The sequence below is a fragment of the Caproicibacterium sp. XB2 genome, assembly GCF_044880635.1.
Taxonomy (GTDB): domain Bacteria; phylum Bacillota; class Clostridia; order Oscillospirales; family Acutalibacteraceae; genus Caproicibacterium; species Caproicibacterium lactatifermentans.
In genome coordinates this window covers 869,879-1,097,221 of record NZ_CP173227.1, presented here as the reverse complement: position 1 = coordinate 1,097,221, position 227,343 = coordinate 869,879, and the positions used below count along the sequence as shown (strand labels likewise).

The window sequence follows — 227,343 nt, the reverse complement described above, 5'->3', positions numbered from 1 at the left end:
TTCGTCGGCAGGGGACAACCGCTGGCACGATGGAGACCATGTTACAATTTTAGGAATTGTGTCTGATATTAAAACAAAGGTGACAAAAAGCGGCGGCACAATGGCTTTTGTAACACTGGAGGACTTTAACGGTTCTATGGAAATGTTGGTTTTTCCGCAGACGCTGTCCCGTTTTTCACCTTTGCTGGAGGATGGAAATGTGCTGTGTGCTTCCGGACACCTAAGTGTACGGGAGGAAGAGGAGCCCAAGCTGTTGTGTGATGAGATGCAGTCAGCGGAATACCTGAAGCAGACGGACAGCAGTGATACTGGACAGACAAAAAGCGGGAAGCAAGTAAAGCCGGGGCTGTACCTGCGGGTACAGAGTGAAGCCGCCCCCGCATGGCTGCGCGCACAAAAGTATATCGCTATTTTTGACGGGCGCACACAGCTGTATGTTGCTTTTCAAAAGGAGAAAAAGTTGTACCGCGCGCCAGCTGTAGAAGGTGTGGCTGTAAATGACATTCTGCTGCAGGAACTGCGCCGTGTACTGGGCGATGGCAATGTTGCCTTCGTGAAATAATTTTCTATGACTATGGGACGATTGTCCATATAACTCTCTTGTAGAGCACCGCGAAAAAGCATATAATATATACTTAGTTGAAAAACGCCGGCGTTCGCTTTTTATGTCAGCGGGCACCGGCAGTATGGTATTGGAGGTTTCATTATAATGAGTGCAAAGTCCATTGCTGTTTTAACCAGCGGCGGGGATGCGCCGGGCATGAATGCTGCAATCCGTGCCGTTGTACGTTCTGGTATTTCCAAAGGGTTCAGTGTCCTTGGCGTGCGCCGCGGATACAACGGCCTACTGAACGGCGACGTATACGAGATGAATCTGCGTAGTGTTTCGGACATCATCGGCCGTGGCGGCACCATCCTTTACACCGCCCGCAGCCCAGAGTTCAATGCACCAGAGGGCGTAAAGAAGGCAGCAGAGGTCTGCAGCAGATTGAATGTTGTGGGTGTAGTCGTCATTGGCGGCGATGGCTCCTTCCGCGGGGCGCGGGACCTGACGAATGCCGGCGTACCCTGCATCGGCATTCCCGGTACCATCGACAATGATATTGCTTCCAGCGAATATACCATCGGCTTTGATACAGCCATGAACACAGCCGTAGATATGATTGACCGTATCCGTGATACGGCAGAGTCCCATGACCGCTGCAGCGTTGTTGAGGTTATGGGCCGTCACTGCGGCGACTTAGCACTGCAGGTCGGTGTGGCAACTGGCGCTATCTCTATTCTTGTGCCGGAAATGCCATGGGATTTTCAGACGGATATCATTGACCGCATCCGTTTGGCGCAGAAGACCGGTAAGCGTCATTTTATTATCATGGTAGCAGAGGGTGTCGGCGGCACAAATGAGATTGCTAACCGCATTCAGAAGGAAACCGGAATTGAAACACGTGCTACCATTTTGGGCCATGTACAGCGCGGCGGTTCTCCGAACCTGCGTGACCGTGTCGTTGCCAGTGAAATGGGCTACCATGCAGTGACACTGTTGGAAGAGGGCCAGGGCAACCGCGTGGTTGTTGTGCGTGGCGGCAAGGTTGTGGACCTCGACATTACAGAGGCACTGAACATGAAGCGTACATTCAATAAGGCTTTGTATGATGTTGCTTTGAGCATTTCCATCTGATTTTTATCGGATAATACACAAAATACAAAAAGGCACCGAACAAACAGCTTTCTGCTGTTGTCGGTGTCTTTTTTATGCCAGTGTGCTGACAACCTGCTGCATTTCTTCAAAAGAAGATGGGTCTGCCGTGCGTATTTTTTGACGAACGGATTCCGGCTGTGCATAGAAAAACTCATAGCTGGTCGTGTCTTGGTCTAAAAGGTCTGTTAGGCACAGGTGCTGCCCGCGCCCCGGTGCCGGTGAACTGTCCAGTCTATCCATTTTCTTCTTCTCCTCCCAGGCGGTGCACCAATGCCCGCATCTCCGCCTTGGAGTCCACCTGGTGCACCTGCTGCAGGACTTTCTGCTTCTGTTCAGGCCGCATTTCTGCGAATCTGTGGGCTGCCTGCTCATTTTCAAACAGCGCCATGCCAAACCCCATTGGCAGTTCTTTGAGTGGTTCCATCATTTCCCTCCGTTTGCAGCATATCGAAAGCCGCATAAAGTAGTGTGTGCACTGCCAAAGAGAATATAAGAAGACGGCGGCCGCCAGAATTTTCAAATAAAAAAATTCCTGCATTTGGCAGCCTTTGCAGGCTGGTAAACGCAGGGAGGAGAAGTGCCGTACTTTTCTGACAAACAAAAAAGCTAAGAAATCCGCGGATTTCTTAGCTTTACTTGATGGAGCTGCTAACGCGATTCGAACGCGTGACCTCATCCTTACCAAGGATGTGCTCTGCCAACTGAGCCATAGCAGCAAATGGCGACTCGGAACGGGATCGAACCGTCGACCTCTAGCGTGACAGGCTAGCGTTCTAACCAGCTGAACTACCGAGCCGTATGGCAGGGGCAGAAGGACTTGAACCCTCGGCACGTGGTTTTGGAGACCACTGCTCTACCAACTGAGCTATGCCCCTATATTGTTCTTACGTTGGTGAGGGTAACTCCCAAGCGCGAAAATAATAATACCATGTTATTGCGCAAATGTCAACACTTTTCTCATTTTTTTGTCTGTAGGACTGGAAATCTTTTTTTTCGGACACTTTTGTCGGTTCAGCAGACAAACCGACAAATTTATGTCTGCCAAAAAAGTATGATAAAACATATTCCTGCTGAAAAAACAGAAACCGGGCAATTCTACAGTGGAAGAGAGGAGAAGAGTTTATTGAAAAAAGAAGTTCAAAAGAAAAGCCGCTTTCACCGAATATTGTCACTAATCCTTTTGGCGGCGGTTACCGTGGGTGTCGGTATTACGTTTGCCAGTGCGGCGTTCTGTGCGCCGTCCGTATCGCATCAGTCAGAACCTGCTGAGAAGTTCCCGCAAAAAGCATTATTTCGCACACCTGCGGCTGCCCCAAGAAGTACACTGCTGATTCAGCAGACAGTCATTGGTCATACCCAGCGGCGCGAATTTACATTTTATATGACCGTTACCGATACAAAAGGCAGGACCTGCGGTGATATCCTGCGGTATTGTGATGGCCCTGCCGGACAGATATGTACACTGTATCCTGACCAAAGCGGCCGCTATATTTTTTCTTTGCAGGATGGGGATAAGGTCCTTTTTAGTCTGCCCAAAAATTGCCGCTGTACGGTTGAGGAGGAGCAAATACGGAATTGTCGGACAACGGTACATACGGACAGCGGCCGCTTCATAGAGGGCAGGGCGTGCACCGGTACGCTGATGAAAGAAACCACACTGAACTTTCAAAACCGGCAGGCTGTTGCCCCATCGGCAGATGCTTCCGGCGGTGCAGCACCAGCTCTGCTGACAGCGTCAGCCGGTCTTGCCATATGGGCACTATACCAGAAACAGCATACCGCAAAAAAGGGAAGAAGGTGTTCGGAACATGGCTGTTAAAAAAACAGTTTGTGCAGTCCTGCTTCTATCGTTTCTGTTTTCAGTATTGTTTGCGGTTCCCGTATCTGCGGAAGAAACAGCAGCAGTCCTGTTCATTCCGGTCGAGAGCACCTTCACGGGTATGCGGCCGGGCAAAGTACCCGCATTTCGGTATACCATTTCAGAAGGGTGTTCATCTACACCGATGCCGCCGACATCACAACTAACCATACAGGGTGGCGGAAGGGCTTCCTTTGGTCCTATTTTTTATCAGCATACCGGCAGCTATGTTTATCAAATTCAGCAGGAACAAGGCACGTTGACACACTGCCAGTATGATGACTCTGTTTATACAGTGACAGTGCAGGTTACGCGCACAGATTCCGGCAGGCTTTCAGCGGCGTTTCATGCAAAAAGGAATGGAAAACAGACAGAAACCGTTTCGTTTGTGGACAGTCTGACCGAGCCGGTGGAATTTGCCGCTTCACGTATTCCATTGACCGTTTCAACCTCAGCCGTTTCCCGTCCGGCTGCGTCCGGCGGCTCAGTTTCCGCAAAACCATGTATTCCGGTAGCTGGTGCTAGTGCGGCTGGATTAGTTGTTTTGCGGGCAGTACGGAAAAAAACGCGCTGAGTCGTTCTTTTCTCATAAGGAGCGGCTGAATTATTTTACAGGTACCGCTTTTGCAGATGCCGACAGTACAATTTCTCCAAAAATTTATATTTTTCCTTTTCCAGTCTGCTTGCGCAATGGGGTGGGATGTGCTATAATCTCTGTTGCAAAAGATTTTCAATTGTCGAATAAAGAGTTCCGCTGGGGAAATATAAAACGGTGCGGAGTATCTCTCCGCATTTTTTCTGCAAAGATGTTCATTTGTGCGGTATTAGGTTAAGCGGGTTTATTCGGCAATTATCTATATATAATATATAAAATACGTCATTCAGTGGATCTGTTAAGCAGGTCCGCTGTTTCGCTTTTTGTTTCATATTCCCTGTCAGCAGCACCAGGGAATATCTACAGAGGAACCGCCTCTTTTATTATGTTTTATGCTGCCCGGAAATTTCATTTCCTGTGTGTCAGGATAATCCTTTCAGTTAACTCTCCTTAAAAATTTCACTTACTTTAGGGATTGTTCATTAATCAGCCAAAGGCTGCCCTAATACCCGGCAGGTCTGTTGTCCTGCGGCTTTTGCAGACTTCCGCACGGCAGGGAATCTGCAGTCTTTTCGCTGTTTTATTAAGGAGGCTCGTTTCTTGAATATTTTCAATCTATCATCCGGTGGACTTGCAGTAGCCTTTCTGCACTGGTTCCCGGCTGCAGCTTCCGCAACAACGCATGTGAAAGCGACGGCTGCTGCGGCTTCTGCATCCATTCCACCGTGGCTCTGCATTCCATTTGTAGGGCTTCTGCTTTCCATTGCGATTGTTCCGCTTATCAAACCAGACTGGTGGGATCGCAATAAGGGAAAGGCTGTGCTGGTTTGGTCACTGCTGTTTATTATTCCTTTTGCCATCACCTGTGGTATAGGAAGGACAACAGACGTTGTTTTGGACTGTATCTTTAACGACTATCTGACCTTTATTATCCTGTTGTTTGGCCTGTTTTGTGTGTCAGGCAATATTACCCTTGAGGGTGACCTTGCCGGTTCACCACGCATCAATGTAATTCTTCTTCTGATTGGTACATTGCTTTCCAGCTGGATTGGTACGACCGGTGCCAGCATGCTGATGGTTCGCCCAATCATTAAAGTGAATTCTTGGCGGAAACGCAAAAGTCACATCATGATATTCTTCATTTTCCTTATTTCCAATCTTGGCGGCTGCCTGACACCTATCGGCGACCCGCCGCTGCTGATGGGCTTTATGCGTGGCGTGCCGTTCTTCTGGAGCCTGCACCTGTTCCCGGTGCTTGCTTTCAACGCAGCGGTGCTGCTGCTTATTTTCTACTGGATTGACCGCTACAATTATCGGAAAGATATTGCAGAAGGCTGGAAACCGGACATCAGCAAACCCGGCGGAAAAGTCAAGATTCACGGTCTGCACAATATCTTCTTCCTGATTATGATTGTTATCGGCGTTATCCTTAGTGGTACATTGCCGACCATACCTGCCTTTAAGGATGCTTCCGGTAATGTACTGGGCATTCATATTACAAGCAATGTTACACTGGGATTCCCGTCTATTATTGAAGTTGCTATTATCCTGTTAGCAGCATGGCTGTCCTTCCGCACAACCGATAAAACGGTTCGTACAAAGAACCATTTTACATGGGGTGCTATTCAGGAAGTGGCCACTTTGTTCATCGGCATTTTCATCACCATGCAGCCTGCGCTGATTCTGCTGAAACTGCATGGTGCAGAACTGGGTCTCAACCAGCCAGCGCAGATGTTCTGGGCAGCCGGTGCACTTTCCAGCTTCCTTGACAATACACCGACCTATCTGGTGTTCCTCACCACGGCGGGTGCTCTGGGCTTTACCAGCGGTCTGTCTACTTCTGTAGGTATGATTCCGCTCAAAATGCTCATGGCTATCTCCTGTGGTTCCGTGTTCATGGGTGCCAACACCTACATTGGCAATGCGCCGAACTTTATGGTTAAATCCATCTCGGATGAAAACGGTATTCGTATGCCTTCTTTCTTCGGCTATATGCTGTGGTCTGTGGCATTCCTCATTCCAGTGTTCCTGCTGGATACGCTCATATTCTTCTTATAAGGGGGGGACTCAACTATGCAAGATAAAACGATGCAGGAAAATCGTGCAAAATGTATGAAGCTCGCTGAACGGATTTATGAATTGGACGGCGAGGTTTATCAGTGCCTGGGGTCCTCTCTGGGACGGGTTTTTACCGGTAGCCGTGACGAATGTGTGGAAAGCCTTGCGGAGCTAATGTGCGGCAGCCGGAAATCCTATTTGCTGCGCAGTGAAATGGCCTTGGTAGCAAATATGGCCCGCACCATTCCCGATGAGGAAACACGTGCCCGTTTAATGGCTGAGTACAACAACATTTTAGTGGAGATTAAAAGCATTCCCACCAGCTTTGGTACGGTCGATATTTTGGATGAAAGCCGTGCAAAACTGAACGCTATTCATCTGCATGAACGCTTTACTGACAAAGATCATCTGATTGTCTGCATCAGCCGTACACTTGGCTGTGCAGGTACAGATATTGGTTTTGCACTGGCAAATGCGCTGAAAATCAATTTTTATGATCAGAAGATATTTAATACCGTCTTGGAACATCTGGATGCGGACAAGAATTCTATTGAAGATATCTCCAGCGCTAATGCAGTGCCCAATAAGGTGAGAAAGCCACAGAAGGGTCAGACGTTGGACAACTTCCACCGTTACCATGGACTGCCCGAAAACGACGCGGTATTCTTTAACTTGAGCGGGCTTCTCTGCGAAATGGCTGCCAAAGAAGATTTTGTCGTTATGGGACGCTGCGCAGATGTTATTTTAACGGGTGGCCGTATCCCGCATGTCAGCGTCTTCATTACGGCGCCATTTGAACAGCGTGTACGGCGTGTGATGAAAACGCATTCGCTGGACCGCAAGCATGCCAGCAATCTGCTGAAGCAGCTGGACCACAAGCGCAGCAAGTATTATCATTTCTTTACCGGCCGCAAATGGGGCGACCCGGAAAACTATGACTTGTGTATCAATAGCGCAAGCTATGGAATTCAGGGATCTGTTGAAATGATTTCCCGTATGATTGACCAAAACGGTCTTTACCGGAGATAAAGCAAAACGTATGATATCCCATTTTTTGCTTTTGGCAGAGGAAAAGGAACCGATTCATTATTTTGAACCGGTTCCTTTTCTGTTTTGCAGAAAGGAGAAGGGCAATCCTTTCTGCGGACTGCACAATTGAAGATTTTTTTGCCGCAGCCTTACAAATTTTTTTATGGTTGTAAATCTATAGTAATGGTACTTAAAGACGCATTTAGTCTGGTTGCAGGCAGCAAGGAAGGGTATTCCATTACGTGTGACCAGTGCTGTGTGCGGGGCAATTACACTGCCAAAGGGTGTTTTTAAGCCAATTCTTCCACAGGAACACTTGTGCAGGGCCCAGCCTTCCGGTAGTTCTGCAACGTATTTTTCGTAAATGTCTTTCGGAGAAGAAGACCAAATCATTCCTTCTGTACTCTTGTAAGCATATATTGTGATTGTATCCATAAATCAGATGTGCTTCCTCTTGTCTTATATTTACTTCACCAGTATAAGATATTATAAAAGGAAATGCAAGTACACACCTTTTGTAAAAGTTACAACTTGTTTTGCCATACCGCAGCGTATATACTAATGGTAGATACAAAAGGGGGGAGAAGTGAAAACCATGACCGATGAAGAAATGCTTGCTGCCATTCAGCAAATGTTGGACCAACAGTTTGGTCAAGTCAATACACGATTGGATAATATGGATACACGTTTAGACAGCATGGATGCGAAGATATCCGATATGCAGACAGATATTGCAGATATTAAACAGGATGCTGCCATTACGAGGTCGGCAGCGAACACGCTGCTGGATTGGGCGGAAAAGGCACAGGTTGAAGTTAAAATTCCCTTGTACAGAAAAGAAGCTGAATGAAATACATAGTGTACAGGCAAACAGGCGCTTCCATCCGGAAGCGCCTGTTTTTGTATGTAGGAAACCACTGGTTTTTGTTTATACGTTGTCGTTTTTCCATAAAACCAAAGACGCTGACCGAACAGACCCGCCATGTGATAAAGAACCTCAAGCATTCTCTATGCGGATTCCCGTTTTTCAACAGTCCCACAGCACGGCTGATACTTCTCTTTTCCTCCTTGCTTCATTTAATTTATATTTGATAGCACAAATCATGAATAAATCAAGGTTACTTTATGCTATCTGTCATAGTCGATAAAGGAATAGACGTAAAATACGTCAAAAAAGAGGTAGGATAATATATATAAAATTGTAGATATATTACGCTAACTGATATTGCAGTTTGCCAAAAATTGTAACGGATCATCAAAACAAACGAATAACTTCTTGACAATTCAGTTAGTCGGTGCTAATGTATATATGGTTAGCGGGAGCTAATCACAAAAACAGATTGTGAAGAAGGATGATTTATGATGCCGCTAACACTTGCAAATGTAGGCGAAGAAAACATGATTAAGCGTATTGGAGGAAGTCCGGAGGTCAAGAAACACCTTAAGAATCTCGGTTTTGTTGCCGGAGGAAATGTAACGGTGGTTGCCGCGATGTCCGGTAATGTGATTGTAAATGTCAAAGAAGCACGGGTAGCAATCAGCAAAGAAATGGCGCAAAAAATCATGATTTGATTTGTATTTATAAAGCGTAAATAAACTAAGGAGGACAAAGGCATGAAAACACTTAGGCAGGTCAAGGTCGGTGATAGCATAAAGGTCGTGAAACTTCACGGCGAAGGTGCGGTCAAGCGCAGAATTATGGATATGGGTATCACAAAAGGCGTTGAGGTACATATCCGTAAGGTTGCTCCGTTGGGCGATCCGATTGAGGTTAATGTCCGTGGCTATGAGCTTTCTATTCGTAAAGCGGATGCGGAAATGATAGAGATTGAGTAATAAGGAGTTTTGGCAACTCCTATTTTTTAGGGCAGTAGGTTAGAAACCGCTAATCGTGAAGGAGAGGAACATAGAGATGGATTTAAAGATTGCTCTTGCGGGAAATCCCAACAGTGGTAAGACGACACTTTTTAATGCTCTTACCGGTTCCAACCAGTTCGTCGGAAACTGGCCGGGCGTTACAGTTGAAAAAAAGGAAGGCAAATTAAAAAAGCATGACGGTGTTATCGTAACCGACCTTCCCGGTATTTACTCACTTTCTCCGTATACCTTGGAGGAGGTTGTTGCAAGAAATTATTTGATTGGTGAGCGCCCCGATGTCATTCTAAACATCGTAGACGGCACAAACCTTGAAAGAAACCTTTATCTCACCACTCAACTTACAGAGCTTGGTATCCCAGTCATTATGGCAATCAATATGATGGATGTGGTGAAAAAGAGCGGTGATAAGATTAACATTGCCGAGTTGTCCCGCGAGCTTGGTGTGAAAATCGTCGAAATCTCCGCCCTGAAGGGCGAAGGAATCATGGAGGCGGCAGAAGCTGCGATTGATGCGGCGAAGAACGCTAAAACCGTTCCGCAGCATACCTTCTCCGGAGCTGTGGAACACGCGCTTGCCCATATTGAAGAAGCTGCCGTACATAATATGCCGGAAGAACAGCAGCGCTGGTACGCAATCAAGATTTTTGAGCGCGATGATAAGGTGCTTGAACAGATTAAACTGAATGGCGGTGTCCTTGCCCATATTGAAGAAGATATCAAAGCGGCGGAAAAAGAGCTGGATGATGACGCGGAAAGTATCATCACCAATGAGCGCTATGTGTATATCGCCTCAATTCTCAAAGCCTGCTATAAAAAGAAGAATGTCGGTAAGCTTTCAACTTCCGACAAGATTGACCGTGTTGTAACAAACCGTTGGCTTGGACTTCCTATTTTTGCAGCCGTGATGTTCCTTGTTTACTATATTTCCATGGTTTCTGTCGGTACGGCTGCAACTGACTGGATGAATGACGGCGTGTTCGGTGACGGCTGGCACCTGTTTGGCATTGGCTCCAGCACATATAGTGAAGCCGCCGACACCTACGGTGACAGCGATCAGATCATTAAAGGATTTGTCGCTAAATACGGTGATAAGAACATCTCAGCTGCCATAGATACGAAATCTGAAAATTATGATGAAGCGGTTGCTAAATCGGCACTTGAACAGCTTGTAAGCGAAACTCCTTCAAATGCAAGCGTAACCTACCAGACAGAGAACGAAGAAACTCTTGAAGCAACCGACCACCCGAATACGACAAAAACGGATTTGAAAAATGCGGTTGCCGCTTATCTGAATACCAATTATAAAGAATCCTATGGCGCACCTGATACATCCACTTATGGTGTATGGGTTCCCGGTATCCCTGTTTTGGTTGGTAACGGACTGGAAGCTGCGGGTGCAGCGGATTGGCTTTCAGGACTCATCAATGACGGTATCGTCGCCGGTGTCGGTGCGGTGCTGGGTTTCGTTCCGCAGATGCTCGTTCTATTCCTCTTGCTTGCATTCCTTGAAGCCTGCGGCTATATGTCCCGTATCGCCTTTGTTCTTGACCGTGTGTTCCGTAAGTTTGGGCTTTCGGGTAAATCCTTTATTCCGATGCTCATCGGCGTGGGCTGCGGCGTTCCCGGCGTCATGGCATCCCGTACAATTGAAAACGAGCGTGACCGCCGTATGACGATTATGACTACCACTTTTATCCCTTGCGGTGCAAAGGTTCCGTTTATCGCTATGATTGCAGGCGCACTGTTCGGCGGTTCCGCAATTGTCTCCACATCGGCATACTTTATCGGCATGGCGGCAATTGTTATCTCCGGCATTATTCTGAAAAAGACGAAAATGTTCTCCGGAGAACCGGCTCCCTTCGTTATGGAGCTTCCTGCTTATCACTGGCCGACTGTCAAGAATGTGCTTCGCTCCATGTGGGAACGCGGCTGGTCTTTCATCAAGAAAGCCGGAACAATCATTCTTCTCTCCACCATCGTTGTTTGGTTTACCACTTACTTCGGATTTGTTGACGGAACCTTCCGTATGCTTGCAGAGGATGAAATCAATTCTTCCATTCTTGCAGCTATCGGCGGAGCCATCGCATGGATATTCAAGCCTCTCGGTTGGGGAACTTGGGAAGCGGCTGTCGCTTCCATTACCGGCCTTGTTGCCAAAGAGAATATTGTCGGCACCATGGGTATCCTCTACGGTGCTTCCGGCAATGTGTATGCAACACTTGGCAGCGTATTCACCGGTATCAGTGCATACTCATTCCTTGTGTTCAACCTTTTGTGCGCTCCTTGCTTTGCGGCTATCGGTGCAATTAAGCATGAGATGAATAGCGCCAAGTGGACATGGTTTGCCATTGCTTATCAGTGCGGATTTGCTTATGTAATTGCACTGATGATCAATCAGTTCGGCGGTATGTTCACAGGCAATGTGAATGTAGTTGGCTTAATCTTCGCCTTTGCATTTCTCGCAGGTATGATTTATATGCTGGTTCGTCCGTATAAAGAAGCCACGAAATTAACTGCAAAAGTGAAAGTAAAATAAAACAAATGATACTCTTGAAAGGAGTCGATTGAAATGCTCACATGGCTTAGTGCAAATATCGCAACAATTCTTATTTCTCTTGCGCTTGTCGTTATCGTAATCGGAATTATTGTTGTCATGAGAAGAGATAAAAAGAAAGGCAAATCCACCTGTGGCGGCAATTGCGGGCATTGTCCGATGGGCGGCTCCTGCCACAAGCAATGATGTTACTAGGGGAGACGCAGAAAACACACTGTGCCTCCCTTATCTTTTAGCAGGAGGTAAGCGATGACTAACCGGAAACAAATATTAACTGCCTCAAATATCAAATACTTGCTGGCACTGTATGCACTCAATTCGGATGGTTCCGGCACACGCTGTGTACGAATTGCGGAAGCACTTGGTATCACAAAACCGAGTGTCCACGCTATGATAGATACGCTAAAGGAGATGAAACTGGTACGCAAAGATTTATACGGTGCCGTTTCTTTTACGGATACTGGGCGGGAACTTGCACGAAAATACAGTAAATACTATGAGGTTCTGTGCAGTTATCTCCGAGTGTTATTACCAGATGAATCCGATGTGGGTTCTGCTGCTTGTGCGCTTATGGCAGAGGTAGAGCCGGAACATCTGGAAGAAATGTGTGACCGAATTAAATAGGAAGAAAGCGGAAAAGGTCATGTATCTTGAATTAATCGAACTTCATAAATCCTTTGGCGATGGCGGAAATTGTACGGAGGTACTGTGCGGAATAACCTGCGGGATGATAAAGGAAGCATCTGCGTCCTGCTTGGTCCCTCCAGTTCCGGAAAGTCAACATTACTGAATACAAATTGTGGGAACATAAGAATAAAGTCCCCGCGCAGCTTCAACCGCAGTTTGGAGCATGGCAGGAACATCTTTGGCGAACAGGAGAAATTTGACGGAAAGCAGGGCTTATCCTCTCACAATAAAACAGACCAAATGAAAGTTGAAGATGAAAACTCCACATTCTTTAATCCGAGATTTTTCTCAGCTTTTATCTCGAAAGCCTATAACAGAATGGATTGTTTCTGTGGGCAGGCACGAAGGGTATATCAGCCCCAAGGATTGGATTGATACGCAAAACGTTCTTAATGCCATCTTAGAAAAATACAATCGTCCTCATAGAAGAACAAACGCTCTGCTTCCGGATTGATGTATTGCCCTGTCTGAGGAAAAAAACTACGTATTACATCCGAATCTAATCGCCGGACAAACGGCAAGCCACGCTTCAAATAAACTTGCCCCGGTGTGTAGTGGTATAGTGAACTTGTAACGCTCCCGTGTAGGGAGCGACAAAGTTTTGTCAACCCACTTTTTTAGCCGGTTGAATTTCAATCCACGCTCCCGTGTAGGGAGCGACCTGATTCTGCTTTTTTTATTTCCTCTTCGTAGTCGTATTTCAATCCACGCTCCCGTGTAGGGAGCGACCGGATTAAAGCCCCGTTAGCTGATTGGGAGGAGATTTCAATCCACGCTCCCGTGTAGGGAGCGACCCTGCGGCGGTTATCCGGTATCGCCTCCCTGTGTATTTCAATCCACGCTCCCGTGTAGGGAGCGACAACTAGACAAGCTCGACGGCATTATGACTGTGCACATTTCAATCCACGCTCCCGTGTAGGGAGCGACGTTGGAACCATATGCATTTGCTCCGAGGTTATAAGATTTCAATCCACGCTCCCGTGTAGGGAGCGACTGCAGCTCGGCGGCTGGAAAAGCGACTTTGTTTTATTTCAATCCACGCTCCCGTGTAGGGAGCGACACGCTTATTTATACCACCAACAAAATGCCACGCGTATTTCAATCCACGCTCCCGTGTAGGGAGCGACACTGATCACTCCTTCTAATCAAACCGGCGTATAAATTTCAATCCACGCTCCCGTGTAGGGAGCGACAAACAGAGCATTCAGGATATTCAAGCCGTGCTGATTTCAATCCACGCTCCCGTGTAGGGAGCGACTATCCTCGGCCTAAACCACTGGACAAGTCCTTTTATTTCAATCCACGCTCCCGTGTAGGGAGCGACAAAGACCTCGAAGCGCAGCAGGCAAAGCAGGATGAACGGCGCAGCCAAATGTTTGGAAACAATGACGTGCCGCCCGGCCAGAATCAGTCTCCCGGTGGTGATGCCTGATGCGTACCGATGAATATTGGGTGTTCCGTTCCCTGCAGCGCGAAGCGGAAGCCCACGATGGCACTGCCGACACCTTGAAGCGCCTTGCTGCTATGTATGGCGATGCTGATAAAGAGCTCGTCAAAATGATTGACCGGATTTTTCAGAACTTCCGGAAGTATACGGGTATAAGTGAGCAGGAAGCCCGTGAACTGATGTCCGTACAGGAAACCGCCGAACTGCTTGCCGAACTTCGCAAACGGTATGAAGAAACCGGAGATGCGGCAGTACTGGCAAAGCTGAACGCCCCGGCTTACGGGTACCGTATCAGCCGCCTGCAGGCCGCGCGCAGGGCGATTGAAGCGGAACTCGACAAGCTGGCCGCGCAGGAAGAAAAGGCCGGCTCCCGGCAGCTTGTGAAAGCCTACGACGATTCCTATTACAAGACAATGTATGATGCACTGCCCGAACTTCCGGGTACACCGGTTGTACCGCTTTCCCAGGAGGTTGTGCAACAAGCTATACAAAATCCGTGGAAGGGTGAAAACTATTCCTCCCGCGTTTGGAAGAACCGCGATGTGCTGGCGTCGGAAGGCGGAAAGATGATCGACGCTGGCGTCACGGCAGGAAAATCCATCCAGCAGATGACGGCGGAATTATCCGACTTAATGGACGTTGGCTCTTACGTTGCCACCCGGCTCATCCGGACAGAAGTCAATCGGATGCACAATGATGCGGCGCTTGAGTCCTACAAGGCAATGGGTGTCAAAGAATACACGTACCTTGCTACCTTGGACGCCCGCACCTGTGCTGTTTGTGGCGCACTTGACCTGAAAGTTTTTAAAGTGGCTGAGGCCAAAACCGGTGTCAATTTTCCCCCAATGCACCCGAATGACCGCTGCACGATTGCGCCGGTCATTCCGGGCACAGAGCCTGACGGAGAACGTACAGCCCGTAACCCGGAGACTGGTAAGAACTACACAGTGCCGGCGGATATGACCTATGAAAAATGGCGCAAAGATATCAGTGAGAAATATGGCGCGGACAGCCTTGAAACAGCGCAAAAGAAATACTGGAACCGGAAGGCCGATACGGCGCAACTGAAAAACCTGAGAAAAGCCCTTGGCAAAGACGCCCCGAAAGACCTTGCGGAATTGCAGCAATGGAAGTATAATGAGCCTGAGAAATGGAACCGGGCAAAGGCATTTTATAAATATCGGCTTGAAAATCCTGACGCGGATAGAAAAGCTTTTGATATGGCCTCGGAACTAAAAGGGCTTGGCATTAAGGGTAATATTCATATTCCAGTAAAAGCTATTGATATTACAAAATCAGGCTTTGACAATGGGCATATTAACAGGGAACGAGAGCACAATGTTACGGATGAAGAAGCCAAAGAATTTATTAAACAGGCTCGTATTTCGATTACCAGATGGCAAGGCCAATATGAAAACTATTACTCTGAAATTGGCGCTGCTTATGTGAACGTACAAGGCAATTATATAAGAACCGCTTATTCGGCGGAACAATTTAAGGGTGAACCTAAAAAAATCTGTGAGGTGATAAAGAAATATGCGGAAGGTAATGTGCCCCATTCTAAACCGGGAAATTGACGGCGATGGAAAATGTTTTGACATTGCGATGGTTGCTGAGGACAATGCTCCCGAAGATACAGCACCAAAGGAAGCAACCCAAAAGGAAAACTTTAAGCAAATTTGTTTGAAGTGTCCAAACCATATTCCTGAATAAATACCGCCTACTGAAATAGCATGGCGGTATTTTTATGCTCAAATTAAGAAAGAAGGATGGATATGCATAAAATTGAAATTACAGCGGCCCACAATCCCTTCTCCAAGTTAGTTGTAGACGGGCAGGACATTTCAAACTTGGTCCTTGATTATTCAGTTTCACAAAAAGCAGGGGAAATTCCAATCGTAACATTGCATTTGGATGGTACTGATATGACTTTAACCGAACATTGCGCATTCCGCTTTCCGAAACCCGTGCGAGAATTTCTTGAAAAGCTTCAAAAAAATTCAGCCGATCCGGCTGGTGCCGAAAGGGCTGACAAAAAGGTTATTTCTGTAGATGAGCTACGGGGCAATCATTGACGTGCGGGCATTGGTGCATTTCAGCATACTTACAGTCAAACTGACCGTCAATGTAGTGCCTTGATGTGTCCTCAATGTTGGTAGTTTCCAATTGCTCTACAGTGACCATTTCAATCCACGCTCCCGTGTAGGGAGCGACCAATGATGGTTGCGGGGGCTATAGCTCTTGGATATATTTCAATCCACGCTCCCGTGTAGGGAGCGACATTTGCTGTATTTATGGTCGCATCACCAGTTGTGATTTCAATCCACGCTCCCGTGTAGGGAGCGACAAATTGGGCACTGTGCCACTGGTGCAACACATAATTTCAATCCACGCTCCCGTGTAGGGAGCGACTAGTGTTTCATGCCATATGACACCATAAGTTGCAATTTCAATCCACGCTCCCGTGTAGGGAGCGACAATTAAAATCTTTATTGGATTCAGGGGCGCTTACATTTCAATCCACGCTCCCGTGTAGGGAGCGACGATAGCTCACCACAAGCAGTACATTACACCACAATTTCAATCCACGCTCCCGTGTAGGGAGCGACGCATATTTGCGAATATCTTGGTTTGCGCGCATGGATTTCAATCCACGCTCCCGTGTAGGGAGCGACCCGGCCTGTGCCCGCACTGAAGCATGGCATCCTTATTTCAATCCACGCTCCCGTGTAGGGAGCGACCTCCATGATCTTTATGTTTGTCAGCGCCGAATTTTATTTCAATCCACGCTCCCGTGTAGGGAGCGACTTTATCCAGCCGGGTATCGGTAATCAGCGATTGCATTTCAATCCACGCTCCCGTGTAGGGAGCGACTCATGCTGTGTTACGGCCCGGCCCACGCCGTCGTATTTCAATCCACGCTCCCGTGTAGGGAGCGACCTATTCTAGAGGCGTTTTGCGCTATGCCCGACAAATTTCAATCCACGCTCCCGTGTAGGGAGCGACCGGTCTCTCTGGTGTTGATAATCGCCTTGAATATCATTTCAATCCACGCTCCCGTGTAGGGAGCGACGTGCGTATAAATTTCAGCGGTCATACGAATGTCTATTTCAATCCACGCTCCCGTGTAGGGAGCGACCCAGCGTGTAACTAAGGCGTAACTAGTGTAACAACATTTCAATCCACGCTCCCGTGTAGGGAGCGACTTGTATACCCTTCTGTCTGTGTTCCCGCACAGGTATTTCAATCCACGCTCCCGTGTAGGGAGCGACCACCGGAAGTACCTTAAACGGTACTTTCAAATAGATTTCAATCCACGCTCCCGTGTAGGGAGCGACGATGCAATCAAAGAATTGGGATATAAATACGGAATTTCAATCCACGCTCCCGTGTAGGGAGCGACCTGCTTTAATTTCTGCTTTAGCCGTATCAGATATAATTTCAATCCACGCTCCCGTGTAGGGAGCGACCGCGTCCACAAGGACAAAATCCCCTACGATATATGATTTCAATCCACGCTCCCGTGTAGGGAGCGACAGCAGACACGCAGGAAACATTGATGCAGGCATTGATTTCAATCCACGCTCCCGTGTAGGGAGCGACTTACCGGCTCATTCGTGCCAAAGCCATGGAGCTATTTCAATCCACGCTCCCGTGTAGGGAGCGACAAGTACAAACTCAGTCAGATAGTTGCATTTTACAATTTCAATCCACGCTCCCGTGTAGGGAGCGACATTGGATTCGTCTACATCGATTCGGTCGAGCTGATTTCAATCCACGCTCCCGTGTAGGGAGCGACTGTCCTGAATGATGCTTTATATCCTTTCACATTGATTTCAATCCACGCTCCCGTGTAGGGAGCGACCAGCCATTGCAACACTTTTCCGCTGACTTTTTCGATTTCAATCCACGCTCCCGTGTAGGGAGCGACCCCCAAAAGTTTTCAACACCACGATAACAAATAATTTCAATCCACGCTCCCGTGTAGGGAGCGACCGTTCCAGTACTTTTGTTTCGGCCGGACTGGCCGATTTCAATCCACGCTCCCGTGTAGGGAGCGACGTTCACTTCCTGTTGGTGATTATACTTATATCATTATTTCAATCCACGCTCCCGTGTAGGGAGCGACAATCTATGCCCAGTAAAGATGGGGCCGTACAAAGTATTTCAATCCACGCTCCCGTGTAGGGAGCGACTGCTTCGGACAGAGCTCTCATCCACCTTACTTTATTTCAATCCACGCTCCCGTGTAGGGAGCGACCCCCAATTCCGATAAGGGCAACGCCCAGCGGGATATTTCAATCCACGCTCCCGTGTAGGGAGCGACCAGCTTTTTGAGGTTTCCCTGTGCCTTATTGGTGATTTCAATCCACGCTCCCGTGTAGGGAGCGACTGGAATCCCTCTGCAATAGACTTAGCCACAAATATTTCAATCCACGCTCCCGTGTAGGGAGCGACGGATGGCGGCAGCGGTATTGCCAATCTCAGAGAGTATTTCAATCCACGCTCCCGTGTAGGGAGCGACCTTGACGCCTTGGACGCAAAGATGGCACCGCTCAAAATTTCAATCCACGCTCCCGTGTAGGGAGCGACCCGCCTGCTGTCTGACCAGCCGTTTTGCCATCATTATTTCAATCCACGCTCCCGTGTAGGGAGCGACCAAGAAGTTTGTTGAGCAAAGCAATGGCACTGCTATTTCAATCCACGCTCCCGTGTAGGGAGCGACGGATTGGTCTTTACTCATGCCCGTAATATTTGATTTCAATCCACGCTCCCGTGTAGGGAGCGACCTATTGCAACGGCAGAAACCGCACGCAGTGATGCAATTTCAATCCACGCTCCCGTGTAGGGAGCGACCAAGAAGTTTGTTGAGCAAAGCAATGGCACTGCTATTTCAATCCACGCTCCCGTGTAGGGAGCGACGGATTGGTCTTTACTCATGCCCGTAATATTTGATTTCAATCCACGCTCCCGTGTAGGGAGCGACCTATTGCAACGGCAGAAACCGCACGCAGTGATGCAATTTCAATCCACGCTCCCGTGTAGGGAGCGACTTACCCCAGTTTAGCGCCACAACAGCCGCAAGAATTTCAATCCACGCTCCCGTGTAGGGAGCGACAGCAAGGAGGCCTCCTCCAACAATTGCGGTAATATTTCAATCCACGCTCCCGTGTAGGGAGCGACAGCAAGGAGGCCTCCTCCAACAATTGCGGTAATATTTCAATCCACGCTCCCGTGTAGGGAGCGACGTACTGGAACGAATTACAAAGACATTGTGGCGCAATTTCAATCCACGCTCCCGTGTAGGGAGCGACTCCGCGCACAATGTGGATTTGCTTCTTGCACAGATATTTCAATCCACGCTCCCGTGTAGGGAGCGACTTGTGGGAGATGGATTGTGCCTGTTGAATACATAATTTCAATCCACGCTCCCGTGTAGGGAGCGACGGTTATTAGCGAAGGGTTCCGATTTGATAGAGCGGGATTTCAATCCACGCTCCCGTGTAGGGAGCGACCTCAGACAGCGTTTTATCGTCATGCGCGACGCCATATTTCAATCCACGCTCCCGTGTAGGGAGCGACCCTTTTGGCGTCTTAAGTTCTATATACAGGCCGTATTTCAATCCACGCTCCCGTGTAGGGAGCGACGTTGGTTCTGTCCCACCTCCGATATATTTTTCGTATTTCAATCCACGCTCCCGTGTAGGGAGCGACGGTTATTAGCGAAGGGTTCCGATTTGATAGAGCGGGATTTCAATCCACGCTCCCGTGTAGGGAGCGACGTTCATAAAATCTGCTTTCCATTCGTTACAAACTATTTCAATCCACGCTCCCGTGTAGGGAGCGACCAAAGGCTGTAATAAAATTTATGAGCCTAAATCAATTTCAATCCACGCTCCCGTGTAGGGAGCGACCGGCGCAGGTTGATGCGATTTATGATGCCGGAATATTTCAATCCACGCTCCCGTGTAGGGAGCGACACAATGACGAGGCAGAACTTGACCGACTGCAGCGATTTCAATCCACGCTCCCGTGTAGGGAGCGACGCTGAAACTGGTGGATCGCGTCATGTTCCAGACAATTTCAATCCACGCTCCCGTGTAGGGAGCGACCTGGCAAAGCCACGGCGTGACAACAATGACGAGGCAATTTCAATCCACGCTCCCGTGTAGGGAGCGACCACAAATAATTACGGAGTTCCACAAAGATTACAAATTTCAATCCACGCTCCCGTGTAGGGAGCGACTCGCATCAGCTTTTTCAAGATCCGTTTTATGATATTTCAATCCACGCTCCCGTGTAGGGAGCGACTGCATTGCCCTGATGATCTGGATTTCCCCATATGATTTCAATCCACGCTCCCGTGTAGGGAGCGACTTTTCGCCTGCGGTAACAGCAAAATCGCCGTCATATTTCAATCCACGCTCCCGTGTAGGGAGCGACCGTCAACATTCTGTCCATCCGGCGCAGTCTCGGCGATTTCAATCCACGCTCCCGTGTAGGGAGCGACTGCTTATAGCTGCCCAGTTCCTGCTGATAGGACTATTTCAATCCACGCTCCCGTGTAGGGAGCGACTGTAGACTATGATTGGATAATGACCGGTCAAGGTATTTCAATCCACGCTCCCGTGTAGGGAGCGACATCTGCAAAACGGCGGTATATGTGGCAAAGCAAGATTTCAATCCACGCTCCCGTGTAGGGAGCGACGATTTTTACCAGCAGCAAAAAGCAATTCGGCATATTTCAATCCACGCTCCCGTGTAGGGAGCGACAGCATGCCGCTCATCCTTTCCAATTTTAGGCATAAATTTCAATCCACGCTCCCGTGTAGGGAGCGACCGTGATATTGCCCGCGGTCTTTTTCTGCGTGTCGATTTCAATCCACGCTCCCGTGTAGGGAGCGACGCCGGGATGGTCTAAGTCCCAAGCGAGCTTCTTGTATTTCAATCCACGCTCCCGTGTAGGGAGCGACTATCCGGCAGCGTTGATATCGCGCTGGAGTTCGTATTTCAATCCACGCTCCCGTGTAGGGAGCGACTGGGGTCCTTCATCAATTTTCCTGTTACACGGGTATTTCAATCCACGCTCCCGTGTAGGGAGCGACCGTGTTAAAAGATGAATTACATGACGATTCTTTTGCAATTTCAATCCACGCTCCCGTGTAGGGAGCGACTCTAGCTCGCCGCCCAGCGCTTCTAATGTATCGGATTTCAATCCACGCTCCCGTGTAGGGAGCGACCATATCCGTTTTAATTCTCGGAGATTCCGGCAGTGATTTCAATCCACGCTCCCGTGTAGGGAGCGACGCCAGAGAAATATTACAGCTGCCCATACGGGATTATTTCAATCCACGCTCCCGTGTAGGGAGCGACTAGAGCTTATGAGGGGACTCCGAAAAACAACAATCATTTCAATCCACGCTCCCGTGTAGGGAGCGACGCAAGTCAGATTTTAAACAGGAGGTTAGCAGGATATTTCAATCCACGCTCCCGTGTAGGGAGCGACTGTACCAACCCGCCCACCCGACTCATTAAGATTAATTTCAATCCACGCTCCCGTGTAGGGAGCGACCGCGCGGAAGCGGGACAAGTAATACTACAGCGCAATTTCAATCCACGCTCCCGTGTAGGGAGCGACCCCATACCGAGCTGTTTTTCAACCTGCATTGCATTATTTCAATCCACGCTCCCGTGTAGGGAGCGACGCTGAACGTATAATATTGCGACAGGCTGAAAATATTTCAATCCACGCTCCCGTGTAGGGAGCGACTCCGAATTGAGCGACTGTCCTGAAAGCTGGATAAATTTCAATCCACGCTCCCGTGTAGGGAGCGACCTGGAGAGCGCCGAGGTCCTTAAAAATATCCCGCTTATTTCAATCCACGCTCCCGTGTAGGGAGCGACTATGATACCTTGAAACACGTCATCCAGCCGGGCCATTTCAATCCACGCTCCCGTGTAGGGAGCGACACAGTCGGGCTTCATACCGTTCCGGCCGGCGTCGATTTCAATCCACGCTCCCGTGTAGGGAGCGACACGGCGAAGTTGCAGATGCCAGAGTCGCTTCACATTTCAATCCACGCTCCCGTGTAGGGAGCGACATCGTAGTCAAGCACAATGGGGAGACCAAAAGTGATTTCAATCCACGCTCCCGTGTAGGGAGCGACCAAATTGATAAGCCCGCGCAGTATAGCCACCGCAATTTCAATCCACGCTCCCGTGTAGGGAGCGACTTCCACAGAGCCCACCAGCGGCGATATGCTGATATTTCAATCCACGCTCCCGTGTAGGGAGCGACCTGTTTCTGCGAATCCACCATGCCAATGAATTTCATATTTCAATCCACGCTCCCGTGTAGGGAGCGACTCTGCCCCTTTTGTGGCCCATCATCATAGCGAAATTTCAATCCACGCTCCCGTGTAGGGAGCGACTCTAGCTCGCCGCCCAGCGCTTCTAATGTATCGGATTTCAATCCACGCTCCCGTGTAGGGAGCGACGAGCGTCAAGCATTGATTGACGGACTTGCAAATGATTTCAATCCACGCTCCCGTGTAGGGAGCGACCGTTCTCCGGAAGACACAGCCGCTTTTGATGCTAAATTTCAATCCACGCTCCCGTGTAGGGAGCGACTTCTTTTCGGCTGTCCAGCTCGTAGATAAAAGGCAATTTCAATCCACGCTCCCGTGTAGGGAGCGACGCAGTGGCCGGCTGGTTTGGTTGGGTATGGTCTGATTTCAATCCACGCTCCCGTGTAGGGAGCGACGTCTGGCTCCCGCATTGGTGGTTTTGGTACATGGTATTTCAATCCACGCTCCCGTGTAGGGAGCGACGCCATGACCGCCAGCCATGCGCCAGGTCCGGCATATTTCAATCCACGCTCCCGTGTAGGGAGCGACCGTCACTGTTGGGCATAGACTTATCCACTGTGCCAATTTCAATCCACGCTCCCGTGTAGGGAGCGACGACAATACACCGATATAGATGTATAATAAATATAATTTCAATCCACGCTCCCGTGTAGGGAGCGACTTGGTGCTCTCGGCCGCGTCACGAAGATTGACCGGATTTCAATCCACGCTCCCGTGTAGGGAGCGACCGTCACTGTTGGGCATAGACTTATCCACTGTGCCAATTTCAATCCACGCTCCCGTGTAGGGAGCGACGACAATACACCGATATAGATGTATAATAAATATAATTTCAATCCACGCTCCCGTGTAGGGAGCGACTTGGTGCTCTCGGCCGCGTCACGAAGATTGACCGGATTTCAATCCACGCTCCCGTGTAGGGAGCGACATTGGCCGCCGTCCGGAATGCGCCTATCGTCTGCATTTCAATCCACGCTCCCGTGTAGGGAGCGACATCTGCGAAACGTTGGGGCGCACAGCCTGCCAGCATTTCAATCCACGCTCCCGTGTAGGGAGCGACGCAGTATCGTTTTGAATCAATCCGTAAACATCATTATTTCAATCCACGCTCCCGTGTAGGGAGCGACTGTCCCGCTGAAGCTCCCACAGACTTGCGGCCATATTTCAATCCACGCTCCCGTGTAGGGAGCGACAGTGTCCAAACGACGCACTATAACATCTCCACCCGATTTCAATCCACGCTCCCGTGTAGGGAGCGACTATAAAATTTAATTCGCCGGTTTAAAAAAGCCGATTTCAATCCACGCTCCCGTGTAGGGAGCGACCCTGACTGAACTTGCTGTGTGGGAAGGATTGATTATTTCAATCCACGCTCCCGTGTAGGGAGCGACCGGTATCGGCGGCGAGCACCGAATTGCAAAGTTTATTTCAATCCACGCTCCCGTGTAGGGAGCGACACCATTATCTGGTGATAGCAAAGAGTCCGTGCGATTTCAATCCACGCTCCCGTGTAGGGAGCGACAAGGAGGAAAAAGTCAATGTCAAAAGTAGTATCATTTCAATCCACGCTCCCGTGTAGGGAGCGACAATATCATCAATAAACAGATTGAACTATTAAAAATTTCAATCCACGCTCCCGTGTAGGGAGCGACCACTTGATATAAATTTCACACACTTTTACACTTTATTTCAATCCACGCTCCCGTGTAGGGAGCGACATCAGCGCAAAGCACAGGCAGTGGCAGCGCAACAGATTTCAATCCACGCTCCCGTGTAGGGAGCGACTAGCTCCATCTGTAGCAGTAGCCGTAAAACTTGCTATTTCAATCCACGCTCCCGTGTAGGGAGCGACTAAGTCTGCCGAACGATATTTACCGTACAGCTGTATTTCAATCCACGCTCCCGTGTAGGGAGCGACATGTTCTGTTTCAGCCGTCTGTCTGATGTACTGTATTTCAATCCACGCTCCCGTGTAGGGAGCGACTTCGGCAAACGAGGTTCCTGAAAATGTAGACCCAATTTCAATCCACGCTCCCGTGTAGGGAGCGACGAAAATCCGGTACTACGTCGAAAGCATCGAGCCGATTTCAATCCACGCTCCCGTGTAGGGAGCGACATAGTTCGTGTTGAAAACATAGTCTTCCGGGCGATTTCAATCCACGCTCCCGTGTAGGGAGCGACGGTGGACTGAAATGAACTCTCGTCCACCTTACTTTATTTCAATCCACGCTCCCGTGTAGGGAGCGACTCGGAACTCATATCCGGCACCTTGCTCATACCATATTTCAATCCACGCTCCCGTGTAGGGAGCGACCTATTAGTAGACAGTATGGTATAATATAATCAATATTTCAATCCACGCTCCCGTGTAGGGAGCGACACGGGGTACAGATTGAGGATGCGTCGGTCCAGCCGATTTCAATCCACGCTCCCGTGTAGGGAGCGACAGTTGCTCCAGCGCCTTTTGCGTCGGCCCCATCTGCATTTCAATCCACGCTCCCGTGTAGGGAGCGACAGCAGCAAAGGTAGCAAGGCAGAAAAGTAAATTATTTCAATCCACGCTCCCGTGTAGGGAGCGACTAGCGGCTTGCCCCGGATATACCAATAGAGGGTTATTTCAATCCACGCTCCCGTGTAGGGAGCGACCATTTGCAAAACCGCCTATCGCGGCATTGGGCCGATTTCAATCCACGCTCCCGTGTAGGGAGCGACCTTTGCCACGGCTTTCAACAAACGAATAGGAGGAAAAATTTCAATCCACGCTCCCGTGTAGGGAGCGACCTGCCAAAAAATATATAGGAGGAAATATAAACATATTTCAATCCACGCTCCCGTGTAGGGAGCGACTGTGGGGCAAAGTGGTTGGAACTGGTGCTGATGGCATTTCAATCCACGCTCCCGTGTAGGGAGCGACGTCATGGCAAAGCTGTTCCAGATGTTCGATATTCTATTTCAATCCACGCTCCCGTGTAGGGAGCGACCAGCCATGGCTTGCTTTTCTGTCGATTCCCCATGAAATTTCAATCCACGCTCCCGTGTAGGGAGCGACCATTTTTGATGTGGTGTAGCATTGCGAGTTCTGATTTCAATCCACGCTCCCGTGTAGGGAGCGACCAGAGAAAGCGTCATTCTGCCGTCCGGTTGTTTATTTCAATCCACGCTCCCGTGTAGGGAGCGACTACAATGTCTTGAAACACGTCATCCAGCCTTACAATTTCAATCCACGCTCCCGTGTAGGGAGCGACGGCGCAATACAGCGGATGTAGTACTTACGCAGGTATTTCAATCCACGCTCCCGTGTAGGGAGCGACCTGCTGTACGTTCCAAGCCAACTTGCGTTGCATTATTTCAATCCACGCTCCCGTGTAGGGAGCGACAAATTTCTTGGACTGTCAACGCTTGCCCATCTTGATTTCAATCCACGCTCCCGTGTAGGGAGCGACAATGGGCTGGCATTTTAAGAGACCTTGCGGATAAATTTCAATCCACGCTCCCGTGTAGGGAGCGACTGTTTCCACTGCATCCCCACCCATGTGGGTACGCTATTTCAATCCACGCTCCCGTGTAGGGAGCGACTGGCGGACTGGGAAAAATCGTGCAGGATAATATGATTTCAATCCACGCTCCCGTGTAGGGAGCGACATCTGACTTTTGACAAGCCATTTACTTTCTTTTATTTCAATCCACGCTCCCGTGTAGGGAGCGACAATATCTCTTATAAATAGCACGTGTGTATTGCGGATTTCAATCCACGCTCCCGTGTAGGGAGCGACCGACCCATTCCTTCCGGCTGTCCAGTTCGTAGATATTTCAATCCACGCTCCCGTGTAGGGAGCGACAGGACGTGGACGGACGCGCGGAAACAAGACGGGTGATTTCAATCCACGCTCCCGTGTAGGGAGCGACTTCCGGAGATGATTATGCACCAGGAGAATTAGAAATTTCAATCCACGCTCCCGTGTAGGGAGCGACCGGCTCAAATGGGTGGCCTTGTAGCGACTCGTTATTTCAATCCACGCTCCCGTGTAGGGAGCGACTTTTCCACGATTATCATAGATATCTCCAACCTTATTTCAATCCACGCTCCCGTGTAGGGAGCGACCTGCAGACGCTGTCCGTCCGCGGTCCCCTCGCGATTTCAATCCACGCTCCCGTGTAGGGAGCGACTTGCTGGACTCGATAGCTTCAATAATTCCTTTAAATTTCAATCCACGCTCCCGTGTAGGGAGCGACTTATGGCAAGTAGCGTATTTGCAAGGGGGTTGGAGATTTCAATCCACGCTCCCGTGTAGGGAGCGACGCTTTTCCACGATTATCATAGATATCTCCAACTTTATTTCAATCCACGCTCCCGTGTAGGGAGCGACGCTTGCCAACATTGACTTCGTCTTTCGTGACAAGGATTTCAATCCACGCTCCCGTGTAGGGAGCGACATGCTCTGTTGAGCGTGCTGTGCGATACCGTGACGATTTCAATCCACGCTCCCGTGTAGGGAGCGACGGTGGAACATCACAGCACATACTTGACGGTGCCGCAATTTCAATCCACGCTCCCGTGTAGGGAGCGACGTACATGACAAACAAACAAAAACGGTTCTGCGAAATTTCAATCCACGCTCCCGTGTAGGGAGCGACGCTCAGCTACTGCGTCCATGTTACCAGCTCCCTCAATTTCAATCCACGCTCCCGTGTAGGGAGCGACAACATTGATTCAGACAAGCACGGCGTACCAGCGATTTCAATCCACGCTCCCGTGTAGGGAGCGACTTGAGGCCAGCGCCGCTTTAATTTCCTCAATTCCAATTTCAATCCACGCTCCCGTGTAGGGAGCGACTTATGTCCTTTGCGGTAAGGTAATTTGCCTGCAGATTTCAATCCACGCTCCCGTGTAGGGAGCGACTGTTCGCAGTTTTGCGCGAATTGCTGTCCACCACTATTTCAATCCACGCTCCCGTGTAGGGAGCGACTAGGGTTGGTCTTTACCCATGCCCGTAATATTCAATTTCAATCCACGCTCCCGTGTAGGGAGCGACTGCGAGTCCGAAGGAGAATGCCTGCTTCCAGCAGATTTCAATCCACGCTCCCGTGTAGGGAGCGACCCGAGAATGTCTTTGATTCCGTCGAACCATATCTATTTCAATCCACGCTCCCGTGTAGGGAGCGACTCATTTTTGATGTGGAGCAGCATAATGTGGTGATTTCAATCCACGCTCCCGTGTAGGGAGCGACGGAATTTGTCGTTTACATGGCACCGGTTATTCTTATTTCAATCCACGCTCCCGTGTAGGGAGCGACACAATGACGAGGCGGAGCTTGACCGGCTGCAGCGATTTCAATCCACGCTCCCGTGTAGGGAGCGACGGCGAATTGTTCCAGCCATTCGTCCGGGTCCGACATTTCAATCCACGCTCCCGTGTAGGGAGCGACCGCACGTCATGGTACTGGGTATCCCGGTGCATAAATTTCAATCCACGCTCCCGTGTAGGGAGCGACAATTGTTTCGCTTGTAGAAGCTGGAAACCCAAATATTTCAATCCACGCTCCCGTGTAGGGAGCGACAAAAATTGGGCGAAACTGGGTCATTGACTCAGAAATTTCAATCCACGCTCCCGTGTAGGGAGCGACGCGCTTCTAATGTATCGGAAATGGCTTCCTCTGATTTCAATCCACGCTCCCGTGTAGGGAGCGACCTTTGGGTGCTTGCAGATGTGTGCAAGGTGCTTATTTCAATCCACGCTCCCGTGTAGGGAGCGACAAGCAAGAGCCACCGCAACCACAGTACAGACGGATTTCAATCCACGCTCCCGTGTAGGGAGCGACGTAGTGCGACGAGTTGCTAACCGAGCTAGCAAAATTTCAATCCACGCTCCCGTGTAGGGAGCGACAGCTGCAATTCATCAATCATGTATGGACAGTGATTATTTCAATCCACGCTCCCGTGTAGGGAGCGACCTCAATAATATGATTTACATAATAATCCGCTTCTATTTCAATCCACGCTCCCGTGTAGGGAGCGACTGCAATCTGCACGATTATATTGAGGGACGCTTTGATTTCAATCCACGCTCCCGTGTAGGGAGCGACTACAGACGGCCACACGCTTGTTAATTTGATACATAATTTCAATCCACGCTCCCGTGTAGGGAGCGACAACCTGATTGACTGCGTGGGTGTAACGGGCTCTAATTTCAATCCACGCTCCCGTGTAGGGAGCGACGTGCTGACGAGGCGGAACTTGACCGGCTGCAACGATTTCAATCCACGCTCCCGTGTAGGGAGCGACCGTGCTGACGAGGCGGAACTTGACCGGCTGCAGTGATTTCAATCCACGCTCCCGTGTAGGGAGCGACGTTTTCGATTACGGAAATCTTGCCGCAGATTTTGATTTCAATCCACGCTCCCGTGTAGGGAGCGACACCTACACGCCAGATAAAACCGTTGCCTATGAAATTTCAATCCACGCTCCCGTGTAGGGAGCGACCCGTGTCGAACGGCATCACGTTCCAAGTGCCTACTATTTCAATCCACGCTCCCGTGTAGGGAGCGACTCGTTCAGCATCTCTTTGCCCAGCTGGCTTTCAAATTTCAATCCACGCTCCCGTGTAGGGAGCGACCTTTCTTCATTCTTATCTCGTTTCCCAAAATATTCGATTTCAATCCACGCTCCCGTGTAGGGAGCGACTCGTTCAGCATCTCTTTGCCCAGCTGGCTTTCAAATTTCAATCCACGCTCCCGTGTAGGGAGCGACCTTTCTTCATTCTTATCTCGTTTCCCAAAATATTCGATTTCAATCCACGCTCCCGTGTAGGGAGCGACGCGGACTCGAACCGCCGACCTGCTGATTACGAATCAATTTCAATCCACGCTCCCGTGTAGGGAGCGACAGGTGCTAAGTTGGAGCAGCTGAAAATCACTGCCGATTTCAATCCACGCTCCCGTGTAGGGAGCGACGTGCTGGTATGCAATATTTTTTTCCGGGAAGTGATTTCAATCCACGCTCCCGTGTAGGGAGCGACACTACCAATTTCAAACGTGATTGTATACACTGAAATTTCAATCCACGCTCCCGTGTAGGGAGCGACTTATATCTCTAAAGCGTGGTTGCATTTACGCAATATTTCAATCCACGCTCCCGTGTAGGGAGCGACCTGCTAACAGCCGCAGCAGAGCTGGATGCAGCGATTTCAATCCACGCTCCCGTGTAGGGAGCGACCGCCAAATTTTGCGGTACCAACTGGGATACAGATGATTTCAATCCACGCTCCCGTGTAGGGAGCGACAAATGGCGCTGGACTGGCCTGCTAAAAAATCAGGATTTCAATCCACGCTCCCGTGTAGGGAGCGACCAATCATGCAAGATTCCACCATTCCTAACGATTTATTTCAATCCACGCTCCCGTGTAGGGAGCGACACGATATAAGTTGCCGAACGTAACGACGTATCCATTTCAATCCACGCTCCCGTGTAGGGAGCGACGAATCCGCGTTTTCCACCGTCAAGGACTACCTGCTATTTCAATCCACGCTCCCGTGTAGGGAGCGACACTTTGAGTTAACTACAGAGCAATGTGTTCATTATATTTCAATCCACGCTCCCGTGTAGGGAGCGACTGCTTGAACAATTTGGCATCACTGTTGCGGTCAATTTCAATCCACGCTCCCGTGTAGGGAGCGACCTGCCGTGTTGCCCAGTCCCAGTCGTTGTTGTAAAATTTCAATCCACGCTCCCGTGTAGGGAGCGACGGTCCCAGTGAGCATCAGGCAGGGAGCGAGCACTCATTTCAATCCACGCTCCCGTGTAGGGAGCGACCGCCTTTGCCTGCAATAGATACATCTGCAATAGCGATTTCAATCCACGCTCCCGTGTAGGGAGCGACCTGCAGCTTCTGGACCTGTGCATCCGCTGCTGTGATTTCAATCCACGCTCCCGTGTAGGGAGCGACTATCGACATGGCCAAGGAACTTTGTATGATTCAGCATTTCAATCCACGCTCCCGTGTAGGGAGCGACAGTGAAACCACAAATAAGCCTGCGGTGCAGGTACAATTTCAATCCACGCTCCCGTGTAGGGAGCGACGGATATCAGTCAACACCTCGGCATGGACATGGAGATTTCAATCCACGCTCCCGTGTAGGGAGCGACGATTTTGTTCTTCCAAATGAAAAAGTAGTACTTATTTCAATCCACGCTCCCGTGTAGGGAGCGACCTGCTTGTGTCATATGATGGTCTTTCAATAATTCAATTTCAATCCACGCTCCCGTGTAGGGAGCGACCATACATGATTAAGCCCCTTCACTTGCAGTTGTTATTTCAATCCACGCTCCCGTGTAGGGAGCGACCCGACAACATCGGCCATAACACGGGATGGCGAGTATTTCAATCCACGCTCCCGTGTAGGGAGCGACACGGGCTTATAAAGCCGCATACCCGAGTGTCAAATTTCAATCCACGCTCCCGTGTAGGGAGCGACAATATAGTATATAATAGATGTATAATAAATATAATTTCAATCCACGCTCCCGTGTAGGGAGCGACTGTTCGCCGCAGTTGGGGCAAATCTTCCCGGTGTCATTTCAATCCACGCTCCCGTGTAGGGAGCGACTAGAGCCTGTACCACATCCACCCACCCGGCTCTATTTCAATCCACGCTCCCGTGTAGGGAGCGACCGAGCTTAATCACAAACGACTATCTGTGGCTCTGATTTCAATCCACGCTCCCGTGTAGGGAGCGACATTCTTTTCCGCGGCGCTGATGACCCTATGAAGATATTTCAATCCACGCTCCCGTGTAGGGAGCGACGTGGTGTACCACTTAAAATTCTCCCCGGAAAAAGTGATTTCAATCCACGCTCCCGTGTAGGGAGCGACCAACGCCATACCGCCGTAAGGCTGCCGCATTTGTATTTCAATCCACGCTCCCGTGTAGGGAGCGACCCGCTACAAGGACAATCTACGGTCAAGCGTGTATATTTCAATCCACGCTCCCGTGTAGGGAGCGACCCAGTACGGCCATCGACACGCTCACTACGGTTATATTTCAATCCACGCTCCCGTGTAGGGAGCGACTTCGCGTCTTTGGCTGCCATAAGTTCGTCGCCCATATTTCAATCCACGCTCCCGTGTAGGGAGCGACCGGGTAAATACTGGCTTGTACACCCGGCGCAGGGAATTTCAATCCACGCTCCCGTGTAGGGAGCGACTCGTGATTTCCTTCTACAGACTTATCCGGATGCGGATTTCAATCCACGCTCCCGTGTAGGGAGCGACTCCGAAATACGCTCCAGACTCACAAGCCCATTTATTTCAATCCACGCTCCCGTGTAGGGAGCGACGACTTTGTTCTCCCAGATGAAAAAGTAGTTCTTATTTCAATCCACGCTCCCGTGTAGGGAGCGACTTTTGGAGCAAAGTCTTTTGCAGTAGATAACGGCGATTTCAATCCACGCTCCCGTGTAGGGAGCGACTGTTCACAAATGTGAAAGTTCGGACGATTTCAAATATTTCAATCCACGCTCCCGTGTAGGGAGCGACTCAACTCGATTGGCAGAATAATCGAGTGGGACAAGATTTCAATCCACGCTCCCGTGTAGGGAGCGACCGCGGGAAACTTTGATGGATTTAGACTTAGTGGCGATTTCAATCCACGCTCCCGTGTAGGGAGCGACTTAGTAGTTTCTAAATGACTTGCTGACTCATTAAATTTCAATCCACGCTCCCGTGTAGGGAGCGACTTCCGACCTGCAGGAAAAGTATAAAACCGATACGATTTCAATCCACGCTCCCGTGTAGGGAGCGACCCGTGGAGTCGCCTGCGACGATAGAACGCGGAATATTTCAATCCACGCTCCCGTGTAGGGAGCGACTAGTCCACTTTGTGACATTCGATGTCATCAATGCATTTCAATCCACGCTCCCGTGTAGGGAGCGACTCCTGTTTCCAGACGTTACCTGCTGCAGAGCATTATTTCAATCCACGCTCCCGTGTAGGGAGCGACGATGACCTGCTAGCCTTACGTAGCAGATTTAAAATTTCAATCCACGCTCCCGTGTAGGGAGCGACATAATGGAAAACATTAAGTTTGTCGACAGTTCGCTATTTCAATCCACGCTCCCGTGTAGGGAGCGACGACTTATCCGGATGCGGGAAAAAAGCACATCTTTATTTCAATCCACGCTCCCGTGTAGGGAGCGACCGCATCCATGTCTGCGTTTCCGGTAACCTTCGTATTTCAATCCACGCTCCCGTGTAGGGAGCGACTATAAGGCAGGCTATGCAGCTTGCTAAGCAGAAGATTTCAATCCACGCTCCCGTGTAGGGAGCGACAGTTTATTCGACTGGATAGACGGGAAGGATGATATTTCAATCCACGCTCCCGTGTAGGGAGCGACATGGGTTTGTACATACATAAATTAATCCATCATTATTTCAATCCACGCTCCCGTGTAGGGAGCGACCGGAGTAGCGGCTAGCCGAGCCGCTACTCGAGTATTTCAATCCACGCTCCCGTGTAGGGAGCGACGGCATATCCGTTTTAATTCTCGGAGACTCCGGCAGTGATTTCAATCCACGCTCCCGTGTAGGGAGCGACCCTTGATGCGCTGAAAAGCCGCAATGACATTTGATTTCAATCCACGCTCCCGTGTAGGGAGCGACGTGGCAGCGCAACAGGAACGAATAGAGCACAATCGGATTTCAATCCACGCTCCCGTGTAGGGAGCGACCAGCTGGACAAGCTGGGCGGTGCTATCTCGACGCATATTTCAATCCACGCTCCCGTGTAGGGAGCGACGTGTGGCAACATGGTGGAAACAGGTGGAAACAGGTATTTCAATCCACGCTCCCGTGTAGGGAGCGACAGTAAAAATATACAAACACTTATTTTAACATTTGTACATTTTCTGTAAAAACACAAAGGGACTCATTTTAGTATCGTCCTTTTTATTCTTTTTTGACCTCCCAGTATTGCTTTTCTGCAGTTTTCAGGTGCGAAAGATAGGGCATTTCTATGATTGATACCGGTTCGCATTAAAAAATCAACGTTCCTTCCGGGTCATAACCTGCTTTTGCACCAAAATGCTCAACTTTATTCTTATAGTTTTTGCCAAGATAGTAAAATCGCAGACTATCCTTTTCTATATCGATTATTTTACATAATGTTGCCTGCAGTACCTTACACTGTGCGTTGTCAAGCAGACATTCAAAAACAGAGCACTGCACGCGCTGACCGTGTTTCACACATTCTTTGGCAACGTGTCGCAAGCGCTTTCTGCCAGCAGCATCTTCTGTATTAACATCGTAGGTAATCAGTACCAGCAATCTAAGCTACCTCATTTCCACAGGAAGGGCGGATAAGCGTCTAGGTCGCCGCGCAAATAGCGGGCGAGCAGCAGTGCCTGAACATAGGGGACAAGACCCCATTGCATTTTATCGTGCAGATATGGGTGCTTGATTTCTTCCCGTTTGTGTGTCTGCCACGCTTTTATAAATGTTCGGTGGCCTGAGTCATTCAGCAGAACGGCATCATTTTCCATTCTTTCAAACTGCTTTGCGTTAATTTCACGGGTATTAATCATTGTAATGACCAGTCTGTCTACCAGCACACTTCGGAGTTCTTCCATCAAATCAAGAGCAAGGGATTCTCTGCCGGGACGGTCGCGGTGCATAAATCCAACGTAGGAATCCAGGCCAACACTTTCCAGTGCGGCGGCGCAGTCGCTGGCGAGCAGCCGATAGCCAAAAGACAGCATCGCATTAACTCTGTCTAGCGGAGGTCGTCTGGATCGTCCGGAAAACGAAAACATTTTTTTCTGATTGATAATCATTTGGTCAAACACACTGAAATATCTCGCTGCCGTTTCTCCTTCCAATCCGCGTAGGGTATCAAGGTCCGTTACGGTAAGAATCTGCTTTGACTTTTCCGCAAGGAACTGTGAAGTGTCCTTCAGCAGTGCTGCATTTACCCGCATGGCATGGTCTCTGGCAATGCGTTCCAGGCACCAGCGGCTGTTGTAAAGTTTTCCAAAAATGAAGCATCTCGCGACAAGGCAGCTTTCAGCAGTATTGTCGGAAATGCGGTACTGTTTTTTTCTAAGCAGCACGTTTCCCTGTGACCTTCCGCTGACCCTGGCGAGGAAGCGGCCGGTTGGCGTTAAGAATGTCAGTCCAATACCGCGCTTTGCGCATTCTCCCGCAAGGGCGGGACTTGCTCCTTTATATGAAAAACAGAAAATATTTTCAAGCCCCAGCAGCGGCAGCATTTTTCGTGTACCATCTCCTGCATGGATAACGGCATTTTCATTTTCCAAAGATAAGTAGCTGTCCTCACTCAATACAAAGAGTGTATTTAACAAATGCTTCATTCGTCCTCCTGAGTATGTGACTTCAGGTATGATGCTGCGGAACCGGCCTTATTTAGTTCCGGAAGGCAAACATCTTTTAGGGAACAGGCATTACAGGATTTGGTGCGTTTTACCTTCGGTGTATAACCTCTGCGGTACAACTCATTCATTTCTTTTAGGGAAGATTCCACTTCGCTGCGCAGCTCCTGTGTAAAAAGCACTTCTGTTCTGCGGTGCGGTTCGCCATAGAAAAGGTCGCCGGACGCAATCCTACAGCAGAGCATTTCCTCCAGGCACATTGCCTGACCGCACAGCTGCAGTTTATCCGCATCATACGATTTTGGCCTGCCGTGCTTATATTCCACTGGGCGTGGCAGCCAACGGCCTTCTCTGCCGTACAGAGTAATACCAGCATCATCTTTATGAAATTCAACTGCGTCGCAGATACCAACTGCACCGAGTCTATCCGATTTTACCCGCATACCGCGTACCACAAGCGTGTCACCGCGCAGCTCGGTTTGACTTTCGTCATGTACTCTGTTGTGCATTAGGCTGCCTTCTGCTGTGCGCAGATTTTCCGACCATTGCTGTTCAATGTGTATCAGCGCCCACTGTCTGCGGCAAAACGAAAAATGCTGCAGTTCAGAAAGCTGCCGATAATCCTCTTCCGCCGCGGGCATCATCAGTCCCTCTGTTCGCAGGTTACGCCGTCCGGCAGATTTGCTTCATCTACCGTTACGGTATAGTCGCTGTAGCTGCGCGGAGCGGTTCTGCCTTCCGTCAGGTATTTTCTGTCCACCTTTACTAGGTCAAAGAGTTTATGGGCCGGCGCGCAGCCTAATTCAGAGTTGTGCTTAAAGATAATCAGCTTGCGTACGGCCATCTGGCCGCGTGCGGCGGAACGGTCATACTCAAACATATTGATGATAGCATCCCACAGCAGGTTTAGGTCCTCCTCAGAAAAACCGGTTGATTTGCGCGCAAGGTTGGCGGAAATATATCCTTCACAGCGATAAAGGCCATATGGAACAATGTACTTTGAGCCCATTTCATTGTTTTTCTTTTCAGCATCGTCTTCTGTGGAGATTGCAACGCGGGTAATGGAAATTTCCTGCGCAATTACAGGGTCCACAGAGCGTGAAAAACTAAGCTGAACCGGGCCGCGGACCTGTCCGCAATTCAGTGCACCCTTGACCATGGTTGTCATAACGGCGCCAAACGTGCGGATATCGTAAAACTGACTGCACATATAGTCACGAACAGCTCTATCAACATCATTATTTTTCTTTGCTTCTTTAATCAGCTTTTTCAAGTCTTTTGTTTCAGCTGCATTTGAAATGCCGACCTGCTCAAACGCTTCGTCGTCGCTGCGGTTAAGCGGCACACCTTTTTTAATATAGATGCGATATCCCGGGGCATCGTCTTTTACCGTTTCCACATAGTTGCGGATTTTGCGTTTCAGGCAGACGTCTGTTACCAGCCCAAGGCCGGTTTCTGGGTCAATACGCGGCATGTTTCCGGCGTCCGGGTCACCGTTTGGATTGCCGTTTTCCACATCAAAAAGTACAACGAATTCATAGCGGTTCTTGATAGGCTCACTCATAATCAGTTATCCTCCTCAGCTTTGCTGTTTTCTTTCTCTTTTTTAGAAGTGAAAAGGTCCTGCTTTTCATGGTAATAGCCAAGGTAAAAGGCACCCTGTTCCTGCAGAGAAAAACGTGTCGGCAGTGTTTTATGGATGCGGTTTTCCAGCTCTGTGATAATTTTATCGTAATAGATTTTAGAACCTTCGGAAAGTTTGCGCTGGTGGTGCTGAGAAAGGCTCAGCAGCAACGGGAAAATAGTTGATGGCGTTGCGCTGGCACTGGTAAAGTATTTATTACGAATGGTTGCTTTTATACCCGGGGTTGCCGTCTTTTGTACCATTTCGAGTACGGCGAACAGCCGCCCGAGAACGTACGGCATATAGTCACTATCTTTGTTCAGTTCCACTTTTAATACCTCCTCTGGTATTGTGATTTCTTTGTTTTTCAGGAAATAGGCTTTTATAATCGCGGCTTTTTTCCAATTGATGTCGTGCTCTGCGCGTATGCGCAGCATAACATTTTCAAAAAGGGAAGAAGGATAGTCTGTCCCCATTAGAATAGACGTCAGCACAGCGGCAGCCATAGGCGCAGGCGGCGCTTTGTTTTTGGAGTTTTGATTTGCTGTTTCATTTAGCAGCGTCCAGAGGGGCAGCTCATGCGTTTCGCCCATGGGCTGAATGATTTTCAAGCGCTCATTGTGTTCCATAAGGTTTTGCAGCATACGGCCAAACTTGTTCTGCAGGAAGAACCGTACAGACAGGCGGGAAGCGTTCGGTGCCAACCCAAGGACATAGAAGGGAGTATCGTACTGAATCACCGTGTCCTGAAAGATCGTGCTGCCGCCGTTTGCCAGTGCATCAATGATTCCTTTTAGGTCCGCTTCTGTAACTTTGCTGTCAGAGCCAAACACAGCGGTGTTCCAAATATCCTGTTCCAATGGTTCAGCGCCTTCGGTCCAATACAGGACCGTTGTATCCGCAATATGCTGGATATGGTCCCTGTCCGCGGTCATATAGTTTAGCGCAGTGCCGTATTTGAATGCTGCTATTTCACTGACCGGTGCGTTTAGGCCCTGCGTGTGGTCATAGGACTCAAAAGCGGGTGCGTTGTAGGAAACCAAAGAAGCGCCGGAAGGCTGCGCACCGTTAATTCCCTTAATGCTTGGATGAAGCCGGGCAATAGGGGCTTCTTCTCCCGTGACTAGGCAGCGCATCCGTACTGCATCGTCCGGTATTTTTGTGTGGTACTGTTCCCACGCTGTTCGAACAGCAGAGTCCTCATGCACTCTTGTGCCGTCCGGCATTTCAAAAACGAGATTCGCTCCGGCTTCGATTTCGTCCAAATAATCGGTCAGCTTTTCATTTTCTGCCGCAGTATTGATATCCCATGTGTCAAAAAAGTGAAGGACTGCTTTGGCGGCTTCACTTTCTGTATGGTCTAGTACGGCATGATGCAGCTCTTTTGCTGCTTCAAAGCACTTTTGGGTACGTTCTGGCTTTCCTTTGTCGTCTATTCCCAGCAGATAGCTGCCATTGTCACATAAAAAATTAGCGGCAACACCAGAAGTCTTTTTAACTTGTTCCGGTACCTGCATGGGCTGCGGAACTTCTTTTTTCCCATTTTTAGATGGTACTTTTAGGGAAATCATGTTTAACAGGGTGCCGTCAGGCGCAATCCGGAGCGCCAGCGAAACTTTTGCTGTACACCAACCGGCAGGGGAGATGAGATTTCCGGCCGCCAGTGCATCATAATGCCTGACCAATGACTGCAGAATCATTTCAGCACCCTCTCTCCGGAGACCTGCACAACACCATTTTTCAGCATGGCGTGGAAGAACATGGGCTGTATGTCCTGAGGATTGCTGTAATCCAGGTCATACAGCATCAGTCCCAAATCCTTTGTGTAGTTCACAGCAGGAATTTCTCCGCCCGACCATGCACGAAAATGTGCCGGAAACTCACGGCAGCCAAAGTACGGCTGAGAGTAGCACTTGCCGCTTTCCAGCCTGCGGCGGAAAATATCTTTGAATTTGCCTTCATTATCGCATAGGGCAGCTTTGTCGGTCATTTCAAAGTGTGCTTCCAGTACATAATGAACATCCCGCAGTACGGTGGAGGCACGCTGCTGAATGTCATCACTGGTGTTAATCATTGGCACAGGGCCGCCCTCCATCATGCGCTTTACCTGTGCCGCCTGTACTTTGCTTTTCACTTCGTTTCGCCGAATATTCGTAAACTGAATCGGATTTTCTTCCGCAGAGATGGACGGGTCAGCCAGTTCTGTGCCAAATTTCCGGAGAACATAAATCCTGTCTATCACCACGTGCAAGCCTGGATGCCAGTAAATACTTTCAATCAACCCCCGTGCGGCCGACGGCGTAATGATTTCATAGCTCATTCGTTCCGTTTTTAGTTCTGGTCTGGTGAAGAGAGCGTAATCTCCCCAGACCTCTACCTGTAAACCGTAACTCAAAAGGCAGTCGCTTCCTTTCTGAAAATTTTACAATTTTGGATAAGTGTATGGAAACAGTCATTCGCAGTATCATCTCTTTTACTTCCTAACCGGCTCTTTTTATGTTTACTCTATGTATCCAAACCCACCGTCATTTTGAAACTGAAGTCCGGTATCTTCGTCATATAGGTTCGGAACAGTCAACACGGCGAGTTGGTCGCCAATGATGTGCAGAGAGGGGGATAGTTCCTTAAAATGGTCTGGATAAATGCTGACACAGTATGGTCCCATCTTACGGAAAGTGCGGCGGCTCGGCTGGAACCCTGGCTGGTCAAACAGCACAGCGATTCGGCGGCTGTTGTCGTCACGCGGGATAAGCACCGTCCATGTATTGTTTTCAATGATACAGAAATCACGGGCGGCTGTTTGAAACGGAAACCGAAAGCCCTGCTGCACGCCGTCTTCAAAGCCCTTTACAATGTCTTTCAGATCGAGTGCATGACCAGTATCCTTATAAAGGCGGCTGAAGTATTCCGTTATTGCGTCTGGCGAGTCAATATCATCTCTGTCACGTGTTACGTCATATGCTTCTTCTGCCGGACGCTTCATGGTGTCATTTGTTTTATATTTGTTTTCTGGTTTGAATAGATAAACGATACTGTCTTGCGGCGGACGTTTGTTTTCCCGGTTACAGCGGCCACCTGCCTGGATTTCGCTATCAAGGCCGGCATAAGCACGATAAACGGTGGGAAAGTCAACATCGACGCCGGCTTCTATCAAACTGGTGGAAACCACACGGCAGGACTGGCCTGCCTGCAGGCGCTTTCGTATTGTTTTTAAGACGGTCCGCCTGTGTTCCGGCGTCATCAAAGTAGACAGATGAAAACTGCCGGGCTTGTCCAGCAGGCCATAAAGATTTCTGGCCTGTTTTCGGGTGGAAACAATGCACAGCACCTGCTCACAGCGGTTCAGCCGCTGCGCCAGTTCTTCATCCGTTAGGGCCCCAAGCTGCTGGTACTGTACGCGGCGGAATAGTTTGTAAAGTTCCTGTGTGTTTGGGCAGATTTCCGTTGCTTTTAGTGTGGGAGCATATGTATGGAAAAGGTTTCCGAGGGCTGGCTGCGTCGCGGTGCACAGCACACAGGAGGTACCGTAATTCACTGTGAGTTCGGCAATTGCGTCTATACATGGTTTTAAGTAATACAGCGGCAGCGTTTGTGCTTCATCAAAGATAATCACGCTGTCTGCAATGTTGTGCAGTTTGCGGCAGGCAGAAGTCCGATTGGAGAACAGTGACTCAAAAAACTGCACAGCGGTCGTTACAATGACAGGCATATCCCAGTTTTCGGCCGCCAGACGTTTTGGGGAGATTTTTTCATTCTGGTCGTCGTCGTACTGCGCACCGGAGTAATGAGCAAGTACGTTTTCGCTGCCGAGAATTTCGCTGAAAACATCAACGGTCTGTTCAATAATTGAGCAATACGGAATAACATAAATGACCCGCTTCATGTGGTGCTTCTCCGCGTGATGAAGCGCAAATGCAAGGGAAGAAACGGTTTTTCCGCCGCCGGTCGGCACGGTCAGTGTAAACAGTCCCTTGTCGGCGTTTTTGCCTGTATCCATGCAGGCTTTTAGGATTTCGCTGCGCTTTCCGTTCAGCCCTTCCTTTGCATTTAGCCAATGCTTTTCTTGGACATAGTTATTCAGTTTCAGCGACAACTCTGGAATGCTGCTGCCGCTGCCACGCCCAGCGTCTTTGCCTTTCATAAATGCTTCGGTATCCAGAAAATCGGCATCCACAAGGCAGGAAAACAGCATTCGCGTAAAGAAGGAGAGGGTAAAGCCCTTTTGACCGAGCAGCTGCAGTTTCGGCGGCTGTGGAACTTTCAGCTGCACAAATTTTTTATATATTTGATAGTCTTCCGGCAGCTTTTTCTGAAGCCGCCCCATCAGTGTTCCGGAAGTTTCACTCTTATCATACCGTCCGCCGCCGTTCATCAGCCCGGCGTGATGTCCGGCGATGCAGTAGGCTGGCAGCAGGGTACATACGTTTCCGGCCAAATGCATCAGTTCCTGCGCACCTGCTGTGGAGTGGTCTCTTTTGGAATCGTTGTCCCAAATACGGTGCTGAAAGCCCGCCGAGAATTTCCCAATGTCGTGTGCCAGCCCGCATTGGTACGCCATATCACCTGCACCAAAAGGTTCCGCAAACGTGCGTGCCATTGCGGCGACATTTTTCAAGTGTTCCTGGACAGTTTGTACAGTTCCGTCTGTTTCTCTGATATGCGCTGCATACGGCCTGCTTTTTTCCATTTTATCATCTCCGTCTCCTATCTGTTTATCTTATTATACTATAAAATAAAAACATTGGAAGATGTTTTGTGAGTTTTTGGTCACATAGGGAAGTGAATCACAATATGGTAAAGCAAAAGGGGAATACTTACATGAAAAACTCGGCAGGAACAATGGAATATCAGAACGCAGTCCTTGGAACGGAGGCTTTAAACGCTACTACATATACATAAAAGATAATGGTGAGGATAGATACTTATGGCTTGTATAGCAATTCTGGTTGAAAGAAGCTTCTTATGACGGTTCAACTATGATTGCACGAAACGATAATTCCAGTTTGGGACATTTTTTAACCCAAAAAATTCGTAACGATTCATCCCGGGGAATAGTACGCAACTTATCAATCCGTACTTTCCCGTGTGACTATTAAACTGCCTCAAAATCTCATGCGGTTTACGGCTGTACCAAATGCTGTGGAGGAAGTGGGCATCTGAGATGCCAGCTACGGAAAACATTACTTCTGATCCGCGGGTGTTGGGAGCGGACCCACTGGTTAAGTATTATCCGGCGCAGGACGGACAGCCTGTGATTTGAAACCATCGGCGGCCGTCACTGGATTGCTAGGAAAGTGCCGGATAACGTCTGCAATCGAAAAAGGTGGAGTTGGCAAAACAACAACGGCACTGAACATTGGTGCCGGACTTCAGTCACTTGGAAAAAGGTGCTGTTAATTGACCTCGGCCAGCAGGGACACCTGTCCCGGTGGCTTGGCTATCAGCCAGACGGATGTTGACAATCTGCTTGTTAGTAACGCGCTGCAATGCAGTGATAAGGTACAGGCACTGTCTGCGGCGCTTGCTGCAGTATCTCGGCCGCATAAGGCCACAATGGTTCATCATGAACTTGAATTAGCGGGAACAAAGTAACGGATTTCCAATGCCGAGGCGAGCGAATTTGCAGCAGAAAATGGTACAAGCGTTTGGGACTACGGACATCAAGGAATTTCAGCAAAAACTGGAGCATGGCGACTTTGAAAAGGCAGCAACTCTTGACGAGAACCTAAAGGACGCACAAATGGAAGCCAACCGCATCAATAACGCAAGGATACAGCCGCAGCAGGGCGTGGAAGAAAGAAACAAGTGATATGGATGAGATTGTTGAATACCTTGAAAAATTGGTTATACCGTCGAGAAGCAAGGGAAAATGAAGTGCTTTCTGCTTGTGCTGAAAAATGGTCTGCCGGTCGGCTTTATTGCAGCAGGAAATTGAAGTAGTCGAGAAGACGGTCAAAAAATCCTTCAGGGAAAACGAGGGGGTCACAAGATACGATGCTCAAGGCGCACCGACCGAGACCGTGAGCTCCTCACTCGATGTATGGAATGACCACCTTAAGCTCGTGAACGGAACGGAGATTACGGTGTAAGGTTTTTATTGGTTAGGTCAATGTATTTTTTATATTTTATTAGTAATGCTAATATAAACCGAAAAGGAGGTAATCTTAATTATGGGAATTGTTAACAAGGCAATTGACAAATATCAAAAATGTATTGATGCTTGTAACAGGTGCGCACAGGCTTGTATGGAATGTATGACAATGTGCCTCAGTGAGCCGGATGTCACCGCAAGAAAAAAATGTATTGCAATGCTAAACGAATGTGCCTGCATCTGTAAAGAAGCGGCATCTTTTATGTCAATGGACGCTAAGTATGCAATGGATTTGTGCAAACTTTGTGCTACAATGTGCAATGATTGTGCAACGGAATGCGATATGTTTAAAGACATACATTGCCAAAAATGTGCTGATGAATGCCGTACTTGTGCAAATGAATGCAATATGATGGCAGCAGCAAAATAAAGGGATCATATCAGTAAAACTGGTTTTACTGTATCAAGTGTATTCCAATATATTTATTTAGGTATAGAAAGGAACAATTCGCCTATGCCAAAAACCAATACTCCACATGAAAAAAATATGGATGAAACCCTTGCCCTGTCACAAGAAGGTTATCTGTATATAAAAAACAGGATGGATAAACATAAATCTGATTTATTTAAAACACACTTATTGGGACAGGAAGTAATATGTATAACCGGAAAAGAAGCAGCGGAAATATTCTACGATACGGAACGGTTTGTGCGCAGTGGTGCGGCGCCTAAACGGGTACAAAAAACCCTTACCGGTGAAAATGCTATACAGGGAATGGATAGCGAGGCGCATTTACACCGCAAATCTCTTTTTATGTCGCTGACAAATAATCAGCATCCAAAGACGCTTGCCGATCTTGCCTATAAGGAATGGGAAGCTGTTATACCCAGATGGGAAACGGCTGAAAAGATTAAACTTTTTGACGAAGCAAAGATTGTTTTATGTAAAACGGCCTGCAAATGGGCTGGCGTTCCGTTATTAGAATCTGAAACTAAGGAATATGCGGACGATTTTGCTAAAATGATTGACGCTTTTGGAGCTGTTGGACCAAGGTATTGGAAAGGGAGAGCAGCGAGGACAAAAACAGAAAAATGGATAGAAAATATTGTAGATAATGTACGGGCAGGCAGGTTAAATGTCCCTGAAGTATCAGCGCTTTATAAGGTGGCGAATTATAAAGAACTTGACGGTAATTTGCTGGAGATTAATATGGCGGCAAAGGAACTGATTAACTTAATTCGCCCTATAGTCGCCATTTCAACTTATATTACGTTTATGGCTTTGGCATTGCATGAACATCCTGAGTATAAAAATATGTTGCTAAGCGATGCCGATGCGCCCCACATGTTTGTGCAGGAAGTGCGGCGTTTTTACCCCTTTACCCCTTTTGTCGGGGCAAAAGTAAAAAAAGAATTTGTCTGGAATAGTTGCGAGTTTAAAACAGGAACACTCGTACTTCTTGATGTATACGGCATAAATCACGATTCACGTATATGGGATAAGCCGTATGAATTTCAGCCGGAACGGTTCAGAAATTGGCAATACAATCCGTTTGAGTTTATCCCACATGGTGGGGGTGATCCTGCCAACGGACACCGCTGCCCTGGAGAAAGTATTACCGTTGAAATTATGAAAGCTACACTTAACTTTCTTATGAATAAGATTGATTACAAAGTGCCGGATCAGAATTTAGGTTATAATATGGCAAGAATACCGACTTTGCCGAAAAGCGGATTCATACTCAATAATGTGATATCTAAATAAATATAATGATTATCCGAGTAGAAAAGCATCTACCCGAAGCAACATTCCACCCATATTCATCAGTAAACTGTTAGAATATGGGTGGAATTATATTTACACTGGATTTGCCAATTCGAAGTTAGCCAGCCATCTGTGATATTCCCCGTTACTAAATGTAACATCACAATTTTTACTCCTGTTTCAGCTTCTATATGTGGAGGGTTGCCATGTCCTTCTGTATTTATAACTTTAACGTAGCTTCCCGGTATAGGGAATGTTTTGAGTAATTATCAGCAGGAATTAAGACTGATGCAACAAAAATGATATAGATATAGCATATATAGGCTATATGTTTCATTACAAAGGGATGGAAAAGTTTATCAAGGCATTAACATATGCGCACTTTGATATTGCAGGATATGACGGCCAGGGACAAGCCTGGTACACTGTAAAGGAACGTTTTGCGGACAAGTTTCAGGATATTCCGCTGCAAACGGTAACGCTTTACACGCACAATCCGAAAGGAGAACGGGTTGTACCATGCATTCCAGCTAGCACGATACATGATTTAGTGCAGTTCAGACGTACGGCAGCCTATCAAAATGTCATTATGGTTGGCTATACGTTGCAGAAAGAGCCGTATTATGCTCCTCTGCGCGTTATGTCCGGTAAGTACAAAGTGGATGTTATAGGTTCACGCAAAGATTATGGTTTTACTATCAACGAGAATGCTGCGGGTCCTGCGGCCAGCACGGTCTGTGTCTTTGAAAGTCCGATTGAAGCTATGAGTTACTGGTCTATGTGTAAGGAGCTGCAGAGTCCACGCATGGATTATCCGATGATTTCTTTGGGCGGCGTATCAACGTCGTATGTCCTTACGCAGTTTTTAAAAGATCATCCAAGTGTCAAGAACATTATTTTGGGTCTTAACGTGGACACCGCCGAAAATGGGCACACTATAACAGTCGGGCAAAATGCAACGGTTCGTATACAGAAAGAATTTGGGAATAAGTATCAACATCCTTGTGCATACTCCAGCCCTAAACAATTGGAATGACGTCTTAGTTGATTATAGAAGAAACGCAGCTGTACTGGAGAAACAGATGCAGCCTGCCAGATTGCAGCAGAAGGTCCGCCAGTATGGCGGACCTTCTTTATAAATAAAGGAGATGAACTTTTATGAATCAGTCTTTAAAAGGAAACATTACCATTTATGCGATTGGTGAAATCAGATGCATAGATAAGTTGGGAAGGTTGGTTATCCCGAAAAGTTTGCGTGATCGCTTTGGGATGTTCCAAGGCCAGGCCATTGAAATGGTTGGAACAGACGCTGGCATTCTTGTACGCCCGGCACAGAAAAAAGAATAATAAATGACTAGAGTAGCAAAGAAAAGGCGGAGGTTCTTTTCCTCCGCCTTTTCTTGTTCACTGAACGAAAATACCGCCCATACTGAACCAACTCGAAAATCAGCATACGACTATTCAATACATCTATAATCTTGTAAAATATTTGTTTGACCATACATGAAACCGATGTACTAGATATACGTAATGGAGGCCAACAGATGGCAAGCAAAGTTTATGGATATATTCGAGTATCAAGCATGGACCAAAACGAAGATAGGCAACGAATTGCAATGCATAAGAAAATCTGTTTTAGATAGATGCATTTATACAGATAAGCAATCTGGAAAGGATTTCAATAGGCCGCAATATAAAAAGATGGTACGCAAATTACAGCCGGGAGATTTGCTGTATGTTCTGAGTATAGTCAACTTTCTGCGTAATAACATCTGCTGCCGATGCAGGAATGACTGCGGCAGCCATTATTATGGTAGTGCCTATGATTGGTATGATCCTTTTTCTCATCTTCCAGTTTGTTTTGTATTTTATATCCATTTTGTTCCTCATTTTACTGTTATTTTACCCCTTTTATGATTGATTTGTCAATTAAGATTACAAAAAGTCCCCACCTTTACCATATAGCAGCAACTGTTAAGGAAGTTCTGATTGCATTCATCACTAGACGGATACGCAAAAGATGAGATTATCGGGGTATCGCGTATCAGGAATTTGTATGCGAATTTAATGGAAACCACAACCGGCCAACATCTTCAACAATTGAGTTGCTGGACAGTGCGGCTGCTATGACCGGCACAACTGTTACTAATAAAAAAGAAATACTAAATTCTTTTATAATCCTTGTGTTCCACATATTGGCATCTGGATAAAAAGCTGTATTCTTTTTATAGATGATATTGGACCATTTCACATTAAAAAAAGGAGGAGCAAAATGAATCATCAGTTTATAAATGGATGGGGAAGATTCTGATATGTGCCGCATTACTTTTCAGCTTTGTTAGCTTTGTTGCGGTGCCTTCCTATGCAGCCGGTATGGTCGACAATGTTGAGTCGGATACAACGAGCAGGACATTGTTTTCGGTCGGTGAAAAGTATTGTTTCCTAATCACACCAAAAATCAAAAGTACAAAAGTCAGTTACGCCGTTGGAAATGGAAAAGTTCTAAAGACATTTGTTGCGGGAAAGCCTACAAAAAATGCTGATGGAACAACGACATATCTGTTTGGCTTTTCTTGTGTAGAGAAAGGAGAAACCGGAATTTATATGACCAGCAATGGGAAAATATCCAAAATTTTTTCCGCATATGTTGGGGACTCCCTTCAACAAATCATTACAAAGGCAAAAGAGACAAACTATAGTGGATTCGGTATCACATCTGAGGAACTGCAACTGTTGCTTACGAAAGGTGGCGAAGAAGGCCGCATCACATTTAATCGGATTATGGAAAATGCAAAACCTGTTCCCGGTGAAGCCACTCAATGGTCACAGAATACGCTCCCATCTTCCAAAAACAATTACTCCTATAAAAAGGATATTGTGACATCGCAAGTGACAAAGATTGACGGTTAGTAGCCTACTTGTATTTAGAATTCCATGACATTTGGGGGAAATGTGAAAATTATGGGGAATAGTAAAAGAATTCTGCCTATCTGTATTTACAACGTTGTAACGTTGACGCTGTAAACAGTTCTCGCATTATTTCGACCAGCTAGCAATCCATAGGGGGAATGAGCGGCAGGCCGTGCCTTGAGAGTCAAAATCGAATTATCGGAATTATCCATAGCTACTGGACTGCCAGTCCCAATACAGGCGATTCAGTAGTTGCTAAATTAGATAATTGGATATGTAATAAGATGAATTCTTATAGAGACTAAATTAGATTATAATTAGTTCGAAAATGTGTTTCCTTTTGGAAGCACATTTTTTATGCCCGCAAATAAAAATATCCGCATGGTCAAACCTTAAAGACGGCTTAACCATGCGGATTCCCTTTGGTGAACCATCGGGGATTCGAACCCCGGACACCCTGATTAAAAGTCAGGTGCTCTACCGACTGAGCTAATGATTCATATTTTTTGTTGCCCCTTTTGAACCGGCTCTAATAGAATACACCCTTTTATTTATGATGTCAAGGATTATTTTGCATTTTTTAGAGATTCTTTTTAGAAAATGCATTTATTCTGTTTTCTTCTAAGAGGGCATTGACTGTTTTTGTAATCACAGGTAAAATAAAAAAGGAAAAACAGGATAATAGGAGAAAACAATGAGCAGGTGTGAAGAAGAAATAAAGAGCGGTTATAAAGAAGCACTGCTGCAGGCAGGACGGAAAATGCTGCACAGTGGCCTGACGGTGGAAACATGGGGGAACCTCAGCGTACGGGACCCGGAAACAGGGCTTATCTATTTGACACCGTCTGCTATGCCGTATGATACTCTTACAGAAGGAGACATCGTTGTCGTGCGTGTGGACGGCACGATTGTGCAGGGCACACGCAAACCAACAGTAGAAGAGGGAATGCACCGCGATATTTACGGGGCACGGCCGGACGTACAGGCTATTATCCATACACACCCTATGCATTCCATGGTGTTCGCTGTGCTCCATCAGCCGATTCCACCCATTTTGGACGAAGCGGCGCAGACTTTAGGCGGTACGGTATCGGTTGCGCCGTATGCGCTTCCGGGAACGCAGCAGCTGGCTGAAAATGTGCAGAAAGCATTGGGAAAGGAAGGCACAGCCTGCCTGTTAGCAAATCATGGTGCTGTGTGCGTTGGAGCCAACCTGGACCAGGCGTTTAAAGTTTGCACGGTGCTGGAAATGACGGCGCAGGTCTATCAGCAGGCGCTAACCATTGGCCGGCCGTGCAGCATTTCTGCAGAGGATGTGTCTTATATGCGTGATTTCATGCTGTACCATTATGGGCAGAATAAATAAGTTTTTAAATAGCTATATTTTTAAATAGAAGGGGAAAATTATGGCAAAGACTTCAATATCAGCAAGCATTACCGTCAAAGACAACACAGACATTGCCAAAGTAGTTCTTATGCCTGGTGACCCGCTGCGTGCAAAACATGTGGCGGACCATTACTTAGAAAATCCAGTCTGCTTCAATACGATACGCAATATGTTGGGGTACACCGGCACTTACCGCGGCAAAAAGATTTCCGTGATGGGCAGCGGCATGGGTATCCCATCTCTGGGAATTTATGCTACAGAACTATACAACCAGTTTGATGTAGATGCCATCATCCGCATTGGTTCCGCAGGCGGTTTGTCTGATAAGGTAAAAGTTCGTGACGTTGTTATTGCTATGGCCGCATCTACCAACTCGTCTTATGGTGATGCATATGGAATCCCCGGCCAGCTGGCTGCGGCTGCCGATTATGGAATGCTGGCAGATTCTGTTGCAGCCGCGAAAGAACTGAAAGTAAACGCCGTTGTCGGCAATGTTTATTCGTCTGACTTTTTCTATTATCCGCAGTCGGATTTGAATCAGAAACTGCGCGATTTTGGTCACCTTGCGGTTGAAATGGAAGCTGCCGGTTTGTATTGGACTGCTGCGGCTTGCCATAAGAAGGCCCTGAGCATTCTGACCATTTCGGACCACATCTTTACCGGCGAAGCTCTGTCTGCTGAGGAGCGTCAGAATTCTTTCCATGATATGATGAAGGTCGCTTTGGAAACAGCATGGCACGCCATTCCGTAAAGTTAGGATATCATATACATTACATTTAAATAAATAGCATAAAGACGCTTTTGGTTCGGCAGGTTTATCCTGCTTTCCAAAAGCGCCTTTTGTATTTTGACACGCCTGCTGAAGTCTGTTATAATCAGCACATGAATCATCTGTACTGCATATACAAATACTTTCTGAAGAAAATAGGAAGCACAGTTTCAGTAAGGGGAAAGCATTTTGACATATGACTATATTCAAATAGACAAAAAGAACGGACAGCCGCTGTATCAGCAACTGTATGAACAGCTGCGCACAGCCGCCCAGCGTGGCAGTCTGCGCCCCGGACAGAAGCTGCCCAGTATCCGCCGCCTAAGTGAGGACCTCGGCCTTTCCCGCACAACGATTGAAAGCGCATATCAGCAGCTTTGTGTAGAAGGCTACATTGAAGCACGCCCGCAGCGCGGTTATTTTGTCCTGACTGGAGGAGGCCGCCGAGGGGCTCGGCCAGCAGCCGTAACGTGCCCGCCACGTCATCTTCCACGCTATAACTTCGGCACAGATTCTGTAGACAGCTCCTGTGCAGATATGAAAATTTGGCGCCGCCATATTCGGGAGGTGCTTAACCGCCCGCAGGCACTGGTCAGCTATGGTGAACCCCAGGGAGAATTGCCGCTGCGGGAAGCGCTGTGTGCCTACAGCTACGGTGCCCGCGGCGTTGTCTGTTCTCCGGAACAGGTTGTTATCGGTGCCGGTTCACAGCCGCTTTTGTATTTGCTTTGTGGGTTGCTGCAGGGAAGTGTCGGGGCGGTTGCGCTGGAGGAACCCGGCTTTCCACAGGCGGAACAGGTTTTTGCCGACTGCGGCATGGATGTTGTTCATTTGCCCGGTGATAAAAGCGGCATGGAACCGGAGGCCCTTCGACAGAGCGGTGCCAAAATTGCATATGTTTCTCCTTCCAGCCGGCAGGGCTGCGGCAATCCTATTCCGCTGCTGCGGCGGCAGGAACTGCTGCAGTGGGCAGCACAGCGGGGCGGTCTGCTCATTGAGGACGACTATAACGGAGAGCTGCGCTACCGTGCGCGTCCTATTCCGTCCATGCAGGGCATGGCGGCGGACGGCCGTGTCATTTATTTCGGCTCCTTTTCAAAATTGCTGCTGCCAAGTGTACGGGTAGGGTATATGGTGCTGCCGCCGCGGCTGCTGCCCTTGTATCTTGCACGTGCGTCCCATTATAATCAGACAGCCTCTAAAGTGGAGCAGTTGGCATTGGCTGATTATGTGAAAAGCGGTCAGTTGGAACGCCAGTTGCGTCGGCTGCGCAAAGTATATGCCCAAAAAAGCAGTCAGCTTCTCCGCTGTCTGCATCAGGCTTTTGGTGCGCGTGCTCAGCTGCACCTGCAGGAAACACCGCTTTGCGTCACGCTGCATCTGCAGGACGCACCTTCCCCGGCACGTCTGGCGGAACTAGCAGCGGCCCATGATGTGCGTGTGTGTCCCGGGCCGGAGAATCAGGTGACGCTTGGATTTGCTGGAATTCCGCTGGAACAGATTGCTCCCGGTGTTCTTGCCTTGCGGAATGCATGGAAAATCGTATAATCTTGCAATTTGTGTTGAATCATTCTGCAATAGATGATATACTTTAATACTATAAAGCACTGCAGATGCTCCTTTCCTGCGGCAGACATCTGCAAAATCTGCTTGTATTTGTTAGACTAGGGGGAATCTAGGAATGATCTGTAAGAACCAGTACCGCACAAAATCCTGCGGAGAAATCAGCGAAGCTGACATCGGCACAGTTGTCCGTGTAGCAGGCTGGGTCGAAAATATCCGTGACCACGGTGGGGTCCAGTTCCTTGATCTGCGGGACCAGTACGGCGTTGTCCAGATTGTTGTACACGATGAGGCAATGCTCAGAGATGTCAATAAAGAATGCACACTGACGGTTTCCGGTGAAGTGATTCTGCGAGATGAAGACACTGTTAACCCGAAAATTGCCACCGGCACTGTGGAAGTAAAGGCAGCTTCCCTGCAGGTGCTGGGCAAATGCCGTGCTGTACTGCCGTTTGATGTTGTTACCAGCCGGGAAACAAAAGAAGATGTCCGGTTGAAGTACCGCTATCTCGACCTGCGAAACCCCCAAGTCCATAATAATATCGTCCTGCGCAGTCATGTCATTTCTTATCTGCGCCAGAAAATGACTGACCTCGGCTTTTTGGAGATTCAGACGCCTATTTTAAGCACTTCCTCACCAGAGGGTGCGCGCGATTATCTGATTCCAAGCCGCAAACACAAGGGCCGTTTCTATGCGCTGCCGCAGGCACCGCAGATTTTCAAGCAGCTGCTTATGGTCTCCGGATTTGATCGCTATTTTCAGGTGGCGCCCTGCTTCCGTGATGAGGATGCCCGCGCTGACCGGTCACCCGGCGAGTTCTATCAGCTGGACTTTGAAATGGCCTTTGCCACCCAAGAGGACGTTTTTACCATTGCCGAGCAGGTGATTGGCGATACGTTTCGGAAATTTGGCGGAGGAAAAGCAGTTTCACCTGCACCGTTCCGCCGCATTCCCTATGCGGAAAGTATGCTGAAGTATGGCACCGATAAACCGGACCTGCGCAACCCGCTGGAAATTATTGATTTGTCGGACCTGTTTACGGAAACAACCTTTAAACCATTCCGCAAAAAATGTGTACGCGCTATTGTTGTGCCGGATTGTGTCAAGCAGCCACGCTCTTTCTTTGCGGCGATGCTTTCTTTTTCAGAATCGATTGGCATGAAGGGATTGGGCTACATTGAGGCGCTGGACGACGGCACCTACAAAGGACCCATTGATAAGTATCTGACCGAAGAGCAGCGCGCTGAAATGCTCCGCCGCAGCGGACTCGATAAAGGCGGCGTTATCTTCTTTATTGCGGACGATAAAGCCAATGCACCGCAGATGGCAGGGCAGATTCGTACGGAGCTTGGCCACCGTTTGGGCCTGATTGATGAAAGTCGTTTTGAACTTTGCTTCATTGTCGACTTCCCAATGTACGAAATCGACGAGGAAACAGGCAAATATATCTTTACGCACAACCCATTCTCCATGCCGCAGGGCGGAATGGACGCACTGCTTCACAAAGCACCGGAAGAAGTACTGGCTTATCAGTATGATATTGTCTGCGACGGCGTGGAACTTTCTTCCGGCGCTGTGCGCAACCACGATATTGAAATTATGAAAAAAGCCTTTGAAATTGCCGGTTATACTGAGCAGGACCTGCAGACAAAGTTCACTTCACTGTACAACGCCTTCCAGTACGGCGCACCGCCGCATGCTGGCATGGCACCCGGCATTGACCGCATGGTTATGCTGCTGACTGGCGAAGAAAACATCCGTGAAGTGATTGCGTTCCCTATGAACTCCAACGCACAGGATATGATGATGGGTTCACCTGGAAAGGTAACAGAGCAGCAGCTGCGAGAAGTCCACATCAAGCTCAGGTAAGGAGGGATCAGCGTGGTTACCCATGAGGATGTTTTAAAAATTGCAAAGCTGGCAAAGCTGGAGGTCGCTCCGGAAGAGCTGGACGGCCTGACAAAAGATATGAATGAAATCATTTCCTTTGCTGACACCATTGCTTCCGTCAGCGTGGAAGAAGAAGCGTACGCTGACCAGAACGGACTGGAAAATGTCCTGCGGGAAGACGAAGTAAAGTCCGGCCTTACCTGCGATGAAGTTTTGGCCAATGCACCGGACACAGACGGCAGCAGCTTTGTTGTTCGGCCGCACGCGTAAGGAGGGCCTATGCAGTCATTCAGTACGATTCATAAAATACAGGATTTATATCGAAAAAGGGAGTGCTCCTGCACAGAGCTTACCCGCCGCTATCTGCAGACGGTCCAGCGTGAAAATGACGACTTGCGGGCCTATACCTGCGTGACGGAAAAGACTGCCTTGGCGGCCGCCGAAAAGGTGGACCGGAAACTGGCAGCCGGTGAGCCGCTCGGTCCAGTAGAGGGCGTTCCTATGACGCTGAAAGCCAACATCAGCACCCGTGGCATTGATACAGACTGTTGTTCCCGCATCCTTTCCGGCTACCGTCCGGTGTATGATGCCGCTGTTTGGCAGATTTTGCAGCAGCAGGGGGCAGTACTTCTCGGTAAGAGCAATATGGATGAGTTCGCCATGGGCTCCAGCTGTGAAACCAGCTGCTACGGCGGTGCACGCAATCCGCACAACACAGGCTGTGTGGCAGGCGGTTCTTCCGGTGGCGCTGCCAGCGCAGTTTCCGCCGGTTTGGCGGCGTACGGCATTGGCAGCGATACCGGCGGTTCTATCCGTCAGCCGGCTTCCTTCTGCGGCATTGTCGGGCTGAAGCCTACCTACGGTGCGGTGTCCCGTTATGGCCTGATTGCGTATGCCAGCTCCTTTGACCAGATTGGCCCGCTGGCAAACTGTGCCGAAGATGCGGCTATCTTATTTGATGTGCTGTCCCAAAAGGACCCGTGCGACAGCACTTGTACCGGCGCGCGCTGTGCGGCGGTTCCGGCTTTGCAGCAGAGCCTAAAGGGCAAACGGGTTGGCTTGGCGGCCGAATATTTTGACGGCCTGCAGCCAGATGTGCAGGTGGCACTGGAGCAGGCACAAAAAGTGTATCAGGGCCTTGGCGCCGAGCTGGTGCCGCTATCAATTCCGGAAATCAAATATGCGCTGCCGGTCTATTATATTCTTGCCTGTGCGGAAGCCTCCTCCAACCTCGGCCGCTATGACGGCATTCGTTATGGCATAAAGGCAGAACACTACACTGGTGTGAATGATATGATTGCCAAGACACGCAGTGCCGGCTTCGGCAAAGAAGTGAAGCGCCGTATTCTGTTGGGCACCTATGTGCTGAGTGCTGGCTATTATGATGCTTATTATAAGAAAGCGCAGATGCTGCGCCGAAAAATCCGTCATGCGTTTGAGTCGGTTTTCCAGCAGTGTGATTTCCTGTTGGCACCGACAGTACCGCGTACGGCATTTCCGTTCGGTTTCACTGCACAGGACGCGGTGGAAACCTATCAGACGGATATCTGCACAGTGCCGGTCAATATTGTCGGCCTGCCGGCAGTCAGTGTGCCGTGTGGCTTTGACGGGCAGGGAATGCCGGTCGGCATGCAGCTTATTGGTGGTGCTGGACATGAAGATATTATTCTCAACGCGGCCCATCAGTATGAACTGGCTGCCCGCGCGGACACTTTTCGTAGTGTGTCCCGCCTGCAGGAAAAGTGATATTTTCACCAGAAAAGCTCGACTTTTTTAGGGCGCCGCAGGAATGCGGTGCCCTTTTGTGCCTTATCTGTCATACAGTTTGTTGATTCCCATCGGAATTTGTTTTATAATAATATATAAAGTAAAGATTTTGTTATATCAGAGAAAGAGGAGGATCTTTTTGGCTGCGGACTTACACTGTCATACGAAAATGTCAGATGGCACATTGTGCATTGACGAACTGGTGGATTTGGCGAAAAAGCGGGGGCTCAGCACCATTGCAGTTACCGACCAGGACACCTTTGCTGGAACCGGACGGGCGGTTATGTACGGGAAACGCAAGGGCGTAGAGGTGATTCCGGGTGCGGAATTTTCCACTACGGACGGCAAAACGGGCAGGCAGGTACATATTCTTTGTTACTGCTGCCCACATCCAGCACGGCTGGCGGGCCTATGCAAACGGATTGCAGAAATGCGGCGGCGCGCCGCACTCTTAATGCTGCAGAAGGTCCTGCACCTGTATCCCATGCCGGTGGAAATGATTACCCGCCGTGCACAGGGCAGCACCAATATCTTTCCGCAGCATGTGATGCATGCGCTGCTGGATGCCGGTTATACGGACGAACTGTTTGGCGATTTGTACCGTCAGCTATTTGCCCCAAAGACCGGTCTGGCCTACATTCCGGTCAGCTATCCGGAAACCCATGAGGTTATTCAGCAAATTCATGGTGCCGGTGGTTTGGCCGTGATGGCACATCCGGGGCAGTTTGACAGCTATGATATCTTCTTGGAGATGTCGGCTTCCCATGAACTGGACGGTGTGGAGGTGTGCCATCCGCTAAACAGCGAAGAGGACCGCAAAGGTTTGCGGGCTATGGCTAAACAGTATGGCCTGCTGATGACCGGCGGCTCAGACTTCCGCGGCATGTATGCGGAACATCATTATCCGCTCGGCACTTATACAACGGATGATACCGAAGTTTGCCGGCTGAGAAGCATGGCAGAAAGTGCCTGAGTGTCAACGCTTTGGAGGGACCAACTGTGGATTATGTATACAAGACAAAGGGAACGTGCTCCAGAGAAATCCGTTTGCAGCTGGATGGTGATATTATCCGCGATGTGCAGGTTATCGGCGGCTGTAACGGTAACTTAAAGGGCATTGCGGCGCTGGTCAAGGGAATGAAGGCGGAGGACGTCATCCGCCGCTGCAGTGGTATCCACTGTGGGTTAAAACCTACTTCCTGCCCAGACCAGCTGGCAAAGGCATTGACTGAAGCGCTGCAAAAGCAGCAGCACTGAATCTTCAAACAAAGAAGAGGGCTGTGGGAGATTTCCCACAGCCCTCTTCTGATTACCGGACTATTTGGAAAAAGGGTTTATTAGCAGCAGTTATTGTTGCAGCCACAGTTGTCGCCACAGCCGCCACTACCACCGGAACCACAGCCGCCACCGGAACCACAGCCGCCACCGGAGCCCCAGCCGCCGCAGCAGAACAGCAGAAGAATGATGATCAGAACAATACAGGAACAGTTGTTAGAATTGTTGCTACAGTTACACATATTGAATTGCCTCCTTATTTGTTGTTACAATCCAGTATATTGCACTGCTGTGGTTTGTGTGAAAGCTTTTACGCGGGTCCTTTTTCCTGACTGTGGCCTCTATCTGTGGTATAATAAAAACAGAGACAAATTCATCAGACCTGTGCGTCTGCAAAGGAGAGAAAGCTATGATCTGCCAGTCCTGCGGGGAAAATCCCGCAACAACAAAAGTGAAGACGATTGTAAACGGCAGGCTTACGGAATATGCCCTATGTGCGGCGTGTGCCCGCCGGTTGGGGTATGTTACCCTCCTCAGCGGCCTTGACCGCGGCTTTGGCAGCATCCTCAGCGACTTTTTGTGGGATGAGGATACTAACGAACCGAGTGAAGAGCGCTGCCCATGGTGCGGTGCTGCCTTCGAGGATATTGCCCGCACGGGTAAAGTGGGCTGTGCGCATTGCTATGAAGCGTTTGAGGACCGGCTGCTGCCGATTATCCAGCGTCTGTATGGCAGTGATATTCACTGCGGGAAAATGCCGGGTGAAAATCTGCCGCAGCCACAGCCGCAAAGCCAGATGGTCGAAATGCAGGAGGTTCTGCGGCAGGCTGTGGAGCAGGAGAAAAAAGAATGCCAGACACGGCAGCTGCAGGAAAGCCTGCGCCGTTTGGGGGGAGGAACAGATAAATGAACCATAAATGGTATGAAAATGCCGGACCAGACAACGATGTGGTGCTGGCAGCCAAGGTCTGTTTGGTACGCAACATGGCAGACCTGCCGTTCCCCTCGCGTATGTCCCGTTCAGATATGGAGCGCAGCCGCCTGCGTATGGAAACTGCCTTGTCACGTCTGCACCCCGCGGCACAGCATACTTTTCTGTGCGCAGATATGGAGGAATGTGATGAAAGCACAGCCGTTTCGTTCGTTGAGCGGCAGCTGTGTACACCGGATTTTATCGCCAATCCGGTTGGCCATGTTTTGTTTTATACGGCAGATGAGAGCATCAGCATTATGGTAAACGGCAGTGACCATGTGCATACCCAGCTTGTCCTTCCGGGAAGCCAGCTGGGCCAGGCGCTGTCCGGTGCGGACGCGCTTGACACCATGCTGGACCGTTATCTGCGTTTTGCTTTTCACCGTGACATTGGCTATCTGACACAGAACCTAACAGATTTGGGCACCGGAATGATTCCCTCGCTGCTGCTGCACTTGCCAGCCCTGCAGCAGGGCGGCGCAGCGGAGCGTCTTTCCAATGATGTTGCCCAACTGGGCTTTTCTCTGCGGGGAATTGTGGACGGTGCTGTTGAGCCTACCTGTGCGATTTATGAACTGACTAACCGTATTACACTGGGAATCAGCGAAAAGAATGCGGTGCAAAACCTTCTGGCAATCGGTGCACAGCTGGTGGACCGGGAACGCCGTGCGCGTACAGAACTGCTGAAGACAATGGAAGCACAGGACGCTGTTTCCCGTTCGTTTGCGGTGCTGTCCAGCGCGCGTATGCTGGAATTTAGTGAATTCCTAAAACTGTACGCCAATGTGCGGATGGGACTGTGCGCGGGCCTGCTGCACGGCCTGCGTCCGGAACAGCTGGACAGCCTGCTTTTCGCCGTTCAGCCCGCTACTATGGCACTGCGTGCGGGAAAGCCGCTGGACCCGCATGGACGTCAGGCACGGCGTGCCCAGCTAGTAAACAGCGCGCTGGCACCTATGCGGCAGCAGTAAAGACCTTTATTCATTTTTTTCAGTGAATACTGTTTCAATAACGCGGCTGCACGTCGGTGGCGAGTACAGAAAGCGGTCCATGTGGCTGTCGGTGAAGTAATAATGCGGCGGCTTTGGCTTTTGTGTATTTTCAAACGTATCAATGATGACCAGCTTTACTTTCATGCGTGCGGGAAGAATGCTTTTAATGTACACGCTTGCCTGTTGGCTGCTGCTTACATTTTCACGGCATTCAGCCAATCCCGCAAGGTTTGGGGCAAGTTCCACAAAAATGCCGTATGGCTCTACACTGCGTATGATTCCACCGACGGTTTCACCGCTATGAAAGTGTGCTGCGTTTTCCTCCCATGTACCCAGCAGTTCCCGCTGTGTCAGCGTGACACGTCTGCCCTCGATACTGCGCACAACCGCACGAATATCCATACCGGTAGAAAAACGTTCCCGCGGGTGGTCAATACGTGAAACGCTGATGGTATCTATTGGCATAAGCGCCACTACGCCGCAGCCGATGTCCGCAAAAGCACCGAAAGATTCCAGATGTGTTACACGTGCGTCCAGTACATCACCCGGGACAAGGTGGGAAAGATAATTCTGCCAGCAGGCTTCCTGTGCGGCGCGGCGAGAGAGCAGCGCTGTGCTGTTGCTGCCCTCACCAGAAAAACCGGTGACGGTAAAACACACCGGCCGATTTACTCGTGAAAGCAGCGCAATATCCCTTACGGTGCCCTCCCGAATGCCGAGGGCGCCCTCCTCACGAGGAATCATTCCCTGCATACAGCCCAAGTCCACCATCAGGTTGTGCCTGCTGTCACACAGTACAGCGCGTCCCTCCAGTATCTGCCCGGTCTGCTTTGCCCGTTCCAGTGCTGCCGGACTGTGCAGCGCTGCACGATTTTCCACTCGGTTTATCCGCCAGCCCTCGGGTTCATATCCAAACATTAGACTACCTCCTTTTTTGCTGCTGTCTTTTACTTATATGCGGCAGAAAGTCCGCGAATTCCAGCGGACAGGGCTTGCTTTTTTTCGGATAATTTTGTAAAATGGATTTCATTGCAGGACAGCGGCCAATATAGTCGCCTTTCTGACAATATAGGAAAGAGAAGATGATAGATTTCATGCAGATAAAAAAGCGTTTTGCCTGCGGCATAATGGCGCTGCTGTTTGCACTTTCTGCGGCGGGCTGCGGCAGTTCAGCATCCTCGGATGCGGCTTCCTCACAGGCATTGTCCAGCCAAAGCACTTCTTCCGGCATCAGTGCTGTGCAGCCAAATGATGGCAAGCAGCTGGGTTACCAACTGGAAAAACCAACGGCAGGGGAGAAAGTAGCCGTTTTGCAGACTTCCATGGGGACGATCCGCCTGCGCTTATTCCCGCAGGCAGCACCTAAGACCGTACAAAATTTTGAGGGTCTCATTCAAAAGGGGTACTACAATGGCTTGACCTTTCACCGTGTGATAAAAGATTTTATGGTTCAGACCGGTGATCCCAAAGGGGACGGCACCGGCGGCAAAAGCGTATGGGGCGGTACGTTTGAAGATGAGTTTAATGCCAACTTAGTCAACCTGCGCGGCTCAGTTGCCATGGCGAACGGCGGATACAACACAAATGGCAGCCAGTTTTTCATTAACCAGGCCGGACCAGTCAACGAAAGCACATGGCAGCAGGCGGCTTCTGTATACCAGCAGCTGCAGTCTTATGACAAGAGCCAGTGGCCGCAAATTGCCCAGACACAGTACACTATTTTGAATACAAATAAGCTGACAAGCGCCTACAAGGCACTGTATCAGAAGCAGGGTGGAAACCCAAATTTGGATGGTGCCTACAACGCCTTTACGCCGCCGCGCGGCCATTCCGTTTTTGCGCAGGTGTATGACGGTATGGATGTGGTAGACAAGATTGCCGCTGCTCCAGTGGACAGCAGCGATAAACCGACAACCGCGATTAAAATCATCAAAGCTTCGCTAGAAGCCTATCAATAAATCAATTCAGCCGGAATGAATTTTTCATAAAATCCGGTTATTCTGATAAACTAACAGTACAAATGGAAAGGACGGTAAGAATAATGGCAGATGTCATTCATGCAGATGAGGCTTCCTTTGACAAAACCCTGAAAGAGAATAAAGTGGTTCTGTGCGATTTCTGGGCTACATGGTGTGGTCCGTGCCGGATGCTGGCCCCTACGATTGAGCAGCTGGCCCAAGAGTACAGCGGCCGCGTCACCGTAATGAAAGTGGATGTTGACCAGAATCAGAAACTGGCCGAAAAGTACAACATCATGAGTATTCCAACCGTATATGTTTTTCGGGATGGTGCACCTGCGGACAGCCGTGTCGGTGCGTTCCCCATTGACGATTACCGCAAAATGCTGGACGCTGTTTTGTAAGAAAACCGCAGCGACGCGGCCGGGAGATTTTCCCGGCTGCGCCTTTTTTGTGCAGCGGGCAGGCTTGTTCCTTTTTTACCTTGACAAGCGGGCCCGCATAGCGATATAATTTATAAGTTATTGTTTTTTATCGAATCCTGGCGAAAGCGCAAATCAATACGGATGGAGGACATTATGGGAGCAAAGTATATTTTTGTCACAGGTGGCGTCGTTTCGGGACTGGGCAAAGGAATCACGGCGGCCTCTCTGGGCCGTCTGCTAAAGGCACGCGGCCTGCGTGTGACCATGCAGAAGTTTGACCCGTACCTAAATGTGGACCCTGGCACAATGAATCCTTTTCAGCACGGCGAGGTCTTTGTAACAGATGACGGAGCGGAAACAGACCTTGACCTCGGCCATTATGAGCGCTTTATTGACGAAAGCCTCACACAGAACAGCAATGTTACCTCTGGACGTGTTTACTACAATGTCATTCAGAAAGAGCGCAATGGCGACTACGGCGGCGGCACCGTACAGGTCATTCCGCATATTACCAATGAGATTAAGGAGCGCATTGCGGCCAGCCGCGACAATGTAGATGTAGCGATTGTAGAAATCGGCGGTACTGTCGGCGATATTGAAAGCCAGCCGTTTCTGGAGGCTATTCGGCAGTTTGCAACGGAAGTCGGCCGTGAAAACTGCTTGTTTATCCATGTAACACTGGTTCCGTATCTGAACTGTTCCCATGAGCATAAATCCAAACCAACACAGCACAGCGTTAAGGAACTTTTGTCTATCGGCATTCAGCCTGACGTTATCGTCCTGCGTTCCGAGCACCCCATTGGCGATGATATTAAACAGAAGATTGCTTTGTTCTGCAATGTCCGTGAGGACTGTGTTATTGAAAATTTGGATTTGCCACTGCTGTACGAAGTACCGCTGGCATTGCATGAAGAGAAACTTGACGATATCGTCTGCCGCCGCCTGTCGCTGGACACCCGCGGCCCAGACCTTTCGGATTGGATTAGCATGGTGCATACAGCACTTTCCCTGACGGACAGCATTAACATTGCGCTGGTCGGCAAGTATGTGGAACTGCGTGATGCTTATTTAAGCGTTGCAGAAGCGCTGACACACGGCGGAATTGGCAACAAGGTCAAGGTGAATATCCTCTGGATTGACTCCGAAAAAATTACTGAGGACAATGTAGCGCAGACGCTGAAAGATGCAGACGGCGTGCTGGTGCCGGGTGGATTTGGCGAGCGCGGTATCGAGGGTATGATTGTTGCTATTCGCTGGGCACGTGAAAACAATGTGCCGTTCCTTGGCATCTGCCTGGGTATGCAGTTGAGTATTGTGGAATATGCCCGTGATGTTATGGGCATTGCCGACGCAAATTCTGCCGAGTTTGACCCGCAGAGCCAGAACCATGTTATTGACCTGATGCCGGAGCAGAAAGATGTGGAACAGCTTGGCGGTACCATGCGTCTTGGCAAATATCCCTGCAAGCTGACACCCAGTACACTGGCTGCGAAGCTGTATGACAATGTGCCGCTGATTTACGAACGTCACCGTCACCGCTTTGAGGTCAACAACGATTACCGTACCCGTATGGAAGAAGCAGGCATTACATTCTGCGGAAAGAGTCCGGACGACCGTATTGTGGAAATGATGGAGATTGATTCGCATCCATTTTTCATCGGCAGCCAGTTCCATCCGGAGTTCAAGTCCCGCCCAAACCGCCCGCATCCGCTCTTTAAGGGCTTGGTAGCTGCGGCGAAGGAATATCATCATACTAACAACCATAAGGACGCATAAACGTTTATACAACTACATTTTATACAGAACGGCCGGTACAGAAGAATTTTCCTCTGTACCGGCCGTTTCCTTATGCTTTATTTTTGTTATTTTTCGTGCTTTAGCAATGCTACGGGCTTTTTCGCTTTGTCATGATGGCTGATTTCATAGCACAGTGTCAGCAGACTGTCGTTCAGGTGAACATTTTCCACCACAGCATCCGGATATTTCATGGAAATATCGTAGTGACTGAAATTCCAGTAATTGCGAATTCCCAGACCGTACAGAAAGCTGACGGTTTCCTCTATGGCAGAACGGGGAATACACAGTGCGGCCATTTCCGGCACATACTTCTTGTAGAAATCCTGGAACCAAACAAGGTCCATTACTTCTATGCCGTGAAGTACAGTGCCTATTTTCTGCGGGTCATTATCAAAGATACCAATCAACTGAAATCCGAGTTCTCCAAAGTCCATCTGGGCAGCAATGGCGTGCCCGATATTGCCGGCACCGAAAATCACTGTACGGTAGCGATGTTCTACCCCCAGAATGTGGCCTATCTCTCCGGCGAGCTGGTGCACCATATAGCCATAGCCCTGCTGTCCAAAGCCACCGAAGCAGTTCAGGTCCTGACGAATCTGTGAGGCGGTCAAACCGAGCCGAGCGGATAGCTCTGTTGAAGAAATACGAGTTACGCCGTCCTGGTCCAACTGGTTCAAAAAGCGATAATACCGCGGGAGACGTCGGATAACAGACATAGAAATTTTAGAACGCTTTGGCATATTGCATACACCTTCTTTCCGCAGACGGCCGCAGTCGTCAAAAATAAAAGTTCTGTTTCATTATGCCTGCAGCAATTCCTGCAGATGGACATTGATTTCCTGAAGGAATTCCTCTGTGCCAACCTTTTTCTTGTTGCGCAGGGTAGAAAGCCGATACATATCGCCGGTCATAATACCGTCTTCAATCGTCTGTATAGCGGCCTTTTCCAGTTTGCCGGCAAAACTCATCAGGTTCGGCAGACAGTCCAGCTCACCGCGCTTGCGCAGGGCACCTGTCCATGCAAACAGGGTAGCAATGCTGTTGGTGCTGGTCGGTTCACCTTTCAAATATTTATAATAGTGACGCTGTACCGTGCCGTGTGCTGCTTCATACTCATATTCACCGGTGGGGGAAACCAGCACGCTGGTCATCATGGCAAGGCTGCCAAAAGCAGTAGCGACCATGTCGCTCATTACGTCGCCGTCATAGTTTTTGCAGGCCCAGATGAAGCCGCCGTTACTGCGGATGACACGTGCCACAGCATCATCGATCAATGTATAGAAATAGGTGATGCCCGCTTTTTCAAATTTCTTCTGATATTCTTTCTCATAAATTTCCTGGAAAATGTCCTTGAAGCGATGGTCATAAATTTTAGAGATGGTATCTTTTGCAGCGAACCACAGGTCCTGATGTGTAGCAAGTGCATAGTTAAAGCACGCCTGCGCAAAGGAAGCAATAGACCCGTCCAAATTATGCAGTCCCTGTACGATACCGGCGCCGTCAAAGTCGTGAATGGTCCGGCGTGTTTCTTTGCCGTCTTTATCGGTTACAACCAGTTCTGCTTTGGCACCGGCCGGAACGGATAGCTCCACATTCTTGTATAGGTCACCATAGGCATGACGTGCAATCGTGATGGGCCTTTTCCAGGTTGGAATAAATGGCGTTACACCTTTTACCAAAACCGGTGCGCGGAACACAGTGCCATCCAGAATTGCCCGAATGGTACCGTTTGGGCTTTTCCACATCTGGTGCAGATTGTATTCTTTCATACGGGCAGAGTTCGGGGTAATGGTGGCACACTTTACGCCGACACCGTATTTTTTAGTAGCTTCTGCGGCGTCCACCGTTACCTTATCTTCTGTTTCGTCGCGATGCTTCAGGCCAAGGTCGTAATAATCAGTTTTTAGGTCAATATATGGTTCCAAAAGAATCTGTTTAATCAGTTTCCACAGGATGCGGGTCATTTCATCGCCGTCCATTTCGACCAGCGGCGTTTTCATCTGGATTTTTTCCATAAGTACCTCCCGGGCAGATGCTGTGTCTGTCTTTTCACTTCTTATCATTTATACAAATACAAAGTACCGAAGGATACCCAGCAGGAAAAGATGTGCCGGGTAAAAAATGTAAAATCCCCATTTGCTGCATTTCGGGTGCCGCTCATCGCCGCGGGTTCCGTTGTAACGGGAAAGCGGGAACAGAGCCAGCAGTACGCAGAGCTGTAGAAAAAACCAGCGCGGTGAAACCGCCTGTGTGGCGTTATCACTGGCATAAAAGAGCGCCATCAATACAGCGGCTGCGGCAAAGCCGGCTGCCTGCCTGTAAAACTGCCCGCGTTCCAGCCAAAATACCAGTGTAAAGGCAACACAGAACAAAGGCCAGTCGCCCACTAGGGTAGCCAGCATACAGCCTGCGACAGCCAGCATTTTAGGGACAGGTCCCTTCAGCCGGTCAACGGCTGTAATGGCCAGCAGGGAAAAGAACAGTGACCAAATCATGCCGGGCTCCAGCGCCCATATGCCGGGGCCACGCTCAAAGAACACAAAGCACGGCCACGAGAGCAGCGCAAAAATGCCCATTCGCAGCAGATAACGGCGAATGTCATGCGTATGAACATATCCTTCCGTCAGAAAAAAGCACATACACGGGGCCGTAATGCGGCCGAAAGCGTGCATGACAATTCCCACAGCAGAAAACGTTGGGACAAAGGCCCACGCAATATGGTCAATGGCCATACAAAAAACAGCAAACCACTTGATGGTGCTGGCAGAAAGGCCGCCGCGCTGGGAATACGATTTCTGTACATTCATACAGAATGATGTTTTGCTTTCGTATAGTTAAGCAGGCCACCGGCCAGAATCATCTTCCTCTGGCGGTCCGTCAGAGGGGAGTCCGCGTGGAAAGCAAATCCTTTGGTTTCATTCTTTACCGTTACGGGCAGGCCGCTTTCCAACTCGGCGCGGATATTCGGCAGAGAAAGCTCGTCCATCTGGTCTATCTGGTCGTAATCGTTCTGGTTCTGAAACACCAGCGGCACAATTCCGGCATTCACGAGGTTAGCACAGTGGATGCGGGCAAAGCTCTTGACCAGTACTGCCTTAATGCCGAGGTACAGGGGAACCAAAGCGGCGTGTTCACGGGAGGAACCCTGGCCATAGTTATGTCCGCCGACGATAATGCCCTTTTTATACTTGCGGGCACGCTCCGGAAAATCTGGGTCACATACCGTAAAGCAGAAATCAGACAGACGCGGAATATTGCTGCGATAAGGAAGAATTTTTGCACCGGCCGGCATAATATGGTCAGTTGTAATATTGTCGCCGACTTTCAGCAGTGCCTTGGCCTCTATAGAAGGTGCCAGCGCTGTGGTAGACGGAAACGGCTTGATGTTTGGTCCACGCAGAACTTCCACATTTTTTGCTTCTTCCGGAGAAGCAGGGGCAATAACCATATTGTCGTTAATGAGGAATGTCTTTGGCAGTGCAATGGCATTTTCCGCACCGAGTGTCCGCGGGTCCGTCATCACGCCGGCCAGAGCACTGGCTGCCGCGGTTTCCGGGCTGACCAGATAAATCTGGCCGTCTTTCGTACCGCTGCGGCCTTCAAAATTGCGGTTGAATGTACGCAGGGAAATTCCAGCACTGTTGGGGGACTGCCCCATGCCAATGCACGGTCCGCAGGCACACTCCAGTACGCGTGCGCCCGCGCCGATGATGTCGCCCAGCGCGCCGTTCTTTGCCAGCATATTGTAGACCTGCTTGCTGCCGGGAGCAATCGCAAGACTTACGTTGTTCGCAACGGTTTTTCCTTTTAATATAGAAGCAACACGCATCATATCCAGATAGGAAGAATTGGTGCAGGAGCCGATGCAGACCTGGTCAATTTTCATGCCGGCCAGTTCGCGCACAGTGCGCACGTTGTCCGGACTGTGTGGGCAGGCTGCCATTGGTTCCAGGGAGGAGAGGTCAATCGTAATCTCCTCATCATACACAGCGTCCGGATCCGAGGCAAGTGGCTTCCAGTCCGCATCACGGCCTTGTGCCGCCAAAAATTCACGTGTCACTTCATCGCTGGGGAAGATGCTGGTGGTAGCACCCAGTTCTGCACCCATATTTGTAATGGTTGCACGTTCCGGAACGGTTAGGGTGGAAACGCCCTCACCGGCATATTCTACAATTTTGCCAACGCCGCCTTTTACGGTCAGAACCTGCAGCACTTTCAGAATAATATCCTTGGCGCTGACCCATGCGGGCAGTTTTCCGGTCAGATTGACGCGCAGCATTTTTGGCATATTGATATGATAGGCACCGCCACCCATGGCGACCGCTACGTCCAATCCGCCGGCACCAATGGCCAGCATGCCAATGCCGCCGCCGGTGGGGGTGTGGCTGTCCGAGCCAATCAGTGTTTTTCCGGGGACACCAAAGCGTTCCAAGTGTACCTGGTGACAAATACCGTTGCCCGGGCGTGAAAACCAGATGCCGTGTTTTTGGGCGGTTGTCTGAATAAAGCGATGGTCATCCGCGTTTTCAAAACCGGTTTGCAGGGTATTGTGGTCAATATAGGCAACACTTTTTTCGGTTTTGACGCGGTCAATCCCCATTGCCTCAAATTCCAGATATGCCATGGTTCCGGTTGCGTCCTGTGTCAGTGTCTGGTCAATATGTAGCCCGATGTCGCTGCTGACAGTCATGTTGCCGGACACCAGATGACTTTTAATGATTTTTTGTGCAATGGTCAGACCCATGTGTAAAAATCCCCCTTTGCTGCTGCACCCTTTTCTGGCTGCCTATTTTTTCTATTCTATAACCCTTAACCCTTTATAATATATATGGATAGATAGAATAGATGAAAATGTACAGGCAGCATGGCCGCAAAAAGTGCAGCAGGACAAATCTTTAGTTTTGTCATGTGCGTTATACCGGATGAAAGCAACAAATACTGCTTTCTATTATCCACAAAAAGCGTCTGCTTGTCAATCCATTCACAAAGAATAGAACCATCAAATGGAATTTTTATGCAGATATTGCGAAAAATACATATATGTACGCGTTGATAGAAAAAGCGGAAGTAGGGCTTGACAAACTGCGCCGTTGTGTTATAATAATACAGTCAAAACAAAGCGGGGTAGTTATGCCCACACCTAAGCGGTGCCGTCCGTCTTGGGTCAATATTATGATCCTAACCTTTTGGGGATTGTTGTGTTGCGCGCGGGCGGAAATTTCTGCTTGCGCGTTGTTTATTCTGACAAACTTTTTGTGGAGGTGCTTAACAATTAGCAACAGGGAACTGCAGATCAATGATGATATCCGTGACCGGGAGGTCCGTGTAGTAGACGCGGAGGGCCATCAGCTGGGTATTATGCCGGCCGCACAGGCGCGGCAGCTGGCCTACTCCAAAGATCTGGATCTGGTCAAAATTGCCCCACAGGCAAAACCACCTGTCTGCAAGGTAATTGACTACGGAAAATACCGCTTTGAACAGGCAAAGCGGGAAAAAGAATCACGTAAAAATCAGCATATTGTCGAAATTAAAGAGGTACGCCTGTCTTTAAATATCGACACCCATGACTTTGAAACCAAGCTGAATCATGCTATCCGTTTCTTAAAAGAGGGTAACAAAGTAAAGGCTTCCATTCGCTTCCGTGGCCGTGAAATGGGCCATCCGGAGCAGGGCTATACCATTATGAAAAAATTCGCCGAAGCGCTGAACGAATACGCTGTTGTTGAAAAGCCCGCAAAGTTAGAAGGCCGTAATATGCTGATGTTCCTTGCTGTTCGGCCGGTTGCCCGTCCTGGTGCTAAGCCTGCTGAAAATGCCGCGAAAAAGTTTGCTGGTAAGGCAAAAAAAGCTGAGTAAAAGGGAATTACCCTGGAAAATTAAGGAGGATCCTTATTATGCCTAAGATCAAAACGCATTCCGGCGCAAAGAAGCGCTTCAAACTCTCTAAAAACGGAAAAGTCATCCGTGCCCACGCAAACATGGGCCACTTTCTGAACGGTCATGACAAGGGTGCAAAGTATAAGCGCAGCATGCGCGGCACCTGCGTAGCTGACAAGACCAACACAGCACACGTGAAGCGCCTGATTCCTTACAAATAAGCTTCCGTTCTGCTTTGGTAAACTGATGATTTCCACGTATTTGGAGGTATAATAAAATGGCAAGAGTTAAAGGCGCACTCGCTACGCGTAAAAGAAGAAAGAAAGTTCTGAAACTGGCTAAAGGCTACTGGGGCAGCAAGAGCCGTCACTTTAAGATGGCTAAAGAAGCCCTCATGAAGTCCGGCAACTATGCTTTTGCTGGTCGTAAAGCCCGTAAGCGTGACTTCCGCCGTCTGTGGATTACTCGTATATCCGCAGCCTGCCGTGCTGACGGCATGACCTATTCCACTTTCATGAATGGCCTGAAAAAAGCCGGTGTTACCCTGAACCGCAAGATGCTTTCTGAAATTGCTATCAGCGACGAAGCAGCATTTAAGGGACTTGTTGCACAGGCAAAGGCAGCACTGTAAAGAAATCTTTTTTGCGTCCGGGGAAAAACCGGACGCATATTTTTTACCCGTTTGTACGGCATAAGGAGGGAAAAATATGGAACATATTACCAGCCGCCGCAACGAAACGGTTCGTGCCGTGGCAGCCCTGCGCAGTGCGTCAGCACGCCGGAAACAACAGGCTTTTTTGTGTGAGGGGGCCCGTCTGTGCGCGGATGCTGCCGAAAGCGGCATTTCTATCCGCTCTTTTTTTTACACACAGAAAGCACTGCAGAAATATCCACAGTACCTAGATACCATCCGACAGCATACGGCAGGAAAGGAATATCTTCTGGAACCGTCCGTTGCACAGCTGTTAGCTGATACTCGAAACAGCCAGGAGATTTTCTGTGTTTGTGCGTTCCCAAATACAGCCGATACCACACCGGAAAGTTTTCTGCATCGCCCAGCTGCAGGGGCTTGTTTAGCATTGGAACAGCTGCAGGACCCTGCCAATCTGGGTACCGTGCTGCGTACAGCAGAGGCCCTCGGTATTAACTGTGTTTTGCTGTGTGGACAATGCTGTGATCCCTTTTCTCCGAAAGCTCTGCGCGGCGGCATGGGTGCAGCGTTTCGCTTGCCGCTGGTGCATTTTTCTTCCTTTGCGGCTGCAGCCCCGCTGTTTCATCAGGCCGGCTGGCAGACAATGGCAGCAGTGCCGGATACCAATGCAGAAAAAGTGACTAAAGTGGATTTTTCCGTACCGGTCATTATGGCTGTCGGCAACGAAGGAAATGGCCTTTTGCCGGAAACAGTGGCTGCCTGCAGCCGCCGAGTGACCATTCCCATGCTTGGCAGAGCGGAGTCACTGAACGCTTCCGCCAGTGCGTCCATTTTAATGTGGGAAATGATGCGTGGCAGGGGGCGGAACAATGGATGAGCGTGCGTGGTGGATTTGGCTGCAGCATGGACTTGGTCCCGGTGCTTCCAAACACCGCCGTATTTTTGAAACGTATGCTTCTATTGAAGATTTTTATCGTGCTGGTACTGAAGGCTGGCGGCTGGATGGTTATTTTACGAAACGGGAAATTCTGCGTCTGCAGAGCTTTTCGCTGGAGCAGGCACAGGCACAGCTGGAGTATGCAGAGAAGCTGGGACAGCGTGTGCTGACACCAGATATGGGTGCTTATCCGCAGTGCCTGCGGGAAATACACAATTATCCCTGCGTGCTGTATGTGAAGGGAACGCTGCCGCCGGTTGACTTCATGCTGTCTATTGCTATGGTGGGTACCCGCAAGGCTACCCACAGTGGGTGCAGCATTGCGCACACCATGTCTTATGAGCTTGCGAAAGCCGGTGTAATTGTCGTCAGCGGCGGTGCATTGGGGATTGATACACAGGCACACCGCGGCGCGGTTGAAGCCGGCGGCCGCAGTATTTGTGTGCTGGGCTGCGGCATTGATACGGACTATCTGTTAACGAATGCTTCCCTGCGGGAAGCGGTTGCGGTGGATGGTGCGCTGGTGTCCGAATATCCGCCCGGTACACAGCCGATGGCTTCCAATTTTCCTATTCGTAACCGGATTATTTCCGGTTTGTGTGCTGCCACGGTTGTCATAGAAGCTCCTATTAAAAGCGGTGCGATGATTACTGCCGATTGTGCAGGTGACCAGGGACGAGACGTCTTTGCGGTTCCGGGCAGCGTACAGAATCCAAAGGCAAGAGGAACCAATGCCCTTTTGCAGCAGGGCTGTGCACCGGCAACCTGTGCGCTGGATGTCCTGCGTTGTTATGAGGGAAAATATCGAATTCGCATCCCGCAGGACCCAGGTGTTAATGTTTTTCCGGAGCCTATTCCAGAACCGAAACAGCTGCCCAAAAGAGAACCGCCGCCGAAACTTTCGCAGGAAGCACGAACATTATACCAGGTCCTTTCGGCACAGCCAAAGCCCATCGATGAACTTTGTGCCTGTACTGGTATGCAGCCGGGAAAACTTCTGTCTGCTGCAACGGAGTTGGAGCTTGCTGGTCTTGCACAGGCCAGCGCGGGCCAGCGGTATGCTGCCATGTAGAAAATCCTATAATGGAATAAATACTATGATAAATCTATATTTTTACAGAAAATTGTCCCCTTCCTGCCGAATAAAACATTGCATTTTTACAGCACTTTGGGTACAATGAATTGTTGTACCGGAGGCAGCAGGGAAAAATACGGACATTTTGCTTTGTGTTATGCCATTCGGTCTGTCAAATACCGTGAAATGAGGTGTTCCTGTGTCAAAGCTTGTTATTGTGGAGTCACCCGCAAAAGCAAAGACCATTCAGAAATATTTAGGTGATGGCTATACAGTCGTCGCTTCTATGGGACATGTCAGGGACCTGCCAAAAAGCCGCCTGAGTGTCAAAGTAAATGATAATTTTAAACCCCAGTATTCCATTATCAAGGGTAAAGAAAAACTGGTGGAGGACCTGAAAAAGAAAGCTGCCAAAAGCGACAGTGTACTGCTGGCAACGGACCCTGACCGCGAAGGAGAAGCCATTTCGTGGCATCTTGCTTATATCCTCGGTTTGGACGTAAATGACACCAACCGTGTTACTTTTAACGAAATTACCCACACCGGTATCAAGAATGGTATGGAAAATCCGCGTACCATTGATATGGACTTGGTCAACGCACAGCAGGCCCGCCGCATTTTGGACCGGCTGGTGGGATACAAACTCAGCCCCTTCCTGTCCCAAAAAATACGCCGCGGCCTTTCTGGTGGCCGTGTGCAGAGCGTGGCCGTACGCATCATTGTAGACCGTGAAGAGGAAATCAAAGCATTCAAGCCAGAAGAATATTGGAGCATTGACGGCAAGTTTGTCCCGGCAAAGGGAACGTCCCGCCGGCAGTTCATTGCCAGCCTGTATGGCCTTGCCGGACAAAAAGGCAAATTAAAAATCGAAAACAAGGAACAAGCAGACGCTATCCTCGACGAACTGAAAGATGCGGACTATGTGGTTACAAGCATCAAGAAGGGTACACGCCGCAAAAGTCCGGCACCGCCGTTCATTACTTCTACACTGCAGCAGGAAGCCAGCCGCCGGCTTGGTTTTACGGCCCGCCGTACCATGGCAGCCGCGCAGGAACTATACGAAGGCATTGAAATTGAGGGCATGGGGGCTGTTGGCCTGATTACTTATATGCGTACGGATTCTCTGCGCCTGAGTGAGGATGCGATTCAGGCGGCCTCTGCGTACATTCAAGAGCGCTGGGGGGACAAGTACCTGCCCGATAAGCCGCGCCACTATAAGGCAAAGGCCAATGCACAGGACGGCCATGAAGCCATTCGCCCGACCGTTCCCAGCCTTGACCCGGAAAAAATCAAGAGCAGCCTTTCCAACGACCAGTATAAGCTGTACAAACTTATTTGGGAGCGCTTCCTTGCCTGCCAGATGAGCAACTGCCTGCAGGCCACCACACGGGCCGAAATCACTGCCGGTGACAAGTACCTGTTTAAAGCGAGCGGCTATACCGTCACCTTTGATGGCTATACCGTTTTGTACGAAGAGAGAAAAGATGACGGCGAAAAGGAAAGCAGCGGTCTGCTGCCTCCGCTGGAAAAGGATATGCCGCTGCGCTGCAAGGAAATCACAGGGAACCAGCACTTTACCCAGCCGCCGGCGCGCTATACCGAAGCAAGCTTAATCAAGGCGCTGGAAGAAAACGGAATTGGCCGTCCTAGTACCTATGCTACTACCATTAGTACCATTTTGAACCGTGAATATGTTGTGCGGGAAGGCAAGGCATTGAAACCCACAGAACTGGGCGAAGTGGTCACCAAACTGATGAAGGAACGCTTCCCCAAGGTGGTAAATGTTAAGTTTACGGCACAGGTGGAAAACGAACTGGATGAAGTGCAGAACGGCAAAGTTGAATGGGTGCAGGCCGTACATGATTTTTATGACGATTTTGCTGAGGCACTGAAAAAAGCAAAAGAGGAAATGAAGGATGTCAAAATTCATCTGAAAGAGGATGAAACAGACATCATCTGTGAAAAGTGCGGCCGCCGCATGGTTATCAAAACGGGCCGCTATGGAAAATTTATTGCCTGCCCCGGCTATCCAGAATGTAAAAACATCAAAAAATATGTAGAGAAAAACGGTGCCAAATGCCCCAAATGCGGCGGTGATGTTGTCATCAAGCATACCAAAAAAGGCCGCATCTTTTATGGCTGTGAAAACTATCCCAAGTGTGACTTCGTTTCATGGGATGAGCCGACAGAGAAACTTTGCCCGCGCTGCGGCAAAACACTGCTGCGTAAAAAAGGCAAGAACCCGCGCTACTACTGCGTCACGCCGGACTGTGGTTATGAACATCTCGGCGACGATTTTTCAGATGAAGAGCAGCAGGCACCGGAAGAGGAAACAAAAGCGTGAGGAATCCTATGGAAATAACGGTGATTGGTGCGGGGCTTGCTGGATGTGAGGCTGCGTGGCAGATTGCGCAAAATGGCGGTGAAGTGCAGCTTGTGGAGATGAAGCCGCAGAAGTATACGCCAGCCCATCAAAGCCCCAATTTTGCAGAACTGATTTGTTCCAATTCTTTAAAGGCGGAGCGCATAGACAGTGCCGCTGGCTTGCTGAAAGAGGAAATGTACCGTATGGGCTCACTATTGGTGTCGTGTGCCCGGCATACGCGTGTACCGGCTGGCGGCGCGCTGGCTGTAGACCGCGCGCAGTTTTCGACAATGGTAACGGAAAAAATCCGCAGCAATCCGCATATCCACTGTGTACAGAAAGAATGTACAGAAATCCCCAAAGATGGCATTGTTGTGGTTGCCACCGGCCCTTTGACCAGTGAGGCGCTGGCTGCCCAGATTGACCGTCTGTGCGGTGGATGCCTGCGCTTTTATGATGCCGCTGCACCGATTGTCACAGCGGAAAGTTTGGACCGCAGCCGTATTTTTGCGGCATCCCGATACAATAAGGGTAGCGGTGAGGACTACCTGAACTGTCCCATGAATAAAGAAGAGTATGAAACATTCTACACGGAACTGCTCCACGCGGAGCGCGCGCCGCTGCATGGGTGCGATGTACAGGACCCCAAAGTGTATGAGGGCTGTATGCCAGTGGAGGTTATGGCCCAGCGCGGACCGGACACCATCCGCTTTGGTCCCTTAAAGCCGGTTGGCCTGCGGGACCCACATACCGGACACCGGCCGTGGGCCGTTGTGCAGCTTCGCCGGGAGGATGCTGCCGGAACGCTGTTTAATTTGGTGGGCTTTCAAACAAACCTAAAGTTTGGCGAGCAGAAACGTGTGTTTGGCCTGATTCCGGGCCTTTCTCATGCGGAGTTTGTCCGCTATGGCGTTATGCACCGCAACACCTTTTTAAATGCACCCAAAGTGCTGGACAGCACGTTTCAGCTGCGAAAGGAACCGCGCCTGTTTTTCGCCGGCCAAATGACCGGCGTGGAGGGATACATGGAGTCAGCTTCTTCCGGCTTGCTGGCGGGAAGAAACGCACTGCGGCTGCAGCAGGGTTTGCCGCTGCTGACGCCGCCAAAAACGACCATGACGGGTGCGCTGGCCCGCTGGGTGCAGTTCGGCGGAGAAGGGGACTATCAGCCGATGGGTGCCAATTTCGGCGTCATGCCGCCGATAGAACCGCACATTCGGGACAAACGGGAACGTTATGCGGCTATTTCGCAGCGTGCCCTGCAGGATTTACAGACCTTTCAGCAGGAGAACGGCTGGAGTGCTCCAACAGAAGAAATTTAAGTGCGGGACCGACCGCTTTTTGAATATCGGACAGGAGGCAGCAAAATTCATATGAAAATAATTGTAGACGCGTTCGGCGGCGACAATGCACCGCTGGAGATTATAAAAGGCTGTGCGCAGGCGGTGCAACAGCTGGGGGTAGACATTATCCTGACCGGCCGCAAGGATACCATTGCGCATGTTGCTCGTGAAAATACCGTTTCACTGGACCACATGGAAATTGTGGACTGCCCGGATGTGATGAACATGAACGCTGCTGGAACGGAAATTCTGCGTTCCGGTAAAAATTCCTCCATGGCAGTTGGCTTGCAGCTGCTGGCAAAAGGGAATGGCGATGCTTTTGTCACCGCTGGAAACAGCGGTGCCGTTACTGCTGGCGCTACTTTTTTGGTAAAGCGTATTAAGGGCGTAAAACGAATTGCATTCGCGCCGGTCATTCCCTGCAAAAAGGGATTTTTCATGCTGGTAGATGCCGGTGCCAATGTGGACTGTAAACCGGAAATGCTCAAGCAGTTCGGCATTATGGGCTCCATATATATGAAGCGTGTGATGCAGGTGGAAAGCCCGCGTGTCGGCTTATTAAACGTCGGTACAGAGGAGCACAAGGGCGGCGAGCTGCAGCACGGAGCTTTTGCTCTGTTAAAGGACAGCCCGCTCAACTTCATTGGCAATGTGGAAGCCCGTGATGTGCCGGACGGTGTAGCCAATGTTCTGGTTGCGGACGGCTTTTCCGGCAATGTGTTTCTCAAATCTTTTGAGGGTGTTTCCATGATGGTCCTTGGCCTGTTTAAGGGTGTATTGACGAAAAACATGAAAAACAAGCTGGCGGCTTCTATGGTGCTGGGTGACTTGAAAGCATTGAAAAAACGAATGGATTATAATGAATACGGCGGCGCGCCGCTGTTGGGCTGTGCGAAACCCGTCTTTAAGGCGCACGGCAGTGCTACGGCAAAGACACTGTATAATGCGCTGCGTTTGACAAAATCCTATGTAGAGGGCAATGTGCCTGACGAAATTGCAAAGAGCGTTGCAGCTTATCAGCAAAAGGAAGCAGAGCAGAAAGCGGGGACGGCAGAATGAAGGACCTGTCCGGTTTGGAAAAAAATCTGGGATATACGTTTCAAGACAAACAGCTTTTGCTGAATGCCCTGACGCACTCGTCTTTTGCCAATGAAACGCACGCGCCCGGCGGCAGCAATGAACGGCTGGAATTTTTGGGCGACAGTATTTTGGGCTTTGTTGTAGCGGATTATTTGTACCGCAATTTTCCGGAATGGCCGGAGGGCCGCCTGACCAAAACCCGCGCGGCTTTGGTGTGTGAACAGGCGTGCTGTGATTTTTCCAAGGAGATGGACGTGGGCGCTTACCTGCGTTTGAGCCACGGCGAGCAGAACAGCGGCGGCCGTACCCGCACATCTATTCAGGCGGATGCCTTTGAGTCCATCACGGCTGCTATTTATTTGGACGGCGGTTTTTCTAAGGCAAAGGACTTTATTCTGCGTTTCACGCTGCCGGTCCTAAAAACTCTGCACAGCAAGGCACCATTCCATGACTATAAAACAAAGCTGCAGGAAATCATTCAACATAACCCCGGCGAAAAGCTAACCTATGTCCTCACCGGTGAAAGCGGCCCTGACCATGATAAGCATTTTACGGTGGAAGTCCACTTGAACAGCAATGTTATCGGTAAGGGCGGCGGCCACACCAAAAAGGATGCGGAGCAGCAGGCGGCACGGGAAGCACTGGAACTGATGGGCTATTGAAACACGCAAATGTAGCTATCTTTGTGCCGCACGTTGGTTGCCCGCACCGCTGCAGTTTTTGTGACCAGCGGCTGATTACCGGCAAAACCTTGCTGCCCTCTCCGCAGGATGTACAAGACGCTGCCGAAACAGCTCTGTCTTCTCTGGGGCCTGCTGCGGCCAAAGCGGAGATTGCATTTTTCGGTGGCAGTTTTACTGCAGTGGAAGGCACATATCGCCGCAGCCTTTTGGAGGCGGCGGCGCCGTATGTACGCAGCGGCCGTTTTGCCGGTATCCGTCTTTCTACCCGGCCGGACGCTGTGGATGAAGCCATTCTGGATGAACTTTGCTCGTATGGTGTCACTACCATAGAGCTGGGTGCACAAAGCATGGATAATGCGGTCCTGCAAAAAAATGGCCGCGGCCATACGGTAGAGCAAGTGGCAGATGCTTCCCACCGTATTAAGGCCCGCGGCATTCGGCTGGGTCTGCAGATGATGACCGGCCTACCCGGCGATACGCCTGCAGGCGCTTGGCATACAGCTCGGTGCTTTGCGGCACTTGGTGCAGAAGATGTGCGTATCTATCCGGCAATTGTACTGCCGCATACACAGATGGCCGAGTGGTACCAAAAGGGGCAGTACACGCCGCAGACACTGGAAGAAGCGGTCGATTTATGTACAGGCCTGCTCCAGTATTTTGAAGAGCGGAAAATTCAGGTTATCCGGCTGGGACTGCACGCCTCACCGGAGCTGGAAAAAGACCGCCTAGCGGGACCGTGGCACCCGGCATTTCGTGAATTGTGCGAAAGCCGCCGCTGGCTTTTGCGTATGCAGGAAGTTCTGCGCGGGCAGCCTGCCGGTGATTATCAATTCACCGTGCCGGCAAGGTATCTTTCGCAGGCAAAGGGACAGAAAAAAGCGAATCTTTCTGCTTTGGAACGTCTGGGGTACCGGGTTAGCGTTACTGCGGGCAAGAACTTTTGCCTGTCCGGTAGCGCCGGCCCGATTTTGATAAAGGAGACTTGTACGTATGCGCATCCGTTCCTTGGAAATTCAGGGCTTTAAGACTTTTCCGGACAAAACAGTCCTGCAGCTGCAAAATGGTATTACGGCGGTTGTTGGACCGAATGGAAGCGGAAAAAGCAACCTCAGCGATGCCGTTCGCTGGGTGCTGGGGGAACAGAACGTCCGAACTCTGCGCTGCACCAAAATGGAGGACGTCATTTTTAACGGCACGCCGCAGCGAAAAGCGCAGGGGTATGCCGAAGTTACACTCAACATTGACAATACGGACCGTGCCCTTGCTTTTGATAAAGATGAAGTTGCGGTTACTCGGCGGTACTACCGCAGCGGTGAAAGTGAGTACCTGTTAAACCATGTGGCCATGCGTCTGAAAGATATCAACGAACTGTTTATGGACACTGGCCTTGGTCGAGACGGCTATTCGATTATTGGACAGGGAAAAATAGATGCGATTGTTTCTGCCAAAAGCGAGGACCGGCGTGAAATTTTTGAGGAAGCAGCGGGCATTTCCCGCTGTCGTTACCGTAAAGAAGACAGCGAACGCCAGCTGAGCGCAGCAGAGGATAATTTGGTGCGGCTCAACGATATTCTGGCAGAGCTGAAGGGCCGTGTGGGCCCATTAAAGGAACAGAGCGAAAAGGCACAGAAATTTGTTACCTACTCAAATGAGAAGAAAGATTTGCAGATAGCGTTTTGGCTGCGCCAGATGGACCAGTCCGATAAGGCGCTACATACTCATGACGATAAAATTATGCTTGCTCGCACGCAGCAGGAGAAAGCAGAAAAAGAGCTGAACGCGCTGGATCGGGCGGCAGAGCAGAACTTTCAGAAAATTACTGGCTGTGCAGCACAGATTGATGAGGTCCGTCAACAGAGCAGTAGCAAAGAAGAAGCGGCTGCACAAAAGGACAGCGAAGCAGCAGTGCTGGATAGTGACGTGCGCCATGGGAGAGAAACCGTTGGCCGGTTGGAGACTGAGCTTGCCGCAGCGTCACAGGGCAGGGAACATCTACAGCAGGAAGCGGCTGAAAAAGCGGCAAAAATCACGGAACAGAATCAGCAGGAGACACAGCTTTTACAGTCAGAAGATGATGTAAATAAAAAGCTGGAATCCCTGCGTGCAAAGATTCGTGCAAGTTCTGCAGATGCTGAAGACATTTCCCAGCAGCTTTCTCAGCTTGCTTCCCATGCAACAGAAAGCAAGGTAGCGGAAATGACTGCCGCTTCTGCCATGTCTGAAATTGCTGTCCGTGTTTCTCACGCGGCCAGTACAATCAGCGGCAAAGAGGAACTTTTCAATAAGCTGCAGGACTCTCGAAAGGACAGCAGCCAAACATTGGCGGATATGCAGGCACGCATACAGGACATGCGTATTTCTGAACAACAGTGGACCCAGCAGCTGCAGCAGCACCGCCGACAAACCGAAAACCAGAAACAAAAAGCAGACCGTCTGCAGATAGATGCCCGTGAAAGTATCCGCCGCGCATCTTTGCTGGAATCGCTGGAACAAAATATGGAGGGCTTCAGCAGGAGTGTAAAAGTTATTATGCAGGCCTCTGCCCGGGGAACGATTTCCGGTATTTGTGGCCCTGTTTCCCGGCTGATTACAGTGCCGCCAGCGTATACAGTTGCACTGGAAACCGCTCTGGGTGCTTCCATGCAGCACATTGTTGTGCAGACGGAGCAGAATGCCAAAGATGCTATCCGCATGCTAAAGCACCGGGATGCCGGCCGTGCTACCTTTTTACCGCTTGGTAATCTTCGCAGCCGTGTGCTGCAGGAACCAAGTCTTAAGGACTGCGAGGGATTTGTCGGTGTTGCCAGTGAATTGTGTACCAGTGAGCCAACCTACCGTGGTGTAAGGGAAAATCTGCTCGGCCGAATTGCGGTCGCACGGGATTTGGACGCTGCCGTGGAGATTGCACGCCGGTTTCATTACCGGTTCCGTGTGGTTACACTGGACGGGCAGGTTGTCAATACCGGCGGCTCTCTGACTGGCGGCAGCCTTGCACGCAATTCCGGCCTTTTAAGCCGCCGCAGTGAAATTGCGCGCACGCGTGAAAAAGCGCAGGCCCAGACAGCCGAGGCAGAAAAGGCGGCGGCTGCATATCAAAACTGCATGAAAAAGGACGCCGCAGCGGAAGCAGAACTTTCTGCGCTGCGCTCTGGCCTAGCTGCTCGGCAAGAAGACTGTATTCGCATGAAAGCAAACTGTACACAGCTTGAAAAAGATATTTCCAATGTACAGAAAGACATATGTTCACTAAAGGCAGAACAGGCAACTGTTTCACAGCGTCTGTCGGACCAAAAGCAAAAACAGGCTGAGGCCAGAAAACAGTCGTCCCTCTTTGCGGAACAGATGGCGGCTTTGCGGCAAAAAGCAAAGGAATTGACCGACAGCTGCAGCAGTTTGGAACAGCAGAGTGAATCCTGTACGGCTCAGTTACAGCAGCTGCGGCTGCAGCTGCTGTCCGTACGCAAAGACCGTGAAAATCTGCAGGAAGCCCTGCAGCAGTTAGAAATCCGTCAACAGGAGAGCACCTCTCAGGCAGACACACTGCAGATGGAAATCAGAGAACAAAAAGCGTTAATTGTTTCGGCTCAGCAAAAAGCAGCCACGGCACGGGAAGCCGCTGTCCACCTGCACAAAGAGGCTGCTGCGGGCAGCAGCATGATAGAACAGATTAACCAGCACCGTATGCAGCTGGAGCAGCAGGATACACGATTGCGTCAGCAGCAGCGGAACAAAAGCGATGAAAAAGAAACCATTGGCCACGAGCTTACCCGACTGGAAGAACGCCGGACAAATTTGCAGAGACAGTATGACGGCCTTGCTGCCAAATTATGGGATGAGTATGAACTGACACGCCGGGAGGCACAGAAAAGTACGCCGTTGCTGCAGGAGGCGGATATGCCGCAGGCACAGCGCCGTTTAAATGAGCTGAAAGGCCTGATACGCGCGTTGGGAACGGTCAATGTGGCAGCTATTGAAGAATATAAAGAAGTCAGCAAACGGTACGAATTTCTTTCCGTACAAATCGAGGACGTTGAAAAAAGCAGGGACGAGCTGCGGCAGCTGATACGGGACCTAACTCACCAAATGCAGGAGCAGTTTACACTGCGTTTTTCACAGATACGGCGCAACTTTACAGAAACATTTCGGGAGCTTTTTGGCGGTGGAACCGCCAGCTTGGAACTTTCTAATCCAGACGATATTCTTACTTCTGGAATTGATATTACGGTACAACCGCCCGGAAAAATTGTTTCCCATTTGGAAAGCCTTTCCGGCGGAGAAAAGGCTTTGGTTGCAATTGCACTGTATTTTGCCATTATGAAAGTTTCTCCGCCGCCGTTTTGTATGCTGGACGAGATTGATGCGGCACTGGACGATGTCAATGTTTCCCGATTTGCGGCTTATCTTCGCCGTATGTCCCAAAATACGCAGTTCATCGTTATTACTCACCGGCGGGGCTGTATGGAAGAAGCGGATACCCTGTATGGTGTCACCATGCAGGATGAAGGTATCAGTCAGGTGCTGGTGCTGCATCCAAACGAAATTGTGGCATTTAATCATGACCATGAGGAGTAACACTGCCCGGTTTTCGGCAAATAGAATATTTGTGGTGTAACGGAATAATCATAAAAAGTAAATTCTATGGGAAGGAGCCATTCCATGGGGCTGTTTTTAAAAATTAAGGCTGGGCTAAAAAAAACCCGCCGGAACATGAGCGATTCTCTACACCGTATGCTGCACTCTTTTACGCGCATTGATGAGGACCTGTTTGAGGAGTTAGAGGAACTGCTCGTTATGGGCGATGTCGGTGTTTCTACAGCGGAGCATATCTGTGATATCCTGCGCGGCAAAGTAAAGGAACGCGGCATCAAGGACCCAAATGCCATTTTTGACCTTCTGCGTGAAACGGTAGCGGAAATGCTGCAGGGAGGAGAAGAACTGCACATTTCCACAAAGCCGTCAGTCATTTTGGTGATTGGCGTCAACGGTGTTGGCAAGACTACAACCATCGGCAAGATGGCTGCTCTGCTGCAGAAACAGGGGAAAAAGGTTATCTTGGCAGCAGCGGATACCTTCCGCGCAGCTGCAATCGAGCAACTGCAGGTTTGGGCGGACCGCGCTGGCTGTGATATGGTTTCACAAAGTGAAGGCAGTGACCCGGCAGCCGTTGTATTTGACACCATTTCTGCCGCCAAATCCCGCGGCAACGATGTCATTATCTGTGACACGGCTGGTCGCCTGCACACCAAAAAGAACCTAATGGACGAGCTGGCAAAAATCAACCGTGTCATAGATAGGGAACTGCCGGATGCAGACAAAGAGGTTCTGCTGGTGCTGGACGCAACAACCGGTCAGAATGGCGTCAATCAAGCACGGGAATTTAAAAATGCCGCCGGCATTACCGGTATTGTTTTAACGAAATTGGATGGCACCGCAAAGGGCGGTGTTGTGCTTGCTATTAAGGATGCGCTGGACATTCCAGTTAAGTTTGTCGGCGTAGGGGAACAGCTGGACGACCTGCAGCCATTTGACGCAGATGACTTTGCCCGTGCCCTGTTTGAACGTGACCCGGCCGAAATGGAAGAACTGGAAAAGGAGGAGCGCTGATATGCAGTTTGTGCTTGCCACACATAATCAAAATAAAGTGCACGAATTTTCCAGAATGCTTGCACCGCTTGGCATTGACATTTCCGTTCCGGATGGCCTGCCGGAAGTAGAAGAAAACGGTACAACTTTTGAGGAAAATGCGTTTCTCAAGGCGGCTTCCGCCTGCCGATTTACCGGAAAACCCGCCGTTGCGGATGATTCCGGCTTGTGTGTCCATGAACTGAACGGCCAGCCGGGCATTCACTCGGCACGTTATGCCGGCGAATACGCGACGGACGCGGACCGTATTGTAAAACTGTTGAACGCGCTGCGGAATGTGCCGCAGCCGGACCGGTTGGCGAAGTTTGTCTGCGTTATCTGCTGCGTTTTTCCCAACGGTGACATCATTACTTCCCGCGGTGAGTGCGAAGGTTCCATTGCTTTTGCACCGCAGGGGAACGATGGCTTTGGCTATGACCCCGTGTTTTTGGTCGGAGAGCGTTCCTTTGCCCAGATGAATGCCGAACAAAAAGACGCGGTCAGTCACCGTGGAAATGCGCTACGCTTATTTCAGAAAGACCTACAGGCATACTGTGCGAAACATTTAAAAGATATTTAATGTGGGACAGCAAAAGCCGCTGGCAGAAATTCTGTCAGCGGCTTTTATCAAGTGTTCCGTCAATATATCTTTATAGTGCTCTGCCTGTGGCAAAAGCCTTTTTCATCAGCGGGCTGTCCACTGTCAGCTTCTGTTCGCCGGCACAAATCAGGGTATCGGTCAGCACCATACCCTTGCTGCGGAAGATGCCCAAAAACCAGTTGTATTGTGCCAGATAGGCTTTTTCATCGGTGTTGCCCTGTGCAAACACACCTACCAGCTTAATGCCGGGGTGAAGGCGGCAGATGCCTTTTTCGTCTGTCAAGCAGTAGTGCCGGTTCATAAAGGTAATCATCGGTCCGGTCACCTGCGAATAGTAGTTCGGGCTGCTTAAAATCAGCGCACCGCACTGGTGTAGGTCCTTCCAGTAGGCGGTCAGGTCGTCCTGAATCCGGCAGTCCTTCTGGTTTTTGCGGCAGAAGCCACAGCCCTGACAGCCGTGTACGTTCATCTTGTCCAGCCGATAGACAATGGTTTCATGTCCGGCGGCTTTTGCTCCACGGAGGACCTCCCTTGCCAGTGAGGAAGAAGAACCATTTTCGTTTGCACTGCCCAATACGGCAACAACTTTCATGTAATAAACTTCCTTTCTGTATTTGTCTGGCTGCCATTTTAGCACTTTCTGCGGAGGAAAACAACTTGGACGGTTTCCAATACAGCCGACTTGTAAAATGATGCACCAGAGGAACAAAAATTGCTATACTGGTAGGAGAACAAAAAGGAGGAACTGCTCATGTTGAATACAACACCGCTGACCGCGCTGGCGCAGGGGCAGACTGGAAAGGTTGCCACATTGACGGCAACCGGTTCCATGCGCCGCCGATTACAGGATATTGGGCTGATTGAAGGTACACAGGTGTCCTGTGTACTGCAGGCACCTTCCGGTGACCCAACAGCTTACGCAATACGGGGGGCGGTCATTGCGCTGCGCAGGGGGGACGCCGCGCATGTGCTGCTGGCCGGGGTATAGGCGATGCGCACGGATACCGTCTCCGCCGAAACCGAAACCATTGCACTGGCCGGCAACCCCAATGTCGGAAAGAGCACAGTTTTTAATGCATTGACCGGTCTGCACCAGCACACGGGTAACTGGCCGGGAAAAACAGTGGAAAGCGCACATGGACAGTTTTCGTACCGTGGCCGGCAATACACGCTTGTGGATCTTCCAGGAACCTATTCGTTGTTTGCACATTCTGCAGAAGAAACTGTTGCGCGTGACTTTTTGTGCTTTGGCGGAGCCAGGGCCGCGGTTGTGGTCTGTGACGCGACTTGTTTGGAACGAAACCTGAATCTTGTCCTGCAGACGCTGGAAATCACCGGAAACGTAGTCGTATGTGTAAATCTAATGGACGAAGCGGAAAAGAAGCATATCCATATCGACCTAGAACAGCTTTCCAGTGAATTGGGTGGCGCGCCGGTTGTAGGCGTCAGTGCCCGCAGCGGTGGTCTTTCTGTGCTGGAAGATGCACTGGATACACTTTCTCCGCGGGAAGCCATGCACATGGAATATTCTCCCCAGATAGAACAGGTGGTTGCTCAACTGCTACCGCTTGTTCAGCAACATTGTCCGGACTGCTGTGCCCGCTGGCTGGCGCTGCGGCTGCTGGATAGCGACAAAAGCTTTGCAGAAAGTCTGCATCGTTTCTGCCCCCAGCTTCTGCAGGACCAGAAACTTCAGCAGACACTGCATACTGTAAAGTCCCATCTGCATCAGAACGGCTTTTCCAGTGACACACTGCGGGACCAGATTACTGCTGTGCTGGTCAGCCGAGCGGAAAAAATTTATCAAAAATGTGTCACACGCACGGTCTGTTCGGCGGCCGAACGTGACCAAAAGCTGGACCGCATTCTTACCAGCCGCAGAACCGGCATTCCTATTATGCTCCTTTTGCTGGCGGCGGTGCTTTGGCTGACCATTACCGGAGCCAACTATCCTTCAGAACTCCTGTCAGCTGGACTTTTCTCCCTGCAGGATGTTTTGTGGAATGCGCTGCTGCATGCGGGGGCACCCATGTGGCTTATGAAGCCGCTGATTCTGGGGGTATACCGCACGCTGGCATGGGTTATCAGTGTCATGCTGCCACCGATGGCAATCTTTTTCCCATGCTTTACGCTATTGGAGGATTTCGGCTATCTGCCACGGGTCGCCTTTAACTTGGACCACTGCTTCCAGCGGGCACATGCCTGCGGCAAGCAGGCACTAACCATGTGACAGCGGAAAAGTATGCGGCTTTTTGCCATATGGAATGATAAATGACGACGAGAAAATAAGGAGAATACAAAATGAATATTCTTATCAGTTCCTGCCTTACCGGACTTTGCTGCCGATACGACGGCGGTGGGAAAACGCTTTCCTGCTTGCCAGAATTGATGCAGCATTTCCATATGGTTCCATTTTGTCCGGAAATTTACGGCGGAATGCCTACACCGCGCAGTCCAGCCGAAAGGCAAGGAACACAAGTCATCTGTAAAAATGGCAAAGATGTAACTGCCGCTTATCAGCGCGGTGCGGAGGAAGCGCTGAAAATCGTGCATTTGTATCACTGCCCGTATGCAGTCCTGAAAGAACGCAGTCCGTCGTGTGGATTTGGCCAAATATATGACGGCTCCTTTTCAGGGTGTTTGGTAGCAGGCAGCGGTGTCACAGCGGAATTGCTGGCAAAGAATGGCGTCCGAATTTTTGGCGAAAGCCAAGCCAAAAAACTACTGAAAAAGGCGGCAGCTGAAAGCAGACAAACTGTGTTATAATAGACAAAAGATTTTAAAAAAATCGGAGGCGATTCATCATGTCTATTCTGGCGGCATTTGCAGTTCCACATCCACCAATCCTTATGCCGGAGATCGGTCACGGGGAAGAGCACAAAATTCAGAGTACCATAGACGCTTACCGCACAGTTATGCGGCGTGCGGCTGCGCTGCACCCGGAAACGGTCGTTGTGACTAGCCCACATACGGTTCTTTATGCAGATTATTTTCATATCTCACCGGGCGAACAGGCACAGGGCAGCTTTCTGCAGTTTGGTGCGCCGCAGGTTGAGGTGCAGGTTTCCTATGACAGTGCGTTCACAAAAACACTGATGCAACGCTGCGGCGAACGCCACATTCCTGCAGGTACATTTGGGGAGCGCAGCAGTGCACTGGACCATGCAACGATGATACCTCTTCGTTATTTGCAGGAATTTACGTCCAGTTTTCGGGTAGTACGGATTGGCTTATCCGGCCTTTCACCGTTGGTGCATTATCGTTTGGGACAGTGCATTGCTGACACAGCGGAAAAGCTTGGCCGCCGCACGGTCGTCATTGCAAGCTGACGCAGGACGGCCCATACGGCTATGCGCCGGAAGGACCGCAGTTTGATAAAGAGACGACGGTCATGCTGCAAAAGGGCGATTTTCTTTCTCTGCTCAGTATGGACCCGGACCTTTGTGAGGCGGCCGCGGAGTGTGGGCTGCGCTCATTTTGGATTATGGCGGGTGCGCTGGACCGTAAAGCTCTGCGAAGCGAACTGCTGTCGTATGAGGGACCATTCGGGGTTGGCTACGGTGTTGCTTCTTTTTTGGTTACAAGTAAAGACAATACCCGGAATTTTGGGGAACAGTATGCTACGGCGGAAAAGAGACGTGCTGCGGTGCGGCAGCAGGCGGAAGACCCATGGGTGCGCCTTGCTCGTTTGAGTTTGGAAACGTATGTAAGGACTGGACAGTATGCTGCCCTGCCGAAAAATCTACCGCCGGAACTCGCCGGTACCCGTGCCGGTGCGTTTGTGTCGCTTAAAAAAGATGGACGCCTGCGCGGCTGTATTGGAACGGTTCAACCGACACAGAAAAGCGTAGCGGAAGAAATTTTAAACAATGCCGTTTCCGCCGCTGTTCATGACCCACGCTTTGGTCCGGTTACACCGGAAGAACTGCCGCAACTTGTCTATAGTGTAGATGTCCTGCAAATGCCGGAGGCGGTTGCATCCTCCAAAGAACTGGACGCAAAACGGTATGGCGTTATCGTACAGAATGGGAACCGCAGCGGATTGCTGCTGCCGAACCTTGCCGGTGTGGATACGGCTGAAGAACAGATTGCGATTGCCCGGCAGAAAGCGGGGATTTCTCCGTATGAGCCAGTTAAGCTGTGGCGCTTTCGGGTGGTGCGTCACACATGAGCACAGTTTGTACACTTTGCCCGCATCACTGTCAACTGGAATCGGGACAGACCGGTCTGTGCCGTGCACGAAAAAATCGGGACGGCACAATACAGTGCAGCAATTATGGACAGCTGACAGCTCTTGCGTTGGACCCCATTGAAAAGAAGCCGCTGCGCCGCTTTTATCCGGGCAGCTATATTTTGTCCGTTGGCAGCTATGGCTGCAACCTGCGCTGTCCCTTTTGCCAGAACAGCAGCATATCCATGGCAGGAGAAGAAAGCGGCACGCTTTTTGTTTCACCGGAACAGCTTGTGCAGAAAGCGCAGGAATTTGCGCATGCGCCGCGTGGAAATATTGGTCTTGCTTTTACCTACAATGAGCCGCTGGTAGGATATGAATATGTGCGGGACTGCTCCCAACTGGCACATATAAAAGGATTAAAAACCGTTGTTGTAACCAATGGAATGATTTGTAAGGAGCCGTTTCAAAAGCTTCTGCCGCTGATTGATGCTATTAACATTGACCTCAAGGGCTTTACACCTCAGTATTATCGGCACTTAGGCGGTGACCTGAAAACAGTCATGCAGAATATTGTGCTGGCATTGCAGTTTTGTCATGTTGAAGTGACAACGCTGATTGTGCCCGGTGAGAATGATTCTGCGAAGGAAATGAGTGCCGAAGCTTCTTGGCTTGCTTCCCTTAGTCCGGATATTCCGCTTCATATCAGTCGGTTCTTTCCTCGGTATCGTGAAGAGGATAAGGAGCCGACACCGGTACACGTGATTTATCATTTGTGTGAAATCGCCCGCCAGTTTCTGCATGATGTGTATCCCGGCAATTGCTGAAAAAGGCAATTTACCGTATATTGTACAACCCAGCAGGAATAGGCTGTGTGGGGTGATGCAGTTATGATTTTAGAGCAGGATTCAGCAGTTTACGAAGTGGAAAACACACAGATAGAGGTGGAACGGATTTATGTTGGGGAGATTCCTTTGCCGGATTTGATTGTTCGTTATTTTCAGGAAGAAAATGCTGCCGGGGACAGTGGTCGGCCGTGAACAACAACGGTGTGGGACAACAAAAACAGTACACGGCCGCTTTGTATATGCGTTTATCGCGGGATGACGGCATAGGGGAAAGCGCAAGCATTGGCACACAGCGGGAAATGCTGCGTAGTTATGCCCAAAAGCATGGCTTTATCATTTTTGATGAATATGTAGATGATGGCTGCAGCGGCACAAACTTTGATCGGCCCGCGTGGAAGCGAATGATTGCGGATATTGAGCGGCATAAAATAAATTTGGTGCTGACAAAGGACCTTTCCCGTTTGGGCAGAGATTATATCACAGCGGGACAGTATACAGAATTATACTTTCCGGCTCACGGCGTTCGCTGTATTGCTGTCAATGATGGGTATGATTCCGCCGGCCCCTATACGGACCTTGTCCCATTTAAAAATGTGATGAACGAATGGTATGCCCGCGACATCTCCCAAAAAATTCGCGGGGCCTTGCATACGAAAATGGAGGCAGGCGCTTTTATTGGAAATTATGCGCCGTATGGTTACCGAAAAGACCCGCAGGACCACAACCGCCTCCTTCCGGATTCGGTATCCGCACCAGTGGTCAAACGAATTTTTCGTATGGCAGCAGATGGCAGACGCCCTTCTGAAATTGCCGAAGCACTGGATCAGCAGGGTACTCCGCCGCCGTCGGTTTACCGAGCACTGCGCCTGTCACAGCAAATGCCTCCGGATTTTTCCAAACGAGGCTGGTCGCCATCTACCATTTGTAAAATGCTGCATAACGTTGTGTATCTTGGCCATATGGTACAAGGAAAAACGACAAAGCTGTCCTTTAAAAGCACTGTCGTTCTGCAAAATGCGCCGGAAAATCGGGTGCTGGTTCGCAGCACGCATGAACCGCTTGTTCCGCAAAGAGTATTTGATTTGGTACAGAAGCATACGGTATCCCGCCGCCCGGCCGCACAGGGAACTTTTGTAAATCTTTTCTCCGGCCTTGCAAAATGTGCGGATTGCGGACGAAACCTTTCTTCCAGCGGGACTGGACAGAAAGGGAAAAAAGGTTTGGTTTGCAGCGGATATAAGTTATATGGCAGAAAAACTTGTTCCAGCCATTTCATTCGCTATACGGTTCTTTGTCAGGCGGTGCTTAGGGACCTGCGTGTGCAGTTAAATTTGTCCTCAACACAGCGGCAGCAGGTCCTACATGACATGCAGCAGAACATACCGAAGGCCATATCGGACAGCGAGCAGCAGGAAATAGCAGACCTGCAGACACGTCAGCGCAAGCTAAAGCAAATTTTGCGTCAACTGTATGAGGACCATGTCAGTGGTTTGCTGTCGGACAGCCGCTTTCAAGACTTGCTTGCTTCCTTTGGAAAGGAACAGCGGGCTCTGACGGCACAGCTGTCCGTACTGCGGCCGAGAACAGCGGCTTCAAAGTCTCAGATTGCCGATATACACTGGCTGGAGACTTTCTGCCGTGTTCCGGAACTGACGCAGGATTTACTGTTTGCTTTTATTAAACGCATTGATGTAGGGCAGGCCGTCTGTATACAGGGCGGCCGTGCATACCGTCGACAGCATATCACGATTGTTTATGCTTTTTCTAAGCCGGAAAAATAAGCCGCATAAATTTCCCAAGGGTGTGCATGGGCTTTGGGTGCAATGCGGCCGGTGTGACCGGCTGCCGCATTATTGATTCTCCGAGGGAACGGCTGATTGCGATTCTAACCAACAACTTTGTTCCCTGCAACGGTCGTTTTCCAACACTGATTGCAATTATTTCTATATTCTTTGTCAGCAGTATGTCTGGCGTGCTGCAAACAACTTCGGCGGCACTTATTTTGCTGGCGGTGGTTGTTCTGGGCGTACTAACAACTTTTTTAACATCCCGAGTGCTTTCCGCTACAGTTCTCAAGGGCATCCCGTCATCCTTTACGCTGGAACTCCCGCCATACCGCCGCCCGCAGGTCGGTCGTGTATTGGTCCGCTCCTTGCTGGACAGAACGATTTTTGTTCTGGGACGCGCGGCTTCCGTGGCGGCGCCAGCTGGACTTTTCCTCTGGCTTCTGGCTAACCTGCATGTGGGGCAAAGTACACTTTTGTCCATTTGTGCCGGGGCGCTGGACCCAATCGGCCATTTTTTCGGCATGGACGGTGTCATCCTGCTGGCGTTTATTTTGGGATTCCCCGCCAACGAAATTGTGGTACCCATTATGCTCATGGGTTACCTTGGCATGGGACAGCTGACGGAGATGGGCAGTTATGCTTCTCTGCAGGCACTGCTCCTGCATAACGGTTGGACTTGGGTAACAGCAGTGTGTGTTGTGTTATTTTCACTTATGCACTGGCCATGTGCTACAACCATTCTGACCATACGCAAAGAAAGCGGTTCCTGGGAATGGACGGCATTGGCTGCGGCTTTGCCAACCACCTGCGGGCTTGTTCTCTGCGCTCTGCTGGCAAATGGTGCCAGACTGTTTGGCTTCGTATAATAAAAAGAGAAGGGACCGCCCGCTGTTTTGTCGCTGGACGGTCCTTTTCCTGTTTTTCACTGTGCTTATGCGTAATCCTTTACAGACGATATATACTAATGATGAAGATGTTTTCTTTGAAAATCATACAAAAAGGCCCAGAATTTACAGATAAAAAGAACTTTTTGACATTCCAGCGGGAGAATTTTTCAGATTCAAATCATTGTTCATAATTTATTAATTCACTCTTATGGGATTGTATAGTAAAATTAAAATGTCGGAAATTGAGATACAAAAAGGGGACGGATGCACTTGTTTGGTTACATCAGGCCCCAAAAGCCTGAATTGCGGGTGCGGGAATATGAGGCATATCGGGCAGTCTACTGTAGCATCTGCCGGGTGTTGGGCAGGCACTATGGCATTTTCTCTCGGCTGATTCTCAGCTATGACAGCACTTTTTACGCGTTGCTTCTGCTTGCACTGCAGAAAAAATATGTTCCGTGTTTCGCGGGTGGACGCTGTGCTGCCAATCCGCTGAAAAAATGTATGTACTGTACCAATGCACAGCCTTCTTTAAAGCAAGCGGCGGCACTGAGTATTCTGCTTTCTGTGCAGAAACTGCAGGATGACCGCCGTGACCGCGGCCGCTGGCCACGCTGTCGAGCGTTTTTTCTGCTTCCTTTTCTGCATGGTGCCCACAAGAAGGCCGCTGCGGATTTTCCATGGATGGAGCAGGCCGTATGCACCTGTATGCGCCAGCAGGCGGAAGCGGAAGCAGAGCCGGATTCCACTTTGGATGATTGCGCCCAGCCGACGGCGGAAATGTTGTCAGCAATTCTGGCGCATGAGGGCGGCACCGATACGGAACCGCTTTATCTGCGGGTTCTGCAGGAAACCGGTTTTTATCTTGGCCGTTGGGTATATCTGATGGATGCAGCAGATGATGTAGAAAAGGATGCGGCGGATGGAGATTTCAACTGGTTTGTTCGTCATTATCAGGTAACAAAGGACAGCTCACCGGAAAAGCTGACGGAAGTACACACATTTGCCAATGCAGCCATGAACCTGACCATGTCCCGGCTGTGCGCCGCTTTTAATTTGCTGGATTTAAACAGCTTTGCTTCCGTTTTGCGCAATATCATAGAGCTGGGGCTTCCAAATATGCAGAAGCAGCTGCTTTTTAAAAAGGAGACTAAATAAATGTCAGATCCATATCAGGTTCTTGGCGTATCACCAAGTGCAACAGATGAGGAAGTAAAAGCGGCTTACCATAAGCTTGCAAAAAAATATCATCCGGACAACTACGCCAACAGTCCACTGGCGGATTTAGCCAGTGAAAAAATGAAGGAAATCAATGAGTCCTATGATACGATTGTCAACCAGCGTAAACAGCAGGCACAGCAGGGGCCTTTTACCGGGAATCCCTATCAGGGGAGCTACTATGGTTATGCTGGAACACAAAGTCAGTCTTCGTCCGGCTTTTCAGATGTGCGTTCTTATATTCGTGGCGGACGTTTGGCGGATGCAGAACAGATACTGGACGGTGTACCGGCCGAGAACCGCAACGCTGAGTGGTATTTTTTAAAGGGAACTGTTTTGTACAACCGTGGACAGCTGGAACAGGCATCCAACTACATCGGCCATGCCTGTCAAATGGACCCAGGCAACGGCGAATACCGTGCAGCTATGAGCCAGATAAACGGCCAGTACCGGGGCTATTACGGTGGCTATAATCCATCTGTTCAGAACAATCGGTCTGACATGGATCAAGCCTGTAACTGTTGTGGGAATCTTGTGTGTGCAGACGCTTGCTGTGAATGTTTCGGCGGCAATCTGATTCCATGCATTGGCTGTAGATAAGGGGGCGCTGCCGATATGAAAAGAGGGCATACGCTGAAAGTTGCTTTCAGCGGGATCTTAATCGCGCTGGCATTACTGTTTATCTGTTTGGGCGGTATTCTACCGGCTATGACATATGCCATGCCGGCGCTGGGCGGGCTTATGCTGATTCCCGCTGTTGTTGAGCTTGGCCCAGGCTGGGCATGGCCGGTTTACTTTGCATCGTCTGTTTTAGGCGTACTGCTAGGACCGGATAAAAGCGCTGCTGTACTGTTCCTTTTCTTTTTTGGTTATTACCCGATTGTGAAGGCACTGCTGGAACACAAGGTTCACAGTCGCCTGCTTTGCCTGCTTTTCAAACTGTTGCTTTTCAATGCGGCGGCAATAGCGGCATTCTATATCAGTGTCAGCCTTTTGAATGTACCAAAAATGGTTTTTTCTATTGCCGGTATTTATTTGCCGGGTGTGTTGCTTCTGTTGGCGAATTTTGTATTTTTGCTTTATGATTATGCGGTTGGTGGTGTGGCAGCTTTCTATTTTTCACGATTGCACCGCTTTATCAGCAAGTGGCTGATTGGAAATTTTTAATTGCCCGTAGTGTACCACTGCAGAGATGTTAATGCAGTGGTACTTTTGTGCCAATTTTTGAAAGAGATCGGATGCCGTACCAGAGGAAATGCAGGTGGAAAACTTTTTCTTGCTTTTTGGGGCAGAAGGTTCTAAACTTACTTATAAGAAACCAGAAGGACAGCAGAGTTTTTTTAGTTGACAGATTTCATGGGCAAGTTTATAATGTGGTTGATAAAGCTTGAAATTTGCGGCCCAATAGGGCAAACATAAAATAGACCCCCGGGAGCGGCCACTTCCGGGGGTCCTCTTTTGGCCAGCAGTTCTTTGGCTTTTTGTTCATCTGTTTACTGCCCGCAAACATGGTTAAAAGAATAAAGCCTAAAGCAAAATGGCATTTTTTATCATACAGGACATATTGACCTTGCGGTCCTGCCATAGAAGATAGGTGCCAAAACCGGGAATAATGAAAACAGCGGCCGCTTTCATAGGAGTGAATGAATTAATGAATGACAGCTTAACGCAGAGAATACAGGAGAATATGCGCTCTTTTTCCAAAGGACAGCGCCTGATAGCTACGTATATAATGGAACACTATGACAAAGTCGCATTTATGACAGCCTCTCGACTGGGCAGCACAGTGGGCGTCAGTGAATCTACTGTTGTTCGCTTTGCAACAGAGATTGGCTACGATGGTTATCCAGAACTGCAGCGTGCAATGCAGGAGATGATTCGCAGCAAGCTGACGATTGTACAGCGTATGGACGTTACCCGGGAGCGCATCGGTGACAACGATATTCTGGACACAGTCCTCGGTCAGGACAGTGACGTTATCCGTCGTACCATGGAGTACACGTCCCATGATGAATTCTATAAAGCTGCCGATACGATTTTGGCTGCACGCAAAGTGTACATTCTTGGTGCGCGCAGCTGCCAGGCGCTGGCATCTTTTCTTGCCTATTATCTGGGCCTTTTATTGGAAGATGTTATTCTGGTGCAGGCTACCAGTGAAGCGGAAATCTTTCAGCAACTCATCCATATCAATGAGAACGACGTGGTCATTGTTCTTAGTTTCCCGCGCTATTCCCGCAAAGCAACAAAAGCAATGCAGTTTGCCCATGAATGCGGTGCCAAAGGTATTGCCATTACAGATACTGCGGCATCGCCGGTGGCAAAGCACGCAGATTACGCGCTGCTGGCACGCAGTGATATTGCCGCCATTGTGGACTCTTTGGTTGCACCGCTCAGCCTAATTGATGCGCTGGTCGTTACTCTCTCTCTGAAAAAGCAAAAGACAATGGACCCAACCTTTAAGCGGCTGGAGGCCATTTGGGACGAATATCATGTCTACGAAAAAGTAGACAATGAAAACACCGAAAAGGATGATACAAAACATGCAGAAGCCTGATGTGCTTGTAGTAGGGGCGGGGGCTGCTGGCTTGATGGCAGCCGGCACAGCCGCATCTCGCGGATTGACTGTTTGGCTTGCTGAAAAGAACGCTGCTCCCGGGAAAAAACTGGGAATCACCGGCAAAGGCCGTTGCAACCTTACCAACGACTGCATAATTCCGCTGTTTCTGGAAAACGTGCCTACCAATCCCCGTTTCCTGTATGGTGCATTGAATCGTTTTTCTCCTGCGGATACCAAAGCCTTTTTTGAGGGACTGGGTGTTCCGTTGAAAACCGAACGCGGCCGCCGCGTTTTCCCACAGTCGGATAAGGCATCTGATATTGTAGATGCACTGACCAACTGGGTTACACAAACGGGCGTCTATACGATACGCGGCAGTGCCGAACGGCTTTTAACACGAGCCGGACATGCTGCTGGTGTGCAGATGTCGGATGGACGCCGCATAGAAGCAGAACAGGTTATTCTTTGCTGTGGCGGGGCATCCTATTCCAGCACGGGTTCTAATGGCTCCGGCTATCGGATTGCGGCAGAAGCGGGTCATACTATTCTGCCATTAAAGCCGTCCCTGGTACCGCTGACCTGTGCGGGTGAGGAATGCCGGGATATGATGGGCCTTTCTCTGCGTAATGTCAGCTGTACGTTTTACGATAATGTTCGTAAAAAAGAAGTGCACCGAGAATTTGGAGAAATGCTTTTTACCCACTTTGGCGTATCCGGACCCATTATTCTAAGTGCCAGTGCACATCTGCGGGAAATGTCCGTAGGTCGGTATCGCATGGATATCGATTTAAAGCCAGCCCTTTCACTGGAAAAACTGGATGCACGCCTGCTGCGTGACATTTCCGCACATCCGGCTCGCGCTTTCTCCAACGCACTTACGGATTTGTTGCCGCATAAGCTAATTCCGGTGGTGGTCCAACGGTCCGGCATTCCGGCATTTACAAAGTGCGGAGAAATCACGCGGGAGCAGCGGCATGACCTAATTCATCTTTTAAAGGCATTTTCTTTTACGATTACTGGTTCCCGCCCGCTGGAGGAAGCAATCGTCACCAGCGGCGGCGTTTCCACCAAAGAAGTGGACCCGCGTACCATGCAGTCCAAAAAGATACCCGGTCTTTACTTTGCAGGTGAAATTTTGGATGTGGACGGCTATACAGGCGGCTACAACCTGCAAATTGCTTTTTCCACAGGTCGTGTGGCCGGAGAGAATGTGCAGGGCACATATGCTCCAGAAAGCTGAATCTACTTTGCCTTTTGACCTTGATTGTAGTATACTAAACAGGTATGCATTTCCATCTGTTCTATATAAATCCCTTTTAATATGGAGGACTTGTACATGATTCAAATTGCGATTGATGGTCCGGCCGGAGCAGGGAAAAGCACCATTGCGCGCAAAGTTGCTGCTCAACTGGGTTTCCTCTATGTAGATACCGGTGCGCTTTACCGGGCGGTTGCACTGCACGTTTTGCGGGCAGGCGCAGCTGCAGCGGATACAGCCGCTGTAACAGCATTGCTGCCTAGTGCTCACATTTCCCTGCGGTACGAAAACGGCCTGCAGGAAGTTTATCTGCAGGGTGAAAATGTTTCCGAGGAAATACGCACGCCACAGGTCAGCCGAGCCGTTTCTGCCGTATCTGCCATTCCAGAGGTGCGGGAGTTCCTGTTTGGGTTGCAGCAGCAGCTGGCGCGGGAAAACAATGTAATCATGGACGGCCGCGACATTGGCACAGTGGTGCTGCCGCAGGCACAGGTTAAAATCTTTCTGACAGCTTCTCCGGAGGATCGTGCACAGCGCCGTTTTCAGGAAATGCAGGGAAAGGGACAGGCTGTTTCCTATGAAACGGTTCTTGCGGATATTCGCAAACGCGACGAGCAGGACACGCACCGCGCAGTGGCACCGCTCAAGCAGGCGGCTGATGCTGTTCGGGTGGACACGACTGGCAATACGCTGGAAGAAAGCGTTACCCGTCTGTCCCGGTTCATTCGCAAAAAGTTGGGACTGTGATTTTTGGCAGAAAGAAAGGACGAAACCTGCAATGAAAATGACACCTCTTTATCGGTTCGCTAAAATCGTTCCTTCGTGGTTTGCACGGCCGATTGTACCGTACCGTGTGCGCGGCAGGGAGAATATTCCCAAGGAAGGCGCGGCGATTCTCTGTATCAACCATATTCGCAACTCTGACCCCGTTCGTATTTTTCTTTCTTGCCGCCGGCAGGTCTTTTTCCTTGGAAAACAGGAATTGTTTAAAAATAAATTTATCAGCTGGGTATTGCGTAATGTTGGTGTTATTCCTATTCAGCGCGGCCGCAGTGACCTTGGCGCCATTAGCAGCGCCGGTCAGCATCTGCAGCGGGGTGATCTGCTCGGCGTCTTTATCGAGGGTACCCGCAGCAAAGACGGGACATTAGGCAAGCCAAAAGCTGGTGCCGCTATGCTGGCGTGGCGCTACCATGTTCCGGTCATTCCCTGCTGTATTACAGCTAGGGGAGAGCATCTGCCGAAAACATTTGAAAAATGCTGTGTGACTTACGGGAAACCCATTATACCGGAAGATCTGGGACTGAAAGATGGAAAAAGCAGTGAGTTTCGGGAAGCCAGCCGTCTTATTATGGATAGAATACGCGCCATTCGGGAAGAAGACCTGAAGACCTTTGAAAAGGGAGCATAACTGTTGCAGGTAGAAGTAGCAAAATCAGCCGGTTTCTGCTTTGGAGTTAACCGTGCTGTTACAATGGTAAAGGACCTGCTGCAAAAGGGCAGGCAGGTTTGTACACTGGGGCCAATCATTCACAACCCGCAGACACTGGCGGAGATGGAGCAGATGGGTGCGTCCGTTGTGGACCGCCCGGAACAGGCACCGGTCGGAAGCACACTGGTTATCCGCAGCCACGGTGTTTCACGGCAGGTGCGGGAGCGGATTGCGCAGCTTCCTGTTCAGTGCGCAGATGCTACGTGCCCTTTTGTCGCAAAGATTCACCGCATCGTTGCACAGCAGGGCAGAGAGGGACGCACGGTGCTGGTAGCTGGTAACCCGAACCATCCGGAAGTGCAGGGGATTTTGGGGTACTGTACTGGCCCGGCATATGTTTTCCGTTCAACGAAGGAATTGCAAAATCTGCTGGAAAGCGGGCAGGTTCCACAGGAAACTGCTGTATCTGCCGCAGCTCAAACGACTTTTAGTGTAGCAGAATGGCGAAATTGTCTAAAAATTCTGAATAGGGTATATACAAACATAAAAATTTTTGATACAATATGTAATGCGACTGTAAGCCGTCAGGCTGAAGCAGAACAGCTGGCGCACACCTGTGACGCTATGATTGTTTTGGGCGGCCGTCAAAGTTCCAATACGGCCAAGCTGTACGATGTATGCAAAAAATATACAAAAACTTTTTTTGCACAGTCAGCGGCCGACTTGCCCCGCGGTGCTTTTGCGGGGATGCATCATGTAGGTATTACTGCCGGTGCCTCCACACCGGCAAGTATAATAAAGGAGGTACTAGTTACCATGGCAGAAATTAATGAGGGCGTGAATAGCAGCCCGGAAACCGCGGACGGCGGTGACAACTTTGCAGAGATGCTCGAGGAGTCTCTGAAAAGTTTAAATACAGATGAGAAGGTACATGGCGTTGTCGTCGGCGTTACCCCGACAGAAGTTCTGGTAGATGTCGGCCGCAAACAGTCTGGTTTTATCCCGCGCGCCGAGCTGACCAGCGACCCCAATGCAAAAATTGAGGATATCGTAAAAGTCGGCGATGAGATGGACTTGCTTATCATGCGTACAAACGACCAGGAGGGCACAATCATGCTTTCCAAGCGCCGCTTGGATGCTGCAAAAGGCTGGGATGAGATCGTCGCAGCGGAAGAGGACCAGACCGTTCTGACCGGCAATGTTGTTGAAATCGTCAAGGGTGGCGTCATTGCTGTTACCCATGGTGTGCGTGTCTTTATTCCGGCTTCCCAGGCAACTGCATCCCGTAGCGACCCGCTGGACGCACTGCTCCACCAGGAAGTAAAGTTCCGTATTATTGAAGTGAACCGTAACCGCCGCCGCGCGGTCGGTTCCATCCGTTCTGTCCTGCGCGATGAGCGCAAGAAGCTGGCCGAGAAGTTCTGGGAAACCGCAGAAGTTGGCAAGGAATATGACGGTGTTGTGAAGTCCCTTACTTCTTACGGCGCATTTGTAGACCTCGGCGGCATTGACGGTATGATTCATATCAGTGAGCTGTCCTGGACTCGGATTAAGCATCCGAGCGAAGTTGTCAATATCGGCGACAAGGTTCATGTGTACATCAAGAACCTGGACCACGAAAAGGGCAAGATTTCTCTGGGCTATAAGCTCCCGGAGGACAACCCGTGGGAGGTTCTCAAGCGGGATTATCCGGCCGGCACCGTTGTTGAGGCTACCATTGTTGGTATGACTACATTCGGCGCATTTGCCCGCATTATCCCCGGCATTGACGGCCTTATTCATATTTCCCAGATTGCGGACCACCGCATTGAGAAGCCACAGGATGTCCTGCAGATGGGACAGACTGTGAAGGCTGTTATCACAGATATCGACTTTGACCGTCACCGTGTCAGCCTGTCTATCCGCAAGTTGATTGAAAGCGGCGAACTTGCCGATACAGCCGAAGACTCTGCTGAATAAAGTTTGAAATGCAGGCGTGCAAAAAAGAACTTCGGTTCCTTTTTGCGCGCCTTTTCTTTTTGCCGGAACCTTTTTTTCTATTTCTGCTTATACTAACGGCAGAGAACTACGGAAAAGGAGGCATTGAAATGCACAGATTTCACTGTGGTCGGCCAGCGGCATGGGGGATACTCCTGTTGGTGGCGGTCATGGTCATCGCTGTTGTCGGCTTTGATATTGCAGTGCGTCCGTACGCCGCCGCCGTGGTGGCTTGTGAGGCAAAAAATTACGCAGTCAAAGCGGTGCAGGCCGCAGTGCAGAAAGAACTGGGCGGAAAGAATGTGGACCATGGCAGCTACGTGCAGATTGTACGCAATACCGACGGCAGCATTCAATCCATCAGCAGTGACGTGCAGAAGCAGAACGCTCTGCAGGCGGAACTGACGCAGGTCGTGCAGAATCTGGTTAGCAGTCAGCCGCAGGAAACTGTCGGTGTGCCGCTGGGTACATTGACCGGCAGCTCTTTTCTGCATGGAACCGGTCCGGTTATCCCTGTACATGTCACACTTTGCAGTACAGTGCAGTCACATATTGTCAGCGCTTTTGATAGTACCGGCATCAACCAAACACGCCATCGGCTGACACTGCGCGTGGAGGTTAATATGTATACCTATTTTGCAGGTAAAGATGCGAATCAGCGCGCCGAAGTAGACATTCCAGTTGCGGAAACTGTCATTGTTGGCACGGTGCCCGGCGTGGTGCTACAGCCTTCCGGTAAAAACAGCTGAGAAACAACGGATATTTCCCTGCAGAATTCATACACTGTTTAAAATACAATCGTTTATTAAGAAAATGTGAGGATTATAGAAATGCAGCAAGAAGAAGCCCAAAAAAAGGTTGTAGAGCTGCGGGAACAAATTCGGTATCATAACCGCAAATATTATGTGGAAGATGCGCCGGATATCGACGACTATACTTATGATATACTGTATCGGCAGCTGCAGAATTTAGAGGCGGCATTTCCGGAGCTGCGTACACCAGATTCGCCTACCCAGCAGGTGGGCGGTGCTGCACTGCCGCAGTTCAGCAAAGTGCATCATCAGGTCGTTATGGAAAGTCTACACGATTCTTTTTCTCATGCGGAGCTGCAGGAGTTTGACCGCCGTGTGCGTGACGAGGTTTCTCCGGTTACCTACGTTGTGGAACCAAAATTTGACGGGTTGTCGGTGTCGCTGGAATACCGTGACGGCATTTTTGTGCGCGGTTCCACGCGCGGTGACGGAACCGTTGGTGAAGATGTGACGGAAAATCTGCGTACTATTCGGACCATCCCCAAAACATTGACACAGCCGATTCCGTATCTGGAAGTACGTGGGGAAGTGTATATGTCACATGACAGCTTTTTCAAGTTGTGCGCACAGCAGGAGCTGACCGGCGAAAAGCCCTTTAAAAACCCGCGTAACGCCGCCGCGGGCTCCCTTCGTCAAAAGAACAGTCAAATTACAGCGGCGCGTGTACTGGACATTTTTGTATTCAATGTACAGCAGATTACAGGAAAAACACTGTCCCACCACGATGAGGCGCTAGATTATTTAAAGCAGCTGGGCTTTACGGTTTCACCGTTCTATAAAATCTGTCATACAATCGAAGAAGCAATTGATGCGGTGGAAAAGGTTGGAAGTGTGCGCGGTAGCCTTGGTTACTCTATAGACGGTGCCGTTATCAAGGTCAACGACTTTGCGCAGCGGCAGGAACTTGGCAGCACTGCAAAATTTCCAAAGTGGGCAGAGGCATTTAAGTATCCGCCGGAGGAAAAACAGACAAAGCTGCTAAATATTGAAGTGAATGTCGGCCGGACCGGTGTCTTAACGCCCACCGGTGTTTTTGAACCGGTTGCGTTGGCCGGTACCACCGTCAGCCGTGCGACACTGCACAATCAAGATTATATTACAGACAAAGATATCCGTATTGGGGATATGGTCACACTGCGGAAAGCAGGGGAAATCATACCGGAAGTTGTCAGCGTTGTTTCCCATGCGCCTGACTCGGAACCATATCGTCTGCCTGCGGTGTGTCCTTCCTGCGGCAGTCCAGTTGTTCGGGAACCGGGTGAGGCAGCGGTCCGCTGTACAAATGCCGCCTGTCCAGCACAGCTCTCCCGCCATCTGATTCACTTTGTCAGCCGGGACGCCATGAATATTGACAGCTGTGGTCCAGCCGTCATTGAACAGTTGATTTCCAAAGAATTGGTGCATTCTCCAGTGGACCTGTACTCTCTTACGCTAGCACAGCTGACCAGTATTGAGCGCATGGGGGAGAAGTCAGCGCAAAACTTGCTGGATGGCATTGAAAAGAGCAAACAAAACGACCTTTCCCACCTGCTTTTTGCGATGGGCATTCCGCACATCGGACAAAAAGCGGCAAAGCTGCTGGCAGCCCGATTTGGCAGTATGTCCGCTCTATTCCAGGCAGATACCGCAGACGTTGCTTCTATTGACGGTTTTGGCGATATCATGGCGAAAAGCGTAACGGAATTCTTTAGTCTTTCCGCTACCGCTGAACTGGTTGGTCATTTGCGGGACGCCGGTGTCAACATGGAAAGTGCACTGCGGGTATCGGAAGACAACCGCTTTGCTGGAAAAACGTTTGTCCTTACCGGTACGCTGCCGGATTTGACCCGTGTGGAAGCTTCTGCACTGATTGAAAAATATGGCGGCAAAGTAACCGGCAGTGTGAGCAAAAAGACAAGCTATGTTCTTGCAGGGGAGGAAGCTGGCAGCAAGCTTACAAAGGCACAAAAACTGGGTGTTCCGGTTCTGTCACAGAACGATTTCCAGAAAATGCTTTCCTAAAATATAAAATAGCAGAAAAGATAAGGAGATATATATATGCTGAACAGCAAACAGCGCGCTTATCTGCGTGGACTTGCCAATCCATTGGAAACCATTTTAATGGTTGGCAAGGGCGGCATTTCATCTGATGTAGAGTATCAGGCGGACACCGCTTTGGAAAAACGAGAACTGATAAAGGGCCGTGTCCTGCCGGAAACCTGTCCCGTTTCTGCAAAGGAAGCAGCCAACATACTGGCGCAGGCTGCCCATGCGGAAGTGGTGCAGGTGATAGGTTCCCGCTTCGTTTTGTACAGGAGAAATGATAAAGAACCGAAAATCACTCTTCCCAAAAGCAGAAAAAAGTAATACAATAGAATTTATATAGCGGTTTGCTGGGGCAACCACTGGGACAGGGGGATGCACAATGGACAAGCTGCTGGTATATGGCGGTACTTTTAATCCGATTCACAACGGGCACCTGCATTTGGCTTCAGCCTTTGAAAAAATAACAGAGGCAGAGCGTGTGCTGTTGATTCCCACTCGTGTGCCGCCGCATAAAGAGGCTCCGAACCTCATTTCCGGAGAACAGCGGTTTGATATGTGCCAACTGGCAGTACAGCGGCGCGGGTGGCAGGTAAGTGATATGGAGCTTCGCCGGCTGGCCCCCAGCTATACCTCCGACACACTGACGGAACTGGCACAGGAGAACCCCAACACCAAACTTTATTTTTTGACAGGGGAAGATATGTTCCTTACGCTCTTTTCTTGGCATGACCCACAGTGCATTCTGCGGCTTGCTACGGTTTGTGCGGCACCGCGCAGCCTTACTGGCATGGACAAAATGCTCGATTTTGCGGATAAAATTCGGGAAGCGGGCGGGCATGCACTGGTGCGTAATGTACGTTACCTGCCAGTTTCCTCCACACAGGTGCGGGCACGGGTGCGGGCCGGAAAAGATGTGCACGCACTTGTCCCGTCAGCTGTTGAGTCCTATATTGCACAGAATTCTTTGTACAGGGAGCCGATGAAAACTTGACTATTCAGGAAGGAAAAAAGCTGATTCGTCCGCTGCTAGGAGATTATCGTTATCATCATTCTGTTTGTGTCAGTCAGTCAGCAAAAATTCTGGCTGTACGGTATGGTGCAGACGAGAACAAGGCGGAAACAGCTGGAATCCTGCATGATATTATGAAAGATATTCCCCATGATGAGCAGGTACAGCGCATGGAAGGGTACGGCATTGTACTTACACCGCTGGAGCAGCACGCACCAAAGCTGTGGCATGCTATTCTTGGCAGCGCTTATCTGCAGCAGGAACTGGGTATTCAGGACAAGGAAATCTTGAATGCTATTCGTTACCACACAACAGGGCGGGCCGGCATGACCCTAATGGATAAAATCATTTTTACTGCAGATTTTATTTCGGCAGACCGTACATACAGTGGTGTGGACGAGTTCCGCCAAATGGCAAAGCAGGACCTCTCAAAAGTGATGGAGAAAGAACTTGCCTATACGATTTCTGATTTAGCCGGCAATGGGGTGCCTATTCATCCCGATACACTGGCGGCATATAACGAAATTACACTGCAGAAGATTTCAAAAAAGGAAGGCTGATTGCATGGAACCGATTACACTGGCTCAAGAAGCTGTTAAAATTCTGGATAAAAAAAAGGCACAGAACATCAAACTCATTGGCATAGAGGATATTTCCTCGCTGGCCAATTATTTTCTTCTGGCAAACGGCACCAGCAGCACCCATGTAAAAGCGCTGGCAGACGAAGTAGAATATCAGCTAAAACAGAAGAATATCGTTCCAGACCATGTGGAAGGCTACCGCAGTCATTCCTGGGTTTTAATGGATTATGGTGCGGTTGTTATCCATATCTTTACGCAGGACGCCCGTGACTTTTATGATTTGGACCGCCTGTGGAAAGATGGCGAACAGGTGGATATTTCCGGACTTCTGACTGCCGACTAAGGCCCTTTTCCTTTTTGAAATGGCAGTTGTTCCAAAAAACAAGATATAGAGGGTTAGAACATGAAATACGATCATAAGGCAGTTGAAAAAAAGTGGCAGGACGCCTGGGAAAAAGCCGGCGTTTTTCATGCGGAAAATAACAGTAAAAAGCCAAAATATTTTGCTTTAATTGAATTTCCGTACCCGTCTGGCCAGGGCCTGCATGTAGGTCATCCGCGTCCGTACACCGCGCTGGATATTATTGCCCGAAAGCGCCGCCTGCAGGGATATAATGTATTGTATCCCATTGGCTGGGATGCCTTTGGCCTGCCTACCGAAAATTATGCTATCAAAAACCATGTGCACCCTGCTGAGGTGACGAAAAAGAACGTTGCCCGCTTTAAAGAGCAGATTAAAAGTTTGGGTATTTCTTTTGATTGGAGCCGGGAAATTAACACAACTGACCCGTCCTATTATAAATGGACACAGTGGATTTTTCTGCAGCTTTTTAAACATGGCCTCGCTTATAAAAAGGAAACGAATGTCAACTGGTGCACAGGCTGCAAATGTGTCCTTGCAAACGAAGAAGTGGTAGAGGGCGTTTGTGAACGCTGCGGCAACCCGGTTATCCATAAAGTAAAAAGCCAATGGATGCTGAAAATTACTGACTATGCGCAAAAATTGATTGATGGTTTGGACGGCGTTGATTATCCGGAGCGGGTCAAGGCCCAGCAGAAAAACTGGATTGGCCGCAGTGAAGGTGCCGAGGTTGGTTTTCAGACTTCTGCTGGTGATGAGCTGACCGTTTACACTACCCGTCCGGACACCCTGTTCGGCGCTACTTATATGGTTATTTCTCCGGAACACCCATATATTGAAAAATGGAAAGACCGTCTGAGTAATATAGACGAAATTCGTGATTATCAGACCAAAGCCGCCCGCAAGAGCGAATTTGAACGTGCCGAGATTGCCAAGGATAAGACGGGTGTCAAGCTGGAAGGCGTTACAGCGACAAACCCAGTTAATGGCAAGACCATTCCTATTTTCATTTCGGATTATGTGCTGATGACCTACGGAACCGGTGCCATCATGGCTGTTCCGGCACATGATACTCGTGACTGGGACTTTGCCAAAAAGTTCGGCCTGCCAATCATTGAGGTTGTAAAGGGCGGCAATGTGGAAAAGGAAGCGTATACCGACTGTGCCTCCGGTACCATGGTCAATTCCGGTTTCTTAAACGGTTTGTCCGTTGAGGAAGCGAAGGAAAAGATTAAGTCCTATATGGAAGAAAAGAACTTTGGTCACCGCAAGATTAACTATAAGCTGCGTGACTGGGTTTTTGCCCGCCAGCGTTACTGGGGTGAGCCGATTCCGATTGTCCATTGTGACAAGTGCGGTTATGTCCCGCTGCCGGAGGACCAGCTTCCGCTGCGTCTGCCGGAAGTAGAGAGCTATGAGCCGACGGATGACGGTGAATCTCCGCTTTCCAAAATGACAGATTGGGTAAACACAACCTGCCCGAAGTGCGGTGGTCCTGCCAAACGTGAAACCGACACCATGCCACAGTGGGCCGGCTCCTCCTGGTATTACCTGCGTTACACCGACCCGCACAATGATAAGGCACTTGCCAGCAAGGAAGCAATGGATTATTGGCTGCCGGTAGATTGGTACAACGGCGGTATGGAACACACGACACTACATCTGCTGTACAGTCGTTTTTGGCATAAATTCCTGTATGATATTGGTGTAGTGCCTACATCAGAACCGTACGCAAAACGAACTAGCCATGGCATGATTCTCGGTGAAAACGGCGAAAAGATGAGTAAGTCCCGCGGTAATGTCGTGAACCCGGATGATGTTGTTGATGAATATGGCGCCGATACACTTCGTTTGTATGAAATGTTTATCGGTGACTTTGAGAAGGCGGCACCGTGGAGCACTGCCAGCATGAAGGGCTGCCGCCGCTTTGTAGAACGCTACTTTGCACTGCAGGATATTGTTGTTCCCGGTGACAGCATTCGTCCGGAAATGGAAATTCCCTTTAACCGGACAATAAAAAAGGTAAGCGAAGATATCGAAAACTTGAAATTCAATACGGCAATTGCGGCTATGATGTCCCTGCTTAACGAAACTGCCCAAAGCGGTAGCATTACGCGTGAAGAAATGCGTATCTTTACACTTCTGATGAATCCGTTTTCCCCTCATGTTACAGAAGAGGTATGGGCAAACTTGCACTACAACGGTAAGATGGCCTGCCAGCAGGAATGGCCTTCCTATGATGAAAGTAAGTGCAAGGCAGCCTCTGTTGAAATTGCCGTACAGGTGAACGGCAAGGTTCGTGCGCATTTAACATTGGACGCCGACGTTTCCAAAGAGGATGCCCTTGCGTCGGCAAAGGCCAATGACCGTGTGAATTCTTTCCTGCAGGGGAAGAAAATCATAAAAGAAATTTATGTGCCAGGAAAACTTGTTAATTTGGTAGCAAAGCAATAATTATACTTCAAAAAATATGTTTTATCTCCGCTGGATGTTGATTCATCCAGCGGATTTTTTATTGATATAAGGCCTTATATCTTGAAACATCTTTACAGTTTCTTTTACCAGCGGATATGATTACCATTATCTTGAAAAGAATGAGAAGACCGATTTTGCGTTTGAACCGTAAAGTAAAATACGAACGAAAAATCAATCGAAATATGAGGAACGTGACAGCAGCCTTTTTGAAGAATTGCTCCGTTTTTCGCGTTTTATACAGTGGAGAAATTTTTTCTTGCTTTTTTATAGTATTTGTGATATTATATTTTTTGTTGTCAGTGAATATCCGGGTGTGGCGCAGTTGGTAGCGCGCTTGACTGGGGGTCAAGAGGCCGTGAGTTCAAGTCTCGCCACTCGGACCATATCAAAAACCGCACTGTTAGGCCAAAAATGGCTTGGCAGTGCGATTTTTTCGTTTTCAAAGTGCTTTTCAAACGAGTTCAAAAAACTCATTAAAGATCTTGCGGGCTTTAAATTCATGGACCGTACTAAAACAAAGCAGCGGCATTAATAGTTTTAATACAGCAACCGGAGGGCAGGGACTCTATGTTACTTACTTATTATACTTATTGAAATGGACAGCGATGGACTGACAAAATGGGCTGGCGAGTTAAAATGCAGGACAGAGACTTCTCCGTTATTTGATTTTGTGCGCATACTGCTGTATAATTGGCAATGGCTTAAAAATGTATTATGAGGGAGAGTATGTCGTAACATGAAGAAACACATCATTCAAGTAGAGGAAAGGCCACCTATTCAGCAGTTTATTCCTCTTAGTCTACAGCATCTGTTCGCAATGTTCAGTGCTTCCGTTTTAGTACCGACACTTTTGGGTATCAATCCCGCAGTCGTTCTATTTATGAATGGCGTTGGTACTCTTATTTACATTCTTGTTACAAAGGGAAAAGCACCAGCTTACCTCGGTTCCAGCTTCGCGTACATTGCTCCGGCAACCATCATCATCGGCAGCACCGGTCTTGGTTATGCTTACGCGTTGGGCGGATTCGTGGTAACTGGTGCTTTATTTTGTGTAATAGCGCTTATTATCAAATTTTGTGGTACAAAATGGATTGATGCGATTCTTCCGCCTGCCGCTATGGGAGCTGTTGTTGCACTCATTGGCCTTGAACTTTCCGGCACGGCAGCCAAAATGGGCGGTTTAGTCCTGCATGATAACTATAAGCAAATTGATCCCAAGCAGGTGATTGTATTTCTGATTACACTATGCGTTGCGGTATTTGGTTCTGTTTTGTTTAAAAAATTTCTGGCAGTTATTCCGATTCTGGTTGCGATTGTTGTCGGTTACGTTGTATCCGCATGCCTCGGAATGGTCCAGTGGGGAGCAGTGAATGCAGCTCCTGTCTTTGCAATTCCGCATTTCCAGATGGCAAAGTTCAACTGGAATGCGATTTCCATTGTTCTGCCGGCTACGCTGGTGGTCGTTTCAGAACATATCGGACACCAGATTGTAACCAGTAAAATTGTTGGACGCAACATTATTAAGGACCCAGGTCTGCACCGCACGCTGATGGGTGACGGTGTTTCCACCATGATTTCTGGCTTGGTCGGCTCCGTACCAACCACGACTTACGGCGAAAACATCGGCGTTATGGCAATGACCGGTGTTTACAGTGTTTGGGTAATCGGCGGTGCGGCGGTCATTTCTATTATCATTTCTTTCTTTGGCAAAGTATCCGCTGTCATACAGGCTATCCCCAGCCCGGTTATGGGCGGTGTCAGTTTTCTGCTTTATGGCATGATTGCGACCTCCGGTATTCGTCTGCTAGTTGAACAGAAAGTCGATTACAGCCGTTCTCGCAACCTTGCCATGACCAGCGTGATTTTGGTGACCGGCCTTTCTGGTGCGTTTATTCAAATCGGTCAGATTCAGCTGACGGGAATGTCACTGGGTGCCTGCGTCGCTATGATTATGGGCTTCATTTTCTGGATTATCGATAAATTCCACGCGGCAAATGATTACGACGATGCGGAAGAGCCAAGCGATGCCGTAAAGACCGAGCCTGCTGAAAGCAGCGTTACACAATAAAGATTGGATTGATCATTTATTAAAAAAAGAAAGAATTAACTTTTTAAGGTCTGAACCTACTTTTAATAAAGTTCAGGCCTTATTATTTTTTAAAAAACAGCATAAAACAGCATTCGCTTTTATGCTGTTTTTGGGATTGTATTTCCATATACACAATTTAGTGATTTCCACCAATTATGGACAAAAGTAGATATAAGCGTTACAATAGAATAGAAGCGGTTCCAAGCTAATATTAAACAAGGTGACAAAAGATGAAAAAAATTATTCAAAAATGGAACAGCACCAATCTCATCATACGAATACTATGCGGGTTGGTTGTCGGTTTCGTTCTGGCATTGGCATTTCCAAAAGCAAGTTGGATTAGCACATTGGGCACGCTGTTTGTTGGTGCATTAAAAGCTATCGCACCTATTTTGGTGTTTGTGTTGGTCACTGGTTCCATTGCTCAGGCAAAAGGAAAATTTGGACATAAATTTGCAACAGTTATTTTCCTATATATTCTCAGTACTCTCATATCGGCTGCTGTTGCTGTTTTTGCAAGCTTTTTATTCCCAGTTACGCTTACATTTACAAAGGCGAAAGTTTCTCAGGCAGCTCCCAGCGGTATTGGAGAAGTTTTTACAACACTGCTTCAAAATATTGTCGCAAACCCCATAAATTCACTGGCAAATGGCAACTATATTGGGATTCTGGTATGGGCTTTGCTGATTGGACTGGCACTGCGGCAAGCCTCTCGGGGAACGAAATCTGCTTTAGGAGATATTTCTGACGCTGTTTCAAAAGTCGTTCAGTGGATTATCAGTTTCGCACCGTTTGGTATTATGGGATTGATTTATCACTCTATTTCTACAAGTGGCCTTAATATTTTCGTTACATATGGGAAATTGATTGCAGTTTTGATTGGCTGCATGGCTATGGTGGCATTAGGAACGAATCCACTGATTGTTGCAATCTGCCTGAAACAGAATCCGTACCCGCTGGTTTTGCAATGCCTGAAAGAAAGCGGCATTCCCGCTTTCTTTACGCGCAGTTCCGCTGCAAATATTCCAATCAATATGGCTTTGTGCGAAAAGCTTGGATTGGATAAAGATATGTATTCCGTTTCCATTCCATTAGGAGCAACAATCAATATGAATGGCGCAGCTGTTACCATAACGGTAATGACATTGGCAGCAGTGCATACACTGGGAATCCCAGTGAATATTCCTATAGCATTGTTCCTATGTGCGCTTTCTACACTCGCTGCTTGTGGAGCTTCCGGCGTTGCCGGAGGTTCCTTGCTGATGATTCCGCTATCTTGTTCTACTTTCGGAATTTCTAATGATATTGCTATGCAGGTAGTTGGCGTCGGATTTATCATTGGTGTCATTCAGGACGCCTGCGAAACAGCCATCAACTCTTCCGGAGATGTTCTCTTCGCAGCGGTTGCAGAGTATCGGGAACGTATGATAAATGAAAAAAAGGACAGTCAAGACCATTACCGTCTGGAAGCCGGTAAATTCTAAAAATAATAGACAAACTTTTTAAATGACTGGAGAGCTTAATGAGCTTTTCAGCCATTTTTCTTACCCTAGCCATCAACGATAAAAAGATAAATCTCTCGTAGTTGTAGTTTCTTTGTGTAAATGTTACAATAGATTTGCTATCACAAAAAGTTAGGAGAAATGCATGCATTTACAGTTACATACACAGGTGGCTCAACAAAGCACAAAAGATATGACTTCAGGGAACCCCCAAAAACTGATTATTCAGTTTGCTGTTCCCATTTTTCTGAGCCAGCTTTTTCAGCAGCTATATAATACGGTTGATTCTGTGATTGTTGGAAATTACTTAGGAAAAAGCGCATTGGCGGCAGTCAGTTCCTCCGGAACCCTCATCTTTCTGTTAGTCAGCTTTTTTACAGGAATGGCTATGGGCGCCGGTGTGGCCATTTCCAAATACTTTGGTGCCGGTGACCAAGAGAAAATGTCAAAAGCTATCCACACCAATGTGGCATTTGGAGTGGTTGCCGGTATCCTGCTGACAATCGTTGGCATTTGGGCAACGCCGGAAATTTTGCGGTGGATGGGAACGGACCCACGGGTACTGCCACAATCCATTGTTTATTTTCGCTATTACTTCTGCGGTGCACTGTCAATCGTCCTGTACAATATTTTTACTAGTATTATGAATGCGGTAGGGGACAGTAAACGTCCGCTGTACTACCTCATCTTTTCGTCCATTCTCAATGTCGTGCTGGACCTTCTGTTTATCTGCGGCTTTCATCTTGGGGTAGGTTCTGCGGCTGTTGCAACAACTATTTCTCAAACTGTAAGTATGCTGCTAAGTCTTTATCATCTGACGCGGAAGGGTACCATTTATCAAGTTTCTCTCCATAAAGTACGGTTCCATACAGATACGCTGCGGGAAATGATTCATTATGGTATTCCTACAGGTATACAAAACTCGGTTATTGGCTTTGCAAATGTCATTGTGCAGACAAACATTAACTCTTTTGGCGAAAATGCTATGGCTGGGTATGGCTCTTACATTAAAATTGAAGGATTCGCATTTTTGCCCATTACCTGCTTTGCTATAGCACTTTCTACTTTCGTCAGTCAAAATCTTGGTGCGGGGAAACATGACCGTGCCAAAACTGGTGCACGGTTTGGCATTCTAACTTCTATTTTGCTAGCAGAAGGCATAGGCGTTATCATTTTTTGCAGTGCACCATTTCTAATCAGCCTATTCAATCAGGACTCCGGCGTAATTGCATATGGCGTTCGGCAGGCACATATTGAAACCTTATTTTACTTTGTGTTGGCCTTTTCTCATTGTATTGCCGGCATTTGCCGTGGGGCTGGCAAAGCGGTAGTTCCCATGCTGGTGATGCTGGGAGTTTGGTGCGTGTTCCGAATCTTTTATATTTCGGTGGCCATGCATTTTTCACACAACATCACATTGGTCTTTTGGGCATATCCGCTTACATGGAGCATCAGTTCTGCCATTTTCTTAATTTATTACAAGAAATCCGACTGGGTTCATGGTTTCGATTATTAAATCATTATATTATGTACATCAAAAGCAGCAGCTTGCATTTTTCGCACTGCTGCTTTTTGAAATTAGGTATTTTCAGGCTTCTGTTTTTCTTGCTGAGTGAAAGTCTGTACGAATTTTTGAATTTCTTCGTCTGTCTTTTCACTCAGCGCTGTTTGGTAAACTGCCTCCTGTAAATAGATAGGAAGCTGCGGTTTTTCACTGGATTTGTTTTGATTTACATCGTTCTGCATTTTTTCACCCCCATATCCTATAGAATGGACAAGAAAGCGAAAAATACACAGAGAAAGTGTAGGCACTTTCACCCTGCACTTGACAGGGAAAATCATTTTTATTATAATATTTAATTAGTCTAACTAAGTAAATAACAGAAGAGGGGCTGAACTAAGTGACACAGCTGGAAACAGAATTAAATGATCTGCTGACGCTGGCCTTTCGTTCCGTTCGGGAAATAGAAGAAGACATGCTAAAAAACAGTCATGTTCTAAATATTTCTATCAGTGAGATCCATTTTCTGCAGGCTGTGTACGATTCGGGTGACAACTGCACCATCAGCGCTCTTTCAGCCAATCAGCGTGTCAGTTTGCCCAGCGCAACAGCCGCTGTAAATAAACTAGCGAAGAAGGGATATGTGGAGAAAAAGAAATGTCCGTCTGACCTGCGTGTTGTGAATGTACATCTGACTAGATTAGGACATAAGGCGGTTATGGCACATCGCTATTTTCATACTCGTATGGTAAAGGCCGTTTCCGGCGCTTTAAATACAGAAGAACAGGAAGCAATGCTGAAAGGTGTGCAAAAACTCAATCAGTTTTTTGCAGATAAGCTGCACCGGGAGGATAAAGAAAAATGAGCTTTACAATATTGGGCACAGGCAGTGCACTGCCTGCTCATACCGTTTCTAATGAGGAACTGTCTAATTTTTTGGACACCAGTGATGAATGGATTTATTCCCGAACAGGAATACATACTCGCCATGTGATGACAACAGAATCAATTTTGCAACTTTCCGTACAGGCAGCACAAAAGGCGCTGGAAATGGCACATACATCACCACAGGAGTTAGACTGTATCATCTGTGCCACGGCAGCAGGAGACTGGATTTCTCCAAGTACAGGCTGCATGATTCAAAAGGAGCTGCAGGCCAGTTGTCCGGCATTTGATATCAATGCTGCCTGCAGTGGTTTCCTTTATGCTATGGACGTGGCGGACGGCCTTTTTGTCCGCAAAAGGGCCATCCGCGTACTGCTGGTTGCCGTTGAAGGCCTCAGCCGGCTGCTGAACTGGAAAGACCGCTCCACCTGTGTTTTGTTTGGTGATGGAGCGGGAGCAGCGGTCCTGGGGGAGGGCGACGCGCTCAAATATATCCACCTGACAGCTGAAGGCTCGCTTGCCATTAACGTTCCATGCAGTGCTGGGACCTCGCCATATGATGCGTTCACTTATCAGCCGCAGGGCCTATGCATGAATGGAAAAGAAGTTTATAAGTTTGCCGTTCGCTCTATTTGTCATGGGCTACAAAAAGCCAGCGAGACAACCGGAATTCCGCTGGAGAAAGTCGACCATTTTCTGCTGCACCAGGCAAATCAACGCATTTTAAACGCGGCAGCCAAAAAGCTCGGCCTACCCAAAGAAAAAATCCCAACAACGATTGCAGATACAGCAAACACTTCTGCATCCAGCATACCAATTTTGCTGGATGCAGAAGTGCGGGCGGGCCACCTTCATCGGAATGACCTACTTATGCTCTGTGCATTTGGTTCTGGCCTGACCAGTGGTACAGCTGTACTCCGCTGGGAAAAAGAATAAACTCATTTATCTATAATAAACAACAACTAACAAAGGAGCTACTGAAAATGGAAAACAAAGAAACGATGGAAAAGCTCGAAAAAATCTTTCGCGAATATCACGATGACCTGAAGCCAGGTTCTTTAAAGCCAGAAACTACCTTTGAGGAGCTGGAACTGGATTCCCTGGACATTGTGGACCTTGCCATGGCCTGTGAGGATGAATTCGGCATTAACATTCCAGATGATGCAAACCTGAAAAATGTACAGGACTTGCTGAATCTAATTCAGAAAGGCGGCAAGGAATAACCATGCTGCATACACCAATTTGTGACCTTCTGGGAATAGAATATCCGGTTTTTCAGGGTGGCATGGCATGGATTGCAGATGCTGATTTGGCAGCGGCAGTCAGCAACGGCGGTGGTCTTGGCATTATCTCTGCCATGAATGCAAACGGAGATTGGCTGCGTGGACAGATTCGCAAAGCAAAGACACTGACAGATAAACCTTTCGGTGTAAATATCATGCTGATGAGTCCTTTTGCTGATGAAGTTGCAAAAGTCGTTGTAGAAGAGGGCGTAAAAGTTCTGACCACCGGAGCCGGAAATCCAGGCAAATATATGGCCGCATGGCGTGAAGCAGGCATTCAGGTGATTCCTGTCGTTGCCAGTGTTGGCCTTGCACGAATGATGGAACGCAGCGGTGCTACAGCAGTCGTAGCAGAGGGAAGTGAAAGCGGCGGACATATCGGCGAAGAAACAACTATGGCGCTGGTGCCACAGGTTTGTGATTCCGTAAAGATTCCTGTTATTGCCGCTGGGGGTATTGCGGACGGCCGCGGGATGGCAGCTGCATTCATGCTGGGTGCCTGCGGTGTACAGATGGGCACACGCTTTCTAGTTGCCAATGAATGCAATGTACATCAAAACTATAAAAAGCGTATTTTAAAAGCCAAAGATATCGATACAATCGTCACTGGGCGCCGACAGGGGGACGCAACACGCAGCCTGAAAAACCGCTTCAGCCGGGACTTCTCAAAAGCGGAAATGTCAATGGATATTCCGGTATCCGAGCTGGAAAAGCGCGGTGTCGGTGCTTTGCGGCGCGCTGCGGTGGAAGGCGACGAAACCACCGGCTGCTTCCTTGCGGGACAGATTGCCGGACTGATAAAAAAAGAACAGCCTGCGGCGGAGATTGTCCACGAAATTTGTGCACAAGCGGAAGAGATGCTGAAAGGGGCACCAAAATGGGTAAGATAGCATTTCTTTTTGCCGGACAGGGTGCGCAGTACCCAGGCATGGGAAAATCCTTATATGACAGCAGCGCAGCTGCAAAGGCTGTCTTTGATACAGTCGAATCGGTTCGGCCGGGTACCATTCAACAGTGCTTTTCTGGTACGAAAGAAGAACTCATGAAAACCTCTAATACCCAGCCGTGTGTATTCTCTGTTGACCTTGCAGCAGCACGCGCACTGGAAGAGGCCGGTATTCACGCGGACGGTGCAGCAGGTTTTTCCCTTGGTGAAGTTGCTGCATTAACTTTTGCCGGTGCTTTTGCAGATGATGCGTTAGGGTGCTCTTTGGTAACCGAGCGCGGCCGTCTGATGCAGAAAACCAATGAAGAAAATCCCGGTTCCATGGTCGCGGTTTTAAAGCTGCCAAATGAAAAAGTAGAGGCCATCTGTGCGGAGTTTTCACAGATGTATCCTGTTAATTATAACTGTCCGGGACAGCTGGTCACGGCCGGTGTAAAGGAAAACATTGATGCGTTCTGCGCCAAAGTAGCTGAAGCCGGCGGACGTGCGAAAAAATTAGCCGTTGGCGGTGGGTTCCATTCACCACTGATGCATCAGGCCTCGATATCTTTTGAATCAGTGCTGCAAAAGACAGGTGTGAAAGCGCCATCCATTCCGGTTTACGCCAATTACACGGCGAAACCGTATGGAAATGAGAAGGTTAATGTACTGGCCCGCCAGATAGAAAATCCGGTTCGCTGGCAGCAAACATTGGAGAACATGGCTGCTGACGGATTCCGGACCTTTATTGAAGTTGGTCCCGGAAAAACATTATCTGGCTTTGTAAAACGGACTCTGTCCAAAGTACAGATTCTGCGGGTAAGCACAGCCGAGGAACTAGAACAGACAGTACAAACCGTTTTGGGATGATATCAGAAAAAAGGGAGGATAGAAACATGGGTCATACAAAAAAAACTGCTCTGGTTACAGGCGGCAGCCGCGGTATTGGGCATGCTACTGCGCTGCAGCTTGCTAAGGACGGTATGAATCTTGCTATTTTATATGCGGGAAATACATCTGCGGCACAGGAAACGGTAAAAGAGTTACAGGCACTCGGTGCTGTTGCAAAAGCATACCAATGTGATGTTTCCAGTTCTAATATGGTTAAGGCGACTGTTAAGCAGGTCCTGCAGGATTTTGGCGGCGTAGATGTCCTGGTAAACAATGCCGGCATCACACGGGATAATCTCTTGCTTGCACAGAAAGAGGAGGACCTTGACCGTGTATTGAGTGTCAGCCTAAAAGGCGCTTTTTATATGATTCAGGCTTTGTACCGCAATTTTATGAAAAAACGTGCAGGGCATATTATCAATATATCTTCTATAGTTGGGCTGCATGGCAATGCTGGTCAAGCCAGCTACGCAGCTGCCAAAGCCGGCGTTGTTGGTCTGACCAAAAGTGTAGCAAAAGAATTGGCTGGCCGCGGCATTACCTGCAATGCTGTCGCTCCCGGTTTTATTCAGTCTGATATGACTGCTGCCTTATCAGAACAGGCACGCAGTCAGGCAATTGCAGCTGTGCCGCTCGGCCGTCCTGGCCTTCCAGAAGATGTTGCTCAGGCAGTAGCGTTTCTGGCAAGTGACCGTGCAGCTTATATTACTGGTGTCGTCCTTCGCGTAGACGGCGGCATGGGTATGTAAAAAAGGAGGCTTTTTATGCGCAGAGTAGCAGTGACAGGCTTGGGTGCCGTAACACCCCTTGGAAATACAACAGACGAAACATGGAAGAACCTTACAGAAGGGAAAAACGGAATTGGGCGGATTACCCATTTTGATTCCTCTGATTTAAAAGTACATCTGGCAGGAGAAGTAAAAGGCTTTGACCCGCTGCAGTATTTTTCCAGAAGTGAATTGCGTAAATATGACCTTTTTATTCAGTATGCAGTCGCTGCAACTGAGCAGGCAATGGAAGACAGCGGTATTAAAGGAAAAATTTCCCCAGAACGTTTAGGAATCTATATTGGCAGCGGGATTGGCGGTATTTCTACAACACTAGAAAATTATAAGCGTTTACTAAATGGAAAGCATGTTTCCGCTCATATGATTACGAGCATGATTGTGAATATGGCTGCCGGCGTTGTTTCTATTCGCACGGGTGCCAAAGGCCCCTGTGTACCGATTGTTACTGCATGTGCTACCAGTACACATACCATTGGCGAAGCATTTCACTGTATCCGGGACGGCTATGCAGATGCAGCGATTGCTGGCGGCAGCGAAGCAGCTATCAATCCGCTTACTGTTGCCGGATTTTCTTCCTGCATGGCACTGACGACTAATCCAGATGCCAACACAGCCTGCCGTCCATTCGATAAAAATCGCAGTGGTTTTGTTCTTGGTGAGGGTGCCGGTATTCTTCTTTTGGAAGAATACGAGCATGCAAAAGCGCGCGGAGCAAAAATTTACGGTGAAGTTCTCGGTTATGCCAACACCAGCGATGCTTATCATATTACTGCTCCGCAGCCGGAAGCTGAGGGCATCACCCGCTGCATTCAGTTGGCAGTTAAGGAAGCCGGCGTCAACGTTGGTAGCAATACTTATATCAATGCGCATGGTACCAGTACAGTTTTGAATGATAAGAGTGAAACACTGGCTTTCAAGCAGGCTTTTGGTGAAGAAACAGCACATCAGGTCAAGATAAGCAGCACGAAAAGTATGACTGGGCATCTATTGGGTGCCACTGGTGCTGTGGAAGCACTGGCATGCCTGAAAGCGCTGCAGACCGGAACTGTTCCGCCCACAATTGGCTTAACAGAACCAGATCCGGACTGTGACTTGAACTATACACCAGGTAAAGCAATGAAAGCAGACTTAAAAACAGCTATTTCCACATCCCTTGGTTTTGGCGGACACAATGGTTGCTTGGTGTTTGGTAAAGCAGAGGAGGAATAACTGATGAACTTGCAGGAAATCAAAGAACTAACGCAGGTTATGGAAGAGGCTGGACTGACCTCTTTGGAAGTAGAACAGGATGGACAACGTGTCTGTCTGAAAAAAGATTTGCCTCCAGTTGCACCGGTAACAACAATCTCTGCCGCGGCACCTGCAGCGGCGGCTCCTGCACCATCTGCTACAGATACTGTTTCAACAAACACAGAGGATGGTGTCGTCAATTTTAATGATGTAACAGAACTGAAGTCACCTATGGTGGGAACAGTTTATGTAGCACCATCGCCTGGAGAGAAGCCCTATGTCCATGTTGGGGATAAGGTAAAGCAGGGGCAAGTTCTCTGTGTCATAGAAGCTATGAAGCTGATGAACGAATATACAGCGCCGCAGGATGGCGAAATTGTTGATATTTGCATTGAAGACGGTCAGTTGGTCGAGTATGGCCAATGCCTGTTTAAAATCTATTGATAAAGTAAATTGCTTTACATTATTACGTGTAAGGCAATTTTACTTTACATAAAAGGAGGACCTTCTATTTGAATCGGGAAGAACTCAAACAAATTTTACCACATCGGGAACCAATGCTTTTAGTGGATGAAGCAACCCTTCTGCCAGACGGAACAGCACAGGGAAAATACACAGTTCGTGGGGATGAATGGTTCTTAAAAGGCCATTTCCCAGGGAATCCGACCGTTCCAGGTGTCATTTTGTGTGAAATGATGGGGCAGTCCTGCTGCGTTCTGCTGGCAGAAAAGTTGAAAGGGAAAACGCCATATTTTACAGGAATGGACAAAGTCAAGTTTCATCGTCCGGTCAAGCCCGGTGATACACTGGAAATTTCCTGCAGGCCAACAAAAGAGTATAAAGGATTTTACTTTACAAAATGCCGTGGAACTGTGAACGGAAAAACGGCGGTTACCGGCGACTTGAGTTTTGCAATTATTGGCTGACTGTAACAAAAATGAGGTGAAAAGGTGTGTTTTCCAAAATGCTCATTGCGAACCGTGGTGAAATTGCGGTACGCATTATTCGAGCCTGCAAGGAAATGGGAATCGCCACTGTGGCGGTTTTCAGCGCTGCAGACCGGGATGCGCTGCATGTAAGTCTTGCCGATGAAAGTGTTTGCATTGGTCCTGCCCGTGTACAGGATAGCTATCTGAATATGCCGGCAATCCTTTCGGCCGCTGTTACAACGGGAGCGCAGGCCATTCACCCAGGCTATGGGCTCTTAAGTGAAAATGCAAAATTTGCTCAGCTGTGTGAAGAATGTCATATTACCTTTATTGGGCCGGATTCTGGGCTGATTGCGAAGTTGGGCGATAAGGATGAAGCGAAACGTACAATGCGCGCTGCAGGGGTTCCAGTTGTCCCAGGCAGCGGACTGATTGACAGTGATGCAACAGCATTAGCGGCGGCAAAGGAAATTGGTTATCCTCTGCTTGTTAAAGCAAGGGCAGGCGGCGGCGGCCGCGGTATACGTCTGGTGAACAGCGCCGAAGAACTGCTGCCAGCACTGCATGCTTCTGCTAAAGAAGCTGAAATTGCTTTCGGAGATGGTGCTTGCTACCTTGAAAAATACTTAAATCCAGTCAAGCATATTGAAATGCAGATTTTATGTGATAATTATGATAACGTCCTTTGTCTTGGAGAACGAGAGTGCTCCATTCAGCGCAAACATCAAAAACTGCTGGAGGAAAGCCCTGCAGTCTGCGTCACATCACAGTTGCGGCATAATATGATGGAAGCTGCTAGCAAAGCAGCAAAGGCTGTTCATTACCGCAGTTTGGGAACGATAGAATTTTTGGTGGACAGTGACCTCAGTTTCTATTTTATGGAAATGAATACGCGTCTGCAGGTGGAACATCCCGTAACAGAAATGGTAACAGGCATGGACCTTGTAAAATGGCAAATCCGTGTTGCTTCCGGTATACAGCTTCCCTTTGCCCAAAAAGATGTTCGTTTGCGCGGACATGCTATTGAGTGCCGCATTAATGCTGAGGACCCAGAAAACGGGTTTGTGCCCAGCTGCGGAAAAATTAATCTGCTGCATATCCCAGGCGGTCCATGGGTGCGGTTTGACACGGCTTTGTATCAGGATTATACGGTGCCGCCTTTTTACGATTCTCTGTTGGGAAAGCTGATTGTCTATGCACAAACCAGAGAAGAAGCCATTCGAAAGATGCAAGCTGCTCTGGCAGAACTAGTCATTGAAGGCGTCAGCAATACTGCTGAACTGCAGATGGATATTTTATCTGACCCCAGTTTTCTGGATGGCAGCTATCATACTGACTTTATGGAAAAGAGGGAAAAGCTGTGCTGAAACGTGCCAACTTTAAACCCAGCCGCAATACATTAGAAAATTTCGGAATTGCAACAGCAGCAAACGGTACCCCGGAGCAACCCCAAATTCCGGACCGGCTGTGTGTGAAATGCCCAGGCTGTGGAAAAATGCTTTTTACCATCGACGTCCAAAAGAATGACAATGTGTGCCCGGAGTGCAGCTATCATTTTAAGATGCCGGCCCGCAAACGATTGCTTTCTTTGTGTGATGAGCAATCATTTACAGAGTGGGATTCTACATTATATAGTAAGGACTTTCTTTCTTTCCCAGGTTATAAAGTTAAGTTAAAAAGCAGCCGACTGAACAGCCGTGAAAATGAAGCTGTTATTTCTGGATATGGAAAAATCAGTGGGTCACCCTGTGCTTTGTTTGCAATGGATGGCCGTTTTATGATGGGAAGCATGGGCTGCGTGGTCGGGGAAAAAATAACGCGCGTTTTTGAGCGTGCGACACAGCAGCACCTGCCGGTCGTTGGATTTACACTTTCCGGTGGGGCTCGTATGCAGGAGGGAACACTGTCCTTAATGCAGATGGCAAAAACCAGCGGCGCTGTTAAACGTCACAGTGATGCAGGCCTGCTGTATATCACAATTCTAACAAACCCAACAACTGGCGGTGTTACAGCCAGCTTCGCAATGGAAGGGGATATCCTTCTCGCAGAGCCTGGAGCTCTGATTGCATTTGCTGGTCCGCGTGTCATTGAACAGACCATTCGTCAGAAACTTCCAAAAGGATTTCAAAGCGCTGAGTTCCTTTTGGAAAAGGGGTTTCTGGATGATATCGTTGCCAGAAAAGATATGCGTCATACATTGTCTCATCTTCTAAAACTACATGAAAAGGAGGCGTGACCTCGGTGGAAGCCTATAAAAAACTGCAGCTTGCCAGAAAGTCAAACCGGCCAACAGGCCTCGATTATATCAATCACATTTTAACAGATTTTTTTGAGATGCATGGTGACCGCCGTTTTGCAGATGACTCAGCTATTGTAGCTGGCATCGGGCGTCTTTGCGGCCAGCCTATCACCGTGATTGCTCAGGAAAAAGGTCATACGATGAAGGAGCGAACCTACCGGAATTTTGGCAGCGCACATCCAGAGGGATATCGAAAAGCACTCCGCCAAATGAAGCTGGCAGAAAAGTTTGGTCGTCCGGTTCTTTGTATTGTAGACACTGCCGGTGCATACTGTGGTACCGGCGCGGAGGAACGTGGGCAGGGGGAAGCTATTGCAGAGAATCTTTCAGAAATGATGACGCTGCAGGTTCCTATTCTTTCTCTTTTTATCGGTGAAGGCGGCAGCGGCGGCGCTTTGGGTTTGGCAGTAGCCAATGAAGTTTGGATGATGGAAAACGCTGTTTACTCAGTTATCAGTCCAGAAGGCTGTGCAAGCATTCTGTGGAAAGACCCACATAAGGTGCGGGAAGCCAGTGACAGCCTGCACATTTGCCCGGAGAATCTAAAGCTTTTGGGAGTAGTGGAGCGTATCCTACCGGAAAATGATTGGGAGCAGTTGTGGCAGGACCTTCCTTTGCTTCTGCATCAAAAACTTGTTGAACTTTCTAATCTTTCTGGCTCTGAACTGTCCGAATCACGATACCGCCGTTTCCGGAAAATGGGGGTGTATGGAGAATGATTGCCATTGTCACAGACAGTACAGCACCTGTCACACGGCAAGAAGCCGAAAAATACGGCATCTGCATCGTTCCACACAGCTATCAGGTGAATGGAACCACATATTTGGAAAACTATACAGACCGAAATTACAACTATACGCAGCGGTTAACCAATGCTGGGAACCATACAGCTACGAACCAGTGTACATCTTCCGCTTTTGCGGTCATGTTTGAGCATCTTCTTTCACAAGGATACGAAGTCCTCTGCATCGTCATTTCTTCGCGTTTAAGCGGTGCGTGGAACAGCGCCGTAACCGCGGCAAGAGAAATCGGCGGCGATAAAATTGCCGTTGTGGATTCTCTTACAACGGCCGGTGGGCTTTATTATCAGATTATGCGCGCCCGTGAATTAGCAGATACAGGAATATCGTTGGATAAACTGGCAAGCTACTGTGCCGCACAACGGAGCAGTGTCGGTTTAGGCTTTTCTGTAGAAGATATGCATGCCCTGCGCCGCAGCCGCCGCTTGGGACCGCTGAGTCAATCTGTCACAACAATTTTAAATTGCCGTCCTATTTTCCTGGTACAGGATGGGACTATCGTTTATAAGGAGCTGGCACGCGGCCGTGCGAACCGGATACGAATGCTGTCTGCATTGGTGCCACAGAACGCACAGCGCATTATGGTACAGGGCTTTGGCACAATGCCGATTGCGTCAAGTCTTGCACATATGCTGCAGCAGCATTTTCCGCAGATAGAGATTCAGCGTAAGGAAGTGGGCCCGGTACTAAGCATTCATATTGGTATGCAGGCCTTGGCGGTGTCTTGGTGCTTGAATTGACTCCTATAAAAGTTTAAAAATAAAAATTGTTTTCAGCAGCGGGATGCGTTTTTCTACCTGCTGCTGTTTTCATTTTGATACAGAACGGTACCCGGTGATTTCCTTGACATAAAAGTTGGAATACGATACAATAAAATGATTCTTTCACATAAAATGCAGCTGTGTCCCGCTTGGAGATACAGCTTTGATGTATAAACAAATTTTGCACATCAAAGCTTTTCTAAATGGACGAGATTTATTGTGTGCCATTCAGAAGAAAGGGGTCCCATCTAAATGAAAATTGGTCTTGATGTTGGTTCCACGACAATTAAAAGTGTGGTATTGAACGACGATAATCAGATTGTTTTCAAGTCTTACGAACGCCATTATTCACAGATTACGGAGAAAATAACAGAACTGCTTACTAAAATCCGTGATGAAGTAGTGCATGGAGAAGATGCACTACTGACAATCTCCGGCTCCGCTGGCATGGGTATCAGTGAAACATGTGACCTGCCGTTTGTTCAAGAAGTATATGCCACGCGAATTGCTACTGGGCGCCTTCTGCCGCAAACCGACTGTATCATTGAGCTGGGCGGTGAAGACGCTAAAATTCTGTTTTTAACAGGTGGTCTTGAAGTTCGTATGAATGGCACTTGCGCCGGCGGTACAGGCGCTTTTATTGACCAAATGGCAACTCTTCTAAACGTTTCCCTGGAGGAGATGGATTCCCTTTCAGAACATTATGAGAAAATTTATACGATTGCTTCCCGCTGCGGTGTCTTTGCAAAAAGTGACATTCAGCCGCTTTTAAATCAGGGCGCACGAAAAAGTGACCTTGCCGCCAGCATTTTTGCTGCAGTGGCAAATCAAACGATTGCCGGCCTTGCACAGGGCCGACCGATTACTGGAAATGTCCTGTATCTGGGTGGACCTCTTACTTTTCTGAAAGGTCTGCGCCGTGCATTCGATATGGCCCTGAAAACAAAGGGGACCTGCCCAGAAAACAGTCTCTACTTTGTCGCTTTGGGCGCCGCATACAGCAGTGAAATCGAGATAGATTTGGATACAGCATTAAAGAATATTTCCACTTATGGTGTTACCGGAAACTTCCGCAGTATCGACCCGCTTTTTAACAGCAAAGAAGAATATCATGCATTTGTAGAGCGTCACAGCAAAAGTAAAGTTCCCCGCGGTAATCTTCAAACTTACCAAGGCCCCTTTTACCTCGGTGTAGATTCCGGTTCTACGACCATCAAGGCCGTTGTTATGGGAAACAGCGGACAGATTCTGGACAGTTTCTACCGTGGAAACACTGGCAATCCGGTACCGATTATGCGTGATTATCTATTGCAGCTGTATCAAAAGCGTCCAGATATTTCTTTTACCGCAGCAGCTGTTACCGGCTATGGAGAAGACCTGCTGAAAAATGCCTTTAACATTGATTATGGTGTTGTTGAAACAATAGCACATTTTACAGCAGCCAAACGCTTTATGCCAAATGTGGATTTTGTTATCGACATTGGCGGGCAGGACATGAAGTGTTTTAAAGTTCACAATGGGGCCATAGACAATATTTTCTTGAATGAAGCTTGTTCTTCCGGTTGTGGTTCCTTTTTGCAGACATTTGCCAATACGCTGGGATATAAAATCGAGGACTTTGCAAAGCTAGGCCTATTTGCTAAACATCCGGTTGATTTGGGAAGCCGCTGCACCGTCTTTATGAACAGCCAGGTCAAGCAGGCACAGAAAGATGGCGCCACGACGGAAGACATTTCAGCCGGTTTGTCCGTTAGTGTCGTCAAAAATGCATTGTATAAAGTTATTCGTGTATCTTCAGCGAAAGAGCTGGGCAAAAATATTGTTGTACAGGGTGGTACATTCTTAAATGATGCGGTTCTGCGTGTCTTTGAAAAAGAAATGAACGTCAACGTTATCCGTCCAGACATTTCCGGCCTGATGGGTGCTTATGGTGCGGCAGTTTACGCGATGAACAAAGCGCTGCATAAAGAAACCGGAACCAGTACGCTTATTTCCCGAGAAGAACTGGAAACCTTTAAACATGAGGTGAAAGTAACTAACTGCGGTATGTGCAGCAACAACTGCCGTTTGACCATCAATATTTTTGACAATGGCCGCCGGTTTATCGGTGGAAATCGCTGTGAGCGTCCTGTAACGAAGCGCAGCGGCACGGGTGCGGAGTATGATTTATATACTTACAAGCTGCAGAAGCTGCAGTCGTATACGCCAGTGCCCGCAGGAAAACGTGGAAAAATCGGTATTCCAATGTGTTTGAATATGTATGAAATGCTTCCATTCTGGTACACGTTTTTTTCCATGCTTGGCTTTGAAGTGGTCACTTCTCCGCTTTCCAACCGAGAACTTTATCTGGAGGGTCAAAGCACCATTCCCAGCGATACGGTTTGCTTCCCTGCAAAGCTGTCACATGGTCACATTCTGCGCTTGTTGGATGAAGGTGTGGATACCATTTTCTATCCCTGCCTAAGCTATAATTTTGATGAGAACCGCAGTGACAATCACTATAACTGCCCGGTTGTTGCTTATTATCCGGAAGTAATCGCAGCCAACATGCATCAGTTGAAAGGTAAAAAATTCATCCATGACTACGTTGGCATTCATAGGCCCCATGATTTTCCTAAAAAGATGTTGAAAATTTTAAATTACCATTTTCATAATCAACCATTTACACTGAAAGAAGTGAAGATAGCTGCCAACGCTGCTTATCAGTCTTACAACGATTATATGACGGACGTTCGCAAAAAAGGCGGCGAAATTGTAAAACGTGCACGGCTGGAGCATAAACCGATTATTGTTCTTTCTGGTCGGCCATATCATTTGGACCCGGAGGTCAACCATGGCATTGATAAACTAATTACCAGCCTGGGAGCAGCTGTTATCAGTGAAGATGTTGTGGCTGCCTGTGAACATATGGAACCGGTCAAAGTACTGAATCAGTGGACTTATCATGCACGCCTTTATTCCGCTGCCGAATATGTCGCCACACAGCCGGACATGAACCTGGTGCAGCTTGTTTCTTTTGGCTGTGGATTGGATGCTATCACAACTGATGAGGTACGCCGCATTCTTGAAGAGAACGGCAAAATTTACACCCAAATTAAAATTGATGAAATCACAAATTTGGGTGCCGTAAAGATCCGCCTGCGCAGTTTGTTTGCAGCGCTGGAACAGTAAGGAGATAGAATAATGGCGGAATTGGTATATGACAACACAGGACGGCTCATTTTTACAAAAGAAATGAAAAAGGAATACACCATTCTGATTCCCATGATGCTGCCGGTTCACTTTAAACTTTTTGTTGGTGTTTTGCGCAATGCCGGTTATAAAATTGAATTGTTGGAAAATAGCGGACAGGCTATTGTACAGGAAGGCCTGAAATATGTTCATAATGATGCTTGCTATCCGGCTATTTTGGTCATTGGCCAGTTTTTGGATGCCCTTCATTCCGGCAAATATGATTTGGACCACACCGCGCTGTTGCTGACACAAACCGGCGGCGGTTGCCGTGCCAGCAATTACATTCCTCTTTTGCGCAAAGCACTGCATAAAGCTGGAATGGACCAGATCCCTATTATCAGCCTAAACCTTGTTGGGCTGGAGAAAAACCCCGGGTTCAGTATGACTTTGCCCATGATAAGCCGTATGATGGCAGGCGTTGTGTACGGCGATGCGCTGATGAGTCTGAATAATCAGATAAAGCCCTATGAAATTGAAAAAGGGCAGAGTGCAGCGCTACTGGACAAATGGGTGGAAAAGCTCAACGAACAGTTTGTACACACTCGGGGTATCAGCATGGGCGACCAGCGTAAAAATTTGGCTGGCATTATGAAGGACTTTTCGGAAATACCAGTCAAGAAGGTCTCTAAAATTCATGTTGGCATTGTTGGCGAAATTTATGTAAAATATGCGCCCTTCGCAAACAATCATCTGGAAGATTTTCTCGCTGAGCAGGATTGCGAAGTCAATGTGCCGGGTTTAATGAACTTTTTGCTTTTTATGGTCAGTCACGGCTTGGACGAAAGGCGGCTGTATGGTGGCAGCTTTGCGAAGGCAGCTGTTGTGAAACTCCTTTTCAATTATGTTACGAAAATGCAGCATATTATTACAGAGACATTCCAGCCTTATCCGCAGTTCTTGGCACCAACCGAATTTTCTCATGTCCGCGAACTGGTCAAAGGTGTGATTGGTTACGGTGCTAAAATGGGTGAAGGCTGGCTTTTGACCGGTGAAATGTTGGAGCTCAGTGAATGCGGTTTTGAAAACATTATCTGCGCGCAGCCGTTTGGGTGTCTTCCAAACCATGTAGTTGGCAAAGGAATGATTCATAAAATCAAACAGATACACCCGAATGCCAATATTGTCCCGATTGACTATGACCCCAGTGCGACACAGGTAAATCAGGAAAATCGTATTAAGTTAATGCTTGCTGTTGCCCGTGAAAATCTGGGAAAAGGTAAAAATTAAGACTTCATAGAAACCCTGGAATGATATGCCGTCCAGGGTTTCTATTGCATTTTTCGTTCGCAATATTTTTGGAAAAACAGGATGTCAACAGATGACAGCCGACACTCCTTGCTTGCAGAATGCGTTTATTCTGTCCAAATCATACCGACGAGCGGCAGAATTCCCATTCGTAAATACATCTCCATGAGGCAGATTAATAACTGCGGCCTGAGGAGGTGCATGTAAAAATGAAAAAAGTTGAAAGGCAAGTTGCTGCTGTTCTTGCAGCAGCGGTGCTCAGCGTCAGTGCGGCTGCTTCAGCGGCGGAACCGACGTCAGCACCTGTCAGCGGTCCCCATGTCTGTATGCTGGTCCCATGTGGCACGCCCTTTGGCATTAAGTTGTTTACAAATGGTGTTGTTGTAGCCGGTACAGCAGATTTGGAAACGCCCACTGGAACCGTGAATCCTGCCGCAAAAGCGGACGTACGGGTGGGAGATATCATTCGCTCTGTCAACGGTAAGCCTGTTACAAAGAATGAACAGATAGCTGCGGCCATTCAAAAAAGCGGAGGGAAAGCGCTGAAACTTGGTTTGCTGCGCAGTGGCAAAGAACAAACTGCAAATATTTTGCCAGTACAGAGTGCAGGGAATTACCGGGCGGGCCTTTGGGTAAGAGACAGTGCTGCGGGTGTCGGTACGCTCACTTTCTATGACCCACAAACACATGCCTTTGCGGGTTTGGGGCATGGCATAACAGACCCGGACACGCATACTATTATGCCGTTTGGATGCGGAGACATTGTACCTGTCACAATTTCCGGCGTTCAAAAAGGTTCCGCCGGTGTACCAGGAGAATTGGAAGGTTATTTTACGTCAGATGTTCCGTCTGGAACGCTGTATTCTAATTCCGAGCAGGGTGTATTCGGCAATCTGAAGCAACCACCGCATAATACGGCCGTTCCAGTATGTCCTGCAGAAGAAGTGAAAGCCGGACCGGTACAGATTGTCTGTACGATAGATGGCAACACTCCGCATACGTATCAAGCAGAAATAGAGCTGTTAAACGTGCGCGGTGCACGCAGCAAGAACATGGTGCTGCACATTACGGACAAAACACTGTTAGCCCGTGCTGGAGGCATTGTGCAGGGAATGAGCGGCAGCCCCATTCTGCAGCAGGGCAGGTTGGTAGGTGCTGTTACTCATGTATTTGTAAATGATCCGACACGTGGATATGGAATTCTGGCTGAAAATATGTTGTCTGCCGAAAAGAAAGCAGCAGCATAGCAAAAACATGGGAAGCGGCTGTTTTCCGTATGAATTTCCCCAGAAAAGAAAAAATTCTCATTAAACTGTTGCCAATAATCCCAATATATGGTAATATATTGATGTAAAAATTCTTAGGGGGACTAAATATGGAGAATAGTATAAAACTTTTGATTGCCAATGAGAGTCCAGAGTATCAACAGGAAAATACTCATGTTTTTGAAGAAAATGGTTTTTGCGTATCTTATACTGAAAAAGACGGCAGCAGTCTTCTGAAAGCTGTAGAAACACAGCAGCCAGCAGCTGTGTTAGCTCCTATTTTCATGCCGGGGTTGGACGCAGTCGGTGTGTTGAATTCTTTGCAGGAACATCACCCGACAAAGCTGCCTACTTTTGTTGTGGAAAGTAATTTTACAAGTCCTACGCTGGAGAGGGAAGTCCTTTCAGCAGGAGCTGCCTATTTAGCTGTGCAGCCATATGAAACTGTTCAGCTTGCCCGGCGAATTCGTCAGCTACTGACCATGGAAAATCCAACAGTACCTTGCCAGGAAACGCTGGAAATTCAGGTAACCGAAATTTTACATCAAATTGGTGTTCCAGCGCATATCAAAGGGTACCATTATCTGCGGGATTCTATTATTATGGCAGTGGAAAATCCGGATATTATCAATGCCGTGACAAAACAATTATACCCAGGTGTTGCGAAAAAATACGGAACAACGCCATCCCGTGTGGAACGTGCTATTCGTCACGCGATTGAAGTCGCATGGGACCGCGGAGACGTCGATATTTTAAATTCCTATTTTGGATACACGATTCACAATACCCGCGGCAAGCCAACCAACTCGGAGTTTATCGCCATGATTTCTGATCGGCTGCGGCTGCACATGAAAAACGCCGGATAACAAAACTGAAAGATTACTTCGCAAGTATCTCCACTTTATTGGGCCCTAAGAACAGGCCTGACAAAATGGAGATGCTTTTTTAGAGAAATCAATTGTATACAGAAAAATACTTCCTATATTTTTCATGTACTTGTTGTTCAAAATGAAATTTTATGCAGTTTTATACGGTTTATAACTCTCTTTTGCAATTAGTTTGACAGTTTCACTGTTATTCTTTATAATAAGTATAAATTTTATGGTGGTCTGCTACCTTGGGAGGGAACATACAAATGAACAGTGATGCAATTAAAAAAGACGTGCCTAAACGGGCTCTGTTCCATGCGCTTGGCCTGACAAATGAGGAAATTGACCGTCCTCTTATCGGCGTTGTCAGCTCATACAACGAAATTGTACCAGGACACATGAACATTGATAAAATTGTAAAATCGGTAAAAACTGGTGTTACAATGGCAGGTGGCACACCATTGGTTTTCCCGGCAATCGCAGTGTGTGATGGAATCGCAATGGGACATCGTGGCATGAAATACAGCCTGGTTACCCGAGAACTGATTGCCGACTCTACTGAGGCCATGACCATTGCCCATGCGCTGGATGCACTGGTTTTGGTACCAAACTGCGATAAAAATGTTCCCGGTCTTCTCATGGCGGCGGCCCGCCTGAATGTCCCTGCAATTTTCGTCAGCGGCGGTCCAATGCTTGCCGGACGTGTACAGGGGAAGAAGACCAGCTTTTCCAGCGCAAGTGAGGCAGTTGGTGAATATGCGGCTGGCCGTATTTCAAAAGAAGTGCTAGACGAATATGAAGCAAACACCTGTCCTACCTGTGGCAGCTGTTCCGGTATGTATACAGCGAACAGCATGAACTGTCTGACGGAAGCACTTGGCATGGGGCTGCAGGGAAACGGAACCATTCCTGCTGTTTATTCTGCTCGCCTGCAACTTGCAAAACATGCTGGTATGCAAATTATGGAACTGCTTAAACAAAATATTCGTTCGCGTGACATTATGACAATGGACGCCTTTGAAAATGCACTAACCGTAGATATGGCCCTTGGCTGCAGCACAAACAGTGCACTCCATTTGCCGGCTATTGCCCATGAATGTGGTCTGGAATTGAATCTAGATATTCTTAACCATATCAGTGCCCATACACCAAACCTGTGTCACCTTGCGCCGGCAGGGCATACCTATATAGAAGATTTAAATGAGGCAGGCGGCGTCTACGCTGTAATGAACGAGCTGGCTTCCGCCGGTCTTCTACATACTGATTGTATAACCTGCACTGGTAAAACCGTGAAAAAGAACATTTCCGGCTGCGTCAATAAGGATCCGGAAATCATTCGTCCTTTGGACAACCCTTACAGCAAAACCGGTGGAATTGCTGTTCTGCGCGGCAACCTTGCACCGGACGGCTGTGTTGTTAAGCGCAGCGCCGTATCTACAGAGATGCTGCAGCATAAAGGTCCTGCCCGTGTCTTTGAAAGTGAAGAAGAGGCAATGTCCGCTATCCTTGGCGGAAAAATCAATCCCGGCGATGTTGTTGTCATCCGTTATGAAGGACCAAAAGGCGGTCCCGGTATGCGGGAAATGCTCAATCCAACTTCCGCAATTATGGGCTGTGGCCTGGGGGACAGTGTTGCGCTGATTACGGACGGCCGGTTTAGCGGTGCTACCCGTGGTGCTGCCATCGGTCATATTTCTCCGGAAGCGGCGGTAGGTGGTCCTATTGCTTTGGTACAGGAAGGCGATCAAATTGAAATTGATATTCCTTCCAACTCCATTCAGATTGATGTTTCAAATGAAGAATTGGCCGCACGCAAAGTACGGTGGAAACCAAAAGAACAGCATGTAACCGGCTATCTTGCTCGTTATGCGGCCTTGGTTACCTCCGGCAGCCAGGGCGCTGTTCTGTCGCTGGGCCAATAAAAAGTTCCGTGTTCGTATTTTAAGAATAGAAGAGGAAATGATAGCATGGCGGATTCCAATATCACCAAAAAGGCTCTTGCAGATGCAATGAAATCACTGATGGCAGAAGAGCCCTTTTCAAAAATCAGCATCAGCGATATTTGTGCCCGCTGCTCTATGAATCGTCAAAGCTTTTATTATCATTTCCGAGATAAATATGATTTAGTAAACTGGATTTTCTACACAGAACTGATTGAGCATTTGTACGAACATGAACCTACTAGCGGCTGGGATTTGCTGCTGGATGTCTGTACCTATTTCTATGCAAATCGGCCATTCTACGTAAATGCTTTGCAGGTAACCGGACAGAATTCCTTTACGGATTATTTTGCCGATGTTATGCGTGCAATCGTCCAGCCATATTTTGAGGAAATCTTCAATGGCAGTCATGAAAACAAAGAGGAATTGGACTTTTATGTACAGCTGTTTACAGACGCGTGCAAAACAGTCATTTGTCGTTGGTTGTTCGACTTACCGAATATGAAGCCAGAGAAGTTTGTCGCGCTGGTCCGCCATGCGATTGTATGTACAGCACATTGTGTAGTGCAAGACGAAAAAGCATCCCAGGACACAAGCAAAGAAAACAAATAAACAAACAAATCAAAAGGCTGTCTGCGTATTTCGGTAAACGCAGACAGCCTTTTTACTGTACTTTTCTATATCTGTGCAGAAGAATTAGCAGGCGGAAAATCTTTTGGCCAGCGGGGAAGGGTGATTCCCCATTTTTCCTGTGCCCGATAAAGTGCTTCTTTTCCTTTCTCCAGTCCAATGCGATAAGCAGTCAGCAGCTGGTCATGATTTGTGCCAAAACGATCCAAAGGCAGTGGCTCATCTGGTGCTGCGATAATTGCTTCTCCGTCATGTTCCATGCGTTGAATCATATCGAGTGTTGTATTATAAACTTTATGACGTGTATCCATGACGTGCACTAAAGCAGGATAGTGGCGATATTTATGTGCATACACCGGTCGGCCAACCTGTGGCTTTTTGCGATAGCCACGTTCCCGTGTCAGTACAATAATGATTTTATCACAGCCATCAGCTAAAGCTTTATCAATTGGAATAGGTGCATGCAGCCCACCGTCCAAATACTCTCCATTCTGATAATGCACGATTGGAGAAAAAACCGGCAGGGAACAAGACGCCCGCAGTACCGTACAGGGAGGCACAATCTCCTCCTTCCCAAAATAGCAGGTTTTTCCCGTACGAACATCAGTGGCGCCCGCAAAAAAAGTGCATGGATTCCTGCGGAAGGTGTCATAATCAAAAGAGTCCAGTTTTTCTGGTATTTCGCCAAAAATATAATCCATGCCAAAAAGGGATTTTGTCTTCACAAAGTTATGTAGGCTTAGATAGTCTTCTTTTCCCGCATAATTAACAGTTGTGCGCAGTCCGCGCTCATTCTGCATGGAAACATAGGAAATGCCAATAGAGGCACCAGCTGAAACACCAATAACCTCATCCGCCATAAACTGTGCCTGTAAAAAAGAGTCCAGCACGCCAGTGGAATAAATGCCCCGCATGCCGCCGCCTTCCAGTACAATTCCAATTTTCAAGTCTGTTCGCCTCTGGTTCGTCAGATTCTTACAAAACAAATATTTCATCTTATGTTATTATAAACCCAAGTTTTCTGATTGACAAGGTCCCCTAAAAAGTCTCTTTGACTTTCACCAGGTTTCAAAAAGTGATATACTATATTCGTTTTACAGAACAAAAAGGAGCCTGCACGAAAATATGACACTTGCTGTAAAAGAGAAAAGAGTAGGATACAGCCTGGAAGTTCGCAGATGGATATGTTTTCTGATGGCTGTTTGCTGTATGATACTGATTTTTCATTTTTCCGCTCAGAATGGTCCTAAAAGTGACAGCGTCAGTATGCCATGTGCTGTCTGGTTAAAAAAGACTTTGCGTCTTTCTGCTTCTAATGTTTCTGTTCACCATTTTATACGGAAGGCAGCACATTTCACTATTTATATGCTGTTGGCAGCTTTTACTGCTGGGTGGCTGTCTTCCTTTTCGCTGCGTCCGGCAGTTTGGCTGTTTGTCACAGTTGCTTTTTGTGCTGCCTATGCGGTGGGCGATGAATTTCACCAGTCCTTTACGGCACTGCGCTCTCCGTCTCCATGGGATGTACTGCTGGATACGATTGGTGCAGCAATCGGTGCGGTACTTATCCTGATACTGACGTCCTGCTGTAGAAAAGGGAGAAAGAAGGCCCAACTTTGATTTGTCCAAAATGTGGTTATGACAACCCGGCAGAAGCACGCTTCTGTTCCAGATGTGGAATGCCTTTTCAGGATATGGTGCCGCCTGCAGAAGATAGTGAATTTTTAAATAATCATCTTTCTGACAATGAATACGACACTTATGAAGAGGAAGATGAAGAGCCCAAACATCATTCGTATGGGCCGTTCATCACGCTTATTATCCTCCTTTGCGTGGTAGCCGTTGGCATTAGTTTTTCTGTTGCATGGAAACAGGAACAAGGAACATGGCCATGGGAACGGTTAATAGGTACCGCCTCGTCTGCTGTTTCACAGGCGGCAGTTTCTTCTTCCCAGCAAACGCTGATTCCCCGAAAGACTAGCCCAAATTACACGGCTGCGGATATTTCAGCCGCCGTCCGCAACAGTGAATTTCAACAGTTTGCTGTATCTGAATCTGAAATTAATTCTATTAAGACGGATGGCCAGTCACTAACAGATGCAGACCTTGTGGAATTTACCGTGACAAAGTCCATGGTACAGCTGCATATGCAGGTACGTATTCCCAGCAGTTACTCCTCAGCCGTTTCCGGAGCACCGTCTTCCATAGATAAACCCCGTGTAACCGCATGGGGCGCAGATACATGGAAACTGACGGGCACTTGGAATGACACGGACGGAAACGCACTGCTGATTGATACCTGCAGCGCTGGCAGCCTAACGGCACGTTATGTACCTGCCGGGACATTTGAAAGCCGTGCAGTCTCTGGCTCTATTTCTGAAAACGGTGATATTTCTTTATTAAGTGGAAAAACACAAATCAGCGGACAATTTACCCCCGCAGGAACTGCTTTACTGACGATTACTGTCAATGGCAGGCAGCCTCGCACCCAGCAGTTCATCATGCTGTCCTCCGCAATCGCCGGTTTGCCAAGCGTTCCTTCCTCCGCTGTATCCAGTTCATCCCGCACGTCCGCTGTTCCTTGACACAGCAGAAGATGTGATTCTTTATTTACAAAGGGTTTAAAAACTGCTATAATTCAACATATACTTACACAGCAGACAGATGCAGAACCGCATCTTCCTGCTGTTTTTCATGCACATTCATTTTTAAGCACAAATGCTGTTTGAAACAGCTGGAGGGGACAAGTTTATGCGGTTAAGAAGCTCATTTGCTGTTCTGCTGGCCCGTGCGGTTAGCTGGGGGGAGCGGCACATCCTGCACGTAGGTGCCAGTGCCATGCCGGGACGCTTTGCCCTGCGAATCGACCCAATGGTTCTGGGGCAACTTGCCAAGAAGCTGCACAAAGGTTCTATCGTTGTATGCGGCACCAATGGCAAAACAACGACGAATAATATTATTTGCCGAGCGGTAGAAAGCTGCGGCAATTCAGTTTTATGTAACCGAGCCGGAGCTAATATGGCATCTGGTGTTGTGACCGCTTTGCTGCCGGGCAAGGGAGCAGACTGGGGAGTAATGGAAGCGGACGAACTTTCTACACCGCACATTGTACCTTTTTTAAAGCCCCGATATATGGTTCTGCTCAATATCTTTCGTGACCAGCTGGACCGTTGTGGGGAAATTGACACAGTTATGAACGCCATTATCTCCGCACTGGAAAAATCTCCGGAAACAATTTTGATTTACAATGCAGATGACCCATTTTGCTCTCACATTGCCTCACATGTAAAGAATACCATTCCGTTTGGTATTGCTGAGGACCTGCATCTGCCGCAGGACCGCGTGACTGGCGGCCGGTTCTGCTTAAAATGCGGTACCGAGTTGGAATATGATTATCGTCAGTATGGACAGCTGGGTGCATTCCACTGCCCCAAATGCGGCTTTCAGCGGGCACCGTTACAGTTTGCAGCAACTGATGTGCAGCTGGGCGGCGGCATATCCTTTACTGTTGGGGATACAACGATTAAGACACAATACAGTGGTGTCTATATGGTTTATAATTTATTGGCAGCATATTCGGCTGCTTCTATGCTGGGCTGCAGTGCACAGGATTTTCAGCATACATTGGACCAGTATGACCCCAAGAACGGACGGCTTGAAAAATTCATGGTACAGGGACATCCTATCATGCTGAATCTGGCGAAAAATCCAACTGGCTTTAACCAAAACATGGCGTTATTGCTGCAGGACCAGGGACCGAAAGTTATCTATTTCATTATCAATGATAATGATAACGACGGCAATGATATTTCTTGGCTGTGGGACGTTGACTTTGAACGGCTGGCCAAAGAAAAAGAAATGGTCGTATATGCCGGTGGTCACCGTATGAATGATTTGCAGGTACGCCTGAAATATGCTGGCATCCCGGCAGAATTAGTGGAAAGCGTGGCAGAAGCAGCTGAAAAGACGCGTGCACTGCCAACAGAACATCGTCTATATATCCTTACCAATTATTCTGCGCTGGCACCTGCGCAGCGGGAATTGCGCACCCTGAGCGGGGAGGAAAAACAATGAAATTAAAAATTGCGCATCTTTATCCGGAACTGCTGAATCTGTACGGGGACGGCGGCAACATCATCTGTATGCAAAAGCGCTGTGAATGGCGCGGCATAGAGGCTGAGGTCTATCAGGTACACAATGGAGAGCTGGCCGATTTTTCTGACGTTGATATTGTTTTTATCGGCGGTGGAACAGACCGGGAACAAAAAATTGTCTGTGACGCGCTGCTATCTGAAAAAGAGCAATTGCACGCCTATGTGGAGGCAGGCGGCGTCCTGCTGGCTGTCTGCGGTGGTTATCAGCTTTTGGGGCACAACTATCTGCTGGGGGATGAGTTGGTCAAGGGAACGGGCGTTGTTGACCTGAAAACAGAGCGCGGAGAAGGCCGACTGATTGGCAACGTTATGATTCAAAGCGACATCTGTAAAATGCCGATTGTCGGCTATGAAAACCATGGCGGGCGCACTTATCTTGGTGACTGCCATCCTCTTGGCAAAGTGATTTCCGCCGGTGGATACGGCAACAACGGCACCGACGGCTACGAGGGTGTGCATTATAAAAACGTAATCGGTACGTATCTGCATGGGCCACTGCTGCCAAAGAACCCACAGGTGTGCGATTACCTATTGCATACCGCACTGACGCGTCGCTACGGAGAAGGCTATGATTTTCCAGCACTGGATGATACGATTGAAAATAACGCCAATCAAGTCATGCAGGAACGCTTAAAAGAAAACGTCGTCAACAAAATGAAAGTAAACGCACGCGGAAAAAGCTGAAATAAAATCATATACAAAGGGACTGCAGAAAACCGGAAAACTTCCGAATTCTCTGCAGTCCCTTAATGATTGTTGAAATCATTAAATTTAGTTTTATTTAGAAGATGCCGTAAAACGATGAATAATTTCTAAAATAATCGCGGTACATAAATCCATATCTTCTGCTGCGACGTGTTCATATGGCCCATGATAGGCATGACCGCCGGTACCCAAATTGGGGCATGGCAGGCCTTTGACACTCAGCATAGCACCATCTGTTCCGCCGCGAATGGGTTCTTCATATGGTGTCAGGCCAAGCTCTCGAATTGCCGCCCGCGCATTTTCCACCAGCATGGGGTACGGCTGGATGTAAGGCAGCATATTTTCATATTCATCAGCCATTTTTAATTCAACTGTGCCTTCACCATACTTCTCGTTTAGCGTACGGACGATATGGCGAAGCATATCTTTACGAATCTCAAAATGTTTTTTGGAATGGTCCCGAATAATATAAGTGAGCTTTGCTTCTTCAATGCAGCCTTCCATACTGCACAAATGGAAGAAACCTTCTTTGCCAGCAGTATGTGATGGTGTTTCAGCGGCGGGGAGCATTGCATTGGCTTCCATTGCAATTAAAGAAGCATTTTTCATAATGTCTTTTGCATCTCCGGGATGCACATTAAAACCATGAAAAGTCAGTTCTGCACCTGCCGCGTTAAAGTTTTCATATGTGATTTCACTGACCTCGCCGCCGTCTACCGTATATGCATACTTGGCACCAAAGCCGGGAATATCAAAAGAGCGTGTACCTTGTCCGATTTCTTCATCTGGTGTAAAAGCGATACAAATACGACCATGCGGCAGCTTTTTTTGCAGCAGTTCTTCACATGCGGTCATGATTTCCGCAATGCCTGCTTTGTCATCCGCACCCAGCAGAGTAGTTCCATCTGAAGTAATCACCGTTTTGCCCTTCATGTTGGCAAGGTCTGGGAAAGCCTTTGGCGAAAGGACACGGCCGCTGGAACCCAACGAAATCTCTCCGCCGTCATAATCTTTATGAATCTGTGGATGAACGCCTTTTCCGTTAAAATCTGGGGCTGTATCCATGTGTGCAATAAAGCCAATCGCGGGGACCTGCTCCATACCGGGGACTGCGGAAAGTTCGCCGTATACATAGCCGGATGATGAAATGCGGACATTTTCTAGCCCAAGCTGATTCATTTCGTCTTTCAGCATGCTGGCAAGGTCCAGTTCCCGTGCGGCAGACGGTGTGGTAGAGGAATTCCCGTCTGAGGTTGTATAGACTTTAACATATTTTAAAAGTCTTTGTGCTGCTTTCATGATTGATGCATCTCCTGTATTCTCATCTGTCAATATACTTATTCAGTATACGCTGAATGCAGAAAAGAAGCAAGAATTTGATTTTTTGTTCGCATCGCGGTAAACTGTATTTATTCTATATTTAATAAGAGTAGCAAAGGAGTCACTGCTATGAAATTTTCAGAAATGCCTTACACAAGGCCAGACTATTCTGCCCTTTTTCAGCAGATAGATGATATGACAGCCAAACTGCAGAAGGGAACCACTGCAGAACAGCTGGAAATTTATAAACAGGTGGAAACACTGGAATCCAATGTAGTCACGCAGGCCACCATCTGCATGATTCGCAACAGCGTAGATACGCTCGACAAGTTCTACGAAACAGAGCAGACATATAATGATGAGCACATACCGCTTTTGAACGAACATCTGCAGTCCTTTAAGAAAGCGCTGGTTCAATCGCCCCATCGCCCAGAACTTGAAAAAAATTTAGGCAGCATGCTGTTCCAGAAGCTTGAAATGGAGCAGAAAGCCTTTTCACCGAAGATTGTTCCGCTTCTACAGGAAGGCAATCATCTGACCAACGAATATCAAAAGTTGTACGCAAGTGCGGCCATTGACTTTGACGGTAAAACCTGTAACTTGTCACAGTTAGGGCCTTATCTGCAAAGCACGAATCGTTCTGTGCGTCGCAATGCAGCAGAAGCTTATTTCGATTTTTTTGAGGAACACCGCGAAGAATTCGATACCATTTACGACAAATTAGTAAAAAATCGTACAGAGCAGGCACATCGGCTTGGATTTTCCAACTATGCGGAACTTTCACTGCTGCGCATGAACCGGAACGGATATAATCTAGATGACATTCGCAATTTTCGCAAGCAGGTTGTACGTGACCTAGTTCCACTGACGATAAAGATTAAAAAACGTCAGGCAACACGCATTGGCGTTACGGATTTCCGCTTTTATGATAACGATTTAAAATTCAAAGATGGCAGCGCTGTACCGCAGGGAACCCCGAAAGAAATAATGCAAGCCGGAAAAAAGATGTACACAGAACTTTCCAAAGAGACTGAAGAGTTTATTGAACAGATGTTCCGCATGGATTTGTTTGATGTATTGGCCAAAAAAGGTAAAGCACCCGGTGGCTATTGTACGGATTTGCCAGATTATCATTGCTCGTTTATTTTTTCAAACTTTAATGGCACTTCCGGAGATGTGGACGTACTGACACATGAAGCAGGTCACGCATTTGCAAGTTTTATTGCACAGCGTACGGTTCCGCTGCTGGCTCTGCGGGAACCTTCCTATGAAACTGCTGAAACACATTCCATGAGTATGGAGTTTCTGACTGCGCCGTGGCATCACCTTTTCTTCGGCGACCAGACAGATAAATATGAACTTGCCCATGCTGAAGATGCGATTGACTTTATTCCTTATGGCTGTTTAGTAGACCATTTTCAGGAAGAAATTTACCTCCATCCGGAAATGACACCGGAAGAACGGAATCAGACATGGCTGCGGCTGGAAAAGATGTACCGACCCTATATGGACTTTACTGGCCTTCCTGTTTTGCAGCGTGGTGCAGGCTGGCAACGTCAGCTCCACATTTATATGTATCCTTTCTATTATATTGACTACTGCCTGGCACAGACGATGTCCCTGCAGTTTTTCAATGCGGCAAACCGTGACCGTAAGGACGCGTGGAACCGCTATTTGAAGTTTGTAAAACAGGGCGGGACCGCTTCCTTTATTGACATTGCACACTCTGTCAATTTTCAGTCACCGTTGGATGAAGGCTGTGTCCGCCGTGTGGCAGATGAAACAGCGGTGTGGCTGAAAGACCACGCTGTCGAATAACCATCTTGCTGGTGGAATCGTCCATTCATAAACGAATCATTTTTGCACATACTGGCTGGCAGAGGTGATTCATTTTGGACAGCACTTATTTTGGGCGTTTGGGTTATCCTGTGTTTTACAGCCGGTTTTTCAACGATGCACCGGAATTACAGAATTCTTTTCTGTCCTTGCCGGAGGAAGCACAGCAGGCTATCCTCAGGCGTGACATTCATTCTTCGGAAGAATTAAAAAATGCTGTAAGTGAATATTATTTAAAGCGATAATCGCAAATAGGGGAGATAGGGCAAACCGCTCTGTCTCCTTTTTTGCACTCTTGTGCATGGCAAAAGAAACAGAAGTGTAATCACCTGCAGCGGCCTTTCTCTTGAATACATACAACAGCTGTGCTATAATAAACTACGATTCAGACGAAGAATCATCCATCATTTTATGGGAATCTATTTGCTGGGATATTATATTACTGAACACCAAAACGTCCTGCCGGACGTTGCTTTTTTGTTTTAACGGAAATTGGTGTGATAAATCAGAAAGAAGGAGCAGGCACCCTATGACAGGCTATGAACATCTGTGTATGAATTGCATGGCTGACACGGAAGGACAAGCTAAGTGCCCGCGTTGCGGCTTTCCGCAGCAGGAACCTCAGCGAAAAGACGCTTTGCCTTACCGAACAGTTTTGCAGGAACGCTATATGGTGGGACGGGCAAAACGATCCGACCCAGAAGGATTCACATATATTGCCTTTGATATGCAGCAACTTTGTACTGTACAGATTCGTGAGTTCTTTCCGCATGAAATCTGTGCACGCATTACCGGCAGCACGGACATTGCCGTAATTGCCGGCAACGAAACCGCCTTTGATGAATATCTGAATGACTTTATCAGTTATCAGGAATCCATTGCAAAGTTCCGCGACCAGCCGGCCATACTGGCAGTGCAGGACATTTTTGAGGAAAATTATACTGCTTATGCGGTTTCTCCATGGGAGGAGGCCATTACACTGCGCTATTTTGTCGAGCGCAGCGGAGGCTCGCTTTCTTGGAATGCCGCATGGAAATTGTTTATGCCGGTTATCAGCGCTGTTTCTGCGATGTACGCAGCCGGTGTCGGTCATTATGGCATTTCCCCAGATACTTTATTTATCATGCCAAACGGAAGTATGAAATTAGGAGCTTTTTGCTCACCGGCCGTCCGTATATCAGGCGGTTGTTTATTACCAAATCTACAATCTGGCTGTGCTGCTGCGGAACAGTATGATGCCAACGCAAAACTCGGTGAAAACACCGATGTTTATGGAATGGCAGCTACGCTGTTCTACGCTTTGACAGGTGTTCTGCCGAAAGATGCTCGTGACCGCCGCAGCGACCCGCGCCTGTTGCTGCCTGCCAGTACATTACGAAGTATTCCGCCGCACGTTGTGACTGCACTGGCAAATGCACTGCAGGTAAGCCGCAGTGAGCGGACACCTACTTTTGAGCGATTTCGAGCGGAGCTTTCCGCTGCGCCAACGGCAACAGCTTCTCTGGAAGAAACACAAAGCCTGCGGCGTATTTCCAGTCCATATGATGACTCTGCCGACCGCGCAGCTCATGCGGCCCAGCAGCAGGAGCAGGAAGCAGAAAATATTCGGAAACCCATTCCTAAGTTCGTGGGTATTATCTTAATTTGCGTGGCAGTGCTGATATGTGTTACAGTCGGTGTTGTTGCCTATCTCTCCAATCACTCTGGAAGCCTTGGTGAATTAGCTGTGGCAACTTCTGCTGCATCCTCAGTAGAAAATCCCGTTACAGGCAATGCATCAGAATCTGCTTTAACCAACAGCGGAGTAAACCACTCGGCTATATCAGCGGTATCTTCCTCTGATGTAATTTCTTCTGCATCGGATTCAGCTGAAAATGAAAGCACCGCTTCTGCCAGCAGCCTTTCCAGTCCTAGCAGCTTAACTTCATCATCTAACAGTTCTTCTATGGCATCTTCTGTACCAGAAGGACAAATCGTGGTGCCGAATCTTGTCGGAAAAAATTACTACAGCTTGAGTAAAAGTTCGGATTACCAAGTCGTTTTAACAAGTAAGGAATTCAGCGACAGTATTAAAGAGGGCTGCATTATTTCCCAAACGCCATCATCTTCTGGTACGATGGTAAAAGGCGCGGCTATCTCTGTTACGGTTAGTCAGGGAGCCGCTTTGCGTGAACTGCCTGATGTTGCTGGACTTTCTTATGATGCAGCATGTAAAAAAGTAGACGCAGTTGGCTTGGTCCCGGATGGAAAAACACTGCAAAGCAGTAACAGCATTCCAAAAGGGCAAGTAATTGGCTATGCAGACGGTTTAAAGGCCGGCAGCAAACTAAATTATCAATATTCTGTAACTTTGCTGGTCAGTACTGGCGCGGATAATACTGACAGTGAAGATGTTGCTGATTAAATTTTTATTCCACTACAATATTACAATAATAAAGCAGGACTGCTCTGGAGTGAAACCTTCGGGGCAGTCCTGCTTTATTATTTCTATGTTTTAGCGGTCCCACTTATCACACATGGACAAAATCTGGTCAGCAAATCGACCAAGGTCTTTATTTGTACCGCCTTCGTTGTGCTGTACAACCTGCTCCAGCCGCTTCTGTGCTTGTAGCAATCGTGCGTAAGCGGGGGAGTAATACTTTTCATTTTTGTAATTGGAAGGACGGGCGGGGTGCAATTTTTCTGGCGTAATGCCCTCATCTGTAAGCCGTCCGGCAATCAAATCATAGTTCGCCTGGAAATTAGGGGCAAAAGCATCATATCCTTTTGTGCACAATTCAGCTGTAAATCCCTCACAGCAAGTACGTTCACCATGCACAACAAATATCTTTTTTGGTTTGTTCTGAAAGGCACCAAGCCACTCCAGCAAACCGCTGTGGTCCGCATGACCGGATAAAGCCCGGAAATTATAGATATGCGCTTTTACCGCAATCTGCTCACCAAAAAGCTTAACATTGTCTACACCATCAAGAAGCATTCGGCCAAGCGTTCCGGCTGCCTGAAATCCGACAAAAACGATGGAACATTCCGGCCGCCAAAGATTATGTTTCAGGTGATGCCGGATACGGCCAGCTTCGCACATACCGCTTGAAGAAATAATTACCTTTGGAACACCATCTGCATTTAGGGCTTTTGATTCCTCCACACTGGCAGTGATATTCAAATTAGGGAATTGGAGTGGGTCAAATCCATCCATAATTAGGTCAGCCGTTTCTTCATCTGCATATCCATGAAGGTCGCCGCTGTAAATAGCTGTAGCCTCTGCAGCAAGGGGAGAATCCACGTAGACTGGGAAATTTGGGCATTGCAATGTCAAGTGCTGCTCCTTTATCTGTCGTATAAAATAAAGGAGTTCCTGTGTACGACCGACTGCAAAGGACGGGATAACGACATTACCGCCATTCGCAAGCGTATTATCGATGATTTTTGCAATAACTTCCGGGTAGTTTTCCACTTCCTCATGTTCTCGGTCACCATAGGTGGATTCCATAACAACATAATCGGCTTCTTTGATATACTGTGGGTCGCGAATAATCGGCTGCTGTTTGTTTCCGATATCTCCGGAAAAGACTAATTTGCGTGTTACATCATCCTCTGTTGCCCAAATCTCAATAGAAGAACTTCCTAGCAGATGACCGGCATCTACAAAACGTGCACGCACACCGGGGCATACATCCACTATTTCGCCGTATTCACAGCTTTCCATCAACTGAATGGCAGCGTCTGCATCATCTAATGTATACATCGGTTGTTTGGGCTGTCGACCAGCGCGACGCCCCTTCCGGGTAGCCTGTGCAGCGTCCATTTCCTGAATATGTGCACTGTCACGCAGCATAATCTGCATCAGATAGGTCGTTTTGCTGGTTGCAATAATTTTCCCCTGGAACCCCTGCTTGACCAGCAGGGGAAGGCGGCCTGAATGGTCGATATGTGCGTGTGTAATAAGTACATAGTCTACCAGATTCGCATGGAATGGAAATTCCCAATTATTTGTTTCATCCTCGCCTTGCTGCATACCACAGTCAATTAAAATATGTCTTCCATTTACTGTTAGGCAGTGACAGCTGCCTGTTACCTCTTTATCAGCACCGTAAAAAGTTAAATTCATAGAGCCCCCTGCTTTCTTCTGTTACTACGATAACGTAAAGTTGCCCATTCTGCCTGTAAAGATGGACATATGGACTTGCATTCGCTTAATCTTTTACTTCCAGCAAAATTGGACAATGGTCGCTGCCATAAACATCTGATAAAATTTCACTCTTTGCTATACGTGGAAATAAACGATTGGAAGTTAAGAAATAATCAATACGCCATCCGGCGTTGGTATCGCGTGCGTGGAAACGGTAACTCCACCAGCTGTATGCTCCAGTTTGCTGTAGATGCAGTGCACGAAAGGTATCCGTAAATCCAGACTGCAGCAATTGAGTGAATTTTGCACGTTCCTGGTCGGAGAATCCAGCATTTCCACGATTGGGACCTGGATTCTTTAGGTCGATTTCTTCGTGTGCTACGTTGAGGTCCCCGCAAAGGATGACTGGTTTTTGGGCATCAAGCCTCATCAAATATTCCCGCTGTGTATCCTCCCACTGCATACGGTAATCAATGCGTGCTAATCCCTGCTGGGAATTGGGAGAATAAAAGGTTACGACATAATATTCTGGGAATTCCAGTGTTATGCTGCGCCCTTCACCGGTACATGTATCATAAGCAGTAGAAAGCGGCTGTTTTCGTGTAAATACAGCTGTGCCGGAATATCCTTTTCGTTCTGCCGAATTCCAAAGTTGCTGATAACCTGGTAAATTTAGTTCTACTTGCCCCGGCTGCATTTTTGTTTCCTGTACGCAAAATATATCTGCATCTACAGAAGAGAAAAAATCCAGGAATCCTTTTTTAATGCAAGCCCGCAGACCATTTACATTCCATGAAATTATTTTCATACATAAAGGGACCTTTCATTATTTATCTTTTAAAAAGTACAAGAGGGAACGTGTAACAAATAAACTATTCTTTCTTTTAAATTATATACATTTTTGTACAATATTGCAACATAAAGTTTTTATTGTTCTCTTTTTAGTGTTTTTTGACCACAATCCTGCGCAGAAAAGTGAAAAACAGTTGACATTTCTTAAATGTAATGATATAATAATCCACGTTGTCACAAGCGCGAGTGCTGGAACTGGCAGACAGGCACGTTTGAGGGGCGTGTGTTGTATGACGTACGGGTTCAAGTCCCGTCTCGCGCACCAAGGTATGGTCTTGAAATATCGCATAAGTATGCGGTTTTCAGGACTTTTCTTTTTATCAGTCGTATTTCACTTTTTTCCTGCATATTATAGGAGTACGGGGGAATGACAGCTGTACATAATAATTTCCTCTATATATCCGGACAGCACAGCACATGAGCTGGCTGCACCGGCAGTACTCCTAACTGACACGAGGCCAGGGCAAACAATGCTCTGGCCCCTGTTTTTTATGGGGAAGACTTTATTGGGAGGCAAGGAAAAATAAAAAATCCAAAGCAGATACAGAAAATTGTATCCTGCTTTGGATTTTCCACTTTTCATACATTTGATGCAAGTGAAAAGCTTTACTCTTCGTTGTCTTCCACATCGGACATATCCCAGTTGTGCCAAACGTTCTGCACATCATCCAAATCTTCCAGCGTGTCCAGCAATTTCTGCATACTGTTTTGCTTACTCTCCGGAACCTTTACATAAGTAGAGGGAACCATCTGAATTTCAGCTGTTTCAAACTCATAGCCCTTATTGGTTAAGTCATTCAGCACACCGGAAAAGTCATCCGGTTCGGTAAAGATTTCAAAGACATCTTCGTCTGCCTGCAGGTCTGCCGCGCCGGCTTCCAAAGCATCTTCCATCACTTTATCCTCTTCATGGCCTTCACGTTCAATGACCAGTACACCTTTGCGCTCAAACAGGAAAGAAACACATCCCGTTGTGCCGAGGTTCCCGCCATATTTATCAAAATCATGGCGAACATCTGCTGCTGTACGATTGCGGTTATCAGACAGTGCTTCTACAATAACAGCAACACCGCAGGGGCCATATCCCTCATAGACAATATTTTCGTATTTGTTTTCGTCGCCGTCACCAGCTGCACGTTTGATAATACGTTCAATATTATCATTCGGAACATTCGCTGCTTTCGCTTTTGCAATGCAGTCCTTTAGCTTTGAGTTGCTGACTGGGTCCGGTCCGCCGCCTTCTTTGACAGCAACTGCAAGTTCACGGCCGATTTTTGTAAAGACTTTTGCCTTTGCGCCATCGGTTTTTTCCTTTTTTCGTTTGATATTATTCCATTTCGAATGGCCAGACATATTTGTATTTCCTCCTGACAAAAAAACTATTTCTTAGTATACCATAAACAAACGAACGGGGCAAGATAGAAAGAATGGCTTCATTACTGCTTTTTAGGTTCAGGGTATTCTTTGCCAAAGGTTTCTACGGTTACTTTTGTCATGACCTGTTCCTTCCGTGGGCGGTCATTATAATCCCGGCGTGCAGAAACAATTTTATCGGCGGCTTCCATCCCTTCTGTTACTTTTCCGAAAGCAGCATACTGGCCATCTAGGTGCGGAGCATCAGCGACCATAATGAAGAACTGACTGCCGGCGGAATTTGGATCCATCGTGCGGGCCATGCTGAGAACACCGCGGGTATGTTTTAAAGAGTTTGCAAAACCGTTGGCTGAAAATTCGCCGCTGATGCTGTATCCCGGGCCGCCCATGCCGGTGCCATCCGGGTCACCGCCCTGAATCATAAAGCCAGGAATAACTCTGTGAAATATTGTACTGTCAAAAAAGCCGGAATGCACTAGACTAATAAAATTGCATACGGTATTCGGTGCAATCTCCGGATACAGTTCCGCTTTAATAGTGCCCGCGGTCGTTTCAAATGTGACAACAGGATTGTTCATGTGTGGATACCCCCATATCAATGATTAACTTCTGCCGTTCCGCACAAAAAGTGCCGGAATCTCTATACTGGCTCAGTATAAACCAAAATAGGGGGAAGAGCAAGCGCCCGCATACAGAATACATTTCTTACACGGAAGGATGCATGTGAGATTCAAACTGCCTGTGCAGGTTTTCTAGCGCTTTTTTTTCAATTCGAGAAACATAGCTGCGTGAAATACCGAGCACTTGGGCAACTTCCCGCTGTGTACGCGGCCGTGTACCATTTAAACCGTAGCGCAGCAGGATAATCGTCTGCTCACGGGAAGATAAATTTTGTATGTATTTGTACAGCTTTTCACACTTAATTTTTCGGTCCAAATTGTCGAAAATATTGTCATCGCTGGCCAACACGTCCATCAGCGTAAGGGCACTTCCGTCTTTATCATTATCTATCGGTTCATTCATGGAAACATCCTGCGCGGATTTTTTCATGCTGCGAAAATGCATTAAAATTTCGTTTTCAATACACCTGGCAGCATAGCTGGAAAGGCGAATGCCTTTTTTCGGGTCGAATGTGTTAACCGCTTTAATCAGTCCAATTGTACCAATCGAAATGAGGTCCTCCTGGTCCACACGCTTTCCGGAAGCATACTTTTTTATAATGTGGGCCACCAGACGCAGGTTATGTGAAATGAGTTCGTCTTTGGCCTTTTTATCTCCCTGTGCCATCCGCTGCAGGCAGTCGCGCTCCTGCTCGGCCGTAAGGGCATGCGGAAAGGAACCGGAACCTGTAACGTGCAAAACAAAAAACAGCAAACCGGACAATATCCCCAACAGCATTGACTCCAGCATATGCATTCTCCTTTTTTAAGCTGTCGATATTCTATTTTATGTTCTATACTGGAAGTTTGTTGCAAGTCCACCGGCTACCGTTTTGGTTTATTTTATTTGTCGGACAATGAAAAAATTACGAACAAACGGTGAATTTTTTATAAATGGGACTCGCTTTTTTGAAAGCAGTATGTTATAATAGCATTACTTACAAATTTGTAATCATTGTAAAGGAATGATAACAAAGGGTTCGGCTTTATCTATCTTACATAGAAAAGGAGTACAGCTTTATGCAAAACAAGCACAATGCAGCAAGCAAACTTACAGCGGCCGCCATTGCAGCTGCTCTGCTGGCCAGTATGCTGACCGTTTCTGTTTCAGCTGCTGAAGGTTCTTCATCTGCCGTAAAGGCAAAGGCCGGAATGGCTTCAGCACTTATGGTAAGAAGGCAGTCTACGTTGCAAACTTTAACGGCAAAAAGTGTAACGGTGAACTATGGTGCAGGTGCTTCATCTACAGGGAAAGTACACGTATCCAGCTGCCTGAATCTCCGCTCAGCCGCAAGTACCAGCAGCCAAATTATCGGGCGGTTAACCAATGGCCAGACCGTTACCATTTTGAAAAATACGAACGGCTGGATGCAGGTAACGACCTCGTCTGGTCAAACCGGTTACTGCAGCAGCAGCTATATTACCGTTACCACCACCTCTTCCTCCCAGACGAATTCCAGCGGCTCTGGAAGTTCTACGGCATCTAGCGGAAGTAAAGCGACCGTTAAGGTAAGTGGCGGCCTGAATCTTCGCTCGGCCGCAGGCACCAGCAGCAAAATTATCAGCTGCCTTTCCAATGGAGAGTCGGTAACTGTGCTGAGCACCAGCAATGGCTGGTCCTATATTCAAACTTCTGCAGGACAGAAGGGGTACTGCTGCTCTACTTATCTGACTGTCAGCAGCACTTCCGCCCCAGCTTCCAACAGCGGTAGTTCCAGTGTGTCCGGCAATGAAAAAGCAACCGTTAAAGTCAATGACAGCTTAAATCTTCGTTCTGCGGCAAGTACCAGCAGTACGGTAATTGGCAGCCTTTCAAACGGGCAGTCGGTAACTGTGCTGAGCACCAGCAATGGCTGGTCCTATATTCAAACTTCTGCAGGACAGAAGGGGTACTGCTGCTCTACTTATCTGACTGTCAGCAGCACTTCCGCCCCAGCTTCCAACAGCGGTAGTTCCAGTGTGTCCGGCAATGAAAAAGCAACCGTTAAAGTCAATGACAGCTTAAATCTTCGTTCTGCGGCAAGTACCAGCAGTACGGTAATTGGCAGCCTTTCAAACGGGCAGTCGGTAACCGTGCTGAGTGCCAGTAATGGCTGGTCTTATATTCAGACTTCTGCCGGTGCAAAAGGTTATTGCTGTTCCACTTATTTGGCCATTGACGGAAGTACGACAAACAATCCTTCAAATAGCAGTAGCAAAGTGCTAAATGGACTTCCTGCGTACAAGCAGTATGATTCTGAATGGGCTAATACCTATATTGGAAGCAGCTATGGCGGCACAATTCATGCGATTGGTTGTCTGGTAACAAGCCTTGCAATGTCAGAAAGCTATCGCACACAAAGCCGCGTAACTCCAAATGACATTGCACATCAGTGTAACTTTACAAGCGGCGGCGGTTTGTATTGGCCTTCTAACTATTATGCGCTGTCTGGCGTTAGTGACTCCAACCTGAGTGGAATTTATCAGCAGCTGAAGTCTGGAAAGCCCGTTATTGTCGGTGGCTCCAACTCCAGAAGCTCCCATTGGATTATCATTAAAGGCTATCAGAATGTACCACTGAACTCCAGCGGGAGTCCCACTTCTTTGTCTGCTTCTATGTTCCTGATTAACGACCCTGGATACGGCAATCAGACATTGGCGGATTATTTCAGTCAATTCCCATGTGGACATGTTTACCGTACATATTGATAACAAAGGCTGTTGCACAAAGGCAACGGCCTTTTTTATATTCTTCTTTCATAATAGTAGGTGTAAAACAAAGTGAAGAATCTTTCTAATTTAAATCGGTTTCTTGATAAATGTATGCCCATCCTTACCCCAACTGCGCTGGTACTGGGTGTCCTATTTCCACAAGTGACGGGCCGTTTTCTTCCGTATGTTATCGGCTTTTTTGCATTTATGACTTTTCAAGGAAGTCTAGACTCTGATTTTCGGCAGTTAAAAAAAGTGTTTTGTAATCTTCTGCCACTGATTGTTACATTGGGAATGCTTCATATTTGGATACCGTGTCTTGCCCGGTTTCTTGGTGGCGTATTCTTTGGATTTAACCCAAATCTGGTAGCCGGCATCGTTTTGGAATATATTGTGCCAACGGGTATTGTCAGTTTCATGTGGGTGAATATTTATAAGGGAAATGGTTCGCTTACACTGTCTATTATTTTATTGGACACTCTGCTGGCACCTATCATTGTACCTGCTAGCCTAAAAGTCCTGCTGGGTACTTCCGTACAGATGGATACCATAGGCATGATGAAGGATATGCTGCTGATGGTTGCTGTACCGGCAGTTGCGGGCATAACAATCAATCAGCTAAGCCATGGGAATGCAAATAAAAGAGTAAAGCCCGCCCTAGCACCATTCGGAAAAGCAGCACTGTTTCTTGTCGTTTCCGGGAACTCCAGCCGAGTAGCCCCGTACATCAGACATCTTACGCCGACTTTAGTCGGCGTTGCGGTGCTGATACTGTGTATATCCGCCTCTGGCTATTTGTGGGGCATTCTAGCGGCAAAGGTACTGCATCAGTCAAAAGATACTCTCGTTTCTATGGCATACAACAGTGGTATGCGCAATATTAGTGCCGGTGCCGTGCTCGCAGGCGCCTATTTTCCACCTGCCGTTATGTTTCCGGTTATGATTGGAACACTATTTCAGCAAGTCCTGGCTGCACTGTATGGGACTTGGTTCAATAAAAAGCGTGAGATAGGCTAAACAAAGCAGTAGCAGTAGAAGAAAAATTAAGATTGCTGCTTTAGACAGAAGCAAAAACTTCAGGACTTGTAAAATGCCTTGAAATATTGTAGAATAAATTAGTCTTATTATGATTATATTTTGATTGAATTTTAGGAGTGTTTTTCATGCAGCCACAATATAAGCGCATTTTATTAAAGCTCAGCGGTGAATCCCTTGCTGGTAAAGAAGGACATGGCATTGATTTCGATACCGTTATGAAAATCTGCGGTCCAATAAAAGCCTGTTCACTGATGGGTGTGCAAATTGGTATCGTTGTAGGGGGCGGCAACTTTTGGCGCGGCCGTTCCAGTGGAAAAATGGACCGTACCCGCGCTGACCATATGGGAATGCTGGCCACAGCAATCAATGCGCTGGGCGTAGCGGATGCTTTGGAGCAGCTAGGTGTACAGGTCCGTGTACAGACAGCTATTACTATGCAGCAAATAGCAGAACCGTATATTCGAAATCGTGCTGTGCGTCATTTGGAAAAGGGCCGCGTTGTTGTCTTTGGCTGCGGAACCGGAAATCCGTTCTTTTCGACAGATACAGCAGCAGCCCTGCGCGCTGCCGAAATTGATGCAGATGTTATTTTAAAGGCAACTATGGTCGATGGTGTCTATGATTCTGATCCGAAGACAAACCCAAATGCCAAAAAATACGAGACACTTTCCTTTACTGAAGTGTTGGATAAAAATTTAAAGGTTATGGACAGCACAGCTGCTTCCATGTGCCGTGATAATCATATTCCCATCTGTGTTTTCAGCATTGAAGACCCTGAAAATATTGAACGGGCTGTCTGCGGTGAACATATTGGTACAATTGTAAAATAAGGGAGGAAAATGTTTTATGAAACAAGTTATTCAACAAGCAGAAGAAAAGATGGAAAAGACGGTCAGCTTTCTACAAGAAGATTATGCAGAAATTCGTGCCGGTCGTGCAAATCCCAACGTGCTTAATAAAATTCGCGTAGACTATTATGGTGCACCAACACCAATCAATCAGCTGGCTGCCGTTGCCGTTTCGGAAGCACGGGTTCTAACCGTACAGCCGTGGGATCCGTCTGTCTGCCGAATGATTGAAAAGGCAATTCAAACTTCGGATATTGGTATCAATCCGCAGTCGGACGGAAAAATTATCCGTTTGGTTTTTCCAGCGTTGACGGAGGACCGCCGCAAGGACCTTGCAAAAGAAATTTCCAAACGTGCAGAAGAGGGAAAAGTTGCGGTACGTTCTATCCGCAGAGATGCTATGGAAAAGCTGAAGGAACTGAAGAAAAAAAGTGAAATTACAGAAGACGACCTGAAATTGGCAGAAAAAAAGATGCAGGATTTAACTGATAAGCACTGCAACAAAATTGGCACACTCTGCGAGGATAAAAAGAAGAGTATTATGGAACTGTAAAAGTAAATCTCAAAATGTGTTATCAGCTTAATTAAATACTTGCTTTGCTCCCTTCGTCGAATGGTCCGGGGGAGCAAATACTTTATTAGAGGGTTCGCATGAAAAAAACTACGCAAAAAGCTGCCTTATCGCCGGAATTATTACCCAGACATTTGGGCATTATTATGGATGGAAACGGCCGATGGGCTAAAAAGCGCGGCTTGCCGCGTTCAATAGGTCATAAAGTTGGTGCTGCCGTTTTTAAAAAGATTGCACGTTACTGCAGCAATATCGGGATTCCGTATTTAACAGTTTACGCTTTTTCAACGGAGAACTGGACTCGGCCTCCGGAAGAAGTCGGCGCTTTGATGGCTCTGTTTAAACAGTATTTACAGGTATCCCTTCGGGACTTCCGTGATGATGATATCAAGGTGAACTTTATAGGAGATATGACCCGATTTGCACCTACCCTTCAGCGACTCATTTTTGAGACAGCTGATGTCTGCAAAGACAGAAAAGGAATGGTCCTAAATATTGCCATGAATTATGGTGGACGTGCCGAGTTGGTGCGTGCTGCCCGTTCCATGGCTGCAAAGGCAGCTGCCGGGACATTACGGCCTGAAGAAATTACAGAGGACACCATTTCACAGGAACTGTATACGGCCGGTCAGCCGGACCCTGACTTAATTTTGCGACCCAGTGGTGAACATCGGCTATCCAACTTCTTGCTATGGCAGTCTGCCTACACAGAATTTCTTTCCATGAATGTACTGTGGCCTGATTTTACGACGGACGACCTGGACAATGCACTGAACGAATATGCACACCGCAGCCGCCGCTTCGGAGGTATCTAAAGTATGAAAGTACTGGATTCTATCAGGAAAAGGCTCATTTCAGCGCTTGCTATCCTCATTCTGATGGCTGCTGTTGTATTGTGCAATGCCCGCTTTCCACTGGCACTGAATATTGTCATTGCAGTTATCAGCCTTATGGGTGTATGGGAAATCTCGTCGGCCCTGCAAATGACGCGGCAAATCGCCCTTGTGGTGCCCAGTATGATTTTGGCAGCAGTCCTTCCATTTACCGTAAACGGATATGTGAGGTATCTTTCTTTTTTTATCTATACAGTTGTATTATTTGGAGCGATGATTCTTTACCATGCAGTTATCACCTTTCGTGAAGTTGCCATTATTTACAGTATGGCTATCCTCATTCCTACAGCACTGCAGACACTCATCCTTTTGCGTGATGCAGGCGGTAGGCATGGTATGTTCCATGTCATTGTTGCTATTTTTGCTGCATGGGTAGCAGATGCCGGTGCATATATTTTTGGCAGCTTGTTTGGAAAACATAAAATGTGTCCAAATATTAGTCCGAAAAAGACCGTGGAAGGTGCGGCGGGAGGTATCATTTCAGATATTCTCATCATGCTTCTTTTCGGGTTCATCTTCCAAAACCTGTACTGGAACGGCACTGTCCATGTGAATTACTGGGTGCTGGCTGCTATTGGACTGTTTGGTTCTTTGCTGTCCATGTTGGGTGATTTAAGCTTTTCTATCATTAAACGCAGTTGCCATATCAAAGATTTCAGCGAAATCATACCGGGACACGGTGGAATCTTAGACCGCTTCGACAGTGTAATTTTTGTATCTCCTTTTGTATATCTCCTTTTGCAGGTATTTCCAATGGTATATCACTGAACCGCTGAAAAACCGGAAATTTTTGTATAACAGACGGGAGAAGATATTACCATGAAAAAAAAGATTTCACTTCTAGGTTCTACTGGCTCTATCGGTACACAGACACTAGACGTAGTACGCAGCTTGGGGCTGCAGGTTTGTGCATTGGCCGCCCGTTCCCATATAGCCTTGTTGGAACAGCAAATTCGTGAATTTCATCCGCAGGTAGCTGCCATCTATGAAGAGGCTGCCGCACATGAACTGCAACAGCGTATTCAAGACACAAATACAAAAGTCTTAGTCGGTATGGATGGCTTGTGTGAAGCAGCCTGCATGCCAGAGGCCGACACCGTAGTGAATGCAGTGGTTGGCATTGTTGGACTGCAGCCGACCTTGGCTGCAGTCGCGGCAGATAAAGAGATTGCTTTGGCAAACAAGGAAACCCTAGTGGCAGGCGGCGCGCTCGTAATGGACGCGCTGAAACAGCATAAAGGGCGCCTGCTTCCGGTGGACAGTGAGCACAGTGCTATTTTTCAGTGTCTGCAAGGTTCCCCCCGCAAATCACTGAAAAAGATTCTGCTTACAGCTTCCGGTGGACCATTCTTTGGAAAAAAACGGCCTGAGTTAGAGACAGTCACTCCAGAACAGGCACTAAATCACCCAAACTGGAACATGGGTGCTAAAACTACAATCGACTCTGCCACTCTGATGAATAAAGGCCTAGAAGTTATGGAGGCTGGATGGCTGTTTCATGTACCATGTTCTCAAATTCAGGTCCTTATTCAAAGAGAAAGTATCATTCACTCTATGGTTGAATTCGCGGACAATGCAATTATTGCGCAGCTGGGCACAACCGATATGCGTCTGCCTATTCAATATGCACTGACTTATCCGGACCGTGTTGCGGGACCCGTACAGGAACTGGACTTGGCGAAAGTCGGGCAACTGACTTTTTACAATCCTGACCCAGCGACGTTTACATGCTTTGCAGCCTGTATGGAAGCTATGCAGCGGGGCGGTGCCGCTCCTGCCGCCGTGAATGGTGCAAATGAAGAGGCTGTACGGCTCTTTCTGCAGAAAAAGATTTCTTTTCTGCAGATTGGTGATTTGGTGCGCGCCGCTATGGATAATCAGCCGAATGTTTCACATTTAACGTTAAAAACTATTTTAAAGGCAGATAAAGATGCACGGGAATATGTACGAAATCATATTTGACAGGAGGGATTTCCATCCGAGCAGCGGAGATTATTTTACTGATTATCATTGGTGTTCTGCTTTTTTGCCTGAGTATTCTCATTCATGAGGCAGGACATTTTTTCACAGCAAAGGCCTGTAAAATCCGTGTTGATGAATTTTCCATTGGCATGGGGCCTCGTTTGGCTCATGTTCACAAAGGAGATACGGACTATTCGCTTCGGGCCCTTCCCATCGGCGGCTTTTGTGCAATGCCTGGAGAAGATGGTCAAGATGAAAACGGTAATCCTTGTGTGGACCCACATGCTTTTTGCAACAAACCAAAATGGCAGCGTTTTCTAGTACTGATTATGGGCGGCCTAATGAACATTTTACTGGGGCTTGTTCTTATGGCTATCCTTCTGGGACAGGAAACAGCATTTGCTTCAACAACAATCAGTAAATTCAGCAGTCATTCTGCCACACAAAGCGCTGGGCTGCAGGTAGGGGATCATTTTACCAGCATCAATGGCTATAAAGTGCGAACAGATAAAGATTTAATGTTTGCATTGGCATTGGCTAATCCGAACTCCGTGGAAATTCAGGTTAAACGAGCAGGGAAGGCCATTACACTGTCAAATGTAAAATTAAATACAGCAACAGCGTCGAACGGGAAACAAACTACCCAACTGGACTTTTACGTCCAGCCTATCAAGAAAACCCCGCTGACGCTGCTGCAGAAAACATTTACAGATACTGTATCGGTTGTTCGTCAGGTATGGGCTAGTCTTGCAGGCCTTGTCACCGGTCGTTTTGGACTCAACGATGTAACGGGCCCAGTCGGTCTGGTTCAGGTTATCAGCGAATCTGCCAGTGCAGGGCTGCAGCAGAGTTTTCTTTCGGCAGTGAATAATATCATCTATATCATTATGATTATTACGGTAAACCTTGGTATTATTAATTTACTGCCCATTCCTGCTTTGGACGGAGGCAAAATCCTTTTTCTGATAATTGAAGCTATTCGCCGTAACCCTTTGAACCCTAAATATGCCGCAGCAATTGAATCTGCTTTTTTTGCAGCATTGATGATTTTTATGGTCATCGTTGCAGTCAGCGACGTTATGCGGATTTCAACTGGCCATGGCCTAGGAGGATAAGCAATGAGACGTAAAAGTAAGCAGATAATGGTTGGCCATGTTCCAATTGGCGGCAATGCTCCCGTTGCGGTTCAGTCCATGCTGAATGTACCATCCACAGATATTGTCGGCAGTGTACAGCAGTCCATGCGTTTGGAACAGGCCGGATGTCAAATTTTGCGTGCAGCAATCCCCAATCAGAAAGCGGTTGCGCTGATTCCTGCTATTCGTTCTGCAATCTCTATTCCTTTGGTTGCCGATATTCATTTTGATTATCGTCTTGCATTGGCTGCAGCGGACGCCGGCGCGGACGCAATTCGCATCAATCCCGGCAATATTGGTGGCGAGGACCGTATCAAAGCTGTAGTAGATAAATGCCGTGAAAAGCATCTGCCCATTCGTATTGGTGTGAATTCCGGTTCACTGGAAAAGGACCTGCTTCAGAAATACGGCGGACCTACACCAGAGGCACTGGTTGAAAGTGCACTTCACCATGCCGCTCTATTGGAAAAGTTCGGTTTTATGGATATTGCCATCTCTATTAAATCCTCCAATGTGAACACTACTGTTCGTGCATATGAGCTCTGCGCAGAAAAATGTTCCTATCCTTTGCATTTAGGTGTCACCGAAACCGGCACCGAGCGAATGGGAATCATTAAATCAGCTATTGGAATCGGCTCTCTTCTGCAGCATGGCATTGGCGATACTATTCGTGTATCTTTAACGGCAGATCCGGTACGGGAAATATATGCAGGGCAGGATATTCTGCATGCCTTAGGTATGGGACAACATGGACCAACACTCATTTCCTGTCCGACCTGTGGCCGTACCCGCATTGATATTATTAAGATCGCAAATGAAGTGGAAGAACGTCTTCGCGGATGCAAAAAAACGATTACCGTAGCAGTCATGGGCTGTGCTGTCAATGGCCCCGGAGAAGCAAGAGAAGCGGACGTCGGCATTGCTGGTGGAGATGGAGTGGGCCTGCTCTTTAAAAAAGGAAAAATTATCCGTCGTGTGCCGGAAAATCGGCTGGTGCTGTCCTTAATGGAAGAAATAGAAAAATTATAAATGTATTTACAGATACCCTGCGACAGTGTTTCCTCTGCGCGGGGTATCTGTATAAGACACACATTACCAGATAAAACGAGGTTTACATGGACACATTTGGAAACTTTTTCAGTACATATATTAACTGCACTGGTTTAGCGGAAAGTCTTCTTACCGGTAAGTTACAGCAGATCCAAATTAGTGCAGGAAACAGAGCAATCTCGGTTGAAATTACTCTGGAAAAGCTTGTTCCACAAAAGTCTCTGTATGATGCAGAAAAGCGTATAATCAACTGTAAACAGCTAAAAATTGCGACAGCCCATCTTTTGCCGCGATATGCGTCATCTTTGTTCTCTTTGCAGTATTATCCCGACTTGGTTATGGAACTGAAACGGCGGGAAGCAACCGTAAACGGAACGCTGCAGGATTCAACTGCGGCGCTTGAAAATGGAACGATGATGATTACATTGAGGCATGGTGGCAATGCCCGCCTGCTGGCACATCACGCGGACACCATTTTGTCCCAGCTGATTTTTGAGGAGTTTGGTACACACATTCCCGTAAAGTTTACCGGCCGTTTGGAGATTGACGGAGAGAGCAAGCAATACCAGGAAATGCAGGCACACCAGACAGAAAAGGTACATCGGGAAGAGATTGTCAGCCGACAGGAAGATTACGAGATTTCTCAGGCACATACTACTTCACCTAGCGTTATTGAAGTTCGGGAGGGCACTACACTTTATCCAACGATTCTTCCGCAAACAGCTCATCCTTTGTACAAAACACTGCCTAAATCCAAACCTGCCCCTATCAGCAGCATTACACCAGACATTGGCTCCTTAACCGTATGGGGAGAAATCTTTTCTATAGAAACTCGCCTCACCAGAGATAAACAGCATAAAATCTTTTCAATCGATATTACAGATTATACCAGTTCCATTACGCTGAAAATTTTTGAAAACATTCCGGACAGCCGTCCACTGGACACTTTGCACAATGGCATGAGCCTGCTCGTACGCGGAGACGTAGAGTACGATAAATACGACCATGAAATTGTCATGCGCCCACGAGGGATTGGAACCGTTCAGCAGATGAAGGTAGAGGACCATGCCCCAGCAAAACGTGTAGAACTGCATATGCATACCAATATGTCACAGATGGATGCTGTCAGTTCTGCTTCTGACTTGATTACGCGTGCGGCGGAGTGGGGACAGCCTGCGGTCGCAGTTACGGACCATGGTGTTGTGCAGGCATTTCCGGAAGCAATGAATACGGCTGACAGTCTAAAAAAACAGGGGAAACCCATTAAAGTTATTTATGGAACAGAAGCTTACTTCGTCAACGACTTAGTTCCTGCTGTAGTGGGAGAAAGTGACCGCCCGCTAGATGGTGAGTTTATCTCTTTTGACCTGGAAACGACTGGCCTTTCCGCAAAAGAAGAACGCATTACTGAAATTGGTGCCGTACGCATTTGTGCTGGACAAATTGTAGAAGAATTTGACACCTTTGTAGACCCAGAACGTCCTATTCCGGCAAAAATCACAAAGCTAACAGGTATTACAGATGATATGGTCCAGGGTGCGCCTAGTGAAGAGGAAGCACTGAAGCAGTTCTATGCATTTTGTGGCAAAGATGCTGTACTGGTCGCACATAATGCGGGATTTGACACATCTTTTCTGCGGGCTGCAGCCGGTCGGCATGAGATGGAATTCCCATATACTTACATAGATTCTCTGCCCATGTGTCAGGCTATGCTAACAGATATAAAGAATTACAAACTGGACACAGTTGCGAAATACTTGAAACTCGGAAAATTCAACCACCACCGTGCCTGCGATGACGCTGCCATGCTTGGACAAATTTTCATTGTACTCCTGCAGAGGCTGAAGGAAGATTCCAAAGCCAAAACAGTCGCGGATATTAATACTGCTTTGGCAACTTATCATAATCACGGAAGCGCAAAAAAACTTCGCTCCTATCATCAAATTATTCTGGTACGCAATCAAACTGGACTTAAAAATCTGTATAAACTGGTTTCTATGGCTCACCTGCAGTATTTTTACCGCAATCCTCGGATTCCTAAGAGTGAACTAATTCAATATCGGGAAGGCCTGCTGATAGGCAGTGCCTGCCAAGCGGGTGAACTGTATCAGGCTGTTTTTGACGGAAAACCGTGGAATCAGCTGCTGGATATCGCAGATTTCTATGATTATTTGGAAATTCAGCCTGACGGCAATAATATGTTTATGATACATAATGGTTCACTGTCCAGTGTGGGGCAGCTGCACGAAATTAACAAAACGATTATTCGTTTGGGAAAAACACTGCATAAGCCTGTGGTTGCAACCTGTGATGTCCATTTTCTGGACCCCAAAGATAAAGACTATCGAAAAATCCTACAAACTGCACAGGGCTTTGATTCCAGTGAAGAGCAGGCACCATTGTACCTGCGTACGACTGCTGAGATGCTAAAAGAATTTGATTATCTTGATAAAGATCAGGCCTATGAGGTAGTTGTGAAAAATACGAATCTCATTGCCGATATGTGCGAAGAAATTCGTCCAATTCCAAGCGGTGTCTTTCCACCATTTATTGATGGTGCAGAAAAGCAACTGAACGAAATCTGCTGGAAACGTGCCAAACAGATTTATGGAGAACCATTGCCGCAAATTGTAAGGGCACGTTTGGAACGGGAACTCGGTTCTATTAATAAGCACGGTTTCTCCGTTTTGTATATGACCGCACAGAAACTGGTAGCAGACAGTGAAGCCCACGGCTATTTGGTAGGTTCCCGTGGCTCTGTTGGTTCCTCTTTTGTCGCCAGTATGTCTGGTATTTCTGAAGTAAATCCATTGTCACCGCATTATATCTGTCCTTACTGTAAATACAGCGAATTTATTACAGACGGAAGCGTTGGTTCCGGATTTGACCTGCCGCCGAAAATCTGTCCGGTGTGTGGTTCACCTTTGCGGCAGGACGGGCACAATATTCCGTTTGAAACTTTTCTTGGATTTGACGGCGACAAAACACCGGATATCGACTTAAACTTTTCCGGCGAGTATCAAAGCGGCGCTCACCGCTACACGGAAACACTGTTCGGCAAAGGTCATGTGTTTAAGGCCGGCACAATCGCTACTGTCGCAGATAAAACAGCATTTGGTTATGTAAAAAAGTACCAGGAAACAAGCAACGTCACCCTGCACAGCGCAGAGGAGCTGCGCCTTGCACAGGGATGCACCGGCATAAAACGCACAACTGGCCAGCACCCCGGCGGCATGGTAGTTGTTCCACGTGGATATGGAATTTATGATTTCTGCCCGGTGCAGCATCCCGCCAACGACCAGAAAAACGACAATGTCACGACACATTTTGATTTTCATTCCATCCATGATACCATCTGTAAGTTGGATGAGCTTGGCCACGATGTGCCAACGATTTATCGTTATCTGGAAGAATATACGGGTATACCGGTCATGTCAGTTTCTATGAGTGACCCCAAAGTGATGAGTTTGTTCCACTCCCCGGAAGCTCTTGGCGTAACACCGGAAGACATTGATTGCCAGACCGGTACTTTTTCAATGCCGGAACTTGGTACCCCTTTCGTACGCCAAATGTTAATTGATTCCCAACCCAAAACCTTTACAGACCTATTGCAGATTTCCGGCTTATCACATGGCACAGATGTTTGGCTTGGAAATGCACAGGACCTGATTAAAGATGGCACCTGCACCATTTCACAGGTAATCGGTACACGTGACTCTATTATGACCTATTTACTGCAAAAGGGTCTAGAACCAAAGATGGCCTTTAAAATTATGGAAATTACGCGAAAAGGCAAAGCACCGAAATTGTTGACTGAGGACCACATAAAAGCCATGAAAGAACACAATGTTCCACAATGGTATATCAACTCCTGCTTTAAAATTAAATATATGTTTCCGAAAGCGCACGCCGCCGCTTATATGATTTCTGCATTGCGGCTTGGCTGGTATAAGGTGCATAAACCAGTGGAATATTATGCTGCCTACTTTACTGTACGCGGTGAAGATTTTGACGGCGCTACTGTTGTGAAAGGCCGCGCTGCCGTGCAGCAGCGTATGCGGGAAATCCGGCAAAAGGGGAAAGAAGCAAGCAAAAAAGAAGAAGACGCCTTCGGTACGCTGCAGATTGTCAACGAGATGCTTGCTCGAGGCATAGGTGTACTGCCCATTGACCTGTATAAATCAGATGCACGCAAGTATTTGGTAGAGGACGGAAAAGTTCGCCTACCTTTCGCGTCTATCAATGGGGTAGGTGATTCCGCAGCACGGGCTTTGGCCGCGGCGCGGGATGGCGGCGAATATATCTCTGTAGATGATTTACAGTCACGCAGCAAAGTCAGCAAATCCGTTATTGAAAGTCTGCGGGACGCGGGAGCACTAAATGGTTTGCCGCAAAGCAGCCAGATGACGCTGTTTGCGTGAAGAAATAGTTGACAGCAATAATTTACCATGTTATTATATTAGCACGATAAAGCACAGACGATGTAAGGACTGAGTGATTGGTATGAAAAAGAACAATTTAATCACGCCTGAAGGCACACATGACCTCTTGTTCGAGGAGTGCCTGGCACGCCAGGCCGTAGAAAATAAACTGACGTCTGCTTTCCGCACACGTGGCTATAACGAAGTAATGACCTCATGCCTGGAATACTATGATGTATTTGACCCGGACGCTTCTGGTATTAGTCCAGAAGAAATGTACAAGATGACAGACCGTCGCGGCCGGTTAATTGTTATGCGGCCTGACTCTACACTGCCAATTGCCCGACTGGTCGCAACCCGCTTGCAGAATCATCAGCTTCCGATTCGGCTGTTCTATAATCAGCCCGTTTATCGGAGCAATCCTGGCCTGGCCGGACGATTGGATGAAAATGCACAGGCTGGTATTGAACTGATGGGTGCCTCCGGCATTCGGGCTGATTTGGAGGTACTAACCACAGCCGTAGAGGCTCTCTCTTCCTGTTGCCCGGATTTCCGTTTGGAACTCGGTCATGCAGGATTCTTCCGTGAGTTTGCCCGGCAGCTTCCTATTTCTGAAGAAGAACGGGAAGATATCCGGTGTGCGATTGAAACTAAGAATTATGCTGCGCTGGATACTATTTTGGATTCACTACCACAAACTATGGCCGTCAGCGGTATGCGGCAGCTGCCGCGGCTGTTTGGCGGGGAAGAGGTATTTCAGCAGGCAAAAGAGGTTTGCCCAACAAAGGCGACACTGGAAACCCTTTCTTATCTACACCAAGTCTATCATGCTGTACAGGACCTTGGACTTGGCAGTCATGTAATCGTTGACCTAGGATTAGTACAGCGCAATGACTATTATACCGATTTGATTTTCACTGCCTACACAGAAGGATATGGTGATTCGATTCTGTTTGGCGGCCGGTATGATAATCTACTGGCCCGTTTTCACTGCCCAATGCCTGCGATTGGATTTGGTATTGACGTAGAAGCATTGACCCGGATTGCATTATCAAAAGGTCATTATAATGCACCGCCTGCGGCTCAAGTTTTGGTGTATGGCGAAAATGGATATTCCATAAAGGCACTGGCCCATGCACGGGCACTGACACATCAGGGCCTGCGCTGTGAAACCAGTGTAGCCGAGACGAGAGAAGAAGCGGAAGCGTATGCCCGTTCGTTGGGCATTTGCCGACTCGACGTTGTTGGTGCACGTATATCGGAGGTGCTTTTATGAAACCGCTGCGGATTGCATTGACAAAAGGACGATTGGAAGATGACACCGTTGCGCTTTTAGAAAAGGTTGGCATGAACTGTGACAATGTACACAACAAGGGTAGAAAACTGATTCTTCCAATCGGTGATGGCTCCATAGAGGTTGTATTGGCCAAAGCCGCCGATGTAATTACATATGTAGAACATGGGGTATGCGACCTTGGCGTTGTAGGAAAAGATACTATTTTGGAACACGGCGGCAGTTTTTACGAGCTGCTGGACCTTGGCTTTGGAAAATGCCGCTTCGCATTGGCCGGACCTACCGGAAGAAATTTCTTCACCGGGTATCATACCAAAGTGATCGCCAGTAAGTATCCAAATGTTGCCCGCAGTTACTTTGAAGGTAAGGCAATGGATGTACAGATTATCAAAATAGAAGGTAGTGTGGAACTTGCACCCCTGCTCGGTTTGGCAGATGCGATTGTCGATATTGTGGAAACCGGAACGACGTTAAAAGAAAATGGCCTTGCCGTTATTGATACTATTTGTCACATCTCCGCACGGCTGATTGCAAATGAAGCCAGTTTAAAACTGAGAAAAGTGGAAATCGAGTGTCTGGCCGCGCGTATGGAACAGGCTAAGGAGGAAGCACAATGATACAAGTTGTAAAACAGGGCGGTGCCGTTGCCTATGACTTCGTCAAAAAATTTCGGGAACGCAGTGAAGCTGCTGGCAGGCAGGTAGATTCCGCCGTAGCGGAAATCCTTGCAAATGTCAAAAAAGATAAGGATGCTGCCGTAAAAGCCTATACCATGAAATTTGACGGTTCCGTACCCGCTTCTTTTGAAGTTAGCCATCATCAGATGGAAGAATTGGCAGCTGGCTGTGACCCTGCATTCCTTTCTGCACTGAAAAAATCGGCCACTAATATCCACGACTTTCATGAAAGGCAAAAACAGCAAAGCTGGGTTGAGAATCGGCCCGACGGCGTTATGATGGGACAGCGTATCCGTGGATTGTCAAAAGTGGGACTGTATGTTCCCGGCGGTACAGCCGCTTACCCCAGCAGTGTTCTGATGAATGCAATCCCTGCAAAAATTGCCGGCGTAAAAGAACTGATTATGGCCACACCGCCCGGAAAAGACGGAAAACCGAACCCTAATATTATGGCTGCCGCACTGACGGCCGATGTGGACCGTGTTTTTCTTGTCGGCGGTGCTCAGGCAATCGCGGCGCTTGCATACGGAACAGAAACCATTCCGAAGGTAGACAAAATTGTTGGTCCCGGCAATATCTATGTTGCCACAGCAAAGCGCCAGCTGTACGGCACAGTCGGCATCGACATGGTGGCGGGGCCCAGTGAAATTTTAGTGATTGCTGATGAAACAGCAAACCCTGTGTACTTAGCCGCTGACCTGATGAGCCAGGCAGAACATGACCGTTTGGCTTCCGCCGTTCTTCTGACAACCAGTGAGAAAATTGCAGATGCTACGGTTGCAGAAATCTATCGGCAAGTGGAAAAACTCTCCCGAAAAGATATTATCGAAGATTCACTGGACCACTTTGGCGCCGTTATTTTATGCAAGACACTCGATGAAGCCGTAGAGTTTGCGAACGACATTGCACCGGAACATCTGGAAGTATGCGCAAAAAATCCTATTGAATTTATTGGGAAAATAGACAATGCCGGCAGCGTGTTCCTTGGCAACTACGCACCGGAGCCTCTCGGCGATTATTTTGCCGGTCCAAACCATGTCCTTCCAACCAGCGGAACAGCACGTTTCTTCTCTCCGCTTTCAGTGGACAGTTTTATTAAAAAGTCAAGTTTTATTTACTATACAAAAGATGCTCTGGCTTCTGCCGGTGATGATATTATTAAAATGGCTGAAACGGAAGGCCTGACAGCGCACGCCAACAGTATTCAAGTAAGAAAATAAGAGGAACCGAGAATGGCTTACAAGATAAATGGGAAATTAAGGGGACTGAAGCCTTACGTACCTACGCAGGAAATCACTGGTGTCATTCATCTGGACGCCAACGAATCTTTTCTAAACCTTACGCCCCAATTGATTCAAGATGCAGCTGATGCAGTACAGAATACAGCATTTAACCGCTATCCGGATCCCTATGCGGCGGACCTCTGTCAAGCTTTCGGTAACTATTACGGCGTAAATGCAACACATGTTACAGCTGGAAACGGTTCAGATGAACTCATTAGCCTCCTAATTTCAAACTTCCTGATGAAAGGCGAAACAATCGTTACCACCGCACCGGATTTTTCCATGTACACATTTTATCCAAAACTGGCTGAAACAAATGATGTAGAAGCAGTAAAAGGGAACTCCTTCTCTATTACGCCGCAAAAACTAATCGATACGGTAAAGAAAAGCAACGCAAGAATGCTTCTTTTCAGTAACCCCTGCAACCCAACTTCCCTTGGTTTCACCCGGGAGGAGGTGGTGCAGATTATCGAATCCCTGCCTGATGTTTTGACCGTTGTTGATGAAGCATACATGGATTTCTGGGAACAGACACAATCTGTTCTGGGGCTGGAATCTCGTTATGATAATCTGGTTATCCTAAAGACCTGCTCCAAAATGGGCCTTGCTGCGCTCCGTTTGGGATTCTCTGTTTCCAACGAAAAACTGACTGGCCTTCTGCATAGTGCAAAGTCACCTTATAATGTCAATAGTCTGACACAGGAAATTGGCGCACTCGTGCTGGGTGAGAAGAAATGTCTGCAAAGCCATATCAAACAGATACAGCAGTCCAGAGATTCTCTGCTGCATGGTATTGAAGAAATCCTATTTCGTTATCCGGGTGCTTTTCAGCTGTACCGCAGCTGTACCAACTTTGTGACATTCCGTTTTCCGGAAGCTGAACAACTGTATACCTATTTGATGGAGTGTGGAATTTCTGCGCGGCAGTTCCCCGGATTTCTGCGTATAACGGCTGGAGCGCCGGCTGAAAATCAAGCATTTCTGGCTGTTATGGAGTCATTTTTTCATAAAAAATCCACTTTAGAAAAGGGAGGCTAATCATGCGTTCTGCATCTGTCACGCGAAAAACAAAAGAAACAAAAATCACCGCAGAAGTTAATCTAGACGGTGGTTCAGTCAACCTTTCAACTGGAATTGGATTTTTTGACCATATGCTTACTGCATTTGCTGTTCATGGCGGATTTGGCCTGCAGCTGCACGCGGAAGGGGACCTTTTCGTAGACTGCCACCATACGGTAGAAGATACCGGTATCGTGTTGGGACAAACCTTTGCGAAGGCTCTTGGTGATAAAGGTGATATTGCCCGCTATGGCTCTTTTTATATTCCTATGGACGAAGCACTCGCTTTTACCAGCCTAGACATCAGCGGACGACCGTTCCTGGTCTTTCATGCGGATTTTCAGCAGGAACGTGTCGGCAATTTTGACACCTGCATGACAGAAGAATTCCTGCGCGCGTTTGCTTATCATGCAGGAATCACACTGCATTGCAGTGTCCTGTACGGCAGCAATGCACACCATGAAATTGAGGCCATCTTTAAGTCTTTAGGTCATGCCTTACAGCAGGCAACTGCTTTGCGGGAAGGAACTCTTTCGACCAAAGGCGTTTTGTAAAATACAGAAAAGCAAAGGATTGACGAAACCATGCTGATTTTTCCTGCAATCGATATCAAAGACGGCCGCTGCGTTCGTTTGCAGCGCGGAAACTATGCAACTGCACAACAGGTCGCAGAAAATGCTTTACAGACAGCGAAAGCTTTTGAAGCAAGCGGCGCAAAATGGCTGCACATGGTCGACTTAGATGGTGCAAAGGATGCACATCCGGTAAATGCGCCGCTCTTTTTTCAAGTCGTTAAAAATACAAATTTGAAAGTAGAAGTTGGCGGTGGAATTCGCCGAATGGAAACCATTGCGTATTATCTGAATGGTGGAGTCTCCCGCGTCATTCTGGGTTCGGCAGCACTGGAAAATCACGATTTTGCGAAGGAAGCCATTCGCACATACGTCGAAAAAGTGGCCATTGGAATCGACGCAAGAAATGGTATGGTTGCAACAGAAGGTTGGCTGAATACTTCTTCTGTTTCGTATTTGGACTTTGCCAAAGAAATGGAACAGCTCGGTGCGCAAACATTAATTTTTACAGACATTTCGCGCGATGGTATGCTTTCCGGCCCAAATATAGAAATGCTTGATACACTCAATCGGTCTGTTTCCTGTAATGTCATAGCAAGCGGTGGGGTTCGCAATCGGGAGGACATACAGGCCCTGCGAAAACTTGGACTATATGGCACTATCTGCGGAAAGTCACTGTACGCCGGCTCATTAACTCTGGAAGATGCATTGTATGCGGCGGGAGGGCAAGAAGATGAAACCTGATTTGCAAACCTTTGACTATGATAAATATTTTAAAAAAGGACCGTTGATTCCTGCGATTATACAGGAGTGCCAAACAGGGCAAGTCTTGATGCTTGCTTATATGAATCGGGAATCGCTGCAAAAGACACTGGAAACCGGATATACGTGGTTCTGGTCCCGCTCCCGAAAGGAATTGTGGAATAAAGGCGCTGCTTCCGGACATTTGCAGAAAGTTATTTCTATGTACGGCGACTGCGATGACGATACTCTCCTAATAACCGTTATACAAACCGGTGCGGCCTGTCACACAGGGCACCATAGTTGTTTCTTTCAGAAAATAATGGGGGTTATGAACGATGAATGATACATTTGAAAATTTATATCAGACCGTTGTCAGCCGAAAAAACGCAAAGCAGGAAGGTTCTTATACCTGCTACCTTTTTGATCAGGGACTGGATAAAATCCTGAAAAAAGTAGGGGAAGAGTGCAGTGAAACTATTATCGCCGCCAAAAACGGAATCAAACAGGATACTGTCGGGGAAATTTCTGACCTATTGTATCATCTGACAGTAATGATGGTTAACGAAAACATTACGCTGGACGATGTAAAGACAGAATTGGACAAGCGTACCCAAAAAGCGGGAAATTTAAAGCAATTTCATCAGGTGGACCATAACACCTAACCGAATAGTCCGACACATAAAGCAGAGGCTGCAAAGGGATATCCCTTTGCAGCCTCTGCTTTGTTATTTCATATACATTTGCGGCACAGAAAATTTACCAATCGGACTGGCGCCGTTGCTGTGTTTGGAAATCCATACACCGTCCTCTGCAAAGTTTGCGATATGAGGAGAATAGGGAAGTGTGTACTGCTTATCTGCTGTATAAACAATACGGTTTGCTGCTGGGTCATATAGCTGTAAAGCATACATACGTTCCGTAAATGAATTTTCAACCAGTGACTGCGTGAAAATATAATATCTGCCACTGCAGGAATAAAGCTTGTAGACAAATTCACCGTTTAGCTGCCAACTGCTTACAATCTGTCCGGTCTTCTGTTGGATAACAGCAGCAACACATTTATATTGGCCAGTAGAGTCTTCGGCAGAAAAAGCAAGAAGAAGTTTTCCATTTGGCAGCAAAGCTGCAGCTATATTATCTGATGAAATAGTATTGACAGTCTGCTTACCAGAAGCATTTTTTAATGGAATGGTGCCGAGATTGACATGGATAATATTTGACTTTTCAGATGATTCTGTCTTTGGCTCAATTACCAACGTTTTGCTGCTCCGTTGCAAATACAAACTTTTTATATCTGTATTTCCTTTTAAATCAATATAAAAGCAATCTCCAATACAACTTATCAGCTTATGCTCTGTTGCACGCACATCCACTTTTGCCGCCGCATGAGAATGCGGCAAAAAAGCAACCGAAGCTTGGTGGACTTTTCCATTTGGATCCTCCAAAAGTTGCTTTGGAATATAAACAGATTCACTGCTGCTCTTTATTTTGTACGTATATAAATCGCCAAAAGTATTATTTGTCTGTACAGGGGAATCTTCCAGTATAATATTCCGCACAACAGAAAAGTGATTCTCCTTCATGGCTGAAACATCGCTTAAAAGCATACCGGTATTAAAAAGTTGATTCTGCGGTACGGACAAACAAATTAGTAAAATGAAAAAACCAAAAACAAAACCATGCCGCAAACGGCGCATGCCATTTACTTTTCGCAGCAAAAAATAATAAAAATAAAAAATATATGCTGCAATATACGCAATCAGACGAACGACAGCCGCCACTAAGCGGCCACTGAACGTTTTTGCAAGCAGGGGATACTGACTGGAAGGAAAAATGTTGAGGGTAACAGCTTCACAAAAAAAATACAGCAGCCAAGATAATAGGACAATAGAAATAGCGCACAGTAAATCACGCAGCCCGAAACGCCGTAAGGCACTGCGTGCAGCTGCACTGCCATGCGGACCTGTGTAATATGCCCGTGTCTTTTTGGAAGTTTTCCAAAATCCACGCGGCTTTTTTTTGATATTGCCGTGCTTGAGCTCTGCTTTAATCATTCTGTAAGCTTCTGACAACTTTTGTTCACCAACTAAGTTATCATCTTCCAGTTCCTGAATTGCAGTTAGATAAGCTTTTTTCAGTTGCTTTTTACTACATCCAGGCTGCAGTCCCAATAATTCATAGTTTTTATCCATACTTGCTCCTTAGGGCCATTGCTGAAAAATCGGAAGGAACCAAATGTCTTTTACCTGGAATGATTCCCCATTTAAGTATGATAAAATACCGGCATCCGTGGTAAAACAGAACTTCAGGCGATAAGAATAAAGGGCCTGATACCGAAATCCACAGGCGTGGTTGACTGCGTTGGTTCCATACTTTCCATCCCCCAAAAGCGGATGTCCCATGCTCGCCATGTGGGCCCGTATTTGATGTGTGCGGCCTGTCAGCAAGTCCACTTCCACTAAAGAACAATTTTTCTTTTCTTGCAGGACCCGGTACTTTGTCCGAATCGTCCTTGATTCTGCAGTAGGGTGCGCTGAAATATATACACGGTTCTGTTCTTCATTTTTTGTAAGATAACCTTTCAGAATTGCTTCTTTTGGATGAAGATGACCATGTACCAGACACAAATATAATTTTTGCAGTTCACGGTCTTTTACTTTCTGGTTCAAAATGCGAAGTGATTCTGCGTTTTTGGCTGCCATAACAATGCCCCCTGTATTGCGGTCAATTCGATTGACCAATGCGGGAACAAAGCTATGTTCGTCATGTGGATTGTATTCTCCTTTATCGTACAAATAATGTTGTACACGGGCAATTAGAGAATCGAAATGGTAGTGTATATCCGGATGTACAATTAAACCGGGCTTTTTGTCCAGCAGCAAAAGGTTGCTGTCTTCATACAGAATATTTAGTTTCGTAGGGGCCTTTAAAAAATCAAAGGATTCCGGCTCCTGTTGCAGAAAGTCATCTTTTAAATAGAGAGAAAGGACATCTCCTTCCTGCAGGCGGGCAGAAAACTGGTTGCAGCGCTTCCCATTTATTTTGATATCCTTTTTACGGACCGCTTTATAAAGCATAGACTGCGGCAAATTTGGATATGTTTTGGTCAGGAACTTGTCCAGCCGCTGTCCAGCATCATTTTTTTGAATTGTTATGGTTTTCATAAATTGCCTCATCCACTGTTAAAATCAATTTTATTATATCATACTCTCTATGAAAGGGAAAGAGTGATACACATCGGTAAAAAGCAGAACATCCTTTCGAAAAAGCCTTTTCAAATTGCATCGTTTCGTGTATAATGGAACTCACGAAAGCAGTAAAAAGGAGCAGCTGAATATCATGGCGGGGAAAACAGAAAATTTACACAATGGCCACCGTCAGCGTCTGCGGGGACGCTACCGCAGGGAGGGGCTGGATGGGTTTGCCGACCATGAAGTATTGGAATTGCTGCTGTTTTATGCAATTCCCTATCAGGACACCAATCCGCTGGCGCATCGACTGCTAGAACGCTTTGGTTCACTGGCCGGTGTACTGGATGCGCCGGAAGAAGAGCTTTTAAAAGTAAAAGGAATTGGTGAAAATGCTGCTTTACTTCTTAAAATTTTGCCGGATATTTATCGGCGTTATCAAATCAGTCAGCAAAAAGATGTACAGCTAATTGCCGGAGAAAACGATGCAGCAGCCTATTTGCAGAGCCGCTTTATTGGGAAAAAGCAGGAATGCGTATTGCTTATGCTGCTGAATTCACGACATCAGGCTTTGTTTTGTGACGAAGTCAGTGAAGGAACCGCTACGACAGCAAACATTTATGTCCGTAGAATTGTGCAGAAAGCAGTTCGGTACGATGCTGTGTTTGCTTTTTTGGCACATAATCATCCTAGCGGGGAAATTTTGCCCTCTGTTCAGGATTTGGAAGCAACACAGCTGATTGCGCAAGCCTTAAAAAACGTAAACGTACAGTTGGTTGACCATTTCATTATTTCGCAGAAAGATTATCTTTCCTTAAAGCAAAGCGGTTATTTTCAATACATACTATCTACTGAAAAGTATGAGAATTGCCAGTATAAAGTTGCAGAAAGCACAAAGGAGGAAAAAAGGCCATGAATTTTCAGCTTGTTTCTCCGTATCAGGCAACTGGTGATCAGCCACAGGCAATCAATCAATTGGTAAATGGTTTGCAGGAAGGCGATAAAGAGCAGGTATTAAAAGGAGTGACTGGCTCCGGCAAAACATTTACCATGGCAAATGTTATTGCGCAGGTCAACCGTCCTACGCTAGTGCTGGCCCACAATAAAACACTGGCAGCGCAGCTGTGTTCAGAATTCCGCACTTTTTTTCCAAACAATGCAGTAGAGTATTTTGTTTCCTACTATGATTACTATCAGCCGGAAGCCTATATTGCGCAAACGGATACTTATATAGAAAAAGATTCCGCAATCAATGATGAAATCGATAAACTTCGTCATTCAGCAACTTCAGCGCTGTGTGAACGGCGGGATGTTATTATCGTCGCCAGTGTCAGCTGCATCTATTCTTTGGGTGATCCAATTGATTACCGCAGCATGGTCATTTCACTGCGTCCGGGTGTGCAGAAGGAGCGGGATGAACTGCTCAAAAAGCTGGTAGAACTACAATATGAACGAAATGACATAGAACTGACACGAAACAAATTTCGTGCACGTGGTGATGTTGTCGAGATATTCCCATCTTACTCCAATGACACAATCATTCGCGTAGAATTTTTTGGGGATGAAATAGACCGTATCAGTGAACTGAACGCTCTGACTGGGGAGAGGAAAGCGGATTTAAAACACGTTGCCATTTATCCAGCTTCCCATTACATTGTTCCACGTGAAAAGATGCAGCGCGCCATTTCCTCTATACAGGCCGAAATGGAGGACCGTGTCAAATTTTTTGAATCACATGGTAAATTGATTGAAGCGCAGCGGATACGCGAACGTACAACTTATGATATGGAGATGCTGCAGGAAATTGGTTTCTGCAAAGGTATTGAAAACTATTCACGTATTATGTCCGGCCGTCCCGCTGGCAGCGCTCCGTTTACCCTGCTGGACTATTTCCCAGACGACTTTTTAATGTTTGTAGATGAGTCTCATGTTACGCTGCCGCAGGTTGGCGGTATGTATGGCGGGGACCGGGCACGAAAAAAGAATCTGATTGATTTTGGCTTTCGGCTTCCCAGTGCCTATGATAACCGGCCGCTGAATTTTCAAGAGTTTTATCAGCATATCAATCAAGTCGTATTTGTCAGCGCAACACCAGGAAACTTTGAGTTGGAACACGCATCTCAAGTTGTTGAACAGGTCATTCGCCCCACTGGGCTGCTGGACCCGGAAATTGACGTAAAACCGACAGAGGGACAAATTGATGACTTGATTTCTGAAATTAACTTGCGTGCAGCAAAACATCAGAGAGTTCTGGTCACAACACTGACAAAGAAAATGGCAGAGGACTTGACTTCATATCTGGAAAACATAGGACTTCGTGTCCGGTATATGCACCACGATATAGATACCGTTGAGCGGCAGGAAATCATCCGTGACCTGCGGCTCGAAAAGTTCGACGTTTTGGTTGGCATCAACCTGCTGCGTGAAGGACTGGATATTCCAGAAGTTAGTTTGGTCGCCATTTTGGATGCCGATAAAGAGGGCTTCCTGCGCAGTGAACGCAGCCTTATCCAGACGATTGGCCGTGCCGCACGAAATGCGGAAGGGCACGTTATTATGTATGCCGATTCCGTAACACCTAGTATGGAGGCTGCTATTCGCGAAACGAACCGCCGCCGCACTTTGCAGAAAGCATATAATCAGGCACACGGCATTACACCGAAAACCATCACGAAAAAAGTGGCGGATGTGCTGGAAATTTCCACAGGTCGCGGCAAGCAGAAATCCAAAAAGAAAGTACAAAGGAATCTGTCCCCGATTGAAAGGGAAGAACAAATTTCCAGCCTGACAAAAGAAATGAAAGAAGCAGCAAAGATGCTGGAATTTGAGCGCGCTGCTTCCTTGCGTGACCGCATCAAAACCCTGCAGAGAGGAAAATGACATGCCGTCCAAAACAATTTTTATTAAGGGTGCTAGAGAGCACAATCTAAAAAATATCAATCTGAAAATTCCACGTGATAAACTAATTGTCTTTACGGGACTGTCTGGTTCAGGAAAAAGCAGCCTGGCTTTTGATACTATTTATGCAGAAGGTCAGCGGCGCTATATGGAATCTCTTTCTTCTTATGCACGTCAGTTCCTAGGACAAATGGAAAAACCGGATGTTGACTTTATAGACGGACTTTCTCCTGCTATTTCAATAGACCAAAAAACAACATCTAAAAATCCTCGTTCTACGGTTGGAACGGTAACAGAAATTTACGACTATTTGCGTCTTTTGTATGCCCGCGTCGGTACCCCACACTGTCCCATATGCGGCAGAGAAATTCAGCAGCAAACGATTGACCAAATTGTAGACCAAGTTCTAAAGCTGCCAGAACATACGAAAATTCAAGTGATGGCCCCAGTTGTGCGTGCCCGAAAGGGAACACATGCCAAACAGCTAGAGTCCGCACGAAAAAGCGGTTTTGTCCGTGCTCGTGTAGATGGTATTCTATACGACTTATCTGAAAAAATTGTGCTTGAAAAAAACAAAAAGCATACGATTGACATTATCGTAGACCGACTGATGGTAAAACCAGAAATACGTTCCCGTTTGGCGGATAGTTTAGAAACAGCAGCTTCGCTGGCCGGAGGTCTGGTTGTCATCAGCCCGAATGGACAAGACGATATTTTGTTTAGTCAAAACTACGCGTGTCCGGAACACGGTCTTGGAATTGACGAACTGACACCGCAGATGTTTTCTTTTAACAGCCCTTCCGGTGCCTGCCCAAAGTGTACTGGGCTTGGCGTTTTCATGAAAATTGACCCGGACCTGATTATTCCGGATAAATCGCTGAGCGTCCGAAAAGGTGGCCTTCGGGGCAGCGGCTGGGCAATGGAGGGAAACTCGATTGCTTCTATGTATTTGGAAGGTCTTGCTAAACACTATCATTTTTCCCTTGATACACCGATTGCTGATTTGTCACCAAAAATCGTAGATATTCTCCTGTTTGGAAACAAAGGAGAAAAAATAGAGGTGGAACGGGATACTAGTTTTGGGCACAGCAAATACATGGCCACATTTGAGGGAATTATTCCAAATTTTGAGCGGCGTTTTCGGGATACAAGCAGTAACTGGATTAAAGAAGAAATCGAATCCTACATGAGTGCCATTCCCTGTGATGCCTGTCATGGAAACCGACTGAACCCCATGAGCCTAGCCGTAACCGTCGGCGGAAAGAATATTGCAGAGCTCTGCAGCTTGTCGGTCCTACAGGCACTGGACTTTCTGAATACGCTGCAACTGACCGGACGCAAAAAGCTAATCGCCGAACCGATTTTAAAAGAAGTACGTTCCCGTCTGACTTTTTTAAAAAGCGTAGGATTGGGATATTTGACATTATCCCGCTCGGCAGGCACACTTTCTGGAGGCGAAAGCCAGCGTATCCGTTTGGCTACACAGATTGGCTCGTCCCTGATGGGCGTTGTATACATTCTTGATGAGCCAAGCATTGGCCTGCATCAGCGTGACAATGCTAAATTGCTTGCGACTTTAAAGCATCTGCGTGACCTTGGAAATACCGTCATTGTCGTTGAACATGATGAAGAAACAATGCGCGCCGCTGACCATCTGGTGGATATTGGACCTGGTGCGGGCATTCACGGAGGAGAAGTCGTCTACAACGGACCTCCGGCAGACATCGTAAACTGTGAAGCTTCCATTACAGGACAATACTTGAGTGGAAAACGAAAAATTGAGGTCCCTTCCATACGTCGGCCAGGCAACGGCAAAAAGCTGTCCATTATTGGTGCTGCACAAAACAACTTAAAGCATATCAATGTAGACATTCCTCTCGGAAAATTCGTTTGTATCACTGGCGTTTCCGGTTCCGGAAAATCTTCACTTATCAATGAAATTCTATACAAATATCTTGCTGCCCAGCTGAACGGTGCAAAACTGCACCCTGGAAAGTTCAAAGAAATCCGTGGCTTGTCTGCACTGGATAAAGTGATTGAAATCAATCAAAGTCCTATCGGCCGTACGCCGCGGTCTAATCCTGCCACTTATACCGGTATGTTTACAGATATCCGTAACCTGTATGCCAGTACGCAGGACGCCAAGCTGCGTGGATATACACCCGGCAGATTTTCCTTTAATATAAAAGGCGGCCGCTGTGAAGCTTGTGAGGGCGGCGGAATCATTAAAATAGAAATGCATTTTCTTCCGGATGTTTATGTACCCTGTGATGTCTGCCATGGAAAGCGCTATAATCGAGAAACACTGGAAATCAAGTACAAAGGGAAGTCCATTTACGATGTACTGGAAATGACAGTTGAAGAGGGACTTACGTTCTTTCAGGCTATTCCGCGTATTGCTCGGCGCCTGCAAACATTGGAAGAAGTAGGATTGGGATACATTAAAATCGGCCAGCCTGCCACAACGCTTTCTGGTGGAGAGGCGCAGCGAGTCAAGCTGGCCGCAGAACTAAGCAAACGGCCTACAGGCCGAACTATCTATATTCTGGATGAACCGACAACGGGGCTCCATATGGCTGATGTACATCGCCTGATTAACGTCCTGCAAAAGTTAGTGGACAACGGCAATACTGTCGTTGTTATTGAGCATAATTTGGACTTAATCAAAACAGCCGACTGGATTATTGATCTTGGCCCTGAGGGTGGAGATGCCGGAGGAAACATTGTAGCACAGGGCACACCAGAGCAAGTGGCAGCTGTGCCAGAATCTTATACCGGACAATATTTGCGCAAAATGCTGCCTGCTTTTCAGGGAAAGTAACGAATTTCCGTAAACGTTATAATGTTATAATATTGTTTTATCTGTAAGCCTTTCTGCAATCTTTTGCCCCGTGGGTGTGGCGGCAAGACCGCCTTTTCCTGTTTCCCGCAAAGAAGTTGGCATTTGGTCACCTATACTTCCCATAGCGTCAATCACTTCATCTGCCGGTATATGACAAATGACACCGGACAATGCCATATTGGCAGCTCCCACTGCATTCAATGCTCCAGTTACGTTTCGCTGTACACACGGAACTTCCACCAATCCAGCTACCGGGTCACAGACCAGCCCCAAAAGATTGCTCAAGGCCATTGCACAGGCATGTGCGCACTGTTCGGCGCTGCCGCCTTTTAACCAAACCAGCGCAGCAGCAGCCATAGCAGACGCTGTACCAATTTCCGCCTGACACCCGCCGGATGCACCGGCAATCGAAGCCCTTTGTGCGATAACTTCTCCAAAACCTGCCGCAATATACAGTGCCTGTATCATAACTGTATCTGGCAGGTTTTCTTTCTTTGCAAGTGGTATAAGAACAGCAGGCAGCACTCCACAAGAACCAGCCGTTGGAGCAGCGACAATACGTTTCATGCAGGCATTACACTCACTAATCTGCAGTGCCAGCGCAATCATTTCATTGAGGAATGCGTCACCAATCAGTTTGCCTTTTTTAGCAGCATCGCTGACACGGGCACTGTCCCCGCCAACTAATCCGCTGTGAGAACGTTCTTCCGAACGATAGGAGCAGGTAGTGGTCTGCATGGTTTTCCATAACGTCAACATTTTCTGCATGGAAGCTTCTTCACTTCCGTTTTGTGACGCCGTGTCTTCCTGAAGAATAACTTTCCAAAGCGGCAAATTTTTCTCCTGTGCATCTTTCAGCATCTTTTTAATGGAATCATAAGCCATATTGCTGCTCCTCACTGTTTTACATTGATATAAGAAACTTTAATAATGCCGTCCAGCTTCATTAGCCAGTCCACTAAGTCTTCCGGTATAGGCTGGTCGCACTCAATGACCATAACAGCATACCCGCCCTGCACATTGCGGTAAAGCTGCATGGTTGCAATATTCACATTGCGTTGAGCGAGAATAGTGGTCACTTGTGCAACATGACCAGGCTGGTCCAGGTTGTGCACAATCAGCGTATTATATTCACCGGAAAAGTTCGTATCAATTCCATCAATCTTACGAACTTGAATCCTGCCACCTCCAAGAGAGGCCGCTTCAATTTCCAGTTTGCGCTTTTTTCCATCTTCCAAAGTAAGCACAGCCGTGTTTGGGTGCGCACCGCGCAAATGAATCGTATCGAAAGAAAAATCCAGACCCTGCTGTTTTGCGGCCGCAAAGCTGTCTGGAATCCGCTTGTCATCAGGCTGCATTCCCAAAAGTCCGGCAACAATCGCTTTATCTGTTCCATGTCCAACCCCTGTGCTGGCAAAGGAGCCATGCAGCAATATTTTTGCTTTTTTCGGCGTATCTCCCAACAGTTGACGTGCAACCAGACCGATTTTTACGGCACCTGCGGTATGAGAACTGGAGGGACCTATCATCACAGGACCTAATATATCAAATACATTCATGCTGTGCCTTTCTGTAAAATAGAAATTTTCTGTTCTTTATCTTTCGTGTACAGGAAACATCGTAAAACCTGCTTCCCAAAAAAGCGCCTTAAAAACGAGAATGCAGATAATGCCGCCCGCATTCCCATAATTATCTCTGCCATACAAAAGAGCTACGCTGATTCCACTTTAATAACATTTATGCCGTATGCGTATGAATCGCTTTTTTCAGAAGCGGAAGTGTCAAAGCTGCTACAATGCCTCCAATAACCGCTGTAAGAAGCTGCGGATAGGAAAACATCATAGAAATCACATTTGCCTTTGTGCCCTTCAGTTTTAGGATATACGGAACCGCCAGCTTCACAATGCCAAAATATAATACAAGAAATTTTCCTACAGCAGAAAGGACAACAGCGGCGGCCCCTCGAAAAAACTTTCGAGAGGATTCGTTTTTTGCAATCAAGCTCCACAGCAAAACAAGTACGAGGTTGCCCGCCATAATAAAAGGCACTAACGCCCACAAAGGACCAATGCCGAAAAGCTTTGCCACAATAGGGGACACCACTGCTACTATACAGCCAGAACGAACTCCACAGAGCATAACGGAAACTACCAGTAAATAATTTACGATAGAACCCGTTAAGATGGTACTGCCAAGAGGTGCCGTTGCTGCCTGCAGGCCAACCAGCAATGCAATACAAACTGCTGTCTGTGTAATCCACAAAGTTTCTTTTTTCTGTGTCATTATTTTCTCCAATCCTCATTCTGCTTACGTGTTACGTGAAACGTTTTTTATTAGTTCCATTATAGCAAAACGAAACAGGAAAGTAAAAAATTAAACTTATTTTTATATTGTAACAACAGCAGGAAAATTATCATGGCAAAAAATAAAAGCCGCAAATAGGCGCTTCACCCTCATAGGGAAGAAGATGCTTTTTTGCAGCTAATTGTATAAATTCTGCTGTATGGTATTTCTAATCTCCAACTCCAAAGTCGGTGTTCTCATACAAGACTTCAACAGATGGGTCCTCATCCAGACAGGCATATTTTTTGCGGAACCATGATACTAATTGTTCATCACGTTTTACATCTGTACTATTGTTGGTATAGACATTGATGGTACCAAGTTGAAAGTATTTCTTCAGCATCTTGATATCATAATCAATCATTTCCCGTGTCTGCCCTTTGATGCCTACCATTAGGCATGGGGAATCAAAATATTGTGCAACTTCTTCGGCACTGCTGAAATCAGCATTTTTGTTTAGATATTGTTCTCGAAAATCGTTGTTAAATGTTTCCACACCGATTTTGAACGTAATAGGCACACCCATATAATCCCGCATTTTTTGAAGCATATTTCTGTACATCCAATGTGCTTCAAAAAACAATCGACGAATATGTTTTTTCTGAACAATACTGCGTATCTCGGCCAGTGTTTCTCTCGGAAGCTCAAAGCAGCTGCCGGAATTGATTACTTCTAAAACACCAAATTTCCCTGTCACATGGGATAGGACTTCATGGTTGAGTTTTAGCATTTCCATTTTATTTTTAGAATTATCCAGTATGTAATCACAAAAGCGACATTTTCCCCATGCACAGGGATGCGCTTTCAGCAAGACAATTTCACGCATATTCTTATTTGTAATCTGATTATATCGTTCCATTACTGATATTGCTTCTCCTTACTGCATCTTTAATCTGAACCGGTAAAACTTTCAGAACTGCGCAGGCAGCAACAATGCTTACAGCACAGTTGGCATAATCTGTCAGTGCTTGCACCAAGCAAATACTCAGTGTCAAATTCATGCCGACACATTTATTCAAAAGCTGTACAAGCAATGCAGAACCAGAAGACGTAATGCCGTGAAAGACACAAGCAGTAATAACAGAACCTACTACTGTTGCCGGAATAGAAACACAGGCTGCCTTCAGTATAATATCCCAACCATGAGGCCTGCATTTCTTGAAAATCATGCCCGAAAAGAAACCTGTGGCAAATTGTACCGGTATGTAATAAAGCGAATAAATGTCTGTTGTGATTCCACAAGTAAAGCTGCCCAACACGCCGGAGACAATCCCACAAGCAGGTCCGAATAAGGCAGCACACATGACGGTGCCGATACTGTCAAGGTAAATAGGAAGCCGCGTAACCAGAGCAATGTTGGCGCCAATCACGTTGACTACAGCCATTAACACAATGACACAGATTTTGAAGGGACCCAACTTTCTCATCTGCTGCCCTCCGAAAGGAAAATCCTTTGACGGACATAAGGACTTGCATGTCGGGGAACAAAACGGCAGACTGCGGCTACTTTTTTTGCATTCATTCTCCAATCTCCTTTTATTATATTTTTGCTTAAAAAGCAAAGAGATACTTGGTTTTTTATCCTGGGAAGTTTGCGAACCAGTCCGATAGAATTTTCCTATCGATTAAATAAATGCACAATTAAATTGTAGCAAATTGCAGCATAATATACAAGGAAAACTAAAATTTATATATTGGAATCCATCTATATCCAACCGCCAGTATTACGGAAGTCTATGAATATGAAGCTGTAAAGAATCCAGAAAAGATTGTAGCCGGCCTAAAAGCGCTGAATGTTTGACCGGTCTGTGGCTATTCACAAAGTTTCTTTGAACTTCGCCACGAAAATTACCAATTATTAAAAAGCAGCTGTTTTAAAATGACTGACAGTAAGCGTAAAAATACCGTCCAGATATGACAACGGCCTCCCTCTTACAGGAGGTCGTTTTTTCATATTCTATTACCGCCGCTCCCAGTACTTGCGGTCAAGGCTGCGGTATTGTACCGACTCGGCGGCGTGCTCCGCTTCAATATCTTTAGAGCCTGCAAGGTCAGCTATTGTGCGTGCTACCTTCAGCACACGGTCATAGGCTCTGGCCGACAAGCCTAGCTTCTCAAACGCTGCCTTCAGCAGCGCTTTACCAGCAGGGGAAAGGCGGCAGGCATCATTTAGAATGTCCGGTGTGATGCGTGCGTTGCAGGTGATGTTTGTGCCCTTAAAGCGCTCGTTCTGCACCGCACGCGCCGCGTTTACGCGCTTTCTTATCTCGGCGCTGGGTTCTGCCTTCTGTTCACCTGACAGCGATTCAAAATCAACTGGCGGCACTTCTATGTGCAGGTCAAGCCGGTCTAGCAGGGGGCCGCTTACACGATTGAGGTAGCGATTTACCTGGTCTGGCTTGCAGGTACACTTGCGTGTGGGATGTCCGAAATAACCACAGGGGCAGGGGTTCATCGCAGCCACGAGCATAACGGAACAGGGGTACGTCACCGTGCCGCTGACACGCGAAATTGTCACCACGCCATCCTCAATCGGCTGCCGCAAAACTTCCATCGTGCTCCTTGCAAATTCCGGTAATTCATCTAAAAACAGCACACCGTTATGTGCAAGGGAAAGTTCTCCTGGCCGCGGAATAGAACCACCTCCAGATAATCCAGAGGGTGAAATTGTATGATGAGGCGCCCGAAAAGGACGAGAACTAATTAGAGATGTCTCATGCGGCAGAGCACCTGCTATGGAATGGATTTTCGTCGTTTCCATTCTTTCCGATAAAGTCATATCCGGCAAAATGGACGGCAGGCGCTTTGCCAGCATACTTTTGCCAGAACCAGGCGGACCAATTAGCAGAACATTATGTCCACCTGCAGCAGCAATCTCAAGTCCGCGTTTAGACTGTACCTGACCACGCACATCAGCAAAATCCAAAGTGTGGTCAAAAGCGTCCAACTGAACCGGAGCAGGCTTTGCTGGCATAATTTCCTTGCGTCCGGCCAAAAAGCTGATCAGTTCCATAACATTATGTATCGGAAACGCCGAGATTCCCGCTACAGCCGCCGCTTCTGCTGCATTTTCTGCCGGAAGAAAAATACGCTGAAAACCGCTTTCCTGCGCCCCGATGGTCATGGGCAAGACGCCCCTGACAGGACGCAAAGTTCCGCCAAGAGAAAGCTCTCCTAAAAAAGCGCAGCCCTCCAAATTTGCCGACATCTGTCCAGAAGCACACAGTAGGCTGATAAACAGGGGAAGGTCATAAATTGGCCCTTCCTTGCGCTTATCAGCAGGGGCTAAATTGACTGTAATTTTTCCTTCTGGGAAAGTATATCCACAATTTTTCACTGCTGACCGCACACGGTCTCTAGATTCTTTTACAGCAGCGTCCGGCAGTCCAACAATATCAAAAGAGGGAAGTGCCCGGGAAATATCCGATTCTACTAAAACCGGAAAAGCGTCCATTCCATACAATCCCATACTATATACCTGCGAAACCATAACATACCTCCCTGTGGTTTTACGGCTTTTATCTGCTATTGCAATCTTTCACTATCATTTTATTAGTTATTATACGACATTTTTTGTAAAAATGTTATTTTTTTATATGTTCGCTTTTTCTTAGGATTCCTGTATTGCTTCGTTCCCTTGACTTCCCACTATGGATGCTGTAAAATAAGCGTAAAGTACTTGGATAGGCGGTCTGTAATGATTGATAAGGCGAAATCCGAGAAAAAAAGATTATCTGCATATACAGATGCACAGCTTTCTTCTCTTATAAAAGAAGGAAATTCAGATGCTTTTGTGGAATTAACCGCACGGTATGTGGAGCTGATTCGTGCAAAATCCGCTCCTTTTCATGGTACTTTCCTAGACCATGATGATTTTTACCAGGAAGGCTTATGGGGACTGTATACGGCGGCCTGTACCTATCGTACAGACAAGGGAAGCCGCTTTTCTACCTATGCCAGCATTTGCATACATAATCGCATTTTAATGGCATACCGAAACGCAAAATGTGGGCGTAATCAGCCTCTGGATGGGTTTGTTTCTCTCAATGAGGAAATCAATCTTTCCGCGTCAGATACTGCAAACCCAGAGGCCCAGTATTTATCAAAAGAACGTCTGCAGCAAGTACATTTTGCAATACAGAATATGCTGACCGAAATGGAACAAAAGACTTTGCATCTCTACTTAAATGGATGCAGCTATGCGGAGATTGCACAGAAAATGCAAATCACGCAAAAGGCTGCAGACAATGCACTGCAACGGGTACGTCAGAAATTAAGAAAGCATTCTGAATTTTAAATATTCATTGTTGAACGAAATATTATGAGGATTTTCTTATGTATGAAGATAAAGTACTAATCTGCAAGGATTGTGGAAAAGAATTTGTTTTTACTGCAGCGGAACAAGAATTTTACGCAGCTAAAGGTTTCACCAATGAACCTAAGCGCTGTAAAGAATGCCGTGAAAAGCGCAGAAATAATGCACAGGCATCATGCAAATTGTACCCGGCTGTATGTGCAAACTGCGGAAAAGAAACACAAGTGCCTTTTCAGCCTCATGAGGGCCGACTTGTTTACTGTAAAGAATGTTTTGAAAAAATGCGGAAAAAATAAAGTCGTTCCAATGTGCGTTTTTGCCTCGGGAACTTTCCCGGGGCTTTTTTAAAACAAGGAGGATGAAAAATGGTCGTAACGAAAGATTCTATTATCGGTGACATCTTGGACGCAGACAATTCAACCGTTCCTTATTTCCTACAAATGGGTATGTATTGTCTTGGCTGTCCTGCTTCCCGCGGTGAAACATTGGCGCAGGCATGCGCCGTCCACGGCGTAGATGTGCAGGAACTGGTCCAGGTCTTAAATCAGCATCTGTCCGGTAAAGAACCGGCAGATACAAATGACGCGGAAAACACAGAACAATAAAAACTGACTTTACCGTCCGGTATTTCATTTGTTTCCGGGCGGTATTCCTTTTGGAGCCTAAGCATGAAAGAATCTGATATTCATCTGGGAGAGCGGCTGCACCTTTGTGCCTCTTTTGTACGGGAGGGCACGCGTTTGTGTGATGTGGGAACGGACCACGCCTACCTGCCCATCTGGCTAGCCCTGCATAACCGCATCATTTCTGCACTTGCCTGTGACGTGCGGGAAGGACCTTTGTCCACCGCCAAATCAAATATTTCACGCTTCCATCTGCAGAAACTGATCACGCCGCGTCTTTCGGACGGGCTGCGCGCTGTTCAGTCGCAGGAAGTGGAGGACATTGTCATTGCCGGAATGGGCGGAGATTTGATTGCTAGAATCGTTACGGAAACTCCTTGGCTGTATCATCCGGAAAAGCTTTTGATTCTGCAGCCAATGACAAAGCCATCTCATCTGCGCGCCGCAATGGCAGGGCGGGGATTCACCCTTTTACAGGAAGAAGCCGTTTACGATGAGCACAGAGTCTATACAGTGATGAAATATCGATACCTCCCACGGGAATGTAAAGAAACGGATTCCGTACAAATTTATACAGGTGCACTTACGGGAAAAAACGCAGCAGAACGGGAGTATCTGCTGCGGCAGAGCCACTATCTGCAACAAAAGCTGTTTGGTTTACTGCGCGGCGGGGACTCGCCACAGACAAAAGTCCTAGTGGACGCACTGCAAAAAATAGAAGATATGTGCCTTTGAAAACGGAAAGGAAGTGAAAACATGACGACAAGCGGAGATATTTATAATTTTATTGATTCTTTTGCCCCTTTTCAGTCGGCTATGGATTTTGATAATCCTGGATTATTGGTAGGGGACAGAAATACGCCAGTGCAGACTGTACTGTTTGCACTGGATATTACCCCTGCGGTTGTAGAAGAAGCCAAGAATCGACGTGCCCAATTAATTGTCAGTCATCATCCTGTCATTTTTAATCCCCTTCGTCAGTTGAAAAATGGGTCTGCACCTTATCTGCTGGCGCAGTATGGAATCGACGCCATCTGTGCCCACACAAACCTTGACATGGCAGAAGGCGGCGTAAACACCGCATTGGCCAGCCAGTTGCAGCTAAAAAACGTACATACGCTAAAAGAATACCGGCCCGGATTTTCAGAGGCTCTGATGGGGGAGCTTGACCACCCGCTTTCCCCAGCGGCCTTTGCCGCACAGGTAAAACAACAGCTGCATTGTAGTGGCCTGCGCTATACAAATGGCCTGCGCCCAATTCGCATCGTTGGCCTATGCAGCGGGGGCGGAACAGATTTGCTGTATGATGCGGTTGCTGCCGGATGCGAGGGCTTTGTCACTGGCGAAAGCAAGCATAACCTGCTTTTGGATGCGGAACAGCTGCAGCTGACGCTAGTGGACGCGGGACATTATGAAACGGAAGTAGTCGTTTTGGAGCCGCTGATACAGCGTATTTCCATACATTTTCCCGCATTAAACTGTGTAATCAGCCAAACCATGCACAGTCCTGCAGTTTGCATTTCTTAAACATGTATTTTGATATAGAAGGGAAGGGAGAAGCATGGCCTTAGACGGCGCCTACCTGCATCATTTAAAAAAGGAATTGGAAACATCCGTGCTCGGTTGTAAAGTAGACCGCATTTATCAGCCAAACCGCGACGAACTGTTTCTATATATGCGCAGTCGGGAAGGTACACAAAAGTTGCTGCTTTCTGCACGCGCAAACAGTGCCCGCATCCATTTAGTCAAGCAAACGCCGGAAAACCCAAAATATCCGCCAATGCTTTGCATGCTCCTGCGTAAGCGTTTGACAGGTGCACATTTGGTGCAAATTCGTCAGCCCGGCCTTGAGCGTGCATTGCTCCTTGATTTTGATGGGACCAACGAACTTGGTGACACCATACGGCTCACTTTAGCTATTGAAGTCATGGGGCGCTATAGCAACATTATTTTTATAGATGAGAATGGTAAAATTATAGATGCTCTAAAACGAGTGGACGCCGAAATGAGCTCGGAACGGCTGGTACTGCCGGGCCTTACCTACCATTTACCACCGCCGCAAAAAAAGCTGTGTTTATTGGAAGTAGCACCACAACAGATATTGTGTCAAATACAATCCCTCCCTGCAGAAATGCAGCTTCATAAAGCGCTGCTGCACACATTGCAGGGGCTGTCACCGGTCGTCTGTCGTGAAATTCAGTTCCGCGTTGGGCATGGTGCAGATGTCTTTATTCATCAAATGACACCGGCACAGCAATCAGCTTTGCTGGATATATTATTGCGGCTACAGGAAATCATTATCAAACAGACCGGTGTTCCTGCTATGGCAGTTGGACCACAAAAGCCATTGGATTTTTCTTTCATACCAATTCAGCAGTATGGTAACCGTGCAAAGTGTGCCATTAAATCCAGTTTCTCAGAGTTACTGGACTCTTTCTACGGTGACAGGGACCGTATAGAACGTATGCATGTCAAAAGCCAGGACCTGCTTCGAATCCTTACAACGGCGACCGAGCGCATCAGCCGCAAAATCAACAATCAGCGTGCTGATTTAAAAAAATGCGCCAAACGCGATGAGCTTCGTATCTGCGGTGACCTATTAAATGCAAATCTTTATCGTATCTCAAAAGGCAGCACGAGCGTACACCTGGAAAATTTCTATGAAGAGGGGCAGCCTTTGGTAACCATTCAGTTAAACCCGGCGCTATCCCCAAGCCAAAACGCACAAAAATATTATAAGGCTTATCGAAAGGCACGTACTGCAGAGGACATCTTAACCGTGCAAATCCAAAACGCAGAGGCTGAGCTTGCTTATTTGGATTCCGTATTCGAGGAACTTTCCCGCGCGGAAAAAGAGTGTGATTTAAACGAGATTCGGTCCGAACTTGCGGAAGAGGGATATATCCGTCGCCCTAAAAATAAGCGGCAGAAAGATATTGCCTCCAAACCGCTGCAGTTCACGACCAGTGACGGTTTTCATGTGCTGGTTGGCCGCAACAATCGGCAGAATGACCAACTAACGCTGAAACAGGCTCACAAAAATGACATTTGGTTTCACACACAAAAGATTCCGGGTTCCCATGTTATTCTTGTGACGGACGGAAAGGCGCCGACAGATAAAGCTATTCTGGAAGCCGCCTGTCTGGCTGCTTATCACAGCCGCGGAAAAAGTGCCACAAAGGTCCCTGTTGATTATACGCTGGACCGATATGTCAGCAAGCCAAAAGGGGCCAAACCTGGAATGGTTATTTATGTGAATCAAAAAACTTTGTATGTGACACCCAACACTGCCCTTGTTAAACAGCAGATTCAACAAAACTGAAACAGCAGGGAGTATATCTATGAAAAAGCTAATGATACTTCTTGACCATAACCCAGCAGAGGAGGGGGCCTTGCCTTTCCTGTTGCCGGAGCTGGCTGCTGAACAGCAGCGTTTCTCTGTTTCCTTGTTCTCTTCCAGCAGGATGGATGGGCTGGATTTATGCGGGCTGCCTATATCTTCTTTTTGCCAGAAGAAAAGAGGAAACCGGTTGCTTTATTTTTTGCCAAACCGGACAAAGACAATTTATCGTCGGCTTTTAAAGGAAAACAATACATCAGGTTCACAAAAACAGTCCGAAGAAGACATTCGCCAATTTTTGTTTCAGTCAGAAATGCTGCGCCGATGGCTGGAAAAGAAAGGTACCTTTTCTTCATGGGAGAATTGCGTTTACTATACATATTGGTATGGAATCGGGGCAATGGCACTTGTATTGGAAAAGCTACGATTTCCAAATTTAAAAATTGCAACGCGCGTGCAGGAATCCGACTTTGCTATGGCTAACTGTTTTTTTCAGCAGCGGATGTTTCCTTATCTCAATCTGATTGCTTTTTCTTTCCGCGGCAGTCGGGACATATTCTGCCAAGAAAGAAATATTAAAAAAAGAGGAAACATTAAAATTTCTTATATGGGTGTACCGGACCGCGGATTGAATCCGCCCGGTAAAAAAGGTACACCTTTGCAGCTTTTATCAGAGGACTACACTGAAAATGCAGAGCTGCATCTGCAGAAAATCGCACAAGCTTTAGCTTCCATAGACTTTCCGATACACTGGTGTCACTGCGGTTTAGATGCGGATATTTTGGAGCAACAAGAAAAAACATGTCGCTCTTTTTTGTCTGATACGGACAATGTTGTATGGAAAACAAAATGTTTTCACTCGGGGGAAGAACGGTCTGCCTATTTCCAAACGCATTTGATTGATTTGTACTTAACCTTTCCTCAAAATGAAAAGCAAGCTATACTTGTAATAGAAGCCTGTTCTTATGGTATACCAACAATCGCTGCTTCTACATTAAACTTTATCACGGAAATCATCAATCCAGGTATTGGCTATCTGCTGCCCGCCAAACCTGAAAGCCAACAGATTGCACAGGTCTTACAAGACTATCACCGTGCTTCATTTACCATGCAGGCAAGTCTTCGCTTAAATGCACGTCAAATATGGTTTAATTCATTTAACAGTAAAAAGAATGACGAGAAATTCGCAAAAGCACTTTTTAGTTTATAAGTTATAAAAGGGCAAAAGGGGGACCTCACTTTGGCAGAAGAGAATACACCCGAACGCAAGTCAGAATTGGATGAAGCCAATCAGCTGAAAGATGAAATCATGCAGGGCCTGCAAGTCGGTGAGCCCGCAGAGCGGATCCTGTTAAAAGCAGTCCATGCATTGGCGCTCATGGACAATGACAGTGTTTCTTATGAAGAAGCCAAACGTACGTTAATTGCCATCTATGGCGACACGCTGGGACAAAAAGTTCCGTTGGAAATAGAACTTGAAGAATTCACAAAACGTTTGAAAAAAATCAAAGTTTTTTATCAAAAAGCTAAAGCCAATGAAAGCGAAGAACCGGATACACTAGCCCGCGCACTCAATTCTATTCGTGCGCATGAAAGACGGATTGATTACCTAAAGGACCGGCTCAGTAAACAGAAAAGCAAAAAAAATTGAAGATACATTTCAGCCCTTTCTTTACGAAAAAGAGGAGATGAAATGTATCTTCCTTTTTAATGAATCCTTTGTTTTCAGTCAAGTGCTTTTTGCAGGGCCTCTAAAGTGGTACCAAAGTCCGCTTCCGTTACCAGCACCGAAATATCCACATCAGAAGTGGTCACAATTCGTATATCAGTATTCACTGTAGAAATGGCGGCAAATACTTTTGCGGCAACACCAGGTGTGTTCACCATGTTCTGGTCAAAAACATTAATTTTACAGTTACCACTGCTGACAATCGTTTTTATCTTCGATTTTTTCTGCAGGGAAGAGGTAAACTTTAAAATTTTCCCAAGGTCTTCATCATTGATTGTAAAAGAAACTGCTGTACTGGAGCCGTGATTCGGTGAAAGCGAAATCATGTCAACGTTTACTCCAAGCTCAGAAATTTTCACAAACACATTTGCCAGAAAAGCCGGATTTGCTGGACAGTTTTGCAGTGTAACCAGTGTGATTTCACTGGTCGTTTGAATTGTTTGTTTTGCTGCCATCTCTACTTTCACTCCTTATTTCAGTAAGTCGGACATATCATAAAGACCCGCAGCTTTTCCCGCTAAAAATGCGGCTGCATTTACAGCACCAGCGGCAAATACCTCTTTTGACTGTGCAGAGTGAGAGATTGTAATAACTTCATGATTCCCAGCAAACATTACTTCATGTTCACCAACAATGGTTCCGCCACGAATGGAATGAATTCCTATTTCAGAAGGTTCCCGTTTCTTTCGCTGGGAATGCCGGTCATAAACATAGTGCATATCTTCTCCGCGCGCCTGAGAAACCGCATCTGCAATCATCAGCGCTGTACCGCTGGGTGCATCAATTTTTTGATTATGATGTTTCTCAATAATTTCTACATCAAAATCCGGTCCTAAAACCTTTTCCGCTTTTTTACTCAGTTCTATTAGCAAATTGATGCCAAGTGACATATTGCGCGAATAAAAGACCGGAATGGTTTTGGCAGCCTTTTTCAGTGCTTCCACTTGGCTGCTGTTATAACCTGTGGTGCACAGGGCCACAGGAACCTTGTTTGCTTCTGCATAGTCCAACAGCGGCAGCAGGGCAGAGGGGTTAGAAAAATCAATGACCACATCAACCGGTACATTCACTTTTTCCGGAGAAGAAAAGACCGAAAATCCGCAGTCATCGCACGGGCGCAAATCCACTCCGCCGACTGCCTGCATATCTTCACGGGAAGCCAGCATACTTGCGACAACATGGCCCATTCTTCCGCCGCAGCCGCTGATTAAAACATTCATCATCGCTTTTTACATCCCATTTCTTTCAAAATATTATAAAATTAGGCCATACCGTTTAAGGACCGATGCCAATTCTTTCTTTGCTGCATCGTCCATTTCCACTAAAGGCAGCCGGCAGATTCCACAGTCATATCCCATCATGCGCAGTGCTTCTTTCACCGGAATCGGGTTAATATCCATAAACAGCGCATCCATCAGCGGTAGATATTTTGCCTCCAACGATGCAGCTTGTTTCGTATCCCCATCTAGATAAGCTCTGCACAGCTCGTGCATCTGGTGGGGCAAACAGTTAGCGAACACTGAAATAACACCTTTTCCGCCAAGCGAGAGCATCGGCAGTGCCTGGTCATCATTCCCGGAATAAACATTAAAATTATCTTTGCATAAAGAAATCGTGCGTGCCACAGAAGTAATGTCGCCATTGGCTTCCTTCACGCCATTAATCATCGGATGCTTCGCAAGAATCTGATAAGTTTCCGGCTTCACATTCACTCCTGTACGGGAAGGAACATTATAAATAATAATAGGTTTGTTTACTCTGTCAGCAAGATAAGTGTAATGCGCAATCAATCCGTTTTGAGAAGTTTTATTATAGAAGGGTGTCACTACCAGCAGTGCATCGGCACCGGCTTCCTGTGCTGTTTTGCAAAGCTGCAGCGCGGTTGCCGTGCAATTACTGCCTGCACCCGCGATAACCGGCACACGTCCCGCCACTTTTTGAATACCACGCTGAAGAACCTTCTTATATTCTTCCGCAGTTAAAACCGGAGATTCACCTGTAGTTGCGCACAAAACGACAGCATCCGTTCCGCTGGAAAGGTGCAGCTCCAGCAGGCGATCCAGCATTTCATAGTTTACAGACCCGTCCTGCGAAAAAGGGGTAACCAACGCAACCGCAGAACCAGTAAAAATGGGATGTTTCATCAGAAATGCCTCCAAGATAAATTTAATCCAAATAGCCCTTCGCTGCCAGCAGCTCGGCCAGCAGCACCGCACCGCCGGCAGCGCCGCGCAGTGTGTTATGGGACAAACATACAAACTTAATGGTGTACTGGCTGTCTGGGCGCAGACGTCCAATCGACACAGCCATGCCGTTTTCCAAGTTGCGGTCCAGACGCGTCTGCGGCCGATCCTCCTGATGGAAATAATGCAGGAACTGTTTAGGTGCACTTGGCAATTTTAGCTCCTGCGGCGCTCCCTTATAGGACTCCCACCGTTCAATGATTTCTTCCATGCTGACCGGCTTTTCAAAAGTAGCAAAAACGGCAGCGGTATGTCCGTCCGAAACAGGTACACGCAGGCACTGAGAAGTAATATTCGGCTCCACAGCGTTTACAATCTGCCCGTTCTCAATATGTCCCCAGATTTTCATAGGCTCATTTTCACTTTTGCCTTCTTCACCGCCGATGTAGGGAATGACATTGTCCAGAATCTGCGGGAACGTTTCAAAAGTTTTGCCTGCGCCGGAAATTGCCTGATAAGTGCAAGCTAGGACTTTTGTCACGTGTAAATCCATCAGCGGCTGAATAGCCGGTACATAGCTCTGCAAGGAACAGTTGGATTTCACCGCAATGAAGCCGCGTTTTGTGCCCAGGCGTTTACGCTGAACAGGAATGATTTCCGCATGGTCCGCATTGATTTCCGGAATAATCATCGGGACATCTGGTACTAAACGGTTGGCGCTGTTGTTGGAAATAACCGGACATTCCTGTTTGGCATATAACTCTTCCAGTGCCTTCGTAGCATCTTTCGGCATATTGACTGCACAAAAAACGAAGTCAACCAAGTCAGTGACTTTCTCCACATCTTTTTCAGCGTTGAAAATCACCATGCTTTTCATAGATTCAGGCATTGGTGCTTTTATCAGCCAGTGGTCGCCTACGGCCTCTTCATAGGTTTTTCCCGCGGAACGTGCACTGGCTGCGAGGGCTGTAACATGAAACCATGGATGATTTTCCAGAAGCGTAGCAAAACGCTGCCCAACCATACCTGTTGCACCGATGATTCCAACACTAAACTGCCTCATTTTTACAAAAGCCTCCTCAAGGGTATGAAAAAATCTGGGGATCAGAAATGAAAAAGACCGGTTGCAAACCGGTCGTCATGCTCTTATAATAGAGAGGTTCGGCAAACGTATTATTGAACTGCTTGCCGATAGCGCTCCATCATAATTCTATGACGACAGTTGAGTCGATGTTTCACACACTCAACCAGGAATTGCTGTTCCAAGCCATCCCTTCGGCGAATTTTCCTTTTACAGACTGTCACCGGCTTTGGCAGCCTCAAGCTCTGCTACTCTTCAAATCCGCGCCTCTATCTTCTGCCTATCATAGCAGACTTGTTATTAGATGTCAATTTATTTATAATAAAGAAAACATAATGAAACAGCCGTATTTCATAAATTTTCTAAAAGCTAAGAAGCACAGCTTTTAGTCATACTTTTAGGAGAAAGATATGCAATTAGACCTTAATAATTTACAGACAAAAGACTTCTATTACGACCTGCCCAAAGAACTTATTGCGCAGACTCCGGTGGAGCCGCGTGATGTTTCCCGTCTATTGACTTTGAATAAAAAGACGGGGGAAATTGCCCACTGCCATTTTCATGATATTACAGACTGGCTTCATCCAGGTGACTGCCTTGTTCTGAACGATTCCCGTGTACTTCCCGCGCGTATTTATGGTATTAAAGAAGACACTGGTGCCCGAGTGGAGTTTTTGCTGCTGACAAATCAAGGGAACGATACATGGGAAGTTCTGTGCAAGCCGGGGAAAAAGGCAAAAATTGGAACACACTTTTCCTTTGGGGACGGTCTGCTGAAGGCCGAAGTCATTGACGTACACGATGACGGAAACCGTATTGTGAAATTTTCTTACGCCGGCAGCTTTTTCTCAATTTTGGATCAGATTGGGCAGATGCCTCTGCCGCCGTACATCAAAACAAAGCTAAAGGACCAGGAACGCTACCAGACTGTTTATTCCAAAGAAGTCGGTTCCGCCGCCGCACCAACCGCCGGTCTGCACTTTACAAAGGAACTGCTGGAAAAAGTAAAAGCAATGGGTGTAAAAGTGGAATTTGTCACCTTGCATGTCGGGCTGGGAACATTCCGTCCAGTAACTGCAGATAAAGTAGTGGACCATAAAATGCACTCTGAACATTATTATCTGCCGCAGTCCACTGCCGATGTTATCAATGAAACGAAAAAATCCGGAAATCGTGTGATCGCTGTCGGTACCACCAGCTGCCGCACACTGGAAAGTGTCGCTGCAAAAGAAGGCTGTATAAAGGAAAGTGAAGGCTGGACCGACATTTTCATATATCCGGGATTCCAGTTTAAAGTTCTGGACGGACTCATTACAAACTTTCATCTTCCAGAAAGCACACTTATTATGTTGGTCAGCGCCTTTGCCGGCTATGACCATATTATGAATGCATATAAGGTTGCTGTGCAGGAAAAATACCGCTTTTTCTCTTTTGGAGATGCCATGTTCATATATTAATTGCGCAAAATTTTTATTTTGTATAAAGGGTCTGAATCTATGTATACACTTTTAAAACAAGAGGGGCTTGCACGCAGGGGCACTTTTCAAACACCACATGGTACTGTTCAAATGCCGGCTTTCATGAACGTTGCTACCGCGGGTGCTATTAAGGGCGCTGTTTCTGCGTTGGATTTAAAGGCTGTTCACTGTCAGGTTCAACTGTGTAACACCTATCATCTGCATCTGCGCCCGGGAGATGAACAAGTTTATCAGCTTGGCGGTCTGCAGCGTTTTACCCGCTGGGATGGCCCAATTTTAACTGACAGCGGCGGCTTTCAGGTTTTCTCGCTGGCCAAGCTTCGGAATATTACCGAAGAGGGCGTCACCTTTGCTTCCCATATTGATGGGCATAAAATCTTTATGGGCCCAGAGGAAAGTATGCGTATTCAATCGCATCTTGGCAGCACAATCGCCATGGCTTTCGATGAATGTATGCAAAATCCTGCAGAATATGATTATGCAAAACATTCGGTAGAGCGCACAACGCGCTGGCTTCACCGCTGCAAAGCAGAGCTTACCCAGCTTAATGCGCAGCCTGACACAATCAACCCGCAGCAGATGCTCTGGGGGATTAACCAGGGAAGTGTCTATGATGACCTGCGTGTGGAGCATATGAAACAAATTGCGGAACTTGATTTGCCTGGGTATGCGATTGGGGGGCTCGCCGTAGGGGAAAGTGCTGACATAATGTACCATATCCTTGAAGTGCTGAACCCTTATATGCCCAAGGATAAGCCGCGTTATCTGATGGGGGTTGGTACGCCCGCCAATATTTTAGAAGGTGTGCGCCGCGGCGTTGATATTTTTGACTGTGTAATGCCTACCCGCAACGCCCGCCATGGACACGCCTTTACTATGGAAGGTGTTCGCAATCTGATGAACGCGAAATATGCACTGGACCAAAATCCGTTGGAGGAAGGCTGTCAATGCCCAACTTGTCAGCACTTTACCCGCGCCTACATTCATCACTTACTGAAAGCTAGAGAAATGCTTGGAATGCGGCTAATGGTTTTGCATAATCTTTACTTCTATAATACCTTCATGGAGAAAATTCGTGCAGCGCTGGATGCCGGAAATTTCGATGAATTCTACCGCAGCCATATTGATTCCGTCAGCCGAAGAATATAACGGATTTTATTTCTGCTGTAAGATTTTATAATTTTTCTTGCAAGCCCGTCCAGGAATTGATATAATAAATACATTCACTTGGAGGTGCTGAAAGAATATGTTTAACCCTGTATTTCTATCTTCTTCCGCTGCCAGCTCAGCAAACAGCTCGTCTGCTGCACTTGTTACCTTTGTACCCATCATCCTACTGTGCGTATTGATGTGGCTGGTTATGCGTCCTTCAAGCAAGCGGCGCAAAGAAGAAGAGAAAATGCGCAAAAACGCGCAGATTGGCGATGATATTACAACAATCGGCGGCATTTGCGGACGTATTGTCGGTATCAAGGAAGATAATGATTCCCTGATTATCGAAACCGGTACAGACCGCATCAAGCTGCGCATTAAGCGCTGGGCAATTGGCAGTGTCGACACCGTACATGATGCACCGGCAGAGCCACCCAAAAAGAAGAGAAGGTTTTTCGGAAAGAAAGAAGATGCAGAGGATTCTGCTGCAAAGTCAAAAGAAGAGAAGCTGGAACAGCAGGTCAAGTAAAATGTTTGAAAACAGAACGAATCTTTTCTTCTAATTCTTCTAAAAAACCAACTAATCAGAATACTGAAACAGCTTCCCTCATAGATTATCTGCAGAAGGATAATGGTGGGGGAGGCCTTTTTTATGAAAACCAGCCGGACGATTGCTTTAAAACCTGGAACTCTTTTATTTCGCTCTATCCTAACTGGCACCGTTGGTGGCGCGGCTATTTGTGCTTTGCTTCTGCTTTTGGCAGCGGCAGCGGTCCAGTCCAGCGGACAGTTGCCACAAGATTTGCTGCAGCCAATGATTCTGATTATCTCCGCAGTCAGTGCCTTCTTTGCTGGTCTTTTTGCAGGAAAAGTCAGTCACCGCAGGGGACTGCTGCTTGGAATGGGCTGTGGTATGCTTTTGTTCTTGCTGTGTCTGATTGGCGGTGCAGTGAATTCACATGATGTCCTTAGCATTTCCTCTCTTACTCGTATGATGGTCATGGTTTTGTCTGGAGCGCTGGGTGGATATCTTGCCATTTACCGTCGGTCAAAAATCAGATAATCTGATAAATTTCTTCCTTTCACTTTGGATTTGTGTTATAATGAAAGAAACTTTGAGGAAAGGTCGGAAAATTTCATGAAGCAGATTAAAACACTGAATCAGGCAAACTTGAAGGAAAGCTGCGTTAAGGGTGGCTGCGGTGAATGCCAGGCATCCTGCCAGTCTGCCTGCAAAGTTTCCTGTACAGTTGCAAACCAGAAGTGCGAAAATAAAAATCGCTGAAACAGCTGACATAATGTCCTGTTAAAAACGCACAATTTTCGTAAGGGGCAGGCTGTGTCTGCCCCTTTATTTTTGTAATAATGGAGTTTTAAAAAATGATACATAAGTACACACTTAACGGCTTCCAAATTGTTCTGGACACAAACTCCGGTGCTGTTCATCTATTTGAGCCCGCACCATATGACCTGTTGGATTATCTGGACGATTCCGTTCCGGAGCAAATGCCTGAGGCTGCCAAAAAAGCGCTTTTGCCGAAATACGGTGCTGACACTTTAAATGAAGCTTATCAGGAGCTTCTGGCACTGCAGGCAAAGGGACAGCTGTTCTCTTCCGACGATTATGAACAATTTGCCGGTATGATGAAAGACGCACCTATTAAGTCCATGTGCTTGAATATTGCACATGACTGCAATCTTCGCTGTGCCTACTGTTTTGCAGCACAAGGTGACTTCGGCAAGGGACGTATGCTGATGCCTTTTAAAGTAGCCAAAGCTGCTATTGATTTTCTCATTAAAGAATCCGCCAGCCGTTATAATTTGGAGGTCGATTTCTTCGGCGGTGAACCGCTGATGAACTTTGATGTTGTAAAACAAACGGTTGCCTACGCACGCAGCCTGGAAAAAAGGTACAATAAAAATTTCCGCTTTACAATCACCACAAATGGTTTGCTGCTTGATGATGACAAAATAGATTTTATTAATCGGGAGATGTCCAACTGCGTTCTGTCTCTTGATGGCCGCAAAGAAGTGAATGATCGGCTGCGCGTCTGCCCGGACGGCAAAACCGGTTCTTATGATATAATTGTGCCAAAATTTCAAAAGCTCGTTGCCGGCAGGGGAGATAAGGACTATTATGTCCGCGGTACATTTACAAAGCATAACCTTGACTTTGTAAATGATATTCTGGAAATGGAGCGGCTCGGCTTTGATGAGATTTCAGTAGAGCCTGTTGTTTCTGACCCTATGCTTCCATATTCCATTCAAGAAGAGGACTTGCCTGTTGTATTTAAAGAATATGAGCACCTTTCAAATGTAATGATTGAAAAAAAGAAATCAGGAAAGTGCTTTAACTTTTTCCATTTTATGATTGACCTGAACCAAGGACCGTGCGCAATTAAGCGTCTGCGCGGCTGCAGCTGCGGTAATGAATACGTTGCGGTAACTCCTTTGGGAGAAATTTTCCCATGCCACCAGTTTGTCGGAAATGATGAATGGATTATGGGAAACGTATTAGATGGAACATATGACCATGAAATGAAAAATCGTTTCGCTGCCGCCAACGTTTATACAAAATCGGAATGCAAAAACTGCTGGGCAAAATTCTATTGCAGCGGCGGCTGCAATGCGAACAACCAAAAATACGAGGGCAGCATCTTGAAGCCACACAGCATTGCCTGCCAGCTGGAGAAAAAACGCCTGGAATGTGCAATTATGATTCAAGCGGCAATGGCAGAATAAAATCCTTTTTTGCGCCTGCTTATGCACAAACAGCAGGTGCCTTTTTGTTTATCATATAAGAGAATTGTATCATTTTATGCCTTTCCAATTATGTTATGCCTTTCCAATTATGCACTTCTCATAATTTTATGGCAATTTGCGGCTATCTGTTGAAACAAATAAAAAATAGGTATAATATAGGAAAAGACTGCCTTTCGTGATACCTTTTCCGTTGTGTGCTGCAGGAACGGAAGGGACATATCTGTACTGCCTGATTCATACATTTATCTGTAACACAACAGACGAGTACCGAGAAGAAAAAATGGAAAGGCAGCAATCCTATGAAAATTGTTTTGCAGCATTTACCCCAATCACTTCCGGATAAAACACAACTGAAAGAAGCGCTTTCACAAAATCGCATTTTAGCTGCTCTAGCAGCCGTTCTTCTTGGAGGAGTGGTTTGCGGGGCTTTGCTCTCTGCAAAAGCGGGGCTTCCCACTTTGAAAAAGCTGGATTTCCTTTTTAACAGCAACTATACACTTCACAATGGTTCGTCTTTATTGTCCGTTTTTTTCGCTTCGGCAGCTTCTTCCTTCGTATTTATCCTAACCTGCTTTTTGTGTGGGCTGTCAGTGTGGGGGGCTTTGCTGGTTCCTTTTGTACCCTTTATTCGGGGAATCGGTTTAGGCATGACAAGCGGATACTTGTATACATCCTATGGCCTGCATGGAGGCATTTTTTATGCAGTTATCTTACTGCCAGGAGCTTTCTGCAGCTGCCTTGCTATTCTCTGGGCTGCAAAAGAAGCGCAGCTCTTTTCTCACCGCCTTTCCCGTGCAGGACTGTCTGAAGAGGGCGTACCACCTAAATTTATAAAGTATCTCTCGCAGTTTGCCCGTATTTTGGCACTGGCTTTTTTAGGCGCCGGCGCAGATACTTTTTTTTCATGGGCCTTTGCGGGATATTTGATATCTTGGTTATAAAGAGAGAAGGAGAAAAATGAAAGCGTATTGTTCAGAATTCGGTACATACCTTTCAAAAGTAAAACGGGTTTCTCCCAATACATTGGATTCCTATTTACGTGATATTTCTGATTATCTGCATTTTTTAGAAGAACAGCATATCTTTTCACCGGCACAAGTGAACCAACAGACGGTAGAAAACTATATTCTGCATTTGCAAAACCAAAATAAATCTGCCGCAACGATTACAAGACATGTAGCATCTATCCGCTGTTTTTATCAATTTCTCGTGCAAAACGGGGAGACCGATACCAATCCAGCAAAAGAGATTAAGCTTAAAAAAGCACCACCAAAACTTCCTGAAACCCTTAGTGGGGACGAAATCGAGTTGCTTTTATCCCAGCCGGATACTTCGCAGCCGAAAGGATGCCGAGATAAAGCTATGCTGGAACTTTTATACGCAACCGGTACTCGCGTCTCAGAATTGGTAAACCTAAATGTAGGGGATATTAACCTCCACACTGGTATTTTATACTGCAGGGGAGAAAGGGGAGGCCGTATCATTCCTGTTTACCACCAAGCTGTTATGGCCGTATCAGATTATTTATTTCATGTGCGAAAAGTAATCGCCGACCCAAAAGAGAAACAAGCCTTGTTTACAAACTTAAACGGTCATCGACTGACACGACAAGGCTTTTGGAAAATCATCAAAGGCTACACCCGGCAGGCAGGTATTGCAAAAGAAATTACGCCGCATACGCTGCGACATTCTTTTGCCCTTCATCTATTGGAAAATGGGGCAGACCTGAAAGATATTCAACACATGTTGGGCCATGCGGATATTTCTTCAACACAAGTGTATCTGCATTTACTAAATGACCATGTAAAGCAAGTTTACCGTCATTGTCATCCAAAGGCTAAATTGGGATGATGAATATCTTGCTTGCAGGATATTTTAAATGAGTGTATGATAAACATAAAAGAAAGATTATTTTATTAAAGGGAAGTCACATTATGGGTCTTTTTTCAAACTATAATCGCCCTGGTCCTGGCATATCTAAAAACGAACCAAAGCCAAACAGATTTGTTCATTACTGGCAAATTTTCGGCCGGCATTTTTGGGATTTCATAAAATTGAATCTTCTGTTTGCCGTACCGGCCATCCTTCTGCTGGTTGCTTTCGTAGTGATTGATGCAAAAACCAAAAGCATTCTTTTGGCCGGTTTGCCGCTTATCGCTTTATCACCGTTTCTTGCCGGACTCACCTATGAAACGCGAAACTACATCAGAGAAGAGCATGTATTTATTTTACATGACTTTTTTCAGAAGCTAAAGGAAAACTGGAAGCAGTTTTTATCAAACGGAATCATTTGCTATCTAGTATACGGCACATTAAGCATTGCTATTCCTTTTTACGCTTCTGCGCAGAATCAAAAACAGCTGGGTATGCCTATTATCATTGCCGCTTTTGCCATTAGTTTTGCCATCCTATTTATCTTTACTTCCATGCAGTTTTACATTCCTTTGCAAATTGTTACTTTCAATATGAAGTTGTCCCAAATGTACAAAAATGCAGGTATTTTTGCAATTTCAGCATTGGGTTGGAACCTCATTGCATTTGCCATTAGTGCGGTACTGGCTTTCTTCTTGTTATCCTTTATGTGGATAGGACAATATATTGCCTTATTTCTGTTGATTATTTTTGCAGTCGCGCTGTTTTTCCTCTGGAGTTTCTGGTCCTACACTGTGAACTCATTGGTTTATCCTATTATTGACCGGCATATGCTGCAGCCGGCATTGAAGGAAAAAGAAGCTTCCGAAGGAAATGAATCCTCCATGATGGAAGAGGAGGGAATCCCGGATTTTACAGATTGGGATACCATCCATAAAAAAGACACGAACGACGACGATGATGACGAAGAAGACTAATAAATTTAACCAGAAAAAAGCCTGCCCTTGAACTTGAAAAAGCAAGGGTAAGCTTTTTTTATTTTTATCTGTCTGAAGTTTTTTATTTCTGATGCTGTAGTATATGAGGGGCTGGCTGTGTTTGTGTGGCAGTTGTATCATCCTGCTGTTTCGGTTGCTCTATTTCTGCTGCTCCTTCCGTTTCTGCTTGTTCTGCTTGTTCAGATTCAATTTGCTTTTCCGTTATGTGAGAAAGGGGATTAGACTCAGCTGCCTTTTCCATCTGTTGATTGGAAAGATGCGTATAGATTTCAGTTGTACCCAAATTTTCATGTCCCAAAATCTCTTGCAGAACACGGATATCTACTTTTCCTTGTTGATACATCAAAGTTGCGGCCGTATGCCGCAGTTTATGGACACTATATCCTGAACCGCCCAGTTGAATACCGGATAGGTACTTTTTGACGAGATACTGCACGGTTTTAGGGCTGATTCGCTTTCTCTGTTTGCTGATAAACAGGGCGTATTTGTCCTTTAGGTGGTCCTTTGGGCGGACTTTCAAGTAATTGTCAATCGCGTGCAAACACGCTTCATTGAGGTAAATAATTCGTTCTTTATTGCCTTTGCCAAGGATTCGCAGGGTATTGCTGCCGCGTCTAATATCATTTATGTTAATTCCGACCAATTCAGATAAACGCATTCCGCAGTTCAAAAAGAGAATCAAAATGCAGTAATCGCGTTCCTTAAAGGGGCCTTTGACTTGCTTTAAAAGGTCAATACTTTGGTTCAGTGTTAAGTACCTGGGCAGGCTTCGCTTTACTTTAGGAGATTCCAGCTCTTGAATGGGATTATCCTTCAAAAGATGCGCTTTGTGCGTTAGATAATTGTAAAAAGCCCGTAAACTGCAGCACTTTCGTGATCGGGCCGCAGGACCATTGTGGCGAACAGCCATCAAATAGTTCATGAATTCATAGGCCTCCGTCAAGGTAACCGACTTAACAAAAGTGAGGTCTATATCTGCAATCGAGATATCCGCTAGAGGTTTATCCGCCAGCGAAGGCTCCCGATGCTGTTTTAGATACCGAAAAAAAGTACGCAAATCTAAATAATATTCTTCAACCGTTTTTGGAGATTTACCTTTAATTGTTTGTAAGTAGCCTAAAAATTGCTTAATGATGATTGGAGCTTCATTCATATATTTTTCTTTCATAACGTGCTTCCGGCCTCCCCAAATTATACAAAATGTTCATTTTGTATAATTACGTTTTTTGATTTTTCATCTCTTCTTATACTCTTTTTCTTTTACAGGCAAAATACCGCCGATGTCCTGCAGCAGTCCATTGCCTAAGGATAACGCCCGAACATGGTGTTCCTTTAAAAATCGAATAATTTGTTCTACCTGTGGATGACTCCAAACTGAACCAGCAAACGCTAAAACATTCGGTGCTAATTTTCCGCAGCTGCCGCCAATAAATCCATATGGATAGCCATCCAGCTGAACCATCCCAGGCCGCAGCTGCAAAACGTCCAAACCAGCTTTTCGCGCTGCGGCCGCAATTCCATTGTCTTCGGTTATAATGGACCTTTCATCTACAACTGCTATATTGCACTTGGTGTATCCCTGGCGAACCGGTATGAATTCTATTTTTTGTTGTTCTTGCTCCTCTTTATAAAATTTTTGAAGTTCTTTGCACATACATCTTGGATTTGCAAAAACATAAGATCCGACTCTGGCTGCATTCAAACTGCAGTCCTCTGGATATTTGGAAAATTTATGAACATTTGTTCTGAAAAGAGAAATACCTCTTCGCAGAAATTCCGCTCGCAAGGATTCATCTGTACAAAAGCCTGTTTGGCTGCCCGTTAAGTGGCACCGCATATCTGCATGGGAAGACACCGAACCTGTGAACCGGTTATCCGCAGTAACTTTCATAACTTTAATAGAAAGGGCCTGTAATGCCTTCACAACAGAAGCTGGAGTCATTTCTGACACCGCGACTAAGGTAACACGCTGCTGCGGTAAATTTGGAATTTCAATTCCACGTGAAATGATAGCTTCTCCTCTCTGCATAAAAGCAATTTTTTTACCTCATACTGAAATAAAAAAGGAAAAGTGAGGTAACCAAAAATGCTTGTTCATTGTGACCAGGACTGTGCTTATCAAAAGGACGGATACTGTACGGTAGAACCGCCCTCGGCCATCACGCACTATGAACCGAACGGCTGTATCCACTGTATTCGCACAATACCGCGCGCCGTATATGAAGCAAACACCACTACTCCTGCTGAAGCGCCGCAAAAGCCTGTCTCACATTTTTAACGCCGGTCAGCTGTATCGTTGTATTTGCCTGCCGGCCGCTAAGATACTTTAAATTGTACCACGGAAGAATGCATCGATGAAAACCCATTCGTTCTGCTTCTCTGATACGCTGTTCTGCATGCATAACTGAACGAACCTCTCCCGTTAAGCCCACTTCTCCAAAAATGACCGCATCATCGGCAATCGGTACATCCTTCAGGCTGGAAACCAGCGCCATGGATACCGCCAAATCACACGCAGGTTCGTCCAAACGCAGACCGCCTACTACATTTAAATAGGCATCAAGATTTGAAAAATAATAGCCCGCCCGCTTTTCCAGCACCGCAAGGAGTAAATTCATGCGGTTATAGTCAAAGCCGGTTGCCATTCTTCTGGGATTCCCAAAGCCGGACGAAGTGACCAGTGCCTGCAGCTCCGCCAATATAGGACGGCTGCCTTCCATCACACAGGTAACACAAGTACCGGAAACATTCGTTGGCCGACCCGTCAGCATAGATGCTGACGGGTTTTCTACTTGATGCAGCCCCGTTTCTTCCATATCGAAAACACCAATTTCATTGGTGGAGCCATACCGGTTTTTTACCGCGCGCAAGATGCGGTAGCTCATCTGACGGTCACCTTCAAAATATAAAACCGCATCAACAATATGTTCCAAGACCTTCGGCCCAGCAATGGCTCCGTCTTTGTTGACATGACCTACCATGATTGCAGGAATCTCCATTCCTTTTGCGATATGCATAATCGCATTTGTGCATTCACGAACCTGTGTAACGCTGCCGGGAGCGGAGTTTAATTCTGTATCATTCATCGTTTGAATAGAGTCAATCATCAATAAATCCGGTTTTTCCGTTCGGACCTGCTCCAAAACTCTTTGTATATCTGTTTCCGTCAAAATATAAAGATTGTCTGGCTCCACTCCCAATCGGTTTGCCCTTAGCTTAATCTGTCGGCTGGACTCCTCACCAGAAACATATAGAATTTTCAGAGTATTTCCTAAATAAGCGCAAATCTGCGTTAATATCGTTGACTTACCGATTCCCGGTTCACCACTAATTAAGATGATGGAACCTTTTACAATTCCACCACCTAGAACGCGGTCCAGTTCCGAAACGCCCGTTTTATAGCGTGGCTCCTCCTCCATGCTAATTTCTCGAATTGGTGTCGCCTGCGGCGCTGTTTGATGATAAATTCCCTGCCCTATACTACCGCGCCGCATCGAAACAGCTGGCTCCTGCAGCGCTTCAGACATGGTATTCCATGCACCGCATTCCGGACATTTTCCATACCATTTTGCAGATTCATATCCGCATTCTGTACATCTATAAATACTTTTTAGTTTTCCTGCCATCGTTTGTTCATTCCTCATACCAATAATTAATGGACTAATGGATTTGTGTTTAATTTTTTCCTAATTACTTTATTATAGCGGAGGATACGGAGGAATACAAGCGGTTTGAAGACACAGCAGAGGACACTGCAGCACCCTGCTTCTGATAATTCAAAATTCCGTGTGTAACAGCGTCGGCCATTTTCTGCTGATAAGCAGTATCGTTTAGCAGTTTTGCTTCTGAGGCATTTGAGAGGAAACCACACTCTATTAGGATTGCCGGATCTTTTGCATGTGCCAGCAAATAAATGGAACTGGTAGCAGCTTTGTTTTCCCGTTTATTTTGGGGCTGTACACTGGATACGATGGATTGCCGTATAGATTCCGCAAGAATTTTGCTTTTGGGGTGATTCGACGAATAAAACACCTGTGCACCATTATAATAACCATCTGCAAAATGGTTTTGATGGATACTAACGAAGATACCGCCCGGATTTTCCTGCAAAATAGAAAGCCGTTTATGAATATCAGACACTTTCCGTTCATGCAAAGTGGAGAGTGTGTTGTCCCCCAACATTGTATCATCTGTACGTGTCATAACAACACGGCAGCCTGCAGATGTCAATCCTTTTTCAATTTTCTTCGTTATCGATAGATTTAAAACTTTTTCGGGCACAGGCGAGCAACCGACTGCTCCCCCATCTTCTCCACCATGTCCTGCATCTAAAACCACAAGCGGTCGTACAGCCGCCGCAGCCACAGCTGTTTGTGCAGTATGGAAACAGGAAACAGAGAGCAAAAATAAAAATAGGACGCAGACAGTAATAAAAGCTGCCAGCATCCAAATATTGATATGTTTTACTTTCATTTTCATTCCTCCTCTTTCGCATTTACATTTATATGTTGACAGAGGAAGGAGCAGAACCTTACAGCTTTTGAAGCAGAGTCTTTTTTAGGCGAATATGAAGGATGATGCTTGTAAGTAGAGATGAAACTTCTGCAATCGGAAAAGCAAACCATACTGCATTTACCCGTCCTGTTACTTGAGCCAAAATGGCTGCCGCTGGAAGCAGCACACACAGCTGCCGCATAAGCGTAACAATCAGGCTGTATGTGCCTTTACCTACAGCTGTAAACTCGGCAGACAACAAAATTCCCAGTGCAGCCGGAAGAAAACAAAGGCTGATGGTGCGCAGTGCTGGAATGCCCATTGAAAGCATACTTGGCGACGCATCGAATATTTTCAGCAGCTGACCCGGAATTGCCATAAACAAAGTCATGCCAAACAGCATAATGCATACAGCAATAACAATCCCGATACGCAAGCAGCTATTTAAGCGCCTTTTATTGTGGGCACCATAATTATACCCCATAATCGGAATAATGCCCTGGTTCAGCCCAAAAACGGGCATAAACACAAACATCTGCAATTTAAAATATACACCGAAAACCGCTACAGCTGTATTACCTATATCTTTAAACGTAATAAGGATTGCGTTTAGTCCACTAGTCATAACAGAACCAATCGCATTCATAACAATGGACGGCAAACCGACGGTATAGATATCCCGAATTGTCTGCCAGCTGAAATGGAAATCCCGCAAAGAAATATGTACTTCCATTTTCTTATGGCGTATCACATACACAGCCACCAAAAGGGAAAGGAACTGCCCAATAATCGTTGCAATCGCTGCACCGGCAACGTCCATATGCAATGTAAAAATAAAGATTGGGTCCAATATAATATTAGCAACCGCCCCTGTTAGTTGGAAAATCATGGGATATACCATGTTTCCAGTTGCGCCAATGACTTTTTCAAGGTTAGCTTCAAAGCAAAAGCTAAAAGAACCAATGCACACAATTTGCATATACTGCACAGCCCACTTTAGGATTTGTGGATTTTTTGTGAAAGAATGCGCAAATGGAGCTGCCGCAAAAAGGCCAAGAAGCAGAAAAAATACATAGTTAAGGGCACTGAGCAGCACGCCATGGTCCGCCGCCAGATTTGCTTCCTTTATTTTTTTCTCGCCAAGCCGCCGGGCAATCAGTGAATTCATGCCGATGCCAGTACCAATACAGACAGCAATTAAAAGATTCTGTATTGGAAAGACCAATGAAACTGCTGTAATAGCGCTTTCATTGATGCGAGAAACAAAAATACTGTCTACAATATTATAGAGCGCCTGCACCAGCATAGAAAAAATAGTAGGCAATGACATGCTAATGACTAAAGGCACCATTTTTTGTACACCCATACGGTTTGGCTGTGGTGTTTGCTTTGATTCAATTTGCTTAACAGCAGTTTCCATTCTTTTCTTTTTCTTCTCCTTCTTCTACTTTCTTCGCGATATAACGATATTCCTGTACGAGTTCAGTAAAAGAAACTCTGCAATTTGCCGGGCTAGTGGACGGTAAAGAAACCGCTTGTAAATGCGTCGTAGGAAAAACCAATTTTTGGTACAGGGAATATGCTTTCTTCCCTGTTGTAAAGACGGCATATACATTTGTCCTGCTTAGCAGCTTTGGAATATCATTTGGCTGTGGGTCCTTGATACTTGAATCATCTGCACCACTAATAGAACAGGCACGAAGTACGTCCCATAGTGCAATATGATTTTGTAGCAGCAAGGTTTTCTTTTCGTTTATGGTACTTGGTACCGGCTGATGAAAGACAGTTGCCAATACGCGCCAAAAACGATTTTGTGGATGTCCATAATAGAATCCGGTTTCACGCGACTTTGGCGATGGCATGGTGCCCAATATCAGGACACGGGAATCAGCCGCAAAAACAGGTCGCAGCGGATGTTCAACTGTTTGAGTATTCATGTTCCCGGTTACTTCCTCCATTCAGATAAAAAAAAAGTAAACAGAGAAAACAAAGCTCTCTGTTTACTGCGACATGGAGGCGTCACCCAGATTCGAACTGGGGCATCAGGGTTTTGCAGACCCATGCCTTACCACTTGGCTATGACGCCAAACATGGAGCGAACGACGAGGATCGAACTCGCTACCTCCACCTTGGCAAGGTGGCGCTCTACCAAATGAGCTACGTTCGCAAATGGTGCCTCCGAGCGGAATCGAACCACTGACACGGGGATTTTCAGTCCCCTGCTCTACCTACTGAGCTACAGAGGCAAAAATGGCGACTCGGAACGGGATCGAACCGTCGACCTCTAGCGTGACAGGCTAGCGTTCTAACCAGCTGAACTACCGAGCCACTGCTGGTGGGAACAATAGGACTCGAACCTATGACCCCCTGCTTGTAAGGCAGGTGCTCTAACCAGCTGAGCTATGCTCCCAATTTTTGCTGCGCTGCTGTTGTTCATCAGCGACGTGTATTATAATACACCATCATTTGATGAATGTCAAGGGATTTTTTAAAAAATTATTTGTTGTTTTTGCTTTTTTCGACAGTAGCCGCCAAGCACTGCAGTTCTTCCTCGGAAAAACGATATTTACGCCCACAAAATTGGCATGTTGCTTCCGCATATCCAGTTTTCTTATTTGCCAAAGAACGAATGTCTGCTGGAGACAGCGTTGACAGCGCGCGCAGCACCCGCTGTTTTGAACAGCCACAGGCATAGGCTACTTTGCTTTCGTCCAGCTTTTTAAACGGCATTCCCTGTAAAGCCAGGTCACACATATCTTCTATGCTATTCCCACAAGCCAGCATTTTTGTAACGGCGGGCAATTTTGCTGCATTCTTCTCCAGCTGTTCCAGCTCATCCCCTGTAACACCCGGCATACCCTGTATCAGCAAGCCGCCGGCCAGTATCTGCGCCTCGTTTTCTTTTCCCACCAAAACACCCAAAGCACACACCGTAGGTATCTGCTCACTATATGCATAGTACGCTGCCAAGTCTTCTGCAATTTCTCCTGACACAAGCTGGGTCTGTCCCGAGTAGGGTTTATGGCCCTTATCATCGCGGACAACGGTTAACAGACCATTACGGCCAACAACTCCACCTACGTTCAATTTTCCGTTTGGTTTCAGCGGAAGGTCCGCTTCAGGATGTACAGCATATCCGTGACAATTTCCAAAGCAGTCTGCTTCTGCCGTTAAGCTCCCAATTGGGCCTCCACCACTGATTTTCACTTGTAAGCTGGAACCCTGGTCTTTCAACATGGCACCCATCATAGATGTTCCTGTCAGTAAACGGCCCAAAGCGGCTGTTGCGGTTGGACTGGTATGGTGAATCTGCTGTGCTGTTGCTACCATGTAAGTAGAATCTACAGCACAAGCCATAATGTGGCTGCTTTCTGTAAGGCAACGAATCATTCTATCCATAAAACTTGGTCTTTCCTTTTTATGAGTTTCCAGTAAAATCTACGTAAGTATACATGGCCAAAATTGTTTATTGGTCATTCTTCGTTTCTTTTTTGTCGTTTTCTTCTGCTTTTTTATCCAAGCGGTCAAAAACCAACTTATAACCATCGCACCCGTAATTTAACGAACGGTTTACTCGGCTGATTGTTGCAGTAGATGCATGTGTGATGTGTACAATATGCTGATAGTTCTGCTTTGTACTCAACATATGCGCAACCAGCAAGCGTTGTGACATGGCCTTAATCTCCGGCACGGTGCACAAATCCTCAAAAAAAGCATAGCATTCCTCTGGAGTCTTTAAAGAAAGTACCGCCTGAAAAAGGAAATCTACACTGTCATCTTTAATTTTTGAATTCAAATCAGTTCACTCCTACATTGTTCATTGCAATATTTTGTCGTTGTTCCTATTTAAAATTTTACTCTAAAAAAGTGCAAAAGTAAAGGGCATTTTGCTGCCCTTTACCTCATGCTGTATTCTATTCACTAAGACTTACAAATCGTTCTGCACAAGGTCTGCATAGGATTCTCTGCGCACAGCGACACGCGGGCTGCCGTCCTTTACAAAGACGACCGCCGGGCGTGGAACACGGTTGTAATTAGACGCCATTGAATAGTTATAGGCACCGGTGGAGAGAACCGCCAAGATGTCCCCGGGGGCGCACTTCTGGATAGGTGTGTGTTCCTGTATCAAATCGCCGGATTCGCAGCAGCGGCCGGCAATCGTCACGGTATAATCCCGTGGCTTTTCTGCCTTGTTTGCAACGATTGCTTCATAAGTGGATTGATACAGAATGTAGCGGGGATTATCTGTCATGCCGCCATCAACCGAAACATAGGTCCGAGTATTCGGAATGCTTTTAACAGCACCTATGGTATAGAGTGTTAAACCCGATTCTCCCACAATGGAACGGCCTGGCTCGATATAAATTTTAGGCAGTGCCAGATTGTATTCACTGCAGCAACTATGTACAGTTTTTGAAACCTGCTCCATGTACTGGTCATAAGGAACCGGTTGGTCCTGCTCGGTATATTTAATACCAAAGCCGCCGCCCAAATTGAGTTCCTGCAACTCTGCACCTGTTTCCGCCTTAATATCCCGTATAAAAGTCAGCATTACTTTGGCCGCCAGCAGGAAGGGCTGAATCTCGAAAATTTGGGAACCAATATGGCAGTGCAGGCCAGTCAAAGTAACATTTTTCGCCTGCAGGGCTTCTTTCACCGCCGCCATAGCCTCGCCCGTTTCCAGTGCAAAGCCAAACTTGGAATCTATCTGGCCGGTACGAATGAATTTATGGGTATGGGCATCAATACCGGGCTTAATCCTCAGCAGAATATTGGCATGACCGTGCATACAACCGGCCAGATTATCCAGCGTATGTAACTCTGTCAAATTATCCACCACAAAATGACCGACACCACAGGTTAACGCGTATTTCATTTCTTCCGTCGTTTTATTGTTACCGTGGAACTGAATACGTTCTGGCGGGAACCCTGCCTGCATGGCAGTGTACAGTTCTCCACCGGACACAACATCCAGTCCCATTCCCTCGTCGTTCATAATGCGGCAGATTTCTTTGCAGCAAAATGCTTTACTGGCAAAGAGCGGTAGTCCGTTGCCATGGTAGCATTTTTCAATGGACTGTTTGTACATATTGCAGATTTTACGAATCCTGTTCTCATTCATAACATAGAGCGGCGTGCCATATTGTTTGGCCAGTGCAACTGTATCCGCACCGCCAAATAACAGATGACCTTCTTGATTGATTTTCAGATCTTCATTCAGCATTTTCATCTTTCCCACCAATCCTGTGTTATATTTTATGATTATTTCGTGGATTCACAAGCCTTTTTGATAGCAGAACGCAGATTTCCTACGCCCTCCCCGCTGCGGGCGGAAAAGATGTGAAGTGGGGCATGTGTCTGCTCGGACAACTGCTGCAATGCCGCCTGCCTTTCCCTGCGCTGTGAAACGTTCAGTTTATCGCTTTTGGTTGCCAGCAGCAAAAACGGAAACTGATTGTGCAAAAGAAACTGTATCATCTGCATATCGTTTTCCGTTGGTTCATGACGCATATCTAAAATCTGTATTACCAGAACAACGGGACGGTCTTCGGCAAAATAACCGTCCACCAGCTCGGCCCAGCGCAGCTTTTCTTCTTTGGATACCTTTGCATAACCATATCCAGGTAGGTCAACGAAACGACAGCCATCTAAACGATAAAAATTGATTGTCGCTGTTTTCCCTGGCTGCCCGCTCACCCGTGCAAGGGACTTCCGGTTAAGCAGCTTATTGATGAGCGAAGATTTTCCTACATTTGATTTCCCGGAAAATACGATTTCAGGAAGCGTTCCTTTTGGCAGTTGTTCTTTTATCCCTGCAGCAAATTCGAACTGTGCCGATTCAATCTTCATATATACTCCTTACTGCTGAACTGCCTGAAATGGATTCTTTATTAAAGCATTTTTTAAAACCTGGTCAATATGTTCCATGGGCAAAAACTCAACAGAGTCTTTAACAACCTTATCTACCTCTTCCAAATCAGATACATTATCCTTTGGAATTAAAACAGTTTTAATGCCTGCCCGGTAAGCAGCCATCGTTTTTTCCCGCAGACCACCGATAGGTAAAATACGCCCAAGCAGCGTGATTTCACCGGTCATAGCAACATCATGGTGAATCGGGATTTTCGTCAGCGCACTGGTGATAGCGGTAGCCATAGCCGCACCGGCACTTGGGCCATCCTTAGGGACAGCTCCTTCCGGCGCATGAATATGAATATCGTATTTGCTGTAAAAGTCGCTCGGTATGCCGAGTTTATCAGCACGTGTACGAATGCAGCTGATAGCTGTCCGTGCGGATTCTTTCATAACATCACCTAATGAGCCAGTCAATTCAATCTTTCCAGTTCCAGACATAACCGCTACTTCTATTGGCAGCATGACACCACCCACGGAAGTCCACGCAAGACCATTTACTAAACCAACAGTATCTTTTTTATTTAAAGATTCGTCACGGAACTTGCAGGGCCCTAAGAAATTCTCCAGATTTTTCGGCGTAACACGAACTACAAGCTCTGGGTCCTCAACGATTTTCACAGCACTTTTTCTGCAAATAGTAGAAATCTGTCGTTCAAGGCCACGAACGCCGGCTTCCCGCGTATAGCCGCCAATGACTGCACGAATTGCTGAAGGAGCAATTCGCAGATTCTTATTGGAAATGCCGCTGTTTTTCAGCTGCTTCGGAACCAGATATTTAGTCGCAATCTGAAATTTTTCTTCATGCGTATAGCTGCCAAGGGTAATGACATCCATTCGGTCATACAAAGGTTCCGGTATATTGGAAGCATCATTTGCTGTCGTAATGAAAAACACTTTGCTTAAATCGAATGGCATATCAACATAGTGGTCTTCAAATGTGCTATTTTGCGCACTGTCTAGAACCTCCAGCAAGGCAGATGAGGGGTCACCACGGTAATCATTACCGAGCTTATCGACCTCATCCAGCAGCAAGACGGGATTGTTCGTTCCTGCTTTCTGAATTGCATTGATAATTCTGCCAGGCATAGCACCAATATAGGTTCGGCGGTGCCCACGTATATCAGATTCATCATGCACGCCGCCTAGGCTCACACGCACATATTTGCGTCCCATTGCTTCTGCGACAGAATGCGCTATACTGGTCTTGCCAACTCCCGGAGGGCCGACAAGACATAGAATTTGGCCCTGCACATCTGGATTCAATTTTTTTACTGCCAGTGACTCAATAATGCGGTCCTTTACTTTTGTCAAGCCATAGTGGTCCCTATCTAAGACGCGGCGAGCCTTTTGCAGGTCAATATGGTCTTTTGATGACTTGTTCCACGGCAAAGATAGGCAGGTTTCTACATAAGTAATAATGACACTGCCTTCATGAGAACCTTCCGGCATTCTCGCCAGTCGGTCACATTCTTTCAGCAGCTTCTCTTCCTGTTCCTGCGGCAGTCCGGCTTTTTTAACGCGGTCCCGAAGCTGGTCGGCCTCCTGCAAAGGATTGTCAACTTCACCGAGTTCATCTGCAATCGCTTTCATTTGCTCCCGCAAATAATAATCTCGCTGGTTTTCATCTATCTGGTCCTTTGCCTTTTCAGAAATTTTGGATTCGATAGATAAAATCCGCAGTTCCGATTTCAGCATAGCGCTCAGCTTCTTTAAGCGCCGGTAGGGATGAAGCTCCTCAAGTATTTCCTGCTTTTTATCGTAATCCAGCGAAACATTCATGGCAATATAATCGGCCAGTTCCCCACAATCCTTTTTCTGCACAACGCCCATAACAATGTCGGGAGCCACATGGGTGTAGTTCTGAATATAGTCTTGAAATAAAGATTGTGTGTAACGAATCAATGCCTCAGAATTCGGTGTAGAGTTCCGCTTTTTATCCTCTATTTTTTCTACTTCTGTTAACAGGAAAGGATTTTCTGTTTTAACTGCACATACCTTTGCCCGATACAATCCTTCGGTAAACAAACGAATTCCATCATCTGTACGCCGAACAATCTGGCGAATGCGGGCAACGACACCTACGGAGTAAATATCCTTCGAGCCCGGATCATCCACGGACAAATCCTTTTGTGTAACCAGAAAAATCAGCTGGCCTTCTTCCATGGATTTTCCAAGCGCAAGAATAGATTTTCTGCGGCCAACGTCAAACTGCAGCATCATTCCCGGGAAAATAACCAATCCACGCAGAACAAGTGTGGGTAGTATTTGTGTATCTTCGGGAGCAAGCTGCACTGGGTCCACCTTTTCTATAACCATTATCTGTCTCCTTACTAAAAAAGGCTGCTGCGGGTAACAAAAGTCTGGGTTACCACATACAACAGCCCTCATATTTTAAAATAACAGCAGAACAAGCTTCAAGCGGTGTCCCGACGTCCTTTATTCTTTGGAGGATTTGGAAGTGCCATTTTTATCTTCACCGGCTGACGGTCCGGATTGTAAACCAGTTCTGGCTTTGCACCAGTGTTAACTGTATCAGCAGTAATAACAACTTTCTCCACCGTATAATCAGAAGGAACATCATACATCAACTGTGTAAGCAATTCCTCCATGGCAGAACGCAAGCCACGCGCACCTGTATGGCGTTCAATCGTTTTATGTGCGATTGCCTGCAAAGCATCATCGGAAAATTCGAGGTCAACCTTATCCAGCTGGAACAGCCGTTTATACTGGCTGACCAAACTGTTTTTGGGTTCTGTCAGTATACGCACAAGTGCGTTTTCGTCCAAACCGCTTAGCGCAGTAATGACTGGCAAACGGCCCACTAGCTCCGGAATAATGCCAAACTTCACAAGGTCATGTGGTTCGACCTTGGACATCCAGTTCATTGCATCCAATTCCGTTTTGCTGTGCACTTCCCCACCAAAGCCCAGAGAAGTGGAAACATTCCGGTCCTCTACAATTTTTTCGAGGCCATCAAAAGCACCTCCGCAGATAAACAGAATATTGCTTGTATCAATCTGCAGAAACTCCTGCTGAGGATGCTTTCTGCCACCCTGCGGTGGAACATTGGAAACTGTTCCTTCCAGGATTTTCAGCAAAGCCTGCTGTACGCCTTCACCACTAACATCTCTGGTAATAGACGGGTTTTCGGACTTTCGCGCAATTTTATCTATTTCGTCAATGTAAATAATACCGCGTTCAGCCCGCTCAATATCGTAGTCAGCAGCCTGAATTAAGCGAAGCAGAATATTTTCTACATCCTCACCAACATAGCCGGCTTCTGTCAGGGTTGTAGCATCCGCTATAGCAAAGGGGACATCCAAAATGCGTGCCAGTGTCTGTGCCAAAAGCGTTTTGCCAACACCGGTAGGCCCCAGCAGCAACACATTACTCTTTGAAAGCGTAACATGGTCGTCTTCACCATAATAGATGCGCTTGTAATGATTGTACACAGCAACAGACAATGCTACCTTTGCAGCATCCTGTCCAATCACATATTCATCTAAGCGTTTTTTAATCTCATGCGGTTTTGGCAGTTCTGCTGCATTCTCCTGTGCGGGTTCTGTATGATGATGAGTAGAGAGATTCATTTCATCGTTCAGAATGGACTGGCACAGTTCTACACAGGAATCACAGATATATACTCCTGGTCCGGCGATTAATCTGCGCACCTGACTCTGCGGTTTACCACAGAAAGAGCAGCATATCTCCCGGTCGGTAATATCACCATTGTTGGACATGCAATCACCTGCTTATCTTTGTGTAATAACTTTATCAATCAGCCCATATTCACAGGCTTCTTCGGGTGTCATAAAGTTATCCCGGTCAGTATCCCGTTCAATGACTTCCAGCGGCTGTCCCGTATTCTTAGCCAGGAGCTGGTTAAGCAACTTTTTCTTGCTTTCCAAATAGTTAGCATGAATCATAATATCAGACACCTGTGACTGTTGCATACCGGCACTGGGCTGATGAATTAAAATATCTGTGTTCGGCAGGGAATAGCGTTTCCCTTTGGTACCAGCAGACAGTAGAAAAGAGCCCATGCTTGCTGCCAATCCAAGGCAGATTGTAGAAACATCGCACTTAACATACTGCATAGTATCATAAATGGCCATTCCAGCGGTTACAGAGCCACCAGGACTGTTAATGTATAAGCTGATATCTTTTGAAGGGTCCTCTCCTTCCAAAAACAAGAGCTGCGCTACCACCAAGCTTGCCGTTGCATCGGTTACTTCTTCATTCAGCATAATAATACGGTCATTCAGCAGTCTGGAAAAAATATCATACTGCCGTTCTCCGCGGTTTGTTTGTTCAACAACATAAGGAACTAAATTGCTCACGATAAACCCTCCCATAGAACTGCACACAAAAAGCAGTATTGGTCTTACAGGATAAACTTATTCAGCGCTGTCCTTTTTGTCTGCTGCTTTTTTTGTTGCAGAGCTTTTTGTGGCTTTTGTCTTTTTTGCTGCAGTTGCCTTTGTGGATTTCTTTTTCTTCTCTGCCGGCGCATCCATTACATCAGCCTGGTCACGCACAAAATCGATTGCTTTTTCGACAGCCAAATCGGAGGCCAGTGCTTCTTTTTCTACCACTGCCTTAATCTTATCCACGTCTGTCTTGTACTGGTCAGCCATCTTCCTGTATTCTTTTTCGATATCTTCATCAGAAGCAACCAGTTTTTCCTGTTCTGCAATCTTCTCTAATGCCAAGCGAACCTTAACCTGACGCTCAGCCTGCGGCTCAAAAGCTTTCCGCAATTTTTCCTGATCCATGCCCGTGTATTTCATGTATGTCCGAATATCCAGTCCCTGGCTCTGCAGACGATAGCTGAAGTCACGAATATCATCGTTTGCCTTATTTGCGTACATGGCAGCCGGAATTTCGCCCTTTAGGGAAGCAACCAAAGAATCAATCAGTTGGTTATCCATATCATCCCGAACGGCCTCTTTCTTATCAGCCTCCAGATGCTTCTTAACATCTGCTTTGTATTCCTTCAGAGTATCGAATTCGCTGACATCTTTTGCAAATTCATCATCGAGTTCCGGAAGTTCACGGACTTTAATCTCATGAATTTTAACTTTAAAGACTGCTTCTTTACCCTTCAAGTCTTCAGCATGATAATCCTGCGGGAAAGTAACATTGACATCGAACTCATCGCCGGTATTTTTACCGATAATCTGGTCTTCAAATCCCGGAATAAACTGACCGGAACCCAAAGTCAGAGAGAAGTTATCGGCTTTTCCGCCTTCGAAAGATTTGCCGTCAACGGAACCGTCAAAGTCAATATCAACAATGTCGTCTTTTGCTGCAGGACGGTCATCAACCGTAACCATACGGGCATCGCGTTCCTGAACCTTTTTCAGCTCTGCATTTACTTCATCGGCCATAACTTTTTCGGATTTTTTGGTAACTTTAATTCCCTTATACCCATCAATTGTTACTTCCGGCTTGACCGTAATGGTGGCCTTAAAAACCAAACCGTCTTTCTCATCGACCGAAACAACGTCAAAGTCGATTTTGTCCTGAATCATATCCAGCTTAGCTTCTTTCACAGCTGCGTCCAGAGCGTCCGGATACACTTCATTTACAGCACCTTCGTAAAAGATATTGGGGCCGTAAAGCTTTTCAACAACAGAACGCGGTGCTTTGCCTTTGCGGAAGCCGGGAACGGCAATGCGGTTCTTCTGCTTTTTATAGGCATGGTCGACAGCGGCATTAAAAGTTGAGGCATCAACAGCAACCTCTAACTGCCAGCGATTTGTATCGACCTTCTTGGATGATTTCAGACTCATATTGATTTCCTCCTGCAAAATTGCAAATTATCGTTTAACAGTATAACATACTTATAGTTGATTTTCCATAAAAACTGACAAGAATTTAAAAATGCGTAACATTCTGCCTTACTCACGCACCAACAGCGGGCAGAAAGAAAGGTAGTCACATGAAATCAAGTGCATACGAATGCCGCGGTATTCTCCAATAACAGCACGTTTGGCAGCCTGACTCCCATGGATATGGCCAAAGTAGCAGTCTGAAACATTATGCTTTTTTAGTACCTCGAAAATTTCATCACAGCAGGCATTATCATAAACCGGCGGATAGTGCAAAAAGGCGACCGGAATACCGCCAAGCTTTTCACCCGCCTGTAAAGATGCTTCTAACCGGCCAACTTCCCGGTTAACGATTTTCATATCCTGTGCTGTCTGAGGATTGTACAGCCACCCGCGGCTGCCGCAAACGGCCAGTGCTCCAACTCTTACTGCTGAATTATGTATGATGGAAATTGTTGAAAAGCCACATGCGGTGAAAAAGTTTTCCAGTTTAGAACGGGTGGACCACCACAGGTCATGGTTTCCTTTTAAAATCAGTTTATGTCCAGGAAGGCGGTCAATATAACTGAAGTCTGCCTGTGCCTCTTCCAGTTTCATCGCCCAACTGATGTCTCCCGCGATAACGACTGTATCTTCTGGCTTTACCACAGCTTCCCAATTCTTTTCAAGTCGTTCTGTATAATTATCCCATCCTGGGAAAACGTCCATTGGCTTGTCTGTTCCAAATGACAGATGCAAATCTGATATTGCATATAATGCCATCTCTTCTAGTCCCTTCTGCAAAACGGACCGGTTTTAAAATTCACGAGTCAGCCCCGATCAGTTTCAGTGTCTTGGAAAACATCTCATCCGGTCTGCAGCAATTTGCAAAACGGACCGTTTTGCTCCGCAGCGCCTGGATAGGCTGCGGAATCGGTGTTCCCGTAACAGTAGCCAGTTCCTGTATCTTAGCAAAGTCATCGTCAGATGCCGCACTGCCCCCAATGGCCTGCAGCACACTGTCAGCAAATTTGTACGGGCTGGCTGTAGAAGCAATGATTGTCGGCGTACTGGCATCTCCTGTTTTGGAAACATACTGCTTATATACATTTACTGCAACTGCGGTATGCGGATCACAGAGGTAGTTCTCCTCCTGATACAAAGTGTGGATTTCTTCTTTCGTCTTTTGATCATCACAAAATCCAGCCCAAAAAATATTTTTCAGCTTCTGCATGACGTCATCATTTACCTGATAAGTCCCGGTCTGTGACAGTTCCTGCATCCAGTTCTTCACCTGTTCGTCAGAACCGGTTAAAGTACTGAGCATGCGTTCCAAATTGCTGGAAATAAGAATATCCATAGACGGAGAAATAGTCGTATAGAATGCGCGGTTGCGATTATAGCAGCCTGTCCGCAGAAATTCTGTCAAAACATTGTTGGCATTACTGGCACAAATCAATTTTTTAATTGGCAGGCCCATCTGTTTGGCGTAATAAGCGGCCAAAATATTCCCGAAGTTTCCTGTGGGAACAGCCACATTAACTTCCTGCCTATCTTGAATCTTGCCATTCACCATGAGGTCACAGTATGCTGAAATGTAATAAATAATCTGTGGTAAGAGCCGACCCAGGTTAATAGAATTGGCGCTGGAAAACATCATTCCATTTTTCGCTAGTTTTTGGCACATATCAGTATTGATAAAAATCTTTTTCACACCTGTCTGTGCATCATCGAAGTTACCTTCTATTGCACAAACAGCAACATTTTCGCCTTCCTGTGTAACCATTTGGCGTTTCTGCATGGGGCTGACGCCGTTCTGCGGGTAAAATACAAGGATTTTCGTCCCTGGTACATCCTTAAAGCCTTCCAGTGCAGCCTTTCCGGTATCCCCTGATGTTGCTACCAAAATGACTGCCGTTTTATCGGTGTGTATTTTCTGACAGCTTTTTGTCAAAAGATGTGGCAAAACCTGCAGAGCCATATCCTTAAAGGCACAGGTCGGGCCATGCCAGAGCTCCAGCAGATACATGCTGCAATCCTGTTCCTGCAGAGCTGACAGTTGTGCAGGTCCACCCGGAAATTTTTTTTCCGTATAGGCAGCCTGTACACAGTCTGCAATTTCTTTTTCTGAAAAATCTGTTAAAAAGAGGGACAGCACTTTCTGGGCACGTTCCACATAGCTGCACTTCTGCATTTGCTCCAAATCGTGGCTGCTTAATTTTGGAATCTCCTGTGGAACAAACAGACCTCCGTCCTGACAAATGCCTTGCGCAATCGCCTGAGCGGCAGAAACCTTTTTCCCGAAATCACGGGTTGATAAATACTGCATAAAAGAATAGCCCCCCACTTTCTGGATGCAAATATGGCGAAACCGGCCGGTGGTTTATTGCGTTATCATTTTAGTATATTTTTCAGCTGTTGTCAAAAAGCTTTTCCGATTTAACTTAAGAAATGCCATCTGCAGTAAACGCATTCTTCAAATACTGATATTGCAGTACAGTAAGTCCATCCTTCCCTACTGTAATCCCCATAACATCAAAACGAGGCTGCAACTGCGTAGGAAAATGCATCAAATATGTCTGCGCTGTCTTGAAAATTCTGCGCTGTTTCTGTGGGGTAACCGCCGCCAGCGGAGAAACCATTGCATTTGCTGAACGGGTTTTGACTTCTAAAAAAATAAGATGTATTTCATTGGAAGCAATCACATCAATTTCCCCATATCTGGAATGATAGTTCCGCGCCTCAATGCGGCAATGCTTTCGCTGCAGATAGGCAGCTGCAAAATCCTCCCCAACTGCACCAGTCCTATGCATGCGCTTCTCCTAATATCTTTTTTAAAAAAGTTTTTCTATGAATGGGACATGGACCATATTCCAATAAAGCACGGCGATGCTGGACTGTTCCATATCCTTTATGTTTTGCAAACCCATATTGCGGGTACATTTCGTCCAGTTGAATCATTAAGCGGTCCCTGCTAACTTTTGCAAGGATAGATGCTGCCGCTATGCTTTCGCAGCAGCCGTCTCCCTTTACAATCGTTTGAACCGGTATGCCAAGTGGTGGCATCTGATTGCCATCCACCAAAGCCATCTGCGGCAGCGGTGTTAATTTTTGTACCGCACGGCGCATTGCTAAAAAAGTAGCTTGTAAAATGTTAATCTGGTCAATTTCCTTTTCTGTCGCAAAACCGACACCCCACGAAACCGCTTTTTCGGTAATCAAAGAATACAGCGCTTCTCTTTTTTTCGGAGACAGCTTTTTAGAGTCATTGACGCCGTCTATAACACACCCTTCCGGTAAGATAACCGCACCAGCAAAAACCGGACCTGCCAGTGGGCCGCGTCCCGCTTCATCTACCCCACAGATAACAGAATACCCTTTCCGCAGATAAGCACGTTCATACAAAAGCCAATCCACAGGCTCATTCTGTTTGGTCATTGTACGCCCCCCGCCTGTTCCAACGTAATGCGTCCAATCTTACCTGCACGAAATTCATCCAGCAGCATTTTAGAAGTACGCTCTGTGTCAATCTCGCCGCCGGAAACCAGCATACCACGTTTCTTTCCAACCAGCTGCAAAATCTGCCAACCTTCCATACCGGAAAAATCTGTTTCTCCAAGTTTGTAGCGGCTACGTACAGCATTCGGGTATAAACGGCAGAGCAGTTCCAGAAGGCGCGATGCAAGGTCCTCTAAATCGAGAATATCGTCTTTCACAGCACCCGTAAACGCAAGGTGTTCGCCTACCATTTTGTCCTCAATTTTTGGCCATAGTACGCCGGGCGTATCCAGCAAATCGAATCCCTTTCCAATCGAAAACCACTGATTCGAGCGAGTGACACCTGGCCGATTCTCTACTGCAGCATGACTGCCATGTGAAAGGCGATTGATAAAAGATGATTTTCCAACGTTTGGAATACCAATAACCATCACACGAATCGTACGTCCCGTCATGCCTTTCTGCTTCCAGGAAGCTATCTGTGGTGCCAGCACTTTGCGCACAGCGGGCTGAAAAGCACCCAGCCCCTTTCCACTCTTGCAGTCGATATCTACCGCTTCTATATTCTTTTGTTGATAAAAAGAAACCCATTGTTTTGTAGCAGTTGGGTCTGCCATATCCCGTTTGTTCAATAAAATGATTCGCGGCTTTCCCTGAATAATGTGTTCAAGGATTGGATTTCGGCTGCTGACAGGAATCCGCGCATCCGCAATTTCAGCAACAGCATCTACCTGTTTTAAGGATTTTTCAATTTGCTTTTTGGCACGGGCCATATGACCCGGAAACCACTGTATAGATTGTGCTTCGCTCATGTTTCACCCTTTAATCTTTCCAAAATGTGAAAATGGGAAAAGAACCAGCTGCGCTTTTCCCAAAACATCTTTCTGATCAATCAGTCCAATTTCACTGCTGCGGCTGTCCAATGAAATAGAACGGTTATCTCCCAAAACAAAGATCTTGCCCTCCGGTACGGTCAGCGGATAATGAACATTTGTTCCTTCCTGCTCTGTCTTTATACCTTTTACCAGATAAGCACTTTCATCCAGTGCTTGGCCATTAACGGATACTATTCCCGCATGGATGTCAACAGTCTGTCCACCTGTAGCAACTACTCTCTTAATGATAGGTTCTCTGCTGTTCGTATGTTCTATTACAATAACATCCCCGCACTGCAGTGATGTTCCAAAATAAGTAAGCAAAACTTTATCACTGGAAAACAGATTTGGCTGCATAGACGGTCCACTGACACTGACAATCCGCAAACAAAATGAAAAAGCCAAAACCAATATGACAACCGCAATAAACAGCGCATCAGCCCACTCATAGCATGACTGTACTTTGCTGTGATGGGCCGAACCAACCTTGTTACTGCGTATCTGCATGAAATTATCCTCCAAAGCCAAATTCATAAATCTTCTATGCCTGGTACATGATGAGGATGAATATTAAAAAAAGGGACACATTCATGTCCCTTTTTCGGCCTATTCACAGCTTTTCTTTTATTTAACAACTTCACGCAGTTTAGCAGCTTTGCCCACACGGTCACGCAGATAATAGAGCTTTGCGCGGCGAGTGTGGCCTTTGCGGATAACTTCTACTTTTTTGACGTTCGGAGAATGGAACGGGAAAACACGCTCCACGCCAACACCATAGGAAACTCTGCGTACCGTGAATGTTTCGCTGACACCCGAACCGCGGCGGGCAATGACAGTACCCTCAAATGCCTGGATTCTTTCGTGGTCACCTTCACGGATGTTAACACTTACACGGATGGTGTCGCCGACTTCCAGCTGAGGCTTGTCTTCTTTTACAGAGTCCTGTGCAATTAACTGTAATGCGTTCATGATTTTTCCTCCTGTTTCAGGCATTCATGCTTCCTTTTTAGGGTAAGCAGAGGACTGCCCGCTTCAATGTCACATATAATCGGGCATTGACTCCCGCCGGGAGCGGCGGACTTCAAATGCCTATATAGTATATCACAAGCTATGTTTTGACGCAAGTCCTTTTTTGCTGACGCAGTACAAACTATTTCTTATGTATCAGACAAAATAATCGTCTTCCCCAAAGAAAAGGTATACAAAAGACATTCTTTTACAGGCATTCCTGTACATTGTGTCAGTGCCTCTTTATAGAGCATCAGCTGTACCTGGTAGCGGTCACGCAGTTTGTCCGGATTTTTTTCTCTGTCGGTTTTATAATCCAACAGTACCAGCCCGTCTGCTTCTTCAAATGCACAATCTATTGCGCCCTGTACAACAACAGGCTCCTGTCCCATGTCTGGCGGCAAAGAAATATCCAGCCGTGATGCTGGTATCTCAATTGTAAAACGATATTCCCGCAAAACTTTTTTGCTGTTTAAAATTCGTTTTGCCAGCGGTGACGCAAAAAAATGCTTGATTTTATTGATATCCACTGCATCTGCCTGTTCTTTTGTCAGGTACGCTTCCTTATACAGCCGTTCCAGCTCTGCTTCCGGATTAGAAGCAGCTGTTTTATAATCTACATATTGCATATAGGCGTGCAGTGCCGTGCCGCGCTCAGCCGGCGTTAAGCCGCCCTTCCCCAAAAAAGCCGGCCTGCTCATAGCTGCGTATTTCCGTTCAAACGGCGCCGCGGCGATTTCGCTGGCCGCGGTTTTTGCACGTACCTGTCCCAGCCGTAAATACGGATAGATGTATTCCGTTTCCTTCTTCAATTTTTCGTATAGTTCTGGGTTCGGAGAAACATTCTGCTCTGTTTTTTCCGTTCCATCAGTCTGCTGCAAAGGACCGGAAAATGAAACAATCTTGAAATGGCATTTTTGGCTGCACGGAACAATCGGCAAATCCACTGCATCTGCCGCTTTTCGCAAAGCCCCGGCATTCGGATGACGCAAAGCACATAGTAAAATCCAATCTGCAGTGCTCCCCGCTTTCTGTACAAGAAAGGCAGGAAGTTTTTCTTCCTTTCCTAATTTGGAAGCACATGAAGTAAGCTTTTTCTCGACATTTGACCCAGAGCAAAGAATCAAAAGTCTTTCTTTTGCACGCGTAACAGCAACATACAAAACTCGCAGTTCTTCGCTCATGCCATCGCATCTCTGTTCCAGTGAAACAGCTTCATGCGGCAAAGTTGTATAACGGCATCCGCTTTCTTCATCCTGCAACTGCAAACCAAAACCAAGCTTTGCATTCAGACACACTTTGTTAGTTTCCTGATGGAATCGTCGGCTGCATCCTGCCAGAATAACAACAGGAAATTCCAGCCCTTTGCTGTGATGAATGCTCATAATATGTACAACATCTGCACTTTCCGCAACGGGGCTGGCTGCACTTAAATCACTACCCTCCCGCTGCATGCGGTCAATGAGATGTATAAATCCGGAAAGACCGCCTGCACTGCTTTGTTCATACTTCCTGGCATATTCTATCAAAAGGTGTAAATTAGCAAGACGTGTTTCGCCATGGTCCATTGCTAACACTAAATCCTGATAGCCGCTTTTTTGTAAGAAAAACAGCAGGAAGCGGTCCGCCGGCAATGTGGCTGCCTGTGCCCTGTAAACCTGCAAATCTTCCAAAAAATTCTGGCAGCGTGTATTTCCTGCTGCGGCTTTTTTACGAACAGCAAGATAAACAGGTCCTTTCTTCTTTTCCATCCGTATACTTGCAAGTTCATCTGGCGTAAAGCCATATACCGGACTCGCAAGGACCGCTAGCAACGGAATATCCAAAAGTGGATTGTCCGCTGTGCGCAGAAAAGAAAGCGCCGTACGTATTTCTGATGTTTCAAAAAATCCATTTTCTGAACTGGCCCATGTCGGTACCCCAAAAGAGCTGAGTATACGCGCATATTGTGGTGCATACTTTTTGGCACTGCGCAAAAGGATACAAACGTCCCGAAGCTGTCCTTTACGCCGTCTGCCATTCTCCTGAACCGTTCCATTTTCAAGAAAATTCGTTATATACTCCGCTATGCGGCGGCTTTCCGCTTCTATCTGGTCTAAGTCCCCATCGTCTGTACTGCACTCTAATACGTCCAGCTCAGCATCTGGGACAGGGCTTTCTGGATAAGAACCACCATACAGCAATTCATCAGGGCCTGCATATTCCAGCCCTCCGGCATTTTTGCTCATCAGCTGACGGAAAAGGAAATTGACAAACGCAATGATACCTACACGGCTGCGAAAATTTTTCCCCAGTGTTATGCAGGAAGGAAATGTGGGAGCTTCCCTACAATAAATTTCAGCATGACTGCGCCTTTCCAAAAACAACCCAGCTTCTGCCTGACGAAACCCATATATGCTCTGTTTCACGTCGCCAACCATAAATAAATTTTTCTCTTCCTGAGAAATAGCCCGAAAAAGCAAGTCCTGAAGTTCATTCGTATCCTGATATTCGTCAACCAATACTTCGTCATACCGCTGTGACAGGCTATCTGCTTCCGGCGTACGTTTCCAGCCATCTGGTGTTTCCTGTACTAATAGCTGCAGTGCCAAATGTTCCAAGTCACTGAAATCTAATATTTTTTTCTCCTTCTTAACCGTATTCAGTTGGTCACTAAAGGTTTCGGTAACAGAAACCAGCTTGCTGACAACGGGCAGCAAACGCTCAAAATCTTCGCGGCACTCTTCCTTTTTACAGCAAAAGAGATGTTTTAATTGTTCTACTGTTTTTTTAACTTCTTTACGGTTGGCATCTGCTTTTAATTTATATGAACTTTCTTGATAACCCCGTACAGAAGGCATCCGTTCCCAGCTCACTGAATGGATCTGCTGATAAACAGCATCCCAGTCCCCTTTTTGCACTGTCTGCCGCAAACACTGCAAAATGCTCCAGTCTTCTTCATAAACTGGCCGCTGTGCTTCCCGCAGCTTATCTGTTTCCCCAAGTTTATCTAAAAGGGCAGCCGATTGTTCTGTCATCTGCATACTATACGAAAGCGCTGCTTCTGCATATTTCCGAACAGAGCTACCCCACTCTGTTCTATCTGGATTTGTTTCTCTGTACATATCTGCTTTTTCCTGCAGCCAGCGGCGCGGAAACGGATGACTGCGGGCAAACTGATATAATGTCTGGATAACTTCTGTTAGCTGCCTGTCATTCTTGCTGGAGGAAATGCTGTCTGCCATCTGCAGGAAATTCGCATCGTCTGCCGCATAATACCGGTCCAATACCTGCGTCATAGTTTGTGCCTGCAAAACTTCCATTTCACTCTGGTCCGCTACACGGAAATCTACAGGTACACCAAGCTGACTGAAATTTTCCTGTATCAATTCTTTGCAGAAGCTATCAATAGTACCGATTTGGGCATGAGAGAGCAAAATTTTCTGTCGCTGCAGGAAAGTACTGTTTGGATGTTTCTGCAGTTCCAAGGACAGACGCCGGTCAATACGGTCCTTCATTTCTGCTGCGGCCGCTTTTGTAAACGTAACAACCAACAGCCGGTCCGCAGCAATTCCCTGACTGGAATCTAATATTAAGCTAACTACACGTTCTACCAATACAGCCGTTTTCCCCGAACCCGCCGCAGCAGACACCAACAGAGGGCCACCACGGGCAGAAATTGCATCCTGCTGTTCAAGAGTCCACTTTTTATCGCTCATCTATCTTTTTCCCCCTCTTCTTTATGAATCTGCTGCAAAATCTCATTTTGTTTCTGCACAGTTTCTTCCCGGACCGGGCCATTTTCTTCATGCCCGCATACAGAAGTATAGGGACACCATTGGCAGGCATCTTCTAAAGGCATGGCCTGTACATTTCCGCTGTGCAGCTGTCTGCCCATTTCCTGAAGTTGTTTTTCGGTATACCGCAGAATGCTGTTTAGCTCTTTTTCAGTAACCATTGCATCTGTTTTGCGGTAGTCCCCATTTTTATTTTGCTTAACGGGTATGTACTTGCCGCCAGCGCCTTGTTCCATCGCCTTAATAACTTTTGTATCACTGCATATTAGGCCATTCATACACAGTTGCTTTTGCTGCTTGTCCCGTTTGTGCTCCTCGGTACGTTCCACCAGCACCGCAGATACAGAAGCGGGCATGTACAGGACACCAGCGGGAATCGGATTTTTATATTTCTCTTTCCCATTTTTACACAGTGCAGCAAGGTATAAAAGCATTTGCATATCGATTCCGTACAGAACATCGGACAGCGCAAACCGTTTCTGCCCCGTTTTGTAGTCAATGACGCGAATCCAAGTATGGCCTTCCTCTTCCCACGTGTCCACACGGTCCACTTTACCAATGAGCTCTACACTTCCGCCATCCGGGAGTGCCAAATGGATTCCCGGCACCCCCTGCGGACCAATGGGAAGCTCAAAATCCGATGGTACAAACTCGCTTTGGCAAAGTTCCTCCGCCACATGTCTGGCAATAACAAAAGCTGCCTGCGCCGCACGGAATAGAAGATGCTGAAACCTTGGAATATTTTCTGCATGTATACCCATTTTTTCATTTACATAGTCGTAAATAAAAGAAAGAATCAACTGATTTAACTTTTCCTCCTGCATATCTTTCAATTCTTGCGCACAAAAGCTGGAAAATAGCCGCTCCAATAAATCATGCATTAAGCTGCCGTATTCCATTGGGTCTAGTTCCGCCGTACGACGTTCTTTGGCCTGCAGGCCATACTGGCAAAAGTACTGGAACGGACATTTCGCATAGGTTTCTGCCTGAGAAGCCGAAATACGCATATCCGCGTGAAAAAGTTCTTTGGCACGGGATTGTTCTGCAAAGCACAGCGGCGTATGTTCTGCTGCGCGCCTAACCGCCGCCAGCTGAGGAGCATCCTGCTCCTGTGAAAACAATGCCTGCAAAGTAGCTTCCTGTTCATCTGCTTTTTGTCCCCAGCTGCGGGCCAACTGAGAAAATGCCGCTTTTCGGCTGCTGGAGAAAAAAGCTGTTGGAAGCGTGAATGCTGTTTGCACAGAAACATTTTTCAAAATGCGCTGCGTTTCTGTAACAATCGAAGAAGGCAATTTTGTATTTCCTCCGGTGTCTACTGTAGGCCAGGAAAGGTACAAATGACAGGAAGGAGCGCTGACTGCTGCATACGCTAAAAAGCGTTCCTGTACGTCTACACCAGCCATTGTATCGTTCAGCGGCAGACCTCCATCAATCAGTGACAGACGCTCTGCAAAACTAAACACTCCTGCTGTACCAGGTGCTTTTGGAAAATCTTCTTTCGCTGCATCTAAAAGGAATACAACCTTAGGTGACTCTATACGTATTCGGTCTGCTGCGCCCACCGTGACCTGGTCCAGTCCCTGTGGAATGCTGCTTATTTGGCTGTCAGAAATCACCATCCGCAGCAGTTCTTCAAAGCGGCTGCGGGCAATAGGCTGCTCCCCTAAAACCAGTGCACACTGGTCCAGTACCTGCATCAGCACATCCCAAAGACGAAGTGTATCATCAGCCAAAGACGGTGAACCGGCCTGTTCCAAAGCAGCTGCCAGCTCTTTCAAATGTTTGGGAACTTCAGCATCCTGCAGCAGCTGATATACTGCCTTTGCTATAGAAACTCCATCTGTATGTAAAGTGACCTTTGCAAACGCTTCCAGCGGATTTATGATTTGTCGCCGTGCTTTTTCAAGGCCCTCCAGCCGTTTCTGTTCATCTGGTGTAAAACTTCCGGTAAAGCCGTCCGGGTTCAGTGTAAACGGCTGATGCCAGGTTTTCCCGCTAATCTGCCATGTAAAGCAGTAATTTTCCAATACAGCTGTAACATCCGGTGTAATTCCTGTAAGATTCGTTTTTAGATAAGTGAAAATCGTTTCACTGTCATAGCCTGTCCGCACAGCTGCGAATGCAGCCAGAACAAAACGCATGAGTGGTTCATGTGTAATGTCACGAGCCTCATCCATAAAATAGGGAATTTCATAAGTATCCAATGCGGTATTCAAAATATCCCGGTAACTGTCCATATCCCGCGCAACAACCGCAATGTCCCTTGCCCGACACTGTCCCTTCATCAGAAGATGCCGAATTGCCGAAGCGACAAAAGAGGCTTCTTCATACGGGTTCGCCGCCTCATATAAAGTAACATGTTTTGCTGTTACCGCCGACTGGATATTCTCTGTACGGTAGAAATATGCTTCCAATTCCCGCAAATCATCAAAATAATACCGGATACCTGCCGGCAGCTTTTCCGGAGAAGCTACCGGTACATTTTCTTCATTTGCCAATCTAATGAAGCTATAAGCCGTTTGACGTACAATCGAAAACAGTCCCATACCATGTTCCGAATCCTCCAATGTATCGGTACAGAGGGATACCGTTACCTCCTGTGCCTGACGCATCACGAAACGCAGAACGCCATACTGCTGCTTTGTAAAACTTTGAAACTCATCAATAAAAACATCTGCTCCTTGAAAGAACGAATGTTTTCCAAGGCATGCGGCCGCACGTGTTAAATCGTCCTGTGGGTCTACCCAACTTTGTGCAACTAGTGCCTCATAGCAATCTAGAATTTGTGAGAGTTCTTCCAGTTTCTGCCGAAGAACAGACTTGTCCGATTGTATCGCTGCATTATGCAGGTCCCGTGGGGAAATCCCGCAGGACTTAAATTCAGCGTTGGCATCCAACAGCATTTGAATCAGTTCGGTTCCCTGTGCACTGCGCCGATAAAATTGAAGTGTATCTTTTATTTGTTCTAATGCCTGACTCATTAGAATGACACGGCCGCCGTCCGTCAGCCGCCGCCCGGCGCCGCCGCCGTAACTTCTTGCAAGCGCATCACACAGGCGGGAAAAGCTGAGTACCTGTACACGCTGTGCATCTTTTGGCCCAAGCAGTTTCAGCAATGCACGTTCATTGTCAAATGAAGCCTGCTCCGGGACGAGCAGGAATAGCTGTGTCTGTCCTCCTTTTGCCATGCTATGCAGGCGTTCCCGAATGGAAAATGTCTTTCCGCTTCCGGCTCTGCCCAGCAATAAGTGCAGCATATTTTATTAGCCTCCTTTAAAATAAAAGCAGCAGAAGCCGCTAATACAGGTTTTCTGCTGTTTCAAAAATGACTCTTTATTTTCCGCTTTTTAGATGGTTTTCTAGTTGCTCATAAAGCTCAACTGTTTTAAATTTAATTTGATAGGGACAGCCAGTCAAATCTTCCTGCGGCTGTGTCAGCACGTCCTGCAGTGT

General features: G+C 47.3%; 254 protein-coding genes, 12 tRNA genes, 2 pseudogenes, 1 CRISPR repeat array and 1 riboswitch (2 of these 270 only partly in view). Of the genes and pseudogenes, 138 read left to right on the top strand and 130 right to left on the bottom strand.

The features are described from left to right. Together ACIHKT_RS05540 and pfkA are read left to right on the top strand one after the other, a co-directional pair. Positions 1–562, top strand: the end of a protein-coding gene (locus tag ACIHKT_RS05540; protein WP_404351978.1) for a DNA polymerase III subunit alpha. Its footprint begins 2,939 nt before the window's first position; 562 of the gene's 3,501 nt are visible here — the last part of the coding sequence; its start codon lies beyond the left edge, outside the window; the stop codon is at positions 560–562. A gap of 147 nt (positions 563–709) precedes the next feature. After that, the gene (pfkA, locus tag ACIHKT_RS05535; protein WP_086035875.1) at positions 710–1,678 is read left to right on the top strand and encodes a 6-phosphofructokinase; all 969 of its coding nucleotides are present in this window, start codon (positions 710–712) and stop codon (positions 1,676–1,678) included. Positions 1,679–1,750: 72 nt separating this feature from the next. Here the strand turns inward: pfkA and ACIHKT_RS05530 are convergent, their stop codons facing one another. The 5 genes from ACIHKT_RS05530 to ACIHKT_RS05510 form a co-directional block, all read right to left on the bottom strand. Further along, complete coding sequence (locus tag ACIHKT_RS05530; RefSeq protein ID WP_086035874.1) at positions 1,751–1,939, bottom strand: hypothetical protein; 189 nt, start codon at positions 1,937–1,939, stop codon at positions 1,751–1,753. Next, complete coding sequence (locus ACIHKT_RS05525; RefSeq protein WP_157658940.1) at positions 1,932–2,123, bottom strand: hypothetical protein; 192 nt, start codon at positions 2,121–2,123, stop codon at positions 1,932–1,934. Before ACIHKT_RS05525 ends, ACIHKT_RS05530 begins: the two co-directional genes overlap by 8 nt. A 216-nt stretch (positions 2,124–2,339) precedes the next feature. Continuing rightward, a tRNA-Thr gene (locus ACIHKT_RS05520) sits at positions 2,340–2,415 on the bottom strand. Between the two features lie 3 nt (positions 2,416–2,418). Continuing rightward, positions 2,419–2,495: transfer RNA gene (locus ACIHKT_RS05515), tRNA-Asp, on the bottom strand. Positions 2,496–2,498: 3 nt separating this feature from the next. Continuing rightward, a tRNA-Trp gene (locus ACIHKT_RS05510) sits at positions 2,499–2,574 on the bottom strand. A gap of 248 nt (positions 2,575–2,822) precedes the next feature. Here ACIHKT_RS05510 and ACIHKT_RS05505 point away from each other — a divergent pair. The 4 genes from ACIHKT_RS05505 to ACIHKT_RS05490 all read left to right on the top strand — a co-directional run bounded on the left by ACIHKT_RS05505 (position 2,823) and on the right by ACIHKT_RS05490 (position 7,239). Further along, positions 2,823–3,518: a hypothetical protein gene (locus tag ACIHKT_RS05505; RefSeq protein ID WP_086035872.1), complete on the top strand. Its 696-nt coding sequence runs from the start codon at positions 2,823–2,825 to the stop codon at positions 3,516–3,518. After that, the gene (locus tag ACIHKT_RS05500; RefSeq protein WP_174193096.1) at positions 3,508–4,131 is read left to right on the top strand and encodes a Spy0128 family protein; all 624 of its coding nucleotides are present in this window, start codon (positions 3,508–3,510) and stop codon (positions 4,129–4,131) included. Before ACIHKT_RS05505 ends, ACIHKT_RS05500 begins: the two co-directional genes overlap by 11 nt. 621 nt (positions 4,132–4,752) lie before the next feature. Continuing rightward, the gene (locus ACIHKT_RS05495) at positions 4,753–6,210 is read left to right on the top strand and encodes a sodium:proton antiporter (protein WP_338031368.1); all 1,458 of its coding nucleotides are present in this window, start codon (positions 4,753–4,755) and stop codon (positions 6,208–6,210) included. A gap of 15 nt (positions 6,211–6,225) precedes the next feature. After that, positions 6,226–7,239 carry an AAA family ATPase gene (locus ACIHKT_RS05490; protein WP_236849738.1) on the top strand — a complete coding sequence of 338 codons (1,014 nt, stop codon included), beginning with the start codon at positions 6,226–6,228 and terminating at the stop codon, positions 7,237–7,239. Between the two features lie 57 nt (positions 7,240–7,296). On the opposite strand, the gene ACIHKT_RS05485 is transcribed toward ACIHKT_RS05490, so the two are convergent. After that, on the bottom strand, positions 7,297–7,674 hold the full coding sequence (locus tag ACIHKT_RS05485) for a hypothetical protein (RefSeq protein WP_086035870.1): 378 nt from the start codon (positions 7,672–7,674) through the stop codon (positions 7,297–7,299). A gap of 151 nt (positions 7,675–7,825) precedes the next feature. On the opposite strand from ACIHKT_RS05485, the gene ACIHKT_RS05480 reads away from it, so the two are divergent. The 8 genes from ACIHKT_RS05480 (at position 7,826) to ACIHKT_RS05445 (ending at position 15,880) form a co-directional block, all read left to right on the top strand. Beyond that, positions 7,826–8,089 (top strand): hypothetical protein, encoded by a 264-nt coding sequence (locus ACIHKT_RS05480; protein ID WP_157658939.1) that lies wholly within the window; start codon positions 7,826–7,828, stop codon positions 8,087–8,089. Between the two features lie 509 nt (positions 8,090–8,598). Further along, positions 8,599–8,811, top strand: coding sequence for a FeoA family protein (locus tag ACIHKT_RS05475; RefSeq protein WP_086035868.1), 213 nt, complete (start codon positions 8,599–8,601; stop codon positions 8,809–8,811). Between the two features lie 42 nt (positions 8,812–8,853). Beyond that, positions 8,854–9,075 carry a ferrous iron transport protein A gene (locus ACIHKT_RS05470; RefSeq protein WP_086035867.1) on the top strand — a complete coding sequence of 74 codons (222 nt, stop codon included), beginning with the start codon at positions 8,854–8,856 and terminating at the stop codon, positions 9,073–9,075. Between the two features lie 76 nt (positions 9,076–9,151). Further along, the gene (feoB, locus tag ACIHKT_RS05465; protein ID WP_086035866.1) at positions 9,152–11,653 is read left to right on the top strand and encodes a ferrous iron transport protein B; all 2,502 of its coding nucleotides are present in this window, start codon (positions 9,152–9,154) and stop codon (positions 11,651–11,653) included. A gap of 33 nt (positions 11,654–11,686) precedes the next feature. After that, positions 11,687–11,857, top strand: a complete 171-nt coding sequence (locus ACIHKT_RS05460; protein ID WP_086035865.1) for a FeoB-associated Cys-rich membrane protein — start codon at positions 11,687–11,689, stop codon at positions 11,855–11,857. 63 nt (positions 11,858–11,920) lie between these two features. Further along, on the top strand, positions 11,921–12,295 hold the full coding sequence (locus ACIHKT_RS05455) for a metal-dependent transcriptional regulator (protein ID WP_086035864.1): 375 nt from the start codon (positions 11,921–11,923) through the stop codon (positions 12,293–12,295). A 692-nt stretch (positions 12,296–12,987) separates the two neighbouring features. After that, a CRISPR array of direct repeats spans positions 12,988–13,682; the repeat unit is 32 nt; unit sequence ATTTCAATCCACGCTCCCGTGTAGGGAGCGAC. A gap of 107 nt (positions 13,683–13,789) precedes the next feature. Then, positions 13,790–15,382, top strand: a complete 1,593-nt coding sequence (locus ACIHKT_RS05450; protein WP_404351967.1) for a minor capsid protein — start codon at positions 13,790–13,792, stop codon at positions 15,380–15,382. Between the two features lie 198 nt (positions 15,383–15,580). Beyond that, the gene (locus ACIHKT_RS05445; protein WP_086035859.1) at positions 15,581–15,880 is read left to right on the top strand and encodes a hypothetical protein; all 300 of its coding nucleotides are present in this window, start codon (positions 15,581–15,583) and stop codon (positions 15,878–15,880) included. Between the two features lie 110 nt (positions 15,881–15,990). Here the strand turns inward: ACIHKT_RS05445 and ACIHKT_RS05440 are convergent, their stop codons facing one another. The 67 genes from ACIHKT_RS05440 to ACIHKT_RS05110 form a co-directional block, all read right to left on the bottom strand. After that, positions 15,991–16,182 (bottom strand): hypothetical protein, encoded by a 192-nt coding sequence (locus tag ACIHKT_RS05440; RefSeq protein WP_404351964.1) that lies wholly within the window; start codon positions 16,180–16,182, stop codon positions 15,991–15,993. 138 nt (positions 16,183–16,320) lie between these two features. Continuing rightward, positions 16,321–16,497: a hypothetical protein gene (locus tag ACIHKT_RS05435; RefSeq protein ID WP_404351961.1), complete on the bottom strand. Its 177-nt coding sequence runs from the start codon at positions 16,495–16,497 to the stop codon at positions 16,321–16,323. 20 nt (positions 16,498–16,517) lie between these two features. Beyond that, a complete protein-coding gene (locus ACIHKT_RS05430) occupies positions 16,518–16,649 on the bottom strand; it encodes a hypothetical protein (RefSeq protein WP_404351958.1) in 132 nt (43 codons plus the stop codon). Between the two features lie 133 nt (positions 16,650–16,782). After that, a complete protein-coding gene (locus ACIHKT_RS05425) occupies positions 16,783–16,986 on the bottom strand; it encodes a hypothetical protein (RefSeq protein ID WP_404351955.1) in 204 nt (67 codons plus the stop codon). Continuing rightward, on the bottom strand, positions 16,967–17,107 hold the full coding sequence (locus ACIHKT_RS05420) for a hypothetical protein (protein WP_404351952.1): 141 nt from the start codon (positions 17,105–17,107) through the stop codon (positions 16,967–16,969). Before ACIHKT_RS05420 ends, ACIHKT_RS05425 begins: the two co-directional genes overlap by 20 nt. After that, positions 17,104–17,286 (bottom strand): hypothetical protein, encoded by a 183-nt coding sequence (locus ACIHKT_RS05415; RefSeq protein WP_404351950.1) that lies wholly within the window; start codon positions 17,284–17,286, stop codon positions 17,104–17,106. The genes ACIHKT_RS05420 and ACIHKT_RS05415 overlap by 4 nt, the downstream gene beginning before the upstream one ends. A 264-nt stretch (positions 17,287–17,550) precedes the next feature. After that, positions 17,551–17,742: a hypothetical protein gene (locus tag ACIHKT_RS05410; protein ID WP_404351947.1), complete on the bottom strand. Its 192-nt coding sequence runs from the start codon at positions 17,740–17,742 to the stop codon at positions 17,551–17,553. Beyond that, the gene (locus ACIHKT_RS05405) at positions 17,708–17,842 is read right to left on the bottom strand and encodes a hypothetical protein (RefSeq protein WP_404351944.1); all 135 of its coding nucleotides are present in this window, start codon (positions 17,840–17,842) and stop codon (positions 17,708–17,710) included. Before ACIHKT_RS05405 ends, ACIHKT_RS05410 begins: the two co-directional genes overlap by 35 nt. Positions 17,843–18,032: 190 nt before the next feature. Continuing rightward, positions 18,033–18,365: a hypothetical protein gene (locus ACIHKT_RS05400; RefSeq protein WP_404351941.1), complete on the bottom strand. Its 333-nt coding sequence runs from the start codon at positions 18,363–18,365 to the stop codon at positions 18,033–18,035. Between the two features lie 4 nt (positions 18,366–18,369). Next, on the bottom strand, positions 18,370–18,570 hold the full coding sequence (locus tag ACIHKT_RS05395; protein WP_404351938.1) for a hypothetical protein: 201 nt from the start codon (positions 18,568–18,570) through the stop codon (positions 18,370–18,372). Continuing rightward, positions 18,567–18,767, bottom strand: a complete 201-nt coding sequence (locus ACIHKT_RS05390) for a hypothetical protein (RefSeq protein WP_404351935.1) — start codon at positions 18,765–18,767, stop codon at positions 18,567–18,569. Before ACIHKT_RS05390 ends, ACIHKT_RS05395 begins: the two co-directional genes overlap by 4 nt. A 128-nt stretch (positions 18,768–18,895) precedes the next feature. Further along, the gene (locus ACIHKT_RS05385) at positions 18,896–19,228 is read right to left on the bottom strand and encodes a hypothetical protein (RefSeq protein ID WP_404351932.1); all 333 of its coding nucleotides are present in this window, start codon (positions 19,226–19,228) and stop codon (positions 18,896–18,898) included. Between the two features lie 30 nt (positions 19,229–19,258). After that, complete coding sequence (locus tag ACIHKT_RS05380; protein ID WP_404351929.1) at positions 19,259–19,495, bottom strand: hypothetical protein; 237 nt, start codon at positions 19,493–19,495, stop codon at positions 19,259–19,261. A gap of 30 nt (positions 19,496–19,525) precedes the next feature. Then, on the bottom strand, positions 19,526–19,657 hold the full coding sequence (locus ACIHKT_RS05375) for a hypothetical protein (protein ID WP_404351926.1): 132 nt from the start codon (positions 19,655–19,657) through the stop codon (positions 19,526–19,528). 15 nt (positions 19,658–19,672) lie between these two features. Further along, positions 19,673–19,876 carry a hypothetical protein gene (locus ACIHKT_RS05370; protein ID WP_404351923.1) on the bottom strand — a complete coding sequence of 68 codons (204 nt, stop codon included), beginning with the start codon at positions 19,874–19,876 and terminating at the stop codon, positions 19,673–19,675. 13 nt (positions 19,877–19,889) lie between these two features. Continuing rightward, complete coding sequence (locus ACIHKT_RS05365; RefSeq protein WP_404351920.1) at positions 19,890–20,027, bottom strand: hypothetical protein; 138 nt, start codon at positions 20,025–20,027, stop codon at positions 19,890–19,892. After that, positions 20,024–20,224, bottom strand: a complete 201-nt coding sequence (locus ACIHKT_RS05360; RefSeq protein ID WP_404351917.1) for a hypothetical protein — start codon at positions 20,222–20,224, stop codon at positions 20,024–20,026. The genes ACIHKT_RS05365 and ACIHKT_RS05360 overlap by 4 nt, the downstream gene beginning before the upstream one ends. 185 nt (positions 20,225–20,409) lie before the next feature. Further along, positions 20,410–20,547 (bottom strand): hypothetical protein, encoded by a 138-nt coding sequence (locus ACIHKT_RS05355; protein ID WP_404351914.1) that lies wholly within the window; start codon positions 20,545–20,547, stop codon positions 20,410–20,412. A gap of 57 nt (positions 20,548–20,604) precedes the next feature. Beyond that, positions 20,605–20,754, bottom strand: coding sequence for a hypothetical protein (locus ACIHKT_RS05350; protein WP_404351911.1), 150 nt, complete (start codon positions 20,752–20,754; stop codon positions 20,605–20,607). Positions 20,755–20,869: 115 nt separating this feature from the next. Further along, positions 20,870–21,139: a hypothetical protein gene (locus ACIHKT_RS05345; protein ID WP_404351908.1), complete on the bottom strand. Its 270-nt coding sequence runs from the start codon at positions 21,137–21,139 to the stop codon at positions 20,870–20,872. 112 nt (positions 21,140–21,251) lie between these two features. Next, on the bottom strand, positions 21,252–21,473 hold the full coding sequence (locus ACIHKT_RS05340; RefSeq protein WP_404351905.1) for a hypothetical protein: 222 nt from the start codon (positions 21,471–21,473) through the stop codon (positions 21,252–21,254). A gap of 9 nt (positions 21,474–21,482) precedes the next feature. After that, on the bottom strand, positions 21,483–21,875 hold the full coding sequence (locus ACIHKT_RS05335; RefSeq protein ID WP_404351902.1) for a hypothetical protein: 393 nt from the start codon (positions 21,873–21,875) through the stop codon (positions 21,483–21,485). After that, positions 21,872–22,054, bottom strand: coding sequence for a hypothetical protein (locus tag ACIHKT_RS05330; protein WP_404351899.1), 183 nt, complete (start codon positions 22,052–22,054; stop codon positions 21,872–21,874). The genes ACIHKT_RS05335 and ACIHKT_RS05330 overlap by 4 nt, the downstream gene beginning before the upstream one ends. Before the next feature lie 141 nt (positions 22,055–22,195). Further along, positions 22,196–22,411, bottom strand: coding sequence for a hypothetical protein (locus ACIHKT_RS05325; protein WP_404351896.1), 216 nt, complete (start codon positions 22,409–22,411; stop codon positions 22,196–22,198). Continuing rightward, on the bottom strand, positions 22,401–22,544 hold the full coding sequence (locus tag ACIHKT_RS05320; RefSeq protein ID WP_404351893.1) for a hypothetical protein: 144 nt from the start codon (positions 22,542–22,544) through the stop codon (positions 22,401–22,403). The genes ACIHKT_RS05325 and ACIHKT_RS05320 overlap by 11 nt, the downstream gene beginning before the upstream one ends. Then, a complete protein-coding gene (locus ACIHKT_RS05315) occupies positions 22,541–22,810 on the bottom strand; it encodes a hypothetical protein (RefSeq protein WP_404351890.1) in 270 nt (89 codons plus the stop codon). Before ACIHKT_RS05315 ends, ACIHKT_RS05320 begins: the two co-directional genes overlap by 4 nt. Continuing rightward, positions 22,807–23,010 (bottom strand): hypothetical protein, encoded by a 204-nt coding sequence (locus ACIHKT_RS05310; protein WP_404351887.1) that lies wholly within the window; start codon positions 23,008–23,010, stop codon positions 22,807–22,809. The genes ACIHKT_RS05315 and ACIHKT_RS05310 overlap by 4 nt, the downstream gene beginning before the upstream one ends. Next, positions 23,007–23,204, bottom strand: coding sequence for a hypothetical protein (locus ACIHKT_RS05305; protein WP_404351884.1), 198 nt, complete (start codon positions 23,202–23,204; stop codon positions 23,007–23,009). Before ACIHKT_RS05305 ends, ACIHKT_RS05310 begins: the two co-directional genes overlap by 4 nt. A 46-nt stretch (positions 23,205–23,250) precedes the next feature. Further along, a complete protein-coding gene (locus ACIHKT_RS05300) occupies positions 23,251–23,409 on the bottom strand; it encodes a hypothetical protein (RefSeq protein WP_404351881.1) in 159 nt (52 codons plus the stop codon). Positions 23,410–23,442: 33 nt separating this feature from the next. Beyond that, the gene (locus ACIHKT_RS05295) at positions 23,443–23,652 is read right to left on the bottom strand and encodes a hypothetical protein (RefSeq protein WP_404351879.1); all 210 of its coding nucleotides are present in this window, start codon (positions 23,650–23,652) and stop codon (positions 23,443–23,445) included. A 373-nt stretch (positions 23,653–24,025) separates the two neighbouring features. After that, positions 24,026–24,382: a hypothetical protein gene (locus tag ACIHKT_RS05290; RefSeq protein WP_404351876.1), complete on the bottom strand. Its 357-nt coding sequence runs from the start codon at positions 24,380–24,382 to the stop codon at positions 24,026–24,028. A 210-nt stretch (positions 24,383–24,592) separates the two neighbouring features. Then, entirely contained in the window at positions 24,593–24,823 is a 231-nt protein-coding gene (locus ACIHKT_RS05285; protein WP_404351873.1) for a hypothetical protein, read from the bottom strand. A 12-nt stretch (positions 24,824–24,835) separates the two neighbouring features. Continuing rightward, a complete protein-coding gene (locus ACIHKT_RS05280; RefSeq protein WP_404351870.1) occupies positions 24,836–25,093 on the bottom strand; it encodes a hypothetical protein in 258 nt (85 codons plus the stop codon). A gap of 33 nt (positions 25,094–25,126) precedes the next feature. Continuing rightward, positions 25,127–25,303, bottom strand: a complete 177-nt coding sequence (locus ACIHKT_RS05275; RefSeq protein ID WP_404351867.1) for a hypothetical protein — start codon at positions 25,301–25,303, stop codon at positions 25,127–25,129. Positions 25,304–25,566: 263 nt separating this feature from the next. Further along, positions 25,567–25,692 carry a hypothetical protein gene (locus ACIHKT_RS05270; protein ID WP_404351864.1) on the bottom strand — a complete coding sequence of 42 codons (126 nt, stop codon included), beginning with the start codon at positions 25,690–25,692 and terminating at the stop codon, positions 25,567–25,569. 24 nt (positions 25,693–25,716) lie between these two features. Beyond that, positions 25,717–26,121 carry a hypothetical protein gene (locus ACIHKT_RS05265; RefSeq protein WP_404351861.1) on the bottom strand — a complete coding sequence of 135 codons (405 nt, stop codon included), beginning with the start codon at positions 26,119–26,121 and terminating at the stop codon, positions 25,717–25,719. A gap of 126 nt (positions 26,122–26,247) precedes the next feature. Then, positions 26,248–26,382 (bottom strand): hypothetical protein, encoded by a 135-nt coding sequence (locus tag ACIHKT_RS05260; RefSeq protein ID WP_404351858.1) that lies wholly within the window; start codon positions 26,380–26,382, stop codon positions 26,248–26,250. A 130-nt stretch (positions 26,383–26,512) separates the two neighbouring features. Continuing rightward, a complete protein-coding gene (locus ACIHKT_RS05255; protein WP_404351855.1) occupies positions 26,513–26,758 on the bottom strand; it encodes a hypothetical protein in 246 nt (81 codons plus the stop codon). A 57-nt stretch (positions 26,759–26,815) separates the two neighbouring features. Further along, a complete protein-coding gene (locus tag ACIHKT_RS05250; protein WP_404351852.1) occupies positions 26,816–27,049 on the bottom strand; it encodes a hypothetical protein in 234 nt (77 codons plus the stop codon). A 104-nt stretch (positions 27,050–27,153) separates the two neighbouring features. Next, positions 27,154–27,303 carry a hypothetical protein gene (locus tag ACIHKT_RS05245; RefSeq protein WP_404351849.1) on the bottom strand — a complete coding sequence of 50 codons (150 nt, stop codon included), beginning with the start codon at positions 27,301–27,303 and terminating at the stop codon, positions 27,154–27,156. A 112-nt stretch (positions 27,304–27,415) separates the two neighbouring features. Then, a complete protein-coding gene (locus ACIHKT_RS05240) occupies positions 27,416–27,571 on the bottom strand; it encodes a hypothetical protein (protein WP_404351846.1) in 156 nt (51 codons plus the stop codon). A 36-nt stretch (positions 27,572–27,607) separates the two neighbouring features. Beyond that, entirely contained in the window at positions 27,608–27,757 is a 150-nt protein-coding gene (locus ACIHKT_RS05235; RefSeq protein WP_404351843.1) for a hypothetical protein, read from the bottom strand. Between the two features lie 13 nt (positions 27,758–27,770). Continuing rightward, on the bottom strand, positions 27,771–27,947 hold the full coding sequence (locus ACIHKT_RS05230; RefSeq protein WP_404351840.1) for a hypothetical protein: 177 nt from the start codon (positions 27,945–27,947) through the stop codon (positions 27,771–27,773). 128 nt (positions 27,948–28,075) lie between these two features. Beyond that, complete coding sequence (locus ACIHKT_RS05225; RefSeq protein ID WP_404351838.1) at positions 28,076–28,273, bottom strand: hypothetical protein; 198 nt, start codon at positions 28,271–28,273, stop codon at positions 28,076–28,078. After that, the gene (locus ACIHKT_RS05220; RefSeq protein WP_404351835.1) at positions 28,230–28,499 is read right to left on the bottom strand and encodes a hypothetical protein; all 270 of its coding nucleotides are present in this window, start codon (positions 28,497–28,499) and stop codon (positions 28,230–28,232) included. Before ACIHKT_RS05220 ends, ACIHKT_RS05225 begins: the two co-directional genes overlap by 44 nt. 260 nt (positions 28,500–28,759) lie before the next feature. After that, entirely contained in the window at positions 28,760–28,897 is a 138-nt protein-coding gene (locus tag ACIHKT_RS05215; protein ID WP_404351832.1) for a hypothetical protein, read from the bottom strand. Between the two features lie 83 nt (positions 28,898–28,980). After that, positions 28,981–29,044 (bottom strand) — tRNA-Ser (locus tag ACIHKT_RS05210). Then, positions 29,017–29,220, bottom strand: coding sequence for a hypothetical protein (locus ACIHKT_RS05205; protein ID WP_404351829.1), 204 nt, complete (start codon positions 29,218–29,220; stop codon positions 29,017–29,019). The genes ACIHKT_RS05210 and ACIHKT_RS05205 overlap by 28 nt, the downstream gene beginning before the upstream one ends. Before the next feature lie 44 nt (positions 29,221–29,264). Then, positions 29,265–29,429, bottom strand: a complete 165-nt coding sequence (locus ACIHKT_RS05200; RefSeq protein ID WP_404351826.1) for a hypothetical protein — start codon at positions 29,427–29,429, stop codon at positions 29,265–29,267. Positions 29,430–29,730: 301 nt separating this feature from the next. After that, the gene (locus tag ACIHKT_RS05195; RefSeq protein WP_404351823.1) at positions 29,731–29,892 is read right to left on the bottom strand and encodes a hypothetical protein; all 162 of its coding nucleotides are present in this window, start codon (positions 29,890–29,892) and stop codon (positions 29,731–29,733) included. 63 nt (positions 29,893–29,955) lie between these two features. Beyond that, positions 29,956–30,126, bottom strand: a complete 171-nt coding sequence (locus ACIHKT_RS05190; protein ID WP_404351820.1) for a hypothetical protein — start codon at positions 30,124–30,126, stop codon at positions 29,956–29,958. Further along, entirely contained in the window at positions 30,089–30,226 is a 138-nt protein-coding gene (locus ACIHKT_RS05185; protein WP_404351817.1) for a hypothetical protein, read from the bottom strand. Before ACIHKT_RS05185 ends, ACIHKT_RS05190 begins: the two co-directional genes overlap by 38 nt. A gap of 721 nt (positions 30,227–30,947) precedes the next feature. Beyond that, positions 30,948–31,277, bottom strand: coding sequence for a hypothetical protein (locus tag ACIHKT_RS05180; protein WP_404351814.1), 330 nt, complete (start codon positions 31,275–31,277; stop codon positions 30,948–30,950). Then, complete coding sequence (locus ACIHKT_RS05175) at positions 31,214–31,351, bottom strand: hypothetical protein (protein ID WP_404351811.1); 138 nt, start codon at positions 31,349–31,351, stop codon at positions 31,214–31,216. Before ACIHKT_RS05175 ends, ACIHKT_RS05180 begins: the two co-directional genes overlap by 64 nt. Before the next feature lie 123 nt (positions 31,352–31,474). Beyond that, on the bottom strand, positions 31,475–31,615 hold the full coding sequence (locus ACIHKT_RS05170) for a hypothetical protein (protein WP_404351808.1): 141 nt from the start codon (positions 31,613–31,615) through the stop codon (positions 31,475–31,477). Positions 31,616–31,678: 63 nt separating this feature from the next. Continuing rightward, positions 31,679–31,882: a hypothetical protein gene (locus ACIHKT_RS05165; protein ID WP_404351806.1), complete on the bottom strand. Its 204-nt coding sequence runs from the start codon at positions 31,880–31,882 to the stop codon at positions 31,679–31,681. Continuing rightward, positions 31,872–32,057 carry a hypothetical protein gene (locus ACIHKT_RS05160; RefSeq protein WP_404351803.1) on the bottom strand — a complete coding sequence of 62 codons (186 nt, stop codon included), beginning with the start codon at positions 32,055–32,057 and terminating at the stop codon, positions 31,872–31,874. Before ACIHKT_RS05160 ends, ACIHKT_RS05165 begins: the two co-directional genes overlap by 11 nt. Positions 32,058–32,457: 400 nt before the next feature. After that, on the bottom strand, positions 32,458–32,583 hold the full coding sequence (locus ACIHKT_RS05155; RefSeq protein ID WP_404351800.1) for a hypothetical protein: 126 nt from the start codon (positions 32,581–32,583) through the stop codon (positions 32,458–32,460). Between the two features lie 19 nt (positions 32,584–32,602). Next, entirely contained in the window at positions 32,603–32,740 is a 138-nt protein-coding gene (locus tag ACIHKT_RS05150) for a hypothetical protein (RefSeq protein WP_404351797.1), read from the bottom strand. Next, on the bottom strand, positions 32,737–32,934 hold the full coding sequence (locus ACIHKT_RS05145; protein WP_404351794.1) for a hypothetical protein: 198 nt from the start codon (positions 32,932–32,934) through the stop codon (positions 32,737–32,739). The genes ACIHKT_RS05150 and ACIHKT_RS05145 overlap by 4 nt, the downstream gene beginning before the upstream one ends. A 268-nt stretch (positions 32,935–33,202) precedes the next feature. Next, the gene (gene cas2, locus ACIHKT_RS05140) at positions 33,203–33,493 is read right to left on the bottom strand and encodes a CRISPR-associated endonuclease Cas2 (RefSeq protein ID WP_086035858.1); all 291 of its coding nucleotides are present in this window, start codon (positions 33,491–33,493) and stop codon (positions 33,203–33,205) included. Positions 33,494–33,504: 11 nt separating this feature from the next. Beyond that, positions 33,505–34,536 (bottom strand): type I-C CRISPR-associated endonuclease Cas1c, encoded by a 1,032-nt coding sequence (gene cas1c, locus ACIHKT_RS05135; protein ID WP_086035857.1) that lies wholly within the window; start codon positions 34,534–34,536, stop codon positions 33,505–33,507. Beyond that, on the bottom strand, positions 34,533–35,195 hold the full coding sequence (cas4, locus tag ACIHKT_RS05130) for a CRISPR-associated protein Cas4 (RefSeq protein ID WP_086035856.1): 663 nt from the start codon (positions 35,193–35,195) through the stop codon (positions 34,533–34,535). The genes cas1c and cas4 overlap by 4 nt, the downstream gene beginning before the upstream one ends. 2 nt (positions 35,196–35,197) lie before the next feature. Further along, complete coding sequence (gene cas7c / locus ACIHKT_RS05125; RefSeq protein WP_086035855.1) at positions 35,198–36,118, bottom strand: type I-C CRISPR-associated protein Cas7/Csd2; 921 nt, start codon at positions 36,116–36,118, stop codon at positions 35,198–35,200. 2 nt (positions 36,119–36,120) lie between these two features. Further along, positions 36,121–37,878: a type I-C CRISPR-associated protein Cas8c/Csd1 gene (gene cas8c, locus ACIHKT_RS05120; protein WP_174193100.1), complete on the bottom strand. Its 1,758-nt coding sequence runs from the start codon at positions 37,876–37,878 to the stop codon at positions 36,121–36,123. After that, positions 37,875–38,573: a type I-C CRISPR-associated protein Cas5c gene (gene cas5c, locus ACIHKT_RS05115; RefSeq protein WP_086035853.1), complete on the bottom strand. Its 699-nt coding sequence runs from the start codon at positions 38,571–38,573 to the stop codon at positions 37,875–37,877. Before cas5c ends, cas8c begins: the two co-directional genes overlap by 4 nt. 105 nt (positions 38,574–38,678) lie before the next feature. Further along, the gene (locus ACIHKT_RS05110; protein ID WP_086035852.1) at positions 38,679–40,865 is read right to left on the bottom strand and encodes a CRISPR-associated helicase/endonuclease Cas3; all 2,187 of its coding nucleotides are present in this window, start codon (positions 40,863–40,865) and stop codon (positions 38,679–38,681) included. 933 nt (positions 40,866–41,798) lie between these two features. Between ACIHKT_RS05110 and ACIHKT_RS05105 the strand changes: the two genes are divergently transcribed. The 6 genes from ACIHKT_RS05105 (at position 41,799) to ACIHKT_RS05080 (ending at position 46,944) form a co-directional block, all read left to right on the top strand. Beyond that, positions 41,799–41,987: a hypothetical protein gene (locus tag ACIHKT_RS05105; RefSeq protein WP_086035850.1), complete on the top strand. Its 189-nt coding sequence runs from the start codon at positions 41,799–41,801 to the stop codon at positions 41,985–41,987. A 361-nt stretch (positions 41,988–42,348) separates the two neighbouring features. Beyond that, positions 42,349–42,699, top strand: a complete 351-nt coding sequence (locus ACIHKT_RS05100) for a four-helix bundle copper-binding protein (protein ID WP_086035848.1) — start codon at positions 42,349–42,351, stop codon at positions 42,697–42,699. Between the two features lie 84 nt (positions 42,700–42,783). After that, positions 42,784–44,034: a cytochrome P450 gene (locus tag ACIHKT_RS05095; protein ID WP_086035847.1), complete on the top strand. Its 1,251-nt coding sequence runs from the start codon at positions 42,784–42,786 to the stop codon at positions 44,032–44,034. Between the two features lie 328 nt (positions 44,035–44,362). Next, the gene (locus ACIHKT_RS05090; protein ID WP_404351784.1) at positions 44,363–45,070 is read left to right on the top strand and encodes a hypothetical protein; all 708 of its coding nucleotides are present in this window, start codon (positions 44,363–44,365) and stop codon (positions 45,068–45,070) included. Between the two features lie 122 nt (positions 45,071–45,192). Further along, complete coding sequence (locus ACIHKT_RS05085; protein WP_086035845.1) at positions 45,193–45,381, top strand: AbrB/MazE/SpoVT family DNA-binding domain-containing protein; 189 nt, start codon at positions 45,193–45,195, stop codon at positions 45,379–45,381. Between the two features lie 948 nt (positions 45,382–46,329). Then, positions 46,330–46,944 carry a hypothetical protein gene (locus ACIHKT_RS05080; RefSeq protein ID WP_086035844.1) on the top strand — a complete coding sequence of 205 codons (615 nt, stop codon included), beginning with the start codon at positions 46,330–46,332 and terminating at the stop codon, positions 46,942–46,944. Between the two features lie 423 nt (positions 46,945–47,367). Here the strand turns inward: ACIHKT_RS05080 and ACIHKT_RS05075 are convergent. Continuing rightward, positions 47,368–47,443, bottom strand: a tRNA-Lys gene (locus ACIHKT_RS05075). Between the two features lie 195 nt (positions 47,444–47,638). On the opposite strand from ACIHKT_RS05075, the gene ACIHKT_RS05070 reads away from it, so the two are divergent. From ACIHKT_RS05070 to ACIHKT_RS05035, 8 genes are all read left to right on the top strand, one after another. Further along, entirely contained in the window at positions 47,639–48,310 is a 672-nt protein-coding gene (locus ACIHKT_RS05070; RefSeq protein WP_086035843.1) for a class II aldolase/adducin family protein, read from the top strand. A gap of 40 nt (positions 48,311–48,350) precedes the next feature. Then, a complete protein-coding gene (deoD, locus tag ACIHKT_RS05065) occupies positions 48,351–49,082 on the top strand; it encodes a purine-nucleoside phosphorylase (protein ID WP_086035842.1) in 732 nt (243 codons plus the stop codon). 207 nt (positions 49,083–49,289) lie between these two features. Continuing rightward, positions 49,290–50,648, top strand: a complete 1,359-nt coding sequence (locus ACIHKT_RS05060) for a PLP-dependent aminotransferase family protein (protein WP_157658938.1) — start codon at positions 49,290–49,292, stop codon at positions 50,646–50,648. A 133-nt stretch (positions 50,649–50,781) separates the two neighbouring features. Beyond that, positions 50,782–52,533 carry an aspartate--tRNA ligase gene (gene aspS, locus ACIHKT_RS05055; RefSeq protein WP_086035840.1) on the top strand — a complete coding sequence of 584 codons (1,752 nt, stop codon included), beginning with the start codon at positions 50,782–50,784 and terminating at the stop codon, positions 52,531–52,533. A gap of 12 nt (positions 52,534–52,545) precedes the next feature. Then, positions 52,546–52,824, top strand: coding sequence for an Asp-tRNA(Asn)/Glu-tRNA(Gln) amidotransferase subunit GatC (gatC, locus tag ACIHKT_RS05050; RefSeq protein WP_086035839.1), 279 nt, complete (start codon positions 52,546–52,548; stop codon positions 52,822–52,824). 9 nt (positions 52,825–52,833) lie between these two features. Then, positions 52,834–54,300, top strand: coding sequence for an Asp-tRNA(Asn)/Glu-tRNA(Gln) amidotransferase subunit GatA (gene gatA, locus ACIHKT_RS05045; RefSeq protein WP_086035838.1), 1,467 nt, complete (start codon positions 52,834–52,836; stop codon positions 54,298–54,300). 160 nt (positions 54,301–54,460) lie between these two features. Further along, positions 54,461–55,294 (top strand): PHP domain-containing protein, encoded by an 834-nt coding sequence (locus tag ACIHKT_RS05040; RefSeq protein WP_086035837.1) that lies wholly within the window; start codon positions 54,461–54,463, stop codon positions 55,292–55,294. Between the two features lie 26 nt (positions 55,295–55,320). Beyond that, the gene (locus ACIHKT_RS05035; RefSeq protein ID WP_086035836.1) at positions 55,321–55,578 is read left to right on the top strand and encodes a TIGR03905 family TSCPD domain-containing protein; all 258 of its coding nucleotides are present in this window, start codon (positions 55,321–55,323) and stop codon (positions 55,576–55,578) included. An 80-nt stretch (positions 55,579–55,658) separates the two neighbouring features. Here the strand turns inward: ACIHKT_RS05035 and ACIHKT_RS05030 are convergent, their stop codons facing one another. Next, positions 55,659–55,838, bottom strand: coding sequence for a hypothetical protein (locus ACIHKT_RS05030; RefSeq protein ID WP_404351775.1), 180 nt, complete (start codon positions 55,836–55,838; stop codon positions 55,659–55,661). A 167-nt stretch (positions 55,839–56,005) separates the two neighbouring features. Between ACIHKT_RS05030 and ACIHKT_RS05025 the strand changes: the two genes are divergently transcribed. Both ACIHKT_RS05025 and ACIHKT_RS05020 read left to right on the top strand, forming a co-directional pair. After that, entirely contained in the window at positions 56,006–56,506 is a 501-nt protein-coding gene (locus ACIHKT_RS05025; RefSeq protein WP_086035835.1) for a hypothetical protein, read from the top strand. Beyond that, complete coding sequence (locus ACIHKT_RS05020; RefSeq protein ID WP_086035834.1) at positions 56,503–57,540, top strand: hypothetical protein; 1,038 nt, start codon at positions 56,503–56,505, stop codon at positions 57,538–57,540. Before ACIHKT_RS05025 ends, ACIHKT_RS05020 begins: the two co-directional genes overlap by 4 nt. 6 nt (positions 57,541–57,546) lie before the next feature. On the opposite strand, the gene ACIHKT_RS05015 is transcribed toward ACIHKT_RS05020, so the two are convergent. Further along, the gene (locus ACIHKT_RS05015; protein ID WP_086035833.1) at positions 57,547–58,479 is read right to left on the bottom strand and encodes a S1 RNA-binding domain-containing protein; all 933 of its coding nucleotides are present in this window, start codon (positions 58,477–58,479) and stop codon (positions 57,547–57,549) included. Positions 58,480–58,655: 176 nt separating this feature from the next. Here ACIHKT_RS05015 and ACIHKT_RS05010 point away from each other — a divergent pair, with 176 nt between their 5' ends. The 3 genes from ACIHKT_RS05010 (at position 58,656) to ACIHKT_RS05000 (ending at position 61,720) form a co-directional block, all read left to right on the top strand. Beyond that, a complete protein-coding gene (locus ACIHKT_RS05010) occupies positions 58,656–59,519 on the top strand; it encodes a peptidylprolyl isomerase (protein ID WP_404351770.1) in 864 nt (287 codons plus the stop codon). Between the two features lie 62 nt (positions 59,520–59,581). After that, positions 59,582–59,923, top strand: a complete 342-nt coding sequence (gene trxA / locus ACIHKT_RS05005) for a thioredoxin (protein WP_338031369.1) — start codon at positions 59,582–59,584, stop codon at positions 59,921–59,923. A gap of 174 nt (positions 59,924–60,097) precedes the next feature. After that, positions 60,098–61,720, top strand: coding sequence for a CTP synthase (locus ACIHKT_RS05000; RefSeq protein ID WP_086035831.1), 1,623 nt, complete (start codon positions 60,098–60,100; stop codon positions 61,718–61,720). An 86-nt stretch (positions 61,721–61,806) separates the two neighbouring features. On the opposite strand, the gene ACIHKT_RS04995 is transcribed toward ACIHKT_RS05000, so the two are convergent. Genes ACIHKT_RS04995 through ACIHKT_RS04980 form a run of 4 tightly spaced genes read right to left on the bottom strand, consistent with a single transcriptional unit; the run spans position 61,807 to position 66,485 of the window. Then, a complete protein-coding gene (locus ACIHKT_RS04995) occupies positions 61,807–62,481 on the bottom strand; it encodes a redox-sensing transcriptional repressor Rex (protein ID WP_086035830.1) in 675 nt (224 codons plus the stop codon). Between the two features lie 60 nt (positions 62,482–62,541). Further along, positions 62,542–63,756, bottom strand: coding sequence for an NADP-dependent isocitrate dehydrogenase (locus tag ACIHKT_RS04990; RefSeq protein ID WP_086035829.1), 1,215 nt, complete (start codon positions 63,754–63,756; stop codon positions 62,542–62,544). Between the two features lie 48 nt (positions 63,757–63,804). Further along, positions 63,805–64,548 (bottom strand): TraX family protein, encoded by a 744-nt coding sequence (locus ACIHKT_RS04985; protein ID WP_086035828.1) that lies wholly within the window; start codon positions 64,546–64,548, stop codon positions 63,805–63,807. Further along, entirely contained in the window at positions 64,545–66,485 is a 1,941-nt protein-coding gene (locus ACIHKT_RS04980; protein ID WP_086035827.1) for an aconitate hydratase, read from the bottom strand. The genes ACIHKT_RS04985 and ACIHKT_RS04980 overlap by 4 nt, the downstream gene beginning before the upstream one ends. 509 nt (positions 66,486–66,994) lie before the next feature. Here ACIHKT_RS04980 and infC point away from each other — a divergent pair. From infC to rdgB, 13 genes are all read left to right on the top strand, one after another. Beyond that, positions 66,995–67,597, top strand: coding sequence for a translation initiation factor IF-3 (gene infC, locus ACIHKT_RS04975; RefSeq protein ID WP_236849740.1), 603 nt, complete (start codon positions 66,995–66,997; stop codon positions 67,595–67,597). Positions 67,598–67,635: 38 nt separating this feature from the next. Beyond that, complete coding sequence (gene rpmI, locus ACIHKT_RS04970; RefSeq protein ID WP_086035826.1) at positions 67,636–67,839, top strand: 50S ribosomal protein L35; 204 nt, start codon at positions 67,636–67,638, stop codon at positions 67,837–67,839. A gap of 56 nt (positions 67,840–67,895) precedes the next feature. Then, positions 67,896–68,249 carry a 50S ribosomal protein L20 gene (rplT, locus tag ACIHKT_RS04965; RefSeq protein ID WP_086035825.1) on the top strand — a complete coding sequence of 118 codons (354 nt, stop codon included), beginning with the start codon at positions 67,896–67,898 and terminating at the stop codon, positions 68,247–68,249. A gap of 76 nt (positions 68,250–68,325) precedes the next feature. Further along, the gene (locus ACIHKT_RS04960; protein ID WP_086035824.1) at positions 68,326–69,147 is read left to right on the top strand and encodes a TrmH family RNA methyltransferase; all 822 of its coding nucleotides are present in this window, start codon (positions 68,326–68,328) and stop codon (positions 69,145–69,147) included. Then, positions 69,140–70,279, top strand: coding sequence for a DNA-processing protein DprA (gene dprA / locus ACIHKT_RS04955; protein ID WP_086035823.1), 1,140 nt, complete (start codon positions 69,140–69,142; stop codon positions 70,277–70,279). The genes ACIHKT_RS04960 and dprA overlap by 8 nt, the downstream gene beginning before the upstream one ends. A 202-nt stretch (positions 70,280–70,481) precedes the next feature. Then, complete coding sequence (gene topA, locus ACIHKT_RS04950) at positions 70,482–72,626, top strand: type I DNA topoisomerase (RefSeq protein ID WP_086035822.1); 2,145 nt, start codon at positions 70,482–70,484, stop codon at positions 72,624–72,626. A gap of 8 nt (positions 72,627–72,634) precedes the next feature. Next, positions 72,635–73,969 carry a methylenetetrahydrofolate--tRNA-(uracil(54)-C(5))-methyltransferase (FADH(2)-oxidizing) TrmFO gene (gene trmFO / locus ACIHKT_RS04945; RefSeq protein WP_086035821.1) on the top strand — a complete coding sequence of 445 codons (1,335 nt, stop codon included), beginning with the start codon at positions 72,635–72,637 and terminating at the stop codon, positions 73,967–73,969. A 51-nt stretch (positions 73,970–74,020) separates the two neighbouring features. Then, positions 74,021–75,049, top strand: a complete 1,029-nt coding sequence (plsX, locus tag ACIHKT_RS04940) for a phosphate acyltransferase PlsX (RefSeq protein WP_086035820.1) — start codon at positions 74,021–74,023, stop codon at positions 75,047–75,049. Then, complete coding sequence (rnc, locus tag ACIHKT_RS04935; RefSeq protein WP_086035819.1) at positions 75,046–75,732, top strand: ribonuclease III; 687 nt, start codon at positions 75,046–75,048, stop codon at positions 75,730–75,732. The genes plsX and rnc overlap by 4 nt, the downstream gene beginning before the upstream one ends. Further along, complete coding sequence (locus tag ACIHKT_RS04930) at positions 75,729–76,778, top strand: elongator complex protein 3 (RefSeq protein ID WP_086035818.1); 1,050 nt, start codon at positions 75,729–75,731, stop codon at positions 76,776–76,778. The genes rnc and ACIHKT_RS04930 overlap by 4 nt, the downstream gene beginning before the upstream one ends. Beyond that, the gene (gene smc, locus ACIHKT_RS04925; protein ID WP_404351757.1) at positions 76,744–80,325 is read left to right on the top strand and encodes a chromosome segregation protein SMC; all 3,582 of its coding nucleotides are present in this window, start codon (positions 76,744–76,746) and stop codon (positions 80,323–80,325) included. The genes ACIHKT_RS04930 and smc overlap by 35 nt, the downstream gene beginning before the upstream one ends. Before the next feature lie 84 nt (positions 80,326–80,409). Then, a complete protein-coding gene (gene ftsY / locus ACIHKT_RS04920; RefSeq protein ID WP_174193110.1) occupies positions 80,410–81,357 on the top strand; it encodes a signal recognition particle-docking protein FtsY in 948 nt (315 codons plus the stop codon). A gap of 1 nt (position 81,358) precedes the next feature. After that, the gene (rdgB, locus tag ACIHKT_RS04915; protein ID WP_086035815.1) at positions 81,359–81,955 is read left to right on the top strand and encodes an RdgB/HAM1 family non-canonical purine NTP pyrophosphatase; all 597 of its coding nucleotides are present in this window, start codon (positions 81,359–81,361) and stop codon (positions 81,953–81,955) included. A gap of 70 nt (positions 81,956–82,025) precedes the next feature. On the opposite strand, the gene ACIHKT_RS04910 is transcribed toward rdgB, so the two are convergent. Further along, positions 82,026–82,568 (bottom strand): flavodoxin family protein, encoded by a 543-nt coding sequence (locus ACIHKT_RS04910; RefSeq protein ID WP_404351753.1) that lies wholly within the window; start codon positions 82,566–82,568, stop codon positions 82,026–82,028. 159 nt (positions 82,569–82,727) lie between these two features. Between ACIHKT_RS04910 and ACIHKT_RS04905 the strand changes: the two genes are divergently transcribed. The 28 genes and pseudogenes from ACIHKT_RS04905 (at position 82,728) to ACIHKT_RS04770 (ending at position 110,481) form a co-directional block, all read left to right on the top strand. Continuing rightward, positions 82,728–82,964 carry a FeoA family protein gene (locus ACIHKT_RS04905; RefSeq protein WP_086035813.1) on the top strand — a complete coding sequence of 79 codons (237 nt, stop codon included), beginning with the start codon at positions 82,728–82,730 and terminating at the stop codon, positions 82,962–82,964. A gap of 3 nt (positions 82,965–82,967) precedes the next feature. Continuing rightward, on the top strand, positions 82,968–84,206 hold the full coding sequence (locus ACIHKT_RS04900) for a FeoB small GTPase domain-containing protein (RefSeq protein ID WP_086035812.1): 1,239 nt from the start codon (positions 82,968–82,970) through the stop codon (positions 84,204–84,206). Positions 84,207–84,277: 71 nt separating this feature from the next. Next, complete coding sequence (locus ACIHKT_RS04895; protein ID WP_086035811.1) at positions 84,278–84,742, top strand: DUF523 domain-containing protein; 465 nt, start codon at positions 84,278–84,280, stop codon at positions 84,740–84,742. Between the two features lie 38 nt (positions 84,743–84,780). Next, positions 84,781–85,481, top strand: a pseudogene (locus ACIHKT_RS04890) (class III extradiol dioxygenase subunit B-like domain-containing protein); the annotation flags it as partial. Continuing rightward, a complete protein-coding gene (amrA, locus tag ACIHKT_RS04885) occupies positions 85,461–86,147 on the top strand; it encodes an AmmeMemoRadiSam system protein A (protein ID WP_236858981.1) in 687 nt (228 codons plus the stop codon). The pseudogene ACIHKT_RS04890 and the gene amrA, both read left to right, overlap by 21 nt. Then, positions 86,144–86,974, top strand: coding sequence for an AmmeMemoRadiSam system radical SAM enzyme (gene amrS / locus ACIHKT_RS04880; RefSeq protein ID WP_086035810.1), 831 nt, complete (start codon positions 86,144–86,146; stop codon positions 86,972–86,974). The genes amrA and amrS overlap by 4 nt, the downstream gene beginning before the upstream one ends. A 45-nt stretch (positions 86,975–87,019) precedes the next feature. Further along, positions 87,020–87,187, top strand: coding sequence for a hypothetical protein (locus ACIHKT_RS04875; protein WP_157658937.1), 168 nt, complete (start codon positions 87,020–87,022; stop codon positions 87,185–87,187). Then, positions 87,184–88,776 carry a recombinase family protein gene (locus ACIHKT_RS04870; protein ID WP_086035809.1) on the top strand — a complete coding sequence of 531 codons (1,593 nt, stop codon included), beginning with the start codon at positions 87,184–87,186 and terminating at the stop codon, positions 88,774–88,776. The genes ACIHKT_RS04875 and ACIHKT_RS04870 overlap by 4 nt, the downstream gene beginning before the upstream one ends. A 20-nt stretch (positions 88,777–88,796) precedes the next feature. Beyond that, a pseudogene (locus ACIHKT_RS04865) lies at positions 88,797–89,648 on the top strand (nucleoside recognition domain-containing protein); the annotation flags it as partial. A gap of 291 nt (positions 89,649–89,939) precedes the next feature. Then, complete coding sequence (locus ACIHKT_RS04860) at positions 89,940–90,827, top strand: DUF5685 family protein (RefSeq protein ID WP_086035807.1); 888 nt, start codon at positions 89,940–89,942, stop codon at positions 90,825–90,827. Continuing rightward, positions 90,828–91,487 carry a DnaJ domain-containing protein gene (locus tag ACIHKT_RS04855; RefSeq protein ID WP_086035806.1) on the top strand — a complete coding sequence of 220 codons (660 nt, stop codon included), beginning with the start codon at positions 90,828–90,830 and terminating at the stop codon, positions 91,485–91,487. Between the two features lie 15 nt (positions 91,488–91,502). Beyond that, positions 91,503–92,054 carry a hypothetical protein gene (locus ACIHKT_RS04850; RefSeq protein ID WP_174193126.1) on the top strand — a complete coding sequence of 184 codons (552 nt, stop codon included), beginning with the start codon at positions 91,503–91,505 and terminating at the stop codon, positions 92,052–92,054. 484 nt (positions 92,055–92,538) lie between these two features. Continuing rightward, a complete protein-coding gene (locus ACIHKT_RS04845; RefSeq protein ID WP_086035804.1) occupies positions 92,539–93,441 on the top strand; it encodes a MurR/RpiR family transcriptional regulator in 903 nt (300 codons plus the stop codon). Further along, positions 93,428–94,684 (top strand): NAD(P)/FAD-dependent oxidoreductase, encoded by a 1,257-nt coding sequence (locus tag ACIHKT_RS04840; protein ID WP_236849647.1) that lies wholly within the window; start codon positions 93,428–93,430, stop codon positions 94,682–94,684. The genes ACIHKT_RS04845 and ACIHKT_RS04840 overlap by 14 nt, the downstream gene beginning before the upstream one ends. A gap of 96 nt (positions 94,685–94,780) precedes the next feature. Then, positions 94,781–95,449 (top strand): (d)CMP kinase, encoded by a 669-nt coding sequence (cmk, locus tag ACIHKT_RS04835; RefSeq protein ID WP_174403193.1) that lies wholly within the window; start codon positions 94,781–94,783, stop codon positions 95,447–95,449. Positions 95,450–95,480: 31 nt separating this feature from the next. Beyond that, positions 95,481–96,113, top strand: coding sequence for a 1-acyl-sn-glycerol-3-phosphate acyltransferase (locus ACIHKT_RS04830; protein WP_157658936.1), 633 nt, complete (start codon positions 95,481–95,483; stop codon positions 96,111–96,113). A gap of 3 nt (positions 96,114–96,116) precedes the next feature. Then, a complete protein-coding gene (locus ACIHKT_RS04825; RefSeq protein ID WP_086035800.1) occupies positions 96,117–98,093 on the top strand; it encodes a bifunctional 4-hydroxy-3-methylbut-2-enyl diphosphate reductase/30S ribosomal protein S1 in 1,977 nt (658 codons plus the stop codon). Positions 98,094–98,221: 128 nt separating this feature from the next. Then, positions 98,222–98,860 (top strand): sporulation protein YunB, encoded by a 639-nt coding sequence (gene yunB, locus ACIHKT_RS04820; RefSeq protein ID WP_174403192.1) that lies wholly within the window; start codon positions 98,222–98,224, stop codon positions 98,858–98,860. An 81-nt stretch (positions 98,861–98,941) separates the two neighbouring features. Next, positions 98,942–100,924 carry an NAD-dependent DNA ligase LigA gene (gene ligA / locus ACIHKT_RS04815; protein ID WP_086035798.1) on the top strand — a complete coding sequence of 661 codons (1,983 nt, stop codon included), beginning with the start codon at positions 98,942–98,944 and terminating at the stop codon, positions 100,922–100,924. Positions 100,925–100,960: 36 nt separating this feature from the next. Further along, on the top strand, positions 100,961–101,269 hold the full coding sequence (locus ACIHKT_RS04810) for a YhbY family RNA-binding protein (protein WP_086035797.1): 309 nt from the start codon (positions 100,961–100,963) through the stop codon (positions 101,267–101,269). A 58-nt stretch (positions 101,270–101,327) separates the two neighbouring features. After that, on the top strand, positions 101,328–101,939 hold the full coding sequence (gene nadD, locus ACIHKT_RS04805) for a nicotinate (nicotinamide) nucleotide adenylyltransferase (RefSeq protein ID WP_086035796.1): 612 nt from the start codon (positions 101,328–101,330) through the stop codon (positions 101,937–101,939). Continuing rightward, positions 101,936–102,517, top strand: coding sequence for a bis(5'-nucleosyl)-tetraphosphatase (symmetrical) YqeK (gene yqeK, locus ACIHKT_RS04800; protein ID WP_086035795.1), 582 nt, complete (start codon positions 101,936–101,938; stop codon positions 102,515–102,517). The genes nadD and yqeK overlap by 4 nt, the downstream gene beginning before the upstream one ends. A 4-nt stretch (positions 102,518–102,521) precedes the next feature. Beyond that, on the top strand, positions 102,522–102,881 hold the full coding sequence (rsfS, locus tag ACIHKT_RS04795; RefSeq protein WP_086035794.1) for a ribosome silencing factor: 360 nt from the start codon (positions 102,522–102,524) through the stop codon (positions 102,879–102,881). Between the two features lie 60 nt (positions 102,882–102,941). Next, positions 102,942–105,353, top strand: coding sequence for a leucine--tRNA ligase (gene leuS / locus ACIHKT_RS04790; protein ID WP_086035793.1), 2,412 nt, complete (start codon positions 102,942–102,944; stop codon positions 105,351–105,353). A gap of 328 nt (positions 105,354–105,681) precedes the next feature. Beyond that, positions 105,682–105,757: transfer RNA gene (locus ACIHKT_RS04785), tRNA-Pro, on the top strand. Between the two features lie 353 nt (positions 105,758–106,110). Then, positions 106,111–107,442, top strand: coding sequence for a uracil permease (gene uraA, locus ACIHKT_RS04780; RefSeq protein WP_086035792.1), 1,332 nt, complete (start codon positions 106,111–106,113; stop codon positions 107,440–107,442). 251 nt (positions 107,443–107,693) lie between these two features. Beyond that, positions 107,694–108,947 (top strand): serine/threonine transporter SstT, encoded by a 1,254-nt coding sequence (gene sstT / locus ACIHKT_RS04775; protein ID WP_174403191.1) that lies wholly within the window; start codon positions 107,694–107,696, stop codon positions 108,945–108,947. 163 nt (positions 108,948–109,110) lie between these two features. Next, entirely contained in the window at positions 109,111–110,481 is a 1,371-nt protein-coding gene (locus tag ACIHKT_RS04770; RefSeq protein ID WP_174193134.1) for an MATE family efflux transporter, read from the top strand. A 62-nt stretch (positions 110,482–110,543) separates the two neighbouring features. On the opposite strand, the gene ACIHKT_RS04765 is transcribed toward ACIHKT_RS04770, so the two are convergent. After that, positions 110,544–110,711 (bottom strand): hypothetical protein, encoded by a 168-nt coding sequence (locus tag ACIHKT_RS04765; RefSeq protein ID WP_157658934.1) that lies wholly within the window; start codon positions 110,709–110,711, stop codon positions 110,544–110,546. A 155-nt stretch (positions 110,712–110,866) separates the two neighbouring features. On the opposite strand from ACIHKT_RS04765, the gene ACIHKT_RS04760 reads away from it, so the two are divergent. The 19 genes from ACIHKT_RS04760 (at position 110,867) to dhaS (ending at position 130,422) form a co-directional block, all read left to right on the top strand. Further along, entirely contained in the window at positions 110,867–111,331 is a 465-nt protein-coding gene (locus ACIHKT_RS04760; RefSeq protein ID WP_086035790.1) for a MarR family winged helix-turn-helix transcriptional regulator, read from the top strand. Beyond that, positions 111,328–112,287, top strand: coding sequence for a beta-ketoacyl-ACP synthase III (locus ACIHKT_RS04755; RefSeq protein WP_174193135.1), 960 nt, complete (start codon positions 111,328–111,330; stop codon positions 112,285–112,287). Before ACIHKT_RS04760 ends, ACIHKT_RS04755 begins: the two co-directional genes overlap by 4 nt. A 47-nt stretch (positions 112,288–112,334) precedes the next feature. Continuing rightward, a complete protein-coding gene (locus ACIHKT_RS04750) occupies positions 112,335–112,574 on the top strand; it encodes an acyl carrier protein (RefSeq protein WP_086035787.1) in 240 nt (79 codons plus the stop codon). Between the two features lie 2 nt (positions 112,575–112,576). Continuing rightward, entirely contained in the window at positions 112,577–113,524 is a 948-nt protein-coding gene (gene fabK / locus ACIHKT_RS04745) for an enoyl-[acyl-carrier-protein] reductase FabK (protein ID WP_086035786.1), read from the top strand. After that, a complete protein-coding gene (locus ACIHKT_RS04740; protein ID WP_086035785.1) occupies positions 113,512–114,429 on the top strand; it encodes an ACP S-malonyltransferase in 918 nt (305 codons plus the stop codon). Before fabK ends, ACIHKT_RS04740 begins: the two co-directional genes overlap by 13 nt. A gap of 26 nt (positions 114,430–114,455) precedes the next feature. After that, on the top strand, positions 114,456–115,199 hold the full coding sequence (gene fabG, locus ACIHKT_RS04735) for a 3-oxoacyl-[acyl-carrier-protein] reductase (RefSeq protein WP_086035784.1): 744 nt from the start codon (positions 114,456–114,458) through the stop codon (positions 115,197–115,199). A 15-nt stretch (positions 115,200–115,214) separates the two neighbouring features. Beyond that, entirely contained in the window at positions 115,215–116,447 is a 1,233-nt protein-coding gene (gene fabF / locus ACIHKT_RS04730; RefSeq protein WP_086035783.1) for a beta-ketoacyl-ACP synthase II, read from the top strand. A 3-nt stretch (positions 116,448–116,450) separates the two neighbouring features. After that, complete coding sequence (gene accB, locus ACIHKT_RS04725; protein WP_086035782.1) at positions 116,451–116,912, top strand: acetyl-CoA carboxylase biotin carboxyl carrier protein; 462 nt, start codon at positions 116,451–116,453, stop codon at positions 116,910–116,912. Between the two features lie 68 nt (positions 116,913–116,980). Continuing rightward, complete coding sequence (gene fabZ / locus ACIHKT_RS04720; protein ID WP_086035781.1) at positions 116,981–117,394, top strand: 3-hydroxyacyl-ACP dehydratase FabZ; 414 nt, start codon at positions 116,981–116,983, stop codon at positions 117,392–117,394. Between the two features lie 26 nt (positions 117,395–117,420). Continuing rightward, a complete protein-coding gene (gene accC, locus ACIHKT_RS04715) occupies positions 117,421–118,764 on the top strand; it encodes an acetyl-CoA carboxylase biotin carboxylase subunit (protein WP_174403189.1) in 1,344 nt (447 codons plus the stop codon). After that, the gene (gene accD / locus ACIHKT_RS04710) at positions 118,758–119,633 is read left to right on the top strand and encodes an acetyl-CoA carboxylase, carboxyltransferase subunit beta (protein ID WP_086035779.1); all 876 of its coding nucleotides are present in this window, start codon (positions 118,758–118,760) and stop codon (positions 119,631–119,633) included. Before accC ends, accD begins: the two co-directional genes overlap by 7 nt. 5 nt (positions 119,634–119,638) lie before the next feature. After that, positions 119,639–120,415, top strand: coding sequence for an acetyl-CoA carboxylase carboxyltransferase subunit alpha (locus tag ACIHKT_RS04705; protein WP_404352865.1), 777 nt, complete (start codon positions 119,639–119,641; stop codon positions 120,413–120,415). Then, complete coding sequence (locus tag ACIHKT_RS04700; RefSeq protein WP_086035777.1) at positions 120,412–121,236, top strand: DegV family protein; 825 nt, start codon at positions 120,412–120,414, stop codon at positions 121,234–121,236. The genes ACIHKT_RS04705 and ACIHKT_RS04700 overlap by 4 nt, the downstream gene beginning before the upstream one ends. Positions 121,237–121,509: 273 nt before the next feature. Then, positions 121,510–124,428 carry an acyl-CoA dehydratase activase gene (locus tag ACIHKT_RS04695; RefSeq protein ID WP_086035776.1) on the top strand — a complete coding sequence of 973 codons (2,919 nt, stop codon included), beginning with the start codon at positions 121,510–121,512 and terminating at the stop codon, positions 124,426–124,428. 12 nt (positions 124,429–124,440) lie between these two features. Further along, a complete protein-coding gene (locus ACIHKT_RS04690; protein ID WP_086035775.1) occupies positions 124,441–125,718 on the top strand; it encodes a 2-hydroxyacyl-CoA dehydratase in 1,278 nt (425 codons plus the stop codon). A gap of 227 nt (positions 125,719–125,945) precedes the next feature. After that, entirely contained in the window at positions 125,946–126,983 is a 1,038-nt protein-coding gene (spoIVB, locus tag ACIHKT_RS04685; protein ID WP_404352862.1) for a SpoIVB peptidase, read from the top strand. A gap of 128 nt (positions 126,984–127,111) precedes the next feature. Next, a complete protein-coding gene (gene spo0A, locus ACIHKT_RS04680; protein ID WP_174193152.1) occupies positions 127,112–127,867 on the top strand; it encodes a sporulation transcription factor Spo0A in 756 nt (251 codons plus the stop codon). Positions 127,868–128,136: 269 nt separating this feature from the next. Next, positions 128,137–129,792, top strand: a complete 1,656-nt coding sequence (ilvD, locus tag ACIHKT_RS04675; protein ID WP_086035772.1) for a dihydroxy-acid dehydratase — start codon at positions 128,137–128,139, stop codon at positions 129,790–129,792. Between the two features lie 45 nt (positions 129,793–129,837). After that, the gene (gene dhaS / locus ACIHKT_RS04670) at positions 129,838–130,422 is read left to right on the top strand and encodes a dihydroxyacetone kinase transcriptional activator DhaS (protein WP_086035771.1); all 585 of its coding nucleotides are present in this window, start codon (positions 129,838–129,840) and stop codon (positions 130,420–130,422) included. A gap of 65 nt (positions 130,423–130,487) precedes the next feature. On the opposite strand, the gene ACIHKT_RS04665 is transcribed toward dhaS, so the two are convergent. Next, on the bottom strand, positions 130,488–131,387 hold the full coding sequence (locus tag ACIHKT_RS04665; protein WP_086035770.1) for a patatin family protein: 900 nt from the start codon (positions 131,385–131,387) through the stop codon (positions 130,488–130,490). A gap of 178 nt (positions 131,388–131,565) precedes the next feature. On the opposite strand from ACIHKT_RS04665, the gene ACIHKT_RS04660 reads away from it, so the two are divergent. The 4 genes from ACIHKT_RS04660 (at position 131,566) to ACIHKT_RS04645 (ending at position 135,275) form a co-directional block, all read left to right on the top strand. After that, positions 131,566–132,057 (top strand): VanZ family protein, encoded by a 492-nt coding sequence (locus ACIHKT_RS04660; protein WP_086035769.1) that lies wholly within the window; start codon positions 131,566–131,568, stop codon positions 132,055–132,057. Further along, on the top strand, positions 132,054–133,022 hold the full coding sequence (locus ACIHKT_RS04655; RefSeq protein WP_086035768.1) for a zinc ribbon domain-containing protein: 969 nt from the start codon (positions 132,054–132,056) through the stop codon (positions 133,020–133,022). Before ACIHKT_RS04660 ends, ACIHKT_RS04655 begins: the two co-directional genes overlap by 4 nt. Positions 133,023–133,188: 166 nt before the next feature. Beyond that, positions 133,189–134,511, top strand: coding sequence for a MurT ligase domain-containing protein (locus tag ACIHKT_RS04650; protein ID WP_086035767.1), 1,323 nt, complete (start codon positions 133,189–133,191; stop codon positions 134,509–134,511). After that, positions 134,508–135,275 carry a type 1 glutamine amidotransferase gene (locus tag ACIHKT_RS04645; protein ID WP_086035766.1) on the top strand — a complete coding sequence of 256 codons (768 nt, stop codon included), beginning with the start codon at positions 134,508–134,510 and terminating at the stop codon, positions 135,273–135,275. The genes ACIHKT_RS04650 and ACIHKT_RS04645 overlap by 4 nt, the downstream gene beginning before the upstream one ends. A 93-nt stretch (positions 135,276–135,368) precedes the next feature. Here ACIHKT_RS04645 and pepT read toward each other — a convergent pair whose 3' ends face one another. Beyond that, positions 135,369–136,595: a peptidase T gene (gene pepT / locus ACIHKT_RS04640; RefSeq protein WP_086035765.1), complete on the bottom strand. Its 1,227-nt coding sequence runs from the start codon at positions 136,593–136,595 to the stop codon at positions 135,369–135,371. A gap of 150 nt (positions 136,596–136,745) precedes the next feature. Here pepT and ACIHKT_RS04635 point away from each other — a divergent pair, with 150 nt between their 5' ends. Both ACIHKT_RS04635 and ACIHKT_RS04630 read left to right on the top strand, forming a co-directional pair. Continuing rightward, positions 136,746–138,434: a M3 family oligoendopeptidase gene (locus ACIHKT_RS04635; RefSeq protein ID WP_086035764.1), complete on the top strand. Its 1,689-nt coding sequence runs from the start codon at positions 136,746–136,748 to the stop codon at positions 138,432–138,434. 547 nt (positions 138,435–138,981) lie between these two features. Continuing rightward, on the top strand, positions 138,982–140,856 hold the full coding sequence (locus ACIHKT_RS04630; RefSeq protein ID WP_086035762.1) for a PASTA domain-containing protein: 1,875 nt from the start codon (positions 138,982–138,984) through the stop codon (positions 140,854–140,856). Between the two features lie 90 nt (positions 140,857–140,946). On the opposite strand, the gene ACIHKT_RS04625 is transcribed toward ACIHKT_RS04630, so the two are convergent. Further along, entirely contained in the window at positions 140,947–142,560 is a 1,614-nt protein-coding gene (locus ACIHKT_RS04625) for an MBL fold metallo-hydrolase RNA specificity domain-containing protein (RefSeq protein WP_086035761.1), read from the bottom strand. Between the two features lie 85 nt (positions 142,561–142,645). After that, positions 142,646–143,389: an exodeoxyribonuclease III gene (locus ACIHKT_RS04620; RefSeq protein ID WP_174193164.1), complete on the bottom strand. Its 744-nt coding sequence runs from the start codon at positions 143,387–143,389 to the stop codon at positions 142,646–142,648. Positions 143,390–143,613: 224 nt separating this feature from the next. Between ACIHKT_RS04620 and ACIHKT_RS04615 the strand changes: the two genes are divergently transcribed. Next, positions 143,614–143,698 (top strand) — tRNA-Leu (locus ACIHKT_RS04615). A gap of 341 nt (positions 143,699–144,039) precedes the next feature. Here ACIHKT_RS04615 and ACIHKT_RS04610 read toward each other — a convergent pair. From ACIHKT_RS04610 to sigK, 3 genes are all read right to left on the bottom strand, one after another. After that, on the bottom strand, positions 144,040–144,786 hold the full coding sequence (locus tag ACIHKT_RS04610) for a YebC/PmpR family DNA-binding transcriptional regulator (protein WP_086035759.1): 747 nt from the start codon (positions 144,784–144,786) through the stop codon (positions 144,040–144,042). An 83-nt stretch (positions 144,787–144,869) separates the two neighbouring features. After that, positions 144,870–145,385, bottom strand: coding sequence for a peptidylprolyl isomerase (locus ACIHKT_RS04605; RefSeq protein WP_086035758.1), 516 nt, complete (start codon positions 145,383–145,385; stop codon positions 144,870–144,872). 127 nt (positions 145,386–145,512) lie between these two features. Continuing rightward, positions 145,513–146,217 carry an RNA polymerase sporulation sigma factor SigK gene (sigK, locus tag ACIHKT_RS04600; RefSeq protein ID WP_086035757.1) on the bottom strand — a complete coding sequence of 235 codons (705 nt, stop codon included), beginning with the start codon at positions 146,215–146,217 and terminating at the stop codon, positions 145,513–145,515. A gap of 269 nt (positions 146,218–146,486) precedes the next feature. Between sigK and ACIHKT_RS04595 the strand changes: the two genes are divergently transcribed. From ACIHKT_RS04595 to hisE, 18 genes are all read left to right on the top strand, one after another. After that, on the top strand, positions 146,487–148,154 hold the full coding sequence (locus tag ACIHKT_RS04595; RefSeq protein ID WP_086035756.1) for an SH3 domain-containing protein: 1,668 nt from the start codon (positions 146,487–146,489) through the stop codon (positions 148,152–148,154). A gap of 72 nt (positions 148,155–148,226) precedes the next feature. Next, a complete protein-coding gene (locus tag ACIHKT_RS04590; RefSeq protein WP_236849648.1) occupies positions 148,227–149,174 on the top strand; it encodes a bile acid:sodium symporter family protein in 948 nt (315 codons plus the stop codon). 146 nt (positions 149,175–149,320) lie between these two features. After that, positions 149,321–150,025, top strand: a complete 705-nt coding sequence (gene pyrH, locus ACIHKT_RS04585; RefSeq protein WP_086035755.1) for a UMP kinase — start codon at positions 149,321–149,323, stop codon at positions 150,023–150,025. Positions 150,026–150,041: 16 nt separating this feature from the next. Beyond that, on the top strand, positions 150,042–150,596 hold the full coding sequence (gene frr / locus ACIHKT_RS04580) for a ribosome recycling factor (RefSeq protein WP_086035754.1): 555 nt from the start codon (positions 150,042–150,044) through the stop codon (positions 150,594–150,596). Between the two features lie 98 nt (positions 150,597–150,694). Then, complete coding sequence (locus ACIHKT_RS04575; RefSeq protein WP_086035753.1) at positions 150,695–151,429, top strand: isoprenyl transferase; 735 nt, start codon at positions 150,695–150,697, stop codon at positions 151,427–151,429. Positions 151,430–151,432: 3 nt separating this feature from the next. Then, the gene (locus ACIHKT_RS04570) at positions 151,433–152,275 is read left to right on the top strand and encodes a phosphatidate cytidylyltransferase (protein WP_236849649.1); all 843 of its coding nucleotides are present in this window, start codon (positions 151,433–151,435) and stop codon (positions 152,273–152,275) included. Positions 152,276–152,326: 51 nt separating this feature from the next. After that, a complete protein-coding gene (locus ACIHKT_RS04565) occupies positions 152,327–153,469 on the top strand; it encodes a 1-deoxy-D-xylulose-5-phosphate reductoisomerase (RefSeq protein WP_174403187.1) in 1,143 nt (380 codons plus the stop codon). Continuing rightward, positions 153,466–154,584 carry an RIP metalloprotease gene (locus tag ACIHKT_RS04560; protein ID WP_236858905.1) on the top strand — a complete coding sequence of 373 codons (1,119 nt, stop codon included), beginning with the start codon at positions 153,466–153,468 and terminating at the stop codon, positions 154,582–154,584. Before ACIHKT_RS04565 ends, ACIHKT_RS04560 begins: the two co-directional genes overlap by 4 nt. 3 nt (positions 154,585–154,587) lie before the next feature. Next, a complete protein-coding gene (ispG, locus tag ACIHKT_RS04555; RefSeq protein WP_086035751.1) occupies positions 154,588–155,634 on the top strand; it encodes a flavodoxin-dependent (E)-4-hydroxy-3-methylbut-2-enyl-diphosphate synthase in 1,047 nt (348 codons plus the stop codon). An 86-nt stretch (positions 155,635–155,720) separates the two neighbouring features. After that, positions 155,721–160,076: a PolC-type DNA polymerase III gene (locus ACIHKT_RS04550; protein WP_404352853.1), complete on the top strand. Its 4,356-nt coding sequence runs from the start codon at positions 155,721–155,723 to the stop codon at positions 160,074–160,076. Between the two features lie 82 nt (positions 160,077–160,158). Continuing rightward, positions 160,159–161,352, top strand: a complete 1,194-nt coding sequence (gene hisZ, locus ACIHKT_RS04545; protein ID WP_174403185.1) for an ATP phosphoribosyltransferase regulatory subunit — start codon at positions 160,159–160,161, stop codon at positions 161,350–161,352. Next, complete coding sequence (gene hisG, locus ACIHKT_RS04540) at positions 161,349–161,987, top strand: ATP phosphoribosyltransferase (RefSeq protein ID WP_086035748.1); 639 nt, start codon at positions 161,349–161,351, stop codon at positions 161,985–161,987. The genes hisZ and hisG overlap by 4 nt, the downstream gene beginning before the upstream one ends. Then, positions 161,984–163,267: a histidinol dehydrogenase gene (hisD, locus tag ACIHKT_RS04535; protein WP_086035747.1), complete on the top strand. Its 1,284-nt coding sequence runs from the start codon at positions 161,984–161,986 to the stop codon at positions 163,265–163,267. The genes hisG and hisD overlap by 4 nt, the downstream gene beginning before the upstream one ends. Positions 163,268–163,279: 12 nt before the next feature. Then, a complete protein-coding gene (locus ACIHKT_RS04530; protein ID WP_086035746.1) occupies positions 163,280–164,368 on the top strand; it encodes a pyridoxal phosphate-dependent aminotransferase in 1,089 nt (362 codons plus the stop codon). Between the two features lie 2 nt (positions 164,369–164,370). Then, entirely contained in the window at positions 164,371–164,943 is a 573-nt protein-coding gene (gene hisB / locus ACIHKT_RS04525; RefSeq protein WP_086035745.1) for an imidazoleglycerol-phosphate dehydratase HisB, read from the top strand. Between the two features lie 30 nt (positions 164,944–164,973). Further along, entirely contained in the window at positions 164,974–165,705 is a 732-nt protein-coding gene (gene hisA, locus ACIHKT_RS04520; protein ID WP_086035744.1) for a 1-(5-phosphoribosyl)-5-[(5-phosphoribosylamino)methylideneamino]imidazole-4-carboxamide isomerase, read from the top strand. Then, a complete protein-coding gene (gene hisI / locus ACIHKT_RS04515) occupies positions 165,695–166,048 on the top strand; it encodes a phosphoribosyl-AMP cyclohydrolase (protein WP_086035743.1) in 354 nt (117 codons plus the stop codon). The genes hisA and hisI overlap by 11 nt, the downstream gene beginning before the upstream one ends. Next, positions 166,041–166,367, top strand: coding sequence for a phosphoribosyl-ATP diphosphatase (hisE, locus tag ACIHKT_RS04510; RefSeq protein WP_086035742.1), 327 nt, complete (start codon positions 166,041–166,043; stop codon positions 166,365–166,367). Before hisI ends, hisE begins: the two co-directional genes overlap by 8 nt. Positions 166,368–166,430: 63 nt before the next feature. On the opposite strand, the gene ACIHKT_RS04505 is transcribed toward hisE, so the two are convergent. Continuing rightward, positions 166,431–167,897: a J domain-containing protein gene (locus ACIHKT_RS04505; RefSeq protein ID WP_086035741.1), complete on the bottom strand. Its 1,467-nt coding sequence runs from the start codon at positions 167,895–167,897 to the stop codon at positions 166,431–166,433. Positions 167,898–167,906: 9 nt separating this feature from the next. Then, the gene (locus ACIHKT_RS04500) at positions 167,907–168,869 is read right to left on the bottom strand and encodes an RluA family pseudouridine synthase (RefSeq protein ID WP_086035740.1); all 963 of its coding nucleotides are present in this window, start codon (positions 168,867–168,869) and stop codon (positions 167,907–167,909) included. Positions 168,870–169,044: 175 nt separating this feature from the next. Here ACIHKT_RS04500 and ACIHKT_RS04495 point away from each other — a divergent pair, with 175 nt between their 5' ends. The 3 genes from ACIHKT_RS04495 to uvrA are packed head-to-tail and all read left to right on the top strand — an operon-like array spanning position 169,045 to position 174,612. Then, positions 169,045–169,809, top strand: coding sequence for a RadC family protein (locus ACIHKT_RS04495; protein ID WP_086035739.1), 765 nt, complete (start codon positions 169,045–169,047; stop codon positions 169,807–169,809). Then, positions 169,806–171,773 (top strand): excinuclease ABC subunit UvrB, encoded by a 1,968-nt coding sequence (gene uvrB, locus ACIHKT_RS04490; protein WP_086035738.1) that lies wholly within the window; start codon positions 169,806–169,808, stop codon positions 171,771–171,773. Before ACIHKT_RS04495 ends, uvrB begins: the two co-directional genes overlap by 4 nt. Before the next feature lies 1 nt (position 171,774). Beyond that, the gene (gene uvrA, locus ACIHKT_RS04485; protein ID WP_404352847.1) at positions 171,775–174,612 is read left to right on the top strand and encodes an excinuclease ABC subunit UvrA; all 2,838 of its coding nucleotides are present in this window, start codon (positions 171,775–171,777) and stop codon (positions 174,610–174,612) included. 24 nt (positions 174,613–174,636) lie between these two features. Here the strand turns inward: uvrA and sdaAA are convergent, their stop codons facing one another. The 6 genes from sdaAA to ACIHKT_RS04455 all read right to left on the bottom strand — a co-directional run bounded on the left by sdaAA (position 174,637) and on the right by ACIHKT_RS04455 (position 180,466). After that, entirely contained in the window at positions 174,637–175,518 is an 882-nt protein-coding gene (sdaAA, locus tag ACIHKT_RS04480) for an L-serine ammonia-lyase, iron-sulfur-dependent, subunit alpha (RefSeq protein WP_174403183.1), read from the bottom strand. Positions 175,519–175,529: 11 nt separating this feature from the next. After that, complete coding sequence (gene sdaAB, locus ACIHKT_RS04475; RefSeq protein ID WP_086035735.1) at positions 175,530–176,192, bottom strand: L-serine ammonia-lyase, iron-sulfur-dependent subunit beta; 663 nt, start codon at positions 176,190–176,192, stop codon at positions 175,530–175,532. A gap of 178 nt (positions 176,193–176,370) precedes the next feature. After that, positions 176,371–176,916 carry an ECF transporter S component gene (locus tag ACIHKT_RS04470; protein ID WP_086035734.1) on the bottom strand — a complete coding sequence of 182 codons (546 nt, stop codon included), beginning with the start codon at positions 176,914–176,916 and terminating at the stop codon, positions 176,371–176,373. 229 nt (positions 176,917–177,145) lie between these two features. Then, positions 177,146–177,835, bottom strand: a complete 690-nt coding sequence (locus ACIHKT_RS04465; protein WP_086035733.1) for a radical SAM protein — start codon at positions 177,833–177,835, stop codon at positions 177,146–177,148. Further along, complete coding sequence (locus ACIHKT_RS04460; RefSeq protein WP_086035732.1) at positions 177,822–178,403, bottom strand: ECF transporter S component; 582 nt, start codon at positions 178,401–178,403, stop codon at positions 177,822–177,824. Before ACIHKT_RS04460 ends, ACIHKT_RS04465 begins: the two co-directional genes overlap by 14 nt. Positions 178,404–178,936: 533 nt before the next feature. Further along, positions 178,937–180,466 carry a YifB family Mg chelatase-like AAA ATPase gene (locus tag ACIHKT_RS04455; RefSeq protein ID WP_174193176.1) on the bottom strand — a complete coding sequence of 510 codons (1,530 nt, stop codon included), beginning with the start codon at positions 180,464–180,466 and terminating at the stop codon, positions 178,937–178,939. Between the two features lie 207 nt (positions 180,467–180,673). On the opposite strand from ACIHKT_RS04455, the gene ACIHKT_RS04450 reads away from it, so the two are divergent. The 8 genes from ACIHKT_RS04450 to ACIHKT_RS04415 all read left to right on the top strand — a co-directional run bounded on the left by ACIHKT_RS04450 (position 180,674) and on the right by ACIHKT_RS04415 (position 186,905). Then, complete coding sequence (locus ACIHKT_RS04450; protein ID WP_086035730.1) at positions 180,674–181,273, top strand: sigma-70 family RNA polymerase sigma factor; 600 nt, start codon at positions 180,674–180,676, stop codon at positions 181,271–181,273. Positions 181,274–181,311: 38 nt separating this feature from the next. Continuing rightward, entirely contained in the window at positions 181,312–181,587 is a 276-nt protein-coding gene (locus ACIHKT_RS04445; RefSeq protein ID WP_086035729.1) for a zinc-ribbon domain containing protein, read from the top strand. Between the two features lie 69 nt (positions 181,588–181,656). After that, a complete protein-coding gene (locus tag ACIHKT_RS04440) occupies positions 181,657–181,896 on the top strand; it encodes a DUF1858 domain-containing protein (RefSeq protein ID WP_086035728.1) in 240 nt (79 codons plus the stop codon). A 63-nt stretch (positions 181,897–181,959) separates the two neighbouring features. Next, positions 181,960–182,649 carry a class I SAM-dependent methyltransferase gene (locus ACIHKT_RS04435; protein WP_086035727.1) on the top strand — a complete coding sequence of 230 codons (690 nt, stop codon included), beginning with the start codon at positions 181,960–181,962 and terminating at the stop codon, positions 182,647–182,649. A 21-nt stretch (positions 182,650–182,670) separates the two neighbouring features. Beyond that, positions 182,671–183,441 (top strand): Nif3-like dinuclear metal center hexameric protein, encoded by a 771-nt coding sequence (locus ACIHKT_RS04430; RefSeq protein WP_086035726.1) that lies wholly within the window; start codon positions 182,671–182,673, stop codon positions 183,439–183,441. A 34-nt stretch (positions 183,442–183,475) separates the two neighbouring features. Next, a complete protein-coding gene (locus ACIHKT_RS04425; RefSeq protein ID WP_086035725.1) occupies positions 183,476–185,236 on the top strand; it encodes an NFACT family protein in 1,761 nt (586 codons plus the stop codon). A gap of 19 nt (positions 185,237–185,255) precedes the next feature. Continuing rightward, positions 185,256–186,464, top strand: a complete 1,209-nt coding sequence (locus ACIHKT_RS04420) for a hypothetical protein (protein WP_404352842.1) — start codon at positions 185,256–185,258, stop codon at positions 186,462–186,464. A gap of 30 nt (positions 186,465–186,494) precedes the next feature. Further along, complete coding sequence (locus ACIHKT_RS04415) at positions 186,495–186,905, top strand: hypothetical protein (RefSeq protein WP_086035723.1); 411 nt, start codon at positions 186,495–186,497, stop codon at positions 186,903–186,905. Between the two features lie 74 nt (positions 186,906–186,979). Here ACIHKT_RS04415 and ACIHKT_RS04410 read toward each other — a convergent pair whose 3' ends face one another. From ACIHKT_RS04410 to asd, 4 genes are read right to left on the bottom strand one after another with little or no spacing between them, the layout of a single operon-like run. Beyond that, positions 186,980–187,438, bottom strand: a complete 459-nt coding sequence (locus ACIHKT_RS04410; RefSeq protein WP_086035722.1) for an ACT domain-containing protein — start codon at positions 187,436–187,438, stop codon at positions 186,980–186,982. A gap of 15 nt (positions 187,439–187,453) precedes the next feature. Beyond that, positions 187,454–188,206: a 4-hydroxy-tetrahydrodipicolinate reductase gene (dapB, locus tag ACIHKT_RS04405; RefSeq protein WP_086035721.1), complete on the bottom strand. Its 753-nt coding sequence runs from the start codon at positions 188,204–188,206 to the stop codon at positions 187,454–187,456. A 30-nt stretch (positions 188,207–188,236) separates the two neighbouring features. Next, the gene (gene dapA, locus ACIHKT_RS04400) at positions 188,237–189,127 is read right to left on the bottom strand and encodes a 4-hydroxy-tetrahydrodipicolinate synthase (RefSeq protein ID WP_086035720.1); all 891 of its coding nucleotides are present in this window, start codon (positions 189,125–189,127) and stop codon (positions 188,237–188,239) included. Positions 189,128–189,149: 22 nt separating this feature from the next. Further along, the gene (gene asd, locus ACIHKT_RS04395; protein WP_086035719.1) at positions 189,150–190,229 is read right to left on the bottom strand and encodes an aspartate-semialdehyde dehydrogenase; all 1,080 of its coding nucleotides are present in this window, start codon (positions 190,227–190,229) and stop codon (positions 189,150–189,152) included. 121 nt (positions 190,230–190,350) lie between these two features. Then, positions 190,351–190,527: riboswitch (Lysine riboswitch) on the bottom strand. 130 nt (positions 190,528–190,657) lie between these two features. Between asd and queA the strand changes: the two genes are divergently transcribed. The 9 genes from queA to ACIHKT_RS04350 all read left to right on the top strand — a co-directional run bounded on the left by queA (position 190,658) and on the right by ACIHKT_RS04350 (position 198,489). Then, positions 190,658–191,704 carry a tRNA preQ1(34) S-adenosylmethionine ribosyltransferase-isomerase QueA gene (queA, locus tag ACIHKT_RS04390; RefSeq protein WP_086035718.1) on the top strand — a complete coding sequence of 349 codons (1,047 nt, stop codon included), beginning with the start codon at positions 190,658–190,660 and terminating at the stop codon, positions 191,702–191,704. 39 nt (positions 191,705–191,743) lie between these two features. Next, positions 191,744–192,874 (top strand): tRNA guanosine(34) transglycosylase Tgt, encoded by a 1,131-nt coding sequence (gene tgt / locus ACIHKT_RS04385; protein ID WP_086036845.1) that lies wholly within the window; start codon positions 191,744–191,746, stop codon positions 192,872–192,874. 97 nt (positions 192,875–192,971) lie between these two features. Continuing rightward, complete coding sequence (gene yajC, locus ACIHKT_RS04380; protein ID WP_086035717.1) at positions 192,972–193,406, top strand: preprotein translocase subunit YajC; 435 nt, start codon at positions 192,972–192,974, stop codon at positions 193,404–193,406. A gap of 123 nt (positions 193,407–193,529) precedes the next feature. Continuing rightward, a complete protein-coding gene (locus tag ACIHKT_RS04375; protein ID WP_157658932.1) occupies positions 193,530–193,940 on the top strand; it encodes a TIGR04086 family membrane protein in 411 nt (136 codons plus the stop codon). A gap of 75 nt (positions 193,941–194,015) precedes the next feature. Continuing rightward, complete coding sequence (gene scfA / locus ACIHKT_RS04370) at positions 194,016–194,162, top strand: six-cysteine ranthipeptide SCIFF (protein ID WP_086035715.1); 147 nt, start codon at positions 194,016–194,018, stop codon at positions 194,160–194,162. Between the two features lie 95 nt (positions 194,163–194,257). After that, complete coding sequence (scfB, locus tag ACIHKT_RS04365; RefSeq protein ID WP_174193197.1) at positions 194,258–195,619, top strand: thioether cross-link-forming SCIFF peptide maturase; 1,362 nt, start codon at positions 194,258–194,260, stop codon at positions 195,617–195,619. Between the two features lie 320 nt (positions 195,620–195,939). After that, positions 195,940–196,581: a stage II sporulation protein M gene (locus ACIHKT_RS04360; RefSeq protein WP_086035713.1), complete on the top strand. Its 642-nt coding sequence runs from the start codon at positions 195,940–195,942 to the stop codon at positions 196,579–196,581. 16 nt (positions 196,582–196,597) lie between these two features. After that, complete coding sequence (xerD, locus tag ACIHKT_RS04355) at positions 196,598–197,491, top strand: site-specific tyrosine recombinase XerD (RefSeq protein WP_086035712.1); 894 nt, start codon at positions 196,598–196,600, stop codon at positions 197,489–197,491. A gap of 32 nt (positions 197,492–197,523) precedes the next feature. Beyond that, positions 197,524–198,489 (top strand): YesL family protein, encoded by a 966-nt coding sequence (locus ACIHKT_RS04350; protein WP_157658931.1) that lies wholly within the window; start codon positions 197,524–197,526, stop codon positions 198,487–198,489. A gap of 82 nt (positions 198,490–198,571) precedes the next feature. On the opposite strand, the gene ACIHKT_RS04345 is transcribed toward ACIHKT_RS04350, so the two are convergent. From ACIHKT_RS04345 to ACIHKT_RS04205, 29 genes are all read right to left on the bottom strand, one after another. After that, positions 198,572–199,678: a tyrosine recombinase XerC gene (locus ACIHKT_RS04345; RefSeq protein WP_086035710.1), complete on the bottom strand. Its 1,107-nt coding sequence runs from the start codon at positions 199,676–199,678 to the stop codon at positions 198,572–198,574. A gap of 66 nt (positions 199,679–199,744) precedes the next feature. Continuing rightward, the gene (locus ACIHKT_RS04340; protein ID WP_086035709.1) at positions 199,745–200,539 is read right to left on the bottom strand and encodes a DUF6873 family GME fold protein; all 795 of its coding nucleotides are present in this window, start codon (positions 200,537–200,539) and stop codon (positions 199,745–199,747) included. Positions 200,540–200,744: 205 nt separating this feature from the next. Continuing rightward, complete coding sequence (gene radA, locus ACIHKT_RS04335; RefSeq protein WP_086035708.1) at positions 200,745–202,136, bottom strand: DNA repair protein RadA; 1,392 nt, start codon at positions 202,134–202,136, stop codon at positions 200,745–200,747. A gap of 64 nt (positions 202,137–202,200) precedes the next feature. Then, positions 202,201–202,983 (bottom strand): N-acetylmuramoyl-L-alanine amidase, encoded by a 783-nt coding sequence (locus tag ACIHKT_RS04330; protein ID WP_157658930.1) that lies wholly within the window; start codon positions 202,981–202,983, stop codon positions 202,201–202,203. A gap of 58 nt (positions 202,984–203,041) precedes the next feature. Next, entirely contained in the window at positions 203,042–204,424 is a 1,383-nt protein-coding gene (locus ACIHKT_RS04325; protein WP_086035706.1) for an MATE family efflux transporter, read from the bottom strand. Then, positions 204,408–204,941, bottom strand: coding sequence for a DNA-deoxyinosine glycosylase (locus ACIHKT_RS04320; protein WP_086035705.1), 534 nt, complete (start codon positions 204,939–204,941; stop codon positions 204,408–204,410). The genes ACIHKT_RS04325 and ACIHKT_RS04320 overlap by 17 nt, the downstream gene beginning before the upstream one ends. A gap of 74 nt (positions 204,942–205,015) precedes the next feature. After that, a tRNA-Cys gene (locus tag ACIHKT_RS04315) sits at positions 205,016–205,090 on the bottom strand. 5 nt (positions 205,091–205,095) lie between these two features. Next, positions 205,096–205,171: transfer RNA gene (locus ACIHKT_RS04310), tRNA-Gly, on the bottom strand. A gap of 3 nt (positions 205,172–205,174) precedes the next feature. Continuing rightward, a tRNA-Phe gene (locus ACIHKT_RS04305) sits at positions 205,175–205,250 on the bottom strand. A gap of 5 nt (positions 205,251–205,255) precedes the next feature. Next, positions 205,256–205,332 (bottom strand) — tRNA-Asp (locus ACIHKT_RS04300). Positions 205,333–205,337: 5 nt separating this feature from the next. Continuing rightward, a tRNA-Val gene (locus ACIHKT_RS04295) sits at positions 205,338–205,414 on the bottom strand. Positions 205,415–205,500: 86 nt separating this feature from the next. Continuing rightward, on the bottom strand, positions 205,501–206,403 hold the full coding sequence (gene hslO / locus ACIHKT_RS04290) for an Hsp33 family molecular chaperone HslO (protein ID WP_086035704.1): 903 nt from the start codon (positions 206,401–206,403) through the stop codon (positions 205,501–205,503). Positions 206,404–206,470: 67 nt separating this feature from the next. Next, positions 206,471–206,800 carry a YerC/YecD family TrpR-related protein gene (locus ACIHKT_RS04285; protein WP_086035703.1) on the bottom strand — a complete coding sequence of 110 codons (330 nt, stop codon included), beginning with the start codon at positions 206,798–206,800 and terminating at the stop codon, positions 206,471–206,473. 132 nt (positions 206,801–206,932) lie between these two features. Then, entirely contained in the window at positions 206,933–208,228 is a 1,296-nt protein-coding gene (lysA, locus tag ACIHKT_RS04280) for a diaminopimelate decarboxylase (RefSeq protein WP_086036844.1), read from the bottom strand. A 38-nt stretch (positions 208,229–208,266) separates the two neighbouring features. Further along, on the bottom strand, positions 208,267–208,854 hold the full coding sequence (yihA, locus tag ACIHKT_RS04275; protein ID WP_086035702.1) for a ribosome biogenesis GTP-binding protein YihA/YsxC: 588 nt from the start codon (positions 208,852–208,854) through the stop codon (positions 208,267–208,269). Positions 208,855–208,863: 9 nt separating this feature from the next. Continuing rightward, the gene (gene lon / locus ACIHKT_RS04270; RefSeq protein WP_086035701.1) at positions 208,864–211,236 is read right to left on the bottom strand and encodes an endopeptidase La; all 2,373 of its coding nucleotides are present in this window, start codon (positions 211,234–211,236) and stop codon (positions 208,864–208,866) included. 98 nt (positions 211,237–211,334) lie between these two features. Next, positions 211,335–212,660 (bottom strand): ATP-dependent Clp protease ATP-binding subunit ClpX, encoded by a 1,326-nt coding sequence (clpX, locus tag ACIHKT_RS04265; protein WP_086035700.1) that lies wholly within the window; start codon positions 212,658–212,660, stop codon positions 211,335–211,337. Positions 212,661–212,672: 12 nt separating this feature from the next. Beyond that, positions 212,673–213,275, bottom strand: coding sequence for an ATP-dependent Clp protease proteolytic subunit (locus ACIHKT_RS04260; protein WP_086035699.1), 603 nt, complete (start codon positions 213,273–213,275; stop codon positions 212,673–212,675). Positions 213,276–213,317: 42 nt separating this feature from the next. Beyond that, complete coding sequence (gene tig, locus ACIHKT_RS04255) at positions 213,318–214,715, bottom strand: trigger factor (protein ID WP_086035698.1); 1,398 nt, start codon at positions 214,713–214,715, stop codon at positions 213,318–213,320. Between the two features lie 108 nt (positions 214,716–214,823). After that, on the bottom strand, positions 214,824–215,516 hold the full coding sequence (locus ACIHKT_RS04250) for a metallophosphoesterase (protein ID WP_086035697.1): 693 nt from the start codon (positions 215,514–215,516) through the stop codon (positions 214,824–214,826). A 40-nt stretch (positions 215,517–215,556) separates the two neighbouring features. Then, the gene (thrC, locus tag ACIHKT_RS04245) at positions 215,557–217,062 is read right to left on the bottom strand and encodes a threonine synthase (RefSeq protein WP_086035696.1); all 1,506 of its coding nucleotides are present in this window, start codon (positions 217,060–217,062) and stop codon (positions 215,557–215,559) included. 115 nt (positions 217,063–217,177) lie between these two features. After that, positions 217,178–217,546, bottom strand: a complete 369-nt coding sequence (locus ACIHKT_RS04240; RefSeq protein WP_086035695.1) for a YraN family protein — start codon at positions 217,544–217,546, stop codon at positions 217,178–217,180. Then, positions 217,539–218,171, bottom strand: coding sequence for a ribonuclease HII (locus ACIHKT_RS04235; RefSeq protein ID WP_086035694.1), 633 nt, complete (start codon positions 218,169–218,171; stop codon positions 217,539–217,541). Before ACIHKT_RS04235 ends, ACIHKT_RS04240 begins: the two co-directional genes overlap by 8 nt. Then, entirely contained in the window at positions 218,168–219,043 is an 876-nt protein-coding gene (gene ylqF / locus ACIHKT_RS04230; RefSeq protein WP_086035693.1) for a ribosome biogenesis GTPase YlqF, read from the bottom strand. The genes ACIHKT_RS04235 and ylqF overlap by 4 nt, the downstream gene beginning before the upstream one ends. Before the next feature lie 3 nt (positions 219,044–219,046). Beyond that, positions 219,047–219,613 (bottom strand): signal peptidase I, encoded by a 567-nt coding sequence (lepB, locus tag ACIHKT_RS04225; protein WP_157658929.1) that lies wholly within the window; start codon positions 219,611–219,613, stop codon positions 219,047–219,049. 117 nt (positions 219,614–219,730) lie between these two features. Further along, on the bottom strand, positions 219,731–220,075 hold the full coding sequence (rplS, locus tag ACIHKT_RS04220; RefSeq protein WP_086035691.1) for a 50S ribosomal protein L19: 345 nt from the start codon (positions 220,073–220,075) through the stop codon (positions 219,731–219,733). 188 nt (positions 220,076–220,263) lie between these two features. Beyond that, positions 220,264–223,812, bottom strand: a complete 3,549-nt coding sequence (gene addA / locus ACIHKT_RS04215; protein WP_086035690.1) for a helicase-exonuclease AddAB subunit AddA — start codon at positions 223,810–223,812, stop codon at positions 220,264–220,266. Beyond that, entirely contained in the window at positions 223,809–227,147 is a 3,339-nt protein-coding gene (locus tag ACIHKT_RS04210; RefSeq protein WP_404352830.1) for a PD-(D/E)XK nuclease family protein, read from the bottom strand. Before ACIHKT_RS04210 ends, addA begins: the two co-directional genes overlap by 4 nt. Before the next feature lie 76 nt (positions 227,148–227,223). Continuing rightward, a protein-coding gene (locus ACIHKT_RS04205) for a stage II sporulation protein R (protein WP_157658928.1) crosses the window boundary here: on the bottom strand, positions 227,224–227,343 show its end. 486 nt of this gene lie beyond the right edge of the window; the window shows 120 of its 606 coding nt (coding positions 487–606); its start codon lies beyond the right edge, outside the window — the gene reads right to left on this strand; the stop codon is at positions 227,224–227,226.

Bases quoted from the DNA above. Each gene is read 5' to 3' on its own strand.
- pfkA (WP_086035875.1), top strand. From the start codon at position 710: ATGAGTGCAAAGTCCATTGCTGTTTTAACCAGCGGCGGGGATGCGCCG.
- ACIHKT_RS05530 (WP_086035874.1), bottom strand. From the start codon at position 1,939: ATGGATAGACTGGACAGTTCACCGGCACCGGGGCGCGGGCAGCACCTG.
- ACIHKT_RS05525 (WP_157658940.1), bottom strand. From the start codon at position 2,123: ATGGAACCACTCAAAGAACTGCCAATGGGGTTTGGCATGGCGCTGTTT.
- ACIHKT_RS05500 (WP_174193096.1), top strand. From the start codon at position 3,508: ATGGCTGTTAAAAAAACAGTTTGTGCAGTCCTGCTTCTATCGTTTCTG.
- ACIHKT_RS05490 (WP_236849738.1), top strand. From the start codon at position 6,226: ATGCAAGATAAAACGATGCAGGAAAATCGTGCAAAATGTATGAAGCTC.
- ACIHKT_RS05485 (WP_086035870.1), bottom strand. From the start codon at position 7,674: ATGGATACAATCACAATATATGCTTACAAGAGTACAGAAGGAATGATT.
- ACIHKT_RS05475 (WP_086035868.1), top strand. From the start codon at position 8,599: ATGATGCCGCTAACACTTGCAAATGTAGGCGAAGAAAACATGATTAAG.
- ACIHKT_RS05470 (WP_086035867.1), top strand. From the start codon at position 8,854: ATGAAAACACTTAGGCAGGTCAAGGTCGGTGATAGCATAAAGGTCGTG.
- feoB (WP_086035866.1), top strand. From the start codon at position 9,152: ATGGATTTAAAGATTGCTCTTGCGGGAAATCCCAACAGTGGTAAGACG.
- ACIHKT_RS05460 (WP_086035865.1), top strand. From the start codon at position 11,687: ATGCTCACATGGCTTAGTGCAAATATCGCAACAATTCTTATTTCTCTT.
- ACIHKT_RS05455 (WP_086035864.1), top strand. From the start codon at position 11,921: ATGACTAACCGGAAACAAATATTAACTGCCTCAAATATCAAATACTTG.
- ACIHKT_RS05450 (WP_404351967.1), top strand. From the start codon at position 13,790: ATGCGTACCGATGAATATTGGGTGTTCCGTTCCCTGCAGCGCGAAGCG.
- ACIHKT_RS05445 (WP_086035859.1), top strand. From the start codon at position 15,581: ATGCATAAAATTGAAATTACAGCGGCCCACAATCCCTTCTCCAAGTTA.
- ACIHKT_RS05430 (WP_404351958.1), bottom strand. From the start codon at position 16,649: ATGCAATCGCTGATTACCGATACCCGGCTGGATAAAGTCGCTCCCTAC.
- ACIHKT_RS05370 (WP_404351923.1), bottom strand. From the start codon at position 19,876: ATGACGCGATCCACCAGTTTCAGCGTCGCTCCCTACACGGGAGCGTGG.
- ACIHKT_RS05355 (WP_404351914.1), bottom strand. From the start codon at position 20,547: ATGCCGAATTGCTTTTTGCTGCTGGTAAAAATCGTCGCTCCCTACACG.
- ACIHKT_RS05345 (WP_404351908.1), bottom strand. From the start codon at position 21,139: ATGGGCAGCTGTAATATTTCTCTGGCGTCGCTCCCTACACGGGAGCGT.
- ACIHKT_RS05340 (WP_404351905.1), bottom strand. From the start codon at position 21,473: ATGCAGGTTGAAAAACAGCTCGGTATGGGGTCGCTCCCTACACGGGAG.
- ACIHKT_RS05305 (WP_404351884.1), bottom strand. From the start codon at position 23,204: ATGCTGGCAGGCTGTGCGCCCCAACGTTTCGCAGATGTCGCTCCCTAC.
- ACIHKT_RS05285 (WP_404351873.1), bottom strand. From the start codon at position 24,823: ATGGTCGCTCCCTACACGGGAGCGTGGATTGAAATAACCCTCTATTGG.
- ACIHKT_RS05280 (WP_404351870.1), bottom strand. From the start codon at position 25,093: ATGACGTCGCTCCCTACACGGGAGCGTGGATTGAAATGCCATCAGCAC.
- ACIHKT_RS05275 (WP_404351867.1), bottom strand. From the start codon at position 25,303: ATGACGCTTTCTCTGGTCGCTCCCTACACGGGAGCGTGGATTGAAATC.
- ACIHKT_RS05245 (WP_404351849.1), bottom strand. From the start codon at position 27,303: ATGGTTCGACGGAATCAAAGACATTCTCGGGTCGCTCCCTACACGGGA.
- ACIHKT_RS05240 (WP_404351846.1), bottom strand. From the start codon at position 27,571: ATGTCGGACCCGGACGAATGGCTGGAACAATTCGCCGTCGCTCCCTAC.
- ACIHKT_RS05235 (WP_404351843.1), bottom strand. From the start codon at position 27,757: ATGACCCAGTTTCGCCCAATTTTTGTCGCTCCCTACACGGGAGCGTGG.
- ACIHKT_RS05190 (WP_404351820.1), bottom strand. From the start codon at position 30,126: ATGTCGATAGTCGCTCCCTACACGGGAGCGTGGATTGAAATCACAGCA.
- ACIHKT_RS05180 (WP_404351814.1), bottom strand. From the start codon at position 31,277: ATGGGCGACGAACTTATGGCAGCCAAAGACGCGAAGTCGCTCCCTACA.
- ACIHKT_RS05160 (WP_404351803.1), bottom strand. From the start codon at position 32,057: ATGTCACAAAGTGGACTAGTCGCTCCCTACACGGGAGCGTGGATTGAA.
- ACIHKT_RS05155 (WP_404351800.1), bottom strand. From the start codon at position 32,583: ATGTATGTACAAACCCATGTCGCTCCCTACACGGGAGCGTGGATTGAA.
- ACIHKT_RS05145 (WP_404351794.1), bottom strand. From the start codon at position 32,934: ATGCGTCGAGATAGCACCGCCCAGCTTGTCCAGCTGGTCGCTCCCTAC.
- cas1c (WP_086035857.1), bottom strand. From the start codon at position 34,536: ATGAAGCATTTGTTAAATACACTCTTTGTATTGAGTGAGGACAGCTAC.
- cas4 (WP_086035856.1), bottom strand. From the start codon at position 35,195: ATGCCCGCGGCGGAAGAGGATTATCGGCAGCTTTCTGAACTGCAGCAT.
- cas7c (WP_086035855.1), bottom strand. From the start codon at position 36,118: ATGAGTGAGCCTATCAAGAACCGCTATGAATTCGTTGTACTTTTTGAT.
- cas8c (WP_174193100.1), bottom strand. From the start codon at position 37,878: ATGATTCTGCAGTCATTGGTCAGGCATTATGATGCACTGGCGGCCGGA.
- ACIHKT_RS05110 (WP_086035852.1), bottom strand. From the start codon at position 40,865: ATGGAAAAAAGCAGGCCGTATGCAGCGCATATCAGAGAAACAGACGGA.
- ACIHKT_RS05100 (WP_086035848.1), top strand. From the start codon at position 42,349: ATGGGAATTGTTAACAAGGCAATTGACAAATATCAAAAATGTATTGAT.
- ACIHKT_RS05095 (WP_086035847.1), top strand. From the start codon at position 42,784: ATGCCAAAAACCAATACTCCACATGAAAAAAATATGGATGAAACCCTT.
- ACIHKT_RS05090 (WP_404351784.1), top strand. From the start codon at position 44,363: ATGTTTCATTACAAAGGGATGGAAAAGTTTATCAAGGCATTAACATAT.
- ACIHKT_RS05085 (WP_086035845.1), top strand. From the start codon at position 45,193: ATGAATCAGTCTTTAAAAGGAAACATTACCATTTATGCGATTGGTGAA.
- ACIHKT_RS05080 (WP_086035844.1), top strand. From the start codon at position 46,330: ATGGGGAAGATTCTGATATGTGCCGCATTACTTTTCAGCTTTGTTAGC.
- ACIHKT_RS05070 (WP_086035843.1), top strand. From the start codon at position 47,639: ATGAGCAGGTGTGAAGAAGAAATAAAGAGCGGTTATAAAGAAGCACTG.
- deoD (WP_086035842.1), top strand. From the start codon at position 48,351: ATGGCAAAGACTTCAATATCAGCAAGCATTACCGTCAAAGACAACACA.
- aspS (WP_086035840.1), top strand. From the start codon at position 50,782: ATGATCTGTAAGAACCAGTACCGCACAAAATCCTGCGGAGAAATCAGC.
- gatA (WP_086035838.1), top strand. From the start codon at position 52,834: ATGCAGTCATTCAGTACGATTCATAAAATACAGGATTTATATCGAAAA.
- ACIHKT_RS05030 (WP_404351775.1), bottom strand. From the start codon at position 55,838: ATGTGTAACTGTAGCAACAATTCTAACAACTGTTCCTGTATTGTTCTG.
- ACIHKT_RS05025 (WP_086035835.1), top strand. From the start codon at position 56,006: ATGATCTGCCAGTCCTGCGGGGAAAATCCCGCAACAACAAAAGTGAAG.
- ACIHKT_RS05020 (WP_086035834.1), top strand. From the start codon at position 56,503: ATGAACCATAAATGGTATGAAAATGCCGGACCAGACAACGATGTGGTG.
- ACIHKT_RS05015 (WP_086035833.1), bottom strand. From the start codon at position 58,479: ATGTTTGGATATGAACCCGAGGGCTGGCGGATAAACCGAGTGGAAAAT.
- ACIHKT_RS05010 (WP_404351770.1), top strand. From the start codon at position 58,656: ATGCAGATAAAAAAGCGTTTTGCCTGCGGCATAATGGCGCTGCTGTTT.
- trxA (WP_338031369.1), top strand. From the start codon at position 59,582: ATGGAAAGGACGGTAAGAATAATGGCAGATGTCATTCATGCAGATGAG.
- ACIHKT_RS05000 (WP_086035831.1), top strand. From the start codon at position 60,098: ATGGGAGCAAAGTATATTTTTGTCACAGGTGGCGTCGTTTCGGGACTG.
- ACIHKT_RS04995 (WP_086035830.1), bottom strand. From the start codon at position 62,481: ATGCCAAAGCGTTCTAAAATTTCTATGTCTGTTATCCGACGTCTCCCG.
- ACIHKT_RS04990 (WP_086035829.1), bottom strand. From the start codon at position 63,756: ATGGAAAAAATCCAGATGAAAACGCCGCTGGTCGAAATGGACGGCGAT.
- ACIHKT_RS04985 (WP_086035828.1), bottom strand. From the start codon at position 64,548: ATGAATGTACAGAAATCGTATTCCCAGCGCGGCGGCCTTTCTGCCAGC.
- ACIHKT_RS04980 (WP_086035827.1), bottom strand. From the start codon at position 66,485: ATGGGTCTGACCATTGCACAAAAAATCATTAAAAGTCATCTGGTGTCC.
- rpmI (WP_086035826.1), top strand. From the start codon at position 67,636: ATGCCTAAGATCAAAACGCATTCCGGCGCAAAGAAGCGCTTCAAACTC.
- rplT (WP_086035825.1), top strand. From the start codon at position 67,896: ATGGCAAGAGTTAAAGGCGCACTCGCTACGCGTAAAAGAAGAAAGAAA.
- ACIHKT_RS04960 (WP_086035824.1), top strand. From the start codon at position 68,326: ATGGAACATATTACCAGCCGCCGCAACGAAACGGTTCGTGCCGTGGCA.
- dprA (WP_086035823.1), top strand. From the start codon at position 69,140: ATGGATGAGCGTGCGTGGTGGATTTGGCTGCAGCATGGACTTGGTCCC.
- trmFO (WP_086035821.1), top strand. From the start codon at position 72,635: ATGGAAATAACGGTGATTGGTGCGGGGCTTGCTGGATGTGAGGCTGCG.
- plsX (WP_086035820.1), top strand. From the start codon at position 74,021: ATGAAAATAATTGTAGACGCGTTCGGCGGCGACAATGCACCGCTGGAG.
- rnc (WP_086035819.1), top strand. From the start codon at position 75,046: ATGAAGGACCTGTCCGGTTTGGAAAAAAATCTGGGATATACGTTTCAA.
- smc (WP_404351757.1), top strand. From the start codon at position 76,744: ATGCGCATCCGTTCCTTGGAAATTCAGGGCTTTAAGACTTTTCCGGAC.
- ftsY (WP_174193110.1), top strand. From the start codon at position 80,410: ATGGGGCTGTTTTTAAAAATTAAGGCTGGGCTAAAAAAAACCCGCCGG.
- rdgB (WP_086035815.1), top strand. From the start codon at position 81,359: ATGCAGTTTGTGCTTGCCACACATAATCAAAATAAAGTGCACGAATTT.
- ACIHKT_RS04910 (WP_404351753.1), bottom strand. From the start codon at position 82,568: ATGAAAGTTGTTGCCGTATTGGGCAGTGCAAACGAAAATGGTTCTTCT.
- ACIHKT_RS04905 (WP_086035813.1), top strand. From the start codon at position 82,728: ATGTTGAATACAACACCGCTGACCGCGCTGGCGCAGGGGCAGACTGGA.
- ACIHKT_RS04900 (WP_086035812.1), top strand. From the start codon at position 82,968: ATGCGCACGGATACCGTCTCCGCCGAAACCGAAACCATTGCACTGGCC.
- ACIHKT_RS04895 (WP_086035811.1), top strand. From the start codon at position 84,278: ATGAATATTCTTATCAGTTCCTGCCTTACCGGACTTTGCTGCCGATAC.
- amrA (WP_236858981.1), top strand. From the start codon at position 85,461: ATGGCGGGTGCGCTGGACCGTAAAGCTCTGCGAAGCGAACTGCTGTCG.
- amrS (WP_086035810.1), top strand. From the start codon at position 86,144: ATGAGCACAGTTTGTACACTTTGCCCGCATCACTGTCAACTGGAATCG.
- ACIHKT_RS04855 (WP_086035806.1), top strand. From the start codon at position 90,828: ATGTCAGATCCATATCAGGTTCTTGGCGTATCACCAAGTGCAACAGAT.
- ACIHKT_RS04850 (WP_174193126.1), top strand. From the start codon at position 91,503: ATGAAAAGAGGGCATACGCTGAAAGTTGCTTTCAGCGGGATCTTAATC.
- ACIHKT_RS04845 (WP_086035804.1), top strand. From the start codon at position 92,539: ATGAATGACAGCTTAACGCAGAGAATACAGGAGAATATGCGCTCTTTT.
- ACIHKT_RS04840 (WP_236849647.1), top strand. From the start codon at position 93,428: ATGCAGAAGCCTGATGTGCTTGTAGTAGGGGCGGGGGCTGCTGGCTTG.
- cmk (WP_174403193.1), top strand. From the start codon at position 94,781: ATGATTCAAATTGCGATTGATGGTCCGGCCGGAGCAGGGAAAAGCACC.
- ACIHKT_RS04830 (WP_157658936.1), top strand. From the start codon at position 95,481: ATGAAAATGACACCTCTTTATCGGTTCGCTAAAATCGTTCCTTCGTGG.
- yunB (WP_174403192.1), top strand. From the start codon at position 98,222: ATGCACAGATTTCACTGTGGTCGGCCAGCGGCATGGGGGATACTCCTG.
- ligA (WP_086035798.1), top strand. From the start codon at position 98,942: ATGCAGCAAGAAGAAGCCCAAAAAAAGGTTGTAGAGCTGCGGGAACAA.
- ACIHKT_RS04810 (WP_086035797.1), top strand. From the start codon at position 100,961: ATGCTGAACAGCAAACAGCGCGCTTATCTGCGTGGACTTGCCAATCCA.
- nadD (WP_086035796.1), top strand. From the start codon at position 101,328: ATGGACAAGCTGCTGGTATATGGCGGTACTTTTAATCCGATTCACAAC.
- rsfS (WP_086035794.1), top strand. From the start codon at position 102,522: ATGGAACCGATTACACTGGCTCAAGAAGCTGTTAAAATTCTGGATAAA.
- leuS (WP_086035793.1), top strand. From the start codon at position 102,942: ATGAAATACGATCATAAGGCAGTTGAAAAAAAGTGGCAGGACGCCTGG.
- uraA (WP_086035792.1), top strand. From the start codon at position 106,111: ATGAAGAAACACATCATTCAAGTAGAGGAAAGGCCACCTATTCAGCAG.
- sstT (WP_174403191.1), top strand. From the start codon at position 107,694: ATGAAAAAAATTATTCAAAAATGGAACAGCACCAATCTCATCATACGA.
- ACIHKT_RS04770 (WP_174193134.1), top strand. From the start codon at position 109,111: ATGCATTTACAGTTACATACACAGGTGGCTCAACAAAGCACAAAAGAT.
- ACIHKT_RS04765 (WP_157658934.1), bottom strand. From the start codon at position 110,711: ATGCAGAACGATGTAAATCAAAACAAATCCAGTGAAAAACCGCAGCTT.
- ACIHKT_RS04755 (WP_174193135.1), top strand. From the start codon at position 111,328: ATGAGCTTTACAATATTGGGCACAGGCAGTGCACTGCCTGCTCATACC.
- ACIHKT_RS04750 (WP_086035787.1), top strand. From the start codon at position 112,335: ATGGAAAACAAAGAAACGATGGAAAAGCTCGAAAAAATCTTTCGCGAA.
- fabK (WP_086035786.1), top strand. From the start codon at position 112,577: ATGCTGCATACACCAATTTGTGACCTTCTGGGAATAGAATATCCGGTT.
- ACIHKT_RS04740 (WP_086035785.1), top strand. From the start codon at position 113,512: ATGGGTAAGATAGCATTTCTTTTTGCCGGACAGGGTGCGCAGTACCCA.
- fabG (WP_086035784.1), top strand. From the start codon at position 114,456: ATGGGTCATACAAAAAAAACTGCTCTGGTTACAGGCGGCAGCCGCGGT.
- fabF (WP_086035783.1), top strand. From the start codon at position 115,215: ATGCGCAGAGTAGCAGTGACAGGCTTGGGTGCCGTAACACCCCTTGGA.
- accB (WP_086035782.1), top strand. From the start codon at position 116,451: ATGAACTTGCAGGAAATCAAAGAACTAACGCAGGTTATGGAAGAGGCT.
- ACIHKT_RS04700 (WP_086035777.1), top strand. From the start codon at position 120,412: ATGATTGCCATTGTCACAGACAGTACAGCACCTGTCACACGGCAAGAA.
- ACIHKT_RS04695 (WP_086035776.1), top strand. From the start codon at position 121,510: ATGAAAATTGGTCTTGATGTTGGTTCCACGACAATTAAAAGTGTGGTA.
- ACIHKT_RS04690 (WP_086035775.1), top strand. From the start codon at position 124,441: ATGGCGGAATTGGTATATGACAACACAGGACGGCTCATTTTTACAAAA.
- spoIVB (WP_404352862.1), top strand. From the start codon at position 125,946: ATGAAAAAAGTTGAAAGGCAAGTTGCTGCTGTTCTTGCAGCAGCGGTG.
- spo0A (WP_174193152.1), top strand. From the start codon at position 127,112: ATGGAGAATAGTATAAAACTTTTGATTGCCAATGAGAGTCCAGAGTAT.
- ilvD (WP_086035772.1), top strand. From the start codon at position 128,137: ATGAACAGTGATGCAATTAAAAAAGACGTGCCTAAACGGGCTCTGTTC.
- dhaS (WP_086035771.1), top strand. From the start codon at position 129,838: ATGGCGGATTCCAATATCACCAAAAAGGCTCTTGCAGATGCAATGAAA.
- ACIHKT_RS04660 (WP_086035769.1), top strand. From the start codon at position 131,566: ATGACACTTGCTGTAAAAGAGAAAAGAGTAGGATACAGCCTGGAAGTT.
- ACIHKT_RS04650 (WP_086035767.1), top strand. From the start codon at position 133,189: ATGCGGTTAAGAAGCTCATTTGCTGTTCTGCTGGCCCGTGCGGTTAGC.
- ACIHKT_RS04645 (WP_086035766.1), top strand. From the start codon at position 134,508: ATGAAATTAAAAATTGCGCATCTTTATCCGGAACTGCTGAATCTGTAC.
- pepT (WP_086035765.1), bottom strand. From the start codon at position 136,595: ATGAAAGCAGCACAAAGACTTTTAAAATATGTTAAAGTCTATACAACC.
- ACIHKT_RS04635 (WP_086035764.1), top strand. From the start codon at position 136,746: ATGAAATTTTCAGAAATGCCTTACACAAGGCCAGACTATTCTGCCCTT.
- ACIHKT_RS04630 (WP_086035762.1), top strand. From the start codon at position 138,982: ATGACAGGCTATGAACATCTGTGTATGAATTGCATGGCTGACACGGAA.
- ACIHKT_RS04625 (WP_086035761.1), bottom strand. From the start codon at position 142,560: ATGAATTTAACTTTTTACGGTGCTGATAAAGAGGTAACAGGCAGCTGT.
- ACIHKT_RS04620 (WP_174193164.1), bottom strand. From the start codon at position 143,389: ATGAAAATAATTTCATGGAATGTAAATGGTCTGCGGGCTTGCATTAAA.
- ACIHKT_RS04610 (WP_086035759.1), bottom strand. From the start codon at position 144,786: ATGTCTGGCCATTCGAAATGGAATAATATCAAACGAAAAAAGGAAAAA.
- ACIHKT_RS04605 (WP_086035758.1), bottom strand. From the start codon at position 145,385: ATGAACAATCCTGTTGTCACATTTGAAACGACCGCGGGCACTATTAAA.
- sigK (WP_086035757.1), bottom strand. From the start codon at position 146,217: ATGCTGGAGTCAATGCTGTTGGGGATATTGTCCGGTTTGCTGTTTTTT.
- ACIHKT_RS04595 (WP_086035756.1), top strand. From the start codon at position 146,487: ATGCAAAACAAGCACAATGCAGCAAGCAAACTTACAGCGGCCGCCATT.
- pyrH (WP_086035755.1), top strand. From the start codon at position 149,321: ATGCAGCCACAATATAAGCGCATTTTATTAAAGCTCAGCGGTGAATCC.
- frr (WP_086035754.1), top strand. From the start codon at position 150,042: ATGAAACAAGTTATTCAACAAGCAGAAGAAAAGATGGAAAAGACGGTC.
- ACIHKT_RS04575 (WP_086035753.1), top strand. From the start codon at position 150,695: ATGAAAAAAACTACGCAAAAAGCTGCCTTATCGCCGGAATTATTACCC.
- ACIHKT_RS04570 (WP_236849649.1), top strand. From the start codon at position 151,433: ATGAAAGTACTGGATTCTATCAGGAAAAGGCTCATTTCAGCGCTTGCT.
- ACIHKT_RS04565 (WP_174403187.1), top strand. From the start codon at position 152,327: ATGAAAAAAAAGATTTCACTTCTAGGTTCTACTGGCTCTATCGGTACA.
- ispG (WP_086035751.1), top strand. From the start codon at position 154,588: ATGAGACGTAAAAGTAAGCAGATAATGGTTGGCCATGTTCCAATTGGC.
- ACIHKT_RS04550 (WP_404352853.1), top strand. From the start codon at position 155,721: ATGGACACATTTGGAAACTTTTTCAGTACATATATTAACTGCACTGGT.
- hisZ (WP_174403185.1), top strand. From the start codon at position 160,159: ATGAAAAAGAACAATTTAATCACGCCTGAAGGCACACATGACCTCTTG.
- hisG (WP_086035748.1), top strand. From the start codon at position 161,349: ATGAAACCGCTGCGGATTGCATTGACAAAAGGACGATTGGAAGATGAC.
- hisD (WP_086035747.1), top strand. From the start codon at position 161,984: ATGATACAAGTTGTAAAACAGGGCGGTGCCGTTGCCTATGACTTCGTC.
- ACIHKT_RS04530 (WP_086035746.1), top strand. From the start codon at position 163,280: ATGGCTTACAAGATAAATGGGAAATTAAGGGGACTGAAGCCTTACGTA.
- hisB (WP_086035745.1), top strand. From the start codon at position 164,371: ATGCGTTCTGCATCTGTCACGCGAAAAACAAAAGAAACAAAAATCACC.
- hisA (WP_086035744.1), top strand. From the start codon at position 164,974: ATGCTGATTTTTCCTGCAATCGATATCAAAGACGGCCGCTGCGTTCGT.
- hisI (WP_086035743.1), top strand. From the start codon at position 165,695: ATGAAACCTGATTTGCAAACCTTTGACTATGATAAATATTTTAAAAAA.
- hisE (WP_086035742.1), top strand. From the start codon at position 166,041: ATGAATGATACATTTGAAAATTTATATCAGACCGTTGTCAGCCGAAAA.
- ACIHKT_RS04505 (WP_086035741.1), bottom strand. From the start codon at position 167,897: ATGGATAAAAACTATGAATTATTGGGACTGCAGCCTGGATGTAGTAAA.
- ACIHKT_RS04500 (WP_086035740.1), bottom strand. From the start codon at position 168,869: ATGAAAACCATAACAATTCAAAAAAATGATGCTGGACAGCGGCTGGAC.
- ACIHKT_RS04495 (WP_086035739.1), top strand. From the start codon at position 169,045: ATGGCGGGGAAAACAGAAAATTTACACAATGGCCACCGTCAGCGTCTG.
- uvrB (WP_086035738.1), top strand. From the start codon at position 169,806: ATGAATTTTCAGCTTGTTTCTCCGTATCAGGCAACTGGTGATCAGCCA.
- uvrA (WP_404352847.1), top strand. From the start codon at position 171,775: ATGCCGTCCAAAACAATTTTTATTAAGGGTGCTAGAGAGCACAATCTA.
- sdaAA (WP_174403183.1), bottom strand. From the start codon at position 175,518: ATGGCTTATGATTCCATTAAAAAGATGCTGAAAGATGCACAGGAGAAA.
- sdaAB (WP_086035735.1), bottom strand. From the start codon at position 176,192: ATGAATGTATTTGATATATTAGGTCCTGTGATGATAGGTCCCTCCAGT.
- ACIHKT_RS04470 (WP_086035734.1), bottom strand. From the start codon at position 176,916: ATGACACAGAAAAAAGAAACTTTGTGGATTACACAGACAGCAGTTTGT.
- ACIHKT_RS04465 (WP_086035733.1), bottom strand. From the start codon at position 177,835: ATGGAACGATATAATCAGATTACAAATAAGAATATGCGTGAAATTGTC.
- ACIHKT_RS04460 (WP_086035732.1), bottom strand. From the start codon at position 178,403: ATGAGAAAGTTGGGTCCCTTCAAAATCTGTGTCATTGTGTTAATGGCT.
- ACIHKT_RS04455 (WP_174193176.1), bottom strand. From the start codon at position 180,466: ATGGTTTCGCAGGTATATAGTATGGGATTGTATGGAATGGACGCTTTT.
- ACIHKT_RS04450 (WP_086035730.1), top strand. From the start codon at position 180,674: ATGATTGATAAGGCGAAATCCGAGAAAAAAAGATTATCTGCATATACA.
- ACIHKT_RS04445 (WP_086035729.1), top strand. From the start codon at position 181,312: ATGTATGAAGATAAAGTACTAATCTGCAAGGATTGTGGAAAAGAATTT.
- ACIHKT_RS04440 (WP_086035728.1), top strand. From the start codon at position 181,657: ATGGTCGTAACGAAAGATTCTATTATCGGTGACATCTTGGACGCAGAC.
- ACIHKT_RS04435 (WP_086035727.1), top strand. From the start codon at position 181,960: ATGAAAGAATCTGATATTCATCTGGGAGAGCGGCTGCACCTTTGTGCC.
- ACIHKT_RS04430 (WP_086035726.1), top strand. From the start codon at position 182,671: ATGACGACAAGCGGAGATATTTATAATTTTATTGATTCTTTTGCCCCT.
- ACIHKT_RS04425 (WP_086035725.1), top strand. From the start codon at position 183,476: ATGGCCTTAGACGGCGCCTACCTGCATCATTTAAAAAAGGAATTGGAA.
- ACIHKT_RS04420 (WP_404352842.1), top strand. From the start codon at position 185,256: ATGAAAAAGCTAATGATACTTCTTGACCATAACCCAGCAGAGGAGGGG.
- ACIHKT_RS04410 (WP_086035722.1), bottom strand. From the start codon at position 187,438: ATGGCAGCAAAACAAACAATTCAAACGACCAGTGAAATCACACTGGTT.
- dapB (WP_086035721.1), bottom strand. From the start codon at position 188,206: ATGATGAATGTTTTAATCAGCGGCTGCGGCGGAAGAATGGGCCATGTT.
- dapA (WP_086035720.1), bottom strand. From the start codon at position 189,127: ATGAAACATCCCATTTTTACTGGTTCTGCGGTTGCGTTGGTTACCCCT.
- asd (WP_086035719.1), bottom strand. From the start codon at position 190,229: ATGAGGCAGTTTAGTGTTGGAATCATCGGTGCAACAGGTATGGTTGGG.
- queA (WP_086035718.1), top strand. From the start codon at position 190,658: ATGCAATTAGACCTTAATAATTTACAGACAAAAGACTTCTATTACGAC.
- tgt (WP_086036845.1), top strand. From the start codon at position 191,744: ATGTATACACTTTTAAAACAAGAGGGGCTTGCACGCAGGGGCACTTTT.
- yajC (WP_086035717.1), top strand. From the start codon at position 192,972: ATGTTTAACCCTGTATTTCTATCTTCTTCCGCTGCCAGCTCAGCAAAC.
- ACIHKT_RS04375 (WP_157658932.1), top strand. From the start codon at position 193,530: ATGAAAACCAGCCGGACGATTGCTTTAAAACCTGGAACTCTTTTATTT.
- scfA (WP_086035715.1), top strand. From the start codon at position 194,016: ATGAAGCAGATTAAAACACTGAATCAGGCAAACTTGAAGGAAAGCTGC.
- scfB (WP_174193197.1), top strand. From the start codon at position 194,258: ATGATACATAAGTACACACTTAACGGCTTCCAAATTGTTCTGGACACA.
- ACIHKT_RS04360 (WP_086035713.1), top strand. From the start codon at position 195,940: ATGAAAATTGTTTTGCAGCATTTACCCCAATCACTTCCGGATAAAACA.
- xerD (WP_086035712.1), top strand. From the start codon at position 196,598: ATGAAAGCGTATTGTTCAGAATTCGGTACATACCTTTCAAAAGTAAAA.
- ACIHKT_RS04345 (WP_086035710.1), bottom strand. From the start codon at position 199,678: ATGAAAGAAAAATATATGAATGAAGCTCCAATCATCATTAAGCAATTT.
- ACIHKT_RS04340 (WP_086035709.1), bottom strand. From the start codon at position 200,539: ATGCAGAGAGGAGAAGCTATCATTTCACGTGGAATTGAAATTCCAAAT.
- radA (WP_086035708.1), bottom strand. From the start codon at position 202,136: ATGGCAGGAAAACTAAAAAGTATTTATAGATGTACAGAATGCGGATAT.
- ACIHKT_RS04330 (WP_157658930.1), bottom strand. From the start codon at position 202,983: ATGAAAGTAAAACATATCAATATTTGGATGCTGGCAGCTTTTATTACT.
- ACIHKT_RS04325 (WP_086035706.1), bottom strand. From the start codon at position 204,424: ATGGAAACTGCTGTTAAGCAAATTGAATCAAAGCAAACACCACAGCCA.
- ACIHKT_RS04320 (WP_086035705.1), bottom strand. From the start codon at position 204,941: ATGAATACTCAAACAGTTGAACATCCGCTGCGACCTGTTTTTGCGGCT.
- hslO (WP_086035704.1), bottom strand. From the start codon at position 206,403: ATGGATAGAATGATTCGTTGCCTTACAGAAAGCAGCCACATTATGGCT.
- lysA (WP_086036844.1), bottom strand. From the start codon at position 208,228: ATGCTGAATGAAGATCTGAAAATCAATCAAGAAGGTCATCTGTTATTT.
- yihA (WP_086035702.1), bottom strand. From the start codon at position 208,854: ATGAAGATTGAATCGGCACAGTTCGAATTTGCTGCAGGGATAAAAGAA.
- lon (WP_086035701.1), bottom strand. From the start codon at position 211,236: ATGGTTATAGAAAAGGTGGACCCAGTGCAGCTTGCTCCCGAAGATACA.
- clpX (WP_086035700.1), bottom strand. From the start codon at position 212,660: ATGTCCAACAATGGTGATATTACCGACCGGGAGATATGCTGCTCTTTC.
- ACIHKT_RS04260 (WP_086035699.1), bottom strand. From the start codon at position 213,275: ATGGGAGGGTTTATCGTGAGCAATTTAGTTCCTTATGTTGTTGAACAA.
- tig (WP_086035698.1), bottom strand. From the start codon at position 214,715: ATGAGTCTGAAATCATCCAAGAAGGTCGATACAAATCGCTGGCAGTTA.
- ACIHKT_RS04250 (WP_086035697.1), bottom strand. From the start codon at position 215,516: ATGGCATTATATGCAATATCAGATTTGCATCTGTCATTTGGAACAGAC.
- thrC (WP_086035696.1), bottom strand. From the start codon at position 217,062: ATGCAGTATTTATCAACCCGTGATTTCGGGAAAAAGGTTTCTGCCGCT.
- ACIHKT_RS04240 (WP_086035695.1), bottom strand. From the start codon at position 217,546: ATGCATAGGACTGGTGCAGTTGGGGAGGATTTTGCAGCTGCCTATCTG.
- ACIHKT_RS04235 (WP_086035694.1), bottom strand. From the start codon at position 218,171: ATGACCAAACAGAATGAGCCTGTGGATTGGCTTTTGTATGAACGTGCT.
- ylqF (WP_086035693.1), bottom strand. From the start codon at position 219,043: ATGAGCGAAGCACAATCTATACAGTGGTTTCCGGGTCATATGGCCCGT.
- lepB (WP_157658929.1), bottom strand. From the start codon at position 219,613: ATGCAGATACGCAGTAACAAGGTTGGTTCGGCCCATCACAGCAAAGTA.
- rplS (WP_086035691.1), bottom strand. From the start codon at position 220,075: ATGAACGCATTACAGTTAATTGCACAGGACTCTGTAAAAGAAGACAAG.
- addA (WP_086035690.1), bottom strand. From the start codon at position 223,812: ATGAGCGATAAAAAGTGGACTCTTGAACAGCAGGATGCAATTTCTGCC.
- ACIHKT_RS04210 (WP_404352830.1), bottom strand. From the start codon at position 227,147: ATGCTGCACTTATTGCTGGGCAGAGCCGGAAGCGGAAAGACATTTTCC.